Origin of the sequence: Falsiroseomonas oleicola, from assembly GCF_019029495.1 — a bacterium.
Taxonomy (GTDB): Bacteria; Pseudomonadota; Alphaproteobacteria; order Acetobacterales; family Acetobacteraceae; genus Falsiroseomonas; species Falsiroseomonas oleicola.
In genome coordinates this window covers 273321-491859 of the sequence record NZ_JAERQM010000001.1, presented here as the reverse complement: position 1 = coordinate 491859, position 218539 = coordinate 273321, and the positions used below count along the sequence as shown (strand labels likewise).

Genomic DNA, 218539 nt, shown 5'->3' with positions numbered 1-218539 from the left:
GCGCGCCACCATGCGGGTCAGCACCGAATTGGCGATGGCGGCCGCATCGTAGTCGCGGTTGGCGACGCCCAGGATGGAATTGTCGTGGCGGCCGGAGAAGGCGGCGGTGAAGTCGCGGCCGGCGCGCATGTTGAACTGGCTGGCCAGCAGGGCGGAGGGCGCCTTGAAGCCGGAATTCGACGTCTCCGCCGTGAAGGCGATGGTCCGGCCGCGCAGATCCTCGATCCGCTGCGCGTTCGACGACGCCGGGACGATGATCTCCATCTCATAGCCGAAGGCGCCGTTGTTGCTCGCCATCATCGCGAACGGGACGAAGCCGGCGCAGTTGACGGCCAGCGGGTTCGACCCGGTGTTGAAGCCCGCGATGTGCAGGCGGCCGGCGCGCATCGCCTCGATCTGCGCGGCATTGGACTGCACAGCGAAGAACTGCACGCGCTTGCCGGTCTCCCGCGCCAGGTGGTCCATGAAGGGCTGCCAGACGGCGCGGTAGACGGCGGGGTCCTCGACCGGGGTATAGGCGAAGATCAGGGTCGAGGGGTCGGTCAACTCCCGCGCATTGGTCGGCGCATCGGCGACCAGGTCGCCATCACGGTCGCAATAGCGCGCATCCAGCGTGCCGCGCGGGCAATCCTGGGCGGCGGCGGGGGTGGGCTGGGCGACGAGCAGGCCGAGGGCGAAGGCCGGGGCGGTCAGCGCTCCGGTGGCGAAAAGGCGGCGCAGCATGGCAGTCACTCCCAAAAGGAACGGGCGGCTGCCTTCTATGGGACAGTCCGCTGCACTTCTATTTCAGAATTGTGAAGATTGCCGGCCTGTTATCCGTGCCGCAAGCGCAAATCACAGCCCGATCCGACGGTCCGCGTCATGTCGTGATGAAACCCTTCCGATCCCTCACCGCTTTGGAGAGCGCTTGCGGAGGGGCCTTGGATGTCGATGGAAGAGCTTGGGGAGAATGCGCCGGGCAAGGCGGGGGAGGTGGCCTTCCTGCGCCGTGTGCTGATCGTGGCGGCGGTCGTCGCGGTCGCCCTGCTGCTCTGGCAGGTGCGGGACGCGCTGTTGCTGACCTTCGCCGGCGTGGTGGTGGCGGCGCTGCTGCTGGCGGCGGCGGCGCCGCTGGAGCGGCTTCTGGGCCTGTCCCGAGGGCTGGCGCTGGGGCTGGTGGCATTGCTGATCCTGGCACTGCTCGGCCTGGTAGGCACGCTGGTGGGCAGCGAGATGGCGGCGCAGATCGGCCAGCTCATGGAACGGCTGCCGGCCGCCTTCGAGGCCGCCCGGCAGCGGCTGGAAGGTGTGGTGCCGCTGCCCGGCAGCGGCCGGGGCGATGCTGCCAGTGCTCTCGACAGCGCGACCCTGGGCACCCTGGCCGGGCATGCGGCGACGGCCGGCAGCATCCTGGTCAATGCGGCCTCCGCCCTGGTCGTGATGGTGGTGGGCGGCTATTTCCTGGCGGCCAATCCGGGGCTGTATCGTCGTGGGTTGGTCAAGTTGTTGCCGCGTGAGCGCCAGCCCCTGGCGGATGACGCATTGCTGGCGAGTGGCGATGCGCTGCGCCTGTGGCTTGGCGCGCAATTGATCTCCATGGTGATCGTCGGTGTCCTGTCCGGGGTGGGAAGCTGGCTGCTCGGCCTGCCTTCGCCGCTGGCGCTGGGGCTTTTCGCCGGGCTGGTCGGCTTCGTGCCGCTGATCGGCGCGGTGGTGGGGGCGGTGCCGCCGCTGTTGCTGGCCGCCGCCGCGGGCGGTGACACATTGCTGTGGACGGCGCTGGTGTTCCTGGCCATCCAGCAGCTGGAATCCAACATGATCATGCCGCTGGTGGAAAAGCGCATGGTCAGCATGCCGCCGGCGCTGCTGCTGTTCGCGGTGGTCGCGGTGGGGTTGCTGTTCGGCCTGCCCGGCGTGCTGCTGGCCGCGCCGATCACCGTGGTGGCCTTCGTGCTGGTGAAAAAGCTTTATGTCCGGGAGACGCTGGGCCAGCCGACCGAGGTGCCGGGCGAGGAAGACTGAATCCCGAAACTCCTTGTCCATGCGGAAGAGGATCGAACGGACCGGATCGTCGGGTGTTCTATCCCCAGCCAAGGCAAGACGGCTGCGACCAGGGAGGTGAAGATCATGCGAAACATATTGAGCGGCACCTGCCTGGCCGCGACGTTGTTCCTCGGGGCGCCCGTCTGGGCGCAGACCCCCGCCACGCCGGCTCCGCCGACCGATGCGAGTCGGATGGACGAGCCGCTGATCGCCACCTTGCTCGGCGCGCGCGGCTACACGGATATCGCCGATGTGACGGAGGAGGGCGAAATCCTCCGCATCGGCACGGCACGCCGCTTCGGCGAGCGCGTCGAGAATCTGCGCGTCGTGGCGCGCACCGGAGAGGTGGCCGATGAGGCGCCCTTGACCCCCGGCCAGGTTCGCCACCTGCTGGAGGAGCGTGGCTATTCCGACGTCGATGGACTTACGCGGGAGGGTGATCGCCTGGTCGTCCTGGCGCGGCAGAATGAGCACCAGTGGCGCCTGCAGCTCGATGCCCAGCGCGGTACCGTGCTGCAACAACAGGCGCATGACGTCTCGCCCTGATCCGTCGACGAGAACCCACCAACACAGGAGATGACGATATGCCCGACAAGGATCGTATCGAAGGTATCGGCAAGCAGGCCAAGGGCGCCGTGAAGGACGCCACGGGCAAGGTGACCGGCGACCAGGCCTTGCAGGCCGAGGGCAAGGCGGACAAGGCCGAGGGCAAGGTCCAGAACGCCGTCGGTGGCGCCAAGGACAAGGCGCGCGACACGCTCGACCGTAGCTGACCTTTCGGCACGCCGACCGGTCAGCGGCTGGTCGGCGTGACGCAATGGGGCCTCGGCCCCCGGTGCCGGCAGAGGCAGGCACCCCACAGAAAGCGCGCCTGCGACCTCCGCCTTCTCGGCGGGTGGGCAGGCGCGCCCCATAAAAGGACATGACCATGCAGACCAACCGGACGAACCGCCCGAACCTGCTGGCCACCACTGCCACCGTTGCCGCCCTGGCCTTGATGTTTGCGGGCGGCGCGCAGGCGCAAACCGCGCCAGCCACCCCGTCCCCGATGGCGCAGCCGGGCCAGACAACACAGCCGCAGGCCGGCCAGACTCGCGAAGCGCGTCCCCAGGCCACATCCACCGAGATGCAGCAGGCGACGCAGGAACTGCGTGTGGCCCGCCAGCAGATCGGCGACGCTTCCGAGGATGTGTCACCGCAGGCGCTGGCGCGCGCGCGCCAGGCCGTCGAGCGGCTCAGCCGTGCCCAGGCCGGCACCCAGGCCGGCCCGAATGCCACCACATCCAGCCACGGCCTTCAGCAACAGGTGACGCAGGCACGCCAGACGTTGCGGAACGATGATGTGCCGGCCCAGGAGGCTCGCCGCGCCATCGACCGGGTTCTGGCGGCGGTTCCTTCCACGGCCCGGGACGCCAACGCCCGTGAGACTGGCACTGGCGCCAGCGCCATGCCGGCCCCGGCACAGTCGGGCGGCAGCCAGCCGCAGACCGCGGCGGCGCGCAGCCCCGCTGCCGGTATGGAGCTGAGCCGCGTGTCCAACGTCGTCGGCACCAACGTCATTGGCCGCGAGGGCCGCGACGCGGGTGAGATCGAGAACCTGCTGATCGACGGCAGCGGCCAGGTGCGTGCCGCGGTGATCGAATGGGGCGGCTTCTTCGGCCTCGGCGCACGCCGCGCCGTGGTGCCGATGGATCAGCTCACGCTCGGTGGCGAGGATGACCGCGTGCGCATGGATCTGACGCGCGAGCAACTGGAGCAACTGCCGCGCTACGATGCGGATCGCCTTGAGGAATACGGCCGCACCGGCGGCTGGGGCGATGGCACCCGCACCCTGCGGTAAGCCGGACGCCCTGTTCAGATAAGGAGGAAACGAGATGAGGATCGCAGCCCTGCTGCCCGCTTTGGCGGTGACACTGTCCCTGGGCGTCGCCGCCTGTGACGACACGGACAGCGCCTCGGCACCGACCGAGACCCGCACCGGCCAGTCGGGCGCCACCACGCCGGCCGATTCCGGCACCACCGGCGTGACCGGCAGCGCCGGGCGCAGCGTTCCCGGGGCCAGCGGCACGGCGCCGATCGGTGGAACCTCGCCCGCTTTGGCACCGGCCGGCGACATGCCGACCGGGACTGACGCCATGCCGCAGCCTGGTGCCGGTGGCGGCGCCGCCCGGCCCTGATCCTGATCTCTGTTTGAAAGCGTGAGTCAGCCCTTCAGTGCCTTCGCACCTGCGGCCAGCACGCTTCATCGGACCGCCGCGAAGCATCAGGCCGGGCGCAAGCCCGGCCTGATTGCGTCAGGCCCGCAGCAGCCCGGCCTCGGCGGCGATCTCGCCACTGTCCGGGAAGGCGGCGTCCACCGCACCCGCCGGCAGGCGCAGATGGTCCCGCAGCAGGGCCTTGGCCAGCGCCCGCAGGTCGCGGGTCGGTTGCAGGTCGCGGTTCTCGAACAGCGAATCGCGCTTGAGCCCCGGCCAGTTCGCCAGCACCCGCCCGCCGCGCACCGCGCCACCGGCCAGGAAGGCCGCACCGCCGGTGCCGTGATCGGTGCCGAGATTGCCATTGGCCCGCGCGGTGCGGCCGAATTCGGTGATGGCCAGCACCGCCGTCTTCGACCAGGCCTCGCCGAGTTGCCCGCGCAGCGCGGCGATGCCGCGATCGAGCTGCGTCAGAACCGGCTCCATCCGCCCGGCCTGGCCGGCATGGGTGTCCCAGCCGCCCAGTTCGAGTGCCGCGACGCGCGGCCCGTCCCGCTGGGCCAGCATCCGTCCCGCGGCCGAGGCGAGCCGCATGAAGCCGCCCTGGTTGGCCAGCGGCGCGCCGGCGGATAGCGCCCCGGCGGCATAGCCGCGGCCGCGCATCCCCTCCGTCACCGCCGGGCCGATGGTCTCATCCGCATGCAGCAGTTCGGCCATGCGGGCATAGAGGTCGGGTTCCGGCCGCGTCGCGCGCGGCGGCGCCCACATGCCGACCGGCGCCTCGCCGCGCATCAGCAGCGGCAGGTCCAGGCCGAGCGCCAGGCCGGTGCGGGCGGGCTGGCCGGCGGATTCCGGCATATGGGTCAGCGCCCGGTTCAGCCAGCCGGATTCCAGCCGCTGCAGACCGCCACCCTCCATCAGGTCCTGACCATCGAAATGGCTGCGGGTGCGATAGGGGCCGGCAATGGCATGGATGGGCAGCAACTGTCCCTCGCCATACAGCCCATGCAGCGAGGTGAGCTTCGGGTGCAGGCCGAACATGCCGCCGAGATCCAGCGCGCCGCCTTCCTTGCCCGGCTCCGGCATCGCCAGCGCACCACGCAATTCGGCGTAATCCGGGTCGCCATAGGGTATCACGGCGTGCAGCCCATCCATGGCGCCGCGCAGGAGAATAACGACCAGGCGGCGATCGGCGATCTGGGCGGGACCGGTGGTATCGGCGACGGCGAGCCGTGCCTGGCCGACGGCGGCCAGCGCGGTCAGCCCCAGCAGGAAGCCTCGCCGGCCCAGGCCTGGAAGATGGGGGTGGGGCAGGTGGGTCCGGGTCATCGGCGTTGCATCTCCGGGCTGGCGAAGACGAGGGTGATGGCGTCCCGCGTGCTTCCGGCGCGGCTGACGGCTGTGCGGGTTTCCTCCCGCGCCAAGGGGCCAAGCGCCACCTCCAGCACCTGGCGCGGGTCGCGCCGGGCGAAGCGGCCGGCGGTTTCATAGGCGAGGTCGAGCCGCTGCATCATCGGCTCCGGCGCCGCCCAGCCGGCCGCGGTATCCGGCCAGCCATTCGGCTGCGGCGCGTTCCACAGCGGCTGGCCCAGCGCGCTCATCGCGCCCAGCACCGGGCCGGGATCGGTGCCGCCGGCGGCGCGGTGCAGCGCCACCATGTAGTCGAGCGGCGCGCGCAGCTTGGTCAGCGGCGGCCCCCAGGCCTCCGGCAGCCGCACCAGGGCGCGGGAGGCCGCGCCGAGGTCGCCCTGCGTTTCCCGCAGCACGCCTTCGATACGCGCCACGGCCGCGGGCGGCGGTGTATCGGCCACGAAATGCCGGACCAGCCGCTGGGCGAGGAAGCGATAGGTGGCCGGATGGGTGCCGAGGTCGCGCAGCGCTGCCTCATAGGCCTCCGGGCCTTCGGGATAGCGCTTGCCGAGCAGGGTCTTCTCGCCGGGCTCGTGATTGCCGGGGCGGAACAGGGTGTCGAAGGGCGCGCGCAGGCGCTCCACGCCCCAGCCGGTCATGATCCGGGCGAATTCGGTGACGTCCGCCTGGGTATAGCCGCTGGCGGGCGCCACGCTGTGCAGTTCCAGGATCTCGCGCGCCAGATTCTCGTTCAGCCCGCGACCGCTGCGCTTGCCGAAATTGCTGTTCGGCCCGACCGAGGCGGTCTGGTCCAGATAGTAGAGCATGGCCGGCGACTTGGAGACGGCGACCAGCATGTCGACGAAGCGGCCTGTGACATGCGGGCGCAGGGCGTCCCGCAGATACATCGAAAAGCCGGTGGTCACGCCGAAGCCGCCGCGCTCGGCCACGGTGAAGTGGTTGAGCCAGAAGTTGGTCAGCCGGTCATGGAAGGGGGCGTCGCTGGTCAGCAGGTGGCGCACCCAGGCCTGCTGCTCGGCGCGGAACAGCGCCGTCACCGGGCTCATCTGCCCGGGCGGTGGCGGGCTCGCATCATGGGCGACCCAGGCGCGATAGCCTTCCTCCAGCGCCGGCGGCGTGTCACGGCCGGGGGGCGGGGCGAGCGGCAGGCCGGGGCCGCGCGTCTGGGCGTCGAGCCAGGCCAGCGGGTCATCCGGCAGGGGGGATTCGGGGCGCGGGCCGGTGCCGAAGCGGACCGCCGCGATCTGTTGGCGTATGTCCATGATCGGATCACACGCCTGAATTGTGGCCAAACCGGGCCAGTGCGGGCGACGGTGAGGTGACAGCCGCGTGAGGGTTTGCGTCGGCGCCCGGCTGCCGCATCCTGTGGTGAACATCTGTCGGAGACGCCGCATGAGCCTCGCCCTTCGCCGCCTTGCCGCCACGGCTGGCCTGCTGCTGCTCGCCAGCCCGGCGCTGGCGCATCACCCGATGGACGGTGCCGTGCCCGCGACACTGTGGCAGGGTCTGGCCTCCGGCATCGGCCATCCGGTGATCGGGCCGGACCATCTGGCCTTCCTGATGGCCGTGGGGCTGGTGGCCGGGCTGGCGGGCTGGGGCCTGGCGCGGCCGCTGCTGTTCGTCCTTGCCTCCCTGCTCGGGGTGGCGAGCGGTTGGATGGGGCTGGCGCTGCCGGCGGCGGAATGGATCGTGGCGGCCAGCGTGATCGTCCTGGGCGCGCTGCTGCTGGCGCGGGCGACCCTGCCGGCGGGCGGCTGGATGGCGTTGCTGGCGGTGGCCGGGCTGGCGCATGGCCAGGCCTATGCGGAGGCGGTGATCGGCGCGGAGGCCTCGCCCGTCTTCGCCTATCTGCTCGGCCTCGGCCTGGTACAGGGCGCGCTGGTCGCGGGCGTGGCGCTGCTGGCCCGGCGCGTGCCGGCGCTGACCACCGGGGCGGTGCCGCGCCTGGCCGGCCTGGCGGTGCTGCTGGTCGGCGTCTTCGCCGTCACCGCGCAGTTCTGAATCAGCCGCCGCTGATCGCTGTCATCACCAGCACCTCCGCCCCCGGGCGCAGCGGCGTGGCGAGGCCCGCCACCTCCCCATCCACGAAGATGCGCAGGTGGCGGCGGATGGCGGGTGTTGAATCGCAGATCCGGTCGCGCATCCCCGGCCAGCGCTGATCCAGCGCCAGCACCGCCTGGGCGACGGAGGCCGCCTCCACCTCCAACCGCCTTGGCGCGCCGGGGAACAGCCGCGCCAGGGAGGCCGGCAGTTCCACCTGCACCTCAGCCATCCAGCACCAGCGTCTCGACCGAACTGATGGTCGGCAGGTGGCGGGCGATGCAGCGGAAGTTCTCGCCCTCATCGGCGCTGGCATAGAGCTCCCCGCCGCTGGTGCCGAAATAGACGCCGGCGCGGTCCAGCCTGTCGGTCGCCATGGCCTGGCGCAGCACGCCGAAGAAGGCGTTCTGCTGCGGCAGGCCTTCCCGAAGGGCCTGCCAGGTGTCGCCACCGTCGCGTGTGCGCCAGACGGCGGCCTGGGCATCGGGCACGAAGCGCCCGGCCTGGTCGCCATTCAGCGGCAGCAGGTACAGCGTGCCGGGATCGCGCGGATGCGTCGCAGCGGGGAAGCCGAAGGTGGAGGGCAGGCCGGCCTCGATGCTGGTCCAGCTCTGGCCGCCATTCTCGCTGCGGTACATGCCGCAATGGTTCTGCTGGTACAGCAGCTCCGGCTGGCCGGGCGCCATCACCAGGCAATGCACGCATTGGCCGTGTTCGGGGTAGCGCTGATCTTCCGGCGCATAATCCGCACGCGTGCCACGGTTGCGCGGCGCCCAGCTCGCCCCGCCATCCGCCGTGTGGAAGATGCCCCCGGCGGAGATCGCCACCCAGAGCTGCGCCGGATCGGTCGGATGCGGCAGCAGCCCATGCAGGATCAGCCCGCCACCCCCCGGTTGCCATTCGGCGCGGGAGGGATGGTCGCGCAGCCCGCGCAGCTGTTCGAAGCTCTGGCCACCATCGGCGCTGCGGAACAGCCCGGCCGGCTCCACCCCCGCATGCAGCACGCCATGCGCCAGGGCCAGGCTCCAGACCGACTTGATCGGCGTCTCCCCGGCCTCATAGGCGAGGCCGGCGCTGGAATGCGTCCAGCTTGCGCCGAGATCGTCGGAGGTCCAGACGGCCGGCCCGAACCATTCATTGCCGCCGCCGGCGAAGATGCGGCCGGTGGCGGGGTCCGCGATCACATGGTTGATCGGCCAGGTGTCGCAGAAGGGGCCGCGCAGCGTCCAATCCTGGCGCGCCGCGTCGGATTCGAGCAGGAAGGCACCCTTCTTGGTGCCGACCAGCAGCAGGATGCGCTGCGCCATGGCTCAGCCCACCCGCCGGTAGCGCGCGGTCATCACATGCTGCCACTGCCCATCGGCGCCCTGCATCCGGGAGGACAGGGTGCGGCGGTCCAGCCCCTGCATCTCGACACTGTCCTGGTACAGTGCGATGCGGCCGGGCGTGCCGTGGTCCGGCCCGTGGCTGTCCAGCACCAGAACCTGGCCCTCCAGCGCCCCGTCATAGAGCCACATCATGGTCATCATCGAGCCGATGAAGCTGCCGGTGAAGCGGCCCTTGGCCACGTCGTAGCCGAGGGTGATGATGGTGTGGCCGGTGCCGCCGCCGGGCATCTCGCTCTCACCCTCGCCGATCACCCAGAACTCCCCGAGCGCGCGGACCTTTTCCCGCCCGCGCATGGTGATGGGCGCCTGGCCGGGGGCCATCACGCATTCCGCCTCGCTGGTCCATTCGCCGAGCAGGCGTTGCAGCCAGCGATGCTGTTCGGTGGGCTTGTCGTCCATCATGGATTTGTTTTCCCTCTTTGCAGACCCTCAGACGCCGGGCGCGCGCTCCGCGCGCTTGGCTTCGCCGCATTGGCGGCGGCGGCCGTTCGGCCGCTCGGCCGGCGAAAGTGCCGGCCGCATGTCGAACCTTCAGACGCCAGGCGCGCGCGCCGTGTGCTTGGCTTCGTGGCATTGGCGGCGGCCATTCGGCCGCCGGTTGGAAAGTTCGCAGTTAGGCGCAGGCGTCAGTCGAACATCGCCAGCAGCCGCTCCATCGATTCGGTCCAGCCGCGACGGTGGCGCGTGGCGGTGTCGGAATCGGCGAAGCGGTCATGGGTCAGGGTGATCTCGGTGCCATCCTCCAGTGGGCGGAAGCGCACGGTCACGCGGCTTTCGCGTTCCGGCGTGCTGGCCCAGGCCCAGGTGAAGGCGATCTCGCGCTCCGGCTCCATCGCCAGGTAGCGGCCGCCGATCTCGTGGCGTTCGCCATTGTCCTCGCGCAGGCGGATGCGGAAACGGCCATCGACGCGCGGGTCGATCTCGGCCGATTCCACGCTGGTGTGGTGCGGGCCGAACCACTGGGCCAGCATCTCCGCCTCCGTCCAGGCGGCGAAGACGCGCGCCGGCGGCGCCCTGATGCGGCGGACCAGGGTCAGGCTGGGGACGGTGACATTCATCCCTTCGTCTCCAGCGCCGCGGCCAGCCGGTCGAGGCTCTCGGTCCAGAAGCGCTGGTAGCGGGCGAGCCATCCCATCGCATCCTCCATCGGGCCCGCGGTCAGCCGGCAGCCGACGCGGCGGCCGACCTTCTGGCGGGCGATCAACCCGGCCTTCTCCAGCACATCCAGATGCTTCATCACCGCCGGCAGCGACATGGCCAGGGGGGCGGCCAATTCGCTGACCGACAGCTCCTCCTCCGCATCCAGCCGCTCGATCAGGGCGCGGCGGGTGGGGTCGGAGAGGGCGGCGAAGACCCGGTCGAGGTCCGGCGGGGGGCTGTGCATCATATGGTTAACCATAGGGTTTATTGTTAGCGAGGCCGGCGCCTGCTGGCAAGCCTTTTGCGATCACGCTGGCGGGATGGATTTTTGAACGGCGCCATGCGGGAGTGCCGACAAAGAGGGAGGGCTCCATGACCAGCGTCCAGAACCCGGTGCGCCGCAAATTGCTGCAGGGCGAGGCCGCCTTCGGCGTCATGGCCTTCGAATTCTTCACCCCCGGCCTGGCCCCGACCCTGGCCGCCGCCGGCGCCGAATTCGTGCTGCTGGACATGGAGCATTCGGGCCTGGGGATCGAGGGGGTGAAGGACCAATGCGCCTATGCCCGCGCCGCCGGCATCGTGCCCATGGTCCGCTTACCGGCGCCGCAGCCCGCTTTGGCGCCGCCGCTGCTGGATGCCGGGGCGCTCGGCATCATGATGCCGCTGGTCGAAAGCGCGGCGCAGGCGCGGGACCTGGTGGCCGCCTGCCGCTACCGGCCGCAGGGGCGGCGCGGCCTGGCCTTCTCGCTGGCGCATGACGGCTATGGCGGCGGCGATCCGGCGGCGAAGATGGCGGCGGCGAACGAGGCGGTGCTGACCATCGCTTTGGTCGAGAGCGCGGCCGGCGTGGCGCAGGCGGCGGAGATCGCGGCGGTGCCGGGGCTCGACATGCTCTGGCTCGGCCATTTCGACCTGTCGGACAGCCTCGGCATCCCGGGTGCCTTCGGCGATCCGCGCTACCGCGCGTCGGCCGAGGCGCTGCGGCAGGCGGCGCAGGCGGCGGGCAAGCCATTGGGATGGGTGGGCGGCGATGGCGCCCAGGCCGCCGCCGCGCTGGCCGCCGGCTTTCGCGGCATCTGCATCGGGCATGAGGTGGTGGTGCTGCGGGAGGCCCTGGCCAGCGCCTTCGCCATGGCGCGGCGGCCGGGCGCGGGGCGGGAGGCGCCCGGCCTGCCATAAGCGCGCTTGGCGCCCGCCGCAGGCGGGCGAGCGGCCGAAGGGCCGCCGCGACAAGTGTCGCGCAGCCCAGCGGCCGGAGGCCGCGCCGGCGCCTGAGGCCAGATTACCTTATCGAAAAGCCGATCGGTGCCAGCACGATGGCCTGGGCATCCGGAAAATCCGCCGGCAGGCGCGGCAGGGGGGAGACGCGGCGCAGCAGCGCCATCGCTTCCTGGTCCAGCAGCGCCGATCCGGTGCCGCGCACCATCTGCACCGCCTGCACCGAGCCATCGCGGGCGATGACGAAGCGCAGCGTCGCCGTGCCCACGATGCCCTGTTCCCGCGCGCTGGGCGGGTAGCGCAGGTTGCGTTGCAGGATGCGGACCAGTGCGGCGGCATAGGCCGGCGGCAATTGCCGCGCGCCGGAGGCCTCGCCCGGCATGGCCGAGGGCGCGCCCTGGCCACCGCCGCCCGCGGCCGGGCCGGCGGCTGTGGCCGGGCCGGCGCCGCTGCCGGGGCCCGGCTGTGCCGCGCCCGGACCCGGCCCGCTCTGCGCCACAGCTGCGGAGCGGGAGGCGGCGGCGGGCGCGGGGGATGGAGCCGGACGCGCGGCGGGGCGTGGCGCCGGGCGGGGCGCCGGACGCGCGACCTGCACCGGCTCCGGCGGCGGCGGTGCCTGTGGCGGCGGCATGGGAATCGCCTCGGCCACCTGCTCCGGCGGCGGCTCGCTGGCCTGAAGCGGGGGCGGCGGAGGCGGGGGCGGCAGGGTGGCGAGCTGCGCCGGGGGCTCCGGCGGCGGCGGCTCCGCGGTCTGCACGGGGGGCGGCGGCGGTGCGGTGATGGGCTCCGGCGCAGTCGCGGTCATGGCAGCCGGTGGGGGAGGCGCCGCCAGCGTGGCATCCGGCACCGGCTGCAAGGACTCGGGCGGGGCCAGCGCGGCCAGGGGTGGCGGCTCGGCGGCGGTCGGCGGCAGATCCGCCGCCGCGCGCGGCAAGGCGCGCGGCGGGGGCGGTGCCGCGGCCAGAAGCTCCGGCGGGCGCTGCTGCGTCAGGGCGGGGGGCGGCGGGATCGGTGCGGCCTGAGGCGGCGGCGGCGAGACCGGTGGCGGCGGGACGGCATTGACCAAGGGCGGCGGTGGCGGCGCCAGCCTATCCGGCGGCGCGGCGGCCAGGGGCGCGGGCGGCACGGCCTGGCTGTCCGGCGGCGGCGGCGCGGCCAGCGCATCGGGAGTCGCGGCGGCGGCCTCCAGCGGCGTCGCCTCGGTCGCGGCCAAATCATCGGGCTGCGCGGCGGAAATCGGCCCGCCGCCACCACCCGCGAGACCACCGGAAATTCCGACCATCATGCCGCCGCCACCGCCCGCCAGCATCGGCGGCGCGGCAGGGCGCATCATCACCGCGGCGAGGCCGAGATGCAGCGCCAGCGCCACGGCCCAGGCGCCGGGATGAACATGGCGGGAGTCACGCATCGCGATCAGGGCGCGGCCTCGCCGATCAGGGAGGCGCGGCCGAAGCCGGCGGCGGCCAGGGCGGCGAGCACGCGCATCACCTCGCCATAGGCCTGGCCGCGATCGGCGCGCAGGAACACCGGGCGGTCCGGCGCCTCGGCGGCCATGGGCTGGAGGGTGGCGACCAGCGTCGCCGGGTCGGTCTGCCTTTCCTCGATGAAGACCCGGCCCTCGCGGTCCAGCGTCACCACCAGGGGCTCCGACACCTGCGCCACCGGCGCCTGGGCGGCGCGGGGCAGGTCCACCGGCACGCCGGAGATCATCATCGGCGCCGCCACCATGAAGACGATCAGCAGCACCAGCATGACGTCGACGAAGGGGGTGACGTTGATCTCGGACAGCATGCCGTCCTCCTCCCCGTCACTGTCATCCAGGTTGAAGGCCATTACTCGGCGGCCAGCCGGGTGCGGCTGGCGCCGGCGAGGCCCAGGCGCCGGGCCAGCCTTTCCCCGGCCCCGGTTGCGGCGCCGCGCGCCTCGCCCAGCATGGCCGAGAGGCGGTTATAGGCGAGCGCTGCCGGAATCGCGGCGACCAGCCCGAGGGCGGTCGCGAACAGCGCCTCCGCGATGCCCGGGGCGACGGCGGAAAGACTGGTATTGCCGCTGCGGGCGATGGCGGTGAAGGCGTTCATGATGCCCCAGACCGTGCCGAACAGGCCGATGAAGGGCGCGGTGGAGGCGATGCTGGCCAGCACCGGCAGGCCGGCCTTGGCGCGGGCGGTGCGTTCCGTCACGGCCAGGCGGGCGGCGCTGGCGATGTAGTGGCGGCGGTCGGCGGGCGATTCGCCCATCACCTCCCGCGCCGCCTGTTCGGCGGCGACCAGCACCTCGGCCCAGGCATTGTCGTGGGCGGGGGGGGAGCCATCCTCGGCGAAGCGGCGCAGGGCGCGCGCATCCTGCGCCAGCCGGCGGAAACGCAGCGCGCGGTCCAGCGCCATGGCCCAGACGCCGATGGAGGCGAGCACCAGCATCAGCATCACCGACCGCACCACCCAGTCGGCGGCGAGGAAAAGGCCGAGCGGCGAAAGATCGTGCGCGGTTTCCATGGCGGTAAGGTCCTTAAAGCCCGAAGCGGATGCCGGCGCGGGAGGAGGGGCGGATGCGGTCGGCACAATCCGCCACCTCCGCGCCACCGATGCGGCAGGCCAGCACCTCGTTCACCAGCAGGCGGCTGATGCGGTCGCAGGCCAGGCCGGCCAGGTCGAACAGCCGCACCGCGGTGCGGCCGGCGCCGATCGGGGCGAGTTCCACCGCCGCCCGGCGCGCGATCTGCCCATCCGCGCCGAACACCACCAGGTCCAGCCGCAGCGCGGCGATGGCGGCGGCTTCCGGCGCGTCGTTGGACAGCATCATCCAGATGCGGCAGCCCTCGGTGGGTGCGGTCACCGGCTCCAGCCGATTCAGCTCCAGCGGCAGCGCCGGTTGCGCCGCGACCGGCGCGGCAAAGCCCAGGCTGAGCGCCAGCAGCAGAAGGCCCCAGCCGGCACGGCGGCGGCGGGGCAAGGCGGACGGCAACGCGATGGCCATTGGCAGGTCCCTCTATCCGGACCCTCCTTCGCATATGTGAGAATGACTCGCAATCACACTTCCCCGCGCGGCCACCCTGCGGCATAGCTGCGTGCCGAGGAGAAGCGGCGATGCCCGATGGAATGCGCCCCCAGGGACTGTATCCGGTGCGGGCGCTGGCGCCGGCGGAGTTGCGCGTGCTGGCGGTGCTGCGGGCCTGGATGGCGGCGCATCGCGCGCCGGCGCGGCGCCATCCGGACTGGCAGGCGATGCTGGTCTGCGCGGGATTCCGGCCTTCGGGCACGCTCGGCTTCGGATTGCTGATGTCAGTGCTGACCCGCGATGCCGGACGGGTGCTGGATGTGCGCGGCTGTGCCGGGGCGGAGCTGGGGCGGGACGAGGCGATGCTGCTCGACCTGCTGGCGGCGCTGCAACGGGGCGATGCGCTGTCGGCCCTGGGCGGTCTGGCCGAATGGCTGGCGCCGGAGGAACTGCCCGCCGCGCTGCGTGGCGCCCGGGCCTTTGCCCATCAGGCCACCGCCGCCGGCCTGCATCTGGCCCCTGGATCACGAAGCGGCTAGAACGCCCGGCCGGGTCGCGGCGTGATCGAAGCGGCGCCCGGCGAGGAACCGCAAGCCAGGACCGCCGAGCCATGCCCCAATATCGCAGCCGCACCACCACCCATGGCCGCAACATGGCCGGCGCCCGTGGCCTCTGGCGCGCCACCGGCATGAAGGATGGCGATTTCGGCAAGCCCATCATCGCCGTCGTCAACAGCTTTACCCAGTTCGTCCCCGGGCATGTCCACCTCAAGGACCTTGGCCAGTTGGTGGCGCGGGAGATTGAGGCGGCGGGCGGTGTCGCCAAGGAATTCAACACCATCGCGGTGGATGACGGCATCGCCATGGGGCATGACGGCATGCTCTACAGCCTGCCGTCCCGCGACCTGATCGCCGACAGCGTTGAATACATGGTCAATGCCCATTGCGCCGATGCGATGGTCTGCATCTCCAACTGCGACAAGATCACGCCCGGCATGCTGATGGCGACCATGCGCCTCAACATCCCGACCGTCTTCGTCTCCGGCGGGCCGATGGAAGCGGGCAAGGTGGTGCATCGCGGCCAGAAGCGCAGCGTCGACCTGATCGATGCGATGATCGCGGCCGCCGATTCCAGCGTGACGGACGAGGAAGTCGCGGTCATCGAGCGTTCCGCCTGCCCGACCTGCGGGTCCTGCTCCGGCATGTTCACCGCCAATTCCATGAACTGCCTGACGGAGGCGCTGGGCCTGGCGCTGCCCGGCAATGGCACGGTGGTCGCCACCCATGCCGACCGCAAGCGGCTGTTCCTGGAGGCCGGGCGGCGCATCGTCGAGATCACCCGCCGCCATTACGAGACCGAGGATTTCAGCGTGCTGCCGCGCAATGTCGCGACCCGCACGGCCTTCGAGAATGCGATGACGCTGGACATCGCCATGGGCGGTTCCACCAACACCGTGCTGCATCTGCTGGCCGCGGCGCATGAGGGTGGCGTCGACTTCACCATGACCGACATCGACCGGCTGTCCCGCCGCGTGCCGGTGCTGTGCAAGGTCGCGCCCTCCGTCGCCAATGTGCATGTCGAGGATGTGCATCGCGCCGGCGGCATCATGGGCATCCTCGGCGAGCTCGACCGCGCCGGGCTGATCGATACCTCCGTCAGCCGCGTGGATGCGCCGACGCTGGCGGAGGCGCTGCAGCAGTGGGATGTGAAGCAGACCGCCGATGACAGCGTGCTGGAATTCTTCAAGGCGGCGCCCGGCGGCATCCCGACGCAGGTGGCCTTCAGCCAGGCCGCGCGGTGGGAGGAACTGGACACCGACCGCGCCGGCGGCGTGATCCGTGCCAAGGACTCGGCCTTCTCCGCCGATGGCGGCCTCGCCGTGCTGGCGGGCAACATCGCCGTCGACGGCTGCATCGTGAAGACCGCTGGCGTCGATGCCTCGATCCTGAAGTTCACCGGCCCGGCCAAGGTCTTCGAGAGCCAGGATGCGGCGGTGGATGGCATCCTGGGCGGCAAGGTCGTGGCCGGCGATGTCGTGGTGGTGCGTTATGAGGGGCCGCGCGGCGGGCCGGGGATGCAGGAGATGCTGTATCCGACGAGCTATCTGAAGTCGAAGGGCCTGGGGAAGGTCTGCGCCCTGGTCACCGATGGCCGCTTCTCCGGCGGGTCCTCTGGCCTGTCGATCGGCCATCTCTCGCCGGAAGCGGCGGAAGGCGGGCCGATCGGGCTGGTGGAGGATGGCGACATCATCGAGATCGACATCCCCAGCCGCAGCATCAACCTGAAGGTGGACGATGCGGTGATGGCCACGCGGCGCGCGGCGATGGAAGCGAAGGGGGAGGCGGCCTGGCAGCCGGCGAGCCCGCGCAAGCGCCAGGTCTCGACCGCGCTGCGCGCCTATGCCGCCATGGCGACCAGCGCCGCGCGGGGCGCCGTGCGGGATCTGGCGGCGCTGAAGCGGCGGTAGAAACAAGATCGGCGGCGGATGGATCCGCCGCCGATGACGATTGATGGCGCGTGATTCAGACCTTCGGTGCCTTCGCACCTGCGGCCATCACGCTTCAGCCGAAGACCGAACTGGCGCCCTGGCGCATCTGGCTTTCGCGGATGATCCGCTCATGCCCATCGCGCGAATTCTTCACCCGGTATTCGCGGTCCTGCGCGTCGTTCGGCAATTGCCGCACGACGGTATAGGCGCCGGAAGGGGCGGAGCCGTCGAAGCGGCCCGGCGCGAATTCGATGCGCTGGCCCACATTGTAGCGATGCTGCGGCGGCATGCGGCGATCCTCGCGGGTCGGGTCTGGCCCTGATGGGCCGGATGGCCGGCAGCCCGCGCGCCGCGCCGTCCTGAGGCATTTTCAGCTCCGCTGGACGCAGCGGAGAGCCAGGAAAATGCGGCGTGCCTTAGTGGCCCGCCAGTGGACTCTCATACCAGCGGCCCTATCGCGTGACCGCTCTGGGCTACCCTCAAACGCCGGGCGGAAACCTCCGGTTTCCTTGGCTTCGCCGCATAAGCGGCGGCGCCCATTCGGGCGCTCGGACCGGTCAAGAGACCGGCCCGCTGGTATTATCCGATCAGGTCAAGGACGATGCGACGGATTTCGTCGCGCGTCAGGCTCGACATCATCGGGGTCTGAAAGGTCTGGCCGTCCGGCTGGGCCGGAGGAAGGGACCCGCTGTCATGGGCGAGCGGGGTCGAAAGGCGGTCGTAGGAGTTGTGCACTGTGTCCTTTGGGCAGTCCCCGGCGGCTTGGCCGTGCTGCGGATGCTGGGTCTTATGCGGGGCGCCGCGGCGCCGCGCGAAGGATCGCCGCCGCTGATGTGCGGCGATGGATCGTGGTGAAGTCCGCCAGTCGCCCGGCGCCTTCACCATTTCGGCCCTTGCGGGCCGTCAGCAGGGGCGGGCTAACCCGCCCCGACTGAAATCAGGCGCGCTTCAGGTTGCCGGCAGAGGTCTTGCCCTGCTGGCCCTGCTGGAGGTCATACTCCAGGCGATCACCTTCACGCGGCTCCTGGAGGCCGGAACGCTGCACATCGGAGATGTGCAGGAACACGTCCTTGGAGCCGTCTTCCGGCTGGATGAAGCCGTAGCCCTTGGTCGCGTTGAACCACTTGACGGTGCCTGTCGGCATGACGAAATCCGCTTCGTAACAAAAGGCCGCTCCGCGAGATTGCACAGCGGATCAGTCTTTGAGGGGAAACGGACACCAGGCTCGGCGCTCGATCGAGCAGGGAGAGCAGGCCGAACCAAACAAGGCTGACCGGACCTATATGCACCTGCGATGTCCGATCTGCAACCTGAATCGGGAATTTGCGCGATTTCCTGTGTCCTGCATGATGGGATCGCATGGAGAACCCATCTGGTGACAAGCGAGGATGACGCGCCGCGACTGACCCTTCCGCCCGGCGTGCGCTTCGCTGCGGTGGGCGCGGAATTCATTCGTGGCATCGCTGCCGCGACAGGTATCGAGGCGCGCCTGGCCGAACGAATGGCGCTGATCGCGGAGGAAGTGCTGGCAGCCAGCCCAGCAACCGCCGTGGCCGTGACCCTCGCGCTGCGCGACAGGCGACATGCGGTGCGGCTGGATGTGGTCTTCGCCTCGGCGGAGCTGGATCTTGCCGGGCTCGACCAGTCGCGTGACCGGGACGTGGAGGATGCGGCGGGCGTCGGGCTGTATCTGGCGGCGCGGCTGGCGGACCATCTGACGACGGAACCGGCGGGGCGGGGCGGGCTGCGGCTCGGCTTCGACCTGGCGCGGGCCTATCCCGCCCGCGCGGTGCCGGCGCCGCCCGACGGGCTGGGAATGCCGGTTGGCACGCCGGTCGATCCGGATGATGCGACGCTGGCACTGCTGGTGGACTGGGCGGAGGCCAAGGGGGCGGGCGGCCCCGCCTTCCGCACCGCCGCGAGGGTGTTGGACCAGCGGGCGGCTGGCGATCTTTTCGCGCGGGTGGCGCTGGATGCGCGGCGGCGCCCGGTGGGCGGGCTGTTCTGGCAGCCCTTTGGCCGCCGCCTGATGGCGCTGGCGGGTCCGGCGCTGCTGCTGCCGGAAGGCCCCGCCCGGAAGGCCCTGGTGGAGGCGCTGCTGGACTCGGCGCTGGCCGGGCTGGTGCGCGGCACGGTGCAGGGGCTGGTGGTGCTGGAGGCGGCGCCCGGCATGAAACGCGCGGATTTCGAGGTGGTGGGACATCTGCCGGATGCCCAGGGCGGCCATCCGGTGCTGTTCCGCGCGCTGGAGGAGGATCCGGGCGGCATCACCTGGGTGGCGCCGGAACTGCGCGACTGGGTGGCCGGCATGGTGCGCCGCCTGGCCCTCGGCCGGGATATCGAGGCGTCGCCACCGCCCGCCCGCGCCAGCGGCGCCGCCATGGCGGCGGAAACCGACCGCGCCGCCGGCCGCGTGACACTGCGGCCATTGCTGGCGGCGGCGGATGCGGCGGAGGTGGCCGAAGCCAATGTCGCGCTGTTCCGCGGCCAGGGTTTTTCGCAGATGCGGGCCCTGCTGGACCTGGGGCGGCCGGAGCATGCCGGCTTCGCACAGGGGCTGTTGCGCGCCGGCCTGGCGCCCGCCGCGCTGATTCCGGACGCGGCGGGCGACCTGCTGCTGCTGGCCGCGACGGCATGAACGGTTTCGCGCTGGACCGGCTGGTGCCGGCGCATGTCCGCGCCTTCGAGGCCTATGTGCCCAGCCCGCCGGATGATGTGCTGCGGCGGCGCTTCGGCATCGCGCATCTGCACCGGCTGAACAACAACGAGAACCCGCTCGGCCCGCCCGCCGCCTGTCGGGAGATCCTGGCACGCTGGGACCCGCGCGATGCGGCGCTCTATCCGCAGGGCGATGGCTGGCATCTGCGCCGGGCGCTGGCCGCGCGCTTCGGGCTGGATGCGGAGCAGGTGATCCTCGGCAATGGCGCCAATGAGGTGATTGCTTTCGTCATCAAGGCTTTCTGCGAGCCGGGCGACAATATCGTCACGGCCGACCGCACCTTCGCGGTCTATGAATGGCTGGCGAGCTTTTCCGGCGTCGCGCCGCGGCTGGTGCCGCTGCGCGACGATGGCTTCGACGATGCGGCGCTGCTGCGGGCGATCGATGCGCGCACCCGCCTGCTGTTCCTGTGCAACCCGAACAACCCCACCGGAAGCTGGTGGGACCATGCGCGGCTGGCGCGTTTCCTGGATGCGGTGGATGGGCGCTGCATCGTGGTGGCGGACGAGGCCTATGCCGAATTCGCCGAGGACCCGGATTTCCCCGACAGCTTCGCGCTGATGGCGCGGCATCCGAACCTGGTCGTGTTCCGCACCTTCTCCAAGATGTGGGGCCTGGCGGGTTTGCGCATCGGCTGGATGGCGGCGGCGCCGGAGGTGGCGGCGACGGTGCGCAAGACCAGCATCAGCTACAGCGTGAACCTGCTGGCGCTGGAGGCGGCACGGGCCGCGGTGTGGGATGTGGAGCATATCGCGGCGACGCGTGCCCATGTCGGCGCGGCGCGGGCACGGCTGGGGGCGCTGGCCGGGCGGCTGGGGCTGAAGATGGTGGGCGCCATCGGCAATTTCGCCATGCTGCATCTGCCGGTCGCGGATACGGTGGTGCATCGGCGGCTGATGGCGCGCGGCGTGATGGCGCGCGCCATGACCAGTTTTCGCTATCCGGGCTGGCTGCGCGTGTCCTTCGGCAGCGACGAAGCGATGGAGGCGTTTGCCGGGGCGCTGGAAGTGGTGCTGGCCGAGGCGTGAACTACCTCGGCAGCCGCAGCAGAACTGCGGCGGCGGGTGCGAGGCAGAGTGCCGCCATGGCGAAGGCCCCCGCATAGCCGGTGACGCCGACCACGAGCCCACCCAGCAGCGGGCCGAGCAGATAGCCGAGCTGCAGGGTCATCATCATCAGGTTCAGATTGCCGCTGCGCTGGGCCGCCGGCGAATGGCGGTGCATCAGCGCGTTCAGCAGCGGCAGCGCCGCGCCGAAGCCGAAGCCCACCAGCAGGGCCACCGGCAGCAGCAGGATCGCCGGCAATGGCAGCGCCAGCAGCGCCATGGCCAGTGCGACCAGCACCAGCCCGGCGGCGGCCAGGCGTCGCTGGTCCACCCGGTCGAAGGCCCCGCCGGCCAGCAGGCGCAAGGCCATGATGGCGGCGGTCTGCAGGCCGAAGAACAGGCCGATGAAGGCGCCGCCGCCCAGTTCCAGCGCGCGTGGCTTCAGCAGGCTGAACAGCAGGGCATGGGCCAGGAAGGCCGCCGTGTTCACCGCCAGCAGCAGCAGCACCGGGCCGACCGCCCGGCCCACCGGGGGTGCCTCGCCGGGCATTGGCACCGGGGGCCTGCGGCGCGCGATCCAGATGGCCAGCAGCAGGGCCGGCGCCTGCACCAGCGCCATGGCGGCATATTGCGCCGCCGCGTCGCCGCCGAAATGCGGCAGCGTCGTCTCCAGCAAGGGGGGCAGCAGCGCGAAGGGCAGCAGGTCCGCCACGCCGAACAGGGCATAGGCCTCCCCGGCCCTGGTCACCGGCACCATGGCGACGAAGGCGGAGACGATGCCGACCAGGGTCAGCACGAAACCGAACCCGTGCAGCAGCCGCAGCGCCAGGATCTGCGGGAAGCCCTGCACCACCATGTAGAGCGGCAGCGCCAGCAGAGTCACCGCGAAGCCGGCGACGATGCAGCGCCCGGCCTTGGCAGGCGGCGTGCGGACGGCCAGGGGCGGGATCAGCACCAGCGCCACCAAGGTGAAGGTGGCGATGGCGATGCCCGCCTGTCCTGGGCCGAGCCCCCGGCCGCGCAGCCAGGGCTCCAGCCCGTAGAAGGCGGCGAGGTTGGCGAAGCCCAGCAGGGTCAGCACCAGCATGCCGACGAAGCCGGAGGTCCAGAGCCGGGGCCGCGGGTCGTCCTGCAGCCCGATCAATGCGAATCCCCCATCCGTCACCATGCACAACATGGCGGCAGGTGGCGGCGGGCGCCATGGGGCACGTTTCGGTCGCCTGCCTATCCGCGCCCTCCGCGGCGAGGTGCCGCGAGGGGCGCGGGCAGGGGCCCTACACCAGCTCGGCGCGCAGTATGCGGGCGGCGGCCACCAGATGGGCCATGGCCGGCTTCACCTCCGCCCAGCCGCGCGTCTTGCAGCCGCAATCGGGGTTCACCCAGAGCCGTTCGGCCGGAATGCGCTGTGCCGCGCGGCGCAGCAGCCCCACCATCTCCTCCGTGTCCGGCACGCGCGGGCTGTGGATGTCCCAGACCCCCGGGCCGATCTCGTTCGGATAGGCGAAGCCCTCGAAGGCGCCGAGCAGCTCCATGTCGCTGCGCGCCGTCTCGATCGAGATCACATCGGCATCCATCGCGGCGATCTCGGCGATGATATCGTTGAACTCGCTGTAGCACATATGCGTGTGGATCTGGGTTGCGTCCCCGACCACGGCGGCAGACAGACGAAAACATTCCACCGCCCAGCGCAGATAGTCGGCGCGATCGGTCTGGCGCAGCGGCAGGCCTTCGCGGATCGCCGGCTCGTCGATCTGGATGATGGCAATGCCGGCCTTCTCCAGGTCCGCGACCTCGTCGCGGATGGCCAGGGCGATCTGGCGGCAGACGGTCTCGCGCGGCAGGTCGTCGCGGACGAAGGACCAGTTCAGCATGGTCACCGGCCCGGTCAGCATGCCCTTCATCGGCCGCGTCGTCAGCGACTGCGCGAAGGCGGACCAGCGCACCGTCATCGGGGCGGGGCGGGAGACGTCACCCCAGATGATCGGCGGCGCGACGCAGCGGCTGCCATAGCTCTGCACCCAGCCATGCCTGGTGAAGGCATAGCCGGCGAGCTGTTCGCCGAAATACTTCACCATGTCGTTGCGCTCGAACTCGCCATGGACGGGGACATCGACGCCGATCTCCTCCTGCCAGCGCACCGTCTCCTCCGTCAGCCGTTCCATCGCGGCGTCATGTGCGGCCTGGGTGGTTTCGCCCCGGGCGAGGCTGGCGCGCAGGGCACGCACCTCGGCGGTCTGGGGGAAGCTGCCGATGCTGGTCACCGGCAGCTTCGGCAGGCCGAGCCTTTCGTGCTGCGCCGTGGCGCGCTGGGGATAGGGGCTGTGGCGCCGGGCCATCTCCGGCGTCACCGCCGCCATCCGCGCGGCCACCGCCGGGTCCTGCGCCCGCGCATCGGCGCGGCGTTCGGCGATGGCGGCGTCGGAGGCCTTGAGCGCCGTGGCGATCGCGTCCTCGCCCTCATCCAGCCCGCGCGCCAATGTGGTGATTTCCACCAGCTTCTCATTGGCGAAGGCCAGCCGCCGGGCGAGTGCCGGGTCCAGCGCCGTCTCCAGCTTCAGGCTATGCGGCACATGCAGCAGGGAGCAGGAGGGGGCGACCATCAGCCGCCTGCCGCGCCCGGCGGCGGCGGCGCGCTGGGCGAGGCCGAGGGCACGGCGCAGGTCGCTGCGCCAGACATTGCGACCATCGACCAGGCCAAGCGACAGCCAGCGATCAGCGGGCAGGGCGTCCAGCACCGCATCGAGCTGTTCGGGCGCGCGCATCAGGTCGATGTGCAGGCCGGAGACCGGCAGGGCCGCGACGAAGGGCAGGTTCTCCCGCAGCGCGCCGAAATAGGTGGCGACCAAAGTGTCGAGGCCCGGGGCGGCCTCGGCCAAGGCGCGATAGGCGGTGGTGTAGGCGACCTCGGCGCCGGCGGGCAGGTCGGTGACCAGGCAGGGCTCGTCGATCTGCACCCAGGTGGCGCCGGCCTCGGCGATGCCGCGCAGGATCTCGGCATAGACCGGCAGCAGGGCCGGCAGAAGCTCCAGCGGCCGAACCCCATCCTCTGCCTTGGCCAGCAGCAGGAAGGAAACCGGGCCGAGCAGCACCGGGCGGCTGCGCAGGCCGAGCGCCAGGCCTTCCCGCACCGCTTCCGCCCATCGGTTATGGGTGAGCTGGAAGCGGGTGGCGGCGGTCAGGCGCGGGACCAGGTAGTGGTAGTTGGTGTCGAACCACTTGGTCATTTCCAGCGCCACCGCACCGGAGCGGATGCCGGCCGCCTGTTCCGCCGCGCTGCCACGGGCGCCGCGTGCCAGGGCGAAATAGGTGGCGAGCGAGACGGGCCCCTCGCCGGACCAGCCATAGCCTTCGGGGATCACGCCGAGGGCGCAGGCGGTGTCCAGCACATGGTCATACAGGGTGAAATCGGCGCTGGGGATGTGGTTGATGCCGCTGCCCTGCTGCAGGGCGCGGCTGCCGGCGCGCAGCGCCTCGGCGGTGGCGCGCAGATCGGCCTCGGTGGTCTTGCCGGCCCAGAAGGATTCCAGGGCGGATTTCAGCTCCCGACGCGGGCCGATGCGCGGATAGCCGAGATTGGCGGCGATGGTCATCGCAAATGTCTCCAGGCCCCCGGTCCGCACAGCCCGGCAGCAGGAAGGTGGCGCGGCCCGGTTCTGCGGGTCCGCGGCGCTGGCAGGTCTCCTGGCTCGCGGGTCACAGGTTCCGGCCTGGCCTTCCCGAGGGGGTCGTCCCCCGCAGTGGCTTGCTCCGCCGGATGGCGGGGCGTGAAGGCCGGTACCTCGCCGCTGACAGTTGCTGGGGCAGCCGCCGACTAGAGGTTTGGGCCCCCGCACGGCGTTCCCTTTTCACCCGCTCGCGCGGGACCAACGCCATATCAACATATCTTTATGTCTTGTGGTGCGCAAGAGGGCGAGCCGGGTGGATCAGTCGTCTTCGATCGGTCCGAGCGGCCGAACGGCCGCCGCGGCCCCTGCCGCGCTCTTGAGACGTAGGCGGACCGGTCCCCTTGACCGGTCCGAGCGGCCGAATGGCCGCCGCGGCTCCTGCCGCGCTCTTCAACTCAGGGCAGATAGACACCGCCGCTGATGTGGATGGACTGCCCGGTGATGAAGCGGCTGACCGGCAGGCAGAGATGCAGGATCATCGCCGCCACCTCCTCCGTCGCGCCCTCCCCACCCGTCAGCACCTTGGCACCGCCGCTGCCGGGCACCTCGCCCGAGGACGCGCTGCGCGGGCCGCCGATCTTGCCGGGGACGACGCAGTTCACGGTGATGCCGTGGCCGCCGAATTCCACCGCCAGCGCCTTGGTCAGCCCGACCAGCCCGGCCTTGGCGGTGCTGACATGGGCGCGCTGATGCGCGCCGATATGGCCGGTGACGCCGCCCATGTTGATGATCCGCCCGCCGCCGGCCGCGATCATATGCGGCAGCGCCGCGCGGGCGCAGAGGAAGGCGCCGTCCAGGATGATGCCGGTCACGCGCCGCCACTCCGACAGTTCCATTTCGGTGAAGGGCGCGATGGCGCGGTCGGCGGCGTTGTTCACCAGGATGTCGAGCCCGCCGAATTCGGCCACCGTCTCCGCCACCATGCCGGCGACCTCGGCTTCCGACGTCACATCGGCCAGCATCGCCATGGCCCTGCCGCCGCGCGCGCGGATTTCCGCGGCGACGGCTTCGGCCTCGGCGCGGGAAGCGCGGGTATTGACCACCACGGCCGCGCCGGCGCCGGCCAGGGCATAGGCGGTGTCACGGCCATTGCGCCGCGCGGCGCCCGTCACGATCGCGATCTTCCCGGCCAGCGGTGCTGTCGATGCATCCATTGAACTGCTCTCCCACTTCGTCCGAATGACGTTACCATTGCAAGACGGCGCCGGGCCGCGCTCTACTGCGTGGGCTTCCACTCAGCGGAATATGGGCGCCGGGTGGATCGGTCGGTGGAGGCGGCATGGCGAGATCGGTTCCGGCGCAGGAGGATGGCGGTGCGGCCGTCAGCGTCGTCGCCCGCGTCGTCGGGCTGTTGCGCAGCTTCGCGGAGGCCGGCGCCAGCCTGTCCATCAAGGATCTCTCGGCCGAGCTGGGCCTGGCGCCAAGCACGCTGCACCGGCTGCTGGACCAGCTGATCGCCGCCGGCATGATCGAGCGCGCGCCGCATCGCCGCTACCGCGTCAGCGCCGAGTTCAGCCGCATCGGCGCGCTGGCCGCCCGCAAGACCGGCGTGCTGCGCCTGGCCCGGCCGGTGCTGGAGGATGTGGCGCGGGAGACGGCGGAGACCTGCATGCTCGGCATGCTGCTGCCGCAGACGCTGACCATGATGTTCATCGACAAGGCGCCGGCGGCGCAGCCCGTGCCCTATGCCATCCACATGCACCGCAACCGATCGCTGCTCTGGGGCGCCACGGGGCTTTGCATGCTGGCCTGGCTCAGCCCTTCGGAACTGGCGGATGTGCTGGCGCGCGGTGAATTGTCGCCGGTCGATGGCCGGTCGCCGCCCGACCGCGCGGTGCTGGCGGAGCGCCTGGCGAAGATCAGGGCGCGCGGCTACGCCATCACGCGCGGGGAACAGACGGAGGGTGCGGTGGGCATGGCGGCGCCGGTGTTCGGCGCGCGGCGGCGGATCGTCGCCGATCTCTGCATCACCCTGCCGCAGGTGCGCTTCGGCGCGGGGGATGAGGCGCGCTTCGCCCGGCTGCTGACCGAACGCGCCGCGCAGCTTTCCCGGGTTGCCACCAGCCTGCCCGCGCCGCGCGAGGCCGCCGCGCAATTCCGCTGAACGGAACGCCCGACCATGCCACGCTTGCGGCCAGGGTGGCAGGCATGGTCGCATCGCCTTCGTCCTGAATGGGTCGGAGGAAAACATGTCGTCATCGCGCCTGCCATTGTCGCGCTTCCGGGTGCTGGATCTGACGGCGCATCGCGCCGGGCCGACCACGGCGCGACAACTGGCGGATTGGGGCGCCGACGTCATCAAGATCGAACCGCCCGCCGCGCTGGATGACGAGCCGGGCGGCGGGCTGATCGGAAAACGGCATGGCTCCGATTTCCAGAATCTGCATCGCAACAAGCGCAGCCTGACCCTCAATCTGAAGGAGGCCGAGGGCAAGGCCATCTTCTTCAAGCTGGTCGAGACGGCGGATGTGGTGCTGGAGAATTACCGCTCCGACGTTAAGACACGGCTCGGCGTCGATTACGAGGCCTGCCGCAAGGTCAATCCGCGCATCGTCTATGGCAGCATCTCCGGCTTCGGCCAGGACGGTCCCTATGCCACGCGGCCGGGCGTGGACCAGATCGCGCAGGGGATGGGCGGGCTGATGAGCATCACCGGCCTGCCGGGGCAGGGGCCGGTGCGTGTCGGCATTCCGATCGCCGACCTCACCAGCGGCCATTTCCTGGCCCAGGGCGTGCTGATCGCGCTGCTGGACCGGGAACATACGGGCGTCGGGCAGTGGGTGCATACATCGCTGCTGGAAGCGCAGATCGCCATGCTGGATTTCCAGGGCAGCCGCTGGCTGATCGAAGGCGATGTGCCCGGCCAGGCCGGCAACGACCATCCGACCAGCACGCCCACCGGCGTCTTCCCCACCGTCGACGGCCATATGAACATCGCCGCCGCCGGGGACCGGCTGTATCGCCGGCTGTGCCGCGCGCTGGGGCGGGAGGATCTGATCACCCAGGCGGAATTCGCCGATACCGGCCTGCGCCGCCGCAACCGTGTGGCGCTGAACGAGGCCATCGCGGCGGAAACCCGCAAGTGGAAGCGCGCCGACCTGGTCGCGGCGCTGACCGAGGCGGGCGTGCCCAGCGGCCCGATCAACAGCATCGACCAGACCTTTGGCGATGAGCAGGTCCAGCACCTCGGCATCGCCCGCAAGGTGGAACATGCGCAGCTCGGCACGCTGGGCGTGGTGGGTCAGCCGATCAACCTTTCCGCCGCGCCGCAGCCCGAGACCCTTCGCATGCCCACGCCGGAACTGGGCGAGCATAGCGACCAGTTGCTGGGTGAGCTTGGCTACGACGCGGATGGCATCGCGCGGCTGCGTGCCGGCAAGGTGGTGTGACGTGGTGCGGCATTGGAGGATACCGCGATGACGGCCGAGATGCTGTCGCAGAAGACAGGCGCGATTGGCTGGATGACCTTCAGCAACCCCACCAAGCGCAATGCCATGTCGCTGGAGATGTGGGGCGCGCTGGAAGCGATCCTGGATGATTTCCAGGCCGATGACGCGATCCGCGTGGTGGTGATGCAGGGCGCGGGGGACAAGGCCTTCGTCTCCGGCGCAGATATCTCGCAATTCGAGAAGCAGCGCGACAGCGCGGAGAAGGCGGCGGCCTATGGCGCCATTTCCGACAGCGCGCGGCTGAAGCTGAACCGCTTCGACAAGCCGCTGATCGCGCTGATCCGCGGCTTCTGCATGGGCGGCGGGCTCGGCATCGCCATGGCGGCCGACCTGCGCTTCGCCGCGGAGGATTCGCGCTTCGGCATTCCGGCGGCCAATCTCGGCGCCGCCTATTCCTCCGACAGTCTGCGGCGGCTGGTGAACCTGGTGGGGCCCTCGGCGGCGAAGGACATCCTGTTCTCCGCCCGCCGGCTGGATGCGGCGGAGGCGCTGCGCATCGGCCTGGTCTCCCGCGTGCTGCCGGGCGAGGCGCTGGAGCAGGAGGTGCGGGACTATGCGATGCTGTTGGCGGAGAAGGCGCCGCTGTCGCTGCGCGCCTCCAAGGCCATCGTGAACGAGTTGATGAAGCCGGAAAGCGAGCAGGACGGCGCGATGATGCGCGGCCATGTCGCCACCTGTTTCGACAGCGCCGACTACACGGAGGGGCGCCGCGCCTTCATGGAAAAGCGCAAGCCGGTCTTCACGGGGCGCTGATGCAGGATGTGATGCAGGAACTGGCGCCGATCCCGCCCGACATGGCGGCGCTGGGCGCGACGCCGGCGGCGATCGAGGCGCATGTGAAGGGGCTGGCGCGGCGGGCGGAGACGCCCTGTGGCGAGGGTAGCCTCGTGTGGCATAGCAGGGGCGAAGGTGCGCCGCTGGTGCTGCTGCATGGCGGCTACGGGTCCTGGAGCCACTGGATCCGCAACGTGCTGCCCCTGGCGCGGAATCGGCAGGTGCTGGCGGTGGACCTGCCGGGCCTCGGGGAATCGGCCATCCCGCCGGAACCGGACAATCCGGATGCCATGGCCGATATCGTCGTGGAGGGGATCAGGCGCCTGCTGCCGGCGGGCGGCGCGGTGGATCTGGTGGGCTTCTCCTTCGGCGGCGTCATGGGTGGGCCGGTCGCGGTGAAGTTCGGCCCGGCGCTGCGGCGCTTCGTCATCGTCGGCTCCAACGGGCTCGGCCTGGCGCGCGCGCCCCTGGCCCCGATGGGATCCTGGCGGCGGGAGCCGGATCGCGCGGCGCGGCTGGCGGTGCATCGGCGGACGCTGGAAGTGCTGATGCTGGCGGATGCGGCGCGGATCGACCCGCTGGCGCTGCATCTTCAGGAACGCAATGCGGAATCCGGCCGCGTGCGCAGCCCGGAGATCAGCCGCACCGATGTGCTGCGCCGCAGCCTGCCCGCCCTGCGCGGCCGGCTCGCGGCGATCTGGGGTGAGCAGGACAATATCGCGCGCGGCGCCATGGAGGCACGGCGCGCCGTGCTGCGGGAGGCCGATCCCGGCCTGCCCTTCCATACCATTCCCGGTGCCGGCCACTGGGTGAGCTACGAGGCCGCCCAAGCCTTCAACACATTGCTGCCGGAGCTTCTCGCACCACGCTGATGCAACGCCAGGCCGCCTGGCAAGGATAAGGAGATCGCGATGACCACCATCCCCCGCCTTGCCGCCGGCACGCTGGCTTTGCTGCTGGCCGCGGCACCGTTGCAGGCCGCGGAGCTGCGCATCGGCCTCGCCGCCCCGCCCACCTCGCTCGATCCGCACTTCCACAACAACGGCGTCAACAACTCCCAGGCACGCCACGTCTTTGACGCCTTGACGCATCAGGATGCGAATCAGCAGATCACCCCGGGACTGGCGGAATCCTGGCGGCTGGTCGATGACACGACCTGGGAATTCAAGCTGCGCCAGGGCGTGACGTTCCATGACGGCACGCCCTTCACGGCGGATGACGTCGCCTTCTCCCTGGAACGCGCGCCGCGCGTGCCGAACAGCCCGAGCTCCTTCGGCACCTACACCAAGCAGATCAGAAGCTGGACGATCGTCGATCCGCACACCATCCGGCTGCACACGGATGGACCCTCGCCCCTGCTGGCGATCGACCTCAGCTCCGTCGCCATCATCTCCCGCAAGCATGGCGAAGGCGCGACCACGGCGGACTACCAGGCGGTGCGCGCCGCGATCGGCACCGGCCCCTATCGCCTGGTGGAGCATCGCCCGGGCGATCGCATGATCTATGAGCGCAACCCCAACTACTGGGGCGGGGCGGAGCCGTGGGAGCGTGTGACCTTCCGCATCATCGCCCTCGGCCCCGCACGCGTCGCGGCGATGCTGGCCGGCGATGTGGACATGATCAACGAGGTGCCGAGCACCGACATGGCGCGGCTGCGGCGGCAGGCCAATGTGCGGCTGTGGTCCGGCCAGACCAACCGCATGACCTTCCTGTCCGTCGATGTGCATAATGAGGTGCCGATCCCCGGCAATGCGAGCGACAATGCCGGCAACCCGCTGCCGCGCAACCCGATGCGCGACCTGCGCGTGCGTCAGGCGCTGTCGCTCGCCATCGACCGTGACATCATCGTGGATCGCGTGAACGAGGGCGAGGCGGTGCGCGCCAACCAGCTCGTGCCCGAGGGCTTCTTCGGCTACAATCCGGCAATCCAGCCGGAATCACCGGATCCGGAACGTGCCCGCCGGCTGCTGGCGGAGGCCGGCTATCCCGATGGCTTCCGCATCGTCCTGCACACCAGCAACGACCGGATCGTCAACGCCACGCGCACGGTGCAGGCGGTGGCGCAGATGTGGGGGCGCATCGGCATCCGCGCCGCGGTCGAGACCATGCCGCATACCGTCTATTCCGGTCGCACCGCGCGCAACGAACTGTCGCATATGCTGCATAGCTGGGGCGCCGGCACGGGTGAGGCGGCGGGCAGTTTCGTCGGCATCGTGCATACGCGTGGCGGGGCCTATGGCGGTTCGAATCGCGGCCGCTATTCCGACCCGCAGGTTGATGCGGCGATCCGCCAGGCGCTGGTGACGGTGGATGAGGACCGCCGCCGCGCCATCCTGCAGCAGACCATGGCGACGGTGATGGAAAGCCGCGCGATCCTGCCGCTGGTCTTCTGGGTCTCCACCTGGGCGACCACGCCGGATCTCGTCTATGTGCCGCAGGCCAATCAGGCGACGCTCGCCATGGCGACAAGGCGCGCGCCGTGAGCCATTCCCTGCTTTGCGACCTGCCGGCGGTGGAGCTCCGCCGGCTGATCGGCACGCGCCGCATCTCGCCGGTGGAATTGCTGGCCGACTGCCTCAGGCGCATCGAGGCCGTGAACCCCGCGGTGAATGCCGTGGTCGCCATGGATATCGAGGGCGCGTCGAAGGCGGCGCGGGATGCCGAGGCGGCGGTGATGCGTGGCGACAGGCTGGGCGCGCTGCACGGTCTGCCGATCGGCGTGAAGGATCTGAACGATACCGCCGGGCTGCGCACTACCTATGGCTCGCCGATGTTCCGTGACCATGTCCCGGACAAGGACGAACGCATCGTCGCGGCGCTGCGCGCGGCGGGCGGCATTATCCTGGCCAAGACCAACACGCCGGAATTCGGCACCGGCGGCAACACGCTGAATGAGGTCTATGGCGCCACCGGCAATGCCTTCGACCCGGCGCTGTCCTGCGCGGGATCGAGCGGCGGGTCGGGCGTCGCGCTCGCCACCTCCATGCTGCCGCTCTGCACCGGCTCCGATACCGGCGGGTCGCTGCGCAAGCCGGCCGCCTGGTCCGGCGTGGTGGGCTTCCGGCCGACGCCGGGGCTGGTTGCTTCGGAACGGCGGCGGCAGGGCTGGTCGGTGCTGTCGGTGCAGGGGCCGATGGGGCGCGATGTCGCGGATACAGCGCTGCTGCTCAGCGTGATGGCGAGTGCGGACAGCCGCGACCCGATGGCCAATCCATTGCTCGGCGATCCGGCCGCGCTGGCATTGCGGCGGCCGGTCGATCTGGCGTCGCTGCGCGTTGCCACCACGGTCGATCTCGGCTTCGCGCCGGTCGCACCCAGCATCCGCCGTATCTTCCTCGCCCGCATGGCGGCGTTGGCACCAGCCCTGGGGCGCTGCGAGGCGGAGGATCCGGATATGGAGGGCATCGACCGTGCCTACCGCGTCATCCGCTGCACCAATTTCCTCGCGGGCTTCAAGAAGTACTATGAGCGTGATCCGAAGCTTCTCGGCGGCAATACGCGCGGCAATTACGAGGAGGGGCTGCGCTACAGCCTGGGCGACCTGGCGGAGGCCCATGCCGAGCAGACCCGAATCTACCGCGCCTTCCAGGACTTCTTCACGCGCCACGACCTGCTGCTGCTGCCCTGCCAGGCGCTGACACCCTTCCCGAAGGAACTGCCCTATCCGACCGAGATGGAGGGCATGCCGCTGACCGGCTATTTCGCGACATCCGGCGTCACCTACGGCATTTCCATGATGGGCCATCCGGCCATCTGCATTCCCTGCGGCCGGGACGAGAAGGGCATGCCCTTCGGCTTGCAAGTGGTGGGGCCGCGTGGCCAGGATGGTTTCACGCTGGATGCCGCCCTGGCGCTGGAACAGCATTTTTCCGAGTTGCCGGATTTCCGGCGGCCGCTTCCGGACCTTGCGATGCTGGAGGCAGCGGGCCAGCGCGCGTGATGCCCGTTGCGCAAAGCCGTCTTGCCGTAACGGCTATGGGCAATGGCCTTGTCCCCTGCGGTGAAGCGGTCCTTATTGGTGTCCGGAAATCCGTCGCCGCATGAAGCGACACGATCCGGAGGAATGACGTCATGAACGGAATCGCCCTGCGCCGTCGCGGCCTGATCGCCGGCACGGCCGCCCTGCTCGCCACGCCCGCTTTCGCACAGCCCGCCTGGCCGCGCGGCCCGGTGCGCTGGATCTTTCCCTTCACGCCCGGCTCTGCCGTGGATGTCGTGGCGCGGCTGGTGGCGCAGGATCTGACGGAACGGCTCGGCCAGTCCTTCATCGTCGAAAGCCGCACCGGCGCCGGCGGCAGCATCGGCACGGAAGTCGCGGCGCGGGCGCGGCCGGATGGCGACACCTTCCTGGTCGGCTCGCCCGGCAATATGGCGATCGGCCCGGCGCTGCTGCGCAACCTGACCTATGACGTGCAGCGGGATTTCGCCGCCATCACGCATATGGTCACCTTCCCGCAGGTGCTGGTGGTCTCGCCCAGCCTGCCGGTGCGCAACCTGGCGGAACTGGTGGCCTATTCGAAGGCCAATCCGGGGCGGCTGAACTACGCCTCCTCCGGCGTCGGGGCCACCAACCATCTGGCGATGGAGATGCTGCGCGCCGCCACCGGGCTGAACGCCACGCATGTGCCCTATCGCGGCGGGCTGGTCACCCTGCAGGCCATCATGTCCAATGACGTGCAGATGTGCATCGAGGGCATCCTGACCGTGCCGAGCTTCCTGGCGGAGGGCAAGCTGCGCGCCATCGCGGTGACGGGCGCCGAACGCTCCGCCCTGATGCCGGATGTGCCGGCGGTGGCGGAGACGGTGCCGGACTTCGATGCGGGCGCCTGGGTCATGCTGTTCGCCCCCACGGGGACGCCGGCGCCGATCATCGAGAAGCTGTCGGCGGAAATCCGCACCACCCTGGCCAAGCCCGCCATCCGCGCCCGGCTGACGGAACTCGGCGCCACGGTCACCGGCACCACGGCCGAACAGGCGGCGACGATCCATCGCCTGGAACTGGCCAAGTGGCGCCGCGCCGTCGAGGCTTCGGGCGCGGCGGCCGGCTGAGTGACCGTGGCTTTCCCGCGCCTGCTGGGCGGCTTCGAACTCGCGGGGCGACGGCTGCGCAACCGCATCGGCTACGGCGCCATGACCACGCGCATGCCGCGCGACGGCGCGGTGACGGAGGCGCTGGTGGCGCATCTGTCGGCCCGCGCCGCCGGTGGCGCCGGGCTGGTGGTGACGGAAGCGCTGGCCGCCTGCCGTTCCGCCGCCGTGCCGGCGCGGGTCGCGGTGTGGGACGAGGCGCAGTTCGGTGGCTTGCAACGCCTGGCGGCGGCGGTGGAAGGGCAGGGTGCCGCCTTGCTCGGGCAGTTGTGGCATGCGGGGAATGCGCATCGCGATGCGCGTTCCCTGAGCGCCATCGGGCCTTCCGCCGTGGTGGATGCCGCGTCCTGGACCGTGCCGCGCGCGCTGACCTCGGGCGAGGTGGAGGGGCTGGTCGAGGAATATGCCGACAGCGCCGCGCGGTTGCAGCGGGCCGGCTTCTCGGGCGTGGAAATCTCGGCGGCACATGGCTTCCTGCCGCTGCAATTCCTCTCCCCGGTGACCAATCTGCGGGAGGATCGCTGGGGCGGCGATGCCGTGGGGCGCAGCGCCTTCACCCGCGCCATCCTCGCCGCGATCCGCGCGCGCTGCGGCGCCGGCTTCATCCTCGGCGTGAAGATGCCGGCGGATGATGGCGTGCCGGGTTCGATCGACCCGGCGGAGGCAGCGCGGCTGGTGGCGGCGATCGTGGCGGATGTGCCGCCGGACCTGCTGTGTTTCAGCCAGGGCAGCCACGGGCCGAGCCTGTGGATGCATGCGCCGGACATGCACGAGGCGCCCATGCCGTTCCGCGAATCCTGGGCCTCGCTGCGCCAGGCGGCGCGCGGCGTGCCGATCGCCGCCATCGGCCGCATCATGGGCCCGGCGATGGCGGAAGCGCTGCTGGAATCGGGCGATGCGCAGATGGTGATGCTGGCGCGCCCGCTGCTCGCCGATCCGCAATGGCCGGCCAAGGCGGCGGCGGGGCAGGTGGAGTCCATTCGCCCCTGTATCTACTGCAACGCCTGCTGGGGCGAGATCGACCGCGCCAGCACCATCGGCTGCAGCGTCAATCCGCGCGGCGGCACGCCGGCCGATGCGGCGCCACCGCCAGCCCCGGCCGAGGCGTCACGCCATGTCGTCGTGGTCGGTGCCGGCGTGGCCGGGTTGCAGGCGGCCGCCGTGGCGGCGGAGCGCGGGCATCGCGTGACCTTGCTCTCGGCACGGCCGGAGGCCGGGGGCGCCGCGCGGCTGCATGCGGCGCTGCCGGGCTGCGGCGATATCGCGGGCTTCCTGGCCTATCTGGAACGCCGCGCGGCGGTGGCGGGCGTCTCCCGGCGCCTGGGCAGCAGCGTGGCGGACATCCAGGCGCTGGCGCCCGATGTGGCGGTGCTGGCGACGGGGGCGGAGATGGGCGCGCCACGGCGCATGACCGGCGGCGGGCAGGATCTGCGCAGCGCCCTGGCCGAATTGCTGGCGGAGGATGCGCCGCGCGGTGGCCTCGCCGTGCTGTTCGACCATGACCATACGGCCGCCACCTACGCCGCCGCCGAATTGCTGCTGGCGCGCTTCGGCCGGCTGCTGCTGCTGACGCCGCGCGATGCCATTGCCCGAGATGTGCCCGCCATCTACGGCCAAGGTGTGCAGCGCCGGCTTGCTGCAGCCGAGCCGCGCATCGAGGTGCTGATCCATCGCGAGCCCGTCGATTTCGCCGACGGCCGGCTGCGCATCCGCCACATCCTGACGGGGCGGGAGGTTGTGGTGCCCGATGTGGCGTTGTTCACCTGGTCCACGCCGCGCCGCCCGCGTGCGGGGCTGGAGGCGGCGCTGGCCGAGGCCGGCGTGCCGACGCTCCGCATCGGCGATGCCGTCGCGCCGCGCCTGCTGCTGTCGGCGGTGCGCGACGGGCAATATGCGGGGGAGGCTGTGTAGCCTCCCGCGCGCCGCCCGGCCTATTCCAGGCGGGCGCCGGAGGCGCGGACCAGCGGGCCCCAGGTCACCACCTCCTCCCGCACATAATTGGCGAAGCGGTCGGGGCTCCAGCCGGGCATGCCGGGCGTGCCCATCTCCTCGAAGCGTGTGGCGATTGTGGGGTCGCGCAGCGCGTCCTGCACCGCCTCCGACATCCGGTCGACGATGCCGCGCGGGGTGGCGGCGGCGGTGAACAGGCCGAACCAGGAATAGGCCTTGTAGTCCGGCACGCCGGCCTCCTTCATCGTCGGCACCTCCGGCATCAGCCTGGAGCGTTCCTCCGCCGTCACGAACAGGCACTTCGCCTGGCCGGAATCGTGATACGGCTTCAGCAGGCCATAGATGTCCTGCACGAACTGGATTTCCCCGGTCAGCAGCGCCGCGATGGTCTGCGACCCGCTGCGATAGGGCACATGCACCACCTGCGCGCCGACCTGCGTGCAGAAATTCGCATTCGCCAGATGGCCGGTGGAGCCGACGGCGTTGGAGCCGTACTGGTAGCGGCCGGGATTGGCGCGCAGCGTCGCGATCAGCTCCGCCGCCGTGCCGACATTCCAGCCGGTCTGCGTCACCGCCAGCGTCAGCGGCACGAAGACGGTGGGCGCCACGGCGGCCAGGTCCCGCACCGGGTCATAGGGCAGGCGCGGATACAGCGCGGCGGCGATGCCGGTGGAGGCCAGCGTCGCATGCACGAAATAGGTGCCGTCCGGCGGCGCCTTGGCGACGAAATCCGTGCCCAGCGTGCTGCCCGCGCCGGGGCGGTTCTCGATCACCACGGGCTGGCCGAGAAAGGCGCTCAGCTTCGGCGCCAGGATGCGGATGGACAGGTCGGTGCCGCCGCCGGGGCCATAGGGCACGACGATGCGGATGGGCTGTGTGGGCCAGCGCGACTGCGCCCAGACCGATGGTGCCGCCAGCCCCGCCATGGGCAAGGCGAGCAGGCTGCGGCGGGCGAGCATCGGCAGTCTCTTGGTCTCGGTCATTGTCGAAAAGCCTCCTTTGTTATGGGGTCGGGTGACCGTGGACAGGCAGCTCCCCGGTCGCGTTGGACCATGCCGGGGGGGTTGGCCGGCGTTCAGGCGCGTCGGTGGTCGAGCCAGTCGCGCGCCTGGTAATAGGTGCCGACGATCGGCAGGAACCACGGCGTGCCGTGGAACAGCGGATGAGTCGGCATCGGGCCGCCATCGAAGGCGTTCACCTTCTCCGTGGTATTGGCGAGGATCTTCTGCGCGACGCCATGGCCGAGCCAGTTCATCATCACCACGCCGCTGCCATTGCAGCCCAGCGCATAATGGATGCCGTCCTGCATGCCGATATGCGGCAGGTAGTCGAAGGGCACCGCGACCTTGCCGCCCCAGCCATGGGTGACGCGGATGGCGGCGAGCTGCGGGAAGCGCTTCACCATCTGCCGGTGCAGGATCGCCGCCGTCACCCGTTCCTCCGCCGGGAAGAAACGCGCGCGGCCGCCGAACAGCAGCCGCGTGCCATCGGGCGAGAGGCGGTAGTGGTTCACCACGCGCCGCGTCTCCGACACCGCGCGGTTGGTCGGCAGGATGGCGCGGGCCAGGTCGGGCGGCAGCGGCTCCGTCGCGATCATATGCGTGGTGACGGGAATCAGGCGACGCTTCAGGCCGGGCAGAAGATTTCCCGTATAGCCATTGGTGGCGATGACGACCGTGCCGGCCTCCACGACGCCGCGGCTGGTCTCCACGCGCCATCGGCCGGAGCCGCCGGCTGCTGCGCGATGGATGCCGGTGACGCGCACGCCGCCATGGGCGCGTGCGCCGGCACGGCGCGCGGCGGCCAGCAGGCCGCCGAACAATTGCGCCGGATGCAGGTGCCCGGCGCGGCCGATCAGCACGCCGCCGGCATACTGGTCACTGCCGAGTTCCGCGCGAAGCTCCTCCCGCGACATCATCCGCGCCTCGGCATCGGCATGGCGGTTGAGATGTTCCAGCCGCGCCTCCCACCCCGCGCGATGCGCCGGGGTCCAGAGCGCGGTGAGGCGGCCGGTGGGGTGCCAGCCGCATTGGATCTGGTGGCGTTCGATCAGGTCGAGCAGATGCCGCATGCCGGCCGCGGCATCGCGCAACATGGCGTCACGCCGCGCGCCGGCGGCGACCGCATTGCCGCCGCCGGGAATCTTGCCGACATTGACGCCGCCGGTCACCTGGCCGCCGCTGCGGCTGCTGGCGCCCCAGCCGAGGCGCTCCGCATCCAGGACCAGCGGCGCGCGGCCGGCCTCCGCCAGGGTCAGCGCGCAGCTCACGCCCGCATAGCCGCCGCCGACGATCAGCACATCGGCGCTTGTGGGCAGCGCTTCCGGCGCATCCTCGGGCGGGTCGTAGCCTTCCCACCACCAGGGTGTGGCGCGGAAATCCTCGGCGAGGATCTGGGGATCGGCCATGGTGTCAGACCGCCGCCAGATGGGCGCGCAACTGCGGCAGCGTGGCGGCCAGGGCCTGCCAGGCGGCGCGCACCTCCGCCCCGCCACTGCCTTCCGCCGTCACCGCCTGCATCAGCTTGCGCTTGACGAAATGGCGCCAGTGGATGGGGAGGCCGGCGAGGATCGTCGTCATCGCGTCATAGGCCGCCTCGGTCCAGACCCGCTCGAAGGCCTCGCGTTCCGCGCCGAAGTGGAAATGCGGATGCGGTGTGTTGCTGCGGCGGCTGGCGCGCAGCGCCTTGGTGGCGGCCGCATCCACAACCTCGTCGCGGATGATGACGCCGTAATCGGTTTCCGCGGCTTCGGGGGTGATATAGGCGCAGACCACGTCGCGCAGCACCCGCTCCACTTCCCGGTCCAGCGGATCGCCGCGGCCGCCGCCGCCCGGGGAGGTGATGCGGATGATGTCGCCCGGCCCGGCGGTGAAAGTGTCGATGTTGTTCAGCAGGCGTTCGTCCGGCTGGCCAGGGTTCAGCATCATCTCGGATGCACGGCCGGCCTTGCCGCCCAATATGCCCCAGGCCTGGAACCGGCAGCGATCGCGGTTGCGCGCGGTGATGCGGGTATTGGGCGTAAAAACCTGGAATTCCATCTGCGTCGCCATGCCACCGCGCCAGCGGCCGGCACCGCCGGTGCCCGACGCCAGGCCATAGCAGCGGAAGCGGATCGGCACCTCGGCCTCGGTGATTTCGATCGGCGTGTTCTTGAGATAGGCGGCATCGGCGCCCGATCCATCCGTGCCATCGCCATGCGGCATGCCGCCGCCACCGCCGACCACCGGATTGACCGCGGCGATCAGCGCCTCCCCGGTCCTGTCGTCATGCGTCATGACATTGACGATGGAGGAGGAGCCGGCGGGCGCGGCGGGCATGCGTTCCGGCATGGCGAGGCCGAAGGCACCGAAGAGCAGGCTGCGCAGCCGCGCGCAGCTCAGGCTGCGCATGCCGACGGCGGCGGGGAAGCTGGGATTCACCATCGTGCCTTCCGGCAGGATGCAGGTGAAGGGCCGCGTCAGCCCATGGTTCAGCAGCAGGCCGGGGTTCAGCGTGTAGAGAACGTAGAACACGCCGACCAGCATCAGCGTGTGGCGCGGATTGCCGCCCGTCGGCACGTTGAGCGAGGAGGTGAGCTGCGGGTCGCTGCCGGTGAAGTCCAGCACCGCGGAATCGCCCTGGATGCGCAGCGTGACGGCGAGGCGCGCGGGGTGGCCATCCGGCCCGTCCTCATCGGCGAAATCGGCGAAGAAGTATTCGCCATCCGGGATGCTGCGAAGGATGTCGCGCGCCTGATGCTCGGCATAATCCTGCAAGGCGCCGAAGCCGGTCCGCAGCGTGTCGGGACCGAACTTCGCGATCATCTCCCGCAGCTTGCGCTCGCCGGTGTTCAGCGCGCCGACGAAAGCCTTCAGGTCGCCCAGGTTCTGTTCCGGCTTGCGCACATTGGTCATCATTACATCGACCAGTTCCGTGTTCAGCACGCCGGCGCGGTAGAGCTTGGAGGGGCGGAAGCGGATGCCTTCCTGGTGGATTTCGGTCAGCGCGCGGGAAAGGCTGGCCGGCACCGCGCCGCCCATGTCGGTATTGTGGATATGGCCGGAGGCGAAGCACAGAAGCTCGCCCTCATGGAAGATCGGCTTCCACATATGCAGGTCGGGCGCATGGGTGGAGAGGTAGCCGGAATAGGGGTCGTTGGTGAAACCGATGTCGCCCGGCTCATACTCGCCGACCATGGCGATGGCGGCGCCGTAGTCGAGGCCCGGATACCAGGTGGCGCCGAGGTCCAGCGGCACCGCGGTGGTGCGGCCGGCGGCGTCCAGGATCTGCACGGTGAAATCCTCCGTCTCCTTGACGAAGGTCGAATGCGCCGTGCGGTACAGCGTATAGGCCATGTTCTCGGCCGCCGCGCGGGTGTGGTTCGCCAGGATTTCCAGCGTCACCTTGTCGATGACGGGGGCGGGATGGGGGTTCATGTCCATTGCGGTCACTCCGCCGCGGTCAGAAGGATATTGCCGGTGGCATCGACCTGCGCGTCGAAGCCCGGCGGGATGCAGCTTGTCGTGTCGTCCTGCGCCACGACGCAGGGGCCGGCGAAGACATGGCCGGCGAGCAGCGTCGCACGTCGGTACAGCGGCACCTGGTGCCAGCCATCGTCGAAGAAGACCCGGAGCATCTGCGCCGGCTCCGGCATCGTGCCGGCCGCCTGTTCCAGCCGCCGCAGGCGCGGGCGGGGGGATGCACCTTCCATCACCAGCCGCAGGTTGACGATCTGCACCGGGGCGCCACGATCGCAGAAGTCGTAGATGCCTTCATGCGCCGCATGAAAGGCCTCGGCGATCGCCGTCATGTCGGCGGCGGTCATCCAGGTGGGGTCGAGACGCACCTCGATCTCGAAGGACTGGCCGCGATAGCGCATATCGGCGAACCAGCCGGGCCGCGCCTCACCGGCAAAATGCTGTTCGTCGCGCAGCCAGGCGAGGCCCTGCGCTTCCAGGGCCGTGGTTTCGCGTGACAGAGCGGGCGCGGCCGCTGCATCGACATCGATGAACAGGGTGCGGATGAAGTCGTTCTTCACATCGGCGACCAGCCCGCCCAGCGCGCTGACCACGCCCGGCCGCGCCGGGATCAGCACCCGCGCCATGCCGAGTTCGCGCGCCAGGAAGCAGCCCATCATCGGCCCGGCGCCGCCGAAGGTCAGCAGCGCGAAATCGCGCGGGTCGATGCCGTAGCGCGCGACCATCTTGTTCACCTCGGCGAACATGCCGGACAGGGCGATGCGGATAATCGCCTCCGCCGTCTGTTCCACGCCGAGGCCCATCGGCCCCGCCAGCGTGGCGATGGCCTGGCGGGCCTTGTCCGCATCCGGGCGGAAGGCGCCATAGGCCAGGTCATGCTGGCCGAGGAAGCCGCAGACCGCGAAGGCATCGGTGATGGTCGGCCGCGTGCCGCCACGCCCGTAGCAGGCCGGGCCGGGCGTGGAGCCGGCGCTTTCCGGCCCCACCTTCAGCACGCCGAAGCCATCGACCCAGGCGATGGAACCGCCGCCATCGCCGATCGAGGACACGGCCACGCTCGGGATGTACAGCGGCAGGTCGCCGATCTTCTCGCCCAGGCCGAATTGCGGCTGACCGTCGATGATGAGCGCCACATCGGCGCTGGTGCCGCCGATATCCAGCGTGATGACCTGCTTCTCCCCCGCCTCCCGCGCCACCCAGGCGGCGCCCATGACGCCGGAGGCGGTGCCGGACAGCACCATGCCGACGCAGGCGGTCTTGCCGAGCTCGGCGGCCATGATGCCGCCATTGGATTTCGTCACCAGCGGCTGCGCCGTCACGCCACGCCCGCGCAGCCCCTCGATCAGCCGGTCGAGATAGTCGCGGATGCGCGGATGCACATAGCCGTTGATGAGCGCGGTGGTGGTGCGTTCGTATTCGCGGATCACCGGCCAGACCTCGCTGGAGCGGAAAACGAACAGCTCCGGCGCCATCTCACGGATCAGCGCGACGGCCTGTTCCTCATGCGCCGGATTGCGATAGGCATTGAGGAGGGAGACGATGATGCCCTCCACGCCCTTGGCGCGCGCCTTCGCCACGGCGGCCTCCAGCGTCGCCACATCCAGCGGCGCCTCGACGCTGCCATCGGACAGGATGCGTTCCTTGACGCCGAAGATGCGGTCGCGCGGCACCAGCGGCGCGCCGCGGCGGGAATACAGGCTATAGGCCTCCGGCATGCGCAGCCGCGCCAGCTCGATCACATCCTCGAAGCGCTCGGTGGTGATGAGGGCCATCGCCGCGCCCTTGCGCTGGATGACGGTGTTGATGCCGACCGTGGTGCCATGGACGAAGCTGACGATATCCGCCGGCTTCACGCCGTGGCGTTCCTCCAGCAGGTCCAGCCCGCGCAGCAGCTCCGCGCCCGGCGTGTCCGGGGTGGTGAGGACCTTGAGGCTGTGCAGCGCCTCCGTCTCCTCATCCCAGAGGCAGAAATCGATGAAGGTGCCGCCGATATCGACGCCCACACGATGACCCATCCGAACCGCACTCCGTCTTCAGCCTGTCACACCCCACTATGCCCGGACCGTCGCGGGGGTCGACCGAGAAGGCGCGGAAAGGGCATAACCATCGGTTATGGGATATCGGGTGGGGTGCGGCGATGAATGCCCGGCAGTTGGAGATCTTCCACGCGGTGATGCGCAGCGGCACGGTGACCGGGGCGGCGAGCTTCCTCGGCATCTCCCAGCCCGCGGTCAGCAAGGCGATCCAGCTCGCGGAGCGCCGGCTCGGCTTCAAGCTGCTACGGCCGATCAAGGGCCGGCTCTATCCGACGCCGGAGGCCGAGCGGCTGCTGCCCGATGCCGATCGGATCATCCGCGACCTGGCCGCCTTCCAGCGCCTGACCGGGGAGGTACGGACCGGGGGCGCCGGGCTGGTGCGCGTCGCCGCCTCATCCTCCTGCGCCACCACCCTGCTGCCGATGGCGGCGATGCGCTTCCGCCGCAGCCATCCGGCGGTGCGCATCTCCTCCCACCTGCTGCCGGCGCGGGAGGTGGCGGAGGCGGTGATCGCCGGGGAGGCCGATTTCGGCCTGGCGCTGTCACCCGTGCAATTGCCGGGGCTGGCGGTGCGCAGCCTGGGCACGCCGGAGATGATCTGCATCGCGCCGGAAGGCCACGCGCTGCTCAGGCTGAAGGCGGTGACGCCGGTCGATCTGGCGCGGCATGAGCTGATCTCCTTCGGCGGCGAGACCTATTTCGGCGCGATGCTGGACCAGGCCTTCGAGGCGGCGGGCCTGCGGCGGGAAATGGTGCTGCAGGTGACGATGAGCGTCGTCGCCGCCGCGCATGTGCTGCAGGGCGGCGGTGTGGCCGTGGTGGATGGTCTGATGCGCCACAGTGCCCTGGCCGGCCTCGGCTGGCGCCCCTTCCGCCCCTCGCTGCGCCTGCCGGTGACGCTGATGACCCAGGCGCATCACCCGCTGTCGCGCCTCTCGGCCGCCTATGTGGAGGCGGTGGAGCAGGTGCTGGAGGAGAAGGGGCGGTGAGGAGTCGAAGGACAGGCGGCTGCTTGCCACCTTGACGAAGGGGGGTCAGACGCTGAACGCGCTTTCGGCAACGCCCAGCCGCTTCGCCTCGTTCCGCCAGACGCTGCCAAAGGCCGCCGCGGCATCCCCCTCATCCGCCACATCCTCACCTGCCAGGAACACGTCGAACAGTTGCTGCTGGCGACGCAACTCCTGCGCGAACTCTGCGACGACCGGGCGGCGGCCATGCAGCGGCTTCATCTCGAACAGGCCATTCGGGCAGTAGCGATCGTTGTCCCAGCCCGGATGGGATATGACAGGATAGAGGCAGATGCCCTGGATGGGGGTGCCGAGGCGCATGGCGGCGCGGACCTCGTTGCCGATGTAGCGCAGCCAGGCGGCACGCGGCGCACCCTCCACGCTGGTTTCCGCCACCATCAGGGGGCGCCGGCCGCGCGCATATGCGGCCAGAAGCAGTTCACGGAAGGGGCGGTGGCGCGGGTCTCCGATCCTGACCGTCCGGCCGGCATTGCCCTGCCGTTCCCACTGGTTGTTCCAGTAGTAGTTCACGCCCATCACGTCGAAGCTGTCAGGGGCACCGCCCAGTTCGGGCCGGCTCAGTCCCAGCAGCGCGTCCCATGCGCCCCATTGCGAGTCATCCTGTGCCCGTGCGATCGCGCGGTCCTGCGGCCGGCTGGGCATGACATGGATCAGCGGATCGACCGCGATCAGCCTTGTTCCGGGAACCGCCCGGCGGGCCGCTTGCCCGGCCTTCAGGAAGGCCATCACCAGCCTGTTCTTCAGCGCATCCCCCCGGTTCCGCAGGCCGGGATTGAAGTGCGCCACCTCGCCCCCGGCCCAGGCCCAGAAGGAGATCTCATTCACCGGGCACAGGATGGGCGGCGCGCCTTCCTCTGCCAGCAGGAAGCAGGCGAGGGCTTCGGCGTAGCGCGCCATGGCCTCCTCGAATCCATCGCGCAGGGGATGCAGATGGTCGGGATAGCCGTAGTGGCAGAGGTCCCAGGCGACACGGACGCCGGCCTTCTTCGCGGCGCGGACGACCGGCAGAAGCGAGGCCCAATCGTATTCGCCCGGATTGCGTTCGATGAGATGCCAGCGCGCGCCATCACGCGCACCCAGCAACCCGTGCGCGGCCAGCGCGGCGTAGTCCTCCTCCGCCAGCAGGTCGTGGCGGGTGGAGGCGACAAGGTCCAGCCGGCGACCGTCGGAACGGCGGTGGGTGGAGCATTCGAAGCCGCCGAGAAAGAAGCTGGGAAACAGGCTCATGCCGACGGCAAGGCTTTCGGGGGCATCGGCCTCAATCACCGGCGGCAAGAATGGATTCGGGTACGGGGTGGCGGGGCAGTTCGGCCTCGATGCGACGGAAGGTCGCGAGCGCCTGCGCCACCACCTGGTCCATGTTGTAGTAGCGATAGGTCGCGAGGCGCCCGACGAACCAGGTATCGGCTTCCGCGTCGGCCAGCGCCTCGTAGCGCTTGTACAGGGCCTGATTCTCGGGACGCGGGATGGGGTAGTAGGGGTCGCCTTCCGCGCTCGGGAATTCGTAGGTGATGCTCGTCTTCGGATGCGCCTGGCCCGTCATGTGCTTGTATTCGGAGACGCGGGTATAGGGCGTGTCCTCCGCGGGATGGTTCACCGTACCTGTCGGCAGGACCTGGTCCTGGTCGAGCGTCTCATGCCGGAATCGCAGGCTGCGATAGGGCAGTTTGCCGTGGCGGAAGCCGAAATATTCGTCGACCGGGCCGGTCCAGATGACGCGGCGGAAGCTGAAGCGCTGGCGCGCCTCCGCGAAGTCCATGCCGGTGCGGATGGTGATGCCGGGATGGTCGAGCATGCGTTCGAACATCGCGGTGTAGCCATGCTTCGGCATGGCCTGGAACTGGTCGGTGAAGTAGCGGTCGTCGCGGTTCGTGCGTGTCGGCACGCGCGATGTCACCGACTTGTCGAGCGCGCTCGGGTCCAGCGCCCACTGCTTCCGCGTATAGCCCTGGAAGAAGAGTTCGTGGAGCTCGCGCCCCACCTTGCCGACAACCACATCCTCCGAGGTCCGGACCTCGGCCACCTGCTCGGCGCGGCTGGCGAACCAGCCCTCCAGCTCCGTCTCGGTCAGGTTCAGATTGTAGAGCGTGTTGATGGTGTCGAGGTTGATCGGCATCGGCACCTGCAGCGTGGCGCCGGTGACGGGGCTTCGCACCTCCGCCAGGACGCGGTGTTCGTAGGGCCGCCACTCGGTGAAACGGGACAGATGGGCGAAGACCGCCTCGCTGTTCGTGTGGAAGATGTGCGGACCATAGCGATGGATCAGCACGCCCGCCGCATCATGATGGTCAAAGGCATTGCCGCCGATGTGGTCACGCTTGTCGATGACCAGGACGCGGTCACCGCGTTCCCGCGCCAGCCGCTCCGCCAGCACCGATCCGGCGAAGCCCGCCCCGACGATGAGCCAGTCAAACATTGGCCACCCCCGCGGCGGCGGCGGTCACGAACGGGCCGCCACCGGCGGTCGCCTGCGGCATCTGCATCGGCCGTGCAGCCTGCCGGATCAGGCCGGACATCCGGGCCCAGGTGAGATCCCAGGAATTGGTCGACAATTGTGCATCGACCCTGGCGAGCCAGGCCGCGCGCGGGCGATGCAGCAGCGCGTCGGCATGGGCCACCATTTCCTCCGCCGTCGCGGCGATCTCCACCAGACCGGCATCGCCATAGTCGCGCACCACGTCGACCACGGGGGTCGAGACGACAGGCAGGCCGGCAGCGAGGAATTCAGGAGTCTTGGTCGGGCTGATGAAGCGCGTGCTCTCGTTCAGCGCGAAGGGCATGAAGCCCAGATCCCAGTTCGCGAGATAGGCAGGCAAGGCGGCGTAGCCGCGCCCTCCGAGCCAGGACAGGTTGGGCCCCTGCGGCAGGCTGGCCGGATCGACCTTCACCACCGGGCCGATGATCACCACCGACCAATCGCGCCGGCGCGCGGCGATTTCCGCCACGAGATCGAGGTCCATGCGCTCATCGACCACGCCGAAGAGGCCGATGCGCGGATGCGGCAGGCCCTTCAGCGCCTCCGGCTCCGGCAGGCCGGCGCGGGACTGGCCGAAATGAGCGGTGTCGATCGAGGAGGGGAAGCAATGGACGTGCGGATGCCGGTGGCGCTTCGCGTCGTGCAGGCTGCGGCCGCCGGTGAACACCAGATCGGCTTGGTCGATCAGCGCCTGTTCCATCCGCAGCATCGCCGGCGGTGCGCCACGGAAGGCGGAAAGCTCATCCATGCAGTCATAGACGGTCACATCGGCGGTGATGTGGTTGGCGAAGGCCATCGCCATCGGGGTGTAGAACCACGCGGTGAGCCGGCGCCCCGCTCGGCTGGCGAGCAGGTCGTCCAGCATGCTGCGTTGCTGCCCCACCACCATGTTCTGCGGCAGACCCTCCGGCAGCATCGGGACGGCGACGATGACACCGCCTTCGCGGGGAGAGAGGTCCAGCCGTGGCAGAATGCCAGGTTGGAAAATCGGCTCCTCAAAGAAAATGACGTCATGGTTCTGCGCGGCACGGGTCATGAGATGCTGCGGCCGCTGAAAGACGAAGTCCCAGCGGAGATGCGACAGGCAAATTATCGTAGAGGAAGAATTATTGCGACTTCCACTTCGGACCGAATAGGGATGAAATTGACCGCCTGAAGAATTCGATGCGGAGGACGTCTCGTCGATGTGCGGAAACATGTCTGCGGTCGCCCCGGTGATTTTCAGGGGCAATAACGCTGTGCCACATCTGAAGAGCCCGACGGTTACATCCTCACGTCTGCGATAGGCCACAGCGGGTGCGGGATGGGCATGCGGACGTGTCCGGCATGCTCGCGACGCGATCACCATGATCCGGGCGACGTCACGTCATTTGACGGCGGCCGTCGCGGCCAGGCGGCGCCATGCACCACGCGCTGCGGCTTCCGCTGCGCGAACAATGCCTGCACGGCATCCACATCCCGCGGATCGGCGATGTGCCAGGTGACGCGATCACGGCCCGGCAATGCGGTGCGCGCATCGGTAGGTGCCGGCGCATGTCCGACACCCACAACCTTCATCGCCCGCGCCAGCAGCGCGGAGACGATGTGCAGGCGGACGAAGCCGGTGGCGCCGGTGACGAGAAACGTCGTCGTCAGTAGGCCATCCAGCCACCATCGACCATCAGGTTGTGGCCGGTGATATAGGTGGCGTCGTCGCTCGCCAGGAACAGCGCGGCGCTGGCGATGTCGCCGGGCCGGCCGAGGCGGGGCATCGGCGTGCGCGCCTTCGAATAGTCGAGCGAATCCGAGCCCGGCCCGCCCAGCGGCTTGCCTGTCAGGATCCGGCCGGGGGCGACCGCGTTGCAGATGATGTTGTCATCCGCATAATCCACCGCGACCTGGCGCGTGATGTAGACGGCGGCCGCCTTGCCCGTGCCATAGGCGATCTTGCCCGGCGCGCAGACCATGCCGTGCTGGGAGGAGATATTGACGATGCGGCCGCGCGCATCGCCGACAACCGGCTGCGTCAGGAATTGCTGGATCGCGCGCTTGCAGCCGAAGAAGACGCCTTTCGCATTCACCGCCATCACATGGTCCCAATCCGCCTCGCTCGTCTCCAGCAGCCTGGTGCCGCTGCCGAGCGTGGCGGCGTTGTTGACGATGACGTCGAGCTTGCCGAATTCGGCCACGGTCTTCCTCACCAGCGCGTCGACATCGTCCCATTTCGAGACGTCGCAGGTGTGAAAGCGCGCGGTGCCGCCAGCTTCCTCGATCAGCTTGCGGGTCGGCTCACCGCCTTCCTTCACCGTCTCCGTCAGGTCACCGATGGCGACGGTGGCGCCTTCCTTGGCGAAGAGAATGGAAATGGCGCGGCCGATGCCCGATGCGCCGCCGGTGACGATGACGACCTTGTCCCTGAGTCGCATGTGCTCTCTCTCCCTTGGTCAGTCCTGCAGATGGCAGGCGACCGCCGTGCCATCGGGTAATGCCCGCAATTCAGGGCGCTCACTGGAACATCGCAGCATGGCGTGGGGGCAGCGCGGATGGAAGGCGCGGCCGGCGCGACGGCGGAGAGCAGAAGCTGCGTGCAGGGATGCTTTGGCGCGGCATAGAGCGGCGCGACCGGCCCTGTATGCGCGATGCGGCCGAGATCCATCACCGCCACACGATCCGCGAGGTGATGCAGCACGTTCAGATCATGCGAGATGAACAGCAGCGTCAGGCCAAGCCGGCACTGCAGCCCGTCCAGCAGATTGCCGATCTGCGCCTGGACCGAGACGTCCAGCGCACTCACCGGCAGCACCAGCAGGTCCGGCTCCACCGACAATGCGCGCGCGATGCCGATGCGCGGGCGCTGGCCGCCGGAAAGGTCATGCGGGTAGCGATCGAGGAAGGCGGGGTTGAGGGGCTGTTGCGGCGGGGCGCATGATCGCGACCTCCTCGGGAAGAGCGGGGCGGCGCGCGGACACCGCTAGGATACCAAAATATCCCATCTGTCATGTTTTGCGCATGAACAGCGACAATTTTCAGCATAATGGATGGTGAGCCGCAGATTTGCCCATTCGCAGGACATTGCGGCGAAGGGGGGTGCGCGCCTATGAGCAGAGATAGCGGTCCGAGGCAGGTGTCCGTGACGTCTGAGGCGAAGCATCAGGGTGATGGGGGGAGGCGGGGCGGCTTGCCGACTGCCTGTCGGGCATGCGGGCGAACCTCTCGGAGCGGCTGGAGGGGGAGGGCCTGGTGACGCGGCTTGGCAATGGCAGCGTTGTCATCCGCATTTTCTCGCGCGATGAGGTGCTTCAGAACCTGCGCGTTCGGCGCTTGCTGGAAAACGAGGCCGCGGCACTGGCGGCCGGCCGCCTCGACGCTGCGCTGCATGCGCTGATCGCGCAAGGCTGCGGCGTGCCGCTTCTCGCAGCCCTCATCAGGGATCTGCGCGCCAAGGCCCGCATGTGCAACCTGGCGCGCATGCCGCTGCAATTCGTGGCCCAGGGCCATGAGCATGTGCGACTGATCGAGGCGCTGAGCCGCGGTGATGCGGTCGTGGCACGCCAAGCGATGGACGTTCACTCCGAGAAGGTTCGGATTGCGGCTGGTCGGCCAGGTCGACCCCGCGCCGCCCTGAGACGACCTGCTTCCTTCCCCATAGCCGAGGCTGATGCATGCGCCTGATCGCCAAGCCCCTGACCAGCGAAGCCTTCGCCGAATTCGGCGACGTGCTGAGCGCGCCGCCGACGCCCGGGCGCATCTATGCCGAGGCCGCATTGTCCAGTCGCCGTGCGCAGGCGGCGCCCAGCCTGTCCTTCACCTTCAAGACGCCGAATGCCCTGCCGATTCTCTCCACGACGATGGAGCGGCACCAGTATTCCTCGCAATCCTTCGTGCCGATGGGGGGCGGGCGCTGGATCGCGATTGTCGCGCCCCATGCGGCGGATGGCGGGCCGGACATGGCGAAGGCACGGGCCTTTGTCGCCCGCGCGGATCAGGGCGTCACCTATGGTGCCAATGTCTGGCATCACCCCTTCACCGTCATCGACCAGCCCGGTCGCTTCGCGGTGTTCATGTGGAAGGACGGCACCACGACGGATGAGGAGTTCGTCGAGGTCGCCCCCTTCGAAGTCGATCTGGATGGAGATGCGGCATGACCTATGAGGTGAAGCGCGACTACATCGGCTATGGTGGCAATCCGCCCGATCCGAAATGGCCCGGCGGCGCGCGGCTCGCGGTGAATTTCGTCATCAACTACGAGGAAGGCTCCGAGCCCTCCGTGCAGGATGGCGAGGGCTACACGGAAAACGGCCACACCGAATCCCACGGCACCACGCCGATCCCCAAGGGCCGCGACCTGGCGGCGGAGGGCATGTTCGAATATGGCAGCCGTGTCGGCTTCTGGCGACTGCACCGGCTGTTTCAGGAACGTGGCCTGCCGGTGACGATCTTCGCCTGCGCGCTGGCGCTGGAACGCAATCCTGAGGCGGCGGCGGCCATTCGGGACGCCGGCTACGACATCTGCTGCCATGGCTGGCGCTGGGTGAAGCACTATGAACTGACCGAGGCGGAGGAGCGCGAGCATATCGCGCGGGCCGTGACCAGCCTGGAACGCACGCTCGGCCAGAAGCCGGATGGCTGGTACTGCCGCTACGGACCCTCGGTGAACACGCGCCGCCTGGTCACCGAACATGGTGGCTTCCTGTATGACAGCGACTACTACGGCGAGGAACTGCCCTTCTGGGTCACGGTGGAAGGGCAGGGCCGCCTGGTGGTGCCGTATTCGTTGACGAACAATGATGGCAAGTACAATGGCGTCACCGGCAATGCGGACCAGTGGTTCGCCTTCGTGCGCGATGCCTTCGACATGCTGTATGCCGAAGGCGCGCGCAGGCCGAAGATGATGTCGGTGGGGCTGCATATGCGGCTGATCGGCCATCCGGCGCGGGCGGCCGGATTGCAGCGCCTGCTGGACTACATGATGCAGCGCCGTGACGTGTGGATCGCGAAGCGGGTCGATATCGCGCGCCACTTCGCGGCGACCCACCCCTATCCGGGCAAGGGGCTGAACGAATAGCGTGCCGCGCGGCCTTCACGCATCGCGGTGAAGCCGGACTTCATGGCCGGCGGTTGGGCGTCCGCAGCAGGAACGGGGATCGATTGGGTGAACCGCGGCCCTACGCCCGTGAACCCGACGCTGATGACGATGAAGCCCACCGCGGCGCAGGCAATGGCGGTGGAGAGGCTCGCGCAGACCCATGCGGGGCGATTTGCGGAGGGAGCCGACCAGCACGACCGCGACAGTGGAGAAGAAGGCGGCGAACAGCGCCGTGCGGCTCATCATCAGCATGCCGATCAACAAGAAGACCTGTAGCACCAGGGTGGGGGGGCAGTTCCAGCGGCACCGCCTTGGCCTTCGGCGGGCGGTCTCGCGGTCGTCCCGACATCCCACCTTGCGGGCGGGAGGCGCCACAGGGGCTTCGCTATGCGCCCCGGGCTCTGTCGTTCCTGCACCATCTCCGCGGGCGCTGTCGCGCGACGGCCGTCTCAAAAAACGGAAACCGCCAGCGACACGCCGACCGGGCTGATTGGGGCGCCAGGATTCGAACCTGGGAATGGCGGTACCAAAAACCGCTGCCTTACCGCTTGGCTACGCCCCATCCGGCCGGCGGCCTTCGGGTAGCGCAGGCCGCGCCGGCGCACAACCATCCTCTCAGCGGTTATTCACGGCCGGTTCATCGCGCCACGGTAGAACATCCGGGCGGGGCCTGCTGGCGCGGGCCTCGCGATCGGCCCCGCAACAGGCGGAGGGCAGGCACCGGGGCAGGTCACCGGCCGCAGGAAGCGGCCCTGGGCCCGTCCGCGGGCCGATGCGCCAGACGATCCGGACGTGAAGCCCTATGTGCTGGCTCTGCCGGCCCCAAACGGGGGCCACTCAGGACGCCAAAGGCGTCGGCTCGGCGCTGCGCGCAGATCAACCCGGGACCGCGCTGCGCGCGGATCAGCCTGCGGAAGCCGCGCCGCGATTCGAGTTCGTCGGTTCCGGCCATGCCGGCGTCGATGGGGTGCTCAGCGGCTATGCCTGGGACATGTCCGGCGCCGTCACCTTCTCCTTCCCCGACAGCAGCAGCGACTACGAAGGCTGGTACGGCACCAGCGAGCCGACGCGCGGCTTCGGCCAGGTCAGCGCCGCCATGCGCGATGCCGTGCGCAAGATCCTGGTGGGGGAGGCCGCGGGTGGCCCGGGCAGCCCCGGCGTCTCCGTCACCGGCTTCACCAACCTGAACCTGCGGGAGGCGACCGAGGATTGGACGGCGGATATCCGCATCGCCAAATCCTCCGTCCCCTCCACCGCCTGGGCCTATTATCCGAATGGGCGGGAAGGCGGCGATGTCTGGTTCGGCAGCCGGTCCAGCTTCATCACCCCGACCCTCGGCAGCTATGGCTTCGCGGTGGCGGTGCATGAGCTGGGCCATGCGCTCGGCCTGAAGCATCCGCATGAATATGCGAACAGCTTCGGCGTCATGCCGCTGGACTGGGACATGATGCAGTACACCGTCATGTCCTATCGCTCCTATGAGGGGGCGACGGTCGGCGCCGGCTACACCAATGGCGCCAACGACTATGCGCAGAGCTGGATGATGCTGGACATCGCCGCCTTGCAGCACCTGTATGGCGCCGACTACTCGGCCCGCGCCGGCCATACCCGCTACAGCTGGAATCCGCTGACCGGGGAAACGCTGATCGACGGCGTCGGCCAGGGCGCGCCCGGCGCGAATCGCGTGTTCCTGACCATCTGGGATGGCGGTGGCATCGATACCTACGACCTGTCCAACTATGCCAGCGGCGTCTCGGTGGATCTGGCGCCGGGGGGCTCTTCCGTCCTCAGCACGGCGCAGCTCGCCCAGCTCGACACCCGGGTGGGGCAGGAGAAGTTCGCGGATGGCAATGTCTTCAACGCCCTGCTGTACCAGGGCAACCAAGCCTCGCTGATCGAGAATGCCATCGGCGGTGCGGGGGCGGACACGCTGCGCGGCAATGACGGGATGAACCACCTTCAGGGCGGCGACGGCAACGACCTGCTGGAAGGCCGCGCCGGGGATGATGTGCTGGATGGCGGGGCGGGTGCGGATACCATGATCGGCGGCACCGGCCACGACCGCTACCGTGTGGACCATGCCGGCGATGTGGTGTTGGAGCGGGCGGGGGAAGGCGTCGATACGCTGGTCGGCGCCATCTCCCGCACCGTGTTGCCCGATGCGGTGGATGTGCTGCTGCTGGGCAGCGGCGCGGTGACGGGCATCGGCAACGACCTGGCGAACCTGCTGGTCGGCAATGCGCTCGCCAACCGGCTGGAAGGCGGAGCCGGGGCGGATATGCTGGAAGGGCGGGGCGGCAATGACACGCTGCTGGGCGGGGCGGGGGCGGACATCTTCCTGCTGCGGCCAGGCGACGGCTTCGACCGGATCGAGGACTTCCTGCCGGGCACGGACCGCCTGGCCCTGACCGGCTTCGGCAAGGACCCTTCGGCCCTGCTCGCCCTCGCCGCCAATGTGAGCGGGGGGCTGCGCTTCGATCTCGGCGCCGGCGACGGAGTATTGCTGGCCGGGCTGACCAAGGCGCAGTTCACCACCGCCGATCTGATTGCCTGAGCCACTTCAGGCCCAGAGTTCAGGCCCAGAGTTCGGGCCGGGCGAATTCCTCCGCCAGGCGTCGCGCCGCCGCCTCCAGCAACCGCTCGCCCTTCGCCGCGCTGGCGGTGCGCGGGTCGCCGATCACGCCGGTATCGGTCAGTTCGGTGAAGGGGCGGCTGCGCTTGAAGCCGGGCGGGGCGGGGGGCGCGCCGCGCTTCGGCACTGCGGCCTCGATCCGGTCCGCGCGCACGCAGTCGGGGGCCAGCGCCATCATCATGGAGGTCTCGGCCTCGCAGGCATGCATGACATTGGGCTGGGTTTCGAGGATCGGGCCGAAGGTGTCGGCATTGGCCAGCCAATAGGTCAGCCCGACCACCGGAACGCCAAGGCTGCGGGTCAGCTCGATGGCCGCGCTCGCCACCGCCTCGGTATTGCCGCCATGGCCGTTGACCAGGGCGATCCGTCGAAAACCGTGCCGCGCCACGCTGCGGGCGATGCCGCCGATCAGGGCGGAGAAGGTGGCGAGGTCGAGAGTCATGGTGCCGCCGAAGGGCATGTGATGCTCGGCGAGGCCTGACCAGATGGTGGGGGTGACCAGTGCCGGGGTGCCCGCGGCCAGCAGCCGCCGCGCCGTGCGCTCCGCCACCGCCCCGGCCAGCACCGTGTCCACGCCCACGGCCAGATGCGGCCCATGCTGCTCGATGGAGGCGATGGGGATCAGCACCACCGTCTCCGGCGTCGCGCGGGCCTGGATCTCGGCCGCGGTCAGCCGCGCCCAAAACACTTCGGTCGCGATATCCTGGGTCATCCGCGCACATTCCCGTCTGTTTGCGCGGAAAGCCTAGACCAGCGGCGCGGAGAGGGCATCCTGCCGCCATGCGTATCCTGCTTCTCGCCTTGCTGCTGAGCCTGACCCCCGCCGCGGCGCAGGTGGCGGTGCATGGCGGGCCGGTGCGGGCGCTGGCGGTGGCGGCGGATGGCACGCTGGCCTCTGGCGGCTTCGACCAGGCGATGATCCTGTGGCAGCCGGATGCGGCGCAGGCGCGGGCGGTGGTGCGCTGGCACCAGGGCGCGGTGAACGCCCTCGCCGCGCTGCCGGGCGGGATTTTTGCGAGTAGCGGGGAGGATGGGCAGGTGGCGCTCTGGCCGCCCGCCCCGGGCGCGCAGCCGCTGCGGGTGCTGGTGGGACATGATGGGCCGGTCGCGGGGCTGGCGGTGCAATCCGGGCGGCTGGCCTCGGCCTCCTGGGACGGCACGGCGCGGGTCTGGGATCTGGCGGGTGGCGCGCCGGTGCGGGTGCTGGAAGGGCATCAGGGCCAGGTGAACGCCGTCGCCTTCCGCAGTGACGGGCTGGTGGCGACCGCCGGCTTCGACGGCATGCTGCGCCTCTGGCCGGAAGGGCAGGCGCCGCTGACCCTCGCCGAATTCGGCCTACCGCTGAATGCCCTGCTGGCATTGCCCGAGGGCGTGCTGGCCCTCGGCGGCGCCGATGGCATGCTGCGGCTGGTCGCGCCCGATGGCGGGCTGCGGGAGGTGCAGGCCAGCCCGCGCCCCATCGTCGCTTTGGCCGCCAGCCCGGACGGCACGGCGCTGGCCGCCGCCGGCCTCGGCGGCAGCGTGACGGTGTGGGAGGTCGCGGCGCTGCGGCTGCGCCACACGCTGGAAGGGCCGGGCCTGCCGGTCTGGTCGGTCGCCTGGGCGCCGGACGGACGCAGCCTGTTCACCGGCGGCACGGACCGCCGGGTGCGGCGCTGGAATGCCGCGACCGGCCGGCCGATGGGCCCCGTGGAGGGGCCACCGCCCGCCGATCCGGTCCCGGCCGGCCTGCATCCGGAGGGTGCGCGTGTGTTTCGGGCCTGCGCCGCCTGCCATGCCCTGACGGCGGAGTCCGGCCCCATGGCCGGTCCGCATCTGCACGAGCTGTTCGGCCGCCGCATGGGCACGCTGCCCGGCTATGCCTATTCCGACCGCCTGGCACAGGGCGACATCGTCTGGACGCGGGAGACGGTGGCGGATCTGTTCACCCGCGGCCCGGACCAGGTGACTCCGGGCACCCGCATGCCGGTGCAGACCGTGGGCAATGCCGAGGAACTGGCGGCGCTGCTTGATTTCCTGGAGGCCGCGACGCGCTGATCAGCGCTTTTCCACGCGCCCCTGGCTGCGTCCCTGGGCATCGTAGAGCCTCTGCGTGTCGCCGCGCTGTTCCGCCCGGCCCTGGCTGCGGCCGCTGGCGTCGTAGTCCCGCCGGGTATCGCCACGCTGCTCGCTGCGGCCGCTGGACCGGCCCTGGGCGTCATAGTGCCGCTGCGTGCCACCGCGCTGCTCGCTGCGGCCGGTGGACCGGCCCTGGGCATCGTAGTGGCGGGTGACGCCATCGCGGGTTTCCGACCGGCCGATGCTGCGGCCCTGGCTGTCGTAGTAGCGGGTGGTGTCGCCGCGCGTCTCCGCCCGGCCGGTCGAACGGCCCTGGCTGTCATAGGAACGCTGGGTCTGCGCGGCGGCGGGCAGCGCGAGGAGCAGGGCGAGAAGGATCAGGGCAGGGCGCATGGCGACTCAACTGTCCACGGGCTTCAAGGCAAGGTCGTGGCGGTGAAGGCGCGCCAGCGGTCCCAGATCGCCGCGACATCCTGTGCCCGGGCCGCCTGGAAGGCCGGGTCGGCCGTGTCAGGCCCCGGCCGGTAGCGCGGGTCCGGATCGGGGCAGATCAGCACCGGCGGGGCGCCGAACTGGTCGGCGGTGATGTCGAGGATCAGGCCGCGCGCCGCGACCCAGCCGTGACGCTGCGCCAGGAACCAGCCCTGGCAGGCCTCCGCCGGATGTCCGGCCTCCCGCAACGCGCGGGCCAGGAAGACGGCGGAGCGGCCGCAGGTGCCGGTGGAGGCGATGGCCGGCACCGGCATTCCGCGCTGGCGGTGCCAGTCGGGCCAGATGCCTTCCAGGAAGCGCCGGGCGGTCTCGGCCACCGCGCGCATCAGGGCAGCAGGCGGTGGATGGTGACCTCCCGCAGCTCCCGGTCCTCCAGCTCCCGCGTCGTCGCCACGCGGTGGGTGGAGATCAGGGCCATGCCGTCCTTGGGCAGATAGGCGCGGCCGGGATCGGCGATCCAGACCTCCGCCCCCGCGCCGGCCATGGCGCGCAGCCAGGGCAGGATATGGCCGGTCATGGGGGCCTCGTAGCAGACGTCGCCGGCCAGGATCAGGTCCCAGCGGCAGGCGCTGCCCACCACGTCGCCATCCGGCGTCGCCACCGCCACGCCGTTCAGCGCGGCGTTCAGCCGGGTGGCGGCCAGCGCCAGCGGGTCGATCTCCGCCGCCTCCACCATCGCGGCCCCGGCCAGGGCGGCTGCGATGGCGCCGATGCCGCAGCCGGCGGCGAAATCCAGCACGCGCTTGCCGGCGACCAGCCCCGGCTGGTCCAGCACCGTGCGGGCCAGAGCCAGGCCGCCGGGCCAGGCGAAGGCCCAGAAGGGCGGCTCGATGCCTTCCTGGGCGAGCCAGGATTCGGTGGCCTGCCAGATCGGGGTGATCTCGGTGGCGAGGTGCAGCGCGATCTCCGGCACCAGAGCCGGGCGGGCGATGACGGTATGGGCGCGGATGAAGTTTTCCGGGTCCCTCACAGCCGTCCGGCCAGGAAGGCCAGGGCGATGGCGAAGCCGACCTCCCGGTTCGAGCGGAACAGCATCAGGCAGCGCGCCGGGTCGTCGATATCCAGCGTCACCACCTGCCGGGCCAGCAGCGCCGCCGCCGGCAGCAGCGCCGGCAGGAACAGCCAGTGCAGCCCGGCAACCCAGCCGGCGGCCACCAGCAGAAGCATCATCGCCGCGTAGCAGAGGGTCAGGAACCGCCCGGTGCCGGCGCCCAGCCGCAGCGCCGTGCTGCGGACCCCGACCTTGGCATCGTCCACGCGGTCCTGGTGCGCATAGATCGTGTCATAGCCCAGAATCCAGAAGAAGCCGGCGGCCCAGAGCAGCAGCGCCGGCCAGCCGAGCCCGCCGGTCGCCGCCGCATAGCCCGTGGGCGCGGCCCAGGAGAAGACGAGGCCCAGCACCGCCTGCGGCCAATCCGTCACCCGCTTGGCCAGCGGATACAGCGCGATCAGCAGCAGCGAGCCGAGGCCGACATAAATCGCCGCCGGAGGCAGCTGCACCAGCACCAGCAGCCCCACCAGGCAAAGCGCCGCCAGGAAGACCATCGCCCGCAAGGGCGTCACGGTGCCGGCGGCCAGCGGCCTTCCGCGGGTGCGTTCCACCTGGCGGTCCAGGTCGCGGTCCCACAGGTCGTTCACCACGCAGCCCGCCGCCCGCATGGCGAAGGCGCCGATGGTGAAGATCAGCGCCAGGCGCAGCCCCTCCGCCCATCCCGGCGCCACCATCGCGAAGGCCCAGAAGCCGGGCAGCAGCAGCAGCCAGGCGCCGATCGGCCGATCGAATCGGCCGAGCAGCGCATAGGGGCGCCAGCCGGGGGGCAGGCGCGCCACCCAGCCGGAAGCACGGATATCGGTCCAACCGCTCATCGTCCTATACCTGTCCGTGGAGGCCCCGCATGTCCATCCCCCGTCTCTTCGTCGATCAGCCCTTGGCCGAGGGTGCCCTGGTGGAGGCCGCGCCCGGCCAGGCGCATCATATCGGCACGGTGCTGCGGCGCGGCCCGGGCGACCCCGTGCGCCTGTTCAATGTGCGGGACGGGGAGTGGGCGGCGACCATCGACTCGATCCGCAAGGATCGTGCCCGATTCGCCGTCACCACCCAGACCCGCCCCCCGGCGGCGGAGCCCGAATGCCGGCTGGTGATCGCCGCCCTGAAGCGCGAGCCGATGGACTGGGTGGTGGAAAAGGCGACGGAACTCGGCGCCACGCTGATCCAGCCGGTGCTGACCCAGCGCAGCGTCGCCGACCGCGCCAATGCCACGCGCCTGACCGGCATCGCCCGCGCCGCCGCCGAGCAATGCGAGCGGCTGACCGTGCCGGAGGTGGCGGAGGCCCAGCCGCTGCACCGGGTGCTGGATGGCTGGAACGGCGCGAAGCTGGTGGTGGCGATGGAGCGCAGCCGGGCCGAACCGCCCCGCGCCCTGCCAGTGCCGCCCGGCTCGCCCATCGCCCTGCTGGTCGGGCCGGAGGGGGGGTTCACGGCGGCGGAGCTTGACGACCTGCGCCGGCGGCCCTTTGTAGTGCCGGCCGCACTCGGGCCCCGGATCCTCCGGGCCGAGACCGCGGCTGTGGCCGGGCTCGCGGCGCTTCAGGCGTTGCTGGGCGATTGGGCCTGAACGACCGGGGCACCCGCCTCGGCCGCACGCCAGGAAGAGAACGCAGCGCATGTCGAATCCCGGCGAGGCCGATCTGACGCCGATCACTGCCACGCGCCAACTGGCCGAGTGGTTCGCGGCCGGCAGCAAGGCGAAGTCTGCCTGGCGGATCGGCACCGAGCACGAGAAGTTCGGATTTTTCCGAGATGGCTTCGCCCCGCCGCCCTACGAGCCCGGCGGCATCAAGGCGATGCTGGAGGGGCTGCAGGGCAAGGGCTGGGAACCGATTCTCGACGCCGGCAACGTCATCGGGCTGAAGCGGGATGGCGGCTCCGTCAGCCTGGAGCCGGGCGGGCAGTTCGAACTGTCCGGCGCGCCGGTCGAGGACCTGCATGCCGGCCGCGTGGAACTCGCAGAGCATCTGCGGGAGGTGCATGAGATCGCCGGGCCGCTCGGCCTCGGCTTCGCGCCGCTCGGCTTCCATCCGCTGGCAACGCGGGAAGATATGCCCTGGATGCCCAAGGGCCGCTACGCGATCATGCGGCGCTACATGCCGCTGGTCGGCGGCATGGGGCTCGACATGATGCTGCGCACCTGCACGGTGCAGGTGAACCTCGACTTCGGCGACGAGGCCGACATGGTGGAGAAGCTGCGCATCAGCCTCGCGCTGCAGCCGCTGGCCACCGCGATGTTCGCCAATTCGCCGTTCCTGGAGGGCAAGCCCTCCGGACTTCTGACGCTGCGCGGGCGGGTCTGGACGGATACCGACCCGGACCGCACCGGCATCCCGGCCGTGGCCTTCGAGGAGGGTTTCGGCTTCGAGCGCTTTGCCGAATTCGTCCTCGACGTGCCGATGTATTTCATCATGCGGGACGGGAAATACATCGACGCCGCCGGCGTGCCCTTCCGCGCCTTCCTGGAGGGGCGTGCGGAGAAGCTGGCCGGGCACGAGCCGACGATGGGCGACTGGGCCGACCACGTCACCACCGTCTTCACCGATGTCCGCCTCAAGCGCTTCCTGGAAATGCGCGGCGCCGATGCCGGCAGCCCAGCGATGCTGATGGCGAAGCCCGCCTTCTGGACCGGCCTTCTGTATGACGACGCCGCCCAGAAGGCCGCCGCCGGGCTGATCCGCGGCTGGACGGTGGAGGAGATGAAGCTGCTGCGCCAGGCCGTGCCGGCCCAGGCGCTGTCCGCCACCATCCGCGGCCGCACCCTGCAGGCCATCGCCCGCGACGCGGTGGCGATAGCGCGGGAAGGGCTGAAGGCGCGGGGGCTGGGCGAGGAGGTCTACCTGGCGCCGCTGGCCGAGATCGCCGAATCCGGCATCACCCAGGCCGAACGCTGGCTTCAGCGCTGGGAAACCGCCTGGGGCGGGGACGTCTCCCGCATCTTCGCCGAGTCCGAGGCCTGACCATGGCGGCGCTGACCATTGTGCCGCCCGGCCATCCGCTGCGCGGGCGCGTGGCGCCGCCGGGGTCGAAATCCATCACCAACCGGGCGCTGCTGCTGGCGGCGCTGGCGCGCGGCACCAGCCGCATCACCGGGGCGCTGAAAAGCGACGACACCCGGCATATGGCGGAGGCCCTGCGCGCCATGGGCGTGACGGTGGAGGAGCCGGATGCGACCGGCTTCGTGGTGACGGGCAGCGGCCGGCTGCGCGCGCCGGAAGCGCCGCTGTTCCTCGGCAATGCCGGCACCGCGACGCGCTTCCTGACCGCCGCCGCCGCGCTGGCCGATGGGCCGGTGGTGCTGACCGGCGACGCCCATATGCAGAAGCGCCCCATCGGCCCGCTGCTGGCCGCGCTGGCCACGCTCGGCGTTGAGACCTCCGCCCCCACGGGCTGCCCGCCGGTGACCGTGCAGGGCCGCGGCGGTTTTGCGGGTGAGGCGGTGACGGTGGATGCCGGCCTGTCCAGCCAGTATGTCTCTGCCCTGCTGATGCTGGCGGCCTGCGGTGCGCGGCCGGTGCGGGTCTCGCTGGCCGGCGATGCGATCGGGGCGCGCGGCTATATCGACCTGACCGTCGCGGCCATGCGCCATTTCGGCGCGGTGGTGGCGCAGGAGAGTGCCGCGTCCTGGGTGGTGCAGCCCGGCGGCTATCGCGCGGCCGACCTGCATGTCGAGCCGGATGCCTCCGCCGCGACCTATCTCTGGGCGGCCGAGGTGCTGACCGGCGGCTCCATCGACCTCGGCACCCAGGACTTCACCCAGCCGGATGCGCAGGCCCAGGCGCTGATCCGGATGTTTCCGCATCTGCCGGCGGAGATCGAGGGGTCGCAGATGCAGGATGCGGTGCCGACCCTGGCGGCGCTGGCGGCCTTCAACGCGACGCCCGTGCGCTTCACCGGCATCGCCAATCTGCGGGTGAAGGAATGCGACCGGGTGGCGGCGATGGCCACCGAATTGTCGCGCCTGGCCCCGGGCCTGGCGGTGGAGCTGGGCGACGACCTGCTGGTGACGCCGCAATCCCGGGACAACTTCCGGCCTGCGCGGATCGAGACCTATGGCGACCACCGCATCGCCATGAGCATGGCGCTGGTCGGGCTGATGGTGCCGGGCGTGACCATCCTGGACCCGGGCTGCGTCGCGAAAACCTATCCGGATTACTGGCGCGATCTGGAAAGCCTCGGCGTGGCGGTTCAGCCGGAGGGCTGAAGCCGCTTCGCCATATAGACTCGCGCGCGTCCCTTCTCCGTCCGCCGCTCCGTCTCCATGAAGCCGAGCCGCGTGTAGAGAGCGATGTTCGCCGCCATCAGCGCATTGGTCAGCAGGCGCAGTTCGGGCAGGCCGCGCCGCTGCGCCTCCGCCTCGGCAAAGGCCATGAGGGTCCGGCCGAGGCCCTGGCCCTTCAAGGCCGGCTCCACCGCGACGTTGTCGATCCAGAGATGGCCGGGCCCATCCACCAGCACGATCAGCGCGGCCAGTTTTTCGTCCTGCCACAGACAAAAGGCCTCGCCGGCCTCGCAGCGCGCCGCGTAGTCGTCATCCATCGGCAGCGGCCGGCTGACCGTCACCGGCAGCCAGGGCGCATAGGCGCGCTCGACCAGCGCGGCGAGGGCAGGGGCCTCCGCCCGGGTGGCGCGGCGGATCAGGGCGCCGTCTCCGCCAGATAGGCGATCGCCGCCTCCACCCCGCCGGGGCTGTGCGGCACGCCCTGCAGCCGCAATCCGATTTCCGTCGAGGCCAGCGTGCCCAGCAGCATCGGCTCGTTCAGGTCGCCCAGATGGCCGATGCGGAACACCTTGCCGTTCAGCCGGCTGAGCCCGGTGCCCAGCGCCACATTCATGCTGCCGACGCGGCGGCGGAGTGCCTCCGCATCATGCCCCTCCGGCATCAGGATGGAGGTGACGGAATCGGAGACGCGCTCCGGCGACAGGCAGAACAGTTGCGGGCCGTTATTGCCGGACCAGTGCCGCACGCAGCGCCGCGTGGCCTCCGCCAGCCGCGCATGGCGGGCCACCACATTGTCCAGCCCTTCCTCCTGCTCGATCAGGCGCAGCGCCTCCCGCAGCCCGTAGATCAGCGCGATCGGCACGGTGCCGATGAAGCTGCGGTGGCGGCGGGTTAGCATGGTGGTCCAGTTGAAGTAGTGCTTCGGGAAGGTGGAGGCCTTGTGCGCCGCCATCGCCTTCTCCGACACGGCGCTGAACGAAAACCCGACCGGCAGCATCAGCCCCTTCTGGCTGCCGCCCACCGCGGCGTCGATGCCCCAAGCGTCAAACTGAAAATCGAGGGAGCCGAGCGAGGAGATGATGTCCGCCAGCAGCAGCGCCGGATGCCCCGTCTCGTCCAGGATCGCCCGGATGCGCGGCAGGTCCAGCGTCATGCCGGTGGAGGTCTCGTTGTGCACGGCGCAGACCGCCTTGATGGCGTGGTCCTTGTCGGCGGCGAGTGCCGCGCGCAGCGCCTCATAATCCAGGCCCAGGCGCCAGTCGGCGGCCAGTGTCTGCACCTCGATGCCGAGGTCGGCGGCCATCTTGCCCCAATGCTCGGAGAAATGGCCGGTCTCGATCACCAGGATGCGGTCGCCGGGCGACAGCAGGTTGACCAGCGTGGCTTCCCAGGCGGCGTGGCCGGTGCCGGTGTACATGAACAGGTGCTGGCCCGTGCGCAGCACCCGCTTCAGCCCTTCCAGGCAGGCATCATAGACTTCGAGGAAGTCGGGGCCGTTGAAGTCCACCGTGTGGTGGCTGACCGCCTGCATGATGCTGTCCGGGATATTGGTCGGACCCGGATTGGCGAAGAAATGGCGGCCGCGCGGTGTCATCTGGCTTGCTCCCCCCGGGGTTCGCCCCCGCTTTCCTTCTCCGCGCAAACGGACCAAAAGGGAAGGCATAGCCAAGAGGTCCGGCCGCATGTCTTTGATCGGCGAAAGGGCGGCGGTGGTCAGCCTTGGCGCCTCCTGCCAGACGGCGCGGCATATCAGCCTGAATGCGGAGCTGCTGTGCCGCCGGCTGGACCCGACGATGCAGCTCCGCACCCTGCCTTTCGACTGGGTGCTGGCCCCGCCGGGTGCCGTGGCGCGCTGGCTGCGGGGGCCGGTGCGGGTGCCGCCGGGGGCGGGCGAGATGCGGGTGACCCAGAAGCCCTTCTGGCTGCGTCATGGCATCTGGCTGTGGCACGACAGGATGGCGGATGCCGAGGACTTCGCGGTGCTGGCCGCGCGGCTGCAACGGCGCTGGGACCGTATGCTGGCGCTGCGGGCGCTGCCGCGGCGGCTGTTCATCCTGTCCAACACCCAGAACAACCTGGCCGGGGTGCCGGACCAGGCGCCGCAGCCGATGGACTTTCGGCTGACCGGCCAGCGGATGCAGGAGGTTGTGGCGGCGGTGGAGTCGGTCTTCGGCCCGGCGGGCAACAGCTTCCTCTTCGTCGCCTATGCCAGCCGGGTCAGCGCCGACGCCCATCACACCGGCCTGCCGCTGGCGATCCTGGAACCCGATGCCAGCCCCCATGACGGTGATTCGGCGCAGTGGACGGCGGCGCTGACGCGGCACGTGGCGGCGGAGGTCTGATCCTCAGCCGCCACCCCGCCGCCCGGCCAGCACCACCACCGCGGCCGCCAGTTGCAAGGCGGCGGCGGCCAGAAACAGCGCCGGCGATCCGCTGCCGTCGCGCAGCAGGCTGAAGCCGGCAGGGGCGAAGGCATAGGCGGCCTGGCCGCAAGCGGTCACCAGTGCCACGGCGCGGGCGGCATCGCCCGCCGTGAAGTCGCGCTGCACGATCATCGGCGGCAGGGAGGTGACGTTGCCCAGCCCGAGCCCGAACAGCACCAGCCCGGCCAGTAGCAGCGGGACCTGCGTGCCGCCGGAGGCCAGCAGCAGCAGCGACCCCACGGCCTGCACGCCATAATTGGCGGCGGCGATGCGGCGGCGGTCGGCTGCCTCCGGCATCAGCCAGCCGATCAGGCTGCGGCCCAGGATCGCGCAGCCCGTCGCCAGCCCCGCCGCGAAGCCTGCCGCCTGGGCGCCGAGTGGCACCGCGATCAGGGAGAAGAGGTGCACGATCAGCCCGATCTGCGCGAAGAGCGACAGCGCCGCCGCCAGCGCCAGCGTGACGAAGCCCCGGTCGCGCCACAGCCTGGCGCCCGGAAGGGTTGGCGCGGGTTTCGGCATAGGGCCGGCCACCGGCACCACCAGGCCATCCGGCCGCTGCCCCCAGGCTTCGGGACCGGCCGCAAAATACCGGCCGGACAGCCACCAGAGCATCCCGGCCATGACGCCGCCCAGCAGCAGCGCCGCCTGCGTGAATCCAAGCCCGGCGATCAGCGCCACCCAGAGCGGGGAGAACAGCGCCCCGCCCACCGAGGCGCCGTTATAGGCGAGGCTCAGCGCCGCCGGCCGGCGACGGCTGAACCAGGGAGCAACCATGGCATTGATCGCCGCCCCGCCGGTCAGCGCCCAGCCGGCGCCGCTGAGAAGGGTGGCGGCGAAAAGCTGCCAGGGTTCGGCGGCCAGCGCCCAGCCCAGCACGCCGAGCCCAGCCAGCACCCCACCCAGCCGGGTGCCGCCGGCGACGCCAAGCCGGCCGTGCAGCGCGGGCAGCCAGGCGACCACGGCGGCACCGATCAGGAAATGGCAGGTGATGGCGCCGCCGATCAGCGTCACCGGCCAGCCGCGCGCCTGCTGCACCGCCAGCAGGAAGATGGGTGGGCCGTAGAAGCCCACACCCCAGCCCAGCACCGCGACCACGAAGGCCGCCCAGGCCACGTGCCAGCCGCGAAAGGGGGAGGATGGGTCGTTCGGGGATGGCGACATCGGGCGACTCTTCTTCAACTCGGCCCATTCTGCCGGCGCGGGCGCCGTGCATGTTGCGGTCTGGGCCGAAGTTCTCCCGGTTCGGCCAGGCCCGAAGCACCCGGTCCTGTCGTCGCTCCAGCATGGCGACGTCCATTCGGGAGCCGCCTTCATGCATGTCCTCGCGCGACCTCTGGCCAGGATCCATGCGGACCGCCGTCTTTGGCGGCTGGCCTTGGACTGGATCGCCCGATGCGCGGCGCGGCATCGCAGCCGCCAGGATCTGCGCGCCCTCTGCCCGCATCTGCGGCGTGACCTGGGCCTGACGGAGGGCGCGGTGGCGCGGGAGGCGTCAAAACCCTGCTGGCGGATGTGACCCGGCGGAGCCATGCTTCGGTCCATGCCGAAGCATGCCGGGCGCCATGCCCCGATCATGCGGGTTCACGCCAAAGGGAGGCTGCCCATGTCCAGCAATGCCGCCATGGCCGAAACCGCCGCGCTGGTGGGGGACCCGGCCCGCGCCTGCATGCTGAACGCGCTGATGGATGGCCGCGCCTTGACGGCGGGGGAATTGGCCAGCGTCGCCGGCATCACCGCCCAGACCGCCAGCGGGCACCTGGCCCGGCTGTCCGCGGCGGGACTGCTGGCGATGGAACGCCAGGGCCGGCACCGCTACCACCGCCTGGCGACGCCGGCCGTGGCGCGGATGCTGGAGGCGATCATGATGGTGGCCGGCGGTGGACCACCTCCCGCCCGGCCGCGCCGCATCGGCCCCGCCGATGCCGCGATGCGCAATGCCCGCACCTGCTACGACCACCTGGCCGGCCGGCTGGGTGTGGCGATCGCCGACGCCATGGCAGCGCGGGGCCAGGTGGAGCTGGCCACCGATGGCGGCGTGGTGACGCCGGCGGGTGTGGAATTCCTGACCGGCCTCGGCATCGCGCCGGATGCCGGTGGGTCACGCCGCGCCTTCTGCAAGCCCTGCCTGGATTGGAGCGAGCGGCGCCATCATCTGGCCGGCGGCCTCGGCGCCGCGCTCTGCACACGCTGTTTCGAGCTGGGCTGGGTGAAGCGGGTGCCGGCCTCCCGCACCGTGCTGGTGACCCGCGCCGGGGAGGCCGGGCTGCGCCAGGCTTTTGGCATCGAGCTGGGCTGACTCTGCCCGCGCCGATCATTTCCCGCAGACACGCCCACACGTCCGGCCGTTGAACGCGTCGCACCGAAGGCGCGCCTTCGCGCGACGAAGCCAAGGAAACCGGAGGTTTCAGCCCGGCGATTGAGGGCGTCCCGGAGCGGTCACGCGGAGTGGCCGTTGGTATAAATGGTGCCGGGTGAGGGGATCGAACCCCCGACCTTCGGTTTACAAAACCGCTGCACTACCGCTGTGCTAACCCGGCATCCAGGCCGGTCTAGCCCGGCGCGCGGCCTTGCTCAAGCGGCGAGGCGGCGCGCGGTTCAGGCGTGGCCGACCTGGCCGAAGGCGTCGTCGTTGGTGGCGCGCACCACGGCGGCGAACAGGCGCAGCGCATCCGGCCCGCCGCGATCGGACAAGGTGCCCTGTTCCATCTCCTCCGCCAGCAATTCGGCATGTTCGGCCAGCGTCTCCGCGGCGCGGCGGAGCGCTTCGCGTGACAATACCAGCTGCATGTCCTCGGGCAGCGTGTTCCATTCGGCAATGCGCATGACGGTCCCAGACTTAGGGCGCGCCGTCCTGGCGAACTGCCGCACGAGAGGCTGCGGCTGGCCCCAATATGGCAGGCCAATATTGCCGGAGGGTGAACGCGGCGCCCGGATCGCCCCATCCCGCGATCATGTAAAGGTGAGCACAACCTGGCCGAGTGTATCAAACTCCACCACAGCCTCGCAGGGGCCCTCGATCCAGGCCGGCGGAGTCACAGAACCCAGGAACACGACCTGCCCAGCCCGCAACCCACCAAAGGCCGCGGCGGCCGGGGAGGCGGCGAGCCAGGCCAGCGCTTCCATCGGATGGCCGAGCAGATCCGCCCCCACGCCTTCCCCGCGCAGGGCACCCGCCACCGTCATGCGCCCACGGGTGGCACCCAGGTCAAGGTCGCGCCAGCCCGCCGCAGGCGTACCGAGCACCCCGCCCGCATGGAACACCTGGTCGGCGATCAGGGTCGGGGTGCCGAGCGCGGCGAGGTCGTCATAGCGCTTCTCGACGATCTCGATGGCGGCGAAGACCTCGGCCACCGCCGATTCGGCCTCCGCGCGCGTGCAGGGGCCGGCGGGCAGGTCGGCACCAAGCCGCAGCCCGACCTCGCATTCCACGCCCGGCGCCACGAAATCGGCGAATCGGACGCGGGCCGGGGTGCCATGCAGTCCCTCGGCGGGCACGAATCCAGCGGCGGGGCCGATCAGGCCCAGATAGGCCTGCATCTGCTTGGTGGTGGCGCCGATCTTGAAGCCGGCGGGCGGGATGGCCCCCATGGCCTGCGCCACCTCCCGCTGCACGGCATAGCCGCCGGCGGGATCGGCCGGCGCATGGGCGCCGAGCGGGACCAGGTTCTGCCGCGCACGGCGCGCGGCCAGGATGGCGGTGGCGGCAGGGCTGGTCATTCCGGGTCGTCCTCCTCGGCGAGGTCCTCGGAGACGTCCCCTGGGACCTCATCCATCTCGTCCTGCGGATCGGGCGCCTCGTCATCGGCCGGCAGGGCGCCGCGGGCGATCTCGTAGAGCGCCACGGCGGCGGCGGCGGCGACGTTCAGGCTTTCCACCTCCGGCATCATCGGCAGGCGCACCAGCTCGTCGCAGGTCTCGCGCTGCAGACGGCGCAGCCCGGCATCCTCGGCGCCGAGCACCAGCACGCAGCGCCGGTCGCGCGGCACCGCCTCGCCCAGCGTCCGCTTGCCCTCGCCGGCCAGGCCCAGCACCCAGAATCCGGCCTTCTGCAGGGCGACGATGGCGCGGGAGAGGTTCACCTCCCGGGATATGGGCACCAGCTCCAGCGCGCCGGAGGCCGCGCGGGCCAGGGCGCCGGTCTCGGGTGGCGCGTGGCGGTCCTGCATCACCACGCAGGCGGCGCCGAAGGCGGCGGCGGAGCGCAGGATGGCGCCGACATTGCGCGGGTCCGTCACCTGGTCGAGCACCAGCACGGGGCCGGAGCGGGTTGCCACCGCGTCTTCCAGCGGCAGCGGCTGCAAGGGCTCGCAGAGCAAGGCGGCGCCCTGGTGGATCGCATCCTCCAGCAGGAAGGTCTGGAAGCGGTTGCGCTCCACCCGCTCGGCCTGGATGCGCCAGGGGCGGGGCAGGCGCTCGGACAGGGCGGCCTCGGCCTCCACCGTCAGCAGCAGGCGCTTCACGCCGCGGCGCGGATTGGCCAGCGCGGCGGCGACGGCATGGATGCCGTGCAGCCAGAGCGTGCCACCCGGCGCCGCATCCCGCGCCATCGCGGCCTGGGAGGGGCGGGGCGCCTTGACCGGCAGGGCTGCGGGCGCCTGGCGCGGCGGCTTGGCCTCGCCGCTGCCACGCCGGTCGCGGCCGCGGCTGGGGGCCTCGGCCGCGGCCTCGGGCGCATTGGTGGCGGGGGTATGGGGCGCCGCGGCGCGGGGGCCGCGTGCGGGGCCGCGATCCGGGCCGCGGGTGAAGCCGCGATCGGTCTTGCCGCCGACGCGGCTTGTCGGCTTGCCGGCGGGGCGCTTGCCCGCGGTGCCGCGAGCGGCAGCGCCGCCGACCGAGCGCGAGGGGCGCTCACCGAGCGGGCGGAAGGGGCGATCCTCGGCCGCGTCACGCGGCGCGCGCGCCGGCGCCTCCCGCGGCGTGCGCGGACCGGCGTCACGCGGAGCACGCGGGCCACTCTCGCGCGGGGCGCTTGGACCACTCTCGCGCGGAGCGCGGGGGGCAGCTTCCCGCGGAGCGCGGGGGCCAGCTTCCCGCGGGGCGCGGGGGCCACTCTCGCGCGGGGCGCGGAAGCCCGCTTCACGCGGGGCGGGTTCGCCGCCACCCGACTCGCGCGGGCGGGCTGGCCGCTCGGCGCCGTCGCGAGGCGGGCGTGGGGGCTTTCCGGCGCCGCGAGGGGCCCCGTGGGACGATTTGCCCGAGGGCGGGCGGCCGGAGCCTGGGGCGGGACGACGAGGCGGGGGACGTGACATCACCCCATTCTGCGCCGCGCGAGCCCCGCTGTCCAAGGCGCGCGGATGATTTGGCGGGGATAAGCGCCGATCCCCGCGCCAGCGCCGTTGACAGGCGCCGCGCGAGCGGGCAAGTCCGGCCCGCTCTCGGCGACAAGCCTGGGGCGGCAGGCCTGGACAGGGCTGCGGAGGGGTGCCCGAGTGGCTAAAGGGGGCGGACTGTAAATCCGCTGGCTACGCCTACGTTGGTTCGAATCCAACCCCCTCCATATCTCCCCCCCCCGGGCCAGCCGGCCGACAGGTTTTTTCCCGCCGGGCGGCATCGTGCCGCTGTTTCTGCCTCGCGGCGCGGGTGTAGCTCAATGGTAGAGCTCCAGCCTTCCAAGCTGGCTATGCGGGTTCGATTCCCGTCACCCGCTCCACGCGCGCGCGGGGCGGCGGCACATGGTCTCAGGCGCGGCATATTCACGAGGCCCGGGCGAGTGCCCTGGGGCGGATAGCGGGAAAAGTCATGGCCAAGGCGAAATTTGAGCGGAACAAGCCGCACTGCAACATCGGCACGATCGGGCATGTGGACCACGGCAAGACATCGTTGACGGCGGCGATCACGAAGATCCTGGCGAAGACGGGCGGCGCGACGTTCACGGCGTATGACCAGATCGACAAGGCGCCGGAAGAGCGGGCGCGCGGCATCACGATCTCGACGGCGCATGTGGAGTATGAGACGGCGAACCGTCACTACGCCCACGTCGACTGCCCCGGTCACGCCGACTACGTGAAGAACATGATCACGGGCGCGGCGCAGATGGACGGCGCGATTCTGGTGGTGTCGGCGGCCGATGGCCCGATGCCGCAGACCCGCGAGCACATCCTGCTGGCGCGCCAGGTGGGCGTTCCGGCGCTGGTGGTGTTCCTGAACAAGACGGACATGGCGGACCCCGACCTGCTGGAGCTGGTCGAGATGGAAGTGCGCGAGCTGCTGAGCAGCTACCAGTTCCCGGGCGACGACATTCCGATCATCCACGGCTCGGCGCTGATGGCGCTGGAAGACAAGCAGCCGGAGATCGGCGAGCAGGCGGTGCTGAAGCTGATGGAGGCGGTGGACGCCTACATCCCGCAGCCGGCGCGTGCGCTGGATCGTCCGTTCCTGATGCCGGTGGAAGACGTGTTCAGCATCTCGGGCCGCGGCACGGTGGTGACCGGGCGCGTGGAGCGCGGGATCGTCAAGGTCGGCGAGGAAATCGAGATCGTCGGGCTGAAGGACACGGTGAAGTCGGTGGTGACCGGCGTCGAGATGTTCCGGAAGCTGCTGGATAGCGGGCAGGCGGGCGACAACATCGGCGCGCTGCTGCGCGGCATCAAGCGCGAGGATGTGGAGCGTGGCCAGGTTCTGGCGGCGCCGGGCTCGATCACGCCGCATACCGGGTTCAAGGCCGAGGCCTATATCCTGACGAAGGAAGAGGGCGGTCGTCACACGCCGTTCTTCACGAACTACCGGCCGCAGTTCTACTTCCGGACCACGGATGTGACCGGGATCGTGAAGCTGCCGGAAGGCGTGGAGATGGTGATGCCGGGCGACAACGTGGCGATGGACGTCGAGCTGATCGCGCCGATCGCGATGGATGAGGGCCTGCGCTTCGCGATCCGCGAAGGCGGCCGCACCGTCGGCGCCGGCGTCGTCGCCAAGATCGTGAAATAATACGACGCTCGGAAATGCGGGCGCATTTCCGACCCTCAGTCGCCGGGCGGGCCGCATCCGCGGCCCTTGGCTTCGCCGCATAAGCGGCGGCGGCCATTCGGCCGCTCGGCCGGCAAGCATGCCGGCCGCAGGTCGTGCCGCCTCAGCGTGCCATGTACCCACTAGGTGGGCGGTACGGGGTGGGTCGCCGGTGCGACCCACCCCGTTTGCGTTTCAGGAGGATGCGGGATGTCGGACCACGGGCTGGAACTGGCGAGCTTCGGGCGGCGGCTGGGGGCACAGTTGATCGATCTGGTCTGGCTGCTGCCGCTGTCCATCCTGCTCGGCACCATCGGCGCCCTGCTGAATGGCGGGGAGCTTTCGGCGGCCGGGGAGGCGATGGCCAATATCATCGGCGCCCTCATCGTCCTGATCTTCTGGGTGGACCGGCAGGCGACGCCGGGCAAGCTGGTGCTGGGGCTGCGCATCATCGACGCCGAAACCGGCCTGCCGCCCCGCTTCGGCCGTCTGGTGCTGCGCTATATCGGCTACCTGGTCTCCGCCCTGCCGCTCTGCCTCGGCTATCTCTGGATGCTCTGGGACGGCCGGAAGCAGGCCTGGCACGACAAGATGGGCGGCACGCTTGTGGTGGTGGACCGCGACAGCCGCTGGGGGCGGCGCTGAAAGCGCAAGGAAGATGAAACTCCCGCCGCGGTGCATCTCGACAGGCCCCGCAGGCTGGGATAGAGGACCCCGCTCGCGCGGAGCCGTAGGGGCGTAGCTCAATTGGCTAGAGCGCCGGTCTCCAAAACCGGAGGTTGTGGGTTCGAGACCCTCCGCCCCTGCCAAGCGGCCGCGCGAGATTCGTGGCCGAAGGCCCCTCCCTCCAGGGAGGGGCCTGCGACGCGCAGCCCGGAAATGCCTTCGTTCGTCGTCCATCCGAAAAGGGGCCTGTCTTGGCCAAGTTCGATCCCACGCAGTATGTCCGCGAGGTGCGGCAGGAAGTGGGTCGCGTCACCTGGCCATCGCGCAAGGAGACGCTGATCACCACCGGACTCGTGCTGGCCCTTTCGGCCGTGGCGGCGGTGTTCTTCCTGGTTGTCGACCAGATCATCGCCTTCGCGATGCGCTGGCTGTTCGGTGTGGGGGCCTGAGGCGGGTCATGGCGGACAAGAAGTGGTACGTGGTCCACGTCTATTCGGGCTTCGAGAAGAAGATCTCCCAGCAGCTGCGTGAGCAGGCAGCCCAGAAGGGCCTTGCCGACGCCTTCGAGGAAATCCTGGTGCCGGCCGAGGAGGTGGTGGAAGTCCGCCGCGGCCAGAAGACCAACCAGGAACGCAAGTTCTTCCCCGGCTATGTGCTGGTGAAGATGGAAATGACCGACGACGCCTGGCACCTGGTGAAGAACACACCGAAGGTCACCGGCTTCCTCGGCGAGAAGAACCGCCCGACCCCGATCCGCGAATCCGAAGCCCAGCGCATGCTGAAGCAGGTGCAGGACGGCGCCGACAAGCCGAAGCGCCCCGCCATCATCTTCGAGGTGGGCGAACAGGTCCGCGTGGCCGACGGCCCCTTCACCAGCTTCATGGGCACGATCGAGGAAGTGGACGAGGAACGCGGCCGCGTGAAGGTTTCCGTCAGCATCTTCGGGCGCTCGACGCCGGTGGAACTGGAATACGGGCAGGTCGAGAAGGTCTGACGTTTGCGTTGAATGATGGGAATACGGCGGGCCGGATGGAGACATCCGGCCCGTTTGCGTTTCCGTCTGGACTCACTGGCGATGGGGGTCTATACGCCCGCCTCCGCTGACCGGCCCGGGGCTTCCCCGGGCCGTTTGGCGTGGCATGGAACGCGGGAGATGCCCAGGTGGGCGTCGCAGGCACCGCGGTCCTCAGACGAGGATGGATCGCCCGATGGCGAAAAAGATTGTTGGCTACATCAAGCTGCAGGTGCCGGCGGGCAAGGCGAATCCGTCCCCGCCGATCGGCCCGGCGCTGGGTCAGCGCGGCCTGAACATCATGCAGTTCGTGAAGGAATTCAACGCGGCGACGCAGCAGATGGAGCCGGGCACCCCGACCCCTGTCGTCATCACCGCCTTCTCGGACCGCACCTTCTCCTTCATCACCAAGACCCCGCCGAACACCTACTTCCTGATGAAGGCCGCCAAGATCGAGAAGGGCAGCCTGACCCCCGGCAAGGGTGCGACCGTCGGCCGCGTCACCAAGACGCAGCTGCGGGAGATCGCGGCCGTGAAGATGAAGGACATGAACTGCACCGACATCGAGAGCGCGGTGCGCATGCTGGCCGGATCCGCCCGTTCGATGGGCATGACCGTGGTGGAGGGCTGAACCATGGCCAAGCAGGGCAAGCGCCTCAAGGCGATCGTCACCGGTCTCGACCAGGACAAGAACTACGCGCTGGATGAGGCCATCAAGCTGGCCAAGGCCAATGCGAAGGCCAAGTTCGACGAGACCATCGAAATCTCGATGAACCTCGGCATCGATCCGCGCCATGCCGACCAGATGGTCCGCGGCGTGGTCGGCCTGCCGAACGGCACCGGCAAGACCGTGCGCGTCGGCGTCTTCGCCCGTGGCGCGAAGGCCGAGGAGGCTCTGGCCGCCGGCGCCGATGTGGTGGGCGCGGACGACCTGGCCGCCGCCGTGCAGGAAGGCAAGATCGAGTTCGACCGCTGCATCGCGACGCCGGACATGATGGCCCTGGTGGGTCGCCTGGGTAAGGTGCTCGGCCCGCGCGGCCTGATGCCGAACCCGCGCCTCGGCACCGTGACCATGGACGTCAAGGGCGCCGTGCTGGCCGCCAAGGCCGGCCAGGTGGAGTTCCGCGCCGAAAAGGCCGGGATCGTGCATGCCGGCATCGGCAAGGCGAGCTTCGAGGCCGACAGCCTGCTGGCCAATGCGCGCGCCTTCATCGACGCGATCCAGAAGGCCCGCCCGACCGGCGCCAAGGGCACCTATGTGAAGAAGGTGGCATTGTCCTCCTCCATGGGTCCTGGGCTGAAGGTCGACCTGGCTTCGCTGTCCAGCGGTAGCTGATCCCTTTCCCGTCCCGGATGGGGCGGGCGTTATTCGGCACCTTTCGGGGTGCCGGGCAGGGCGGGGGCCTCGGTCCCTGTCCGAACCTGTCGGAGACCTCCTGTGGCCTCACCCCTTCCTGGGGCGGGGCCTTGAAGCGGCGCCAGCCGCGCAGGTGAGAGATGGGGTGCCGAGAAGTTCTGCCGGTTCGGGTGCCAAGGCGCCCGACCTGGCCTGGCTTGGTAGGTCCCGTTCCAGCAGGCCTTTCGGGGTGGTTTCCACCCTGCGCTTGAACCGGCCGCAGCCCTTCCAAAAGGCAAGGCCATTTACGGAGACGGACGTGGACCGTACGGAAAAGCAGGCCTTCGTGCAGGCCCTGCAAGCGGTGTTCGCGGAGACGTCCTTCGTCCTCGTCAGCCAGAACAAGGGCTTGACGGTGGCGGATGCGACGACGCTGCGGCGGCGCATGCGGGAAGCCGGTGCGACCTACAAGGTCGCGAAGAACCGGCTGGCCGCGCTCGCCCTCGATGGTACCAGCTTCCAGGGCATCTCGCCGCTGCTGAAGGGTCCGACCGCGCTTGCGTGGTCGCGGGACCCGGTGGCCGTGGCGAAGACTGCCGTGGATTTCGCCAAGGCGAACGACAAGTTCGTGATCCTTGGCGGGGCGCTTGGGACCCAGACGCTGGACGCCGATGGCGTCAAGGCGCTGGCAGCCCTGCCGTCGCTCGAGACCCTGCGCGCACAGCTTCTGGGCCTGATCCAGACGCCGGCGACGCGGATCGCGGGCATTCTGCAGGCCCCTGGTTCGCAGCTCGCGCGGGTCTTTGCCGCGTATGCCAAGAAGGACGAGGCGGAGGCGGAGGCGGCCTGAGCCCCTTCCCAAGCCTGACGATTCGACCCGGTGGGAACGGTTCCCGCTTGGGTCTTGCAAATACCAAGCCAAGCCAATATATCGAAGGATACACACATGGCCGACCTCGCAAAGCTTGTTGACGAGCTCTCCAGCCTGACGGTTCTGGAAGCTGCTGAGCTGTCCAAGATGCTGGAAGAGAAGTGGGGCGTCTCCGCCGCGGCTCCGGTCGCTGCGGCTGCCGCGCCGGCTGCTGCCGCTGCCGCCGCCCCGGTTGAGGAGAAGACGGAGTTCACCGTCACCCTGAAGGCCGCCGGCGACAAGAAGATCAACGTGATCAAGGAGATCCGCACGATCACCGGGCTCGGGCTGAAGGAAGCCAAGGACCTGGTCGAGGGCGCTCCGAAGGTCGTGAAGGACGCGGCGAGCAAGGACGAAGCTGCGAAGATCAAGAAGGTGCTGGAAGAGAACGGCGCCGTGGTCGAGATCAGCTGAGCGACCTGCGCGCCCCTGCCTTGCCCCTTCGGTGGGGCGGGGCGCGCGGAATCCCGGTGGCGGGCCTTTGGTTGTCCGCCGGGCGACATATCTACGGGAACGGGCGGGACTCCCAATCGGGATTCCCGCCCGCGACCGCGTTTGACGATGGCGCCCCGCCGGGTCGGGTGGGGCAAACTGGCGAAAATCCTCCGGGCGCGGTGCGCCGCTGGCAGGCACGGGAAGCGGGACAGGCATGAACGCTATCACGAAGTCGTTCACGGCGCGGAAGCGCATTCGGCGGTCTTTCGGGCGTCTGCCCGAAGTCGCGCCGATGCCAAACCTCATCGACGTGCAGCGCGCCTCCTATGAGGCCTTCCTCCAGATGGGCGTTGACCCGGATGTGCGCCTGCATGCAGGGCTCCAGGAAGTCTTCAAGTCGGTCTTCCCGATCGACGATTTCGGTGGCCGTGGCCGTCTGGAATTCATCCAGTACGAGCTGGAGGAGCCGAAATATGATGTCGAGGAATGCATCCAGCGTGGCCTGACCTTCGCCGCCCCACTGAAGGTGCGCCTGCGCCTCATCGTCTGGGATGTGGATGAGGACACGGGTTCTCGTTCCGTGCGCGATATCAAGGAGCAGGACGTCTACATGGGCGACATGCCCCTGATGACGGACAATGGCACCTTCATCGTCAACGGCACGGAACGCGTCATCGTCTCCCAGATGCACCGTTCGCCGGGCGTCTTTTTCGATCATGACAAGGGCAAGACCCACAGCAGCGGCAAGTACCTGTTCGCCGCGCGCGTCATCCCCTATCGCGGCTCCTGGCTCGACTTCGAGTTCGACGCCAAGGACATCTGCTATGTCCGCATCGACCGGAAGCGCAAGCTGCCGGCGACGACGCTGCTTTATGCGCTGGACTCCGCCTGGACGCAGCAGCAGCGCGCCGACCGCGCCGCCGCCGGCCTGCCGCCGCTGGAGGTCAACGAGATCCGCGGCATGGATGCCGAGGAGATCCTGAACAGCTTCTATGGCCAGGTGGTCTTCGCCCGCGGCCCCAAGGGCTGGTCGCGTCCCTTCGATCCGGAGGCCTTCCGCGGCGTGAAGCTGCAGGAACCGCTGATCGATGCCCGCACGGGCGAGGTGGTGGCCGACAAGGACGTCAAGCTGACGCCGCGCGCCGCGCGCAAGATCGCCGAGGGCGGCACGACCGAGGTGCTGGTGGGCCGCATGGACCTGCTCGGCCGCTTCGTCGCCGAGGACATGGTGAATCTGGAGACCGGTGAGATTTGGGCCGAGGCCGGCGAGGAGCTGACCGAACCGAAGCTGACCGCGATCGAGGAGGCCGGGCTCGACCGGCTGCCGACGCTGGCCATCGACCAGGGCGCCGGGCCGTGGATGCGCAACACCCTCGCGGTGGACAAGAACGGCAACCGCGAAGAAGCGCTGATGGACATCTACCGGGTGATGCGCCCGGGCGAGCCGCCGACCGCCGACACGGCGGAGACGCTGTTCCGTGGGCTGTTCTTCGACAGCGAGCGCTATGACCTGTCCGCTGTCGGCCGGGTGAAGATGAACATGCGCCTCGGCTTCTCCGCCGAGGAAGTCGCCGACACGCAGCGCACGCTGCGCAAGGAGGACATCGTCGAGACCGTCCGCGTGCTGCTGCAGCTCAAGGATGGCAACGGCTCGATCGACGACATCGACAACCTCGGCAACCGCCGGGTGCGTTCGGTCGGCGAGCTGATGGAGAACCAGTATCGCGTCGGGTTGTTGCGCATGGAGCGCGCGATCAAGGAGCGCATGGGGTCGGTCGATATCGACACCGTCATGCCGCATGACCTGATCAATGCGAAGCCGGCCGCGGCCGCGGTGCGGGAGTTCTTCGGCTCCTCGCAGCTCAGCCAGTTCATGGACCAGACCAATCCGCTGTCCGAGGTGACGCATAAGCGCCGCCTCTCGGCGCTTGGCCCGGGAGGTCTGACCCGCGAGCGCGCCGGCTTCGAGGTGCGCGACGTGCACCCGACCCATTACGGCCGCATCTGCCCGATCGAGACGCCGGAAGGCCCGAATATCGGCCTGATCAACTCGCTCGCGACCTTCGCCAAGGTGAACAAGTACGGCTTCATCGAGACCCCGTATCGCCTGGTGCGGGACGGCAAGGTGGTTGGCGCGCCGCGCTACCTCTCCGCCATGGAGGAGGAGCGGCTGGTTGTCGCCCAGGCCGATGCCGGCCTCGACGGTGACGACAAGCTGACCGGGGAACTGGTCAGCGTGCGCGATGGCGGCGACTTCCGGCTGGTGAAGCCGGAGGAGGTGACGGCCATCGACGTCTCCCCGAAGCAGCTTGTCTCCGTCGCCGCGGCGCTGATCCCGTTCCTGGAGAACGACGACGCCAACCGCGCGCTGATGGGCTCCAACATGATGCGGCAGGCCGTGCCGCTGATCCAGGCGGATGCGCCGCTGGTCGGCACCGGCATGGAAGCGGCAGTGGCCCGCGACAGCGGCGCGACCATCGTGGCCAAGCGCGACGGCGTCGTGGACAGCATCGACGGCGCGCGCATCGTGGTGCGGGCGACGGGCGATGACGGCAGCACCCGCGGCGTCGACATCTATCGTCTGCGCAAGTTCATGCGTTCCAACCAGTCCACCTGCATCAACCAGCGCCCGCTGGTGAAGGTGGGCGACCGCTGCAACGCCGGCGACATCATCGCCGACGGTCCGTCGACGGAGTTCGGTGAACTGGCGCTGGGCCGCAATGCCCTGGTCGCCTTCATGCCGTGGAATGGCTACAACTTCGAAGACAGCATCCTGATCAGCGAGCGGATCGCGCGCGACGACGTCTTCACCTCGATCCATATCGACGAGTTCGAGGTCAGCGCCCGCGACACCAAGCTCGGCCAGGAAGAAATCACCCGCGACATCCCGAATGTCGGTGAGGAAGCGCTGCGCAACCTCGACGAGGCCGGCATCGTCTATGTCGGCGCGGAAGTGCAGCCGGGCGACATCCTGGTCGGCAAGGTGACGCCGAAGGGCGAAAGCCCGATGACGCCGGAGGAGAAGCTGCTCCGCGCCATCTTCGGCGAAAAGGCCTCCGACGTGCGCGACACCTCGCTGCGGCTGCCGCCGGGCGTGGCCGGCACGATCGTGGATGTGCGCGTCTTCAGCCGCCGCGGCGTCGACAAGGACGAGCGCGCCATGGCGATCGAGCGCGCGGAGATCGAGCGCCTGGCCAAGGACCGCGACGACGAGAAGGCGATCCAGGAGCGTTCTTTCCATTCGCGTCTCTATGAGCGTCTGCTGGGCCGCAAGGCGTCCGGCGGCTTCCGCGGCGTGAAGGCTGGTACGGACATCACCGATGAGGTGCTGAACCAGTTCGCCAAGCAGACCTGGCGCCAGATCGGCGTGCAGGACGACGCGGCGATGGCCGAGATCGAGTCGATCAAGCGGGAATTCGACGCGGCGGTGGAGCGTTTGCAGAAGCGCTTCGAAAGCAAGGTCGAGAAGCTGCAGCGCGGTGATGAGCTGCCGCCCGGCGTGATGAAGATGGTCAAGGTCTTCGTCGCGGTGAAGCGGAAGCTTCAGCCGGGCGACAAGATGGCCGGCCGTCACGGCAACAAGGGCGTCGTCTCGCGTGTGGTTCCGATCGAGGACATGCCGTTCCTGGAAAGCGGCCAGCCGGTCGACCTGGTGCTGAACCCGCTGGGCGTGCCGTCGCGCATGAATGTCGGGCAGATCCTGGAGACCCATCTGGGCTGGGCCTGCGCCAATATCGGCCGGCAGATCGGTGACCTGGTCGAGGAGTATCGCCGCGGCGGTGCGATGCGCGAGGAGCTGATCACCAAGCTGCGCGAGGCCTATCCGGACGAGACGATCAAGACCGAGATCGATCCGATGGATGACGACCAGCTCATCGAGCTGTGCGAGAACCTGAAGAAGGGTGTCGCCATCGCGACGCCGGTCTTCGACGGCGCGCGCATGGCGGATATCGAGGGCATGCTGACCAAGGCGGGCCTCGACAAGTCCGGCCAGTCCTGGCTGACCGACGGCCGCACCGGCGAGCGCTTCGAGCGCAAGGTGACGGTTGGCTACATCTACATGCTGAAGCTGCACCACCTGGTGGATGACAAGATCCACGCCCGCTCCATCGGCCCCTATTCGCTGGTCACCCAGCAGCCGCTGGGCGGCAAGGCGCAGTTCGGCGGTCAGCGCTTCGGCGAGATGGAGGTCTGGGCGCTGGAAGCCTACGGCGCCGCCTACACGCTGCAGGAAATGCTGACGGTGAAGTCAGACGACGTGTCGGGCCGCACGAAGGTCTACGAGGCCATCGTGCGCGACCAGGACAATTTCGAGGCGGGCGTTCCGGAATCCTTCAACGTGCTGGTGAAGGAACTGAAGTCGCTCGGCCTGAACGTCGATCTCGAGAACCGGCCGAGCTGATCGCCTGGTTTGAATACCCGCGCCACCGGAAGGTGGCGCGGCTCTCCCTTTTCGTGGCGCGCGGCCGAATTACGCTGGCGAGCCGGACGGAGTGGACCGCATGAACGAGCTGATGAAGATCCTTGGCCAGACCGGCCAGCAGATGACCTTCGATCAGATCCGCATCTCGATCGCCTCACCGGAGCAGATCCGCTCCTGGTCCTATGGCGAGATCAAGAAGCCGGAGACGATCAACTACCGCACCTTCAAGCCGGAGCGGGACGGGTTGTTCTGCGCGCGGATCTTCGGACCGATCAAGGACTACGAGTGCCTGTGCGGCAAGTACAAGCGCATGAAGTTCCGCGGCATCATCTGCGAGAAGTGCGGCGTGGAGGTGACGCTGGCCAAGGTGCGCCGTGAGCGCATGGGCCATATCGAGCTGGCCTCGCCGGTGGCCCACATCTGGTTCATGAAGTCCCTGCCTTCGCGCGTCGGCCTGATGGTCGACATGTCGCTGAAGGAGCTGGAGAAGGTCCTGTACTTCGAATCCTATGTGGTTCTGGAGCCGGGCCTGACCGATCTGAAGCTGCATCAGCTTCTGACCGAGGACCAGTTCCAGGCGAAGCAGGACGAGTTCGGCGAGGATGCCTTCAGCGTCGGCATCGGTGCCGAGGCGGTGAAGCAGATGCTCGCCGCCATCGAGCTGCAGAAGGAAGCCGCCCAGCTTCGCGCCGACCTCAAGGAGACGACCTCCGAGGCCAAGCGCAAGAAGCTGGTGAAGCGCCTGAAGATGCTGGAGAGCTTCGGGGAGGGCGGTGCCCGTCCGGAGTGGATGATCCTCGACGTCGTGCCGGTGATCCCGCCGGAGCTGCGCCCGCTGGTGCCGCTGGAGGGTGGCCGTTTCGCGACCTCCGACCTGAACGACCTGTATCGCCGCGTCATCAACCGCAACAACCGCCTGAAGCGACTGATCGAGCTGCGCGCGCCGGACATCATCGTGCGCAACGAGAAGCGCATGCTGCAGGAGGCTGTGGACGCGCTGTTCGACAACGGCCGCCGCGGCCGCGCCATCACGGGCGCCAACAAGCGCCCGCTGAAGTCGCTGTCCGACATGCTGAAGGGCAAGCAGGGCCGCTTCCGGCAGAACCTGCTCGGCAAGCGCGTCGACTATTCCGGCCGTTCGGTCATCGTGGTGGGTCCGGAGCTGAAGCTGCACCAATGCGGTCTTCCCAAGAAGATGGCGCTCGAGCTGTTCAAGCCGTTCATCTACTCGAAGCTTGAGAAGTACGGCCACGCCACCACCATCAAGGCCGCGAAGCGGATGGTGGAGAAGGAGCGTCCGGAGGTCTGGGACATCCTCGAGGAGGTGATCCGCGAGCACCCGGTGCTGCTGAACCGCGCGCCGACCCTGCACCGCCTGGGTATCCAGGCCTTCGAGCCGACGCTGGTCGAAGGCAAGGCGATCCAGCTGCACCCGCTGGTCTGCACCGCCTTCAATGCCGACTTCGACGGCGACCAGATGGCGGTGCACGTGCCGCTCTCCCTGGAAGCGCAGCTCGAAGCGCGCGTGCTGATGATGTCGACCAACAACATCCTCAGCCCGGCGAACGGCAAGCCGATCATCGTGCCGTCGCAGGACATCGTGCTGGGCCTCTACTACCTCTCGCTAGAGACGCCTGAGTTCAAGGTGGCGGAGGAGCAGAAGGCCCCGGCCTATGCCTCGATCGGTGAAATCGAGCAGGCGCTGGCCGCGGGCGTCATCAACCTGCACAGCAAGATCCGGGCGCGCCGCAAGGCCGCCGACAAGGACGGCAACATCGTCACCGAGCGTGCGGTGACGACGGCCGGCCGCATGTTCATGGGCGCGCTGCTGCCGCTGCACCCGGCGGTGCCCTTCAGCCTGATCAACCGCCAGCTCACCAAGAAGTCCATCTCGGACGTCATGGACGCCGTGTACCGTCACTGCGGCCAGAAGGAATCGGTGATCTTCGCCGACCGCCTGATGGGGCTCGGCTTCAAGCACGCGGCGATGGCCGGCATTTCCTTCGGCAAGGATGACATGGTCATCCCCGACACGAAGGACGCCATGATCAACGGCACCAAGGATCAGGTGAAGGAGTTCGAGCAGCAGTACCTCGACGGCCTGATCACCGCCGGTGAGCGCTACAACAAGGTCGTCGACGCCTGGTCGCGATGCACCGAGGAAGTGGCGCAGGCGATGATGAAGGAGATCATGAAGCAGGAGATTGGCAAGCCCGCCAACTCCGTGTGGATGATGTCCCACTCCGGTGCGCGTGGCTCGCCGGCGCAGATGCGCCAGCTGGCCGGTATGCGCGGCCTGATGGCCAAGCCCTCGGGTGAGATCATCGAGCAGCCGATCATCTCCAACTTCAAGGAAGGCCTGACCGTGCTGGAGTACTTCAACTCCACCCACGGCGCCCGCAAGGGCCTGGCCGACACGGCCTTGAAGACGGCGAATTCCGGCTATCTGACCCGTCGGTTGGTCGACGTGGCGCAGGACTGCATCATCGTCCAGGACGATTGCGGCACCGAGCGCGGCATCACCGTGCGCGCCGTGATGGATGGCGGCGAGACCGTCTCCTCGCTCTCCGAGCGCATCCTGGGCCGGACGACGCAGGAAGACGTGATCGACCCGGCGGACGGCAAGGTGCTGGTGAAGGTCGGCACGCTGGTCGAGGAGCCGGAGGCCGAGATCATCGAGAATGCGGGCGTCGAGGCGGTGAAGATCCGCTCCGTGCTGACCTGCGACTCGCGCGTCGGAGTCTGCGGCATGTGCTACGGGCGCGACCTCGCGCGCGGCACGCCGGTGAATACCGGCGAGGCCGTCGGCGTGATCGCGGCGCAGTCCATCGGTGAGCCGGGCACCCAGCTCACCATGCGCACCTTCCATATCGGTGGCGCGGCGCAGCGTGGCGCGGAAACCTCGGCGGTCGAGGCGATCGCGGACGGCACGGTGAAGTTCCTGAACCGCCAGGTCGTCATCAACAGCTCCAACGCCGCCATCGTCATGAGCCGCAACTGCGAGGCCGTGCTCTACGACGTGAACGGGCGCGAGCGCGGCCGCAACCGCGTGCCCTATGGTGCCAGGCTGCTGCTGGAGGAAGGTGAGACCGTCGCGCGCGGCCAGAAGATCGCCGAGTGGGACCCCTTCACCCTGCCGATCATCACCGAGCGCCAGGGCAAGGTCGAATTCGCCGACATGCTCGAGAACATCACCCTGATGGACCGCACCGACGAGGTGACGGGCCTCAGCTTCAAGGAGGTGGTCGAGTACAAGTCGACCGGCCGTGGCGCCGACCTGCGCCCGCGCCTGATCCTCCGCGACAGCCGTGGCGAGGTGGTGAAGCGTGAGAATGGCGCCGAGGCGATCACCTTCCTGCCGCCAGGCTCGATCCTTTCGATCGAGAATGGCAAGGAAGTGAATGCCGGCGACGTCATCGCCCGCATGCCGCGCGAATCCTCCAAGACCCGCGACATCACCGGCGGTCTGCCGCGGGTGGCGGAGTTGTTCGAGGCGCGTCGTCCGAAGGATGCGGCGATCATCGCCGACGTCGATGGGCGCGTGGAGTTCGGCAAGGACTACAAGGCCAAGCGGCGCATCCTGGTGGTGCCGGAGCAGGTGGGCGACGAGCCCTCGACGCCCCGGGAATACCTGGTGCCCAAGGGCAAGCACGTCTCCGTGCAGGAAGGCGACTATGTGAAGGCGGGCGATCCGCTGGTCGACGGCCCGCGCGTGCCGCATGACATTCTCCGAGTCCTGGGCGTCGAAGCCCTGGCCAATTACCTCGTGAATGAAGTGCAGGACGTGTATCGACTGCAGGGCGTGAAGATCAACGACAAGCACATCGAAGTCATCGTCCGGCAGATGCTTCAGAAGGTCGAGATTCTCGATCCGGGCGACACGACCTACCTGGTGGGTGAGACGGTCGAGCGAATCGAATTTGAGATCGAGAACGAGAAGCGCCTGCTGGCGAAGGAGCGGCCTGCGCGCGCCGAGCCGGTGCTTCAGGGCATCACCAAGGCGTCCCTGCAGACCACCTCCTTCATCTCCGCCGCCTCCTTCCAGGAGACGACGCGGGTGCTGACGGAGGCAGCGACGGCCGGCAAGGTGGACAACCTGCTGGGCCTGAAGGAAAACGTGATCGTCGGGCGCCTGATCCCGGCGGGCACGGGGTCCGTCATGAACAAGTTGCGCGCGGTTGCGGCGCAGCGGGACCGGGGGCGCCTGCCGGTTGCCCCGGCACCGCTCGCCGGGCCTGCCCGCGCGGCGGAATAAGGGGGGGTGGCGCCCCTCGGGGCGCCACTTCGCTTGACTCAACCAAGGGCGCCGGATATTAGGCGCGACCTTGGTCGAATACGGCGCAGCCCGCGCTGATACGACCGGGCTGATATTGGTCTCCAGCGACGCGCTTCCGGAACCGCATCCCCGTTTGGGGTGCCTAGGTCGGGGGTCGGACAGGTGCCCGCAGGGAAGAGCCTCTTGGCCTTCCACGCGGGCCATCCCGTTTGCGGTGATGGGGACAGACGAGACGAGCACGAAGGGGCGTCATGCCGACGATCAACCAGCTCATCGCCCAGGGGCGTGAGCCTATCGCGAAGCGGAACAAGGTTCCGGCCCTGCAGGGCAGCCCGCAGAAGCGGGGCGTCTGCACGCGCGTCTACACGACCACACCGAAGAAGCCGAACTCGGCGCTTCGTAAGGTCGCCAAGGTGCGCCTGACCAACGGCTACGAGGTGGTGAGCTACATCCCCGGCGAGGGCCACAACCTGCAGGAGCACTCCGTGGTGCTGATCCGCGGTGGTCGTGTGAAGGACCTTCCGGGCGTCCGCTACCACATCCTGCGCGGCGTGCTCGACACGCAGGGCATCGCGAAGCGTCGTCAGCGCCGGTCGCTGTATGGCGCCAAGCGTCCGAAGTGAGGAACTGAGACATGTCGCGCCGCCATAGCGCCACCAAGCGTGAAGTCCTGCCGGACCCGAAGTTCGGCGACCTCGTGCTGAGCCGTTTCATGAACGTGCTGATGTACGACGGCAAGAAGAGCACGGCCGAGGGCATCGTCTACGCGGCGATGGATACGCTGAAGCGTCGCGCCGGCGCTGCCGCCGACCCGCTGGCCGTGTTCCATCAGGCGATGGACAATGTGAAGCCGGCCGTGGAGGTCCGCAGCCGTCGCGTCGGTGGCGCGACCTACCAGGTGCCTGTCGAGGTGCGACCGGAACGGCGCCAGGCGCTGGCGATCCGCTGGCTCATCGACAGCGCCCGCAAGCGCGGCGAGCACACGATGGAAGACCGCCTGTCTGCCGAGCTGATGGATGCCGCGAACAATCGTGGCTCCGCCGTGAAGAAGCGCGAAGACACGCACCGGATGGCGGAGGCAAACAAGGCCTTCAGCCACTACCGCTGGTAACACGATCCGATCTTGAGGACCTGACACCATGGCCAAGGCGAAATTTGAGCGGAACAAGCCGCACTGCAACATCGGCACGATCGGGCATGTGGACCACGGCAAGACATCGTTGACGGCGGCGATCACGAAGATCCTGGCGAAGACGGGCGGGGCGACGTTCACGGCGTATGACCAGATCGACAAGGCGCCGGAAGAGCGGGCGCGCGGCATCACGATCTCCACGGCGCATGTGGAGTATGAGACGGCGAACCGTCACTACGCCCACGTCGACTGCCCCGGCCACGCCGACTACGTGAAGAACATGATCACGGGCGCGGCGCAGATGGACGGCGCGATTCTGGTGGTGTCGGCGGCCGATGGCCCGATGCCGCAGACCCGCGAGCACATCCTGCTGGCGCGCCAGGTTGGCGTTCCGGCGCTGGTGGTGTTCCTGAACAAGACGGACATGGCGGACCCCGACCTGCTGGAGCTGGTCGAGATGGAAGTGCGCGAGCTGCTGAGCAGCTACCAGTTCCCGGGCGACGACATTCCGATCATCCACGGCTCGGCGCTGATGGCGCTGGAAGACAAGCAGCCGGAGATCGGCGAGCAGGCGGTGCTGAAGCTGATGGAGGCGGTGGACGCCTACATCCCGCAGCCGGCGCGTGCGCTGGATCGTCCGTTCCTGATGCCGGTGGAAGACGTGTTCAGCATCTCGGGCCGCGGCACGGTGGTGACCGGGCGCGTGGAGCGCGGGATCGTCAAGGTCGGCGAGGAAATCGAGATCGTCGGGCTGAAGGACACGGTGAAGTCGGTGGTGACCGGCGTCGAGATGTTCCGGAAGCTGCTGGATAGCGGGCAGGCGGGCGACAACATCGGCGCGCTGCTGCGCGGCATCAAGCGCGAGGATGTGGAGCGTGGCCAGGTTCTGGCGGCGCCGGGCTCGATCACGCCGCATACCGGGTTCAAGGCCGAGGCCTATATCCTGACGAAGGAAGAGGGCGGTCGTCACACGCCGTTCTTCACGAACTACCGGCCGCAGTTCTACTTCCGGACCACGGATGTGACCGGGATCGTGAAGCTGCCGGAAGGCGTGGAGATGGTGATGCCGGGCGACAACGTGGCGATGGACGTCGAGCTGATCGCGCCGATCGCGATGGATGAGGGCCTGCGCTTCGCGATCCGCGAAGGCGGCCGCACCGTCGGCGCCGGCGTCGTCGCCAAGATCGTCAAGTAAGCGACGACGGAAGGGTACGGGCCAAAGCGCCATGGACAGCCAGAACATCCGCATTCGCCTCAAGGCGTTCGATCACCGCGTGCTCGATGGCAGCACGCGGGAAATCGTCAACACGGCCAAGCGGACGGGTGCGCGGGTGCGCGGGCCCATCCCGCTGCCGACGCAGATCGAGCGTTTCACCGTCAACCGTTCGCCGCACGTCGATAAGAAGTCGCGCGAGCAGTTCGAGATTCGTACGCACCGTCGTCTGCTTGATATCGTCGATCCCACCCCCCAGACCGTGGACGCGCTGATGAAGCTCGACCTCGCCTCGGGTGTGGACGTCGAGATCAAGATCTGATCGACGGATAGAGGACCGACATAATGTCCATCACAGGCCGTCAGGTTACGGGCCGTTCCGGGCTGATCGCCCGGAAGCTGGGGATGACCCGGCTTTTCAATGAGGACGGTTCCACCGTCCCTGTCACCGTTCTGCATGTCGACAACGTTCGCGTTATCGCGCAGCGCACGCTCGAGAAGGATGGCTATGTCGCCGTCCAGGTCGGGATTGGCGTGGCGAAGCCGAAGAACGTGACGAATCCGCAGAAGGGCCACTTCGCGAAGGCCGGCGTCGAGGCGCCGCGCAAGACCGTTGAGTTCCGCGTGGCCGAGGACGCGACTCTCGCGCCCGGCACCAAGCTCGGAATCGGCCATTTCGTCGCCGGCCAGAAGATCGATGTCACGGGCACGACCCAGGGCAAGGGCTTCGCTGGTGCGATGAAGCGCTGGAATTTCGCGGGTCTCGAGGCGTCGCACGGCGTTTCGGTCAGCCACCGTTCGCATGGTTCCACCGGCAACCGTCAGGATCCGGGCAAGACCTTCAAGAACAAGAAGATGGCCGGCCATATGGGTGTCGAGCGCGTGACCACGCAGAACCTGGTCATCGCCGGGCATGATGCGGAGCGCGGGCTGCTGCTGGTGAAGGGCGCCGTTCCCGGTTCGAAGGGCAGCTATGTGCTGGTGCGGGACGCTGTGAAGCGTGCGCGCCATGCCGATGCGCCCTATCCGGCCGGTCTGGCTGCCGAAGCTGGGGCGGAAGGGTAAAGATCATGGCCATCCAGCTTCCTGTCATCAATCTCGACAATGACTCCGTCGGCCAGGTCGACCTGCCGGAGGCGCTGTTCGGCGCCGAGCCGCGGGCCGACATCATGGCCCGTGTGGTCCATTGGCAGTTGGCCAAGCGCCGCGCCGGGACCCACAAGGTCAAGGGCATGGGCGAGGTCTCCGGCACCACCAAGAAGCCGTATCGGCAGAAGGGCACCGGCAATGCGCGCCAGGGCTCCCTGCGGGCGCCGCAGTACCGCAAGGGTGGCATCGTCCACGGTCCGGTGGTGCGCGACCACGGCTACAACCTGAACAAGAAGGTCCGCCGCCTCGGCCTGATCTGCGCGCTCTCCGCCAAGGTGGCGGCGGGCAAGCTGATCGTGCTCGACACGGCCACCGCCGGCGACGAGGCCAAGACCTCGGCGATGGTGGCGCAGCTGAAGAAGCTGGGCTGGGACAGCGCCCTGGTGGTGGATGCGACGGTGGATGAGGGCTTCGCCCGCGTCACGCGCAACATCCCCAAGATCGATGTGCTGCCGACCATCGGCGCCAATGTCTACGACATCCTGAACCACGACGTGCTCGCGGTGACGCGTGCCGGCCTCGAGGCTCTGGCGGCGCGGCTGAATGGCGCGACGAAGGAATCCGAAGCATGAGCGAGACGGCACCCAAGCCGCGCGGCAAGGTCCTGTCCGCCGAGCGCCTGTACCAGGTGATCCTGGCACCGGTGGTGACGGAAAAGGCGACGCGCCTGAACGAGAGCAGCCAGGTCACCTTCAAGGTGACGCTGGACGCGACGAAACCGGAGATCCGGCAGGCGGTCGAGAAGCTGTTCAGCGTCAATGTCGAGGCGGTGAATACGCTCGTGATGAAGGGCAAGGCCAAGCGGTTCCGCGGTCGTAAGGGCCAGCGTTCCGATTGGAAGAAGGCGGTGGTGAGGCTGCAGGCCGGCCAGACCATCGACCTCACGACGGGGCTCGCGTAACGCCATGGCATTGAAGAACTTCAACCCGGTCACCCCGTCGCTGCGCGGCACGGTCCTCGTGGACCGTTCCGACCTGTGGAAGGGCAAGCCGGTCAAGGGGCTGACCGAGGGCAAGTCGCACTCGGGCGGCCGCAACAACCATGGCCGTACCACGGTCCGGTTCCGGGGCGGCGGACACAAGCAGTCCTACCGCATCGTCGACTTCAAGCGCCGCAAGTTCGATGTGGCCGCGGTTGTCGAGCGCCTGGAATACGACCCGAACCGCTCCGCCTGGATCGCGCTGCTGAAGTACGCGGATGGTGAGCTCGCCTATATCATTGCGCCGCAGCGCCTGAAGGCGGGCGACAGCGTGGTGTCGGGCGAGAAGGTCGACATCAAGCCGGGCAATGCGATGCCGCTGGCGAACATTCCGGTCGGCACCATCATCCATTGCCTGGAGATGAAGCCGGGTGCGGGTGCGAAGATCGCGCGTTCGGCGGGCACCTTCTGCCAGCTGGTCGGCAAGGACGCCGGCTATGCGCAGGTGAAGCTGATGTCGGGTGAGGTTCGCCTGGTGCGGGCCGAGTGCATGGCCGCCATTGGCGCCGTGTCCAACCCGGACAACAGCAACCAGCAGATCGGCAAGGCCGGCCGCATGCGCTGGATGGGCTTCCGTCCGCATCAGCGCGGCGTGGTCATGAACCCCGTCGATCACCCGCATGGTGGTGGCGAAGGCCGCACCTCTGGTGGTCGTCATCCGGTTACCCCGTGGGGCAAGCCCACCAAGGGTGCCAAGACCCGTAACAACAAGCGTACGGACCGGCTCATTGTCCGGCGCCGCAACGCGACGAAGGGCTGACGGCAATGTCGCGCAGCGTCTGGAAGGGGCCGTTCGTCGACGGCTACCTGCTCAACAAGGCAGAGGCATCCCGCGCTTCGGGTCGCAACGAGGTCATCAAGATCTGGTCGCGCCGCAGCACGATTTTGCCGCAGTTCGTGGGTTTGGTGTTCGGCGTCTACAACGGGAAGAAGTTCATCCCGGTGCAGGTGAACGAGAACATGGTGGGCCACAAGTTCGGCGAGTTCTCGCCGACGCGCACCTTCACCGGGCATTCGTCCGACAAGAAGGCGAAGCGGGGCTAACATGAGCAAGCCGAAGCACGAGCGCGGGCTCGAAGAAACCGAAGCGCAGGCGATCACGAAGAACATTCGTGTCAGCCCGCGGAAGCTGAACCTGGTGGCGGGGTTGATCCGCGGCCGCACGGCACAGGATGCCGTCGCGACGCTGACCTTCTCCAAGCGCCGCATTGCGCAGACGGTGAAGAAGACACTCGAGAGCGCGATCGCCAACGCCGAGAACAACCACAGCCTGGATGTCGACCGCCTGGTCGTCACCAAGGCCGAGGTTGGGCGCGCCGTGGTGATGAAGCGTTTCCATGCGCGTGGCCGTGGCCGCTCCTCGCAGATCGAGAAGTGGTTCAGCCATCTGAAGATCGTTGTGGCGGAGCAGACTGTTCCGGCGCCGGCGGCACAGCAGGAGGCCGCGTAACATGGGTCACAAAGTCAATCCGATCGGGCTCCGGCTCGGCATCAACCGCACCTGGGACAGCCGCTGGTTCGCGGAGCGCGACTATGCGCGGATGCTGCATGAGGACCTGAAGCTGCGTAAGACGCTGCGTGAGCGCCTGAAGGGCGCCGGCGTGTCTCGCGTGGTCATCGAGCGTCCGGCGAAGAAGCCCCGCGTGACGATCCATGCCGCCCGTCCGGGCGTCGTGATCGGCAAGAAGGGCGCGGACATCGAGAACCTGCGCAAGGACCTGGCGAAGATGGCCGGGGCCGAGGTCTCGCTGAACATCGTTGAAATCCGCAAGCCGGAAATCGACAGCACGCTGGTGGCCGAGAGCATCGCGCAGCAGCTGGAGCGCCGCGTGGCGTTCCGCCGTGCGATGAAGCGCGCCGTGCAGTCCGCCATGCGCCTCGGCGCCGGCGGCATCCGCATCAACTGCTCCGGCCGTCTGGGCGGGGCGGAGATTGCGCGCATGGAGTGGTACCGCGAAGGCCGTGTGCCGTTGCACACGCTGCGCGCGGATATCGATTTCGGTGTCGCGACCGCGAAGACCACCTATGGCACCTGCGGTGTCAAGGTCTGGATCTTCAAGGGCGAAGTCATGGCTCATGATCCGATGGCGCAGGACAAGCGCGCCGCGGAACAAGCCCCGCAGCGCTGAAGGTAACTGATCATGCTGCAGCCTAAGCGCACGACGTTTCGCAAGGCCCATAAGGGCCGTATCAAGGGTATCGCCCGTGGCGGCTTTACCCTGACCTTCGGCGGTTTCGGTCTGAAGGCGCTGGAGCCCGAGCGGGTGACGGCGCGGCAGATCGAGGCGGCGCGGCGCGCCATCACGCGCGCCATGAAGCGCCAGGGGCGGGTTTGGATCCGGATCTTCCCGGATGTGCCCGTTTCGACCAAGCCGGCCGAAGTCCGCATGGGCTCCGGCAAGGGCGCGCCGGAATACTGGGTGGCACGGGTGAAGCCGGGCCGCATCATGTTCGAGCTGGACGGTGTCTCTGGTGAGATCGCCCGCGAGGCGCTCGAGCTCGGGGCGGCGAAGCTGCCGATCAAGACGAAGATCGTGACGCGCCTCGGCGCCACGGCGGAGGCCTGAGATGGCGCAGACGAAGATCGCGGACGTGCGGGCCAAGACCCCGGACGAGCTGCAGGAGATGCTGGTGAACCTTCGGAAGGAGCAGTTCAACCTGCGCTTCCAGCGGGCCACCGGCCAGCTTGAGGCGACGGGTCGCATCAAGGAAGTTCGCCGGGATATCGCGCGGGCGAAGACGATCATGACCGAGCGCGTCCGCGTCTCGGCGAAGCAAGCTTAAGGGGTTCGGGCGATGCCGAGGCGCGTCCTCACGGGCCGGGTGGTCAGCGACAAGACCGACAAGACGATCACCGTCTTGGTCGAGCGTCGCGTGATGCATCCGCTCTACAAGAAGTTCATCCGTCGTTCCAAGAAGTACGCAGCGCATGACGCGGCGAACCTCTGCAAGGAAGGCGACCTGGTGTCGATCGAGGAATGCCGCCCGATCAGCAAGAACAAGTCGTGGCTGGTGGTCGCGCGGAATGGCGATGCGGTTGAGCGTCCGGAGGGCTTCGATGCCCCGGTCGTCGCCGCGAAGCCCTCCGCCGATGCGCCCGCTTCGGCAAGCTGAGGCGGATAAGACATGATCCAGGTCGAATCCAACCTCGACGTCGCCGACAATTCCGGCGCGCGCCGCGTCCAGTGCATCAAGGTGCTGGGCGGGTCGAAGCGCCGCACGGCGTCCGTCGGTGACATCATCGTCGTTTCCGTCAAGGAAGCGATTCCCCGCGCCAAGGTGAAGAAGGGCGAGGTGCATCGCGCCGTCATCGTCCGCACGGCCTATCCCGTGCGGCGCATCGACGGCACCGCGATCCGCTTCGACGGCAACGCCGCGGTTCTGATCAACAAGCAAGGCGAGCCGATCGGCACCCGTATCTTCGGACCGGTCGTGCGTGAGCTGCGTGGGCGCAAGTTCATGAAGATCATCTCGCTGGCGCCGGAGGTCCTGTAAGGCCATGGCCGCGAAGATCAAGAAGGGCGACCGGGTCGAGGTTCTCGCCGGTCGCGACAAGGGCAAGAAGGGCGATGTCATTCGCGTCGTGCCCGAGGAAAACCGCGCCTTCGTGCAGGGCGTGAACATGGTGAAGCGCCACACCAAGCCGCAGGGCATGGGCAAGCCGGGTGGTATCGTCGAGAAGGAAGGTCCGATCGACCTCTCCAACCTGGCGCTGCTCGACCCGGTGTCCGGCAAGGCGACGCGGGTGGGGTTCAAGGTGCTCGAGGACGGCAGCAAGGTTCGTGTTGCCCGACCCTCCGGCGAGGTGATTGACCGATGAGCGGGACCAAGAAGGGCGCCAAGGCGCCGGCGAAGTCGACGCCCCCGAAGAAGAGCAACGCCGCGCCTGCCGCCAAGGGTGGTGAGCAGCGCGTGGCCCCGGCTTCGCCGGCGGCCGTCGCCAAGGCTGGTGCTGCCAAGGCGGCGCCGGAAGGGCAGACGCGGCTTCGGAAGCTGTATGAGGAGGTGGTGCGCAAGCGCCTGTCCGACGAGTTCGGCTACAAGAACCCGATGGAAGTGCCGAAGCTCGAGAAGATCGTGATCAACATGGGCGTCGGCGAAGCCGCCGGCGATTCCAAGAAGCTCGATGCCGCCGTCGCGGACCTGATGGCGATCGCCGGCCAGAAGCCGGTGAAGACCCGGGCCCGCAAGGCCATCGCGGGCTTCAAGATCCGCGAAGGCCAGGCGATCGGCTGCAAGGTCACGCTGCGCAAGGCGCGGATGTACGAGTTTCTTGACCGGTTGGTGACGATTGCCCTGCCGCGCGTGCGCGACTTTCGTGGTATCCCCGGCAACCGCGGCTTCGATGGCCGTGGCAACTACGCCATGGGCCTCAAGGAGCAGATCGTGTTCCCTGAGATCAACTACGACAAGGTCGACACGGTGCGCGGCATGGACATCCAGTTCGTGACGACCGCGAAGACCGACAAGGAAGCCAAGGCGCTCCTCAAGGCGTTCGACCTTCCTTTCGCAAACTGATTTGGAAAACCGCCTGACACGCGTCAGGCAGGTTCCGGAGGATTAGAGACGGTATGGCCAAGACCTCGTCTGTCATGAAGAACAAGCGTCGTGAACGGCTGTCCAAGCTGCACGCGCCCAAGCGCGCCGCCCTCAAGGCGGTGGTGATGGATCGCGAGTTGCCGGTGGAAGAGCGGTTCGAGGCGACGTTGAAGCTGGCACAGTTGCCGCGCAACGGTGCCAAGATCCGCGTCCGCCTGCGCTGCGAGCTCACCGGTCGTCCCCGCGGTAACTACCGCAAGTTCAAGCTCAGCCGTAACCAGCTTCGTGATCTTGCCAATAATGGCCAGATTCCGGGGCTGGTTAAGGCCAGCTGGTAAGGAGGGCCGCGCATGTCGCTGTCCGATCCGTTGGGTGATATGCTCACCCGTATCCGCAACGCGCAGCGCGCACGGCAGAGCCGTTGCGTCGCGCCGGCCTCGAAGCTGCGGGAGAATGTTCTCGATGTGCTGAAGCGCGAAGGCTACATCCGCGCCTTCGCCACGGAGCAGCTCCGCCCCGGCATCAGCGTCATCAGCATCGAGCTGAAGTATTCTGAAGGCGAGCCCGCCATCAAGGAAATCGCGCGCGTGTCCAAGCCGGGCCGCCGGGTCTATTCCAAGATTGCCGAGCTGCCGAAGTTCTACTCTGGCCTCGGTATTTCGATCCTGTCCACGCCGAAGGGCGTGATGAGCGACAATGAGGCTCGCGCTGCCAATGTTGGCGGCGAAGTCCTTTGCCGCGTATTCTGACGGGAGGATAGACATGTCTCGCGTCGGCAAATATCCGGTCCCGGTTCCGGCAGGCGTCCAGGTGGCGCTGCAGGGCCGCAAGATCGTGGCCAAGGGCAAGAATGGCGAGCTGTCGCTCGACCTGACCGAGGAAGTCGATGTCACCATCGACGACGGCCAGGTCGCGGTGGCGCCGCGTGGCGGGGACCGCAAGTCCCGCACCATGTGGGGCACCACGCGCAGCCTGATCCAGAGCATGGTGACGGGCGTTTCCACCGGCTTCGCCCGGAACATGGAAATTACTGGCACCGGTTATCGTGCGGCCGTGCAGGGGAAGGAGCTGGTGCTCAACCTCGGCTACAGCCACGATATCCGCTATCCGATCCCGGCGGGCATCAAGATCACCTGCGAGAAGCCGACCTCCATCAAGGTGGAAGGCGCTGACAAGCGCCAGGTTGGCCAGGTGGCCTCTGAGATCCGCGCGTATCGCGGCCCGGAGCCCTACAAGGGCAAGGGCGTGCGGTACGACAACGAGGTGATCCTCCGGAAGGAGGGTAAGAAGAAGTAATGGCCGACAGGAAGCTCGCACTCACGGAGCGCCGCCGTTCGCGGCTGCGCTACCAGCTCAAGATGAAGTCGGGTGGCCGCGTTCGGCTGTCCATCTTCCGCTCGGGGCGGCACATCTATGCGCAGGTCATCGACGACAAGGCGGGCCGCACGGTGGCCGCGGCCTCGTCGCTCGAGAAGGCGATGCGCGATGAGCTGAAGACCGGTGCCGACAAGGATGCGGCTGCGGCCGTTGGCAAGCTGGTGGCGGAACGCGCCCTGGCCGCCGGCGTGTCGGCGGTGGTGTTCGATCGTGGGCCGTATCTCTATCACGGCCGCATCAAGGCGCTCGCGGAGGCTGCCCGCGAGGGCGGCCTGTCCTTCTGAGGAGTTCGGGAATGGCACGGGAACCCAGGAGCGGCGAGGGCGGCGGTGGCGGTGAGGGCGATCGTCGCCGGGGCCGCGGTCGCGACCGCAACGAGAACCGGCAGGAGCGCCAGGACGGCGACGACCTGAAGGACAAGCTGGTCACCATCAACCGTGTGGCCAAGGTGGTGAAGGGCGGCCGTCGCTTCAGCTTCGCCGCGCTGGTCGTGGTTGGCGACCAGAAGGGCCGCGTCGGCTGGGGCGCCGGCAAGGCGCGTGAGGTGCCGGAGGCGATCCGCAAGGCGACGGAACGTGCGAAGCGCACGATGATCCGCGTGCCGATGCGCGAGGGCCGCACCCTGCATCATGACCAGATCGGCGAGTACGGCGCCGGCCGCGTCATCCTGCGTGCCGCGCCGGCCGGTACCGGCATCATCGCCGGTGGCCCGATGCGCGCGGTGTTCGAGACGCTGGGCATGGGCGACGTCGTCGCCAAGTGCACCGGCACGACGAATCCGCATAACATGGTGAAGGCGACCTTCGCGGCGCTCGGCCGTTGCACCAGCCCGCGGGCTGTTGCGGCACGCCGCGGCAAGAAGGTCTCGGACCTGCTGGGTCCGCGCAAGGATGCCGTGGCCGAGGGCGCGGCGCCGGAGGCAGCCAATGTCTGACAAGAAGACCGTGAAGGTGACCCAGACCGGGTCGCCGATCGGCCGCAAGCCGGGGCAGCGCGAGACGCTGATCGGGCTGGGCCTGAACAAGATCCGCCGCACCAGCGAGCTGGAGGATACTCCGGCGGTGCGCGGCATGATCCGGAAGGTCGCCCACCTGATTCAGGTGGACGGGGAATAACATGAAGCTCAACGAAATCCGGGACAACGACGGCGCCCGGCCGAAGTTCAAGCGCATCGGCCGTGGCATCGGCTCCGGCAAGGGCAAGACCTCTGGCCGCGGCGTCAAGGGTCAGAAGGCGCGCACCGGCGTGTCGCTGAATGGGTTCGAGGGCGGTCAGCTCCCGATCTATCGGCGGCTGCCGAAGCGTGGCTTCGTGAACATCTTCCGCAAGCACTACGCGCCGCTGAATCTCGGCGCGCTGGACAAGGCGATCGCCGATGGCCGCCTGCCGGCCGAAGGCGCGATCGACGAGGCGATGCTGCAGGCCGCAGGCGTGGTGCGCAGCTCGCCGAAGTATGTCGGCGTGCGCCTGCTGGCGACCGGCGAGATCACCCGCGCGGTCACCCTGACCGTGTCCGGTGCCTCCGCCGCGGCGGCTGCCGCGATTCAGGCCGCTGGCGGCTCGCTGACGTTGCTGGTGACCCCGGCGGCAGATGCCGAGGCCGCAGCCTGAGGCGACCGAGCTGTTGTCGCCCTTGCACCAGCGTGTGTGGGGCGGCACTTTAGGATAGCTGCGACGCGGCGTCCCGGGCCTGCCTTTTCGGCGTGGCATGGGGGCGCCGCTTTCGCGAGGAGGGATCGCATATGGCGTCCGCCGCCGAACAGCTTGCGGCCAATCTGAACCTCGGGGTGCTGGCCAAGGCCACCGAGCTGAAGAATCGGCTGTGGTTCACCCTGGGCGCTTTGATCGTCTACCGGATCGGCTCCTACGTGCCCGTGCCTGGCATCGATGCCGGCGTGATGGCGGAGCTGCTCCAGCAGATGGGCGGCGGCATCCTGGGCATGTTCGACATGTTCACCGGCGGTTCGCTGGGGCGCATGACGATCTTCGCGCTCAACATCATGCCCTATATCTCCGCCAGCATCATCGTTCAGTTGATGACGGCCGCCATTCCCTCCTGGGAAGCCCTGAAGAAGGAAGGCGAGTCGGGGCGGAAGAAGCTCAACCAGTACACGCGCTACCTGTGCCTGTTCATCGCGATCTTCCAGGCCTACGGCATCGCCGTGGGGCTCGAGAGCCTGCGCGGCAGCTTCGGGTCGGCGGTGCATGATCCGGGCTGGTTCTTCCGCGTCTCCTGCGTCATCACGCTGGTCGGCGGCACCATGTTCCTGATGTGGCTGGGCGAGCAGATCACCGCGCGCGGCATCGGCAACGGCATCAGCCTGATCATCTTCGCGGGTATCGTGGCGAACCTGCCCTCCGCCCTGGCCAGCACGCTGGAACTGGGCCGGACAGGCGCGCTCTCGACCTTCTTCATCATGGCCTTCCTGGTCATCGCGCTGCTGGTTATCGCCTTGGTGGTCTTCGTGGAGCGGGCGCAGCGGCGCATCCCGGTGCAATATCCGAAGCGCCAGGTGGGCAACCGGATGTTCGGCGGCGAGAACACGCATCTGCCGCTGAAGCTGAACACGGCCGGCGTCATGCCGCCGATCTTCGCCTCCTCGCTGCTGCTGCTGCCGGCCACCTTCGCGGCCTTCCGGTCGGATCAGACCGAGGCGTCCTGGATCACCGACGCCGCCAATCTGCTGGCCCATGGGCAGCCGCTGTACATGGCGCTGTACCTGGCGCTGATCGTCTTCTTCGCCTTCTTCTACACGGCGGTGGTCTTCAACCCGCAGGAGACAGCGGACAATCTGCGCAAGTATGGTGGCTTCGTGCCGGGCATCCGGCCAGGCCTGCCGACCGCGCAGTATTTCGACCGGGTGCTGACCCGACTGACTGCGGTGGGCGCCATCTATCTGTCCGTCGTCTGCATCCTGCCGGAGTTGCTGATCTCCAATTACGGTGTGCCCTTCTACTTCGGCGGCACCTCATTGCTCATCATCGTCTCCGTCACCATGGACACGGTGGCCCAGGTGCAGTCACATTTGTTTGCCCATCAGTATGAAGGGCTCATCAAGAAGGCGCGGCTGGGTGGTCGTGGCACGCAGCCGGGGGGACGTGGTCGATGAGGTTGATCCTGCTGGGTCCTCCGGGCGCCGGCAAAGGCACGCAGGCGAAGCGGCTGGAGGAGCGCTACGGCGTTGTCCAGGTTGCCACGGGCGACATGCTCCGCGCAGAGGTGAAGTCCGGCTCCGCCATCGGCCTGGAGGCCAAGGCGATCATGGAGCGGGGCGAGTTGGTGCCGGACAGCATCCTAATCGGCATGCTGGCGGGCCGCGTGCGGGCGCCGGACGTGCAGAAGGGGTTCATCCTGGATGGCTTTCCGCGCACCGTGCCGCAGGCCGAGGCGCTGGACAGGATGCTGGCCGAGACGGGACTGCCGCTCGACCAGGTCGTTGAGTTGAAGGTGGATGATTCGGCGCTGGTCGATCGAATCGCCGGTCGCTTCACCTGTGCGAGATGCGGCGAGGGCTACCACGACCGCTTCAAGCCGACGGCTGTCGTGGGCGTCTGTGACGCCTGTGGCAGCACGGAGTTCGTGAGGCGTGCCGATGACCGTGCAGAGACGGTCGCGGCGCGGCTGGAGGCCTATCACCGCCAGACAGCGCCGCTGCTGCCGCATTACGCGGCGCAGGGGAAGCTGCGGCAGGTGGATGGGATGGCCGAGATGGACGAGGTGACGCGGCAATTGGCCGAGATCCTCGGGCCTCCCGGCGCGTGACTTGACTCCCCTGCGGGGGTCGGTGTAGCACCCGGCCCCTGCGGTCCGGAGGTTCCTCCGGCCGCTCTTCGCCGTTGCGTGCCTGATTGGGGTTTTCCAGCGAGTCCCGCTGGCCTTGTCCCGCTCCGGCGGGGCCCCTCCCGGGCCTGGTTTTTATGTATGCGGGCCGCAAGCCCGTCTGTTTGATGCGGGCCACAGGCCCGATGAGGAGAGAGGCACCGTGGCGCGCATCGCCGGCGTGAACATCCCAACCAACAAGCGGGTGCTCATCTCGCTCCGCTACATCTATGGCATCGGTCCGCAGAACGCGAAGGTGATCTGCGAGCAGCTCGGCATCCCTGAGGATCGCCGCGTGAACCAGATGACCGACGATGAAATCCTCCGCGTGCGCGAGCTGATCGACCGGGAATACCGCGTCGAGGGCGACCTGCGGCGTGAAGAGGCGATGAACAAGAAGCGGCTGATGGACATGGCCTGCTATCGCGGCCTCCGTCACCGCAAGGGTCTGCCGGTCCGTGGCCAGCGCACGCATACCAATGCGCGCACCCGCAAGGGCAAGGCCGTGGCGATCGCCGGCAAGAAGAAGGTGACGAAGTAAGATGGCTCGCGAACCCCGCGCCGGCTCCCGCCCCCGCAAGAAGGAACGGAAGAATATTTCTTCCGGCGTGGCGCATGTCCTCGCCTCCTTCAACAACACCGTGGTGACGATCACCGACGCGCAGGGCAATGCCATCGCCTGGTCGTCGGCCGGCAGCCAGGGCTTCAAGGGCAGCCGCAAGAGCACGCCCTATGCCGCCCAGGTCGCCGCCGAGGACGCCGGCAAGAAGGCCCGTGAGCATGGCATGGAGACGCTGGAAATCCAGGTCTCCGGGCCGGGTTCGGGCCGTGAGTCGGCGCTGCGCGCTTTGCAGGCTGTCGGCTTTTACGTCACCGCGATCCGCGACGTGACGCCCATCCCGCACAATGGCTGCCGCCCCCGGAAGCGCCGCCGCGTCTGATCGGACGTGGCTGGCGCATCGGTGCAGGCAGGGGAATAGACCGTGATCGAGAAGAACTGGCGTTCGCTGATCGAGACCAAGAAGGACGTCGAGCTCGGCGCCGACCCGACGCGGCTCGCGACGCTGATCGCGGAGCCGCTGGAGCGCGGCTTCGGCATGACGCTGGGCAATGCGCTGCGCCGCATCCTGCTGTCCTCGCTGCAGGGCGCGGCGGTGACGGCTGTGCGTATCGACGGCGCGCTGCATGAATTCAGCAGCCTTCAGGGTGTGCGCGAAGACGTGACGGACATCGTCCTGAACGTGAAGCAGCTTGCTGTTCGCATGCAGGGCGATGGGCCGAAGCGCCTCCAGCTCACCGCGACCGGCCCGGGCGAAGTGACCGCCGGCCAGATCCAGACCTCGGGCGATATCGAGATCTCGAACCCCGACCTGGTGATCTGCTCGCTCGATGACGGCGCCAAGCTGTCCATGGAGCTGACGGTCGATACCGGCAAGGGCTACGTTCCGGCCAGCGAGAACCGTCCCGAGGATGCGCCGATCGGCCTGATCCCGATCGATGCCATCTACTCCCCGGTGCGCCGCGTGGCCTATCAGGTACAGCCGACCCGCGTCGGCCAGAAGACCGACTACGACAAGCTGGTCCTGACCGTCGAGACCGACGGCACGGTGACGCCGGAGGATGCGGTCGGCATCGCCGCGCGCATCCTGCAGGAGCAGCTTCAGCTCTTCATCAACTTCGAGGAGCCGCGCCAGCGTGTGGTTGAGGAGATCCGCGACGATCTGCCCTTCAACCGCAACCTGCTGCGCAAGGTCGACGAGCTGGAGCTCTCGGTCCGCTCGGCGAACTGCCTGAAGAACGACAACATCGTCTATATCGGCGACCTGGTTCAGAAGACCGAGCAGGAAATGCTCCGCACGCCGAACTTCGGCCGCAAGTCGCTGAACGAGATCAAGGAAGTTCTCGCCTCCATGGGCCTCGGCCTCGGCATCACCGTGCCGGGCTGGCCGCCGGAGAACATCGAGGACCTGGCGAAGAAGCTCGAGGAGCCCTTCTGAGGGCGCCTTCGGGCAGGCGGAGGGGCAGTCACGCTCCCCGACTATGAGTGTGAAACTGCGCTGCACATATACACTGTGCCCCCGCCGAGGCGGGGGTGCAGGTTCTCTAAGGAAACAGGACCATGCGTCACGGCGTATCCGGCCGTAAGCTCGGCGTTACCACCAGCCACCGGCTCGCGATGCTCCGCAGCATGGCGACCGCCCTGCTCAAGCACGAGCAGATCTCCACCACCCTGCCCAAGGCAAAGGAACTGCGCCCCTATGTCGAGCGGATCATCACGCTCGGCAAGCGCGGCGACCTGCATGCGCGCCGCCAGGCCTATGCGCAGATCCGCGACCCGAAGGTGGTCGACAAGCTGTTCTCGACCATCGCGGATCGCTACAAGACCCGCGAAGGCGGATACACCCGCGTGCTGAAGGCCGGCGTCCGCTACGGCGATGCGGCCGACATGGCGGTGATCGAGCTGATCGAGCGCGATGTCGCGGCCAAGGGCTTGGACAGCGGCCCGCGGCCGGAGACGGTGCCGAGCGAGGCGGACGAGGCGTAAGGCCTTCTCCTCTCCAGGGCTACGGGACAGGGCGCCGCGAGGCGCCCTTTTTCATGCGCGCTCCGGCACCAGCCAGCCGCGGTAGCGCACGATGCGGCCGAGGCGGAGCGGCAGGCTGATTTCCACGTCGAAGGTGAAGCGGCCAGCGGCGTCCACTTCCTCCTTCGCGTCGCTCAGCGGCGCGAGGCGGCGGGGCAGGGGAATGCCGAGGCAGCGCCAGCCCTGAAGCTCCAGCCGCATCCCCTTGGCGTCGCAGGGCAAGGCGAGATCGAAGGCGAAGGGGCCGAAGCGCTCCGTCAGATGTCCGGAGCGGCTGGCGGAGAGCCGGCTGGTGAAGCGGCGCGGGCCGAAATGGCGGGTCCAGCGCTCACCCTCGTCCGTCGCCTCGATCTCAACCCGCACCGGCATGCGGCCCGGCGAAGGGAACCCGACGAGGCGTGCGACCAGGGCCGCCAACCGGCTGGAAGGCCCGTCCACCTCCGCCATGCCGGACGCGGCCTGCCACCAGCCTGGGCGGTGCAACGCGCGCAGGGGCTCCGGCAGCCGCGCGAAGGTCTCCGCGCCAAGGGTCAGGGCAAAGAGCGGCAGCGGTCGACTGACCTCCGACGTGCAGCGGATGCGATAGGGCGTGAACTCCGCCTCGATGGCAGCCAAGTCTACCACGCCGACGCAGGCGGAGGCGCCGGCGCGGCCTTCCAACCTTCCCTCCGCCAAGGCGCGCAGCACCGCGAGCGCCGGCAAGGTCGGGACCATCGGCCCATCCCCCGCCTCGGCCAGAAGCATCCAGCGTGCCAGGGTGGGCAGGCCCTCGGCATCCCGGCCGCGCGCTTCCACCAGCATGCCGCCGCGATCGGTGCCGAAGCGGTCGAAGGCAGCGGCCAGCCAGCGGAAGGCGCCGCTGAAGCGCGCCAGATTCAGCCCGGCACGCCCCGCAAGGCTGGCGAGCCACAGGCCGAAATGCAGCGGCGCCAGTTCCAGCCCCGCCCGGAAGATCGCCGCGCGGCGGGGCGCGAAGCGGGCCGGGATGAGGTCGAGGTCCGGCGTGTCGCAGAGCGACAGCCATCGCCGGCCAAGCCCGGGCAGCGGCCGGCGGTGCAGCATTCCCCAGCCTGGTTGAACGCGCCAATGCCCGTCGCCAAAAACCCGGACGGGGCGCCCGGCATAGGACAGGATGGCCCGTACCACGCTGTGCCCACGCGGTGCCCGGTTGCCGGGGGAGATCGCGACCTCCACCGTATCCACCTGCCGCCAGCCGCGCAGCAAATGGTCCAGCACGGCATTGGACAGCGCGGGCGTGGAACTGGCGCCGGTCAGCGCCAGGCGGCCGGCACCGCGCGCTTCCTCATCCAGCGCGGCCGCGAAGCCTGCCACATGTTCGCGCGCGTCGGACAGGTCGATGGCATGCATCCCGGCCGCAAGGGCCGCGCGGGGCAGGTGATAGCCGGCGCCCTGCCAGGGGCCCGCGGCATCCACCAGGGCGAAGGCGCCGGTGGCACGCAGGGCTTCCGCCGTCATCTGCGCCGCATTGAGGGCCAAGGCGGAGATGTCGCGCCCGGGATGCCTGGCCCGCAAGGCGCCGGCCAGCGCCTCGGCCCGGCCGAGATCACGGCCGGCGACGACAATGCCGAGCGTGGTGGTCTCCGCCAGGCCATGCACCAGCCTGGTGCCGAAAGTGCCGGTGCCGCCGACGACCAGCACCCGAAGCGCCGTCACGGCTCCCGCGCGACATGCCGACGCAGCTCCGGCCCAGGGACCATGCAGGTCTCGGTCCGCCCGAACAGCCGGTAGCGGTTTTGGGCAATGCGGTCGTAGACCCAGTCGCGCCAGCTTTTCGGCACATGCCGCAGATGTCGCACCCAGCCCCAGCGCGGCAGGCGCGACAGCACCTGAAGGGCGGCGTCCGACTTCATATGGGCGACGCCATCCAGCACCGCCGCATTGCTCTCCGGGTTCTCGGGATGGATGCCGAGCTGCGCCGCCAGCCGCCCGCCCAGCGGGTCCTGCACCGCGGTGAAGCGGAAGCGGGCCGCCGGATCACGCGCCGCGACGAAGCGGAAGGCGGCGGAGCAGATCACGCAGACGCCGTCATACAGCACGGTGCCATCGGGAATGTCCCGCACCGGCCGAGGCGCCCAGCGATCCCTGCTCATCCGCGCTTCATCCCCGGCGGGTCCCCCGCAACTCCAGCCGCGTCAGCCAGAAGCCGGCGGCGATGATGATGGCGACGCCCACCAGCATGCCCGGCTCCGGCACCTCGTCGAAGAACAGCCAGCCGAACAGGATGGCCCAGAGGATCATGGCATATTGCCAGGGCACCACCACCGGCGCCGGGGCCAGCGCCAGGGAATGTGTGACGGCCAGATGCGCCGCCACCCCCACCACGCCCAGCAGCATCAGCAGCAGCGCATCCCCCCAGGCCACCGGCACCCAGCCGAAGGGCGCCAGCACCAGCCCCAGCACCAGCGCCGCGCCCATCTGGTAGGTGGCGAGCACGGTGGCGGAGGTGCCGCGCAATTCGCGCGTGGCCAGCAGATAGCCCGAATAGAGCATCATGCCGCCCAGCGCGACCAGCGTCGGCAGCCAGCCATGGTCCAGCCCCGCGCCCAGCGCCACCACGACGCCGACGAAGCCCAGCAGCACGGCGGCCAGCCGGGCGGGCTCCAGCCTTTCCTTCAGCAACAGGGCGGAGGCCAGGGCGACGAAGATCGGCGTGGCCATCCAGAAAGCCATGGTATCGGCCAGCGGCATCATGGAGACGGCCCAGTAGAAGGCCGTGACCTCCAGCGTGCCGCAGGCCACGCGCAGCCATTGCAGCCCGGGGCGGGGCGGGCGCAGCAGCCGCACCGGGCCTTCCCGCGCGATCATCGGCGCCAGGATCAGCAGCGCCGCCAGGCTGCGCAGCACCAGCACCTGTGCCACCGCATAGGTGGCGACCAGCCATTTGCCAAGCACGTCGTTCAGCGAAAAGCCGAGCACCGCCACCGACATCAGAAGGATGCCGGCAAGGTGGCGGTTGGAGGAGGGGGTCACTCGGCGCGGATATTCGCCTCGCGCACCAGGGTCGCCATGGCCTCGCGTCCCTCCCGCACGAAGCGGGCGAAATCGTCCGGCCGGGTGGCCAGCGGGACGCAACCGATCTGGATCAGCCTTTGCCGGATGCTGGGCACGGCCACGGCACTGACCAGCGCGTCCGACATCGCCTGCACCACGGCGGGCGGCGTGCCGGCGGGGCCGAACAGACCGGCCCATTCGTTGGATTCGAAGCCCGCAAAGCCGCTTTCGGCGATGGTCGGCACATCCGGCCGGCTTTCCACCCGCTCTGCCGTGCCGACGGCCAGGAAGCGCGCCCGGCCGCCATCCACCACCGGCCCGGCGGAGACCAGCGTGGTGAAGACCGCGTCGATCGCGCCGCCCGCCAGGTCCTGCGCCGCGGCCGCGCCGCCGCGATAGGGCACGTGGATCACCTCGATGCCCGCCCGGCGGGCGAAGGCGATCAGGCCGAGATGGCCTGCCGTCGCATTGCCCTGCGTGCCCACGGTGACCGCGCCCGGCCGCGCCTTCGCCGCCGCGACGAATTCCGCGAGCGTCCGTGCCGGGAAGTCGTTCTTCACCGCGACGGCGGAGGGGAAGGTCACCACCAGGCTGATCGGCGTGAAAGCGGTGGCGTAGTCGAAGGGCAGGCGCGGCAGCAGCGCCGGGTTCACGAGGTGGGAGGAGGCATCCCACAGGAAGGTATGGCCATCGGTCGCCCGCGCCACCTCATTCCCGCCCAGGCTGCCGCTGGCGCCTGTGCGGTTCTCCACCAGGAAGTTCTGGCCGAGCTTTTCCGTCATATGCGGCGTGATGACTCGCGCCGCACTGTCCGCCGCACCGCCAGCGGAAAAGGGCACGATCAGCCGGATCGGCCGGGCCGGCCAGGCGGGCTGGGCCTCGGCGGCCCCGGCGAAGGCGAGGGCTGGGGCGGCGGCCAGCAGCGCGCGACGGGTGGTGGGCATCGGGGCGTCTCCTGTTTGGTTCGGCGTCAGATCGGGGCAGGCGCGAAAATGGTCAACCCACCTCGATCTTCGCCTCGCGCACCAGGGTCTTCATGGTCTCCCGCTGCTCGGCCACGTAGCGGGCGAAATCGGTGGGGTTGGAGCCCAGTGGCAGCGCGCCCAGCGTGTCCAGCCGCGCGCGGACGGTCTGGTCGGCCAGCGCATGCCGGGCCGCCTCATACAGCCGCTGCGTCACGGCGGGGTCGAGGCCAGCCGGGGCGTAGAGGCCGTTCCACTCATTCAGCTCATAGCCGGGGAAGCCCTGCTCGGCGATGGTCGGTACATCCGGCAGGCTGGGGATGCGGCTGGCCGTGCTCACCGCCAGCGCCCGCAGGCGCCCATCCCGTGCCAGTTGGAGCGAGGAGGAGACGGTGCCGAAGACGAAGGCGATGGCGCCACCGAGCAGGTCCTGCAAGGCGGGCGTGCCGCCGCGATAAGGCACATGCTGGATGTCGAGCCCCGCGCGGTTCAGGAACAGCGCCGCGGCCAGATGCGCCGCCGTGGCATTGCCGGAAGAGCCGAAGGAGAGGGTGCCCTGCCGCGCCTTCGCCCATTCGACGAATTCCGGCAGGGTCCGCGCCGGCACCACGGTCGGGTTCACCACCAGCAATTGCGGCAGCACCACCACCTGGCTGATCGGGGTGAAGGCGGTGGCGTAGTCGAAGGACAGGCCGCGCAGCAGCGACGGGTTCACGGTATGCGCCAGCGCGTCGATCATGATGGTCTGGCCATCCGGCGCGCTGCGCGCGAGTTCCGCCGCCGCGATCGAGCCGCCGGCGCCGGCCCGGTTCTCCACGATCACCGGCTGGCCCAGGAAGGCACCCATCGGCACGGCCAGGAGGCGGGAGGTGGTGTCCACGCCGCCGCCGGGCGGATAGGGCGCCAGCAGGCGGAGGGGGCGGGAAGGGGACCACTGGGCCGCGGCGCCGCGACCGAGAAAGGGCGTGGCGAGCAGTGCGGCGGACAGGGTCCGGCGGGTGAGGGTGGTCATGGCACGATCCTCCGTGATCTTTGCGCGCAACATGCCGTGCCGGCCCCGTTCCCGCCACCCCGCATCGGGCTAGAATGACAGGATGAACCGCCCCCCCGATCTGTTCGGAAGTCCCGAAACCGAGGCGCCCGCCGGCCCGCCCCCTGGCCCCCGCCCGCTGGCCGACCGGCTGCGGCCGCGCAGCCTGGGCCAGGTGGTGGGGCAGGACCATCTGGTAGGGGCCGAAGGCACCGTCACCGGCATGCTGGCGCGCGGCAGTCTTTCGTCCATCATCCTCTGGGGGCCGCCGGGGGTGGGGAAGACCACCATCGCCCGGCTGCTGGCGGAGGCGGCGGGGCTGTCCTTCGTCGCGCTCTCCGCCGTGTTCTCCGGCGTGGCGGATCTGAAACGGGCCTTTGACGAGGCCAGGATGCGCCGACGCAACGGGCGCGGCACGCTGCTGTTCGTGGACGAAATCCACCGCTTCAACCGTGCCCAGCAGGACGGGTTTCTGCCTGTCGTCGAGGACGGCACGGTGACACTGGTGGGCGCGACGACGGAAAACCCCTCCTTCGCCCTGAACGGCGCGCTGCTGTCGCGCTGCCAGGTGCTGGTGCTGAAGCGGCTGGACGAGGCGGCGCTGGCCGATCTGATGGCCCGCGCCGAGGCCGAGGAAGCCCGCAGCCTGCCACTGACGCCGGCGGCGCGGGAAAGCCTGGCCGGTATGGCCGATGGCGATGGCCGCTACCTGCTGAACATGGTGGAACAGCTTCTGGCCCTGCCGCCCGGCGGCGAGGCGCTGGACCCGGAAGGCCTGGCCGCGCTGCTGGCCAAGCGCGCCGCGCTCTACGACAAGGACCGGGAGGAGCACTACAACCTCATCTCTGCCTTGCACAAATCGCTGCGCGGTTCCGACCCCGATGCGGCGCTTTACTGGTTCGCGCGCATGCTGACCGGTGGCGAGGACCCGCGCTACATCGCCCGCCGGCTGCTGCGTTTTGCGAGTGAGGATGTCGGCATGGCCGATCCACGGGCGCTGCAGATCGCCCTCGCCGGGTGGGAAGCCTATGAGCGGCTGGGCTCGCCGGAGGGCGAGTTGGCATTGGCGCAGGTTGTGGTGCATCTCGGCACCGCGCCGAAATCCAACGCGCTGTACGCGGGCTTTGGCGCGGCGATGCGCGCGGCGAAGGAAACCGGCAGCCTGATGCCGCCGCCCAATATCCTGAACGCGCCGACAAAGCTGATGAAGGAGCTCGGCTACGGCGAGGGCTATGAATACGACCACGACGCGGAGGAGGGTTTTTCGGGGGCCGACTACTGGCCGCCAGGGATGACGAAGCAGCGCTTCTACAGCCCGACGGAGCGTGGGGCGGAAGCGGCGGTGGCGGCGCGGCTGCGGGAGTGGAACGCGCTGCGGGGGAAGAAGCGGCGGCCGGGCAAGGCCGGATGACCGAGACCTTCGAGCGCATCCTCGCCGTGGACTGGAGCGGCGCGATGGACACGCGCTCCATCGCCGTCGCCGCCCATAGGCAGAATGGTCAGGTCCAACTTGTGGCCGCGCCTACAGCGACGCGGCCGACATGGTGGAGTCGGAGGGGCATTTTCAGCCTGTTGCTAAGCGCCGCCCGCAGCGAAGGCCGGACGCTGGCCGGGCTGGACTTTCCTTTCGCGATGCCGCTGCCAATCCAGGAGCAGATCGCATGCGCCACGACTGCCAACCTCTGGGCCTTCGTGGAAGCGGCCGCTGCTGGAGCGCCGGACTTCTATGGCAGGCCCTCGTCGGAAGCACCGCAGTGGCGGCACTGTTTCCATCGCGGCGGCACCCTGGCCAGCCAGCCTGACGTTCAACTGTTGCTGCGCGAGACCGAGGTGGCCTGCAAGCGCGCCAAACTCGGCCAACCCTGGAGCACGTTGCGCCTGAGTTCACAGCCAGCCGGCGTGCAGGCACTTGCCGGCATGCGTCTGTTGCACGCACTACGCGAGGTGCTCGGACCTGCCTTGGCGGTATGGCCCTTCGATGATGTCGAGGCCCCGGGCGTGCGACTGGTGGTCGTGGAAATCTTCCCGCGCACGGCGATCCCGAGAAAGCTCGCCGGCCTCACCAAGGTGTCTCTCGCTGATTTGCCGAAAGTCCTCGATCATCATGGTGCCAGCCTGATCGGCGCGCCGGCGGTGAAGGATCACGATACGGACGCGCTGGTCGCGGTTGCGGCCCTGCCGAAGGCTTGGCGCGAGCGCCTCCATCCGCGCGAACTGCCCCCGCACGCCAGCCGCGAAGGCTGGATTCTGGGCGTGGGCCCGTAGCGCCGATGCCGTCCTTTACCTCCTTCCTCCTCGTCGCCCTCGGCGGCGCCCTCGGCTCCGTCCTGCGCTACGGCGTCTCGCATCTCGCGGTGATGCAGTTCGGCGCCGGCTTTCCCTGGGGCACGCTGGCGGTGAACATTCTCGGCAGTGCCGGTATCGGCATCGCCGCCGCGCTGGGCGTGCAGGGGGAGGCGCGGCTGTTGCTGGTCACGGGCGTCCTTGGCGGCTTCACCACCTTCTCCGCCTTCAGCCTGGAGACAGGGATCCTGTTCGAGCGTGATCCCTGGCTCGCCACCGCCTATCTGGCGGCGACGCTGGTCCTCGGCCTCGGCGCCTTCGCCCTGGCCTATGGGATGCTGCGGCGGTAGCTCAGACCTCCGCCTCGGCGCAGGCGATGTAGCGCCGGCGGTGCAGGCTGGGGCTGCCGAACTGATGGGCCAGTACCATCGCCTTCCGCAGATACAGGCCGACATCGTATTCGTCGGTGTAGCCGATGGCGCCGTGCATCTGCACCGCCTCCCGCGTCACCAGCAGCGCCGCTTCCGCCGCGCGATGCTTGGCGCGGGATACGGCGGCGCGGCGCGCATCCTCCGTTGCGCCGGCATCCAGCGTCGCGGCCGCGGCCTCCACGCTGGCGCGGGTCAGAGCGATCTGGATTTTCAGATCCACCGCGCGGTGCTGCAGTGCCTGGAAGCTGCCGATCGGCTTGCCGAATTGCTGCCGGGTGCGGAGGTAGTCCAGCGTCATCGCGAAGGCCCCCTCCATCACGCCGAGCAGCATGGCGGCGGTCGCCAGCGCGGCCTCATCCAGCGCGCGGTCCAGCAGCCCGGCGGGCAGCGTGCCGAGCCGCGCGCCCTGTTCCGGGCGTAGCGTGCCGTAATGGCCGCCATCCTGCGTCTCGACGATCTCGGGCGTGCCCTCGGCGGCGTGAAGCGCCATCCCGCCATCTTTCCGCACCGGCAGCAGAAAGCCGGAAGCGCCCGCCGCCATGGGCAGGAACAGGCGCGGTGCCTGCGCCGAGCCCGGCGCCACCAGCGTATCCGGCGTCTCCTGCCACGCGGTCAGCGGCAAGGCCTTGCCTTCCAGCAGCGCCGCCAGCCCCGCCGCATCGCCGCAGCCTTCCAGCAGGGCGGCGGCCAGGATGCCCTGCACCAGCGGCTCCGGCACCAGCTCTCGCCCCATCTCCTCCGCCAGCGCCACATATTCCGCCATGCCGAGGCCGATGCCGCCGGCGTCTTCCGCCACGCGCAGCCCGATCCAGCCCATCTCCCCCATCTCGCGCCACACAGCGGGATCGAAGCCCGGCCGCGTGAAGCGCAGGGCGCGAACCCGGGAAAGATCGGCGCCGCGGGGTGCGATGGCGGCGGCGCTGTCGCGGATCATCTCGATCGTGCTCATGCGACGACCCCCGCCTGCTTCAGGCGTTCCGCCTCCGCCGCATCGGTGCCGAGCCATTCGGCCAGCACCTCCGCCGTATGCGCGCCGAGGGCCGGCGGCGGTCGTTCGTAGCGCACCGGGGTGTCGGAAAAGCGCACCGGATTGGCGATGGTCGGCGCGCCATCCGGCAGTTCGGTGAACAGGCCCCGGTGGCGAATCTGCGGGTCCTCCGCCACCGCGCCGAAATCGTTGATGGGGCCGGAGGAAACGCCGACGGCGTTCAGCGCATCCATCCAGTCCTGCGCGCCGCGCTTCAGGAACGCGTCCTGCAACAGCGGCAGCAGCACGTCGCGGTTCGCCATCCGCTGCGGATTGGTGGCGAAGCGCGGATCGGCCGGCACGCCCAGCACCTGGCAGAGATTGGCGAACTGCCGGTCATTCCCCACCGCCACCATCAGCGGCCGGTCGGCGGTCGAAAAGGCCTGCCAGGGCGTGTTGATCTGGGAGGCGGTGCCCGCCCGCACCGGCATGCGGCCGGAGACCAGGTGGTTCATGGCGATATGCGCATGCGCCGCCACCTGCGCATCCAGCAGCGCCAGATCGATATGCTGGCCCTTGCCGCTGACCGTGTCGCGGTGATGCAGCGCCGCCAGGATGGCGATGGTCGCATAGAGCCCGGCATTGATGTCGGAGACGCTGTAGCCCACCACGGCCGGCCCCGCGCCCGGCTGCCCATCGGCATTGCCCGTCACGCTCATCAGCCCGGACATCGCCTGGAAGATCGGGTCGTAGCCCGGCAGCGCGGCATAGGGGCCGGTCTGGCCGAAACCCGTGATGGAGCAATAGACCAGCTTGGGATTGACCTCGGCCAGGGCGGCAAAATCCAGCCCGTATTTGCGCAAGCCCCCGGTCTTGAAGTTCTCGATGAAGACATCCGCCTGCGCCGCCATCGCGCGCAGCAGCGCCGCACCTTCCGGCTTGGCGATATCCAGCGCGATGGAGCGCTTGTTGCGGTTCATCGCGAGGAAGGAGGAGGTTTCGCCCACCGGCTTCCCATCCTCGCCGACCTTGCGAAAACCCATGCGCCGCACATCGTCGCCGCCGCCGGGCTGTTCGATCTTCACCACCTCCGCGCCGAAATCGCCGAGCATCTGCGCGCAGAAGGGGCCGGCGAAGACGCGCGTCATGTCCAGCACGCGGATTTTTGGAAGGGCGCTCATGCGGGAAGATCCAGAAGGCTGCGGGACAGGACATTTCGCAAAATTTCGGAGGAGCCGCCGAAGATGGTCGAGGGCCGCGCCAGCAGGAATTGCCCCGCCGGATGCAGCGCCGGGCCGGGCATCGGGTGCAGCAGCCCGGCATTCTCCCCGGCCAGTTCCAGCATCGCCTCGCTGATGCGCTGGAACAGCTCGCTGGCGACGATCTTCAGGATGGAGGCGTCGGGCCCCAGCTCTTCGCCCCGCTTCAGCGCCGCGACGTGGCTTTCATACAGCGCCTTGAGATCGGCGAGGTCCAGCCGGAAGCGGGCCATGCGGTCGAGCAGCACCGGGTCCTCCGCCCGCCCCATCGCCGCCGCCAGCCGCTGCATCGCGGCCAGGGCGTTGGCGGAGAGGCGGGGCGATCCGATGGCGATGCGCTCAAAACCCAGCAGCGCCTTGGCATAGGTCCAGCCCTTGTTGACCTCGCCGACCAGCATGTCCTTGGGCACGCGGACATTGTCGAAGAAGACCTCGCAGAACTCGTCATGCAGGTCGAGGTTCAGGATGGGGCGCACGCTGATGCCCGGGCTGTCCATCGGCATCAGCAGGAAGGAGATGCCGGCCTGCTTCTTCGCCGCCTTGTCGGTGCGGGCGAGCACGAAAATCCAGTTGGCGTCGTTGGCGAAGGTGATCCAGGTCTTCTGGCCGTTCAGCACCCAGTGGTCGCCCTGGTCCACGGCTTCCAACCGCAGCGCGGCCAGGTCCGACCCCGCATTCGGCTCGGAATAGCCCTGCGCCCAGATATCCTCGCCGGAGAGGATACGCGGCAGGAAATGCGCCTGCTGCGCCGGGGAGCCGTGCTTGATGAGCAGCGGGCCGAGCATCAGCGTGCCCATGTCGCTGATGCGCGGCGCGCCGTGGCGCTCCAGCTCCTCGATCAGGATGAGCTGCTTGGCTGCGCCGAGGCCGAGGCCGCCATGTTCGCGCGGCCAGGCGGGGGCCAGCCAGCCCTGTTCCGACAGCTTCAGGTACCAGGGGCGGTTTTCGTGCCAATGCAGGCGGCGCTGCGGGTGGCGGAGCTCCGGCGGGCAGTTCGCCACGATCCAGGCCCGGACATGCGCGCGGAAGGCGCCATCCTCCATCGCGTCGAGGCTCTCGCCCATATTTCCCCCCCGCTTAGGTCAGTTGAATGACCTTTATCCAGCGCCTGCGCGCCTGTCCATCCCGTGCTATGGCCTGTTGCATGACCGTGCAGTTGAAAAAAGTCGCCGCCGATGAGGGCGACACCCGTCTCGATCGATGGCTCAAGCGCCATGTGCCCGCGCTCACCCAGGGGGCGGTGCAGAAGATGCTGCGCACCGGCCAGATCCGCGTGGATGGCAAGCGGGCGGAGGCGAATACGCGGCTGCTGGCCGGCCAGGAAGTTCGCATCCCGCCCTTCACCGAGAACCCCAACGCCGCCTTGCCGCGCGCGCCAAAGCCGGTGGATGAGCGGGACGCCAAGGCGCTGCTGCGCCTGATCATCCACAAGGATGCGGAGGTGCTGGTGCTGGACAAGCCGCATGGCCTGCCGGTGCAGGGCGGCCCCGGCATCACCAAACACCTGGACGGGATGCTGGACGCGCTGCAACTGGATGCGGCGGAACGCCCCCGGCTGGTGCATCGGCTGGACCGTGACACCTCCGGCGTGCTGGTGCTGGCCCGCACGGTGGGCGCGGCGGCGAAGCTCGCCGCCGCCTTCCGCACGCGCGATGTGGAAAAGACCTACTGGGCCGTGGTGCTGGGCGAGCCGAGCCCGCCCGCCGGGCGCATCGACATGGACCTGATCCGCCAGGGCGGCCCGCGCGGCGAACGCACCGCGCCGGCCGAGCATGGCGAGGACGGCGTGCATGCCATCACCGAATTCCGCACGCTGGACGTGGTGCGCCGCAAGGCCGCCTGGCTGGAGATGAAGCCCCGCACGGGCCGCACCCACCAGCTTCGCGTGCATGCGGCGGAGGCGCTGGGCTGCCCGATCCTGGCCGATGGCAAGTATGGCGGCCAGGCCGCGCATATGGACGGATTGCCGGCGCAGCTTCACCTGCATGCCCGCGCCCTGCGCCTGCCGCATCCGGCCGGCGGCTGGCTGGAAGTGGCGGCGCCGCTGCCCCAGCACATGAAGGAAACGTTTGCCTTCCTGGGCTTCGAGGCACCGCGCACCCCCAAGCCGCGCCGGGTGAGTTGAAGCCGGCGGCGGGTTGCGGTGCGGTTCACGGGGGGCAAGATCGGAACCATGTCTGAAACACCCCCGCCTATCCGCCCGACACCCCGCCGCCGTCGCTGGCCCTGGATTGCCGGCGCCGTCGTCATCGGCGTGCCGGTTGTCGGCATCGGCGCCGCGATGCTGCTGCTGGATGCCGAATCGCTGCGGCCCCGGCTGTTCGCCCAGGTGGAGCGCGCCACAGGCCGCGACTTCACGGCCGGCGAGATGCGCCTCGCCTGGTCGCTGGTGCCGACGGTGGAATTGCGCGACGTCGCGCTGGCCAATGCGGAGGGCAGCAGCCAGCCGCGCATGCTGACCGCCGAGCGCGTCCAGGTGCAGGCCGAATTGCTGCCGCTGCTCTCCCGCGAAATCCGCATCTCCCGCATCGAGGTGGAGGGCGCGGAGCTGCGGCTGGAGGTGGATGCCCAGGGCCGCGGCAACTGGGTTTTTGCCCGCTCCGCCGGCACCACCGTCGCCCCCACCACGCCGGAGGAAGGCGCGCGGCAGGCGCTGGCGCTGGGCATCGATGCCCTGCTGCTGACGCGCAGCCGCATCCATTGGAACGATGCCCGCAGCGGCCTCGCCGAGACCATGGAGATCGCGCGGCTGGAGGCCGAGGCACCGCTCAATGGCGCGATCAGCGCCGAGGGCGAGATCGCGCTGCGTGGCCAGGCCATGACGCTTCAGGCCGAGACCGGCGGGCTGGCGGCCTTCGGTGCCGGCGCCGCCTGGCCCGTCGCCGCGACGCTCGGCGTGCAGGGCGCGGCGCTGCAACTGGAAGGCAATCTGACGGGCCAGGCCTGGGAAGGCACCGCGACGGCGACCATCCCCGATCTGGCCCGCCTCGCCCCCCTGCTGCCCGGTGTCGCGCTGCCGCCGCTGCGGGATGTGACGGCGGCGGCGGCTGCCTCCGGCACGGGCGGCGCTGTCGCCGTCGTGCGCGACCTGCGGGTGACGCTGGGGGCGGCCGACCTCGCCGCCTATCGCCCGGGCCTCGCGCTACGCCGCGCCTCGGCCACCGCGCCGGGGCTGGAGGCGCCGATCACGCTGGAGGCCGAGGCGACCGTCGAGGGCCAGACCCTGCGCGCCACCGGCACCGCCGGCACGCCCGCCTTGCTGCTGGCCGGCGCCAGCGGCCCGCTGCCGCTGGACCTGCGGATCGAGGGGCCGAGCGTGACCGGCACGGCGCAGGGCCGCATCGCCGATCCGCGCGCGCTGCGCGGCATCGACCTGGCGCTGACGGTCCAGGCCACGGACCTTTCGCCCTATGGCGTGGCGGGCGCCGGCAGCCTTACCGGGCGCTTTGCCCTGCCCGGGCCTGGCATGGCCGGTGGCGCCCGCGTCACCGGGCTGCGTCTGGCGATCCCGGCGGCGGAAGCGCGGGGCGATCTGGCGCTGGCGGCCGGTTCGCGGGTGAATGTCACGGGGCAGCTCACCTTCGCCCGGCTCGACCTGGATGCGCTGCGCGCCCCGCCGCCGGCCGCTGCCCCGGCGGCGCCTGCGACGCCGGCCCCGGCGCCCGCGGCCCCGACCGACAACCGCATGATCCCGGCCACGCCGCTGCCCTTCGCCGCGCTGCGCGGCTTCGACGCCGATCTGCGGATGACGGCACCGGCCATGCGGGCCGGTGGCCAGGATTGGCGCCAGGTCTCGGCGCGGCTGGTGCTGGCCGGCGGCAAGGCGCGGATCGCGCCGCTGAACGCCACCACCCCGGCCGGGCCGCTAGCGCTGGAGGTGGAGGCCGATGCCACCCAGACCCCGCCGCGCCTGCGCGTGGTGGCGAAGTCGCCGGGTCTCGACCTTGCGGCCCTGTCGCGCGCCGCGGGGCGGGACCCGCTGCTGATCGGCCGGGCGCAGCTCGATGCCGATCTGGCCGGGCAGGGGGGGGACCTGCGCGCCGTGGCGGCCACGGCCTCCGGCCATCTGGGCCTGGCGCTGGTCGATGGCGCTGTGCCGCGCAGCCTGTTGCGGGCCTTGCCGCAGCAGGTGCTCGGCGCGGTGCTGCCGGCGGGCAATGCGGATATCCCGCTGCGCTGCTTCGCTTTGCGGGCGCCCGCCAGCGGCGGCGTGCTGCGGCTGGAGACGCTCTATGCCGAGGGCGGCCTCGGCCGGCTCGGCGGCACCGGGCAGATCGACATGCGCGACGAAACCCTGGCGGTGCGTTTGCAGACCGATCTGCGCACCCCGCGCATCGCCTTGCGTGCCCCGGTGAATGTCGCCGGGCGCTGGAACGCGCCCCGCGTCGGCGTGGAGCCCACCGCCGCAGCGGCCGCCGGCCTCGGCGCCTTCCTGTCGCAGCAGGAAACGCCGGACCGGTCCCTGCAGGCCCTGGCGGAAATCCTCGGCAATGCCGGCAATCGCGGCGCGCCCGCCGGCGTGCAGGGCGAATGCGCGCCCGCCTTGGCCGCCGCGCGGGGTGGCGCGGCCGGCCCGGCGCCCACGGTGCAGGGCGCGCCGGCGGCGCCGGAGGCGGAGGCGCCGAACCAGCAGGCGCCGCAAAGGGCGCCCAATGCGGCCGATCTGTTGCGCGGCCTGCTGGGGCGCTGACGGTTCCCAACCGCCGCTGTCCGGCTTAAGGATGGCAGGGGGAGTCGAGCCATGAATTGGAACCGCGTTCTGGGCGCGTTGCTGAACGGCGCCACGCGATCGCCGCGCCGCCGGCCGCGACGCAGCGGATTGACCGGCGGCGGCCAGGTGACCCTGGCCCGCGATCTGGCGCGGCTGGCCACGGTGGCGATCGAAGCGATGACGCGCGGTGGCCAGCCCACGCCCGCCCCGGCGCCCGTGCGCCGTCGCAGCGCCGCCAACGCCCCGCCCCCCACCCGTTCCGCCCGCCTGCCGGAATGGACCGCCAGCCCCTACAGCCCTCCCGCCGCGCCCGAGCCGGAAGCACCCGTGGTGGAGACGGCGGAAGCGGTGCTGATGATCCGCGCCATGGTCGCCGCCGCCAAGGCGGACGGCACCATCGATGCCGCCGAACGCCAGGCCATCGCCGGCCAACTCGACGGCGCCGGCCTCAGCGCCGAGGAACGCGACTTCATCCTGGCCGATTTCGACGCGCCGCTGACGCCGGAGGCGCTGGCCCAGCAGGCCGGTGACCCGATGCTGCGGGCGCGGATCTATGCCGCCGCGGTGGCGGCGATGGGCGATATCACCGCGCCGGAGCGCGCCTGGCTGGACCGTCTGGGCAAGTCGCTCGGGCTGGACCGGCAGGCGGCCGAGGCCATCGAGGAAAGGCTGGCATGATGAGCAGCACCGACGGGCTGACCCAGGAACAACGCGCCCTGCGCGACCGCGCCCGCGAACTGGCGCAGGAGGCCGCGGCCCAGGCGGCGGAGACCGACCGCAGCGGCCAGTACCCCTGGCTGATGGTCCGCAAGATGGCGGAGGCCGGCTTCACCGGCCTGACCATCCCGAAGGAATGGGGCGGCCCCGGCGGTTCCGTGCTCGACGCCGCGCTGGTGGTGGAGGAATTCTCCAAGGCCTGCGCGGTCTGCGGCCGCATCGCGGTAGAGGCCAACATGGGCGCGGTCGGCGCCATCATGGCCTATGGCACGGAGGCGCAGAAGAAGCTGGCCGCCGGGCTGGTCCTGGCCGGCGACAAGCCCGCCATCTGCATCACCGAGCCCGAGGCCGGCTCCGCCGCGACGGAGATGGCGACGACGGCGGAGCGGCGCGGCGACCGTTGGATCATCAATGGCCGCAAGACCTGGATCACCGGTGGCGGCGTCTCCCGCCTGCATCTGATCTTTGCCCGGGTGGTGGAGGACGGCGCCTTCAAGGGCATCGGTGGCTTCCTGGTGGTGCGGGATGAGGCCGGCAAGCCGGAAGGGCTGATCGTGTCCCGGCGAATCCCCTCCCTCGGCCTCTGCGGTATGCCGGAGGCGGAGCTGGAATTTTCCGAGTTGGAAGTGGCGGACGACATGGTGCTGCGCGCACCTGGCGGCTGGCAGCGCGGCTTCGGGCGGCTGATCGATGCCTATAACGGGCAGCGCGTCGGCGCGGCCACCGTGGCGCTCGGCCTCGCCGCCGGCGCCTATGAACATGCGGTCGGCCGCGCCAATGCCCGCAGCCAGTTCGGCCGCCCGATCGCGGAGTTCCAGGGGCTCGGCTGGATGCTGGCCGATATGTCGATCGAGGTGGAGGCCGCCCGCGCTTTGGTCCATCGCGCCGCCCGCAGCGCCGGCCCGGCCGGCTTCCCGGACCGCCTGGCCGCCGCCCAGGCCAAGGTTTTTGCCAGTGAAATGGCGATCCGCGTGACCAATGGCGCTCTGCAGGTCTGGGGCGCGGCGGGCTATTCCAAGGACAATCCGATGGAGCGCTACCTGCGCGACGCCCGGATGTTCGCCATCGCCGGCGGCACCGCCCAGGTGCTGCGTACCCAGGTGGCGGAGCAGATCCTGGGCCGCAAGCTGCCGCAGACCCGCGACGGCTTCCTGCGGATCATCGCGGAGGAGGGGGCTGTGGGAAAGCTGGCGGCGGATTGACCTAGCTCAAAGGTAGGCCGCCGTGGCGGCGCAAGCTTGCGCTGACATTCGGCTTGCCTGCCGCGAATGGCGTGGGCGCCCAGAAGCGCACCTCGGCAAAAGCGGTATCCTTTCCCCATGGGTCCCAAACGGTCTTGTCGCTTTTGCTCTTCGCGCCGGGCCAAGCGCCGATCGATGTGGAAAGGACGAGCGGGTACAGGCCCTTGCTCGCCACTTTCTGCTTGTTGCCCTGTTTGTCGGTGAAGCTGTATCCGCCACGCGGGGCCTTCGGGCCGGGGAAGATCACGACGACATGACCATTGCCAATCTTCTCTTCTTTCCCCCCGACGACAACCACGCCCTGCTGAGCGAGCTCGTAGCCACGATCCAGGGTGACCTTGGTCCAATCTGCGCTGTCCACAAGGAATGCGACCAACGCATTGGCCTGCCGCTGGGGCCAGGCTCCCTCATCCAGATCCATCACCTGGCGGATGACCGCGTTAACGGCATGGGAGCAGGAATGGGGATGGCTCTCATATGCTGACAGGCAGGCAGCCTTGAGCTTGGCCACCGCATCCGCATCGCGCTGCGTATCCAGGCTGTTCTCGAACCCTTTGGGCAGAATGGTCTCGAGTCCCCCGGCGCCGAGCGTGTCAGCCATCACCCTCTCCTCGGATATGTTGCGTTGTTTCAATTATAACGCCCGGGTGCGCCCTGGCGAGGGGTAGCGGCGGTACCAAGGTTGACTCGCCCGGCCCCGCCCCTTATCTCGCCCGCCTTCACAGGATCATGACCATGAAGATTCGTAACAGCCTGAAGTCCGCCAAGACGCGCGACAAGAACTGCATCCTGGTGCGCCGCCGTGGCCGTACCTATGTGCTGAACAAGAAGAATCCCCGGCTGAAGGCCCGCCAGGGCTGAGGTTGCGGCCCCTTCGGGGGCCATCATGGGATTCGTCGCGCCGCGCCCGGGGGCTCCCGGGCGCGGCGCGACGCGTTTGAGCCTCAGAGCTTAAGCCTCAGCGGGGCGACATCGTCTCCCGCCCCAGGCCGCCGTCGCGGCCGGAGGTCCAGAGGCCGACGAGGCTGCCATCCGGCCGCACCTCATACAGCGCGCTGCCCAGCACGCCGCCTTGGTTGTAGGCGACGGAAAGCACGCTGCCATTGTCCACGCCGATGCCCTGGATCGTCTCCCCACCCACCCGCCAGGTGACCAGCCAGGTCTGCGGGCCGCTCGGGGCGATCTGCGCGGCGCCGGTGTAGCGGCTGCCATCCGCGCCGCTGCCCTCGACCACATAGGCGCCGGCACGCTGCGCTATGGCAGGGTTTGCCAGAAGGGGGGCCGTCAGCAGCAGGGCCACGGCCAGAAGGCGTCGCATGGAAGTGCTCCGTTTCATTGCGCGCCGATCCTGCCAGGAAAGCACGACGAAATCCGCATCTGCTTGCCGGCTTGGCGTGCCAGGGCCATCTTCCACACGCACGCTGCCGAGGAACGTCATGATCGCCCTGCCGCCGCCCAAGCCGGAGATCCTGGCCCGCCGCGATGAGATCGTGGCCGCCCTGCTCGCCCTGCTGCCCGCCGATGCCGTGATCCATGAGGCGCTGCGCATGCGGCCCTATGAGACCGATGGCCTGTCGGCCTATCGCCAGATGCCGCTGGCCGTGGTGCTGCCTTCGACGACCGCCCAGGTCGCCGCGGTCATGCGCTACTGCCACGACAATGGCGTGCGCGTGGTGCCCCGTGGCGCCGGCACCAGCCTTTCGGGCGGCGCCCTGCCGCTGGAGGATGCGGTGGTGATCGGCATGATGCGGATGAACCGCATCCTGGAAATCGATTTCGACGACCGCCTGGCGGTGGTGGAGGCCGGCGTCACCAATCTCGGCATCACCAAGGCGGTGGAGCATGAGGGCTTCTTCTACGCGCCCGACCCCTCCAGCCAGCTCGCCTGCATGATCGGCGGCAATGTCGGGATGAATTCCGGGGGCGCGCATTGCCTGAAATACGGCGTCACCGCCAACAACCTGCTCGGCCTGAAGCTGGTGACGCCGCAGGGCGACATCATCGACCTCGGCGGGGATCACCTGGACGCGGCCGGATATGACTGGCTCGGCCTGATGACGGGCAGCGAGGGCATGCTGGGCATCGTCACGGAGGTCACGGTCCGCATCCTGCGCGGCCCCGAGGGTGCGCGCGCCATGCTGGCCGCCTTCAAGGGCACGGAGATTGCCGGCGCGGCGGTGGATGCCATCATCGGCTCCGGCATCATCCCCGTGGCGCTGGAATTCATGGACAAGCCCTGCATCCATGCCTGCGAGGCCTTTGCCCATGCCGGCTATCCTCTCGACGCCGAGGCGATGCTGATTATCGAGGTCGAGGGCAGCGTCGCCGAACAGGATTCGCTGCTCGACCGCATCAAGGAGATCTGCAACCGCTTCGACCCGATCAGCCTGAAGGTCGCGACAAGCGCCGAGGAATCCATGGCGATCTGGAAGGGCCGCAAGGGCGCCTTCGGGGCAGTCGGCCGCATCTCCCCGGACTATCTCTGCATGGATGGCACCATCCCGACCGGCGAGCTGCCCTTCGTGCTGAAGCGCATCGGCGAGATGAGTGTGCAATACGGCCTGCAGGTGGCCAATGTGTTCCATGCCGGCGACGGCAATCTGCACCCGCTCATCATGTTCGACGCCAACGATGCCTCCAGCTTTCACAAGGCGGAGGCCTTTGGCGGGGATATCCTGAAGCTCTGCGTCGAGGTCGGCGGCTGCCTCACCGGCGAACATGGCGTCGGCGTTGAGAAGCGCGACCTGATGCATGTGCAATTCGCCCCGCATGAGCTGGACCAGCAGCGCGCCATCAAGACCGCCTTCGACCCCGCCTGGCTGCTGAACCCGCACAAGGTCTTTCCCCTGCTGGATGCGGCGTGAGCCGATGCGCCGGATGCTTCGCTGGCTGTTGCTGCCCTGGCACGCGGCGGCGCTGCTGACAGCCAGCAAGGACTACAGGGGCAATCCGCTGATCGGCAGCGTCGCGCTGAACCGGCGCGGCCTGCATGTGGCGCGTGCCCGGCTGGCGGAACGCATGACGCAATGGCGCCGCCGCCGCCTCGCCCCGCGCATTGCCCCGGCGGAACGCGCGCAGTTCGAGGATCAGGGTTTCGTCCAGCGCGGTGATGTCCTCCCGCCCGCGCAATTCACCGCTTTGCTGGCGGAACTGCGCGGCCTCAAGGTGCCGATGCGGGAGATGCGGGAGGGCGATGCCATCACCCGCCGCGTCATCGTCACGCCTGAGCTTCTCGCCGGCCTGCCGGCCCTGCGCGCCTTGCTGGAAAGCCCCGCCTGGCGCGACACGCTGCGCTATGTGGCGGGTTCGGCGGCGGAGCCGCTGATCTATGTGCAGACCATCCTGAGCCATGCCGCCCCGGCGGCGGAGGCCGATCCGCAGACCGCGCTGCACATGGACACCTTCCATCCGAATATGAAGGCCTGGTTCTACCTGCAGGATGTGGCGGCGGAGGTCGGGCCGCTGGCCTATGTCCCAGGCTCCCACCGGCTGACACCACGGCGCCTCGCCTGGGAACGCGCCCGCAGCGTCATTGCCGCCAAGGGCCGGGTGGGTGGCGCCTTCCGGGTGACGGAGGCGGAACTGCCGCGCCTGCGCCTGCCGCCGCCGCGGCGCCTGGCGGTGCCGGCGAATACGCTGGTGGTGGCCGATGTGCGCGGCTTTCATGCGCGATCCCGCACCGAACAGGCCTCCATGCGGGTGGAGATCTACGCCATCTCCCGCCCCAACCCCTATCTGCCGCTGTTGCGCGGCCCGGCGGATTGGTGGCCGGCGCTGGCCCGCCGCCGGGCGCGGCTGCATCTGCTGCTGCATGACGCGCTGGCACGGCTTTCCCTCGCCCGCCCGGTCTGGCACGAGGCCCGTCCCGGCTCGCCCTTCGACCCGCCGGAGGGGAAGGCCACGCCATGAGTGATCTGATCGCCCCGTTGAATGAGGCCGGCGTCGCCGCCGCCGTGCGGGAAGCCGGCGCCATGCGGGCGCCGCTGTCCATCGAGGGGCATGGCAGCAAGCGCGGGCTGCTGCGGCCCGTGCAGGCGGCGCGCGGCCTGACCACGCGCGGGCTGACCGGCATCACGCTCTACAAGCCAACCGAACTGGTGCTCTCGGCCCGCGCCGGCACGCCGCTTCCGGAGATCGAGGCGGCGCTGGCCGAGCACGGCCAGATGATCGCGCCCGAACCTCCGGACACGCGGGGGGTTTTTGGCGCGGAGCTGCCGGCGACCATCGGCGGCATCGTCGCCACGAATCTCTCCGGCCCGCGCCGCATCACGGCGGGCGCGATGCGGGACCATCTGCTCGGCATCCGCTTCGTCAACGGGATGGGGGAGGTGGTGCGCAATGGCGGGCGGGTGCTGAAGAACGTCACCGGGCTCGACCTCTGCAAGCTGCTGGCGGGCAGCCATGGCACGCTGGGCGTGATGACCGAGGTGACCATGAAGGTGCTGCCGGCCGCCCGCGCCAGCGCCACCCTGGCCATCGCCGTGCCGGACCTGGCGACCGGGGTGCGGGCGCTGTCGGCCGGTCTCACCAGCCCCTTCGGCGTGACCGGCGCGGCGCTGCGCCTCGATGCCGCCGGCCCGGTGGCGCTGCTGCGGCTGGAGGATTTTCCCGATTTCGTCGCCTATCGCGCCGGCCGGCTGCGGGACGATCTGGCGGCGTTCGGCGATGTGACGGTCATCGAGGATTCGGCCGCGATCTGGCGTGATGTTCGCGACGCGGTGCCTCTGGGCGCGATGCCGGAGGACGCGATCTGGCGCATCTCCATCCGCCCCAGCGCCGCGCCGGCCGTCGCCGCCGCGCTGCAGGCGGCCTTCGGCGCGCGGCTGCTGCTGGATTGGGGCGGTGGCCTGGTCTGGATCGCCGGCCCGGCGACGGAGGCGGCCCATGCGGCCGTGATGGCCGCCGCCGCCGCCGCGCGCGGCAGCTTCACCCTGTTCCGCGCCCCCGCGCCGATGCGCGCCGCGGTGCCCGTGCTGCCCGAGGAAGCGCCGGCCCTGGCCGCCATCGGCGCCCGGGTGAAGGCGGCGCTCGACCCCTTCGGCCTGTTCAACCCCGGCCGCATGAGATCCAGCCTTTGAGTATTCCCCGAATTGCCATCCTCGGCCTGCATCTGGAGGTCAACGCCTTCTCGCCCCCCACCACGCGGCGGGATTTCGAGCAGCAGAGCTGGGCGGAAGGCGAGGCGATCACCCAGGCCGCGCGCAGCCCGGTCAGCGCCCTGCCGGCCGAAATCCCCGGCTTCTATGCCCGCATGGACGCCACCGGGGAGTGGGAGCCGGTGCCGCTGATCCTCATCACCGCCCCGCCCGGCGGCATCATGGCGCCCGGCATCTTTCCGGAATTCCTCCAGATCGTGGAGGCCGGGCTGGCCGGGGCCGGGCGGATCGATGCCGTCTATGTCGCCAGCCACGGCGCCAGCCGCGCGGCGGAGGAAGCCGATACCGACGGCGCCATCCTGCAATTGCTGCGCGATATCCTGGGGCCGGATGTGCCGATCGTCGGCACGCTCGACCTGCATTGCAATGTCTCCGACCGCCAGATCGCATTGGCCGACCTGCTGATCGCCTATCGCACCAACCCGCATGTCGATATGCGCGAACGCGCGGCGGAGGCGGCCGACGCCATCCGCCGCATCCTGGAGACCGGGGAGCGTCCCGAGACGCATTTCCTGCGCCTGCCGCTGACACCCCCCACCGTCACCCTGCTGACCGCGGAGGATTCGCCCTATTCCGAGGCGATCCGGGCCGGGGTGGAGGCGCGGCAGGAGGATCCGAACCTGCTCGGCGTCTCCGTCACCGGCGGCTTCGTCTATACCGACATTGCCAAATGCGGCCTTTGCGTCTGGGCCTCCGCCCGCCCCGGCCATGTCGGCCAGGCGGTGGACCTGGCGGAGAAGCTGTCCAACGACATCTGGCAGCGGCGGGAGGAACTGATGCGGACGCTGACCCCGATCGAGGATGCGGTGGCCCAGGCGGTGGCGGCCGGCGATGGGCCGCGGCTGCCCCGGCTGATCCTGGCCGATGTGGCGGACAATCCCGGCGGCGGCGGTGGCGGCAACACCACGGCACTGCTGGCCGCGCTGCATGAGGCGCAGGCGCGCGGCGTGGTCTTCGGCATCCTGGTGGACCCGGTGCTGGCCGCCGCCGCCCATGCGGCCGGGGAGGGTACGCGGTTCGAGGCGGTGGCCAATGCCACGCCCAGCACTTTCGCGGATACCTTCGCGGCCATGGCGACGGTGCGCGCACTGTCGGACGGCAGCGGTGTGGGCCGGCGCGGCAGCCTGGCGGGCCGTGCCTTTTCCATCGGGCCGGCGGCGCTGCTGGAACTGGAGGACAGCGGCATCCTGCTGGCCGTCGGGTCGCTGCGCCGCCAACTGCTCGACCCGGCGATGCTCGAAATCCTCAGCGTGGATGTGGCGGCGGCGCGGACCATCGTGGTGAAGTCGCGCGGCCATTTCCGCGCCGGCTTCGACATCTACGCGACGCCGGATCGCATCCTGGAAGTGGACGCCCCCGGGCTGGTCAGCCCGGTTCTGTCCCGCTTTGTCTTCGAGGGCCTGCCGCGCCCGGTCTATCCGCTGGACCCGGAGGCGGCCTGGGGCTGATCAGCCCTGGCGGCGGTCGCCGGTCCGGCGCTCCGGCCGCGCCTCGGACGTGCCTCGCCCGACAACGGTCCCGCCGAAGCGCAGCAGCGCCTGCTGGCGCGCGATCTCCACGGCGCCGAGCCATGCGATCTGGCTGGGCTGGATGACCTGCGGGGGGATGGGGTCCTGGCTGGGATTCTGCATTTTGCGACTCCTCCTGAACGGTGCGGCGGCGAAGGGCGGGTCCGAGCTTGCAACTCGCGACGCATCGCGTCGCCGGTGCCCCGCCTGTGGCGTTCGTGGCGTCCATGAGGCAAGCGTCGTGCCATCCATTTGGTTCCCGGAACCGCATGTCGGATGCGCCTCGTGGCGCTTTCGCCGCGCATCGGCGCACCCTATGTTCAGCGAGGCGGGGGACCCAGATGCAGACCAGCTTCACCGAGGCGCAGCTTCGTGACCCGGATACGGCCGAGAGCAACCGTATCCTGCGCACCTGCGTGCATTGCGGCTTCTGCACCGCCACCTGCCCAACCTTCCTGCTGCTGGGCGATGAACTCGACAGCCCCCGGGGCCGCATCTACCTCATCAAGGACATGCTGGAGAACGACCGGCCGGCGACGGCGGAAGTGGTCAAGCATGTCGATCGCTGCCTCTCCTGCCTGTCCTGCATGACCACCTGCCCATCCGGCGTGAACTACATGCACCTGGTGGACCATGCCCGGCGGCATATCGAGGAAACCTATGAGCGCCCCCCCGCCGAACGCGCCTTGCGCCGGCTGCTTTCCGCGCTGCTGCCCCATCCGGGGCGGTTCCGGCTGGCGCTGATCGGCGCCTCCCTCGGCCGCCATTTTTCCCGCTTCGTGCCCGGCGGATCCATGGCGGCACAGCGGCTGCGGGCGATGCTGAAACTGGCGCCGGCCCAGGTGCCCGGGCCGAGTGCGATGGACCGGCCCGGCGTGTTCAAGGCGGAGGGCGCGCGGCGCGGCCGCGTGGCGCTGCTGACCGGCTGCGCCCAGCGGGTGCTCGCCCCCTCCATCAACGACGCCACCATCCGGCTGCTGACACGGATGGGGCTGGAGGTGGTGGTGCCGCGCGCCCAGGGCTGCTGCGGCGCGCTGGACCACCATATGGGCCATCACGACCCGGCCATGCGCCTGGCCCGTGCCAATATCGCCGCCTGGGGCGCGGAACTGGCGGGGGAAGGGCTGGACGCTGTCGTCATCAACACCTCCGGCTGCGGCACCACGGTGAAGGATTACGGCTTCATGTTCCGGACCGAGCCGGAGGCGGAGGCCGCCGCCCGGCTCTCGGCCCTGGCGATGGATGTCTCCGAGGTGCTGGTGAAGTTCGGCTATGCGCCGAGCCGGGAGAGACCGGGCCTGACGGTCGCCTACCACGCCGCCTGTTCCCTCCAGCACGGCCAGAAGGTGACGGCCGCGCCGAAGGACCTGCTGAAGCGCGCCGGCTTCACCGTGAAGGAACCGGCGGAGAGCCATATCTGCTGCGGCAGCGCCGGCACCTACAACCTGATGCAGCCCGAGATCGCGGGGCAGTTGCGCGACCGCAAGCTGGCCCATCTCGACCGCACCGGGGCGGATCTGATCGCCGCCGGCAATATCGGCTGCCTGACCCAGCTTTCCGGCGGCGACCGGCCGACGGTGCATACGGTGGAACTGCTGGACTGGATGGCCGGCGGGCCGGAGCCGGCTGCCATCGCACCCATCCGCGTCCGGCAGCGCGGGACGGAAGTCCTGTAACTTGCGATAAATTCAAAATTCTCTACAGCCATTCCCGGTCCTTCGGTTGCGAGGGGCTTGGATGACTCAGGGAAACGACCACCAGAATGTACCGCAGGACCTTGCTCGCCGCCGGCCTCGCCGCGCCGGCCACCCTTCGCAACGCCCAGGCCCAGTCCGCATGGCCGGCCCGGCCGATCGCGCTGGTGGTGCCCTTCACCGCCGGCGGGTCCACCGACATTGCCGCCCGTTTCCTGGCGGAGGGCATGGCCGCCCGTCTCGGCAGTGGCGTCCGCATCGTGGTGGAGAACCGCGCCGGGGCCGGGGGCTCGCTGGGCGCCGATCATGTGCGGCGGCAGGCGCCGGATGGCTACAACTTCCTGATCGGCACCGCTTCCTCCCACGCCACCAACCCGGCGGCGCTGCCGGCCACCACGCCCTATGACCCGGTGGAGGATTTCACCCCGGTGGCCATCGTCGGCGGTGGGCCGATGGTGATCGTGGCTGCCGGCCGTTCGCCGCACCGGACCATCCAGAGCCTGCTGGCCGAGATCAAGGAAAAGCCGGGCGCCTTGTCCTTCGCCACCTCCGGCGCCGGCGGCATCGGGCATCTGACGGGGGAATTCCTGCTCTCCCGCGCCGGGCGGCTGCGGGCGGAGCACATCCCCTATCGCGGCGGGGCGCAGGTGATGACGGCGATGGCCTCGGGCGATGTGCAGTTCTCGGTGGAGGTGCTGGCCTCCGCCGCGCCGCATCTGCGCGACGGCACCTCCCGCGGCCTGGCCGTCACCATTCCGCAGCGCCACCCGCTGATGCCGGAAATCCCCACTTTGGCGGAATCCGGGCTGGCGGGTTTCGATGTCACCACCTGGAACGTCCTGCTCGGTCCGAAGGGCCTGCCGCCGGAGATCCTGGAGCCGGTGAACCGCGCGGCAAATGAGGTGCTGGCCGATCCGGCGGTGCGCCAGCGCCTGGCCGGCGCCGGGGTCGACGCCGCCGCGCCGAGCACACCGGCGCAGACCCGCGCCTTCCTGGCGGCCGAGTTCGCCAAGTTCCGCGGCATTGTGCAGGAGGCGGGAATCGCGCTCGGCCGATAGGCCCGATAGGCCTTGCATGGGGGGGTGGGGATGCCGGAGGCTGGGCGCATGACCCGTCTCGTCGCCCTGCTTCTGCTTCTCGCCACCCCTGTCTGGGCGCAGCCCACGGCGCCCGCCCCGCGCTCCGGCCCCGCCGCCGCGCGGCAGGCGGAGCTGGACCGGCTGTTCGAGGCGCTGCAATCCGCCCCCGACCAGGGCGGCGGCCAGATGGTGGAGGCGCGCATCCGCGCCCTCTGGGGCCAGGCCGTCTCCCCCGCCGCCGCCCTGCTGCTGAACCGCGGCCTGCGCAACCTGCGGGCCGAGGAGGCCGCGGAAGCGCTGGAGGATTTCGACGCCGCCATCGTGCTGGAACCGGCCGCGCCCGACGCCTGGCTGGCCCGTGCCCGCGCCTATGCCCGGCTCGGCGACCGCCCCGCCGCGGCGCGGGACCTGCAGCAGGCGCTGCTGTTGGAACCCCGGCATTTCGGCGCCCTGTTGCAATTGTCCGAATTGCAGGAGGAGGCGGGCGACCTGGCCGGCGCGCTGCGCAGCCTGGATGCGGCGCTGGCGCTGCACCCGCAGATGCCGGGAGGCACCCTGCGCCGGCGGGAACTGGCGCGGCAGGTGGAGGGTGATGCGCTGTAGCGCAACGGCCGGATGGCGGGCCGGTGGCCGCGTCGGCGAAAAGCGAGGCCGAGGAGTACCCCGCCATGCCCGAAGCCCCGATGATCGACCCGCTGGATGAGCTGCGCTGGCAGGCGGTGCTGGCGCGGGTGGCGGCGCCCGGTTGCGGCGATTTCCGCTATGCCGTCATCACCCAGGGCGTGTTCTGCCGCCCTGGCTGCCCGGCCCGCCCGCCGCTGCGCCGCAACACCCGCTTCTTCGCCGATGCCGCCAGCGCGGAGGTCGCCGGCTTCCGCGCCTGCAAGCGCTGCGACCCCAAGGGCGATCGTGCCCGGATGCAGGCGGAGGCGGTGGCCGCCGCCTGCTCCCTGATCGAGGCGGCGGAGACCATCCCCAGTCTCGAAACCCTGGCCGCCCGCGCCGGCTATGCCCGCCACCATTTCCTGCGCCTGTTCCGCGACATCACCGGCGTCACCCCCCGCAGCTATGCCGAAGGCGTGCGCGGCCGCCGCCTGCAGGCGGCGCTGGCGGCCGGCGACCGGGTGGCGGAGGCGGTGGCCGGCGCCGGCTTCGGCAGCGAGAGCCGCGTCTATGAGGACACCGCGCGGCATCTCGGCATGACCCCCGGCGCGGCCCGGAGGGGCGGGGCGGGGGAGGTTATCCGCATCGCCCATGCCGACAGCGCCATGGGACCGCTTCTGGTCGCCGCCACGGCGGCCGGCATCTGTTTCATCGGCTTCGCCGAGCCGCCCGAGGCGCTGGAGGGTGACCTGCGCACCCGCTTCCCGCAGGCGAGGATCGAGCCGGCGCCAGCGGATCTGGCGGCCGAGGTCCGGCAGGTGGTGGCCTTCCTGTCGGAACCTGCCGCCGCCCTGGCCTTGCCCCTGGATCTGCGGGGCACGGCGTTTCAGCGTCGGGTGTGGGAGGCGCTGACCAAGATCCCCCTGGGCGAGACCCGCACCTATTCGGGTCTGGCGGCCGAGATGGGCATGCCCGCCGCGACCCGCGCCGTGGCCCGCGCCTGCGCCCGCAACCCGGTTTCCCTCGCTGTGCCCTGCCATCGGGTGGTGGGGGCAAGTGGCGACCTGACGGGCTATCGCTGGGGCGTGCCGCGCAAGGCGGCGCTGCTGGCGGGGGAGCGGCGCGCGCGCGGGCGGTAGCTGCTTATTGCGGTGCGGGTGTGGTTGGTGCGGGTGCCGCCTCTGCCGGTGCGGCGGGGGCAGGTACGGCTGGCGTTGCCGGCGTGGTGGGCGCCGGCGTGGCGGGTGCCGGCGTGGTGGGTGCCGGCGTGGTGGGTGCCGGAGTGGCGGTCGGCGCTGCGTCGCGCGGAACCAGTCGTTCGGTCCCGTTGGCATTGGCGCCAACGATGGTCCACTCCCCCTCCAGGCTGCCATCCGCGTTCAGCGTATAGATGCCGAGGCCGGGCCGCTGCTGCAGCCCATAGGCCACGGTCACGGTGCGGCCGGAGGCGAAGCCCACCCCCTCCACCGTCTGGTTGCCGATCCGCCAGCGGATGGCGAAGGAGGCGAGGCCGGCGGTCTGGATCTGGGCCAGGCCGGTATAGGTCGTGCCGTCCAGATTGGTGCCGGTCACGTCATAGAGGCCGGCGCGCTGCGCCTGGGCGGGGCTCGCCAAGGGCAGGGCCGCCAGCAGCGGCAGGGCGAAGGCGAGGCGGCGGAAGGTCATCGGGGCTGCTCCGTGCCGGCATGGCGGAAGGAACGCGCACCAAAGGCGGGCGCGGCCCCAAGGTCAACCGCCACCCCGCCCTTCACTTCACAATGGCGACCCGCAAGGCGTTGGTGGTGCCCGGTGTGCCGAAGGGAACACCCGCCGTCACCACCACCTCATCGCCCGAAGTGGCGAAACCTTCCTGGCTGGCGGCGCGGATCGCCTTGGCCACCATGTCGGTCATGGAGTGCAGCTCCACCGTCGTCACCGGATGCACGCCCCAGACCACGGCCATGCGCCGCGCGGTCTGCATGCTGGCGGTCAGGCCCAGGATCGGGCAGCTCGGCCGTTCCCGCGCCACGCGCAGCATGGTGGAGCCGGTGGAGGTGAAGGTGGCGATCGCCTCCGCCCCGATGGTCTGCGCCACCTGGCGAGCGGCGGCGGCGATGGCGCTCGCGGAATTGGGCTCTGGCGCGGGGCGGTTGGCATCGGTCAGCTTGCGCCAGTCCGGGTCGGACTCCACCCGGGCGATGATGCGGTCCATGATGTTCACCGCCTCGAAGGGGAACTGCCCGGCGGCGGTCTCGGCCGAGAGCATGACGCAATCGGCGCCGTCGAAGACGGCGGTGGCCACGTCCTGCGCCTCCGCCCGGGTGGGGGAGGGGGCGGTGATCATGCTTTCCAGCATCTGGGTGGCGACGACCACCGGCTTGCCCAGCGCCTTGGCGGCGCGGACAATCTGCTTCTGGATCAGCGGCACTTCCTCCGGCGGGCATTCCACGCCGAGGTCGCCGCGGGCGACCATGACGCAATCCGCCTCCGCCAGGATGGCGTCGAGATTCTCGACCGCCTGGGGCTTTTCCATCTTCACCATGATCCAGGCGCGGCCGGCGGCGATGGCCTTGGCCTCCACCACGTCTTCCGGCCGCTGGACGAAGGACAGGCCGATATATTCGACGCCCTGCGCCAGCACGAAGTCGAGGTCGATGCGGTCCTTTTCCGTCAGCGCCGGAATCGGCAGCACCACATCGGGCACGTTCACGCCCTTGCGGTCCGACAGGGGGCCGCCGACCACCACCTCCGTCTCCAGGTGGTCCTCCCGCTTCCGGGTCACGCGCAGGCGCAGCTTGCCGTCATCCAGCAGCAGGGTGGTGCCGATGCCGGCGGCGGCGATGATCTCGGGATGCGGAAGCTGCACACGGCGGACATCGCCGGGGGTGGGGGAGAGGTCGAGCCGGAAGCTTTGGCCGGTCTGCAACTGCACGCGCCCGGCCTGGAACTTGCCGACGCGCAGCTTCGGCCCCTGCACATCGGCCAGGATGCCGATCGGGCGGCCAACCTTTTCCTCCAGCGCGCGGATGGTGGCGATGCGCGCGGCATGGTCCTCATGGCTGCCATGGCTGAAGTTCAGTCGGAACACATCCGCCCCGGCACGGAACAGGCGCTCGATCACCTCCGGCGAGGAGGAGGCCGGGCCGAGGGTGGCGATGATCTTGGTGCGCCGACGACGCCGCAGGGGAACCCGATTCGACATGGGGCGGGCAAATCCTTCGCGGCGGGGGGATTCGGGCGGCTCGGGAACGTCGGGGCGCACCGTGGCGGGTGGTACGCCCAGGGCGCGGGCGACTTCGGCCACGCGATCCTCCGGCACTTTTCGCCATTGGGAGACGGCGGCGGTCGAGATGCCGAGGGCGGTTGCGATACGGGTGACGGCGCCGCGCTGGGTCAGCAGGGCTTCGAGGGTGGGGTCGCGCATGCAGGTAAGTTAGTCAATCTAAGTCATCGACGCCAGAGACTTCTTGTTTCTTAGCTTAGGTAAGGATTGGCGTCGCGCATCTGGCCGATGGGCCGCGCTGCGGTATTTCTGCCACAGGCCTGTCAGAAATCTTTCGGCGATGCCGCCTTTCCCGGGGAACTCGCGTTCCAGATGCAGGACGACGCTGCCGGACTTCCACCCACCGGCGCGCAGCGGCACGTCCAGCCATGGAGAATGTCGTATGAACTTCCGGAAGACCTTGCTCGCCACCACGATGCTGCTGGTGCCGTTTGCCGTAGCGCAGGCGCAGCCCGTGAGCGGCGTGTATATCGGCGCCGGCGCCGGCGTGAACTGGCTTCAGGACGCCAATATCAATGCGACCGGCCAGTTGGCCGATACCCTGCGCGCGCGCGGCAACACGGTCGGCGGCGATGTCTCCTTCGACATGGGCTGGGTCGGCGTGGTCAGCCTCGGCTACGGCTTCGGCAACGGCCTGCGCACCGAGATCGAGGGCAGCTACCGCGAGAATGAAGTCGACACCATCAGCGGCTTCCGCGGCGCCGGCCAGGTTCGCGCTTCCGGCACCGCCCGCAGCTACGGCGTGATGGCCAATGTGCTGTACGACTTCGACCTGGGTGGCCATGTCGGCGGCATGGCGCTGGTGCCTTATGTCGGCGTCGGTGCCGGCTATATCTGGCGCGAATTCGACGGCGTCCGCGCCAATGTCCTCGGCGGCACCGTGAACAGCGATGGCACGGATGGCCGCTTCGCCTATCAGGCGATCGTCGGCGCAGCCATGCCGCTGACCAATGTGGCGCCGGGCCTGGCCCTGACCGCGGAATACCGCTTCCTCGGCACGATGGAGCATGATGTCGACACCAGCAGCGGCGGTGGTTCCTTCAACGTGGCGCGCACCGGCACGAAGTCGGAGAACTACAACCACTCCATCCTGATCGGCCTGCGCTACGCCTTCGGCCAGACCAGCGCAGCTCCGGTGGTGGCTCCGGCGCCCGCGCCGATGCCCGCCGCCGCCCCGGCGCCGGCCCGGACCTACCTGGTGTTCTTCGACTTCGACCGCGCCGACCTGACCGACCGCGCCCGCCAGATCATCGGCGACGCGGCGCAGAGCGCGACCAGCCAGGGCGTGACGCGCATCGAAGTGGCCGGCCATGCCGACCGCTCGGGCTCGCCGCAGTACAACCAGCGCCTGTCCGAGCGCCGCGCCGGCGCCGTGGCCTCCGAGCTGGAGCGCCGTGGCATCCAGCGCAGCCAGATCACCGTCCAGGCCTTCGGCGAGAGCCGTCCGCTGGTTCCGACCGCCGATGGCGTGCGCGAGCCGCAGAACCGCCGCGTGGAAATCGTTCTGCGCTGAGCGTGACGGGGGAGGGGCTTCGGCCCCTCCTCACCCCTTCTACCCCAGGCTGATGTTCACCACCCAGACCACCGCGGCGATGGTGGCGCCCGCCACCGCAAGCGCCAGCAAGGCCGCGCGGAAGGCGACGGACCGGCCGAAGCCTGCTTCCTGCCCTGGATGCGGCGGCAGCAGGATCGGCGCGCCGAGCCGGGCCAGCACGATCGTATGGACCAGGGCCAGGGGCAGGAGAATGGCGAGCCCGACCGGGAGCAGGTACAGCGCCAGCCACAGGCTGCAGGGCGCGTACAGCAGCAACTTGCGCGCCGCCGCACGGTCCGGCACCGCCAGGTAGCGCGCCGCGCTGTCCAGGATCATGCGCTGCAGCAGGAACAGCCAGGCCAGCGTAAAGGCCATCCCGCCCAGCCCTACGGCCAGGCTGCCGGTGCGGGTCACGGTCTGCGTGCCAATCTGCACCAGGGTGCCATCCGGACGCTGCATCATCAGCGCATGGGCCTGGCGATGCGGCAGCACCGGCTCGCCCATCAGGGTCGTGGCGAGCACCAGCAGCAGCCAGGGCAGCAGCAGCAACGGAATGGCGCGGGCAAGCGAGGGCGCCGGCTCCGCCGCGATCGCATGCCAGGTGGCGCGCGGCGACAGCAGCAGGCCGCGCAGTCTTGGCCAGAACCGCATGAGGGTGTTCCCCTTGGGATGTGATGTCAGGTGCTGATCCCCGGCGCCGGCATCTGGCGCAGGGCGACGAAAAGCGCCCAGATGAGAAGCGCCGCAGCGTAGAGCGCGAATTGCAGCACCATTGTCCCAATGGCGATCATCAGGCCCCGGAAGGCGGCCGCCCGCCCCCAGCGTCGCTCCTCCCCCGGCGAGGGCGGCATCAGGATCGGGGCGCCGATGGCGAGCATCGCCATGCCATGCAGCCCTGCCAGCAGCGTCAGCCAACCCTGTCCCAGCGGCAGCAGGAACAGCGCGATCCACATGGCGAAGGGCGCATGCACCGCCAGCTTCTGCGCCGCCGCCGCATCCTGCACCCCGCCATGGAGCGCCGCACGGCGCCGGAGCGACCGACGCAGCAGCACGACGCCCAGCAGCATGAACAGGATATAGCTGAGCGCCGCCGGTCCCAGCCCGATATGGACCGTCAGGGAATCGGCGCTGGCCCCCAGCCCCAGGCCGGACCCGCCGCCGCGGCCCGGCACCGCGGTGTACCAGCCACCCGGCCGGGTCATCGCCACGGCCAGATTGACCAGGCAGGCCCCCGCCGCCAGCGGCAGCAGGCTGCGCATCAGGCCCGGCGCCGGCTCGGCCGCGATGGCCACCCAGGTTGCGCGGGGCGACAGCAATAGGCCCGGGATGCGCGACAGGAAACTCATGCAACCAGACCTGTTCGATTCGGTTGCGAGTGTGGTCGCCCGCCGCCGCGCCGTCGATCCGTGCTCAGGCCACCAGCACGGCCCGCAGGTCGTTCACATTGGTCAGCGTCGGCCCGGTCACCAGCAGGTCGCCCAGCTTCGCGAACAGGCTGTAGCTGTCATGCCGCCCCAGCACCGCGCGCGGGTCCATCCCGGCGGCGCGGGCGCGGGCCAGGCTGTCGGGGGTGATGAGGGCGCCGGCATTGTCCTCGGACCCGTCGATGCCGTCCGTATCGCCCATCAGCGCCCAGATGCCGGGGGCGCCGGCCAGGGCCACGGCGCAGCCCAGCAGGGATTCGCTGTTGCGGCCGCCGCGCCCGCCGCCTTCCGCCCCGATGGTCACCGTGGTCTCCCCGCCCGAGAGCAGCAGGCAGGGGGCGGGCAGAGGGTGGCCATGGGCACTGGCCGAGAGCGCGATGCCGGCCATGGTCTTGCCGAGCTCCCGCGCCTCGCCTTCCAGCGCGTCGCCCAGGATCAGCGGCGTCAGCCCGAAGCCGCGCGCGGCCTGGGCGGCGGCTTCCAGCGCCATGCGGGGGGTGGCGATGAAGCGGTAGTCCACCGCGCCGAGACGCGGATCGCCCGGCTTCGGGGTTTCGTCCGCCGCCTTTTCCAGATGCGCCCTGACGGCCGCCGGCAGGTCCATGCGGTAATGCGCGACCAGCGCGCGGGCTTCGGCGAAGCTGGTCGGGTCCGGCACGGTGGGGCCGGAGGCGATGGCGGCCGGGTCGTCGCCGGGAACGTCGGAGATCGCCAGCGTCACCACCCGCGCCGGCGCCGCCGCCAGGGCCAGCCGCCCGCCGGAAAAGGCCGAGAGGTGGCGGCGGATGCAGTTCATCTCGTTGATCGTGGCGCCGGAGGCCAGCAGCGCCCGATTCACAGCCATCAGCGCATCCAGCGTCAGCCCCGGCGCCGGCAGGGTGGTCAGCGCGGAGCCGCCGCCGGAGACCAGGAACAGCACCAGGTCGCGCGGCGTCAGCCCTTCCACCGCCGCCAGGATCCGCTCGGCTGCTGCCGCACCCGCGGCATCCGGCACGGGGTGGGAGGCTTCCAGCACCTCGATCCGCCGGGTCGGATGGCCATGGCCATAGCGGGTGACGACGAGGCCGGAGAGCTTCACCTCCGGCCAGGCGTCCTCGACCGCCGCCGCCATCACCGCCGCGGACTTGCCGGCGCCCACCACCACCACGCGGCCGCCGGCCGGCGGCTCGGGCAGGTGCCGGGCCAGCACGATGCGTGGATCGGCGCTCGCCACCGCCGCCTTGAAGATCATCTCCAGCGCCGTCCGCGCCGCCGCATCGGTCCAGGCCATCCGCATCCCCCAATTCGCGCGCAGTATGGCGAAGCGGTGCGGGATGGACCATCTACCCGCCATCGCCTGCAGGAGAATGCCGATGACCGACCTCGATCAGCAGACCCAGCTCGAAGCCGCCGCCTTCCGCCGCCTGGTGCAGCATCTGCGGGAGCGCAGCGATGTGCAGAACATCGACCTGATGAACCTGGCCGGCTTCTGTCGCAACTGCCTGTCGCGCTGGTACCGGGAGGCCGCGGCCGAGCAGGGCACCACCATCACCGACCCGGAGGCGCGGGAGATCGTCTACGGCATGCCCTACAAGGAATGGCAGGCGCTGCACCAGAAGCAAGCGACTGCGGAGCAGAAGGCGAAGTTCGCTGCCAGTAATACGGGACATTGATAAGAAGGTCGGGGAGGGAAGCATTCCCTCTCCTAACCCCTCCTTTGTTTTTTGGGACCTTTTAGTTTGCGCCCCGATCCAAGGTCCCAAAAATAGATGAGGGGTCCGGGGAGAATACCTTCTCCCCGGCCTTCCTTTCCTCCGGTTTGCGCCACCCCCGCCCCAGGGCTATACGCCGCGCCTCAACTCGTGCCCCGGAGGCCTTCGATGAGTGATTTCGACGCGCAGGAGGCCCAGGCCAGCCGCGACCGCCAGGAAAAGGACCCGGACCCCGAGGTCGGCGGCATTGCCGTCGACCGCCTGCGGTCCATCATCGAGCGGGTCGAGCGGCTGGAGGAGGAGCGCAAGGCGCTGGCCGGCGACATCAAGGACATCTTCTCCGAGGCCAAGTCGGCCGGCTTCGACGTGAAGGTGATCAAGCAGATCATCTCGCTGCGGAAGAAGGAGCCGGCCGAGGTTGAGGAGCAGGAGACGCTGCTCGATCTATACCGCCGCGCCCTGGGGATGTAGGCAGAGGCCGTCCAGCGGAAGAGGCGGCGCGATGTTCTACGAACCGAAGCACGGCAAGCGGGGCCACGGCCTGCCCTTCGACCCGATCAAGGCCATCGTCGCGCCGCGGCCGATCGGCTGGATTTCCAGCCTGGACACCAAGGGGCGCCCCAACCTGGCGCCCTACAGCTTCTTCAACCTGGTCAAGGGCGCCCCGCCGATCGTGGTCTTCGGCAGCGAGGGGCTGAAGCATTCCGCCGCCAATGCCTTCGAGACGCGGGAATTCGTCTTCAACCTGGTCACCCGGCCGCTGTTCGAGGCGATGAACGCCTCCTCCGCCGCGCTCGAGGCCGGGGAGAATGAGTTCGAGGCGGCGGGGCTGACCATGGCGCCCTGCAACTTCGTCAAGGCGCCGCGCGTGCTGGAAAGCCCGGCCAGCTTCGAATGCAAGGTGTTGCAGGCGATGGAGCTGAACGACCTGGACGGCAATCCGACCGATGGTTTCCTGGTGCTCGGCCAGGTGGTCGGCATCCATATCGACGAACGTTACATCGTCGATGGCCGCTTCGATGCCGTCGCCGCCCAGACCATCGCCCGCTGCGGCTATCGCGACTACAGTCAGGTAACCGAGATGTTCGAGGCGCTGCGCCCCACCGATGGTGGCGCCTTCACGCCGACGACGAGCGACCGCACATGAAGACCGCGATCATCACGGCGGCGGGCCGTGGCATCGGGGCCGCCGTCGCGCGGCGGCTTTCGGCAGATGGTTTCCGGGTTGCGGTGATGTCGCCCTCCGGCAATGCCGAGAAACTGGCGGCGGCGTTGCCGGATGCGCTTGGCGTCACCGGTTCGGTCACGGAGCCCGCCGACCTGGAGCGGCTGGTGCAGGGTACGCTGGACCGCTTCGGCAGGATCGACGCGCTGGTGAACAATGCCGGCCACCCGCCCAAGGCGCCGCTGTTCGATCTGACGGATACGCAGTGGCATGCCGGCTTCGACATGGTGATGCTCTCGGCCATCCGCGCGCTGCGGCTGGTGCTGCCGGGGATGAAGGCGGCGGGCGCTGGTTCGGTGGTGAACCTGTCCTCCTATGCGGCGCTGGAGCCGGAATCCGATTTCCCGGCGACCACGCTGCGCGCGGCGCTCGGCGCCTGGACCAAGCTGGCGGCGGATGAGCTGGCGCCCGCCGGCATCCGCGTGAACGCCGTGCTGCCCGGCTTCGTCGACAGCCTGCCGGAAAAGGAGGCACGTCGCGCCCGCATCCCGCTGGGCCGCTATGCGCGGGCGGAGGAGATCGCGGCGGCGGTGGCCTGGCTGGTGTCCGACCAGGCCTCCTACGTCACCGGGCAGAGCCTGCGCGTGGATGGCGGGCTGACCCGCCACGTCTGAGATTCAGGCGCGGCGGATGATCCAGCCGCTGAAGACGCCGGCATTGTTGCGGTAGGACAGGGCACCGTCCCCGGTGACCTTGGTGACCACCACGCAGCCATCGCCGGGGTCGTTGACCAGGACGAAGGTGCTCTGCCCCGGCTGCACCACATCGTCCACCACCACGAAATGCGCACCGCCCGCCCGCCAGGCCACATGGGCGATGCAGGGCTGGCCGCGGTTGACGGCGCGGCGGAGGGCGGCGGGGACGTTGTTCTGGCCGACATTGACGCATTCCCAGCGGCCGAGGCCGATGCGTTCCAGCACCGCCGGGTGACGCATCCCGTCGGAATAGGTGGTGCCGTCATACACCGTGCCGACGACCTGGCTGTAGATGCGGTAGATCTCCGGCTCGGACTTCATGGCCCAGCTGACCGCCATCTTCGCCAGCCCGGCACCGACGAGGCCGCCGCCCGGAAGGCCCGATGCGGCGACGCGGCTGCCAGCGGACGTGCCCTGGGCCATCAGGCCCTTCTTGATCTTGAAATTGATCATCAGCACGCAGGCGATGCCGCAGGAATTCACCTGGTCCTGCTTCTTCACCATGTGCACCGTGGCGAAGCGTGTGAAATCCACATGCCAGGACATTGCTTCCACTCCCGCGCGCCGGCCGGTGCCGATGGGTCACCGCTGACCGGACGCGGAATGGTTGCATGGAAGTCATGAAACCCGGATTGCGTGATGTTTCACACGCGACGGGATGCTCAGCCGCGCTTGGCCAGCCCCTCCACCGCCGCGGCATGACGCTCCAGCACCAGCCGGCGCTTCACCTTCATGGTCGGTGTCAGCAACCCGTTCTCCACCGTGAAGGGCTCGACCAGCGTGCTGGCGCGGATGCGCTCGATGTTGGAGAGCTTGCCGTTCACCCGGCCGATGGCGGCCTGCACCTTTTCCGCGGCGCCATCGGCCGGCACCACCAGCGCGACGATGGCGGGGCGGCCCTCGCCGGCCACGACCGCCTGGGCGATCTCGGGTTCCGCCATCAGCAGGCCTTCCAGCTTGGCCGGGCTGACCATGTCGCCGCCGAGGGTCTTGATGAAGTCGCGCTTGCGGTCGGTGATGCGGATATAGCCATCCACCATCTCCCCCACATCGCCGGTGTGCAGCCAGCCGTCGATCACGGCGCGGGCGGTGCTGTCGGGGTCGTTCCAGTAGCCGTCCATCACCAACTCGCCCCGCACGCAAAGCTCGCCATCCGCGCCGAACCGGGTTTCCACCCCCGGCAAAGGCGGGCCGACGGTCACGCGGCGGTTTTCCCAGGGCGGGTTCACGCTGATGACGGGACCGGCCTCGGTCTGGCCGTAGCCCTGGATCACCGGCAGGCCGAAGGCCAGGAAGAAGCCCGAGAGGTCCGGGTCCAGCCGCGCGCCGCCCGAGACCAGCGCCAGCAGCTTGCCGCCGAACCGGTCCCGTATCTTCGCGCCCACCACCCGGTCCAGCACCGCATGCTGGGCGCGCTCGAACAGTGAAAGCCGCCCGTCGAGCCGTTTCAGGCCGAGTGCCAGCGCCTGCGCGAACAGCTTCGCCTTGAAGCCACCGTCCTTCTCCACCTGCGCCTCGATGCGCCCCCGCAAAACCTCGAACAGGCGGGGGACGGCGGTGATGACGGTGGGCTGCACCTCCTTCAACTCGGCCGCCAGTCGGTCGGCGCCGCGGGAATAGACCACCTCCAGCCCCAGCGAGGGCAGCAGGAAGCCGCCCACCGTGTGCTCATAGCTGTGCGAAAGCGGCAGGAAGGAGAGATAGGGGGTGCCATCCAGGTGCAGACGCGTGGCGATGCGGGCGACGCCTTCGCGGTTCGCCAGCATGGCGCGATGCGGCAGCATCACCCCTTTGGGCAGGCCGCCGGTGCCGCTGGTATAGACGAGGCAGGCCAGCCGGCCGGGCGGAATCTGCTCCGCCTCCGCCGCCAGCATGTCCACATCGGCAGGCGTCGCGGCCGCCAGGGACCAGTCCAGGCAGCCCTCCGCCGCATCCATGCAGATGATCCGGTCCAGGGTTATCCCGGCCTGCGCGGCCGCCTGGGCGACACGTTCCGCCAGCTTCGCGGTGGACACGATGGCGGAGGTGGCGCCGCTGTCACGCAGGATATGCGCGTGGTCGCCCACGGTGTTGGTGGTGTAGGTCGGCACGGTGACGGCGCCGATCGCCATGATGGCGGTGTCGGCAATGGGGAATTCCGGCCGGTTCTCGGACACCAGAAGTACCCGGTCCCCCGGCATCACCCCCTGCGCGCGCAGGAAGGCGGCGATGGCGGCGACCTGGCGAGCGAAGTCGGCCCAGCTCGTGCGCTGCCAGCCGCCCCCCTGCCAGTGCCGCAACATGGGCCTGGCGCCCCAGCCCCGGGCCAGGTCCAGCATCATATGCGGCAGGCTGGTCCAGCCGCCCGGCTTGGCGCTTTGCATTCCCTCGATGGTCTCCCGGTTCTTGGCGGCATGATGCCATGCGCGCCCACCCCGGGCCAAATGGGGGTGCGGGGGACCGTGGGGGAGGGGATCAGGCGGCGCGCAGCTCCAGCATGAAGCGCGAGACCTCCGCGCGCAGCTTCTCCGCCTGCCGCGACAGCTCGCCGGAGGCTTCGCGCACTTCGCCCGCCGCATGGCCGGTGCGCTCGGCATCGGCGTTCACGCCATTGGCATGATCGGCGGCGGCGGCGGTGCCGCGGGCGGCTTCCGACACCGCCTGGTTGATCGCCTGCGTCGCCTCCGCCTGCTGGGCGGCGGTCTCGGCCACCTGGCTGGTGGCTTCGCCCACGGCGGCGATGATCCGCGCGATGTCGGAAATCGCGGTCACCGTGCGGCCCGTCTCGGCCTGCATGGCGGCGATCTGGCCGCTGATCTCGTCGGTCGCCTTGGCGGTCTGCGCCGCCAGCGCCTTCACCTCCCCGGCCACGACCGCGAAGCCCTTGCCGGCCTCCCCGGCGCGGGCGGCCTCGATGGTGGCGTTGAGCGCCAGCAGGTTGGTCTGGCCTGCGATGGCGGTGATCATCTGCACCACGGCGCCGATCCGGTCGGCGGCGTCGGACAGGCCGCGCACGGTGCGGTCCGCCTCCTGCGCCGCGCCGGTGGCTGCGCGGGCCTGGTCGGCGCCATGGCGGATCTGCTGCGTCACCGCGTTGAAGGAGGCCGCCAGTTCCTCCGCCGCGCCGGCCACCGTCTCGACGCTGCCATTGGCGCGGGAGGCCGCATCGGCCACCGCGGCGGCATGGGCGGTGCCATCGGCGGCGATGCCGGCCATGCTGCGGGCGGTCGCATCCAGCTCGGTGGAGGCCGCGGCCACGGCTTCCAGCATGCTGCCGGCCTGTTCCTCGAACTGCCGCAGCAGCGCATCCACGCGTTCCACCCGGGCCAGGCGCAGGGCCTGTTCCCGCGCACGCGCCTCGGTTTCCGCCACCCGTTCCAGCGAACCGGCGCGCAGCGTCTCCACCGCCTCCGCCATCTCGCCGACCTCGTCGCTGCGGCCACGGCCCGGCACGGCGACCGTCAGCTCACCTGCGGCGATGCGACCGACGCTGGCGGTCAGCGCGCGGATCGGGGCGACCAGCCGGCGCAGCAGCAGCACCGCGCCGCCGAGCGCGGCGACGAAACAGAGTCCGGCGAGGCCCAGCGCCAGGGCCAGCCCGGCTTGCGCTTGGGCGATGGCGCGGTCGGCGCTGGCCGCCGCCTCATCCAGCGCGGCGTCGCGCAGTGCCAGGATCTCGGCCTGCGCCGGGCGCGACCAGGTCCGGAACTCGGCGAAGCTGGTGGTCCAGGCGGTGTCCGGCGCGGTCAGGCGCAGGCGGGCGGTTTCCACCTGCTTGCGCCAATGCGGCTCGTTCCGCGCCACGAAGCTCTGCTTCTGTTCGGCCAGCGCGGCCTCCAGCGCGGTGGAGGCGGGGCTCGCCGCCAGCAGCCGCTGCACGGAGCTCCAGGCCTGCGCCACACCGGCCGTCAGGGCTTCGGCCGTCTGCACCGCCTGCGGTGTCACCGCCGAGCCGCTGAGCCAGGTGGAGATCAGCGCGTTGCGGCGCCCGGCCTGGTCGCGCATGTCCATCACGGTGGAGGAAGCCTCGATCAGCAGCGCCAGTTCCGGCGCGGTGCGGGCGACATCCCGTGCGGCGGCGGCGGAAACTCCGAGCAGCGTCGCCACTGCGGCGTTGCGCGCGGCGGTGCCGGCGGCGGGCAGGCTGGCATCACGGCGATCCGGCGCCAGCGCCAGGGCCTGGTCGACCCGGCCGCGGAAGGCGGTGAGCTGCCCTGCCACCTGGCGCACCGCTTCGGCGTCCAGCCCGGCGCGGTCGGCGCTGGCGATGCTGGCCTCCAGAAGCCGGATGGTCGCGGCGGCGTCGCCGGCCACCTGGGCGCGGTCGGGATTGGGCTGGCGCAGCACGCTGCTGTAGCCGCCGACCTCCACTGCCACGGCGCTGACCGCGCGCTGGGCGTCGCTCGCCGCCTGCAGGGCCGCGACGGCCTGGGTGATTCGCCCGAGATCCCGCGCCGCCCCCGTCGCCAGCCAGAGCGAGGCGACAAGCCCCGGGATCGCGACCAGGCAGAAGCCCAGGATGAACATGGTGCGGATGCGCATGGATGGTCCTTGGATACTTCGCTGCGTGGGCAGTGGCGGGCATGCCGCCTGGTCGAAGCTTAGCGAACGAAGATTGCCAAATCGGCACCGGCGGGCTGCGGAACGGCAGATTGCGGGGGTGCCCGTTGGCCTCGCGCCCGGCCGGGCTATATGCAGGGACGTGACCCAGAACAGCGCCCCCCACCCCGCCCCCGATCCGGCGCAAGCCGTCGCCCTGCCGCTTCCGGCCTGGGACCTCTCTGATCTGTATGCCGCGCCGGATGATCCGCGCCTGGCCGCCGATCTCGACCGTGCCCAGGCCGAGGCGCGTGCCTTCGAGGCCGCCCATGCCGGCCGCCTTGCCGGGCTGTCCGGCGACGCCCTGGCCAACGCCATCGCGACCTATGAGCGGATCGAGGAAATCCTCGGCCGGGCCATGTCCTATGCCCAGCTTGTCTTCTCCGGCGATGCGCAATCGGCGGAAAACGGCCGCTTCTACCAGACGGTGCAGGAGAAGGTGACGGCGATCAGCAGCCACCTGCTGTTCCTGACGCTGGAGCTGAACCGGCTGGAGGATGCGGCCCTGGCGCCGAAGCTGCGCGATTCGGCGGCGCTGCGCCGCTGGCAGCCCTGGCTGCGCGACCTGCGGGTGTTCCGCCCGCACCAGCTTTCGGACGAGCTGGAAAAGCTGCTGCATGAGAAGGAGGTCACCGGCCGCTCCGCCTGGAACCGCCTGTTCGACGAGACCATCGCCGGCATGCGGGTGCCGGTGGGTGGGGAGGAGCTGACTGTCTCCGCCGCGCTGAACAATCTTTCGTCAGGCGACCGCGCCGCCCGCGCCGCCGCGGCGAAGGGCATCTCGGCCGCCTTCGGCGATCGGGTGCGGCTGTTCTCCCTCATCACCAACACCCTGGCGAAGGACAAGGAGATCATCGACGGCTGGCGCCAGTACAAGCGCCCCACCTCCGCCCGCAACCGCGCCAATATGGTCGAGGATGAGGTGGTGGATGCGCTGGTCTCCGCCGTCTGGACCAGCCTGCCGCGCCTCTCCCACCGCTACTACGCCATGAAAGCGAAGTGGCTGGGGCTGGAGAAGCTCCAGCACTGGGACCGCAACGCGCCGCTGCCCGAGGACAGCGACAGCACCATCCCCTGGCCGGAGGCCGTGGCCCGGGTCCGCGCCGCCTATGGCGCCTTCAGCCCGGAGCTGGAACGCATCGCCGCGCCCTTCTTCGACAAGCCCTGGATCGACGCGGCGCTGCGCCCCGGCAAGGCCAGCGGCGCCTTCGCCCACCCCACCGTGCCCTCCGCCCACCCCTATCTGCTGCTGAATTATCACGGCAAGGCGCGGGACGTGATGACGCTGGCGCATGAGCTGGGGCATGGCGTGCACCAGGTGCTGGCCGCGGACCAGGGCTACCTGATGTCCTCCACGCCGCTGACGCTGGCCGAGACCGCCAGCGTCTTCGGCGAGATGCTGACCTTCCGCGCCGTGCTGGATGCTGAGACCGATCCCCGCAAGCGGCGCATGCTGCTGGCCGGCAAGGTGGAGGACATGCTGAACACCGTCGTCCGCCAGATCGCCTTCTACCGCTTCGAGACGCTGCTGCATGACGAACGCCGCAAGGGTGAGCTCTCGCATGAGCGGATCGGCGAGATCTGGATGCAGATCCAGACCGAGAGCCTGGGCCCGGCCTTCGACTTCACGCCGGATTACAGCGTCTACTGGGCCTATATCCCGCATTTCGTGCACACGCCCTTCTACGTCTATGCCTATGCCTTCGGGGACTGCCTGGTGAATGCGCTTTATGGCGTGTTCCGGGACGGGCATCCGCGCTTCCAGGAGAAGTACCTGGAGATGCTGCGTGCCGGCGGCACCAAGCGGCACCAGGAATTGCTGGCGCCCTTCGGCCTCGACGCCTCCGACCCCGCCTTCTGGAACAAGGGGCTGGACGTGATCTCGGGCTTCATCGATGAACTAGAGAAGGCCACCTGACCGCATGGCCGAGGACGACAAAGGCTCCACCCTGTTCGGCGAGATGCGCCGCATGGTCCGCACCTCCGGCGCCGTCGGCGGCATCGCCGCGCGGGTGGCCGGGGAACGCTTCCTCGGCCTGAAGACCGACAAGGCCGCGCATGCGGATGGCCTGAAGCAGGTCCTCGGCGGGCTGAAGGGGCCGTTGATGAAGGTGGCGCAGTTCCTGGCCACCGTGCCGGATGCGCTGCCGGAGGAATACGCCCAGGAACTGGCGACCCTGCAATCCAATGCCCCGCCGATGGGCTGGGCCTTCGTGCGCCGCCGCATGCAGGGCGAACTCGGCCCCGCTTGGCAGTCCCGCTTCACCACCTTCAGCCAGGAGGCGGTGGCCGCCGCCAGCCTCGGCCAGGTGCATCGCGGCACCTTGCCGGATGGGCGGGACGTGGCCTGCAAGCTGCAATATCCGGACATGCCCAGCATCGTCGAAGCCGATCTGCGGCAGTTGAAGATGGCGCTGAGCCTGTATCGCCGCATGGACAGCACGCTCGACAATGCCGAGGCCTATAACGAGATGTCCGCCCGGCTGCGGGAGGAACTCGACTATGAGCGCGAGGCCAGCCACATGCGGCTTTACGGCGCGATCCTGGCCAATACGCCCGGCGTCACGGTGCCGACCGCGGTGCCGGAGCTGACCACCAAGCGCCTGCTGACCATGTCCTGGCTGGAAGGCCGACCGATTCTCCGCCGGCTGGAGGAAAACCCGCCGGAGGAGGAGCGCAATGCCTATGCCCGCGCCCTGTTCCGCGCTTGGTATGTGCCCTTCTACCGCTACGGCGTGATCCATGGCGACCCGCATCTGGGCAACTACCAGGTGCGCCCGGATGCCGAGGTCGGCTTCGGCGTGAACCTGCTCGATTTCGGCGTCATCCGCATCTTCCCCGCCAGCTTCGTCACCGGCGTGGTGATGCTGTATGAGGCGGTGCGCGACGACGATCGCGAGAAGGCCGCCCATGCCTATGGCATCTGGGGTTTCCGCAACCTCTCCAAGGAAACCATGGAGGTCCTGAACCTCTGGGCGCGCTTCCTGTACGAGCCGCTGGTGGAGGACAAGGTGCGCCCGATCACCCCCTCCGACGACCCCAGCTATGGTCGGAAGATCGCGCAGACGGTGCATGAGGGGCTGAAGCGCACTGGCGGGGTGAAGATCCCCCGCGAATTCCCGCTGATGGACCGCGCCGCGATCGGCCTCGGCAGCGTCTTCTTCCGCCTCAAGGCCCAGGCCAACTGGCACCGGCTGTTCATGGAACTGGTGGAGGACTTCACGGAGGAGGCGGTGGCGGAACGCCAGCGGGCCGCCGTGCTGGCCGCCGGGGTGCCGGACAGCCTGGCGGGCTGAAGGGCCGCGAAGCCTCGCGAATGGTTGACCCGGATCGCGCTCTGCCGCAAAGGTCCGGGCAAATCAACGGAGGAGTTCGCTGCCATGCGTCGCCGCCACCTGCTTGCCGCCGCCCTCGCCACGCCCGCCCTGCCGCGCCTCGCCGCGGCCCAGGCGGCGGTGACCATGCGGCTGTCGCACCAGTTTCCGCCCTCCCACCACAATGCCCGCGTCATCGCCGCCTTCGCCGAGGATGTGAAAGCGCGCAGCAATGGCCAGGTGGATGTGCAGGTCTTCCCGGCGGAACAGCTCGCCAAGGCCGGCGAGAATTTTCCGGGTGTGGCGCGCGGGGCCTTCGAGGCGGCGGCGGCGGTGAACTTCCAGTGGGGCACGACCATCCCCGAGATGAACGCGCCGACGCTGCCCTATCTGTTCACCGATATCGCCCGCATCCGCCGCTTCCCCGGCAGCGACGCCGCGAAGTTCATGGAAGGCCTTCTGGAACGGCGCGCGGTGCGCAACCTGATGTGGCTCTACACGACGCGGCAGAGCATCTTCACCTCCAACCGCAAGCCGATCATCAACCTGGCCGATTTCCAGGGCCTCAAGATCCGCGGGCTGAACGCGCTGACCGACCATGCGCTGTCCGCCGTCGGCGCCGCGCCTTCCGCCATGCCGGGGCCGGAAGTCTCCCAGGCCCTGCAGTCCGGCGTGCTGGATGCCGGGCTGACCGACATCTCCGCCGCCGTGTCGCGCCGCTACTATGAGATCCAGAAGTTCGGCACGGTCGCGCCGTATTTCTCCGTCATCAGCCATGTCTATGTGAATCCGCGCTGGTGGAACGGGCTGAACGCGGCGCACCGCACGGCCATCGAGGCCGCCGCCCGCAAGGCGGAACAGGACCAGATGCAGATCACGGAAGACACCGCGACGGCCGCGCTGGTCACGCTGCGGGAACGCGGCATGACGGTGCATGAGCAGACGCCGGCCGAGGCCGCGACCTGGCAGGCGGCGATGCAGCCGCCCGTCATCACCGCCTTCAACCGCCTGGCGCCGGAGGGCGGCCCGCGCGCCGTCGAACTGCTGCGCGCCATCCCCGCCGCCTGATGCGCGGGCTGGAGCGCGCCGTCGCGCTGGTGGCGCGCTTCGCCGGCGGATTGGGCAGTGTGCTGACCGTGCTCTGCGTGGTGCTGGTCGGCTATGCGGTGGGCATGCGCTACCTGCTCGGCCAGCCGGTGCCCTGGACCGACAAGGTGGCGGGCTGGCTGGTGGTGGGCGTGGTGATGCTGGCCTCGCCGGAGGCGCAGCGCCGCTTCGAGCATATCGGCGTCGATATCGCCCGGAAACGCGCCGGGCCGCGGCTGGCGCGGGTGGTGCATCTGGTGGGCACGCTTTCCGTCGTCGCGGTCGCCGCCGTGCTGCTGGATGCGGGGATCGAGATGGTCTCCTTCAGCCGCATGGTCGGCATGATGACCGATCTCGAAGGCGTACCGGCCTGGTGGGTGCAGGCGCTGCTGCCGGTGGGTGCCGCGCTGCTGCTGCTGGTCGCCGCCTGCCAGTCGCTGCTGCTGCTGCTGGGCCGTGATCCGGCCTATCTTCCGGACGACAAGGACGAGATCCCGCGCGACCCGCTGGCCCGGGCGGAATAGTGCCAAGTCCCGTGGATCGTGACCGATCCACGCCTCAGGCGCCGGCGCCCGCATCCGCGGGCTTGGCTGCGCGGCACAAGCCGCGGCGCCCATTCGGGCGCTCGCCCACCTGCGGCGGGCGCAGGTTGCGATCAATGAGATTCGGGATAGCCAACGGAGTACGAGGCGCGTGACCTTCTTCCTGCTGCTCGGCGCGCTGATCGCCCTGCTCTGGCTCGGCATGCCGATGTTCGCGGCGCTGTTCGTGCTGCCGCTCGCCATCCTGTTCCAGGTCGAGGGCGCGGTGCCGGCGCTGGGCGAGATGGTGGTGGGCAAGCTGGACGGCTATCTGCTGGTGGCCATCCCGCTGTTCATGCTGATGGCGCATGTGATGGTGCGCGGGAAGGTCGTCGACGACCTGTACAACGCCGCCTTCGTGCTGCTGCGGCGGGTGCGGGGTGGCGTGGGTATCGCCACCGTCGCCGCCTGCACCATCTTCGCCGCGATCAGCGGCAGCTCCGTCGCCACTGCGCTGACCATCGGCAAGATCGCGATTCCGCAGATGCTGCGCTACGGCATGTCCCGCAAGGGCGCCTTCGGCGTGGTGGCGGGCGGCGGCACGCTGGGCATCCTGATCCCGCCCTCGGCGCCCATGGTGCTCTATGCCTATGTGACCGAGACCTCGGTCGCCGCGCTGTTCCTGGCCGGGCTGGTTCCTGGCCTGCTGATGGCGCTGATGTTCGCCGCCTATTGCTTCATCACCGAGGGCCGCGCCGTGGTGCCGGCCGATGACCCGCCGCCGGAGGCCGCGCATCTGGCCCTGGCCCGGGCCGGCTGGTCGCTGTCGCTGCCGATCTTCGTGCTGGGCGGCATCTACCTCGGCGTCTTCACGGCCACCGAGGCGGCCGGCACCGGCACGCTCTATGCCCTGTTCATCGCCGCGGTGATCTACCGTACCCTGACCTGGCGTGACCTGGTGCATGGGGTGCAGGAGGCGACGCGGACCTCCGCCATGCTGCTGCTGATCATCGCCGGCGCGGCGATCTATGGCTACATGCTGACCAAGCTGCTGGTCCCGCAGCAGTTGACGCAGCTCGTCGCCGATCTCGGCCTGTCGCGCACCGGCTTCCTGATCGCCATGATGGTGCTGCTGTTCCTGCTGGGGCTGGTGCTGGAGAGCTTTTCCATCATCCTGCTGACCATGCCGGCCATCCTGCCGCTGCTCGACGTGCTCGGCATCGACAAGGTCTGGTACGGCGTGCTGCTGACGCTGAGCCTGGAGATGGCGCTGATCTCCCCACCCGTGGCGCTGAACCTGGTGGTCATCAAGGCCATCACCGGCGCGCCGCTGGGCGAGGTGAATCGTTCCATCCTGCCCTATATGCTGATGCTGGCCTTCGGCACCCTGATGCTGATCGCCTTCCCCGACATCGCGCTGTGGCTGCCGCGTATCTCGGGCTATGGCGGGTAGGGGGAGGGCAGCGCTACAGCGGCCCCGGCTTCCCGAACAGCCAGCCCTGGCCGTAATGCACGCCCAGCGCCTGCATCGCCTGGGCGGCGGCTTCCGTTTCGATACGCTCGGCCACCACCTGGGCGCCGACGGCCAGCGACAGGTCGACCATGGCGGCGACGAAGCTGCGGTCGCGTTCGCTGGTCAGCGCCGCCTGCACATAGCTGCCATCGACCTTCACATAGTCGGTGGGGAAGGCCTTCAGATAGCGGAAGGCGGCGGCGCCTGCGCCGAAATCATCGATGCAGACCGGCACGCCGCGCTTGCGCAAGCCACGCAGCGTGGTGGCGGCGGCTTCCTCATCCTCGATCTCGACGCTTTCCGTCAGCTCCACCATCACCCGCCGGGTGCCGCGCGGGTCGCGGTCCAGCGCCGCCAGCAGCCGCTTGCGAAAGCCGGCTGACTGCACCGAAAGGCCGGACAGATTGAAGGCCACATGCCGGCCCTCCGGCACCGCATGGGCCGCGGCGAGCGCCATGCTGGCCACGGCGAGGTCCAGCTCCTCCGTCAGCCCGATCGTCTCGGCGAGGGAGACGAATTCCTGCGGCCCCTCGCCTGGCGCCAGGGCACCTGGGGCCAAGCGCAGCAGCGCCTCATGGTGATGCACCTGGCGGGTGCCGAGGTCGACGATGGGCTGGAATTCCAGCCGGAAGCGGCGATCCGCGATTATTCGTCGCAGCGCCCCGGCCCGTTCGGTGACCCGTGCCACCACGCCGCCCAGACCCTGGGCGAAGCCGGCATCGCGCAGCCCCGCCGCCCCGAAGCGGGCGAAGGCGCCCAGCCCATGGCGCAGCGCGCGCGCGGCCTGGGAGGCCGTGAGCGCACCGCCCGCCAGCTCGACCTGCGTCACCGACAGCAGCGCCCCGGCCTGTGTCCCCAGAAGCCGCTCCAGCCTCGCCGCCAGGGCGCCGAGATCGGGCAGGGCCTGATCCTCCCCGGCCAGCACACCATAGCGGCCTGGGCCGAGCTGTGCGGCCAGGGCCTCCGCCCCCGCTTCCTCCCGCAGGGCCTGCTCCACGCGTTCCGTCGTGGCCGAACAGATGGCGTTGCCGGTCTCGATGAGTGTGAGGTGTTCGGCCGTCCCGGCGCGCAGTCGCTGCTCAGCCTCCCGCAGCAGGGCGGCAGCGTCGGCGGGGCGGAGATCCGGGGCGGCGGGGAGGGGGGAGAAGGCGAGGCAAAGCCGGGCCGAGGAATCGGAAGACAGGATATGCAGGCCGGAGACCGAGAAGGGCGTGTGGTCGCCATCCGCCAGCCGGAAGGCGGTGGGCGCCAGCCGGCCGCGGCCCGGCAGCATGGCCAGCGCGGTGGCGAACAGGCGCCGATCCTCCGGCGCCACCAGGCGAACCGGGTCGGTGCCCACGAAGCTTTCCGGGGGCTTGCCAAGCCGGGCGCGGAAAGCGCCAGCGGCGAAGCCGATACGGCCGTCCTGCGCCACCTCCACCAGCAAATCCGCCGCGGCGAAAGCGAAGGCAACGAAGCGCTCTCGGTCGCCGAGGATTCGGTGGCGGGCTGGGCTCATGCGCGCAGGTTAGGCGTGCATGCCTTTCCGAAAGGTATGCAGGGCTGCCATGGAAGGCGGCAGCCCTTTCCCGGCTCTGACGGCGGCGATCTGTTCCTGTCTCAGGCGGCGACGATCTCTGCCTGTCTCAGGCGGCGACGGCCTGGTCTCAGGCGGCGACGGCCTGGTCTCAGGCGGCGACGGCCTGGACCCCGCCAGCCAAGGCATCCTCGGCATCCAGCGTCGCGGCGGTGGCATGCACCACGGCGGCGATGCGCACGGCGGCCTGGACCTGTTCCTTGCTCAGCCCGCCATGCAGCACGATCTTCTCATGGCTTTCCATGCACATGCCGCAGCCATTGATGGCGGAGACGGCGAGCGACCACAGCTCGAAATCCACCTTCTCCACGCCCGGCTTGGCCATGACGTTCATGCGCAGCTTCGCCGGCATGCTGGCGTAGTCGCCGCCCACCAGGTGGGTGAAGCGGTAATAGACATTGTTCATGCCCATGATCGCGGCGGCGGCCTTGGCGGCGGTCAGCGCCTCCGGCGAAAGCTGCGGGCCGAATTCGGCGATCAGCGCCGCGGTCAGCTCGGCATTGCGGCTGGCGATGGCGGAAGCAACGAAGGTGCCGGCGCGCTGCTGCTGGTTCAACACCGGCTCGCTGGCCAGGGAGCCGAGGTTCAGCTTCAGGTCCTTGGCATAGTCGGGCAGCCGGCCACGGATGGATTCGAGCGACATGGTGGGGGACCTCATGGGAGGGGGGCACGTGGATTGGAAAGGGGGGCCGGAAGCCCCCCATCCCGCCGTCAGCACCTGCAACCTCGGGGCCTTCCGGCCCCTCGGTCAGCGGCTGAAATCAGGCCGCCTTCTCGAACAGCGCCTGCGGGTTCAGGACGTCCTTGCCCTTCTCCCAGTTGCAGGGGCACAGCTCATCCGTCTGCAACGCGTCGAGCACGCGCAGCACTTCCTGTGGGTTGCGGCCGACATTCAGGCCGTTCACGGCGGCCCACTGGATCGTGCCCTCCGGGTCCACGATGAAGGTCGCGCGCAGCGGCACGCCCTCATTCTTGTCGAGGATGCCGAGCGCCTCGGACAGCTCGCGCTTCGTGTCGGCGAGCATCGGGATCTCGAGGTTGCGGATGTCCTCGTTGTAGACGCGCCAGTTCAGGTGCACGAACTCGCTGTCCGTGGAGGCGCCGTAGAGCACGGTGTCACGGTCGGCGAACTCGCCGTTCAGCTTGCCGAAAGCGGCGATCTCGGTCGGGCAGATGAAGGTGAAGTCCTTCGGCCAGAAGAACACGACCTTCCACTTGCCGGCGTCGGTGGTCTCCGTCACCTCGGTGAAGGACTTGCCCGGGCCCATCAGGCCCTCCTTGCCGCCCTTGACGGCGGTCAGCTTGAAGGCGGGAAACTTATCGCCAACGGTCAGCATGTTCGGCACTCCTCGAGGTTTGGCTATGTCGCGGCGCAGCATACGCCAGAACGACTGTCATATGGCGCAGTGCAGCATCATGTGCCAATGAATAGTTTTCCAGGTTTCAATCGGTTCCATCGATCATGCTCCTGCCCAGCCCGCAACAGCTCCGCTACCTGGTGGCCCTGGCGGATCACGGGCATTTCGGCCGCGCCGCCGCCGCCTGCGCGGTCACGCAATCTACCCTCTCCGCCGGCCTGATCGCGCTGGAACGCCAGCTCGCCGCCGGGCTGCTGGAACGCGGCACGGCCGTGAAGCGCCCCGTCTTCACGCCGCTCGGCCTCGAACTCGTCGCCCGCGCCCGCACCGCCTTGGCGGCGCTGGAAGCGGTGGCGGAGACGGCGGCGATCGCGCGCGACCCACTCTCCGGCCCGCTGCGCCTGGGCATCATCCCCACCATCAGCCCCTTCCTGCTGCCGCGCCTGATGCCCGCCCTGCGCCAGGCCTATCCCCGCCTGCGCCTTTGGCTACGGGAGGATCTGACGGAGCGTCTGGTCGCCGGCCTCGATGCCGGCAAGCTCGACCTTCTGATTCTCGCCCTTCCGGCCGCCGGCAACATGGAAACCCTGCCGCTGGCCGAGGACGCCTTCCACCTGGCCCTGCCGCGCGGCCACCACCTCGCGGCCCGCGACCCGGTGCCCATCTCCGCCCTGTCCGGCGAACGCCTGCTGCTGCTGGAAGACGGCCACTGCCTGCGCGACCACGCCGAAGCCGCCTGCGGCCTGCCCCGCAACCTGGCCGCCACCGCCGAGGAAGGCTTCTCCGCCACCAGCCTCCACACCCTGGTGCAAATGGTCGCCGGCGGCCTGGGCGTCACCTTGCTGCCCCAACTCGCCATCCACGGCGGCATCCTCGGCGACGCCCCCGTCGACATCCGACGCCTCTCCGGCGCCGCCACCCCCGGCCGCATGCTCGCCCTCGCCTGGCGCCCCCGCAGCCCCCGCGCCGCCGAATTTGCCGGACTGGCCCCGACCGTGGCGGTGGCACTGGGGTGATGGCGCTGGGTGGTTCGCAGGGGGACGCTGTCCCCCTGCACCCCCTGCCAAGGGTCAGTGGACCCTTGGAACCCTTTGATTCATGAAGGGAAATGGAGAGGGGCCGGAGGGACCGCTGAACATGCGGTACCGCTGGCCCCTCTCCATTTCCCTTCAAGGTCCTGAGGTCCAGGAGGCCACTGCCTCCTGGCGGGGAGGGTGCGGGAGGGGCAGCGCCCCTCCTGCAATTCACCCAGTGCCGTCCCTCAGAACCCCCCGCCCGCGTCGAGCCAGGCTTGTTCGGCGGGTGTGGAGGGGCGGCCGAGGGGGGTGTTGCGGTGGGGGTAGCGGCCGAAGCGTTGGATGACGATGCGGTGGCGCCAGGCGTAGTCGATGACGCCGTTGGGGGCGGCCATGGCGGGGTGGTCGCGCAGGCCTTCGAAGAGGGCGACGGACAGGTTCTGGTCGGCCATGGCTTCGCTGTGTTCGAAGGGGAGGTAGAGGAAGCTGCGTTGGGTGGGGGTGACGGCGAGGTCGAAGCGGCGGGTGAGGACGGTCTGGCGGGCGATGGTGAGGGCGTGGGAGTCGCTGGCGAAGGCGTCGGCGTGGCCGCGGTGCAGGTTGCGGGGGAACTGGTCGAGGATGAGGAGGAGGGCGAGGGCGCCGTCCGGGGTTTCGGCCCAGGAATCAAGGGCGCCTTCGCGGGCCGGGACCAGCAGGTCGCCGAACTGGGCGCGGATGCTGGCGTCGAAGGCGTCATCCTTGAGGAACCAGGCCTTGCGGGCGGTGTCGGGGCCTTCGGAGAACCAGAAGGCGAGGATGTCTTGGGGCTGGGTCATGCCAGGGACATGTCGAGAAGTCGGATGGAGTGCAAGGCCGGGCGCTTTGCCAGGTCGGTGATCTGGTGGCGACAGGATGTGCCGTCGGCGACGATCAGCGCCGTCGGCGCGGTGCGCCGGATGTGGGGGAGGAGGGAAAGCTCGGCCATGGCGATGGAGGTTGGCAGCTTTTCCGCATCATAGCCGAAGGCGCCGGCCATGCCGCAGCAGGCGGAGGTGATGGGCGTCACCTTCAGGCCGGGGATGCGGGTGAGGGTGGCGACCGCGGCGGGGAAGTCGCCGACGGCCTTCTGGTGGCAGTGGCCGTGGATATGCGCCTCGGCGCCGATGGATTTCAGCTTCAGCGGCGCCTTGGTCTTTGTGAGCCATTCGGAGACGAGCATCGCGCGGGCGGCCAGTTTCTGGGCCGGCTCGCCGGGGAGCAGAGACAAAAATTCGTCGCGCAGCGTGAGCAGGCAGGAGGGTTCCAGGCCGAGCACGGGGCTGTCCCAGGCGGACAGGGCCGTGAGGGTGCGGCGGGCTTCGGCGCGGGCCTGCTCGACCATGCCGGCAGCGAGGTAGGTGCGGCCGTCATCCAGCGGACGAGATCCGCGCGGCGGGCGGGCCACGGCCGGATCGGCGCCGGCGGCGCGCAGGACGCGGATGGCAGCTCGTAGATTCTCGGGCTCGAAGTAGCGGTTGAAGAGGTCGGGCAGCAGGATGACTTCGTTCGCGCGGCCATCGGGGGCGCGCAGTTCGGCATCGTGGAAGGCATCGCTGCGGAAGCGGGGCAGGGTGCGGCCGGCGGCGAGGCCGGTGAGGCGCTCCGTCAGCTTTGCCATGCCGGGGATCAGGTCGCGCGCGTTGAACAGGATGGGCGCGATCGCGGCGAAGGGGGCCCAGCGTGGCATCTCGGCGATCAGCCGGTCGCGCAGGGCCACGCCGCGCGCGCGGCTGCGGGCATGGGCGGCCTCGATCTTCATCTTGGCCATGTCCACGCCGGTCGGGCATTCCCGCTTGCAGGCCTTGCAGCCGACGCAGAGGGACATGGCTTCCGCGACGTCATCGGAGGCCAGGCCCTCGGGGCCGAGTTGCCCGGTCAGCGCAAGGCGCAGCGTGTTCGCGCGGCCGCGCGTCAGGTGCTGTTCCTGGCGCGTGGCGCGGTAGGAGGGGCACATGGAGCCGGCGTCGAATTTCCGGCAAGTGCCGTTGTTGTTGCACATCTCGACGGCGCCCAGCAGGCCGCCCTGCGGGCCCGGCCAGGCGGACCAGTCGAGCGAGGGCGTCACGCCAGGATCGGCCGCATAGTCGGGGCCGTAGCGGAACAGCGTCCGATCATCCATGCGCGGCGGATGCACGACGCGGTTGGGGTTCAGCAGGCCGTGCGGCAGCTCGGCGGTCCCCGGATCGAAGGCCTCCTTCACCGCTTCGAAGGCTTTGACGATGCGGGCGCCGAACATGGGTTCGTGGAATTCGGAACGCACGATGCCGTCGCCATGCTCGCCCGAATGCGAGCCCTTGTATTCACGGACGAGCGCGAAGCACTCCTCCGCGATGGCGCGCATCTTCGTGACGTCCTCGCCCGACTTCATGTTCAGCACGGGGCGCACATGCAGGCAGCCGACGCTGGCATGGGCGTACCAGGTGCCCTTGGTGCCGTATTTGGCAAAGACGTCGTTCAGGCGCTCGGTGTAGTCGGCCAGGTCCTCGAGCGGGACGGCGCAATCCTCGATGAAGGAGACGGGTTTGCCGTCGCCCTTCATGCTCATCATGATGTTGAGGCCGGCCTCGCGCACTTCGGCCACGCGCGCCTGGAAGCCGGCATCGGTGATGCGCACCACCTGGCCGGGCAGGCCGAGGGCGCCCATCATTTCCTCCAGCCGGTCCAGGCCCTGCAGCAGGGTCGCGTCGTCATGGCCGTGGAATTCCACGATCAGCAGGCTGTCCGGCTCGCCGATGACGATCTGGTCGATGGTGTCGCGGTAGATCGGGATGGAACGGCCGAGGTCGATCATGGTGCGGTCCACCAGCTCGACCGCCTCCGGGTTCAGCGTTACCAGATGCTGCGAGGCCGCCATCGCCTGGCGGAAGGACGGAAACTGGCAGATCCCCAAAACCTTGCGCGGCTTGATCGGCCAGAGCTTCAGGTCGAGGGACGCCGAGAAGGCCAGCGTGCCCTCGCTGCCCACCAGCAGCCGCGCCAGGCTGCCGCGGCCGGCAGCGCGGCCCTCGGGGGTCAGCGCATCCAGGTTGTAGCCGCCGACGCGGCGGAGCTGGGTCGGGAATCGCGCCGCGATCTCCTCCGCCTCCCGCGCCCCGATCGCGCGCAGCTTTGCCACCAGGTCGGCGACGGAGCCGGGCACGTCGGGGCCGAGGTTTTCGGGAATGTCGCCAAAGCGGAAGCGCGTGCCATCCGCCAGCAGCGCATCGATGGCGCGGACATTGTCGGCCATCAGCCCGTAGCGGATTGATTTCGAGCCGCAGGAATTGTTCCCCGCCATGCCGCCGATGGTGCAGCGCTGCCAGGTGGAAGGATCGACGGGATAAAACTGCTTCGTCGCCTTCAGCGCTTCGTTCAGCGCGCCGAGGGTGATGCCGGGCTCGACCGTCGCGGTGTCGCCCTCCACCTTCAGCACCCGGCGCAGATGCGGCGTGCAGTCCAGCACCAGCGCGCGGTTCACCGTCTGGCCGCACTGGCTGGTGCCGCCGCCGCGCGGCAGCACTGGCACGCCTTCCTCCCGGCAGATCGCCATGGCGGCCGCCACATCCGCCAGGCTGCGCGGCACCAGCACGCCGATCGGCATCTGCTGGTAGATCGAGGCATCGGTGGCATAGCGGCCGCGGTCGCCGGCGGAGAACAACACCTCCCCCTCCGTCTCCCGCTTCAGGCGCTGCGCGAGGCGGCTGTCGGCGATTCCGGTGCTGGCATTCATGCGGCGTCTCCCATGCCCACGATGTAGCGCGGGTTGGCACGGCTGTCCGATCTATAACGCTTATCAATTCCACAAGGGTTACTCATTGGCGGCAGGCAATGCTGGGGGTTAGATGGACCCAACCGAGGGAGCCCCACCGCCATGGCCTATTTCCAGTCCAAGCCGAATTCCGGTCGCCATTTCCTGCAGATTCCCGGGCCCTCCAACGTGCCGGACCGCATCCTGCGCGCCATGGACCACCCGACCATGGACCATCGCGGCCCGGATTTCGGCAAGCTCGGCGCCCAGGTGCTGGAGAAGGCCAAGGCCATCTTCAAGACCAAGTCCCACGTGGTGATCTATCCCGCTTCCGGAACGGGGGCGTGGGAAGCGGCGCTGGTCAACACCCTCTCCCCCGGCGACCGCGTGGTGATGTGCGAGACCGGCTGGTTCGCGCATCTGTGGAACGAGATGGCGGAGCGCCTCGGCATCGTGGCCGACTTCGTGAAGACCGACTGGCGCCGCGGCGCCGATGTGGAGGCCATCGAGCGCAAGCTGCGCGACGACAAGTCCCACGCCATCAAGGCCGTCTGCGTCGTCCACAACGAGACCAGCACCGGCGCCACCTCGCGGATCAGCGAAGTCCGCGCCGCCATGGATGCCGCCGGCCACCCCGCTCTGCTGCTGGTGGACACGATCTCCGGCCTCGGCTCGATGGACTACCGGCATGACGAATGGGGCGTGGATGTCACCGTCTCCGGCAGCCAGAAGGGGCTGATGCTGCCGCCGGGCCTGTCCTTCAACGCGATCAGCGCCAAGGCGATCGAGGCCAGCAAGACCGCAAAACTGACGCGTAGCTTCTGGGACTGGAAGCCGATGCTGGCGTCGAACGCCACCGGCTACTTCCCCTACACGCCGGCGACCAACATGCTCTACGCCTTCGACACCGCCTGCGACATGCTGCTGGAGGAAGGCCTCGACAACGTCTTTGCGCGCCACGACCGGATGGCGGAAGCGACGCGGCGCGCCGTGCGGCATTGGGGGCTGGAGGTGCAGTGCCAGGACCCGCGGCACTATTCCTCCGTTCTCACGGCGGTGCGGCTGCCGGAGGGGCACAGCGCCAATGCGCTGCGCGCGACCATCCTGGAAAAGTTCAACATGTCGCTCGGCAATGGGCTCGGCCAGTTGAACGACCGCGTCTTCCGCATCGGCCATCTCGGCGACATCTCGCCCTTGCAGCTGGTGGGCGCGCTGGGCGGCGTGGAGATGGGGCTGCGCGCGGCCGGCGTGCCGCATCAGGCGGGCGGCGTGCAGGTGGCGATGGACTATCTCGGCGGCAACGCCTGACGGCGAGCGATCATCACGCCTTCGGGATGATGCACGCGGGGGTTGCGCGCCCGTAGCGACCGCATGCCATCCTCCGATCGCCCGAACAGGGCCAATGGAGGAAACAGCATGAAGCCTCTCCCCGATCCGTCGCGCCGCGCCCTGCTCGGCGCGGCGGCCGCGCTGGCCGCGGCACCCGCCTTGGCGCAGCGCAGCTATGGCCCCAACGCCCCGCCGCAGCGCTACCCCGACCCCGACATCATCGCCATCGACCCGCGCCGCTTCACGGCGAAGCTGGGGAATTCCGCGATCACCCGGCTGCACACCGGCATGGGCTGGGCCGAGGGTCCCGCCTGGCACGCGACGGGACGATTCCTGATCTGGTCGGACATCCCCAACGACGAATGCCTGCGGCTGGTGGAGGAGGACCTGACCACCCATCGCCGCTTCCGCAGCCCCTCCGGCTATTCCAACGGCAACACCTTTGATCGCGAGGGGCGCCAGATTGCCTTTCGGCATTTCCACCGCGACGTGGTGCGCTACGAGCCCGATGGCCGCATGACGGTGCTGGCCGATCGTGGCCCCGACGGCGCCTTCAACGCGCCGAATGACGGCGTGGTCCACCCCGAGGATGGCGCGCTGTGGTTCACCGACCCAGGCTATGGTGGGCTGATGGATTACGAGGGCAACCGCGTGCCCGAATCCGCCCGCTCCCCGCGCCCCTTCATCAAGGAGGCGATCTATCGGATCGACGCGCAATCCGGCCAGGTGGCGAAGGTGGCGGATGATGTGTTCAAGCCCAACGGCCTGTGCTTCTCGCCCGACTATCGCACCCTGTATGTCGCCGATACCGGCCGCAGCCACTACCCCGACGCCGCCAGCCAGATCTGGGCCTATGAGGTGGACGGCCCCCGCCTGCGCAACCCGCGCCGCTTTGCGGAGATGACGCTGGAGGGCCGCACCGGCATGGTGGACGGCATCCGCTGCGACGAGGCGGGGAATGTCTGGGCCGCCATGGGCTGGGTGGGGGAGGGCTATGACGGGGTGCATGTCTTCGCCCCCGACGGCGCCCGCATCGGCCAGATCCGCCTGCCCGAGATCTGCGCCAATCTCTGCTTCGGCGGCGCCCGGCGGAACCGGCTGTTCATGTGCGCCAGCCAGTCGCTGTACATGGTGCCGGTGGAGACGCGCGGCGCGCATTTCTGCTGAGGCAAAGGCGCCGGCAAGGCCGGGCCGGGGCGTGTGGCCCCGGCCCGTCTTGCAACCGCGCCCCGGCAGGCCCACCCTGCCTGCAATGGATTGTGCGCGGGCCGCCCTTCGGGGAGGTCGCCGCGCCGCCACTTTGCATTCCGGGAGAAGCGCATGCCGATCGAGGTCTGGACCTGGCCGACGCCGAATGGCCACAAGGTGCATATCGCGCTGGAGGAACTCGGCCTGCCCTATACGGTCGTGCCGGTGAACATCGGGGCCGGTGAGCAGTTCAAGCCCGACTTCCTCGCCATCACGCCGAACCACCGCATCCCCGCCATCGTCGATCCGGACGGGCCGGGCGGCCAGCGCCTGACCCTGTTCGAATCGGGCGCCATCCTGATCTATCTGGCGGAGAAGACCGGCAAGCTGCTGCCGGCCGACCCCGCCGGGCGCTATCGCGCGCTGGAATGGCTGATGTTCCAGATGGGCGGCGTCGGGCCGATGTTCGGCCAGTACGGCCATTTCCACGCCTATGCGCCGGAACAGATTCCCTACGCCAAGGAACGCTACGCCAAGGAAGTCGGCCGCCTGCACCGGGTGCTCGACAAGCGCCTGTCCGATGCCGCCTATCTGGCCGGGGAGGAATATTCCATCGCCGACATCGCCACCTTCCCCTGGATCCGCAATCCGGAGCGACGGAACATCGACCTGGCCGACTACCCCAACGTGAAGCGCTGGCACGATGCCATCGCGGCGCGGCCGGCGGTGCAGCGCGGCGTGCAGGTGCTGGCGCAGAACCAGCGTGTCGGATCGATGACGGAAAAGGAACGCGAAGTGCTGTTCGGCAATACCCAGTTCCAGGCCCGCTGAGATGGCCGAGATCGACCACATCGTCGTCGGCGCCCGCACGCTGGAGGAAGGTGCCGACTATATCGAGGCGCAGCTCGGCGTGCGCCCCACCAAGGGCGGCAGCCATCCCGGCATCGGCACGCACAACATGCTGCTCAGCCTGGGGCCGCAGCAGTATCTGGAGGTGATTGCCGTCGATCCGGGGCAGGAGACACCGCCGCATCCGCGCCCCTTCGACCTGGACGATGCCGGTGTGAGCATGATGCTGGAAGCCGGCCCGCGCCTGCTGGGCTGGGTGGCCCGCACGCCGGTGCTGGATGCCGTCGTCACCCGCCTCGGCGCCAGCCAGGCGGGCGAGGTGAAGGCCTGGTCCCGCGGTGAGCTGACCTGGCGCATGGCCATGCCGCCGCAGCGCCAGGACATGCGCAACCTGATCCCGTCACTGATCCAGTGGGATGACGGCAAGGGCGCGGCGCCGCGGCTGAAGAAATCCGGCTGCAAGCTGCTGGCCCTGGAGGCGGAGCATCCGGAGGCTGACCAGCTGCGTGAGCAGTTGCTCCAACGCGGGTTGGAGGACGCACTGAAGGTTCGCCGCAGCCCGCATCCGCGCCTGCTGGCGCGGATCGCTCGCCCGGACGGCGCCGAGGTCGCGCTGAGCAGCGGCTGATGCGGAAGCCCTGGAAGCCGGGTCCGGTTTCCAGGGCTTCGCAGGCGCCGCAAGCTCAGACATTGCGGCGCGCGCCACTACCGGGCAGGCTGGTAGCGCCAGACGCTGGCCGGGGGGAAGTTGAGGGGGGTCCAGACCTCCCTTTTCGCCGTCAGGCCCAGCTTGCGGTAAGGCAGCGGCGAGGTGATGCAGTAGGTGTACAGGAGAAATCCCTTGCCGGGGGCGACCGCCTCCACCGCCGAGACGAATCGCTGCTGGTCCGCCTGCGGCAACAACACCAGGGGAATCCCGCAGATCGCCGTGCCCACTTTCCCATGCATCGCCGCCGGCAGCGCCTTCGCCAGTTCGAAGGCGTCACCCTGGATGACGTTCACCCCCGGCAGCGATGCGCGGAGGTGCTCGGCCATGTCGCGCACAATCTCGACCACCACCAGCTTCTCCGGCGGCACGCCGGCGGCGAGGAGGGCGCGGGAAATCACGCCCGTGCCGGCGCCGAGTTCCACCACCACCTCATCGTCCTTCCGTTCGACCAGGGCCGCGATTCGCCGGCACAGCGTGTCCGAGGACGGGATGATGGAGCCCATCTGCAAGGGGTTTGCCAGCCAGCGCTTGAAGAACAGGCTTGAATTGGCGACCTCCCGATGCGCAGCGGTGGGCAGGCCTGAATCGTCGCGTGCGATATCCGACATAGATTTCTCCTTGACAGATTTGTGACCATGTGCATCAGGCCAGCGTTGCAGCATCTAGACGGTTTGTTGTCGGGTCGCCAGACCATCGGCGCCAACCTCGTCGTGGCCAATGCCGGGGGTGTGGCCGGATGACCGCACGCATCCTGGTCGTGGACGACATCCAGGCGAATCTCCGTCTGCTCGAGATCAAGCTGCTGAACGAATATTACGAGGTGGCCATTGCCGCCTCGGGTCCCGAAGCGCTGACCACGGTGCAACGCTGGATGCCCGATGTCGTTCTTCTGGACGTCATGATGCCGGGCATGGATGGCTACGAGGTCTGCCGCCGGCTGAAGGCGCAGCCGGGTACCGCCCATATCCCTGTCGTCATGATCACCGCGCTGACCGACCCGGCGGAGCGGGTGCGGGGGCTGGAGGCGGGGGCGGATGACTTCCTGTCCAAGCCTGTCGACGACGCCACGCTCTTCGCCCGGCTGCGCGCCCTGCTGCGCATGAAGCAGGTGCTGGACGCCTGGCGGCTGCGGGCGGAGACCGCGCGCGACCTTGGGTTCGAACCCCCCCCGGGTCCGTCTCCCAGTGTCGCCGGCGCCCGCGCCCTGATCGTGAACGAGGATGCCGGGGAGGCGGAGGCCCTGGCCCTGGTGCTGGGTGCCGATGGCATCGAGGCGGCGCACTGCGCCGATCCGGGCGAATCCTGGGACATCCTGCAGGACGGCCTGCATGATGTGGTGCTGCTGAGCCTGTCGCTGGATGGCGGCGATGCGCTGCGCCTTGCCTCCCGCCTGCGCGCCCATGCCAGCACGCGGGACCTGCCGGTGCTGCTGGTCGCCGATCCGGGGCAGAAGAACCTGGTGCTGCGCGGCTTCGACCTCGGTGCCAATGACCATGTGATTCGCCCGGTCGATCCGAACGAGTTGCGTGCCCGGGTGCGTAATCAGATCCGTCGCAAGCGCTACCAGGAAAGGCTGCGCGCCGACCTGGACCGCAGCCTGGAAATGGCAGTGACCGATCCGCTGACCGGTTTGCGCAACCGAAGATATGTCCGGCGCCATCTGGAAGGTGTGTTGCGCAATTCCGGGGCGGCCTTGCTGCTGATGGATGTGGACCGCTTCAAGGCGGTGAACGACACCCATGGCCACGCCGCCGGTGACATCGTGCTGCGGGAGGTGGCGGAGCGTGTGCGCGGACATCTGCGCGCCGCCGACGTGGTCGCCCGCTATGGCGGGGAAGAATTCCTGGTGGTGATGTCCGGCGCGGCGACTGAGGATGGCATGCTGGTGGCCGAGCGACTGCGCACCGCCATCGCCAATGTACCGATCCTGGCGGAGGGCGTGCCGCTCAGCATCACCATGAGCATCGGCGTCGCGGCGGGCGGCATCGGCGCGCTGGCGGATGACGTGCTGAGCGCCGCCGACGCGGCGCTGTATCGCGGCAAGAACAATGGCCGCAACCGGGTGGAGGCGGCGGTGCCGGAGGATTGGCCCCCCACGGCGGAACAGGGCAAGCCGGCGGGCCGGAACAGCCGCTGATCGCGGTGATCTACGGAATCCGCACCGCCGTCGCATAGGCCTCCGGCGTTTCGATCAGGGCGCGCGCCGCCAACTGGTCGTCCTCCCGCCCTTCTGCCGGCGGACAGGCATTGCGCAAGGCCGTCATCTCGCTCGCCAGCACCGGCGCCCGGGCAGCGCGCTGGCGGGCCAGCGCCGCGCCCATCGGCGCCTGGCCCTGGCGAAGCTGCGCCAGCCCCTGTGCCACCACCTCCGGCCCCAGGCTGGTGCAGAGGGATGGCAGCACCCCGATGCCCTGGATCGGCCAGCCGGAGATCGCGACGATGCGCGACCATGTCACCAGGATCTCGGCGCCGTTGGGCAGCGGCGCCAGAAGCTGGATCAGGCCCTTGCCCATGGTGGCGCTGCCCACCACCACGGCACGGCCACGCTCCGCCAGGGCGGAGGCGACGATCTCGGCGGAGGAGGCGGTGCGGCCATCGACCAGCACCACCACGGGCCGGCCCTCCGCCAGGTCCTGCCCGCCGGCGGTGTAGCGGCGGTTGGCCTCCGGGTGCCGGCCTTCCGTGCGCATCACGTCGCCATCGGTCAGGAAGGCGTCGGCCACGGCCACCGCCTGGCTCAGCAACCCACCGCGATTGCCGCGCAGGTCAAGCACCACGCCGCGCGGCGCGCCTTCGGCGAAGCCATCCCGCAGCACCTGGGTTAGGCGCCTGTCGGTCACGGCGGAGAAACCGGTCAGGCGGACATAGAGAATGTTCTGGCCCAACTCGGCCGTGACCGTTTCCGGCACCACCCTTTCCCGGACCAGGGTCACCACGCGCCGGCGGTTGCCGCGCATCAGGGTCAGCGTCACCTCGCTGCCCTCCGGCCCTTCCAGCAGGGTGGCGGCGAGGCCGGGGTCGCGTGGGCCGAGGCGGCGCCCTTCCACGGCCAGCAGCCGGTCCCCGGCGCGGATGCCGGCCGCGGCCGCCGGCCCATCCCGGGTGATTTCGTCGATCACCAGGGCATTGCGCTGCGCCGCGACGCGCAGGCCGAGGCCGGACTGCCCGACCCGCCTTTCGCGCGCCATACGCGCATCCTCGGCGGAGACGTAGCGGCTATAGGGATCGAGGTGGTTGAACAGCTCGTCGAAGCCTGAGGCGAGCAACCGTTCCGCCCCGGCCCGGCGCAAGGCCGGTGAGTCGCGCCAGGCGGCGGTGTAGAGCCCGTCCAGCGCCTCCGCCACCGCGGCACCGAGAACCGCTGGCGACGTGCCGCTGGCCAGCGGTGCCAGCGGCGTGCCGGCCAGGACACGGTCCTCGCCCAGCAGCAGGATGCGGTCGGCGCGTATTTCGGCGTTGAAGCGCGTGTCCAGCACGGTCAGGCCGCGCAGCGACCACAGCACGAGGTTGGCAGGGCTCACCGGTTCCAGATGCCGTTCCAGGATCAGCCGATGGCTGGGCAGCAGCACCGCGCGCAGCGCGCTGGTATCGACCGTCGCCGCCTGCTCCGCCCTGGCACCGCTGGCCCCGGCGAACAGGAGCGGGGACAGCAGGATCAGCGCCGTTCGCGCACCTTTGCGGAGCGCCGCGCGGAGGATTGCGCGCGCGGATCGCCCTGCATGATGGCGAAGACCATCCCGCCGGTGCGTGGAACAGCCTCCGTCAGCCTCACCTCGACCGCTTGGCCCAGGGAGAAGGTCAGCCTCGTCTTGCGGCCGGACATCGCATGCCCTGCCTGATCCAACTGCCATTTGTCGTCCGGCAAGGTCGCGAGGGGAACAATTCCGCTGGCGCCGTTCTCCTGCACGGTGACGAACAGGCCGAAGCGTGTCACCCCGGAAATCCGTGCCTCGAACACTTCTCCCAGACGTGTTGCCATGAAAGCAGCAAGATAGCGTTCGATGGCGTCTCGTTCCGCCATCGCCGCCCGTCTTTCGGTCTGGGTGATGTGCTCCCCGGTGTCCGGGAAGCGTGCGATCTCCGCCGGTTGCAGCCCATCCGTGCCCCAGGCGAGGCCGGCGATCAGCGCGCGATGCACCAGCAGGTCAGCATAGCGGCGAATCGGGCTGGTGAAATGCGCGTAGCGGGCCAGGGCAAGTCCGAAATGGCCGATATTGTCGGGGCTGTATTCAGCCTGGGACTGGCCGCGCAGCACCGCCTCATGCACCAGCCGCGCCTCCGGCCGGTCCTTCACCGCCGCCAGGATTCCGGCGAAGTCGCGCGGATGCAGGCGGTCGCGGGCGGGCAGTTGCAGTTCCAGCGACTCGAGAAACTGCCGCAGCCCTTCCAGCTTGGCGTCGGAGGGGCGGTCATGGATCCGGTACATGCAGGGCTGGCCCAGCCGTTCCAGCTCCTCCGCCGCGCAGACATTGGCGGCGACCATGAATTCCTCGATCAGCCGGTGCGAATCGCGCCGCTCCCGCGGGCGGATATCCGTGACCTCGCCGGCCTCGTCCAGGATCACGCGGCGCTCGGGCATGTCGAGCTCCAGCGTGCCGCGCCGGTCGCGTTCGGTGAGCAACGCGCTGAAGGCGCCGTAGAGATGGCCCAGCAGATCGTCCGGCACGCCTTCCAGCCCGCCGCCCTCGTCCCGCGCCGTCTGCACCTGGTCATAGGTCAGCCGCGCGGCGCTGCGCATCAGTCCGCGGCCGAAGCGGTGGCGCTGCTTTCGGCCGGCGGCGTCGATGTGGAATTCGACGAAGAGGCAGCCCCGATTCTCGCCCGGGCGCAGGCTGCACCAGCCATTCGATAGCGCCTCCGGCAGCATCGGCACGACGCGGTCGGGGAAATAGACCGAATTGCCGCGTGCCCAGGCCTCGCGGTCCAGCGCGCTGTCGGTCGGTACGTAATGCGCGACGTCGGCGATGGCGACGAGGCAGCGCCAGCCATCGCCATCCGGCTCGGCCCAGACGGCATCGTCGAAATCCCGCGCATCCTCGCCATCGATGGTGACCAAAGGGAGGGCGGTCAGGTCCTCCCGCCCCTTCAGCCCAACCTCGCGCGCCCGCTCCGCCTCCTCCAGCGCCTCGGCGGGGAAGATGTCGGGGATGCCATGGGCGTGGATGCAGATCAGCGAGACGGAGCGCGCCTCCCCCATGCGGCCCAGCACTTCCACAATCCGCACCAGGCCGGGGCCGAGGACATGGTGGCGGGGCAGGGGCTCGGCGAGGACGATGTCGCCGGGGCGGGCGCCGTTCAGCCCATCGGAGGCGACGCGCCATTCGCCCTTCTGCCGCCGGTCGGTGGGGATGATGCCGCCTTCCTCGAAGACGCCGAGGATGCGCGTGGGCACGCCGCGGCCGATGCGCTTGAAGGTGCGGCCCTCATATTTGTTGCCGCCGATGAATTTCAGCCGCGCCAGCACCCGCTCGCCGGGAGCCAGCGCCGGCTGCCCGGCGGCCTCGCGCTGCATATAGATGACGGGCGGCGGGCCGGCCGTGCTGTCCCATTGCAGGGGGCGGGCGATGGGGTCGCCATCGGGGTCGGTGCCGGTGACCTCCACCGGCGCCATATCCGGCAGGCGGTCGGGCGCGGCCAGGCCCTTGCGGCCGACGCCGGCCGCCTGGCCGGATTCCTTCAACTGCCGCAGCAATTCGCGCAGCGCCGGGCGCTGGTCGGTCGAGAGGCCGAAATGCCGCGAGATTTCGGTCTTGCCGACCCGGCCCGGCTGGTCGGCCAGAAAATCCCGCAGCGCGACCAGGCTTGGCAAAGGCGCGGTCCCCGTCGCCGGGGGCCTGCGCGCGGCATGGCCCTTGGGCGGCGGACCGCGCCGGACCATCTCAGCCGGCGGCCTTGCGCGCCGCCGGCTTTTTGGCCGCGGGCTTCGCGGCGGTCTTCGGCTTGGCCGCGGCCTTGGGCTTTGCCGCCGCCTTGGGCTTGGCGGTCGATGCGACAGCGGCCTTCGGCTTCGCGGGGGCCTTGGCCTTGGCGGAGGCCTTCACCTTCGGCGCGGCCTCCTCGCCCGCCGGGGCAGCGGCCTTCTTCGCCGGCGCCTTCTTCGCGCCCTTCTTGCCCTTGGTCAGCGGCGGCAGCTCCTTGCCCTTCTCGGCCAGCAGCTTCACCGCCTCCTCCAGCGTCACCGTGTCGAAATCCATGGTCCGCGGCATGGAGGCGACGCGGCTGCCATGCATGACGAAGGGCCCGAAGCGCCCGCGCCGCACATCGACATTGCCGCCGGAGGGATGATCCCCCAGCGCCCGCCCGCGCGGCTTCACATCCGCCAGCAACGCCATGGCGCGGTTCAGGCCGATGACCAGAACGTCGTCATCCGGGTCCAGCGACTTGAACAACTGCCCCATCTTCACATAGGGGCCGAAGCGCCCGATGGCCGCGACGATCTCCTCCGCCGTCTCCGGATGCACGCCGACGATGCGGGGCAGGGAGAGCAGCGCGAGGGCGCGTTCCAGCGTCAGCCCATCCGGGTCCATGCCCTTGGCCAGGCTGGCCCTGCGCGGTTTGACCTTTTTGCCCTTCTCGTCGAGGGTTTCCTCGCCGAGCTGGACGTAGAGGCCGTAGGGGCCGCGCCGCAGGCTGATGTTCTTGCCGGTCGCCGGATCGACGCCAAGCTCGCGCTGGCCCTCATTGAAGCCGGCGGCGCCATCGGCCTCCGCCCCCGGCGCGACCAGGGGCCGGGTGTAGCGGCATTCGGGATAGTTGGAGCAGCCGATGAAGGCGCCCGTCCGTCCCAGCCGCAGGCCCAGCCGGCCGCCGGAACAGGCCGGGCAGCCGCGCGGGTCCACGCCATCGGCGCGGGCGGGGAAGAAGTGGGGGCCCAGATCCTCGTCCAGCGCGTCGATGACGTCGCTGATGGTCAGCTCGCTGGTCGAGGAGATGGCCTTGGAGAAGTCCTCCCAGAAGGCGCGCATCACCGCGCGCCAATCGGCCCGGCCGCCCGAGATATCGTCCAGCTTCTCCTCGAGCCCGGCGGTGAAGCCGGTATCGACATAGCGTTCGAAGAAGGCGACCAGGAAGGCGGTGACCAGCCGGCCGCGGTCCTCCGGCACGAAGCGCCGCTTGTCCAGCTTCACATAGTCCCGGTCCTGCAGGACCTGGAGGATCGAGGCATAGGTGGAGGGCCGGCCGATCCCCAGCTCCTCCAGCCGCTTGACCAGTGTCGCTTCGGAGAAACGCGGCGGCGGCTGGGTGAAATGCTGGCTGGCGGTGACGGGGCCGGACTTTGCCGCATCCCCCTCTCGCATCGGCGGCAGCGTCTTGCTCTCGTCGTCGGGTTCCGGCCCGGCAGTGGCGATACCGGCGCGCGCATCGGCCGCGCGGTCGTCCTCATCCTCCCGGTACAGGCGCAGGAAGCCGTCGAAGGCGATGACGGAGCCGGTGGCGCGCAGCTTGGTCTTGCCCGAGGGCTCCACCAGCTCCACCGCCGTCTGGTCGATCTCAGCAGATTGCATCTGGCTGGCGACGGCGCGCTTCCAGATCAGCTCATAGAGCTTGCGCTGCCGGTCATCGAGAAAGCGGGCCACCTGTTCCGGCGTGCGGGAGACGTCCGTTGGGCGAATGGCTTCGTGCGCCTCCTGGGCGTTCTTGGCCTTGGAGGAGTATTCGCGCGGCGCGCCCGGTACGTAGTTGTCGCCAAAGGCCTCCTTCACATGGTCGCGGATGGCGAACATCGCCTCCCGCGCCATCTGCACGCCGTCGGTTCGCATATAGGTGATGAGGCCGACGGTCTCGCCGCCGATATCGGTGCCCTCATACAGCTGCTGCGCCACCCGCATCGCCGCCTGCGCGCCCATGCCCAGCTTGCGGGACGCCTCCATCTGCAGGGTGGAGGTGGTGAAGGGCGGTGGCGGGTTTCGCTTGGTGCGGCGCTTCTCGACGGAAGCCACGCTGAACTTGCCCGCCTCGACCGCGGCCTTGGCGGCCATCGCGGTCGCCTCGTTCGGCAGGTCGAACTGATCGAGCTTCCTGCCCTCATGATGGGTCAGGCGGGCGGAGAAGCCGGCGCCGGAGGGGGTCGCGAAACGGCCTTCCACCGTCCAGTATTCGCGCGCCCGGAAGGCTTCGATCTCGGCTTCGCGCTCGCAGATCAGGCGCAGGGCAACCGACTGCACCCGGCCGGCGGAGCGGCTGCCGGGCAGCTTTCGCCACAGCACGGGCGAGAGGTTGAAGCCCACCAGATAGTCCAGCGCGCGGCGTGCCAGATAGGCGTCGATCAGCGGCACATCGAGGTCGCGCGGATGCGCCACGGCGTATTGCACGGCGCGCTTGGTGATCTCGTTGAAGGTGATGCGATGCACCTCGACGCCCTTGAGGACGCCGCGGCGGGCCAGCATGTCCTTCACATGCCAGGAAATCGCCTCCCCTTCCCGGTCCGGGTCGGTGGCCAGGAACAGGCGGCGGGCGCCCTTCAGGGACTTGGCGATGGCGGCAACCTGACGGTCGCCCCGCTCATCCGCTTCCCAGTCCATGGCGAAATCCTCATCCGGCCGGACGCTGCCATCCTTGGCGGGCAGGTCGCGGACATGGCCGAAGGAGGCGAGGACGGTGAAGTCGTCGCCGAGGTACTTGTTGATGGTCTTGGCCTTTGCGGGGCTCTCGACCACGACGACATCAGGCATCTTTATCTGTTCGCCTTCGCGCGCTTTTCCCGCCCGAAATTCCGTGCGGTCACGTAACCGACCGGACGACCCGGTTGCCAGGCAGGGTTTCCACCAGCCCCGACAACTCCAGGTCAAGCAGGATCGCCTGGATGGATGGCGCTGATAGCTGGCAGCGGCGGACCAGATCGTCAACGGCAACCGGTGTCGTGCCAATCAACTCAAGCACTTGTCCCACCGATTCCGGCGGTGGCGCGGCCGCTGGGGCGGGTGCAGTTATTTTATCCGCAAGCGGGGCCAGGCTGAAAAGCGGCAGGACCAGCGGCTGGGCGGGCAGGTTGGCCAGCACATCCTCCGCCGTTTCGGTCAGATGAGCGCCCTGGCGAATCAGATCATTGCCACCCCGTGCCCGCGGGTCCAGCGGGTTGCCGGGCACCGCGAACAGCTCCCGCCCGGCTTCCAGGGCCAGGCGGGCGGTGATGAGGCTGCCGGACCGCTGCGCCGCTTCCACGACCACCAGCCCCAGCACCAGCCCGGCGACGATGCGGTTGCGGCGGGGGAAGTGGCGGGCTTGGGGCGCGGTGCCGAGCGGCGCCTCACTGACCACCACCCCGCCCTCGGCCGCGATGCGGCCCTGAAGCGCGGCATTCTCCGGCGGATAGGGCATGTCGAGCCCGCCGGCGACCACGGCCACCGTGCGGCCCTGCACATTCAGCGCGCCCAGATGCGCCGCCGCGTCGATTCCCCTGGCGAGGCCAGAGGTGACGGCGATGCCGGCCGAACACAGCCCCGCCGCCAACTCCTCCGCCACCCGCCGCCCGGCGGCGGAGGCGGCGCGGGCGCCGACCACGCCGACCTGGCGGCGGCGCAGCACCTCGGGCGGTCCCAGCAGGGCCAGGACGGGCGGCGCATCCTCCAGCAAGGCGAGCAGCGGCGGGTAGCCCTGGTCATCCAGGAACAGGAAGCTGCCGCCCATCCGGGCCACCGCCTCCATCTCCCGCGCCACGGCGTCCCGCGGGGGCGCTGTGAAGCTGCGGCCGCTGCGGGCGGCGTGCTGGGGCAGGGCGGCCATGGCAGCCTCCGCATTGCCGTGGCGTGCGATCAGACGGCGGAATGTTGCAGGACCGATGCCGTCGGTGCGCGCGAGGCTGAGCCGCGCCAGGGCCTCCGCCGGGCGCATCTCAGGCCTTGCGGCCGATCTTGGGTTCGGTGCCGGCGATCAGGCGGCGGATATTGGCGTGGTGGCGGATGGCGATCAGCAGGGCCACGCCCAGGCAGAAGCCGGCCAGCCGCCAGTCGCCCGACAGCGCCGCCACGACCGGCGCCAGGGCGCAGACGGTCAGCGCGCTGAGCGAGGAGATGCGCGTCAGCACCGCCATGGCCAGCCAGACGCCCAGCAGCAGCAGGCCAAGGCCGGGCTGGGCGGCGAGAATGACGCCAGCCCCCGTGGCCACGCCCTTGCCGCCCCGAAAACCGAGCCAGATGGGAAAGGTGTGCCCCAGCAGCGCGCAGAAGCCCGCCAGCAGCGCCGCATCCTCGCCAAAAATCCAGCGGGCCAGCAGCAGGGCCACGGCGCCCTTCGCCGCATCCAGCAGCAGCGTTGCCGCCGCCAGCTTCTTGTTGCCGGTGCGCAGCACATTGGTGGCGCCGATGCTGCCGGAGCCGATGGCGCGCACATCGCCCAGCCCGGCCGCCTTGGTCAGCAGCAGCCCATAGGGCACGGAGCCCAGCAGATAGCCCAGCGCCGCGGCGATCAGCAGGCCGGTATTCACCCGAACACCCTCCGCCCGGCTTTCCAGGTGCCGAGCACACGGCCCTCCAGCGCCCGCCCGTCGAAGGGCGTGTTCTGGGCCTTGCCGGGCAGCTTTCCGGAATGGACCTGCCAGCCGCGTTCCAGGCTGAACAGCACCAGGTCGGCCGGCGCACCCTTCTTCAGCACGCCGCTGTCCAGCCCCAGCAGCGCCGCGGGCCTGGCCGTCATCAGGCCGAGCGCCTCCAGCAGGCCCAGCCTGCCGCCATGCACCTGCGCCAGCGTCACCGCCAGCAGCGTGGCGAGGCCGGTGCCGCCGGGCTCGGCCTGGGCGAAGGGCAGGCGCTTGTCGTCGGCATCATGCGGCTGGTGGTCGGAGGCCACGGCATCGATGGTGCCATCCGCCAGCGCTGCCACCACCGCCAGCCGGTCGGCCTCCACGCGTAGGGGTGGGGAGAGCTTGGCATAGGTGCGGTATTCGCCGATCGCCGTCTCGTTCAGGTCGAAATAGGGCGGCGCCGTGTCGCAGGTGACGCGCAACCCCTCCGCCTTGGCGCGCCGGATCGCCTCCAGCGCCGCGGCGGTGCTGACATGGGCGAAGTGGACATGGCCGCCAGTCAACCGGGCCAGCGCGATGTCGCGCTCCACCATCATCGATTCGGCGGCGGGCGGAATGCCGGCCAGGCCCATGCGGGTGGCGCGCTCGCCCTCGGTCGCGGCACCGCCGCCGGCCAGGCTCGGCTCCTCCGGGTGCTGCACGATGAAACTGCCGAAGGCGCGGGCATAGGACAGCGCCAGGCGCATCAGCCGCGCCGGGCCGATCGCCCGCCTGCCATCGGTGAAGGCAACCGCCCCCGCCTCCCGCAGCAGGCCGAACTCGGAAATATCCTTGCCGGCGCAGCCATGGGTGGCGGCGCCATAGGGCAGGATGGTCAGGCTGGCGCTCGCCTGCCGGGCCAGGAAGGCGACCAGCGCCGGGTCGTCGATGGCCGGCGTCGTGTCGGGCAGGGCGCAGAGGGTGGTGATGCCGCCCGCCGCCGCGGCCTGGGCGGCGGAGGCGATGGTCTCCCGGTGCTCGGCGCCCGGCTCGCCGAGGGCGGCACGCAGGTCGATCAGACCCGGGGCGAGGCAGGCACCGCCGGCATCCACCACCGTCGCGCCATCCGGCACGCCGAGGTTGCTGCCGTGGTCCAGGATGAGGCCATCGCGCACCAGCAGCGCGCCTGGCGCATCGAGGCCGGAGGCGGGGTCGATCAGGCGGGCATGGGTTATCAGGGTCTCGGCCATATCGCGCTTATAGCCCGCCGGCCGAGTCCCGCCATCGGGCGGCACGGGCCGGCATGCGATCTTCCATCGTCAGCTTGCCCTGTTTCTGTCCGGCCTGCGTCGGACGGTATTCAGCGGCGTGTGACTGCGGAAGAGCCGGTAGAGAAGTGGCGTGAGAAGGATGACGACCAGCGCCTCGATGAAGGGTGCGGGCCCGTAGGCCAGGGCGCTTTCCGGTGTCAGCCGGACGGGGTCGCGCCCATGGAGGCGGATCGCCAACCTGTCCCCTGCCTGCGGCGCGCGGCGCGCGAGGGCGCCATTCGCGGGGGCGATCATCGCGGCACGGATGGGGTGGGATGCGGCGCCGTGCAGATCGCGGCCATCGGGCAGCGCGACGTGCAGTTCCGCCCAGTAATCGGGGCCACCTTTGGCGGGCACGCTGCGGGGCTGTCCGACGATGACCGCCTCGGCCTGGATTCCGACGAGGCGGATCCAGGCGATCTCCATGCTCCGGCCCAGAAGTCCGACCGGCAGCGCGGCCAGCAGGATCGCCAGCACCGCCGACGGGGCGATCTTCATGAAACCGGATCGCCCAGGGAAGGGTGGACTGCCGGGCCTGTCCTCACGCAGCGCCTTGCCCATCGAGTGGTCCTGCCTCGTTATGCGGCACGGCATGCGGCCGGATGGACGATACCGAGGCGATCACGGCCTCGCCACAGCCCGGATGCGCTGATTGGGGCGATGGCGCGAAGGGCATCGTGGCATATGTTCCTGCGCCCTGGATGAGGTTCCCGAATGCGCCGCCGATCCCTCCTCGCCGTTCCCGCGGCCCTGCTCGCCGCCCCGGCCCAGACCGTCATGGCCCAGACCGATTGGCCGACCCGGCCGGTGCGGATCGTGGTGCCGTTCGCGGCCGGCGGCAGCACGGATGTCTCCACCCGCCTGCTGGCGCCGCGGGTGCAGCAGATTCTCGGCCAGCCGGTGGTGATCGAGAATCGGGGCGGGGCGGGGGGCACCATCGGCTCCGACGCCGTGGCCAAGGGGCCGCGGGATGGCTCGGTCTTCCTGATGGGCACCATCTCCACCCATGTGCTGGCCGTGGGGCTGTATGGTGATCGGCTGCCCTATGATCCGGAGCGGGATTTCGTGGCGGTGGCGCCGACCGTGATGGTGCCGATCTGCATCACGGTGCATCCCAGTATGGGCGTGAACGACCTGGCGGGGCTGATCGCGCTGCTGAAGGCCAATCCGGGGAAGTATGCCTATGGCACCGGCGGCGCCGGCGGGTCGGCGCATATCGGCGCGGTGGCTTTCCTGAACGCCATCGGGGCGGAGGCGACGCATGTGCCCTATCGCGGCAGCGCGCCGATGCTGGCGGATATGCTGGCCGGCCAGGTGACGCTGTGCTTCGACACACCGGCGCTGATCGCGCCGCATCACGCCGCCGGCAAGCTGCGCTGCCTGGCGGTGGCCACCGAGTCGCGTTCCGGCTTGATGCCCGATGTGCCAACGGCGGCGCAGGCGGGGCTGCCCGGCTACAAGGCCTATTCCTGGTTCGGCCTCTTCGCCCCGGCGGGGACTCCGGATGCGATCGTCACGAAGATGAACGGCGCGATCCGCACCGCCCTGCTGGACCCGGCCACCGCCGCCCGGCTGGTGGAGCAGGACCTGCCGCCGATCGCTGAGGGCAGTCCGGCCGAATTCGCTGCTTTCCTGCGGCGCGAACTGGCCGAATGGGTGCCCGTGGTACGCGCCAGCGGCGCCACGGCGAACTGATGCACCCAATCAACCCTTGACCTGAGCCCCCACCGGGCTAGAACGCCCCCCTGTGACGGGTGGACCGTGAGGTCTGCCCGCAACCCGTTTCCTGTGCTGGAATTCGTAAGATGGCCAAGGCCAATACCATCCTGATTAAGCTCATCAGCACGGCCGAGCCGTCGACGGGCTACTTCTACGTGACCAAGAAAAACACCCGGAACGCGACCGGCAAGCTCGAGATGAAGAAGTACGACCCGGTCGCCCGGAAGCACGTGCTGTTCCGCGAGTCCAAGATCAAGTGATCCGGCCGGGGGCCTCGCGCCCCCGCTGATTGCGCGCAGGGGCCGCGCCTGACCATGGGTCGGGCGCGGCTTTCGTATGGGCGCTTCATCCGCGCATGAGTTGAGACGCCAGGCGCCCGCCAGTGGCGGGCGAGCGGCCGAATGGCCGCCGCGACGAGTGTCGCGTAGCCAAGTGGGACGAGTGTCGCGTAGCCAAGTGGCCGGAGGCCGCGCCGGCGCCTGAGGCCCAGAATCAGGCGTTGCGGCGCTGGTTGCGGGCCAGGATGTCCAGCACGGCCATGCGCACCGCGACACCCATCTCCACCTGTTCCCCGATCACGCTGCGCAGCGGATCATCGGCGATGGCGCTGTCGATCTCGACGCCGCGGTTCATCGGGCCGGGATGCATGACGATGGCGTCGGGCCTGGCATAGGCCAGCTTCTCCGCATCCAGCCCATAGAAGCGGAAGAATTCGCGGGAGGAGGGGACGAGGCCGGAGGTCATGCGCTCCTTCTGCAGGCGCAGCATCATGACCACGTCGGCATCGGCCAGGCCGGTCTTCATGCTGTGATGCACCTCGACACCGAGCTGCGCGACCTCCGACGGGATCAGCGTCGGCGGGCCGACGAGTCGGACGCGCGAATTCATCGCCAGCAGCAGATGGATGTTGGACCGCGCGACGCGGGAATGCAGCACGTCGCCGCAGATGGCGACGGTCAGCCCCTCCAGGCTGCCCTTGCGGCGGCGGATGGTCAGGGCATCCAGCAGCGCCTGGGTCGGATGCTCATGCGTGCCGTCGCCGGCATTGATCACCGCCGCATCGACCTTCTGGGCCAGCAGCGCCGGCGCGCCGGATTGCGCATGGCGCACCACAAGCAGGTCGGTGTGCATGGCGTTGAGGGTGGAGGCCGTATCCAGCAGCGTCTCGCCCTTGTTCACCGAGCTGTTGGACACCGTCATATTGACGATATCCGCCCCCAACCGCTTGCCGGCCAGCTCGAAGCTGGTGCGGGTGCGGGTGCTGTCCTCGAAGAACAGGTTTATCAGCGTGCGCCCCTTCAGCAGGTCCCGCTGGGTTTTGCCCTGGCGGTTCAGCAGCGCGTAGTTCTCCGCCAGATCCAGAAGATCGGCGATGTAGGGGGGCTCTAGGCCCTCGATGGCGAGCAGGTGGCGGTGCGGATAGGGGAGCATGGAGCGGAACCTACGCCGGGCCCGCGCTGGCATCCAGAGCCGCCTGGAGCATATAGGCCGCCGCCGCCGCATCCACGGCCTTGGCCCGCTTGGCCCGCGTCAGATCGGCCTGGATCATCATGCGGTTGACTGCCGCCGAGGACAGCCGCTCATCCCACAGCGCCAGCGGCAGGCCGGTGGCCTGGGAGACGGCCAACGCCCAGTCCTTCGCCGCCTGGGCCGCCGGGCCGAAGCTGCCGTCCATCGACAGCGGCAGCCCCGCCACCAGCCCGCCGGCACCCTCCTTCCGCGCAATCGCGCCGATCTCCGCCGCATTCGCCGCCAGCTTGCCCCGCGCGATGGCCCCATAGGGCGAGGCCAGCATCAGCGAGACATCGGAGAGCGCGACCCCGATGATCCGCGCCCCCGGGTCCAGCCCGATGAGGCGCGCATGGCGGGGCAGGGCGGCGCGTAGGTCGCGCATGTTGATGGCGGGCATGGCGACCGTTATGTTCCCGCGGCCCACCCTGGCAAAGCCCCCTTGGGCAAATCCAGTCCGATCAAGGATTTCTTGAAGAAAATGTCCCTCGATACCGCCACCATCCGGCGCATCGCCTCGCTCGCCCGCATCAGGCTGGACGACAGCGAGGTGGAACAGGCGCAGGCCGAGATCAACGGCATCCTGGGCTGGATCGAGCAATTGCAGGAAGTGGACACGGACGGCGTGGAGCCGATGGCCGGCGGCAGCCCGGTGGCCCAGGCGAAGGCCCGGCTGCGGCCGGATGCGGTGACGGATGGCGGCCAGGCTGATGCCATCCTGGCCAATGCCCCGGATCGCCAGGGCGAATATTTCGGCGTTCCGAAGGTGGTTGAGTGATGCATCCGACCGATTTCACCCTGCGCGGCGCGCTCGATGCGCTGACCGAGGGCACCATCAGCAGCGTCGAACTGACCCAGGCGCATCTGGACGGCATCGCCAAGCTCAACCCGCGCCTGAACGCCTATGTCACCGTGACGGCGGAGAAGGCGCTGGCGGCGGCCAAGGCCAGCGACGAGCGCCGCGCGGCGGGGCAGGTGGGGGCGCTGGAGGGCATTCCCCTCGCCATCAAGGACCTGTTCTGCACGGCGGGCACCCGCACCACGGCCGGCAGCCGCATCCTCGACAGCTTCGTGCCGCCCTATGAGAGCACGGTGTCGCAGAAGCTGCTGGATGACGGCGCGGTGTTTTTGGGGAAGGCGAATCTCGACGAATTCGCCATGGGGTCCTCCAACACGACCAGCGCATCCGGGCCTGTCGAGAATCCCTGGTCGCGGGCGAATGACCCGGATACGCGGCTGGTCCCTGGCGGGTCCTCCGGCGGGTCCGCGGCCGCGGTCGCGGCGCGGCTGGCGCTGGGCGCGACGGCCACCGATACGGGCGGCTCCATCCGCCAGCCGGCGGCCTTCTGCGGCATCGCCGGGATCAAGCCGACCTATGGGCGGTGCTCCCGCTTCGGGATCGTGGCCTTCGCCTCCAGCCTCGACCAGGCCGGGCCGGTGGCACGCACGGTGGAGGATTGCGCCATCCTGCTGAAGTCGATGGCCGGCTTCGACCCGAAGGATTCGACCAGCGCCGACCTGCCGGTGCCCGACTTCGCCCGCGCCTGCGAGCGTGGCGTGAAGGGCCTGCGGATCGGCGTGCCGAAGGAATACCGGCTGGATGGCATGGCGCCCGAGATCGTGGCGCTGTGGGAACAGGGCCTGCAATGGCTCCGCGATGCCGGTGCCGAGACCGTCGAGATCAGCCTGCCGCACGCCAAATACGCGCTGCCCACCTACTACATCGTGGCGCCGGCCGAGGCTTCGTCCAACCTCGCCCGCTATGACGGCGTGCGCTTCGGCATGCGGGTGACGGAGCCAGGTTCCGACCTGCGCGACCTGTATGAGCGCACCCGTGCCGCCGGCTTCGGCGCGGAGGTGCGCCGGCGCATCATGATCGGCACCTATGTGCTGAGCGCCGGCTATTACGACGCCTATTACCTGAAGGCCCAGAAGGTCCGCGCGCTGATTCGCCGCGATTTTGAGAACGCCTATGCCGATGTGGACGCCATCGTGACGCCGGCCACACCCTCCGCCGCCTTCGGGATGGATGAGAAGCAGGACGACCCGGTGGCGATGTATCTGAACGACATCTTCACGGTGACCGCGAACCTGGCCGGGTTGCCGGGGCTGGCGGTGCCGGCCGGGCTGGACGCGCAGGGGCTGCCGCTCGGGTTGCAGGTGATCGGGCGGGCGTTTGACGAGGAGACGGTGTTCGCTGTGGGGCGAGCGCTGGAACGGGCGGCCGGTTTTTCGGCGCTGCCGCGGCTGCGCGCGGGAGCCTGACTAGAGACTGATATCTGATCCGACGGCAGAAAGGCGGCATTGCCATGGATCTTGATAGTGAGGCGAAGGCTTCTCTGAAGAAACTTCTGGCATCTTCCGGGTTTGGTCAGGAAATCGTTGCCGCCGGTGACCTGCATCGCGCTGGATGGCGAGTTAATCTACATGCCTTCTTTCACGACCTAGATGAAAATAAGGCACGCGAGATCGATATTGTCGCTAACAAACGGTTTGCCGCCGATCAAAAATCGTACGTTGCGATCGACGTTGAAATCGCCATCGAGATTAAAGCATCGAAAGAGCCATTTTTTGTTTTTCGGGGGAGGCATAGTGATCAATATTACGATCTAGTTCCTTATTCGTGGAGGTATTCCACTCTCAAAACGGACCATGAAGCGGTAAGCGGCACCAAGCGCGACTTGCTCCGGCGAATCAAGCTGCCTCCAGGCGATTTTCTTGTACATAAACCGAAATCAGCTTCTGGAACCGACAGGGCGCTAAAGACATTCGGGGGGCTTCTTCAAGTAATTAAGGCTTCATATCATCTACAGGAAGAACGAGAGCCAGCGAATGATGGCTGGCAAAAATGGTCGAAAGAGCATCTGCGTAGATTGGCAGCCAGAAATAAGAGGTATCTTTTCGAAAATTTTTCGATGGCTTTTCTGGTATGTGATGGTCCGATCCTTTTGGTGCAGCAGGAATTTTCCTGGGAAACGTTTGACTTTGACTTTGACTTCATCGAAACTGAATGCGCTGTTTTGCCTGTTCGATATTCATCGCCGGCATATAAATTTGCTCATCAGCCGGTAATCGTGTGCACGCTTAAGCATTTTCCCAAACTTTTGGCGACTATCGAGCGAGAGTCTCGGCTACTTTTGAAGGCTCTCGCAAAGCGTCAGATAAAGTCATCAACACTTCCTCGAATTCGACGCCCGCCAAACCAACCTTTAGATCGAACATAATTTTTCCAAATTGGAGAGTATGTGACGTGACCTACACGATCGAAGGCCGCACCGGCCCCTGGGAACTGGTGATCGGCCTGGAAATCCATGCCCAGGTCATCAGTGAGGCAAAGCTGTTCTCCGGCGCCGCCACGGCCTTCGGCGCGGAGCCGAACAGCCAGGTGTCCTTCATCGATGCCGGCTTCCCCGGCATGCTGCCCGTCATCAACGCGGAATGCGTGGCGCAGGCGGTGCGCACGGGCCTTGGGCTGAATGCGCAGGTGAACCTCTGGTCGCGGTTCGACCGCAAGAACTACTTCTACGCCGACCTGCCGCAGGGCTATCAGATCAGCCAGTTCGCCCACCCCATCATCGGGGAGGGCGCGGTGGAGATCACGCTGGCGGATGGCGCGACGAAGACCATCGGCATCACGCGGCTGCATCTGGAGCAGGATGCGGGCAAGTCGCTGCATGACCAGCATGCGACCAAATCCTTCATCGACCTGAACCGCTCGGGCGTCGCGCTGATGGAGATCGTCTCCGAGCCCGACATGCGGTCCCCCGAGGAAGCCGGCGCGTACCTCACAAAAATCCGGCAGATCCTGCGCTACCTCGGCACCTGCGACGGCAATATGGACGAGGGCTCGATGCGGGCCGACGTCAATGTCTCCGTCCGCAAGGCCGGCGAGGGCTTCCGCACGCGCTGCGAGGTGAAGAACGTCAATTCCATCCGCTTCGTCATGCAGGCGGTGGAGGCCGAGGCGCGGCGGCAGATCGAGGTCTGGGAGGCGGGCGAGGAGGTGTTCCAGGAAACCCGCCTGTTCGACACCGCCCGCGGCATCACGCGGTCCATGCGCTCCAAGGAGGATGCGCATGACTACCGCTACTTCCCCGAGCCCGACCTGCCTCCGCTGGTGCTGGAATCGGATTGGGTGGCGGCGCTGAAGGCCGCCCTGCCGGAACTGCCGGATGCAAGGCGCGCGCGCTACACCGCCATGGGCCTGACGGCCTATGATGCCCATGTGCTGACACTGGAGAAGGAGACGGCCGTCTTCTTCGAGACGGTGGCCAAGGGCCGCGACCCCAAGCTCGCCGCGAATTGGGTGACGGGCGATTTCTTCGCGGCCTTGAACCGCCTGAAGCGCGACGTGGCGGACCCGCCGGTCACTGCCGAGAACCTCGGCGGCCTGCTGGACCTGATCGCCGACAAGACCCTCTCCGGCAGCCTCGCCAAGCAGGTCTTCGAGGCGATGCTGGAGACCGGCAAGGCCCCTGGCGAGATCGTCGAGGAGCGCGGGTTGAAGCAGGTGACCGATACCGGCGCGATCGAGGCGGTTGTGGCGCAGGTGATGGCGGCCAATGCCGACAAGGTCGCGGAGTATCGCAGCGGCAAGGACAAGCTGTTCGGCTTCTTCGTCGGCCAGACCATGAAGGCGATGCAGGGCAAGGGGAATCCGGCCCTGGTGAATGAGGTGGTGAAGGCGAAGCTGGCCGGCTGACCCGCAGCCTCAGGCGGCGGCCTGCGCCGCCAGCCTGCGGTAGCGTTCGCGTGCCGCTTCCAGATGCTGCCGCATGGCGGCGCGGGCGGCCTCGGGGTCGCTGGCCTCGATGGCCTGCGCGACCAGCCGGTGCTCGCCGCGCACCTGGGCCAGGTACTGCTTCCGCTCCGCCTCGCTGCGCTCCACAAGGCCGAGCGCCCGGCGCGGAATCGCGTGCCGGCCGAGCACTTCCAGGAAGCGCAGGAAATGCGGGTTGCCGGTGGCCATGAAGATGGCGCGATGCAGGGCGAAATCCGCCTCCGCCGCATCGCCGCCGGCGGCCACGGCGGCATCGAACACGGCCTCCGCCTCGCCAATCAGGGCCAAGGCGGCGGGGCTGCGGCGCTCGGCGGCGAGGCCCGCGGCCTCCACCTCCAGCGCCAGGCGCAGCTCCAGCACCTGGATGACCTGTTGCAGCCCCTCGGCCTCGCTGGGGGTGAGGCGGAAGATGCCCTCGCCGGGGCGTTCGGTGACGAAGGCGCCGACGCCCTGGCGGGTGAAGACCAGCCCCTCGGCCCGAAGCGCCGCCACAGCCTCCCGCACCACGGTGCGGCTGACGCCGGCTTCGCGCATCAGGTCCTGTTCGGTGGGCAGCCGGGCGCCGGGGGACAGGCGGCCGGAGCGGATTTCCTCGGCCAGGCGGTGCACCAGCGCGCCGGTCAGATTGGCGGCGGGGCGCAGCGGCGGCATGCCGATGTCGCGGCGCATCATGGGCTGGGCTTCCGGGTCGTCAGTGCGGCGCAGGTCATCATATGATATGACAAGCTGCGCCGCCCGGCGTCAACGCGGGGTCACGCCACCTTCTCGGCCGAAACCCCCGCCTCCGCCGCCGAAATCAGGCGGCCTTCGAACCACAGCGCCGCGCAGATGGCCGACATGGCGCGCCCGTCATGGCCGACGCCAGCCACCGGCACCAGCTTCCAGTTGCAGGCCACACCGCGCCGCGCGGCTTCCGCCTGGCCGGCGGCCAGGTAGTTATGGGCGCGGGCGAAGCGATGCGGCCCCTGGGCCAGCGCCGCGGGCTGCGAGGGCAGGGAGGGGCCGTCAGTCTCGATATCCTGGTCGCCGGCCAGGATCGTCATGGGGAAGGCGAGCAATGCCTCGACCTCCGCCGCGCCGAGCCCGATGCCGCCCATGCCCTCCGGAAAGGGTTTTTCCAGCGTCGGCAGGGTGTACCAGCCGGGATTGCCGATGGTCGCGGCCTCCAGCCAGTCATGCGGTTGGGTGGACATCAGCCGATGGCCGAACTGGCCGCCGGCGGAATGGCCGAACAGATGGGCGCGGGTCCGGGTGGTGACGCCGGCCTCGCGCAGTGCCGCAAAGACGCGGCCGGGAATGGCGTAGCCCCAGGACTCGCGCGGCCGCGGCTGGCCGCGATCGTCCAGCACCAGGCCGTTGTTGTAATGCTCGGCTTCCGGCCAGGCCTTCTTGCCATAGGTGGGGGCGACGATCAGCAGGCCGTGCTTGTCGGCCGCCGGGATCCAGAAGTCGCGATAGTCGTCGCCGTTGCGCAGCATGCCGTGCTGCACGATCACCACCGGGTTCTCCGGGCGGTGATTGGCCGGGCGATAGCCGTGCAGCGTCAGCGGCCGCGCCAGGTCGCAATCGGCGTCCGCCCAGGGAATCGCGCTGCGGCCCGTGGTGGAAAAAGCCTGGGCGAGAGGAAGAAGAGTCATTCGGGGTGGACCTCCTGCGCCAGGGTCTGCTGGTCCATGCGCCCGGCATAGGTCAGGCCGCGGCGAAAGGCCCAGACGGCGCTTTCGAAGTGGATCGGCAGGATCGGCATTTCCTCGAGTGCGATGCGGGACGCCTCCCGCAGCAGACGGCCGCGCTCCGCATCGTCCATGGTGGTGACGGCGGTGACGGCGGCGGCGTCGAAGGCCGCGTTCGACCAGTTGCCGTAGTTGCTGCCGCCGAGGCCGCGCTCCCGGTTCGTGGTGGTCATCCAGGTGCGGAAGAACAGCAGCGTCTCCTCCGCGCTCGCCGCCCAGCCGCCCATCGGCACCGAGAATTCGCGCCGCGCGCGGCGGCCGAAGAAGACGTTCGACGGCATGGCATCCACCTCCGCCCGAACCCCGATGCGGTTGAGGTACTGGCCGATCGCCTGGATGACCCGGGAGTCGTTGACGTAGCGGTTGTTGGTGGCGTGCAGCGTCAGCGCGAAGCCGTTCGCGTAGCCGGCCTCCGCCAGCAATGCGCGGGCGCGGGCCGGGTCATAGGGCAGCACGGGCAGGCCGGGGAGGGTGCCGAACATGCCCTCCGGCAGGAATTGCGTGGCGGGCAAGGCGAGCCCATCCATCACCCGGCTGGCGATGGCGTTGCGGTCGATGGCGAGCGACAGCGCCTGGCGCACCCGCGCATCCCGCAGCGGGTTTTCCCCCGTGCCGCCAGCCACGAAGGGCGCGGGCTGGCGCTGGTCGAGCTGCAGGAAGATCAAGCGCGTGGTCGGCGCGATGGCGAGCCGCATGGCGGCGTTGGCGCGGAGGCGTGGGATGTCGCCGGTGGCGGGTGCCTCGACCACATCATGGTCACCGGCCAGCAGCCCGGCCAGGCGCGGCCCGGCGGCGGTCACCGGCATCAGCCGTACCTCGGACCAATGCGGCTTGTTGCCCCAGTAGCCGTCAAACCGGGAAAGCTCCGTTACGCCGCTGCGGCCAAAGCTGCGCAGCCGAAAAGGGCCGGTGCCGATGGCGGCGGAGCCGTCGTTGAACTGCGCCAGGGTCGGCCAGGGCTGCCCCGCGCCGGCGCAGTTGTCGGCGACGCTGAAGGCGATGGGCCGCGCGGGCACCAGGCTGGCGGGGATGATGCGCAGGCTGGAGAGATCGGCCGGCAGCAGCGGCTCCGGCTCCCGCGTGCCGATCACCACGGTGTTCGGCCCCTCCGCCTCCACCCGCGTGAAGCGGCGGACGACGGAGGAGTAGGAGACGGCGAGCTCGCTCTCATTGTTCAGGATGCGGCACATCGAGAACACCACATCGGCCGAGGTGAAGTCCTGGCCGTTGTGGAATTTCACGCCTTCCCGAAGCTGGAAGACCCAGGTGGTGTCATCGCGCCGGGACCAGCCGGTGGCGAGGCCGGGGCCGGCCTTCAGCCGTGCGTCCAGCGCCACCAGTGATTCGAAAATGTGGTTGTGCAGCGTCGAGTTGGGCGCCGCCGAATACTGCTGCGGATCAGCGGAGGTCGGCTCCGCCGCCATCGCGATGCGCAGCGTTTGCGCCTCCGCCGCCCCACTGAGGGCAAGGCAGGCCGTGCCTGCCATCAAAATACGCTTCATGCCGTGTGGTCCTCCATCGGCGCGCATCATGCGGCCGATGGAGGGGGTGGTCCAAGTCAGGTGACGCGAAAGTTCCGGAACTGCCACGGATCCTGGGTGTCGATATCCTCGGGGAACAGCACGGCGCGGTCCTGCAGCGGCGTCCAATCGGAATATTCGCCGACCACGTCGCCGAGATAGGGCGCGCAGATTTCCAGCACCCGGGCGTGGTCGATCTCATCCGACTCGACCAGGCCCTGGCGCGGATTCTCCATGGCCCAGATCACCCCGGCCAGCACTGCCGCCGTCACCTGGAGCGAGGTGGCGTTGTTGTGCGGGGCGACGCGGCGGGCTTCCTCGATGGTCAGGCGGGAGCCGAACCAATAGGCGCCCTTCGCATGGCCCATCAGCAGCACGCCGAGCTCGTCCATGCCCTTCGTGATCTCATCCGTCATCAGCCGCTTCTCCGGCTGCATCTCCCAGTTCTTGCCGGCGAGCTCATGCACGGACAGCACCGCATCGTCGCAGGGGTGGTAGGCGTAATGCGCGGTGGGGCGGTAGGTCACGGCGCCCTTGTCGTCACGCAGCGTGTAGTAGTCGGCGATCGAGATGCTTTCGTTGTGGGTGATGAGGAAGCCGTGCATCGGCCCCTCCAGCGGCGTCCAGGTTCGCACGCGGGTGGAGGCGCCGGGGCGCATCAGATAGATCGCGGCGTCGCAGCCGAAGCCGTGGCGATGGCCGTCCGGCGGCAGACCAGCCTCATGGCTGCCCCAGCCGAGCTCGGCCGGCTGGCAGCCCTCGCCCACGAAGCCGTCCACGGACCAGGTGTTGACGAACTCGCCCGGCTTCTTCGGGCGGTCGGAGACCTGCGTGTCACGCTCCGCGATATGGATGACCTTCACGCCGAGATCGCTCGCGATCTTCGCCCAGGCCGTGCGGTCTGAAGCTGCCGGCGGCGTGGCGATGGGCGCGCCGGTATCCCGGGCAATGTTCAGCAGCGCCTGCTTGACGAAATGGCTGACCAGGCCCGGGTTGGCGCCATGCGCCGTGATGCTGGTGGGGCCGCCCGCGAAATCCGGGCGCAGCGCGATCGCCGCTTCCCGCATCGCATAATTGGAGCGCTGCGAGGGCGTCAGCGAGGTGTCCGTGTAGCCGCCGGCCCAGGGCTCCACGACGGTGTCCAGGTACAGCACGTCCAGCTTCTGGCACAGCTTCATCAGCTCGACCGAGGAGACGTCGACCGACAGGTTCAGCAGGAAGTCGCCCGGCGCCAGCAGCGGCGAGAGCAGCTCGACAAAATTCTCGCGTGTGGCGGCCTGCAGGATGAAGCGGATGCCGTATTCGGCCGCCACCTCCTCGCCACGGGTTTCCGCGGTGACGATGGTGATGCGCTCGGCCGGGATGTCGATGTGCCGCAGGATCAGCGGCAGGACACCCTGGCCGATGGAGCCGAAGCCCAGCATCACCAGGCGGCCGGAAAATTCTGCGTGCTTCATCGTCCAGGCACTCCGTTGAAATTGCGTGGGTGGAAGGCGGTTCGCACCGCCTTCCTGTTTCAGGCCGCTTGCACCGCCTGCACATAGCCCGGCGTCTCGAGCAGCGGCAGGTCCGCCACCTCCACCACGCCGGCCCGGTCCATGCCGTTGAAGCCGGTGCGCAGGCAGGCGCCATAGGCCCCGAGCTGGCCGATCTCGATCCAGTCGCCTTCTGCCACATCGGCCGGCAGCAGGAAGGGGCCTTCCATGCGATCCGCGGTGTCGCAGGTGGGGCCGAAGAAGCTGAAGGGCACTGTCTCCGCCTCGCTGGCGGAACCGGGGCGGATCAGCTTCGCCGGGAAGCGGAAACCAGGCACGCCGGCATCGGACAGCGCACCATAGACGCCGTCATTGATGAACAGCATGCCGTCCCGCCGCGCCTGCACCTGCACGACGATGGAGGCACCGCCCGCCACCAGCGCCCGGCCAGGCTCCGCCCAGAGCTCCACCCCCGGCAGCGCCGCTTCGGCGAAAGCCGTGGCGATGCTGTCCATGAAAGCGGAGAGCGGCGGCGGCACGACATCCGGATAGGCGACGGGGAAGCCGCCGCCAACATCCAGCACCTCCACCGCCACGCCGGCCTCCCGGATCACGGAAGCGGCGAGGGCGATGGCGCGGGCATAGGCGGCGGGCTCCAGGCATTGCGAGCCGACATGGAAGGACACTCCGAGCTTGCCGGCATGTGGGCGCGCCGCACGCAGCAGCGCCACCGCTTCCGCCGGCTCCGCGCCGAATTTCCCGGAAAGGTCATAGACCGCGCTGCCCTTCGGCAGGCCGAGGCGGATGATGAGGTTCAGGCCCTCGCCACCCGTCTCCTTCAGAATCTTTGCGAGTTCCGCATGGCTGTCGAGGACGAAGTCGCGCACGCCGTGGGTCGCATAGGCCTCGCGGATCGCGCCGCGGGCCTTCACCGGGTGCATGAAGTGGATCACCGCCTCAGGGAACATGCCACGGACCAGGCGCACTTCGCCGGCGGAGGCGCAGTCGAAATGGCGCAGGCCACCGGCCCAAAGGGCGCGCAGCACCGTCGGGTCCGGGTTGCACTTCACCGCATACATGGTCGTGCCCGGGAAGGCCGCCTCGAAGGTGGCACCGGCCGCGCTGATGGTTGCCGGACGCAGGCAGTGCAGCGGGTCTTCCGGCCGCAGCGCCGCGACCACGCCAGCCACATGGGCGGGCAGGGCAGGGGCGGCGGGGCGGCGGAGCGGTGCGGTGGCGCCGCGGAAGCGAAGGACGGTCATGGCGGGCTCCCTGAGGCCGGAGGGTTCAACAGCGCGGGCAATTTGGCCCGCCGCCGCGCTCATCCCTCACGGGGGCGCGGCGGCGGGAAGGAGGGAACCCGGGCATGATCGACGCGCACCCTTGGTTCACCGCGCACGGCACGCCCGCCACCTTGCGGTGGGGAACGGGACGCGGGCGGCGGAAGCGTCGCGATCCGGCGCCTCAGACCCTCGGGCCTGGACGGGCGGAATGCGGCGCTTCGGGCGCGGTCACGCGGTCAGTACGGGAGGAGTCCCGGCTTCGCGCGGCGGCGATCAGGCGACACAGGCGGTTCCCTCGAACCTTCCGGCCCAAGCGGGCCGGCTGAACAAAGGACGCGTCCCGTCGTTGCTGTGCCCCGGAAAGGCGGGGGCTCGCGGCACGTGCGATGGCGTCAGGGCAGAGCGGCAAGGCAACAGTGCCTCGCCACGGCCGGATAAATAGCGGCGGCCTTGCCGGGATGCAAGGGTTTTTTCTGGCCATTTTGAAAATGTCCCGGTGAGAACGCCGGCGCCTGTCATAAATGGCCGGAAGCGTTTCAGCCGCGGCAGAGATATTCCCAGACCACGCTCGCGGCCGCCAGGGCGGTGATCTCCCCGTGGTCATAGGCCGGCGCCACCTCCACCACGTCCATGCCGCGGAAATCGAGGCCGCCCAGCCGCCGCAGCACCGCCTGCGCCTGCCAGCTCGCCAGGCCGCCGATCTCCGGCGTGCCGGTGCCGGGGGCAAAGGCGGGGTCCAGTGCATCGATGTCGAAGGACAGATAGGCGGGGGCGGCGCCCAGCACCTGCCGCGCCTGTGCCGCCACCGCCTGCGGGCCGACCTCGTGGAATTGCTGCGCGGTCACCACGGTGACGCCCTGGGCCAGGGTCCAGTCCCAGACCTCCCGCTGCACGGGGGACCGGATGCCGAGCTGGATCATCCGCGTCGGGTCTACCAAGCCTTCCTTGATGGCGTGATAGAAGACGGACCCATGCGCATAGGCCTGGCCGAAATTATCCGCCCAGGTGTCCACATGCGCGTCAAACACCAGCAGGCCGAGCGGCGCGCCGAGCTTCTTCCGCAGCGCCCGCAGTAGCGGCAGCGTCACGCCATGCTCGCCACCCAGCGCCACCAGATGGTCGATCGCGGCGGCCTGCTGTTCGATCCGCGCGAGGCTGCCTTGGATATCGCCCAGCGCCAGCTCGAAATCGCCGAGATCCGCCAAAGGCAACGCCGCCGGGTCCACCCAGCTTCCCGGATGCGCCCCATCCACCAGCATGCGGGAGGCCGCGCGGATGGCGCGCGGCCCGTCCCGCGTGCCGGCGCGGTTGGTGGTGCCGATATCCATCGGGATGCCGGCGATGCCGATCCCGCCAGCGGGATCCCGCCGCGTGACGCCCAGGAAGCCGGGCGGGGTGGCATAGGTGGGCGTTCCGGCCATGACGACTCCTGGGAAGGATGGACAATGGCCCCCTTGGGCCGCAGGCTGGCCGGAATGACAAGCCAAAGAAAAGCGACATCCGGGGAGGATGGGACCGAGGAAGGCACCGCCGCCGTCCGGTCCGTATTGATGGCGGTACGGGTGCTGGAGGCGATGGCCCTGGCCGGCGGCCCGCTGCGCGTCTCCGACCTCGCCCGCCATCTGTCCGAACCGAAGGGGCGCGTGCACCGGCATCTGGTGACGCTGCGGCTCGCCGGCCTGGTGGCGCAGGAAGAAACCACGGAGCGCTATCACCTCACCTGGCGGATGTTCCAGATCGGCCAGGCGGCGGGGGAACAGTTCGACCTGAAGCGCGTGGCGGAACCGGCCATGCACCGGCTGCGCGATACGGTGGGGCAATCCGTGCTGCTGGCCGTGCCGACCGGCGGCGACCCGCTGGTGGTGCATGCGCTGGAGGCGCCGAACAAGGTGCTGATCTCCGTCCAGCCCGGCAATCGCCCGCCGGCGCATTGCTCCGCCCAGGGCCGCATCATGCTCGCCTTCGGCCCGGCGGAGGCGCTGGCGCGCGCCCTGGCGGGGCCGCTGGAGCCGCTGACGGCGCATTCCCTGACCGATCCGGCGGCCCTGCGCGCACGGCTGGAGCTGGTGCGGGAGCGGTTGTGGGAGACGGCGCCGCAGGAGGCGCTGCTCGGCATCAATGTGCTGGCCGCGCCGATCTTCGCGGCCGGGGAGATGCTGGTGGGCTCGCTCGGCCTCGTCGGCTCCGTGCAATTCGTGCAGGATCCGCCCGATGGTGCAATGCTCGCCGCCTTGCAGGAGGCGGCGGGCGAAGTCAGCACGCGGCTGGGCGCGACCCGCTTTCAGCGCGCCTCGGGCGGCACGAAGTCGCGCCAGTAACCCGGCCGGTCGGCCTGCACGCCGTAGCCGACCTGCCGGTCCGCCGCGAGGCCGATGAGATCCTCCACGCGGCCACCGGTGCGGGCCAGGTAGGCGTCGATCTCCGCCACCGCATTCCGCGCCACGGCGAAGCCGCCCGACATTACCGCGCTGGTCATTTCCACCGCGCGCGCGCCGGCGAGCAGAAAGCGCACGACATCGAGGCCGTCGCGCGCGCCATTGGTGCCGAGCAGCGGGACGTCCGGCCCCAGCTTCTTGCGCGCCTGCGCCAGCCAGCGACAGGTCAGCGCGAGCGACCAGGGCCCGCCGATGGCGCCGGCCGTGCCCAGCATCGGCGCGCGGGTTTCGATATCCGGCACCAGCGCCATGAAGCGGCCCATGACGATGACGGCATCCGCGCCACCCTCCCGCGCGGCCGCCGCGAGGCCCGCCACATCCTCGCTCTGCCCGGTCAGCTTGATCCAGAGCGGGATGGTGATGGCGGCGCGCAGCCGCGCCGTGATCTCCCGCACCCGTCCCGCCGCGCGTTCCTGGATGATGGCGCCGGGCACCGCCTCGTCGCCATGCGGCGCGCCGATGTTCAGCTCCAGGATGCGGATGCCGGCCGCCTGGTACTGCCGCGCCAGGTCGCAGGCGACGTCGAGATTGGCCAGGATGATGGAGCCGATGACGTATTGCCCGGTCTTCGCCGCCTCCCGGTCCTGCGCCGCCGCCTCCGCGATCCAGTCGGCGCTGGCCGTCTGCTGCAGGCCGGAGCGGCCGAAGAGCATGGCATCGGCTGGCGGAGCGAAATCCCAGGGCAGAGGCCGCCAGCGGCTGTCGAGCAGTACATGGTCGCTGCCATCGAGCTGACGTTTGGCTGCCTCGCTTTCATTGATCGACTTGGCGACCACGGCCCCGGCGCCGGTGGCGCGCGCGGCGGCCAGGCCGCCCGGGGTCATCACATGGTCGCCGGAGCCGATGATGACCGGGTTGTTCAGCGTGACGCTGCCGATGCGTATCGAGAGGTCAGGCATATTCGGGCCGCGCGGGTGTGAAGACATCGAGGTTCAGCACGGGCTCGTCGCCCACCACCACGCCGTGATGCAGGGCGTTGGGCGGCACCACCAGCAGCCCGCCCGCCGAGAGGCGATGCACCACCCCCTCGATATGGAAGTCGATGGTGCCCGCCAGGATATAGACGATCTGTTCGAAGTGATGGCTGTGCGGCTTCGGCTCATGCCCCGGCATCAGCCGGTGCAGGGCGAGCGTCGCGCCCTCGCCCGTGAAGCCCTTGCGCTCGACGCCTTCGCGCACGGGCGTCCAGGGAATGGCGTTCCAGTCGATGGTGGGGATGTTCATCGGGCGAGCCTTGTCACGTGTTGCATCCTGCGGCCCAGGAACTGGGCCGAGCGGCCGAATGGCCGCCGCCGCGCATGCGGCGAGCCAAGCGCGCAGAGCGCGCGCCCGGCGCCTGAGGGAAGACTATTGCCTCTCGATATTCGCGGCCCGGATCACGCGACCCCAGAGTGCGGTCTCGTCGACCAGCAATTGCCGCATGGCCTCCGGCGTGGTGGGGGTAGGTTCGACGGCCAGGGGCAACAGACGGTCCCGCACCTCCGGCATCGCCAGCACGCGGCGCACTTCCGCGTTCAGCCGGTCGATCACCGGGCGCGGCGTGCCGCGCGGCGCCGCCATGGCATTCCAGGTGACCACATTGTAGTCCGGCAGCCCGCTTTCGGCGACGGTCGGCACATCCGGCAGCACCGAACTGCGGCGCGGAGAGGTGACGGCCAGCGGTCGCAACCGCCCGCCGGAAATCTGCCCGAGCGTTGTCGCCGCCACCTCCATCGCGCCGCCGATATCGCCGGTGGCCGTGGCATTCAGCAATTCGCCGGTGGTGCGATAGGTCACGACCTCCGCCGGCAACTGCCCCATGGACTGGAACAGCGCCAGCGACAGATGCAGCGCCGTGCCGACGCTGACCGAGCCAAGATTGATCCGCCCCGGATTGGCGCGCGACGCCGCCATCAGGTCCTGAAGGCTGCGATAGGGGGAGTTGGTGCTGGTGACGATGATATGGGGGAAGGAGGCGATCTGGCTGACGAATTCGAAATCGTCGATCGGGTGATAGGGCAATTGCCGGAACAGATGTGGCGCCGTCGCGGCGGTGGCCGTCACCAGCAGCAGCGTGTGCCCATCGGGCGCCGCGCGCGCCACGGTTTCCGTCGCCACGATGCCGCCGGCGGAGGGGCGATTCTCGATCACCACCGGCTGGCCCAGCGCCTCCGACAGCTTCTGGCCGACGAGCCGTGCCGTCATGTCGCCGACGCCGCCGGCGCCGAAGCCGACCACCCAGCGCAGCGGGCGGTTCGGGAAATTGTCCTGCGCCAGGGCAGGCAGGGAAGCGCAGGCCATCAGCGTGGCCAGCAACAGGCGTTTCATGAGGTCTCTCCCAGGAAGGGTCGGCTGCGGCCGATCTTGCGTTTCAGGAAGTCCCAGCGAAGGCCGAGATTTTTGGCGTCCAGCAGAAAGCCCTTGGACTGCGTCGCCGCCGCCGGGTCGAGGCGCTGCAACGGCCCCGCCGCGGCGGCGCGCAATTGCACATCGGCGGCCCATTCCAGCACCGTCATGCCGATGCAGGCCTCCGCCACATTGGCGCCGACCACCAGCGCGCCGTGGTTCTTCAGCAGCAGGCCACGCTTCGGCCCGAGTGCAGCGGCGATGGCATCGCCCTCATTCGTGTCGAGCACGATGCCATGGAACTCGTCGAACAGCGCGATGTCGTCATGGAAGATGGCGCCGGTCTGGGTGATCGTCTCCAGCACCATGCCGGCGCAGCCGAGCGCCACGCCGGCCTTGCCGTGGGTATGGATGATGCAGGCGACATCCGGCCGCGCGCGGTAGATGCGCGTGTGGATATGCAGCGTCGGGTTCACCCGGCCTTCGCCGCGCAGGGTGTTCAGGTCGAAATCCGCCTCGATCAGCCCCTCCGCGCGCACCTCGTCGAAGCCGATGCCCCAGCGATGCGACCAGAAGCGGTCGGCACCTGGCAGCCGCGCCGTCAGGTGCCCGGCGATGCCGCTGGCCTGACCGTCGGCGTCCAGGATGTGATAGGCGTGCAGAAGGTCGTCCTTCAGCGCGCGCTCGGCCCCGCTCATTGCTTTTCGACACCGGCGAGCTGCGCCATGCGGCCCCAGGCCGCGACCTCGGCGGGGATCATGGCGCCGAGTTCCTCCGGGCTGCTGGCTTCCGGCAGGCCGCCCAGCTCGATCAGCCGCGTGCGGATTTCCGGCACCGCCAGGGCACGGCGGATGGCACGGTTCATGGCCTCCACCAGCGGTCGCGGCGTCCGTGCGGGGAAGACGACCGCATTCCAGGACCGCACGATGTAGTCGGGCAGGCCGCTTTCCGCGCTGGTCGGCACCTCCGGCAAGGTGGGGAAACGGCTCGGCGCCGTCACCGCCAGCAGCTTCACCGCGCCCGAGCGGACATGCGGCAGCAATGGCGCCAGCAATTCGCCGGCCACCTGCACATCGCCATTGCTCAGCGACAGGATCAGCTCCGGCGAGGAGCGGAAGGTGACGGTTGTCATCTCCGCCTGCGCCATGGCGCGGAACAGCTCGACACCCAGATGCTGCGCATTGCCGACGGCGATGGATCCGATGTTCAGCGCGCCGGGCCGCGCCTTCGCATAGGCGATGAGCTCCGCCAGGCTGTTCACCGGCAGGCGCGGATTCACCGCGATGACATGGTCGTACCAGACCATCCGGCCAACCGGCGCAAAATCCCGCGTCACGTCGAAGGGCATGGTCCGGTAGAAGGCGGGGGCGGCCATGTTGCTGGTGGTCAGCAGATACATGGTGTGGCCATCGGGTGCCGCGCGCGCCACCGCTTCCCCGCTGATGAGGCCGCCGGCGCCGGGGCGGTTGTCCACCACGATGGGCTGGCCGATCTCGGCCTGCATATGGGGCGTCAGCATCCGCACGGTGATGTCCCCGGCCCCGCCCGCGGCGAAGCCGAGCACGAAGCGCACCGGCCGCGTGAACAGCGGTTGTGCTGTGGCGATGGCCGGCATGGCCAAGGCCGAGGCGCCGCCGAGCAGCGCGCGTCGTCCGAACATTTTTGGCTGTTTCCTCCCCTGACTCTGTCGTTCAGGTGGGGGGACCGTAGCCCCCGCCGCCCGGCGTTTCCATCATCACGTCGTCATCCGCGGCCATCGCCATCTTCTGCGATTTGTTGACCGGCTGGCCGTTCACCAGGAAGCGTCCCGGCTTCCCGCCCTCGCCACCTTCCAGGCCTTCCGGCCCGAGTTCCGTGCGGCTGGCGACCACGTTCAGAAGCCAGGCTTCCTTCGTGCGCATGCGGAAACCGATGAACTGGCCATCGCCACCGCGCTGCCGTCCGGCGCCGCCCGATCCCGGGCGTAGCTCCTTGCGCGTGAAGACGATGGGCATGGCGGCTTCCAGCACCTCCACCGGCACGGCCGCCACGCCGGTCGGGTAGCAGGTGGCGTCCAGCCCCGGCTTGTCCTGCCGCGCGCCCATGCCGCCGGAGTAGTTGAACATGGAGGAGGTGAAGGGCGTGCCGTCCTCCGCGCGGCCCTGGATCTGGATGGTCCAGACGGCGCCGGAGCCTTCCGCCAGCACGCGGTCCGGCATCACCTGATGCAGCGCCTTCAGCACGGGCATCGGCACATACATGCCGACCACATGCCGCGCATTGACGGGCGCGGGGTAGCGGCAGTTCACGATGCAGCCTTCCGGCGCCACGACTTTTACGGGCAGCAGGCTGCCGAAATTGTTGGGCAGGTCGGGGTCGAGGCAGGCACGCACGGCGAAGTTGGCATAGGCGGCGGTGTAGTTGAGCACCACGTTGATGCCGATCGGCGCCTCCGGGCTGCTCCCGGTGAAGTCGATGATGAGGTCGCCGGCTTCCGCATCCACGGTGACGGCGGCCTTCAGCGTGATCCTGGCGCCGCCCGGCACGTCGAAGATGCTCTCGCCGTGATAGGTGCCCGGCTTCAGCTTGCGGATGCTGTCCCGGGTCGCCTGTTCCGAGCGGTCGAGAATGGCTTCGGCGAGAAGCTGGATATCCTCCATGCCCGTGCGGTCGCAGAGCGCATTCAGCCGTGCCGCACCGACGCGCCCCGCGGCGACCTGCGCGGCGAGATCGCCCGAGACGTGCTCGGGCGTGCGCACATTGCGGCGGATGATGCTGTGCAGCAGCGCGTTCGGCACGCCCTTCTCATAGAGCTTTGCCAGTGGAATCCACAGGCCTTCCTCATGCACGTCGCGGGCGCCGGCGCCGACCCCATAGCCGCCGATATCGGTGTGGTGGATCGTGCTGCCGAAGAAGCCGATGCAGCAGTCTTTTCCCCCTTTGGCCCGAAACGCCGGCGTCATCACCGTGATGTCGAAGAAATGCCCCGCGCTCAGCCAGGGATCATTGGTGATGAGCACATCGCCCGGATGCAGCGTATCGGGCGGGAATTCGCGGACAAAATGCTGGCCCGCGGCAGCGAGGCTGTTGATGTGGCCGGGCGTGCCCGTCACCGCCTGCGCCACCATGCGACCCTGCCGATCGAACAATGCGGTGGCGAGGTCACCGGCCTCGCGCACGATCGGGCTGAAGGCGATGCGCTGCAGCGCGCGTGCCTGTTCGGTGACGGTGGCGATCAGGTTCGACCACTGGATTTCCAGGGCGATGCCATCCAGCTTGCTCATGCCGCGCGCTCCGCCACCACGGCGCCGGTGGGGTGCACGCTGGCGGACCAGCCGCGCAGCACCACCAGCGTGGTTTCCCGTTCCTCGATGATGACCGGCCCGGCGACGCGCTGGCCGACGGCGAGCGAGGCACGGTCGTAGACCGGCACCTGCGGTACGGCGGGCTCCACCGCCACGGCGCGCTGGGTGCGCGGGGCTGCGACGCTGCCGCCGGCGGCGGGTGGCGGGCTCGCCTGCGGAATCGGCCCGCGCGCGGCGAGGCGCCAGGTGACGACCTCCACCGGCACGTCGGGCAATGTGATGCCGTAGAGGGCCTGGTAGGCGACCTCGAAAGCCTGGCGCAGCGCTGCCGCGTCGCCGGCGTCCAGCACGGCGAGCGGGAGGTCCGCTGTGACCTCGTTCTGCTGGCCGCGGTAGCGACAGTCGACGGCGAGCTCCAGCGTGGCGTCAGAAGGCTTCACGCCGGCCTCTGCCAGCGCGGCGCGGCCTTCTCTGGCCATGGAATCCACCAGCGCCCGCGTCGCCGCCCAATCTAGCGTCGGCAGCGGCGAGAGCGCGGAGCGCACAAGGTCCAGCCGCACCGGCGAGACCAGCGTGCCGAAGGCCGACAGCACGCTGGCCATCGGCGGGAAGACCACCTGCGAGCATTCCAGCAGCTCCGCCACCCGGCAGGCATGCACCGGCCCTGCGCCGCCGAAGGCCAGCATCGGCAAGCCACGCCAATCGAGGCCCCGATCCGTGGCATGGGCGCGGGCCGCGCCGGCCATCTGCTCGCACACCACCTCGAACACGCCCCGCGCCGCGGTCACCGCATCCACCCCGAGCTTTTCGCCCAGCGCCCCCAGCGCGGCGGTGGCGCCGGCGCGGTCCAGCTTCATGTCGCCACCCAGGAACCGCTCGGCATCCAGCAGGCCGAGCACCACATCCGCATCCGTCACCGTGGGCTGCGTGCCGCCGCGGCCGTAGCAGACGGGACCCGGCTCCGACCCCGCGCTGCGCGGCCCCACCTTCAGCAGGCCGAGATTGTCGATGCGCGCGATGGAGCCGCCGCCGGCGCCGATCTCGATCATGTCGACAGCGGGGATGGTGATGGGAAAGCCGCTGCCCGGCTTGAAGCGGTAACGCCGGTCCACCTCGAATTCCCCGGCCACCAGCGGGCGGCGGTCGAGGATCAGGCAGGCCTTGGCGGTGGTACCGCCCATGTCGAAGGACAGCAGTTTTTCGAAGTTCATCACCTCGGCAAAGTGGGCCGCGGCCAAAGCGCCGGCCGCCGGGCCACTCTCGATCATGCGTACCGGAAAGCCACCCGCCACGCTGGTGCCGACCACGCCGCCATTGGACAGCATGATGAGCGGCCGGTTCGGGAAGCCGCGCCGCCGCAGCTCCGCCGAGAGTGCCTCCAGATAGGGCGCCACGATCGGCTGGGTATAGGCGTTCATCACCGTGGTGGAAGCGCGTGGATATTCGCGGATCTGCGGCGAAACCTCGGAGGAGAGCGTCACCGCCATGCCCGGCGCCGCGGCCTGGATGGCATCCCGCGCCGCACGTTCATGCGCGCCATTGCGATAGGCGTTCAGCAGGCAGATGCCCACCGCCTGCACGCCGGCGGCCTGCATGGCGCGGGCCACGGCCGCGGCCTCCGCCGCATCCACCGGCTTCGCCACGCTGCCATCGGCCAGCAAGCGCTCGTCCAGCGTGAAGACCAGCGCATCCGGCACCAGCGGATCGGGGAATTCGATCTGTGGGTCGAACATGTCGTAGCGATGCTCGTTGCGGATGCGCAGCACGTCCCGGAACCCCTTGGTGGCCAGCAGGGCCGTGGGCGGGCCGCGGCGTTCGATGACCGCATTGGTGACCAGGGTGGTGGCGTGCACCGTCACCTCCGTCACCGCATCCGCGCCGATGCCGGCGCGGGACAGCGCCAGATCCACGGCCCGGAAGAAGCCTTCCAGCAAGTTGCGGTGGGTGGTCAGCGTCTTGTCGGTGACGGCCAGGCCATTGCCGTGGCGCAGCACGACATCGGTGAAGGTGCCGCCGATATCCACGGCCAGCGCATAGCCCGTGGTCACGGCGACAGGGCGCGCGACGGCGCTTCGCACATCATCCGGCACTGCATTTCCTTCCCTCGTCCTGCGAGATAGTCGTCTCGCAATACAGGACGTCGTCCTTCTTGACGAAAGCATGCGCCGCCCGGGGCCGGAACGTCAATCCTCCTGGAGAAAGTCGCGGATTGCCGGATCCTCGGTCAGCCCGACGGCCCGGCGGCGTGCTTCATCGGCCTCCGCCAGCCTTCCCTGGTGGCGCAGCAAGGCGGCGCGCGTGACCCAGAAGGGCTGGTAGGACACGACGCGCGCGGCCGGCAGTGCCGCCAGCGCGGCCTCGGCGGCCCTCGGATCGCCCGCTTCCAGCAAGGCTGCGGCGCGCGCCGTCAGCACGCCCAGGCTGGGCGCCTGCTCGGCCAGAAGGTCGTAGAGCAGGCGCAGCGCCGCATGGTCGGTGCGGCCTGTGGTGGCACGCTGGGCGTGCACGGACTGGATCGCCGCCTCGCAAAGGAAGCGGCCGAAGCGGCCGGCGCGGGCGCCATCCATCAGCAGTTGCTCGGCTTCCGCCATCGATGCGCGCGCCCATAGCCGCGTATCCTGCCGGACCAGCGGCACGAAGCGCCCCTCCGCATCGCGCCGCGCGCCGCGACGCGCCTCGCAATGCAGCATCAGGGCGAGCAGGCCCTTGGCCTCCGGCTGGTCCGGCAGTTCCGCTACCAGCAGCCGGCCGAGCGCGATCGCCTCCTCCGCGAGGCCGCCCGGCTGTTGCGCGAGGGTGCCGGCGCCGTCCCAGCCGGTGCCATAGGCGGCGTAGATGGCTTCCAACACCTCCGCGAGGCGCGCGGGCATCTCCTCCCGCTCAGGCAGGGCGAAGCGCAGGCCGGCGTCGCGGATCTTCGCCTTGGCGCGCACCAGGCGCTGGCCCATGGCGGCGGGCGCCAGCAGCAGCGCATTGGCGATGCGCGCGGCATCCAGGCCGAGCACCACCTGCAACATCAGCGGCGTGCGGATGGCCGCATCGATGGCCGGATGGGCACAGACGAACAGCAGCTTCAGGCGGTCATCCGGCCAGTCGGAGGCTGGCGCGGATAGCTCCGCCTGCCGCAATTCGAGATCGCGGATTGCGGCGTTCTGGACACGGCGATGACGGCCTGCATTGCGCTGGGCATTGCGCGCCGCGGTCAGCAACCAGGCCTCCGGCGAAGCGGGCACGCCGCGCAATGGCCAGTGGCGCAGCGCGGCGGCGAAGGCCTCCGCCAGCGCATCCTCGGCCCCGGCGATGTCGCGGGACCGGGATGCGAGGCGCGCGACCAGGCGGCCATGGGCGGTGCGCGCCGCCTGTTCCGCGGCGTACCTTGCCGCGTCCTCGTTCACCCGCCGAGGCTGGGCATCGGCGGCAGCAGGGGGCGGATTTCCACCGCGGCATAGCTGGCCGAGGGTGCGCGCGCCGCCCAGGCCAGGGCGGTGTCGAGGTCCGGCACCTCGATGATGAAATAGCCGCCGAGCTGTTCCTTGCTGTCGGCGAAGGGGCCGTCCTGCACGAGCGGCTTGCCGTCGCGGATGCGCAGGGTGGTTGCGGAATACGGGGGTTGCAGGCCATCGCCACGAACAATGACGCCGGCCTGTGCCATGGCGCCGATGAAGGCGGTCCAGCCGGCCCAATAGGCCGGGGCCTTTTCCGGATCGTCGCGATGGGCGAATTCGGTCGCGGTCTCGGTCAGCAGCATCATGAACTGCATCGGGGTCTCTCCTTCGCGCCGGGCGGGGGGTGGCCAATCCGACCCCCCTATTGCCTAGCTGAAAGGAAGACACCCGCGCCGCTGCCATTTCGACAGGCGGCGCTATTTTCTCGCCGCTACCGCTTCCAGACCCGGTCCAGCGGCATCAGCCGATTCACCAGCACCAGCAGCGCTACCGTCACCAGGATGAAGATGGTGGAGATGGCGTTCACCGTGTTCTCCAGGCTGAAGGTCGCCTCCGCATAGATCCGCACCGGCAGGGTCTGCAGCCGCGCGGTGGTCAGGAAGGCGGTGACGGTGACCTCGCCGAAGGACATCAGGAAGCCGATGACGCAGGCCACCGCTATGCCGGGGGCGAGCTGCGGCAGGATGACGCGGCGGAACACGCGGGCGGGCGTCGCCCCCAGCCCGCCCGCCGCTTCCTCCAGCCCCCGGTCGAGCTGGGCCACCGAAGCGCGCAGCAGGGCCAGCATGAAGGGCGTGACCAGCACCACATGCACCGCCAGCACGCCGAGGAAGGGCGGCACCTGGTTGAACCATTGCAGCAGCCGCAGCATGCCCAGGCCGATGGCGATGCCGGGCAGGGCCAGCGGCAGCATCAGGAAGGCGCCCAGCGCCTCCTTCCCCGCGAAGCCGCCGCGCACCAAAGCGAAGGCGGCGGGCAGGGCCAGAGCGAGGGAGATGGCGACGCAGGCGAGCGCCAGTTGCAGGCTGGTCCAGGCGTCCGACAGGTAGCGCTCATTCTCCAGCACCATCCCGTACCATTTCCAGGTGAAGCCGACGAATTGCGCGACGGTGGCCTGCGGGCTGTCATTCACCGAGGCGACGGCCACCAGCAGCAGCGGGAACATCAGGATGCCGATGCCAGCGACCAGCAGCACCGGATACAGGATGGGCGCCAGGCCCTCTGAAACCTTCACCAGCGCACGGCGGGCGGCGGGCGGCAACTCAGGCCAGCGCCGGGGCGCGCGAGCGGCCAGCCAGGGCGTGGCCAAGCCGATCAGCCGGGCGATGACCAGGGTGACGAGGACGGAGCTTGCCAGCATCAGCATCGCCAGCGCCGAGGCCAGCGGGTAGTTCAGGATTTCCATCCCCTCCCGCAGCACGACCATGCCGGTGACCTGCACCTTGCGCCCGCCGACCAGCGTGGCGGAGACATAGGCGGTCGAGGCCATCAGGAAGACCAGCGTCAGCCCGCCGCGCAGCCCGGGCAGGGACAGCGGGAAGGTGACGCGCCAGAAACGCATCGCCGGGCCGGCGCCGAGTCCCGCCGCCGCTTCCTCCAGCCGTCGCTCCTGCGCCTCCAGCACGTCGTAGAGCGCCAGAACCATGAAGGGCAGGAAGACCTGCACCAGGGAGACGCCGACGGCGAACCAGCCGAACAACAGGTTCACCGGTGGGAAGCCCAGCGCCTGGGCGATGTTGGAAACCACGCCCTGCGGCGCCAGCAGCAGGATGATGCCAAGCGAGCGCACCACCACATTGGTCAGCAGCGGCACCAGGATGATGGCGAAGCCGAAGGGTTTTCCGCGGGGCGACAGCCGCGTCAGCCACAGCGCCAGCGGATAGGCCAGCAGGGCGGAAACGCCGGCCACCGCCAGCCCCAGCAGCATGGTGTTCAGTAGCAGGCGCTGAAAGAAGGCGTCGAGCAGGATCTCCTCATACTGCGCGGCGGAGGGCCACAGCGACAGCGGCGCGAACATCTCGCTGCTCTCCTGCACGGAGAGCAGCGCGACGGCGCCCAGCGGTGCGGCGAAGGCGGCGAGCAGCCACAGCAGATAGGGCAGGGCCAGAAGCCCCGCCCGCCTGGAATCCTGCATTCCCGTCAGCCCTGTGGGTTCAGCCCGCGATTTCGCGGGTGAAGCGGCTGGACCAGCGGCCCTGGTTGCGGATCACCAGGTCCCAGTCGAAGTCGATCAGCTTGGCCACGGCGTCCTCGCCCATGATGAGCTTCGCGGCGAGGTCCGGCGGCAGGGTGATGTTCTTGATGGTCGGGCTGTAATAGGTCTGCTCGGCATAGGCCTTCTGGCATTCCGGGCTGAGGTGCAGGTTCACGAAGGCCTCGGCCAGTGCCTGGTTGCGGGTGCCGGTGGTGATGCAGGCGTAATTGGCGGCGACCGCCTGGCCTTCCTCCGGCTCCGCGATCACGATGTTCGGGTTGCGGGTCTCGGCATAGGTGCGGGTGAAGCTGCCGAATTCCACCGAGGCCGCGCCGACCCGCTGGTCGAACATGCCATAGAGCTGGTCCTGGCTGCCCTGGATGGCGGCGAAGGGCTTCAGCTCGGCGATCTTGCGGAAGGCGGGGTCGATATTGGTCTCCGACCCGCCCCAGACCTTGGCGGCCATCAGCAGCCCGGCCGTACCCTGGGCGCCCGGATAGGTCGGCCAGATCACCTTGCCCTTCAGGTCGTCGCGCCAGAAATCCTTCCAGGAGGTCATCGGCGCCGCCACGGCCCGGCGGTCATAGACGATGGTCACCGGGTTGAAGGCCACGCCATAGCCGCCGATGCGGGCCAGCGGATAGAGGTTCTCGAAATTCGGCACATTGGCGCTGGGCGCCAGGGTCACGCCGTCGCGCACCGCCTGCCGGCTTTCGAAGATGTTCAGGTAGAGCAGGTCGAAGGAGGGGCGGCCGCGCTCGGCATAGGCGCGCGCCCGGCGTTCCGTGGTGCCGCCCAGCACGTAGTTGATCTTCACCCCGTGCTGCCGCTCCAGCGGCTCGACGCAGTATTGCCGGGTGATGCGCTCCTGCGCCCCGCCCCAGATGCCGACGGTCAGCTCATCGCCGCGGCGGATCTGGGCGACGGCGTCGCGGCCCCAGATGGCGGGGGCGGCCAGGGCGGTGGCGGCCAGAAGGCCGCGGCGGGTGGGGGCGAAGGTCATGGCATGGCTCCGGTGACGTCGGAAAAATCCTCGATCCAGGCGATCGAGTCATTGGGCGCTGCAAGGGACAGGACCGTGCCGGGGGCGAAGACCGGCTCCGCGCTCGGGCGATGGACGCGGATGGTGCGGTCGCCCAGCATCACCTCGTAATGGGTGCTGTCATCCAGCCGCGTGGTGGCGGCGACGGTCACGCTGGCGGGCGTGGCGCCGGGCGGCAGCAGGGCCATGCGGGCGGCGCGCAGCACCAGGTGGGTCGCACGGGCAGGGGCCTCTGGCGGCAGTGCCAGCACCAGGCCGCCGCCGGCATCGAAGATGCCATTCTCCACCCGGCCGGGCAGCACGCTGCGGGCGCCCAGGAAGCCGGCGGTGAACAGGTGCCGCGGGCGTTCCGTCAGCTCCGCCGGCGCGCTGCATTCGACGATGCGGCCGCGATCCATCACGGCGACGCGGTCGGCCAGGGCCAGCGCTTCCTCCTGGTCATGGGTCACGAAAAGGGTGGTGATGCCGGCGGCGTCGCGCAGCCGGGCGATCTCCTCCCGCATCTCCACGCGCAGCCCTGCATCGAGGTTGGACAGCGGCTCATCCAGCAGCAGCAGATCGGGGCGGATCACCAAGGCCCTTGCCAGGGCAATGCGCTGCTGCTGGCCGCCGGACATGCGCGCTGGATAGCGGTCCGCCAGATGCGCGAGGCCCACCATGGCCAGCGCCTCCATCACCCGCTTGTCGCGCTCGGCGCGGTTCACGTCGCGCATCTCCAGGCCGAAGGCGACATTGCCGGCGGCGGTCAGATGCGGAAACAGCGCGTAGTTCTGGAAAACCATGCCGATCTGGCGGCGATGCGGCGGCGCGCGCTCGATCGCTGTGCCGTTCAGCAGGATATGGCCCTCATCCGGCAGGATGAAGCCCGCCACCAGCCGCAGCGTGGTGGTCTTGCCGCAGCCGGAGGGGCCTAGAAGGGCAATGCATTCGCCGCGCGCGACGGCCAGGGACACGCCATCGACAGCCGCATGGCTGCCGTAGCGCTTGGTCAACCGGTCGAGGACCAGATGGGGATGGGGGTCGGTCACCCGAACAGTCTGGCAAACCGGATGCCACGGCGCCAGGGCGGGCGGGGGCGGTGATTGCGGCTGCCAGCGCAATGAGGGGCGTCTCATATGCCCAAAAAATTAGCGAATGCCATCCATATAGGCGCGACGGCACGTGGGGTGGCGAGGCCGGCGCACCATTCGGGCTGGCATGACCCTTGCTGACCCTTGCCGCCGCGCGAAGCCTGCCTTGATACATGGCTGGTTACGTCGCAATGCCGCTGGGATGGAGGGTTCTGCGAATGCGGACACGTTATCGCTTCGAGCGTCGCGCCTTGCTGACAGGGGGAGGCGCCCTGGCCCTGACCGCCGTGGCGGGCGCCCGCATCCCCCTGGCGCAGACGCTGGACAAGGTGTCCTTCCAGACCAATTGGCGCGCCCAGGCGGAACATGGCGGCTACTACCAGGCGGTCGCCGCCGGCATCTATCGCCGGCACGGGATCGACTGCGAAATCCGCATGGGCGGGCCGCAGCAGAACCCTGCGCAGCTGCTGCTGGCCGGCCGGGTGGACTTCATCATGTCCAACGGCTTCCAGGCGCTGAACTATGTGCGGGAGAACCTGCCCTTCCTGACCATCGGCGCCATCATGCAGAAGGATCCGCAGATCCTGATGACGCATGAGGGCAATGGCATCAATTCCTTCGAGGACATGAAGGGCCGCCCGGTGCTGATCGGCGCCTCCGGCCGCGTCACCTACTGGCCCTTCCTGAAGGCCCGCTTCGGCTTCACCGATGAGCAGATCCGGCCCTACACCTTCAATGTCGGCCCCTTCATGGCGGATCGCATGGCGATCCAGCAGGGCTTCATCAGCTCCGAGCCCTTCGCCGCCCTGCAGGCGGGCGCGCGGCCGAAGGTGTTCCTGATCGCGGATGCCGGCTACCAGAACTACCAGACCACCATCGACGTCTCCCGCCGCATGGTGGCGGAGAAGAAGGATCTGGTGCAGCGCTTCGTCAATGCGACGATCGAGGGCTGGGCCAGCTACATGGCCGGCCAGGATGTCGCCGCCGCCAACACCGCCATCAAGCGCGACAATCCGGAAATGGACGACGCCAAGATCGCCTATGCGGTCCGTGTGATGAACGAGGCCGGCATCGTGCATTCCGGCGATTCGCTGCAACTCGGCATCGGTGCCATGACGGAGGCGCGCTGGAAGTCCTTCTATGAGGGTATGCGCGACGTCGGCCGCTATCCCGAAGGCATGGACTACACCAAGGCCTTCAGCCTGGACTTCGTGAACAAGCGGGTCGGTCTTGCCTGAGGCGGAGCCGAAGGGACCCGCCTCCGTCATCACGCTGGAGGGTGTGACCAAGCGCTACGCCAATGGGACGCTGGCCGTCAGGGGCGTGGATCTGTCGGTGACGCGGGGGGATTTCGTCTCGCTGCTCGGCCCCTCGGGCTGCGGCAAATCCACCGTGCTGCGGATGATGGCGGGGCTGATTCCGCCTTCCTCCGGCCGCGTCGAGATGGCCGGTGGTGGGGAGACCGGGGATATCGGCTTCGTCTTCCAGGAGCCGACCCTGATGCCCTGGTCCACGGCCCTGAAGAACGTGATGATGCCGCTGCGCCTGACCGGCATGGCGCGCTACATGGCGGAGCGTCGGGCGCGGGATGCGCTGGCCTCCGTCGGGCTGGCGGGCTTCGAGGACAGCTATCCGCGTGCCCTTTCCGGCGGCATGAAGATGCGCGTCTCCATTGCCCGCGCGCTGGTGACGAAGCCGCGGCTGCTGCTGATGGACGAGCCCTTCGCGGCACTCGATGAAATCACCCGTCACAAGCTGAACAACGACCTTCTGACGCTGTGGCAGGCGGAGCGATTCACCGCCGTCTTCGTCACCCATTCGGTGTTCGAAAGCGTCTACCTCTCCCGCCGCGTCGTCGTCATGGCGGCGCGGCCAGGGCGGGTGGTGGAGGATCTCTGCGTCGATGCGCCGCATCCGCGCGGCGAGGCATTTCGCACATCCGCCGACTATGCCGCGCATTGCCGCGACATCTCAGCCGCATTGCATCGGGCGATGGAAGAATGACGGTTGTCCTGTCCTCCAGCGAGACCGCGGACGCACCCGCGCAGGACCGCGCGGCGCGGCATTTCGGACTGACGGCCGAGGCCTGGCTGCGCATCCTCGCGCCGACGCTGATCGGGGTGCTGGCGCTGATCGGCTGGGAGGCGGTGGTCCGCATCAACGAGATCCCGCCCTATCTGCTGCCCGGGCCGCTCGCGGTGTTCGAAACGCTGATCCGCGAATGGCCCTCGCTGTCGGTCTCTCTGTTCATCACGCTTCAGATCACCTTCGCCGCGCTGTTCGTCGCCGCGGCGCTGGGGCTGCTGCTGTCCGTGCTGTTCGCGCAGTCGCGGATCATCGAATTGTCGCTGTTTCCCTATGCGGTGATCCTTCAGGTCACGCCGGTGGTGGCCATCGCGCCACTCATCATCATCTGGGTGGACGACATCCGCATCGCGCTGCTGATCTGCGCCTGGATCGTCGCCTTCTTCCCGATCCTGTCGAACACGACGCTCGGCCTGAACAGCGCCGACCACAATCTGGTGGACCTGTTCCGCCTGTACCGAGCCAGCCGCTGGCAGGTGCTGCGCTACCTGCGCCTGCCGACCGCCATGCCCTACTTCCTGGCAGGCCTGCGCATCTCCGGCGGCCTTGCGCTGATCGGCGCCATCGTCGCGGAATTCGTCGCCGGCACGGGCGGCCGCGCCTCCGGCCTCGCCTATCGCATCCTGGAAGCCGGCTACCAGTTGCAGATCCCCAAGATGTTCGCAGCGCTGGTGCTGATCTCGCTGACCGGCATCGCGATTTTTCTCGCCATGAGCCTGATCTCCCATCTCTGCCTGCGCCACTGGCATGAAAGCGCCATGAAGGAACGTCGATGAGGGCCGAAATTTCGTCTGTCGGTCCCAGCTACTGGCTGCGGAACGCGCGCGCCCATGCCGCCTTCACACAAGGCCTGGATACGCCGCCGGATGTGGACGGGCTGATCCGCCTGGATATCCACATCGAGCACGGCCGCATCGCGGCGCTCGCGCCGCTGGGCACGGCACAAGCCGGCATCGACCTGCGCGGCGGCCAGGTCTGGCCCGGCTTCCTCGATGCCCATACCCATCTCGACAAGGGCCATATCTGGCCGCGCACCCGCAACCCGACCGGCGACTTCGCCGGCGCCATCCAGGCTGTTATGGGCGACCGCGGCGCCGCCTGGTCCGAGGCGGATATCGAGGCCCGCGCCGACTTCGCGCTGCGCTGCGCCCATGCCCACGGCACCGTCGCCATCCGCACCCATCTCGACACCTACCTGCCGCACGGCCTGACCACCTGGCGCGTCTTCCGGAAACTGCGGGACGCCTGGGCGGGGCGCATCACCCTGCAGATGTCCTCCATCTGCCCACTCGACCGTTTCGCGGGGCCGGATGGCGAAACGCTGGCCAATACCGTTGCGGAAGCCGGCGGCGTGCTGGGCATGGTCACCCGCCACACCGGCGGCATCCACGACGCGCTGCCCCCAAACTTCCAGGCCGAGCTGGACCATTTCTTCTCACTTGCCGAAGCGCGCGGCCTCGACCTCGACCTGCATGTCGATGAATCCGGCGAATCCGGCGCCCGCGCGCTGCGCGAAATCGCCCTCACCGCGCTGAAGCGCGGCTTCCGCGGCAAGATCCAATGCGGCCACTGCTGCTCCCTCTCGATCCAGCCCGAGGATTTTGCCCGCGAAACCATCGCCCGCGTGGCGGAGGCCGGCATCGACATCGTCGTGCTGCCGATGTGCAACATGTACCTTCAGGACCGCGTCGCGAACCGCACCCCCCGCTGGCGCGGCGTGACCCTGGTCCACGAAATGCAGGCCGCCGGCATCCGCGTCTCCGTCGCCTCCGACAACACCCGCGACCCCTTCTACGCCTATGGCGACCTCGACATGACGGAAGTCTTCCGCGAATCCGCCCGCATCCTCCACCTCGACCACCCCTTCGCCACCTGGCCCGCAGCGGCCACGGCCCGTCCCGCCGAGGCCATGGGCCTTGCCCAGGAGCACGGCACGATCCGCGCAGGCGCCAGCGCGGACCTGGTCCTCTACAGCGCCCGCCTCATGACCGAACTCCTCTCCCGCCCCCAATCCAACCGCATCATCCTCCGCGCCGGCCAGGTGCTCGACGCCACCGCACCCGACTGGCGGGAACTGGACAGGCTGGTGGGTGTGGAAGGGTAGGTGGGGGGAGGTCGCACTGGTGATTGCATGGGGCGCTGCCCCCTGCACCCCCGCCAAAGGGACAGTGGTCCCTTTGGGATCCCGTTAAGGGGCAGGATGGAGGAGGGGCAAGGCGCGACCGCCTGGCCCGACGCGTCCGCCATGCCCCTCCTCCATCCTGCCCCTCATCCCTGGGTTCGAAGGGGCCACTGCCCCTTCGCTGGGGTCGCGGCACTGCCGCGACGGAGGGAGGGCGGAGCCCTCCTTGCAAACAACCAGCGCGACCTTCCCCTGCCAGACCCCGTCCACTCGCCTACCAGCGTGCCAATGCCTGCTCGACGTGGGTGAGGAAGCGCGTGCATTCGGCCTGCGTGCGGTGGTCCATGCGGGTCAGGGTGTACCAGTCGGTGCGGCAGTCGCGGGCGCAGAGGCGGCGGATGCCGCGGTTGACCAGTTTGCGATCGGGGTGGCCGATGTACCAGAGCAGCCAGTTGGGTGAGCCGTAGGTGGTGATGACGCCGATGCGGCGGATGTTGGTCAGCAGCGGGGTGATGGCGCCGTCGCCCAGTTTGAAGGCGACGCCGGGCGCCCAGACCCGGTCGAACCAGCCTTTGAGCATGGCGGGCATGCCATACCACCAGGTCGGGTGGACCAGCAGCAGGGCGTCGGCCTGTTGCAGGCTGTGCACGTGGGTTTCGACGCCGGCGAGGTTGTCGGTGACGCTGTGGTAGCGGCCGCGTTCCTCGGCGGACAGCGCCGGGTTGAAGCCCTCGGCGTAGAGGTCGCGCAGTTCCACCTCATGGCCGGCGGCTTCCAGCGACGTGCGGGCGGCGTCGCGCAGGGCTGCGGCGAAACTGTCGGGGCGGGGGTGGCAGTAGATCATCAGAACGCGCATCGGGGCTGGCCTGTGTGGTCCTGGCATGGGTCATGCAATGATCGCGCCTGTACCCGCAATGGAGTTCTGTTCCGATGATGTCTGTCCCCGTCCTCGCCCGGCGTGCCGCCGCTCTGCGTGGTTTTCGCATCGCGCCGGGTGACAGCAATTATTTCGCCTGCCTGTTCGACCCGCTGGCGGATGGCGTGACCTTCACCCTGGTGGTGGAGGTCTTTGAGCCAGGCGGGCGCACGCCGCCGAACACGCACAGCGTGGCGGAGGAATGCTTCTTCGTCCTGAAGGGCTCGGGCAAGGCCTATGCGGATGGGGTGGAGATGCCGGTGGGGCCGGGCGATGCCTTCGTGCTGCGACCGGGCGTCGAGCATGTCGTGGTGAACGACACGACGGAGAAGCTGTACTGCCTGACCTTCATGACGCCGAATGAGGGTTTTGCCGAGTTGATCCGCAACGGCACGCCGGTGGAACTGGCGGCGGAGGATATCGCCGTCATCGCGGGTGCCGGCTGATGCGCGTGCTGTATCTCTATGCGCATCCGTTGGAGGAGAGTTTTCACGCCGCGATCCGCGATGCGGCGCGGGAGGGGCTGCGACAGGCCGGGCACAGTGTCGATCTGTGTGACCTGTATGCAGAAGGGTTCGATCCGGTGCTCAGCGCGGCCGAACGGCGCGGCTATCACGAGGTGCCGGCCAACCGTGCGCCGGTGGAGGATTACGTGCGACGGCTGGAGCAGGCGGAGGCGCTGGTCCTGTCCTTCCCCACCTGGTGCTTCGGCCTGCCGGCGATCCTGAAGGGCTGGATGGATCGCGTGCTGCTGCCCGGCGTGTCCTTCCGGCTGGAGGCGGGGGTGGCGAAGCCGAATCTGCTCCACATCCGCAAGATCGCCGGGATCAGCACCTATGGCCGGCCGCGCTGGACGGCGGTGTTGGCGGGCGATCCGCCGCGCAAGGCGGTCACGCGCTATCTGCGCATCATCACCGCCGGGCGTGCGCGCATCGACTACCACGCGCTGTATGACATGAACCGTGCGAGCGACCAGCGGCGCGCGGCCTTCCTGGCGCGGGTACAGGGGCAGATGGCGCGCTTCTGAATGGCCCCTTGCCCTTCCGGTGATCCGGGGCGATCTTTCGCTCAATCGATTGCATGGGAGGAACAAGCACATGGTCGGACGCAGGCTGATTCTGGGCGGGGCCATCGGCGCCCTGGCGGCGCCGGGCGTATTGCGCGCGCAGGCGACCTGGCCCTCGCGGCCGGTGCGCATCGTGGTGCCCTTCGGCCTGGGGGGGTCGGCCGATGTCGCGGCGCGCTTCCTGGCGGAGCCGCTGTCGCAGGCCTTCGGCCAGCCCTTCGTGGTGGAGAACCGCCCGGGCGCCGGTGCGACCATCGGCACCGACAATGTCGCCAAGTCCGCGCCGGACGGTCACACGCTGCTGCTGATGTCGAACACCCATACGGCGAACGAGACGCTGCTGCCGAACCGCCCCTATGTGCTGATGCGCGACCTGGCGCCGGTGGCCGCGATCAACATCGCCCATCACGTGCTCGCGGTGCATCCCTCCGTCCCGGCGACCAATCTCCAGGAACTGATCGCGCTGCTGCGGGCCAATCCGGGGAAGTACGACTACGCCTCCTCCGGCCCCGGCACGCCCTATCACGTGGCCGGCGAGGTCTTCCTGGCCATGGCGGGCGCGACGGCGACGCATGTGCCCTTCCGCGGATCGAATGAGGCGCGCACGGCGGTGATTTCCGGCACCGTGCCGATCATGTTCGACGCCATCCCCACGATGCGCCCGCAGATCGAGGGCGGCCGCGTGCGCGGCTTCGCCACCACCGGCCCGCAGCGCAGCCCGCTGATGCCGGAACTGCCCGCGGTGGCGGAGGCGCTGCCCGGCTATGAGGCCTCCATCTGGCTCGGCTTCATGGCGCCGGCGGCGACGCCGCTGGAACTGCGTCAGCGCATCAATACGGAGGTCGGTCGCATCCTCGCTTTGCCGGAGACGGCGGCGGCGCAGGCGCGGCTCGGCGCGCAGCCGATGGCGATGAGCATCGAGGCCTTCGACCGTTATCTGCGGGCTGACATCACGCGGCAGGCGGAATTCATCCGCATGGCGAAGATGACGCCCACCTGATGGCCAGCACGCGCCGTGTGGCAGAGGCCCCGCCGGGCAGCATCGCCTTCAACCTGAATGGCGTCGCGGTGGCCGCGCCGATCGAGGGCGAGGCCCCGCTGCTCGCCGCGCTGCGCGGGCCTCTTGGCCTGTCCGGCACGCGCTTCGGCTGCGGTGCGGAACAATGCGGCGCCTGCCTTGTGCTGGTCGATGACCAGCCGAGCTATGCCTGCACCCTGCCGGTGGGCAGCGTCGCCGGGCGGCGCGTGACCACGGTAGAAGGGCTTGGCTCGGCGGCGGCGCCACATCCGGTGCAGCGCGCGTTGCTGGACATGCAGGCGGGACAATGCGGCTATTGCCTGTCCGGCATCCAGATCCGCGCGGTGGCATTGCTGCGGGAGACGCCGCGGCCGGATGAGGCGGCGGTGCGCGCGGCGCTGGACCCGCATCTGTGCCGCTGCGGCAGCCACAACCGCATCGTCGCCGCGATCCTTCAGGCGGCGGCGGAGATGGCGCCATGAATCTCGCCTTCCATGGTCCCATGGCAGATGGGCGACCGAAACTGCCCGGCAGCCTGCATGTGAACCGCCGCCTCGACCAATGGCTGCTGCTGCTGCCGGGGGGCCAGGTGGTGGTCACGCCGGGCAAGGTGGAGCTCGGGCAGGGTATCCTGACGGCGCTGGCCCAGATCGCGGCGGAGGAGCTGGACGTGGCGCTGCCGCGCATCCGTATGCAGGCGGCCTCCACCCCCGGCAGCCCGGATGAGGCGGTGACCAGCGGCAGCCTGTCGGTGCAGGAATCCGGCATGGCCATCCGCCATGCCTGCGCCGAGGCGCGCGGCATTTTTGTTGGTGTCATCGCCCAGCGCAGCGGCGTGTCGCGGGACGATATCGTGGTGCGGGATGGCGAATTCCTCGCCCCCGATGGCCGGGTTCTGGGCAGCTACTGGTCGCTCGCCGGCGCCGATCTGCTGGCGGTGGAGGCGACGCCGGGCGTCACGCCCAAGCCTGCCGCCGAGCGCCGCATCGCTGGAACCTCCGCGCCCCGTCTCGACCTGCCCGAAAAGGTCTTTGGCGCGCCGCGCTTCATCCAGGACCTGCGGCTGCCGGGGATGTGGCATGCGCGGGTGGTGCGGCCGGTGGCGCGCGGCGCGAGGCTGGCGGCGCTGCGCGACGGCCCGCTGCCCGGCGGCGCCACGCTGCATCGCGACGGCAGCTTCCTCGCCGTGCTGGCGCCGCAGGAACACCATGCGGAAGCCGCGGCGCTGCGCGTCGCCAGCCGCGCCGAATGGCACGCCACGGATACGCTGCCGGAGGATGCAGCGGTGGAGGCCTGGCTGGAACAGGCGCCCGGCGAGCACAGCGTCGTGCTGGACCGCGCCGCGGAAACGCCGCCCGCGACCCATCGCGTTGCGGCGCGCTTGTTCCGACCCTTCATCACCCATGGGTCCATCGGAACCTGCTGCGCCCTGGCGCAATGGGATGCCGGCATGATGCGGATCTGGACCCACAGCCAGGGCATCACCAATCTCTGCGCCGACCTCGTGAAGGCCATGGGCCTGCCGGCCGAGGTCTTCCACATCCAGCATGTCGAGGGCGCCGGATGCTACGGCCATAACGGCGCCGACGACGTGGCGCTGGAAGCCGCGCTGCTGGCCCGCGCCCATCCCGGCCGCCCCGTGCGCGTGCTGTGGACGCGGGCGGAGGAGCTGGGCTGGGGGCCGGCCTCCCCGGCCATGCTGGTGCGGGTGGAGGCGGAGGCCGATGCCGAGGGCGGCCTGCTGCGCTGGTCGCAGCAGGTCACCTCCAACGGCCATTCCGGCCGGCCCGGGCGCGGCAAGCTGCCGACGCTGCTCGCCGCCTCCATGCTCGCCGAGCCCTTCGCCGTGCCCAATGCCATCAACCCGCCCTTGGCCGGCGGTGGTGGGGCGCAGCGCAATGCCATTCCGGGCTACCGCGTTCCGGCAATGAACATCGGCATGACGCATCTGTCCGACATGCCGATCCGCAGCAGCGCCCTGCGCGGGCTGGGCGCGTTGGCGAATGTCTGGGCCATCGAATCGGTGATGGACGAACTGGCCGAGGCGGCGGGCGCCGACCCGCTGGCCTACCGCCTGCGCCACCTGGACGACGCCCGGGCGCGGGACGTGCTGACCCGCGCGGCCGAGATGGCCGGCTGGGAAGGCCGCGCGAAGCGGGAGGGGTTCGGCTACGGCCTCGCCGTCGCCCGCTACAAGGGCAGCGGCGCCTGGTGCGCGGCGGTTGCGGAGATCGAGGCGGCCGAGCGGGTCTTCTGCCGCCGGCTGTGGCTCGCCAGCGATGTGGGGGAGGTCATCAACCCCGATGGTACGCTGAACCAGATCGAGGGCGGCGCCATCCAGGCGACCTCGATGTGCCTGATGGAAGCGGTGCGCCACGACGCCCGCACGATCACTTCCGACAGTTGGGAGGCCTATCCGGTGTTGCGCTTTTCGGAGGTCCCGCGCATCCAGGCGGCGATCATCCCGCGGCCGGAGGCGCCGCCGCTTGGCGCGGGCGAATGCAGCATGGGGCCGGTAATCGGCGCCATCGCCAATGCCATCGCCGATGCCCTGTCCGTGCGGGTCCGCCACTGGCCGTTCACGCCGGAGAATCTTTCGAAATCCCTGGAGAACTGATGCCCATCCTGACCCTGGCCTGCACCCGCAGCGACCGCACCCAGCCGATCCTGGATGGCCGCATCAAGATCGACGGCTTCGAGGTCTCCACCACGGCCGGGGAGCCGGAGGAGCTGTTCCGCATCGCCATGCGGGAAGCCCGCTACGACATCACCGAATTGTCGATGGCCAGCCATATCCTGTCCGTCGCGCGAGGCGACAGCCGCTATATCGGCGTGCCGGTCTTCCCCTCCCGCGCCTTCCGCCACTCGGCCATCTATATCCGCACCGATCGCGGCATTGCAGGGCCGAAGGATCTTGCGGGGCGTGTGGTCGGCGTGCCGGAGTATCAGCAGACCGCGGCGATGTGGGTGCGCGGCATGCTGCGGACCTACTATGGCGTGCCGGTCACCTCCATGTCCTGGCGCTCGGCCGGCGAGCGCACGCCGCTGTCGCTGCCGCCCGAGATCGACATGGAGGTGATCCCGGAAGGCGAGACGCTGGAGGCGATGCTGGCCGATGGCCGGATCGATGCCTTCATCGGCCCCCGACCGCCCGCCTGCTTCCTGGATGGCAGCGCGCCCGTGGCGCGGCTGTTCCCGGACAGCCGGACGGAGGAGGAGGCCTATTGGCGCGCCAGCGGTTTCTTCCCGATCATGCATTGCATGGCGATCCGCCGCGACCTGGTGGAAGCCCGCCCGAACCTGCCGCTGGCGCTGTTCGAGGCCTTCGCCGCGGCCAAGGCGCATGCCGTGGCGGACCTGTCACTGGTCAATGTGCTGCGTGTCTCGCTGCCCTGGATCGCGGCGGCGGCGACCGCCCAGATCGATATGATGGGCGGCGATCCCTGGCCCTATGGCTTCGGCCGCAACCGGCCGGAGATCGAGGCCATGTGCCGCTATGCCAAGGCCGATGGCTTGACCGCCGAGGCGGTTCGGGTGGAGGAATTGTTCGAGACCAGCACGCACGGCACCTGACGGTGCCGGCGGGCTTTTTTGGATGACGGCGGCCCAATGCAGGCCGCCGTGGGGAGGAACCGATAATGAACCAGATCACCCGCCGCGCGGGGCTCGGGGCCATGGCTGGCCTGCTCGCCGCGCCCGGCCTGCTTCGCGCCCAGACCAGCACCATTCGCATCGTCGTGCCCTTCGGCCCGGGCGGCTCCACCGATGCGGTGGCGCGGCTGGCCTCCGCCGGGCTCCAGCAGCGGCTTGGTGCCACCGTGGTGGTGGAGAACCGCTCCGGCGCCGCCGGGTCCATCGGCGCCGATATCGTCGCCAAGGCACGGCCGGATGGCCAGACCTGGCTGCTTACCTTCGACAGCCATGCCACCATCCCGGCTTTGCTGCGTAACCCGCCCTTCAACGTGCTGACCGATCTCGACCCGGTTATGCTGATCGGCGGCTCGCCCTATGCGGTCGCGACGCGGCCGGACAAGCCCTACCGCAACTTCGCCGATGTGGTTGCCGCGGCGCGCGCGCGACCGGATGGGGTCTCCTACGGCTCCACCGGCAATGGCACGCTCGGCCATCTGTCGATGATCCGGGTGTCGGAGGCCGCTGGCGCGCGCATGACCCATGTGCCCTATCGCAGCGGCGGTCTGGCCGTGAACGACGCTGTCGCGGGCCATGTGGAGATGATGATCGGCAGCGCCGCCCTGCTGCTGCCCCATATCACCGGCGGCTCGCTGCGCCCGCTGCTGCAATTCGGCCCGCAGCGCCTGACCCGTCTGGCGGACACCCAGACCGCCGCCGAGGCCGGCTTCCCGAATATGGAGGCGGAGGCCTGGTGGGCCGTCTTCGCGCCGAAGGGCACGCCGGCGGACCAGGTGAACCGCATGAATGCGGCACTGCGTGAGGCGCTGTCGGAGGAACGGGCGCGGACCGTGATGACGGAGACCCAGCAGGCGCGGCTGGTTCTGTCCACGCCGGCGGAACTCGGCACCTTCTTCAAGGGGCAGGTCGAGACCTGGGGCGGGCTGGTGCGCGCGGCGAATATTCAGCCGGACTGAGCAGAGCCATCTCCGCTTATGCCGCTCGCACTAACACCTTCACCTGGCTGTCTCGATAATCCGCCAGCCCGGTCTCGCCAAAACCCAGCTTCGCCGCGACGCGGAGCGAAGCGGCATGCTCCGGCGCGATGATGCAGAAGCAGTCGCGGCCCAGCCATTCCAGCGCGGCGGCCGCGGCCTCCGTCGCCAGGCCACGGCCATGGGCCTCCGGCGCCAGTACCCAGCCGATCTCGGGCAGGTGGGGCGCTGGCGGGTCCATGGCGCGCTGGAAATCGGCGAAGCCGACATCGCCGAGGAAGCGCCCCGTGGCACGGTCCTCCACCGCCCAGTAGCCAAAGCCGAGCAGCCGCCACAGCCCGGCATAGCGGAGCATCCGAGCCCAGCTTTCCTCCCGCGTAAAGGGACGCCCGCCGATATGGCGGGTGACCTCCGGATCGGCCCAGATCGTGGCCAGCGCTTCGAAATCCTCGACGCTGTGCGGCCGCAGCCGAAGCCGCGCCGTCTCCAGCACCGGGATCACACGCCGGCGTCCCGCAGCAGCATCGCGAACAGCTTTTCCCGAGCTTCGGTCCGGGCCGGGAAGAGGCGGTCGCTGTCCTCGGCCAGGGCGGCCGGGTCGGCGGCGCCGGGGGGCGACAGGCGCGCCCAGTCCTGCAACAGCTCCGGCGTCGCCTCCGGGTGGAATTGCACGGCGATGGCCTTCGGCAGCCGGAAGGCCTGCACGGTGCCGGCATCGCGGGCGATCACCTCGGCGCCCGGCGGCGGGGTGATGACGTCGCCATGCCAGCGCGGCCAGGGGCCTTCCAGCGCCGGCTCGGCCGTGTCGTCGATGCCGCGCCAGCCGCGGAAGAACACGCCCTCCGGATTGCGGGTGACCTCGCCACCTGCGGCGGCGGCCATCATCTGGGCGCCGAAGCAGATGCCGATGGTGGGGCTTTGGGCCGCCAGCCGCGCGGCGACCATCGGGCGCTGGCCGGCGATCCAGGGGATGTCGGTCTGGTAGACGGCGCGGGGGGAGCCCAGCAGCACGACCAGCTCGGCATCGCGCATCTGGGCCTCCGTCACATCCTCGCCGCGCACCACCTCCAGCACATGGCCCTGCTGGCGCAGCCAGTCGCCGAAGGCGCCTTCCGGCGCGGTCTCGCTGTTGCGGACGATCAGGATCTTCATCAGGCGAGCCCCTGGGCGGTGTCGCGCCGCCGCAGCCAATGCACCAGCGGCAAGGCCGCCAGCACCATCCACAACTTGCCCAGGACCTGGCCCGGCAGCAGGTCCAGATTGCCGAAGGCGAGCCAGAGGAAGAAGGCGCTGTCGATCACCAGCCCCACCAGGCTGCTGGCCAGCACCGCCCGCACCAGCCCGCGCTTCTGCAAGGGCGTATAGACGGCCAGGTCCGCCATCTCCGAGATCAGGAAGGCCACCGCGGAGGCCAGCACCAGCGAAGGCGGCGCCAGCAGCGCCGACAGCGCCGTGCCGGCCAGGATCGCCCCAAAGGCCCAGCCCACGCCGAGCCGCCGCTGCACCATATCCCGCAGCACCAAGGCGAGGCCGATCATCAGCACGCCGGAGGGCGCCATGATGCCCGGCGCCACGGGGATCAGGCAGGGGCCGTTCGGCACGCAGAAAGTGCCGACATTGCCGATCAGCCAGTTCGCCGCCGGGATGCACAGCGCGAAGCTGGCGAGGAAGGCGAAGCCTTGCTGGCGAAGGGTCAGTTGCATCGAAACTTTCTCCAGCCGGCTTCGCGCAGCTCGCAGGCGGGGCAGGTGCCGCAGCCGGCGCCCCAGTCATGCGGCGTGCGGTCGCCGAGGTAGCAGGAATGGGTCAATTCGCGGATCGCCTCCACCAGCGCGGCACCGCCGAGCGCCTCCGCCAATTGCCAGGTCGCCGCCTTGTCGCGCCACATCAGCGGCGTGTGCAGCACGAAGCGGCGTTCCATGCCGAGGTTGATGGCCACCTGCAGCGCCTTGATGGTGTCGTCGCGGCAATCGGGATAGCCGGAATAATCCGTCTCGCAGACGCCGGTGACGATGTTCTTGATGCCGCGCCGATAGGCCAAGGCGGCGGCAAATGTGAGAAAAATCAGGTTGCGGCCGGGGACGAAGGTATTGGGCAGGCCGCCCGTTTCCATCTCGATCGCCACCTCCCGCGTCAGGGAGGTGTCGCTGATGCCGCCCAGCGCGCGCAGGTCCAGCACATGGTCCTCGCCGAGTTTCGGCGCCCATTCGGTCTGCGCCGTCATGGCGCCGCGCACGGCCTCGCGCACCTGCAATTCGATGACGTGGCGCTGGCCGTAGTCGAAGCCCAGCGTTTCCACATGGCCGAAGCGGTCCAGCGCCCAGGCGAGGCAGGTGGCGCTGTCCTGCCCGCCGCTGAACAGCACCAGCGCGGCATCTTCCCTCATGCGGCAAGCCTTTCGGTGGCCCAGCGGGCGCAATCCGCCACGGTTTCGTTCGCATCCTCGCACAGCGACTGCGCGACGGGATGCAAGCTGGCATCGCCCGAATTGCCTATGGCGACAAGGACGTTGCGGATGAAACGGTCACGGCCGATGCGCTTGATGGGGCTGCCGCTGAATTTTTGCCGGAATGCCGCATCGTCGAGCGCGGCCAGCTCTGCGAGACGCGGCGCATTCAGCTCCGCGCGTGGCAGAAAGCCGGGCTCGGCATGGCTGCGGGCAAATTTGTTCCAGGGACAGACGGCGAGGCAGTCGTCGCAGCCATAGATGCGGTTTCCCATTTTGGGCCGCAGCTCCTCCGGGATCGGGCCGTGGTGCTCGATGGTGAGGTAGGAGATGCAGCGCCGCGCATCCAGCCGGTAGGGCGCCGGGAAGGCATTCGTGGGACACACGTCGAGGCAGGCGCGGCAGGAGCCGCAGTGATCCCGTTCCGGTGCATCCGGTTCGAGGTCGAGAGTCGTAAATATCTCGCCCAGGAACAGCCAGGAGCCGTGGCTGCGGGAGACGAGGTTGGTGTGCTTGCCCTGCCAGCCCAGCCCCGCCTGCTGCGCCAGCGGCTTTTCCATCACCGGCGCGGTATCGACGAAGACCTTCAGCGGCTGGTGCTTGAAGCGCTGGGCCATGAACTGGCCGAGCGCCTTCAGCCGCTTCTTGACGATGTCGTGGTAGTCCCGGTTGCGGGCATAGACGCTGATGGTGCCGCGATCGCGCCAGGCAAGGCTCTCCATCGGGTCCGTCTCCGGCCCGTAATTCAGGCCGAGCGAGATCACGCTGACCGCCTCCGGCCACAGCGCCTGGGGGTGGGCACGCTGGTCGGCGCGCGTCTCCATCCAGCCCATGTCGCCATGCAGCCCCTCCGCCAGGAAGCGGCCGAGACGGTCCCGGGCCTCGGGCGCCAGATGGGCGCGGGCGAAGCCGACCGCGTCGAAGCGGAGGCGCAAGGCCTCGGCCCGAATGTCGTCAGCCGCGGCCACGATACCCGGGCACGTCCTGCGCCGGAATCCAGACTCCGGATGGGGCCTCGCCGGATTGGAAGAAGACGTCGATCGGAATGCCGCCGCGCGGGTACCAGTAGCCGCCGATCCGCAGCCATTCCGGCGCCAGCTCCGCGATCAGCCGCTTGGCAATGCCCACGGTGCAGGCCTCATGAAAGGCGCCGTGGTTGCGGAAGGCGGTCAGGTACAGCTTCAGCGACTTGCTCTCCACCAGCCAGTCGCCGGGGATGTAGTCGATCACCAGATGCGCGAAGTCCGGCTGGCCGGTCATGGGACACAGCGAGGTGAATTCCGGCGCGGTGAAGCGCACGCAGTAGCGGGTGCCGGGATGCGGGTTCGGCACCCGCTCCAGCACCGCCGCGTCCGGATGGTCGGGCGCCCCGGCCGGGCGGCCGAGCAGGGTCAGCCCGCTGGTATCGGTGGAGATGGAAGGTGCCGCCGCCGCGGAACCGTGAGCGCCTGTCGCCGCCAAAATCCTCTAGCCTCGGATCGGGTGTGGGGTTCGGGCCAGGGCTATAGCAGCGACAGGGGGCGGGGGCGAGAATGGCGGTGCGGACGGCAATGGTGGCGCTGGCGGCCCTGCTGCTCGGCGGGGCGGGGGAGCCACCGATCACCGCCTGGTGTTTTGGCGGCGCCACGGGTGGTGGTGGCGGGACGCGGATCGACGCGGAAGGTAGCGTGACCAACCTGCGGCGGCCCAGGGCCGGCGCACCGGATCAGGAAACGCCAAGGGGTGCCGATCCGGCGGCCTATCGCCGCTGGTCCGGGCTGCTGGACGCCGCCGGATTCGACCGGATGCCGCGCGGCAATCCCGGCAATATCACCTGCGGCCTGAGCCGGGGCGGGCGCCAGGTCATCTGGGCCAGTCCCGGCATCCCAGCCTCGCTGCCACCGGCAGTGGCGCAGGTGTACCGGGAGCTGTCGGGGTGGAAGCCGGATTAGCTAGCCGCCGTCGCCGGCCGTCCAGCCGGCCTCTATCGCCGCCGCCTCCGCGTCGAAGCGACCCTCCAGGATGGCGCCTCGCAGCCGGGTCATCAGGGTCTGGTAGTAGCGGATATTGTGCCAGGTCAGCAGCATCGGGCCGAGCATCTCCTCCGCCTTGATCAGGTGGTGGAGATAGGCGCGGGAATGGTTGCGGCAGGCGGGGCAGTCGCAATCCGGGTCCAGCGGCCTTGTGTCCTCCGCATGCTTCGCGTTCCGCATGTTCAGCACGCCCCGGCTGGTATAGGCGCGGCCGGTGCGGCCGGAGCGGGTGGGGATGACGCAGTCGAACATGTCGACGCCGCGGCGGACGGAGCAGATCAGGTCGGACGGCGTGCCGACGCCCATCAGGTAGCGCGGGGCGTCCTGCGGCAGCAGCGGCGCGGTGAAGTCCAGCACGCGCAGCATTTCCGCCTGGCCCTCGCCCACGGCGAGGCCGCCGATGGCATAGCCCTCGAAGCCGATGGCGGTCAGCGCTTCCACGCTTTCGCGGCGCAGATCCTCGAAGACACTGCCCTGGACGATGCCGAACAACCCGTAACCCTCGCGCGCGACAAAAGCCTGCCGCGAGCGCGCGGCCCAGCGCATGGACAGGCGCATGCTCTCGGCGGCCTGGTCATGGGTGGCGGGGAAGGGGGTGCATTCGTCGAAGCACATGGTCACGTCGGCGCCCAGCAAGTGCTGGATCTCGACGCTGCGTTCAGGGGTGATGCGGTGCTTCGAGCCGTCGATATGGCTCTGGAAGGTGACACCATCTGCGTCCAGCTTCCGGAGGCCGGAGAGCGACATCACCTGGAAGCCGCCGGAATCCGTCAGGATCGGCCCGTGCCAGTCCATCATCCGATGCAGCCTGCCGAGTCGCGCCACCCGCTCCGCCCCCGGCCGCAGCATCAGGTGATAGGTATTGCCCAGAACCATCCGCGCGCCGGTGGAACGCACCGCATCCGCCGTCATCGCCTTCACCGTGCCGGCGGTGCCGACCGGCATGAAGACCGGCGTTGGCACCTCGCCATGCGCCGTGTGCAGCACGCCGGCCCGCGCCGCGCCGTCGCGGGCGGCCATCTTCCAATGCAGGGTCACTCGCAAGAATCCTGGTCGCAGCGGAACAGCAGGCTGCCGTCGCCATAGGAGAAGAAGCGATACTCTTCGCGGATCGCATGCGCATAGGCCGCGCGCATC

General features: G+C 69.5%; 222 protein-coding genes, 5 tRNA genes and 1 riboswitch (2 of these 228 only partly in view). Of the genes, 127 read left to right on the top strand and 100 right to left on the bottom strand.

What is annotated here, in order from left to right:
* Window positions 1–723 carry the 5' portion of a phosphate/phosphite/phosphonate ABC transporter substrate-binding protein gene (gene phnD / locus JJQ90_RS02485; protein ID WP_216872865.1) on the bottom strand. 273 nt of this gene lie to the left of the window's left edge, so 723 of the gene's 996 nt are visible here — the first part of the coding sequence; the start codon lies at window positions 721–723; its stop codon lies beyond the left edge, outside the window.
* A 201-nt stretch (window positions 724–924) separates the two neighbouring features.
* Between phnD and JJQ90_RS02480 the strand changes: the two genes are divergently transcribed.
* From JJQ90_RS02480 to JJQ90_RS02460, 5 genes are all read left to right on the top strand, one after another.
* Window positions 925–2001 carry an AI-2E family transporter gene (locus JJQ90_RS02480; RefSeq protein WP_216872864.1) on the top strand — a complete coding sequence of 359 codons (1077 nt, stop codon included), beginning with the start codon at window positions 925–927 and terminating at the stop codon, window positions 1999–2001.
* 105 nt (window positions 2002–2106) lie between these two features.
* On the top strand, window positions 2107–2568 hold the full coding sequence (locus JJQ90_RS02475; RefSeq protein WP_216872863.1) for a hypothetical protein: 462 nt from the start codon (window positions 2107–2109) through the stop codon (window positions 2566–2568).
* 38 nt (window positions 2569–2606) lie between these two features.
* Window positions 2607–2795, top strand: a complete 189-nt coding sequence (locus tag JJQ90_RS02470; protein ID WP_216872862.1) for a CsbD family protein — start codon at window positions 2607–2609, stop codon at window positions 2793–2795.
* Window positions 2796–2950: 155 nt separating this feature from the next.
* Window positions 2951–3862: a PRC-barrel domain-containing protein gene (locus tag JJQ90_RS02465; RefSeq protein WP_216872861.1), complete on the top strand. Its 912-nt coding sequence runs from the start codon at window positions 2951–2953 to the stop codon at window positions 3860–3862.
* 34 nt (window positions 3863–3896) lie between these two features.
* Entirely contained in the window at window positions 3897–4199 is a 303-nt protein-coding gene (locus JJQ90_RS02460; protein WP_216872860.1) for a hypothetical protein, read from the top strand.
* A gap of 117 nt (window positions 4200–4316) precedes the next feature.
* Here the strand turns inward: JJQ90_RS02460 and JJQ90_RS02455 are convergent, their stop codons facing one another.
* Together JJQ90_RS02455 and JJQ90_RS02450 are read right to left on the bottom strand one after the other, a co-directional pair.
* Window positions 4317–5546 (bottom strand): DUF1501 domain-containing protein, encoded by a 1230-nt coding sequence (locus JJQ90_RS02455; RefSeq protein WP_216872859.1) that lies wholly within the window; start codon window positions 5544–5546, stop codon window positions 4317–4319.
* Complete coding sequence (locus tag JJQ90_RS02450; RefSeq protein ID WP_216872858.1) at window positions 5543–6850, bottom strand: DUF1800 domain-containing protein; 1308 nt, start codon at window positions 6848–6850, stop codon at window positions 5543–5545. The genes JJQ90_RS02455 and JJQ90_RS02450 overlap by 4 nt, the downstream gene beginning before the upstream one ends.
* Window positions 6851–6980: 130 nt before the next feature.
* On the opposite strand from JJQ90_RS02450, the gene JJQ90_RS02445 reads away from it, so the two are divergent.
* Window positions 6981–7589, top strand: coding sequence for a HupE/UreJ family protein (locus tag JJQ90_RS02445; RefSeq protein ID WP_216872857.1), 609 nt, complete (start codon window positions 6981–6983; stop codon window positions 7587–7589).
* Window position 7590: 1 nt separating this feature from the next.
* Here JJQ90_RS02445 and JJQ90_RS02440 read toward each other — a convergent pair whose 3' ends face one another.
* The 5 genes from JJQ90_RS02440 to JJQ90_RS02420 all read right to left on the bottom strand — a co-directional run bounded on the left by JJQ90_RS02440 (window position 7591) and on the right by JJQ90_RS02420 (window position 10403).
* Window positions 7591–7860: a MoaD/ThiS family protein gene (locus tag JJQ90_RS02440; protein WP_216872856.1), complete on the bottom strand. Its 270-nt coding sequence runs from the start codon at window positions 7858–7860 to the stop codon at window positions 7591–7593.
* Window positions 7853–8935 (bottom strand): WD40/YVTN/BNR-like repeat-containing protein, encoded by a 1083-nt coding sequence (locus tag JJQ90_RS02435; protein WP_216872855.1) that lies wholly within the window; start codon window positions 8933–8935, stop codon window positions 7853–7855. Before JJQ90_RS02435 ends, JJQ90_RS02440 begins: the two co-directional genes overlap by 8 nt.
* Before the next feature lie 3 nt (window positions 8936–8938).
* Window positions 8939–9418 (bottom strand): DUF1579 domain-containing protein, encoded by a 480-nt coding sequence (locus tag JJQ90_RS02430; RefSeq protein ID WP_230410307.1) that lies wholly within the window; start codon window positions 9416–9418, stop codon window positions 8939–8941.
* 224 nt (window positions 9419–9642) lie between these two features.
* Complete coding sequence (locus JJQ90_RS02425; protein WP_216872854.1) at window positions 9643–10074, bottom strand: SRPBCC family protein; 432 nt, start codon at window positions 10072–10074, stop codon at window positions 9643–9645.
* The gene (locus tag JJQ90_RS02420) at window positions 10071–10403 is read right to left on the bottom strand and encodes an ArsR/SmtB family transcription factor (protein WP_216872853.1); all 333 of its coding nucleotides are present in this window, start codon (window positions 10401–10403) and stop codon (window positions 10071–10073) included. Before JJQ90_RS02420 ends, JJQ90_RS02425 begins: the two co-directional genes overlap by 4 nt.
* 125 nt (window positions 10404–10528) lie before the next feature.
* Between JJQ90_RS02420 and JJQ90_RS02415 the strand changes: the two genes are divergently transcribed.
* Window positions 10529–11335 carry an HpcH/HpaI aldolase family protein gene (locus JJQ90_RS02415; protein ID WP_216872852.1) on the top strand — a complete coding sequence of 269 codons (807 nt, stop codon included), beginning with the start codon at window positions 10529–10531 and terminating at the stop codon, window positions 11333–11335.
* Window positions 11336–11438: 103 nt separating this feature from the next.
* Here JJQ90_RS02415 and JJQ90_RS02410 read toward each other — a convergent pair whose 3' ends face one another.
* From JJQ90_RS02410 to JJQ90_RS02395, 4 genes are read right to left on the bottom strand one after another with little or no spacing between them, the layout of a single operon-like run.
* Entirely contained in the window at window positions 11439–12782 is a 1344-nt protein-coding gene (locus JJQ90_RS02410; RefSeq protein WP_216872851.1) for an energy transducer TonB, read from the bottom strand.
* 5 nt (window positions 12783–12787) lie between these two features.
* Window positions 12788–13207 carry an ExbD/TolR family protein gene (locus JJQ90_RS02405; protein ID WP_216872850.1) on the bottom strand — a complete coding sequence of 140 codons (420 nt, stop codon included), beginning with the start codon at window positions 13205–13207 and terminating at the stop codon, window positions 12788–12790.
* Window positions 13207–13866 (bottom strand): MotA/TolQ/ExbB proton channel family protein, encoded by a 660-nt coding sequence (locus tag JJQ90_RS02400; RefSeq protein WP_216872849.1) that lies wholly within the window; start codon window positions 13864–13866, stop codon window positions 13207–13209. The genes JJQ90_RS02405 and JJQ90_RS02400 overlap by 1 nt, the downstream gene beginning before the upstream one ends.
* A gap of 13 nt (window positions 13867–13879) precedes the next feature.
* Entirely contained in the window at window positions 13880–14347 is a 468-nt protein-coding gene (locus JJQ90_RS02395; RefSeq protein WP_216872848.1) for a Tat pathway signal protein, read from the bottom strand.
* A gap of 110 nt (window positions 14348–14457) precedes the next feature.
* Here JJQ90_RS02395 and JJQ90_RS02390 point away from each other — a divergent pair, with 110 nt between their 5' ends.
* Together JJQ90_RS02390 and ilvD are read left to right on the top strand one after the other, a co-directional pair.
* Window positions 14458–14907, top strand: a complete 450-nt coding sequence (locus tag JJQ90_RS02390; protein WP_216872847.1) for a hypothetical protein — start codon at window positions 14458–14460, stop codon at window positions 14905–14907.
* A gap of 71 nt (window positions 14908–14978) precedes the next feature.
* Complete coding sequence (ilvD, locus tag JJQ90_RS02385) at window positions 14979–16835, top strand: dihydroxy-acid dehydratase (protein WP_216872846.1); 1857 nt, start codon at window positions 14979–14981, stop codon at window positions 16833–16835.
* A gap of 94 nt (window positions 16836–16929) precedes the next feature.
* Here the strand turns inward: ilvD and JJQ90_RS02380 are convergent, their stop codons facing one another.
* Together JJQ90_RS02380 and JJQ90_RS02375 are read right to left on the bottom strand one after the other, a co-directional pair.
* Window positions 16930–17145, bottom strand: a complete 216-nt coding sequence (locus JJQ90_RS02380; protein WP_216872845.1) for a hypothetical protein — start codon at window positions 17143–17145, stop codon at window positions 16930–16932.
* A 648-nt stretch (window positions 17146–17793) separates the two neighbouring features.
* Window positions 17794–18000 (bottom strand): cold-shock protein, encoded by a 207-nt coding sequence (locus JJQ90_RS02375; RefSeq protein WP_216872844.1) that lies wholly within the window; start codon window positions 17998–18000, stop codon window positions 17794–17796.
* Between the two features lie 231 nt (window positions 18001–18231).
* Between JJQ90_RS02375 and JJQ90_RS02370 the strand changes: the two genes are divergently transcribed.
* Both JJQ90_RS02370 and hisC read left to right on the top strand, forming a co-directional pair.
* A complete protein-coding gene (locus JJQ90_RS02370; RefSeq protein WP_216872843.1) occupies window positions 18232–19494 on the top strand; it encodes a hypothetical protein in 1263 nt (420 codons plus the stop codon).
* Window positions 19491–20603, top strand: coding sequence for a histidinol-phosphate transaminase (gene hisC / locus JJQ90_RS02365; RefSeq protein WP_216872842.1), 1113 nt, complete (start codon window positions 19491–19493; stop codon window positions 20601–20603). The genes JJQ90_RS02370 and hisC overlap by 4 nt, the downstream gene beginning before the upstream one ends.
* A gap of 1 nt (window position 20604) precedes the next feature.
* Here the strand turns inward: hisC and JJQ90_RS02360 are convergent, their stop codons facing one another.
* The 3 genes from JJQ90_RS02360 to JJQ90_RS02350 all read right to left on the bottom strand — a co-directional run bounded on the left by JJQ90_RS02360 (window position 20605) and on the right by JJQ90_RS02350 (window position 25440).
* On the bottom strand, window positions 20605–21765 hold the full coding sequence (locus JJQ90_RS02360) for an MFS transporter (RefSeq protein ID WP_216872841.1): 1161 nt from the start codon (window positions 21763–21765) through the stop codon (window positions 20605–20607).
* Window positions 21766–21895: 130 nt separating this feature from the next.
* Complete coding sequence (gene metE / locus JJQ90_RS02355; protein WP_216872840.1) at window positions 21896–24211, bottom strand: 5-methyltetrahydropteroyltriglutamate--homocysteine S-methyltransferase; 2316 nt, start codon at window positions 24209–24211, stop codon at window positions 21896–21898.
* Between the two features lie 64 nt (window positions 24212–24275).
* A riboswitch (cobalamin riboswitch) is annotated at window positions 24276–24504 on the bottom strand.
* 177 nt (window positions 24505–24681) lie between these two features.
* Window positions 24682–25440, bottom strand: coding sequence for an SDR family NAD(P)-dependent oxidoreductase (locus JJQ90_RS02350; protein WP_216872839.1), 759 nt, complete (start codon window positions 25438–25440; stop codon window positions 24682–24684).
* A gap of 125 nt (window positions 25441–25565) precedes the next feature.
* Here JJQ90_RS02350 and JJQ90_RS02345 point away from each other — a divergent pair, with 125 nt between their 5' ends.
* The 8 genes from JJQ90_RS02345 to JJQ90_RS02310 all read left to right on the top strand — a co-directional run bounded on the left by JJQ90_RS02345 (window position 25566) and on the right by JJQ90_RS02310 (window position 35508).
* On the top strand, window positions 25566–26390 hold the full coding sequence (locus JJQ90_RS02345) for an IclR family transcriptional regulator (protein WP_216872838.1): 825 nt from the start codon (window positions 25566–25568) through the stop codon (window positions 26388–26390).
* Between the two features lie 85 nt (window positions 26391–26475).
* On the top strand, window positions 26476–27675 hold the full coding sequence (locus tag JJQ90_RS02340; protein ID WP_216872837.1) for a CaiB/BaiF CoA transferase family protein: 1200 nt from the start codon (window positions 26476–26478) through the stop codon (window positions 27673–27675).
* A gap of 27 nt (window positions 27676–27702) precedes the next feature.
* On the top strand, window positions 27703–28488 hold the full coding sequence (locus tag JJQ90_RS02335) for an enoyl-CoA hydratase (protein ID WP_216872836.1): 786 nt from the start codon (window positions 27703–27705) through the stop codon (window positions 28486–28488).
* Window positions 28488–29381: an alpha/beta fold hydrolase gene (locus JJQ90_RS02330; RefSeq protein WP_216872835.1), complete on the top strand. Its 894-nt coding sequence runs from the start codon at window positions 28488–28490 to the stop codon at window positions 29379–29381. The genes JJQ90_RS02335 and JJQ90_RS02330 overlap by 1 nt, the downstream gene beginning before the upstream one ends.
* 39 nt (window positions 29382–29420) lie before the next feature.
* Entirely contained in the window at window positions 29421–30992 is a 1572-nt protein-coding gene (locus JJQ90_RS02325) for an ABC transporter substrate-binding protein (RefSeq protein WP_216872834.1), read from the top strand.
* On the top strand, window positions 30989–32449 hold the full coding sequence (locus tag JJQ90_RS02320; protein ID WP_329959345.1) for an amidase: 1461 nt from the start codon (window positions 30989–30991) through the stop codon (window positions 32447–32449). Before JJQ90_RS02325 ends, JJQ90_RS02320 begins: the two co-directional genes overlap by 4 nt.
* A gap of 131 nt (window positions 32450–32580) precedes the next feature.
* Complete coding sequence (locus JJQ90_RS02315; RefSeq protein ID WP_216872833.1) at window positions 32581–33558, top strand: Bug family tripartite tricarboxylate transporter substrate binding protein; 978 nt, start codon at window positions 32581–32583, stop codon at window positions 33556–33558.
* Complete coding sequence (locus tag JJQ90_RS02310; RefSeq protein WP_216872832.1) at window positions 33559–35508, top strand: FAD-dependent oxidoreductase; 1950 nt, start codon at window positions 33559–33561, stop codon at window positions 35506–35508.
* Between the two features lie 20 nt (window positions 35509–35528).
* Here the strand turns inward: JJQ90_RS02310 and JJQ90_RS02305 are convergent, their stop codons facing one another.
* The 4 genes from JJQ90_RS02305 to JJQ90_RS02290 form a co-directional block, all read right to left on the bottom strand.
* The gene (locus tag JJQ90_RS02305; protein ID WP_216872831.1) at window positions 35529–36530 is read right to left on the bottom strand and encodes a Bug family tripartite tricarboxylate transporter substrate binding protein; all 1002 of its coding nucleotides are present in this window, start codon (window positions 36528–36530) and stop codon (window positions 35529–35531) included.
* 92 nt (window positions 36531–36622) lie between these two features.
* Window positions 36623–37954: an NAD(P)/FAD-dependent oxidoreductase gene (locus tag JJQ90_RS02300; RefSeq protein ID WP_216872830.1), complete on the bottom strand. Its 1332-nt coding sequence runs from the start codon at window positions 37952–37954 to the stop codon at window positions 36623–36625.
* Window positions 37955–37958: 4 nt separating this feature from the next.
* Window positions 37959–39968, bottom strand: a complete 2010-nt coding sequence (locus tag JJQ90_RS02295) for a hydantoinase B/oxoprolinase family protein (protein ID WP_230410306.1) — start codon at window positions 39966–39968, stop codon at window positions 37959–37961.
* Between the two features lie 5 nt (window positions 39969–39973).
* Window positions 39974–42019, bottom strand: coding sequence for a hydantoinase/oxoprolinase family protein (locus JJQ90_RS02290; RefSeq protein ID WP_216872829.1), 2046 nt, complete (start codon window positions 42017–42019; stop codon window positions 39974–39976).
* 122 nt (window positions 42020–42141) lie between these two features.
* On the opposite strand from JJQ90_RS02290, the gene JJQ90_RS02285 reads away from it, so the two are divergent.
* A complete protein-coding gene (locus tag JJQ90_RS02285) occupies window positions 42142–43029 on the top strand; it encodes a LysR family transcriptional regulator (protein WP_216872828.1) in 888 nt (295 codons plus the stop codon).
* A gap of 45 nt (window positions 43030–43074) precedes the next feature.
* Here the strand turns inward: JJQ90_RS02285 and JJQ90_RS02280 are convergent, their stop codons facing one another.
* The 5 genes from JJQ90_RS02280 to JJQ90_RS02260 form a co-directional block, all read right to left on the bottom strand.
* The gene (locus tag JJQ90_RS02280) at window positions 43075–44343 is read right to left on the bottom strand and encodes a beta-glucosidase (protein ID WP_216872827.1); all 1269 of its coding nucleotides are present in this window, start codon (window positions 44341–44343) and stop codon (window positions 43075–43077) included.
* Window positions 44327–45484, bottom strand: a complete 1158-nt coding sequence (gene glf / locus JJQ90_RS02275) for a UDP-galactopyranose mutase (protein ID WP_216872826.1) — start codon at window positions 45482–45484, stop codon at window positions 44327–44329. The genes JJQ90_RS02280 and glf overlap by 17 nt, the downstream gene beginning before the upstream one ends.
* Window positions 45477–46892 carry a glycosyltransferase gene (locus JJQ90_RS02270; protein ID WP_216872825.1) on the bottom strand — a complete coding sequence of 472 codons (1416 nt, stop codon included), beginning with the start codon at window positions 46890–46892 and terminating at the stop codon, window positions 45477–45479. The genes glf and JJQ90_RS02270 overlap by 8 nt, the downstream gene beginning before the upstream one ends.
* The gene (locus JJQ90_RS27600; RefSeq protein ID WP_377098052.1) at window positions 46886–47113 is read right to left on the bottom strand and encodes a hypothetical protein; all 228 of its coding nucleotides are present in this window, start codon (window positions 47111–47113) and stop codon (window positions 46886–46888) included. Before JJQ90_RS27600 ends, JJQ90_RS02270 begins: the two co-directional genes overlap by 7 nt.
* A gap of 62 nt (window positions 47114–47175) precedes the next feature.
* Window positions 47176–47949: an SDR family NAD(P)-dependent oxidoreductase gene (locus JJQ90_RS02260; protein WP_216872824.1), complete on the bottom strand. Its 774-nt coding sequence runs from the start codon at window positions 47947–47949 to the stop codon at window positions 47176–47178.
* 167 nt (window positions 47950–48116) lie between these two features.
* On the opposite strand from JJQ90_RS02260, the gene JJQ90_RS27420 reads away from it, so the two are divergent.
* The 5 genes from JJQ90_RS27420 (at window position 48117) to JJQ90_RS02235 (ending at window position 50885) form a co-directional block, all read left to right on the top strand.
* Window positions 48117–48452 carry a hypothetical protein gene (locus JJQ90_RS27420; protein ID WP_216872823.1) on the top strand — a complete coding sequence of 112 codons (336 nt, stop codon included), beginning with the start codon at window positions 48117–48119 and terminating at the stop codon, window positions 48450–48452.
* Between the two features lie 269 nt (window positions 48453–48721).
* On the top strand, window positions 48722–49195 hold the full coding sequence (locus tag JJQ90_RS02250) for an FCD domain-containing protein (RefSeq protein ID WP_216872822.1): 474 nt from the start codon (window positions 48722–48724) through the stop codon (window positions 49193–49195).
* Entirely contained in the window at window positions 49186–49668 is a 483-nt protein-coding gene (locus JJQ90_RS02245) for an ureidoglycolate lyase (protein ID WP_216872821.1), read from the top strand. Before JJQ90_RS02250 ends, JJQ90_RS02245 begins: the two co-directional genes overlap by 10 nt.
* Complete coding sequence (locus JJQ90_RS02240; protein WP_216872820.1) at window positions 49665–50588, top strand: allantoinase PuuE; 924 nt, start codon at window positions 49665–49667, stop codon at window positions 50586–50588. The genes JJQ90_RS02245 and JJQ90_RS02240 overlap by 4 nt, the downstream gene beginning before the upstream one ends.
* Before the next feature lie 123 nt (window positions 50589–50711).
* The gene (locus tag JJQ90_RS02235; protein WP_216872819.1) at window positions 50712–50885 is read left to right on the top strand and encodes a hypothetical protein; all 174 of its coding nucleotides are present in this window, start codon (window positions 50712–50714) and stop codon (window positions 50883–50885) included.
* Window positions 50886–51099: 214 nt separating this feature from the next.
* Here the strand turns inward: JJQ90_RS02235 and JJQ90_RS02230 are convergent.
* Window positions 51100–51171 (bottom strand) — tRNA-Gln (locus tag JJQ90_RS02230).
* 405 nt (window positions 51172–51576) lie between these two features.
* Here JJQ90_RS02230 and JJQ90_RS02225 point away from each other — a divergent pair.
* Window positions 51577–53163 carry a M10 family metallopeptidase gene (locus tag JJQ90_RS02225; RefSeq protein ID WP_216872818.1) on the top strand — a complete coding sequence of 529 codons (1587 nt, stop codon included), beginning with the start codon at window positions 51577–51579 and terminating at the stop codon, window positions 53161–53163.
* Window positions 53164–53182: 19 nt separating this feature from the next.
* On the opposite strand, the gene JJQ90_RS02220 is transcribed toward JJQ90_RS02225, so the two are convergent.
* Window positions 53183–53953: a creatininase family protein gene (locus JJQ90_RS02220; RefSeq protein ID WP_216872817.1), complete on the bottom strand. Its 771-nt coding sequence runs from the start codon at window positions 53951–53953 to the stop codon at window positions 53183–53185.
* 68 nt (window positions 53954–54021) lie between these two features.
* Between JJQ90_RS02220 and JJQ90_RS02215 the strand changes: the two genes are divergently transcribed.
* The gene (locus tag JJQ90_RS02215; RefSeq protein WP_216872816.1) at window positions 54022–55278 is read left to right on the top strand and encodes a c-type cytochrome; all 1257 of its coding nucleotides are present in this window, start codon (window positions 54022–54024) and stop codon (window positions 55276–55278) included.
* On the opposite strand, the gene JJQ90_RS02210 is transcribed toward JJQ90_RS02215, so the two are convergent.
* Genes JJQ90_RS02210 through ubiA form a run of 4 tightly spaced genes read right to left on the bottom strand, consistent with a single transcriptional unit; the run spans window position 55279 to window position 57657 of the window.
* Window positions 55279–55692 carry a hypothetical protein gene (locus JJQ90_RS02210; RefSeq protein WP_216872815.1) on the bottom strand — a complete coding sequence of 138 codons (414 nt, stop codon included), beginning with the start codon at window positions 55690–55692 and terminating at the stop codon, window positions 55279–55281.
* Window positions 55693–55715: 23 nt separating this feature from the next.
* Window positions 55716–56108, bottom strand: a complete 393-nt coding sequence (locus JJQ90_RS02205) for a hypothetical protein (protein ID WP_216872814.1) — start codon at window positions 56106–56108, stop codon at window positions 55716–55718.
* Between the two features lie 8 nt (window positions 56109–56116).
* A complete protein-coding gene (locus JJQ90_RS02200) occupies window positions 56117–56761 on the bottom strand; it encodes a class I SAM-dependent methyltransferase (RefSeq protein WP_216872813.1) in 645 nt (214 codons plus the stop codon).
* A complete protein-coding gene (gene ubiA / locus JJQ90_RS02195; protein ID WP_216872812.1) occupies window positions 56758–57657 on the bottom strand; it encodes a 4-hydroxybenzoate octaprenyltransferase in 900 nt (299 codons plus the stop codon). Before ubiA ends, JJQ90_RS02200 begins: the two co-directional genes overlap by 4 nt.
* Before the next feature lie 29 nt (window positions 57658–57686).
* On the opposite strand from ubiA, the gene JJQ90_RS02190 reads away from it, so the two are divergent.
* Genes JJQ90_RS02190 through JJQ90_RS02180 form a run of 3 tightly spaced genes read left to right on the top strand, consistent with a single transcriptional unit; the run spans window position 57687 to window position 61043 of the window.
* Window positions 57687–58406 (top strand): 16S rRNA (uracil(1498)-N(3))-methyltransferase, encoded by a 720-nt coding sequence (locus tag JJQ90_RS02190; protein WP_216872811.1) that lies wholly within the window; start codon window positions 57687–57689, stop codon window positions 58404–58406.
* Window positions 58407–58455: 49 nt separating this feature from the next.
* Entirely contained in the window at window positions 58456–59799 is a 1344-nt protein-coding gene (locus tag JJQ90_RS02185) for a glutamate--cysteine ligase (RefSeq protein WP_216872810.1), read from the top strand.
* A gap of 2 nt (window positions 59800–59801) precedes the next feature.
* Window positions 59802–61043 carry a 3-phosphoshikimate 1-carboxyvinyltransferase gene (locus JJQ90_RS02180; protein ID WP_216872809.1) on the top strand — a complete coding sequence of 414 codons (1242 nt, stop codon included), beginning with the start codon at window positions 59802–59804 and terminating at the stop codon, window positions 61041–61043.
* On the opposite strand, the gene JJQ90_RS02175 is transcribed toward JJQ90_RS02180, so the two are convergent.
* Both JJQ90_RS02175 and JJQ90_RS02170 read right to left on the bottom strand, forming a co-directional pair.
* Complete coding sequence (locus tag JJQ90_RS02175; protein WP_230410304.1) at window positions 61028–61378, bottom strand: GNAT family N-acetyltransferase; 351 nt, start codon at window positions 61376–61378, stop codon at window positions 61028–61030. The genes JJQ90_RS02180 and JJQ90_RS02175 overlap by 16 nt on opposite strands.
* Window positions 61379–61476: 98 nt before the next feature.
* Window positions 61477–62655 carry a pyridoxal-phosphate-dependent aminotransferase family protein gene (locus JJQ90_RS02170; RefSeq protein ID WP_216872808.1) on the bottom strand — a complete coding sequence of 393 codons (1179 nt, stop codon included), beginning with the start codon at window positions 62653–62655 and terminating at the stop codon, window positions 61477–61479.
* An 88-nt stretch (window positions 62656–62743) separates the two neighbouring features.
* Here JJQ90_RS02170 and JJQ90_RS02165 point away from each other — a divergent pair, with 88 nt between their 5' ends.
* Window positions 62744–63403: a DUF1796 family putative cysteine peptidase gene (locus tag JJQ90_RS02165; RefSeq protein ID WP_216872807.1), complete on the top strand. Its 660-nt coding sequence runs from the start codon at window positions 62744–62746 to the stop codon at window positions 63401–63403.
* A gap of 3 nt (window positions 63404–63406) precedes the next feature.
* On the opposite strand, the gene JJQ90_RS02160 is transcribed toward JJQ90_RS02165, so the two are convergent.
* Complete coding sequence (locus tag JJQ90_RS02160) at window positions 63407–64645, bottom strand: MFS transporter (protein WP_216872806.1); 1239 nt, start codon at window positions 64643–64645, stop codon at window positions 63407–63409.
* Window positions 64646–64796: 151 nt separating this feature from the next.
* Here JJQ90_RS02160 and JJQ90_RS02155 point away from each other — a divergent pair, with 151 nt between their 5' ends.
* Window positions 64797–65000: a DUF1127 domain-containing protein gene (locus tag JJQ90_RS02155; RefSeq protein ID WP_216872805.1), complete on the top strand. Its 204-nt coding sequence runs from the start codon at window positions 64797–64799 to the stop codon at window positions 64998–65000.
* 87 nt (window positions 65001–65087) lie between these two features.
* Entirely contained in the window at window positions 65088–65780 is a 693-nt protein-coding gene (locus tag JJQ90_RS02150) for an ArsR/SmtB family transcription factor (protein ID WP_216872804.1), read from the top strand.
* 166 nt (window positions 65781–65946) lie between these two features.
* On the opposite strand, the gene JJQ90_RS02145 is transcribed toward JJQ90_RS02150, so the two are convergent.
* From JJQ90_RS02145 to rlmB, 4 genes are all read right to left on the bottom strand, one after another.
* Window positions 65947–66021 (bottom strand) — tRNA-Thr (locus JJQ90_RS02145).
* A 58-nt stretch (window positions 66022–66079) separates the two neighbouring features.
* On the bottom strand, window positions 66080–66307 hold the full coding sequence (locus JJQ90_RS02140; protein ID WP_216872803.1) for a hypothetical protein: 228 nt from the start codon (window positions 66305–66307) through the stop codon (window positions 66080–66082).
* A 126-nt stretch (window positions 66308–66433) separates the two neighbouring features.
* Window positions 66434–67201, bottom strand: coding sequence for a 2-keto-4-pentenoate hydratase (locus JJQ90_RS02135; RefSeq protein ID WP_216872802.1), 768 nt, complete (start codon window positions 67199–67201; stop codon window positions 66434–66436).
* Window positions 67198–68031 (bottom strand): 23S rRNA (guanosine(2251)-2'-O)-methyltransferase RlmB, encoded by an 834-nt coding sequence (gene rlmB, locus JJQ90_RS02130; protein WP_216872801.1) that lies wholly within the window; start codon window positions 68029–68031, stop codon window positions 67198–67200. Before rlmB ends, JJQ90_RS02135 begins: the two co-directional genes overlap by 4 nt.
* Before the next feature lie 868 nt (window positions 68032–68899).
* On the opposite strand from rlmB, the gene JJQ90_RS02125 reads away from it, so the two are divergent.
* The 43 genes from JJQ90_RS02125 to rplQ all read left to right on the top strand — a co-directional run bounded on the left by JJQ90_RS02125 (window position 68900) and on the right by rplQ (window position 100241).
* A tRNA-Tyr gene (locus JJQ90_RS02125) sits at window positions 68900–68981 on the top strand.
* A 79-nt stretch (window positions 68982–69060) separates the two neighbouring features.
* A tRNA-Gly gene (locus JJQ90_RS02120) sits at window positions 69061–69134 on the top strand.
* A gap of 89 nt (window positions 69135–69223) precedes the next feature.
* Window positions 69224–70411 (top strand): elongation factor Tu, encoded by a 1188-nt coding sequence (tuf, locus tag JJQ90_RS02115; RefSeq protein ID WP_216872794.1) that lies wholly within the window; start codon window positions 69224–69226, stop codon window positions 70409–70411.
* 228 nt (window positions 70412–70639) lie between these two features.
* Window positions 70640–71074 carry an RDD family protein gene (locus tag JJQ90_RS02110; protein WP_216872800.1) on the top strand — a complete coding sequence of 145 codons (435 nt, stop codon included), beginning with the start codon at window positions 70640–70642 and terminating at the stop codon, window positions 71072–71074.
* An 87-nt stretch (window positions 71075–71161) separates the two neighbouring features.
* Window positions 71162–71238 (top strand) — tRNA-Trp (locus tag JJQ90_RS02105).
* Window positions 71239–71346: 108 nt separating this feature from the next.
* A complete protein-coding gene (secE, locus tag JJQ90_RS02100) occupies window positions 71347–71544 on the top strand; it encodes a preprotein translocase subunit SecE (RefSeq protein ID WP_216837894.1) in 198 nt (65 codons plus the stop codon).
* 8 nt (window positions 71545–71552) lie between these two features.
* Window positions 71553–72089 carry a transcription termination/antitermination protein NusG gene (nusG, locus tag JJQ90_RS02095; RefSeq protein ID WP_168050574.1) on the top strand — a complete coding sequence of 179 codons (537 nt, stop codon included), beginning with the start codon at window positions 71553–71555 and terminating at the stop codon, window positions 72087–72089.
* Between the two features lie 214 nt (window positions 72090–72303).
* Entirely contained in the window at window positions 72304–72738 is a 435-nt protein-coding gene (gene rplK, locus JJQ90_RS02090) for a 50S ribosomal protein L11 (protein WP_168034988.1), read from the top strand.
* A gap of 3 nt (window positions 72739–72741) precedes the next feature.
* Entirely contained in the window at window positions 72742–73443 is a 702-nt protein-coding gene (gene rplA / locus JJQ90_RS02085) for a 50S ribosomal protein L1 (RefSeq protein ID WP_216872799.1), read from the top strand.
* 319 nt (window positions 73444–73762) lie between these two features.
* Window positions 73763–74293 (top strand): 50S ribosomal protein L10, encoded by a 531-nt coding sequence (rplJ, locus tag JJQ90_RS02080; protein ID WP_216873730.1) that lies wholly within the window; start codon window positions 73763–73765, stop codon window positions 74291–74293.
* 96 nt (window positions 74294–74389) lie between these two features.
* Window positions 74390–74767, top strand: a complete 378-nt coding sequence (gene rplL / locus JJQ90_RS02075) for a 50S ribosomal protein L7/L12 (protein WP_216872798.1) — start codon at window positions 74390–74392, stop codon at window positions 74765–74767.
* 235 nt (window positions 74768–75002) lie between these two features.
* Complete coding sequence (gene rpoB, locus JJQ90_RS02070) at window positions 75003–79190, top strand: DNA-directed RNA polymerase subunit beta (protein WP_216872797.1); 4188 nt, start codon at window positions 75003–75005, stop codon at window positions 79188–79190.
* A gap of 100 nt (window positions 79191–79290) precedes the next feature.
* Window positions 79291–83466, top strand: a complete 4176-nt coding sequence (gene rpoC, locus JJQ90_RS02065) for a DNA-directed RNA polymerase subunit beta' (RefSeq protein WP_216872796.1) — start codon at window positions 79291–79293, stop codon at window positions 83464–83466.
* A 272-nt stretch (window positions 83467–83738) separates the two neighbouring features.
* Entirely contained in the window at window positions 83739–84110 is a 372-nt protein-coding gene (gene rpsL / locus JJQ90_RS02060) for a 30S ribosomal protein S12 (RefSeq protein ID WP_168034994.1), read from the top strand.
* Window positions 84111–84121: 11 nt separating this feature from the next.
* Complete coding sequence (rpsG, locus tag JJQ90_RS02055) at window positions 84122–84598, top strand: 30S ribosomal protein S7 (RefSeq protein ID WP_216872795.1); 477 nt, start codon at window positions 84122–84124, stop codon at window positions 84596–84598.
* Between the two features lie 28 nt (window positions 84599–84626).
* The gene (tuf, locus tag JJQ90_RS02050; protein WP_216872794.1) at window positions 84627–85814 is read left to right on the top strand and encodes an elongation factor Tu; all 1188 of its coding nucleotides are present in this window, start codon (window positions 84627–84629) and stop codon (window positions 85812–85814) included.
* Between the two features lie 31 nt (window positions 85815–85845).
* The gene (rpsJ, locus tag JJQ90_RS02045; RefSeq protein ID WP_027285682.1) at window positions 85846–86154 is read left to right on the top strand and encodes a 30S ribosomal protein S10; all 309 of its coding nucleotides are present in this window, start codon (window positions 85846–85848) and stop codon (window positions 86152–86154) included.
* A gap of 23 nt (window positions 86155–86177) precedes the next feature.
* A complete protein-coding gene (gene rplC, locus JJQ90_RS02040; RefSeq protein ID WP_216872793.1) occupies window positions 86178–86897 on the top strand; it encodes a 50S ribosomal protein L3 in 720 nt (239 codons plus the stop codon).
* Between the two features lie 11 nt (window positions 86898–86908).
* Window positions 86909–87553 (top strand): 50S ribosomal protein L4, encoded by a 645-nt coding sequence (gene rplD, locus JJQ90_RS02035; protein ID WP_216873729.1) that lies wholly within the window; start codon window positions 86909–86911, stop codon window positions 87551–87553.
* Window positions 87554–87585: 32 nt separating this feature from the next.
* A complete protein-coding gene (locus tag JJQ90_RS02030) occupies window positions 87586–87882 on the top strand; it encodes a 50S ribosomal protein L23 (RefSeq protein ID WP_457851877.1) in 297 nt (98 codons plus the stop codon).
* 4 nt (window positions 87883–87886) lie between these two features.
* Window positions 87887–88720, top strand: coding sequence for a 50S ribosomal protein L2 (rplB, locus tag JJQ90_RS02025; protein ID WP_216872791.1), 834 nt, complete (start codon window positions 87887–87889; stop codon window positions 88718–88720).
* Window positions 88721–88725: 5 nt separating this feature from the next.
* Complete coding sequence (gene rpsS, locus JJQ90_RS02020) at window positions 88726–89004, top strand: 30S ribosomal protein S19 (protein ID WP_216872790.1); 279 nt, start codon at window positions 88726–88728, stop codon at window positions 89002–89004.
* 1 nt (window position 89005) lies between these two features.
* Window positions 89006–89410 carry a 50S ribosomal protein L22 gene (rplV, locus tag JJQ90_RS02015; protein ID WP_216872789.1) on the top strand — a complete coding sequence of 135 codons (405 nt, stop codon included), beginning with the start codon at window positions 89006–89008 and terminating at the stop codon, window positions 89408–89410.
* Between the two features lies 1 nt (window position 89411).
* The gene (rpsC, locus tag JJQ90_RS02010) at window positions 89412–90089 is read left to right on the top strand and encodes a 30S ribosomal protein S3 (protein ID WP_216873728.1); all 678 of its coding nucleotides are present in this window, start codon (window positions 89412–89414) and stop codon (window positions 90087–90089) included.
* A 12-nt stretch (window positions 90090–90101) separates the two neighbouring features.
* The gene (rplP, locus tag JJQ90_RS02005; protein ID WP_216837909.1) at window positions 90102–90527 is read left to right on the top strand and encodes a 50S ribosomal protein L16; all 426 of its coding nucleotides are present in this window, start codon (window positions 90102–90104) and stop codon (window positions 90525–90527) included.
* A gap of 1 nt (window position 90528) precedes the next feature.
* Complete coding sequence (gene rpmC, locus JJQ90_RS02000; protein WP_168050557.1) at window positions 90529–90744, top strand: 50S ribosomal protein L29; 216 nt, start codon at window positions 90529–90531, stop codon at window positions 90742–90744.
* Window positions 90745–90756: 12 nt separating this feature from the next.
* Window positions 90757–91074, top strand: coding sequence for a 30S ribosomal protein S17 (gene rpsQ, locus JJQ90_RS01995; protein WP_216872788.1), 318 nt, complete (start codon window positions 90757–90759; stop codon window positions 91072–91074).
* A 12-nt stretch (window positions 91075–91086) separates the two neighbouring features.
* A complete protein-coding gene (rplN, locus tag JJQ90_RS01990) occupies window positions 91087–91455 on the top strand; it encodes a 50S ribosomal protein L14 (protein WP_216872787.1) in 369 nt (122 codons plus the stop codon).
* Window positions 91456–91459: 4 nt separating this feature from the next.
* Window positions 91460–91780, top strand: coding sequence for a 50S ribosomal protein L24 (rplX, locus tag JJQ90_RS01985; RefSeq protein WP_216872786.1), 321 nt, complete (start codon window positions 91460–91462; stop codon window positions 91778–91780).
* A complete protein-coding gene (gene rplE / locus JJQ90_RS01980) occupies window positions 91777–92478 on the top strand; it encodes a 50S ribosomal protein L5 (RefSeq protein ID WP_216872785.1) in 702 nt (233 codons plus the stop codon). Before rplX ends, rplE begins: the two co-directional genes overlap by 4 nt.
* Before the next feature lie 53 nt (window positions 92479–92531).
* Window positions 92532–92837: a 30S ribosomal protein S14 gene (rpsN, locus tag JJQ90_RS01975; RefSeq protein ID WP_216872784.1), complete on the top strand. Its 306-nt coding sequence runs from the start codon at window positions 92532–92534 to the stop codon at window positions 92835–92837.
* 12 nt (window positions 92838–92849) lie between these two features.
* A complete protein-coding gene (rpsH, locus tag JJQ90_RS01970) occupies window positions 92850–93248 on the top strand; it encodes a 30S ribosomal protein S8 (protein ID WP_216872783.1) in 399 nt (132 codons plus the stop codon).
* A 13-nt stretch (window positions 93249–93261) separates the two neighbouring features.
* The gene (gene rplF / locus JJQ90_RS01965) at window positions 93262–93795 is read left to right on the top strand and encodes a 50S ribosomal protein L6 (protein ID WP_216872782.1); all 534 of its coding nucleotides are present in this window, start codon (window positions 93262–93264) and stop codon (window positions 93793–93795) included.
* Complete coding sequence (gene rplR / locus JJQ90_RS01960) at window positions 93795–94160, top strand: 50S ribosomal protein L18 (protein ID WP_216872781.1); 366 nt, start codon at window positions 93795–93797, stop codon at window positions 94158–94160. The genes rplF and rplR overlap by 1 nt, the downstream gene beginning before the upstream one ends.
* An 11-nt stretch (window positions 94161–94171) precedes the next feature.
* A complete protein-coding gene (gene rpsE / locus JJQ90_RS01955) occupies window positions 94172–94810 on the top strand; it encodes a 30S ribosomal protein S5 (RefSeq protein WP_216872780.1) in 639 nt (212 codons plus the stop codon).
* On the top strand, window positions 94803–94991 hold the full coding sequence (rpmD, locus tag JJQ90_RS01950) for a 50S ribosomal protein L30 (RefSeq protein ID WP_216872779.1): 189 nt from the start codon (window positions 94803–94805) through the stop codon (window positions 94989–94991). The genes rpsE and rpmD overlap by 8 nt, the downstream gene beginning before the upstream one ends.
* Window position 94992: 1 nt before the next feature.
* On the top strand, window positions 94993–95487 hold the full coding sequence (gene rplO / locus JJQ90_RS01945) for a 50S ribosomal protein L15 (RefSeq protein WP_216872778.1): 495 nt from the start codon (window positions 94993–94995) through the stop codon (window positions 95485–95487).
* Between the two features lie 131 nt (window positions 95488–95618).
* Window positions 95619–96986, top strand: coding sequence for a preprotein translocase subunit SecY (gene secY, locus JJQ90_RS01940; RefSeq protein WP_216872777.1), 1368 nt, complete (start codon window positions 95619–95621; stop codon window positions 96984–96986).
* Entirely contained in the window at window positions 96983–97639 is a 657-nt protein-coding gene (locus tag JJQ90_RS01935; protein ID WP_216872776.1) for an adenylate kinase, read from the top strand. The genes secY and JJQ90_RS01935 overlap by 4 nt, the downstream gene beginning before the upstream one ends.
* Before the next feature lie 220 nt (window positions 97640–97859).
* Window positions 97860–98237 carry a 30S ribosomal protein S13 gene (gene rpsM / locus JJQ90_RS01930; protein ID WP_168034741.1) on the top strand — a complete coding sequence of 126 codons (378 nt, stop codon included), beginning with the start codon at window positions 97860–97862 and terminating at the stop codon, window positions 98235–98237.
* Window position 98238: 1 nt separating this feature from the next.
* Window positions 98239–98637: a 30S ribosomal protein S11 gene (gene rpsK, locus JJQ90_RS01925; RefSeq protein WP_168050545.1), complete on the top strand. Its 399-nt coding sequence runs from the start codon at window positions 98239–98241 to the stop codon at window positions 98635–98637.
* A 42-nt stretch (window positions 98638–98679) separates the two neighbouring features.
* Entirely contained in the window at window positions 98680–99693 is a 1014-nt protein-coding gene (locus JJQ90_RS01920; protein WP_216872775.1) for a DNA-directed RNA polymerase subunit alpha, read from the top strand.
* Between the two features lie 122 nt (window positions 99694–99815).
* A complete protein-coding gene (gene rplQ, locus JJQ90_RS01915) occupies window positions 99816–100241 on the top strand; it encodes a 50S ribosomal protein L17 (protein ID WP_216872774.1) in 426 nt (141 codons plus the stop codon).
* Window positions 100242–100292: 51 nt separating this feature from the next.
* On the opposite strand, the gene JJQ90_RS01910 is transcribed toward rplQ, so the two are convergent.
* Genes JJQ90_RS01910 through JJQ90_RS01890 form a run of 5 tightly spaced genes read right to left on the bottom strand, consistent with a single transcriptional unit; the run spans window position 100293 to window position 105266 of the window.
* Entirely contained in the window at window positions 100293–101954 is a 1662-nt protein-coding gene (locus tag JJQ90_RS01910) for a DUF4166 domain-containing protein (RefSeq protein WP_216872773.1), read from the bottom strand.
* Window positions 101951–102391, bottom strand: coding sequence for a thiol-disulfide oxidoreductase DCC family protein (locus JJQ90_RS01905; protein WP_216872772.1), 441 nt, complete (start codon window positions 102389–102391; stop codon window positions 101951–101953). Before JJQ90_RS01905 ends, JJQ90_RS01910 begins: the two co-directional genes overlap by 4 nt.
* A gap of 7 nt (window positions 102392–102398) precedes the next feature.
* Entirely contained in the window at window positions 102399–103271 is an 873-nt protein-coding gene (locus JJQ90_RS01900; RefSeq protein WP_216872771.1) for a DMT family transporter, read from the bottom strand.
* A complete protein-coding gene (locus JJQ90_RS01895; RefSeq protein ID WP_216872770.1) occupies window positions 103268–104236 on the bottom strand; it encodes a Bug family tripartite tricarboxylate transporter substrate binding protein in 969 nt (322 codons plus the stop codon). Before JJQ90_RS01895 ends, JJQ90_RS01900 begins: the two co-directional genes overlap by 4 nt.
* 52 nt (window positions 104237–104288) lie before the next feature.
* Window positions 104289–105266, bottom strand: coding sequence for a Bug family tripartite tricarboxylate transporter substrate binding protein (locus tag JJQ90_RS01890; protein ID WP_216872769.1), 978 nt, complete (start codon window positions 105264–105266; stop codon window positions 104289–104291).
* An 82-nt stretch (window positions 105267–105348) separates the two neighbouring features.
* On the opposite strand from JJQ90_RS01890, the gene JJQ90_RS01885 reads away from it, so the two are divergent.
* From JJQ90_RS01885 to JJQ90_RS01875, 3 genes are read left to right on the top strand one after another with little or no spacing between them, the layout of a single operon-like run.
* Window positions 105349–106695 (top strand): replication-associated recombination protein A, encoded by a 1347-nt coding sequence (locus tag JJQ90_RS01885; protein ID WP_216872768.1) that lies wholly within the window; start codon window positions 105349–105351, stop codon window positions 106693–106695.
* Window positions 106692–107549 (top strand): hypothetical protein, encoded by an 858-nt coding sequence (locus JJQ90_RS01880; RefSeq protein ID WP_216872767.1) that lies wholly within the window; start codon window positions 106692–106694, stop codon window positions 107547–107549. The genes JJQ90_RS01885 and JJQ90_RS01880 overlap by 4 nt, the downstream gene beginning before the upstream one ends.
* A 5-nt stretch (window positions 107550–107554) precedes the next feature.
* Window positions 107555–107917 carry a fluoride efflux transporter FluC gene (locus JJQ90_RS01875; RefSeq protein ID WP_216872766.1) on the top strand — a complete coding sequence of 121 codons (363 nt, stop codon included), beginning with the start codon at window positions 107555–107557 and terminating at the stop codon, window positions 107915–107917.
* Window position 107918: 1 nt separating this feature from the next.
* On the opposite strand, the gene JJQ90_RS01870 is transcribed toward JJQ90_RS01875, so the two are convergent.
* The 3 genes from JJQ90_RS01870 to JJQ90_RS01860 are packed head-to-tail and all read right to left on the bottom strand — an operon-like array spanning window position 107919 to window position 111288.
* The gene (locus tag JJQ90_RS01870; RefSeq protein ID WP_216872765.1) at window positions 107919–108947 is read right to left on the bottom strand and encodes an acyl-CoA dehydrogenase family protein; all 1029 of its coding nucleotides are present in this window, start codon (window positions 108945–108947) and stop codon (window positions 107919–107921) included.
* Entirely contained in the window at window positions 108944–110146 is a 1203-nt protein-coding gene (locus JJQ90_RS01865) for a CaiB/BaiF CoA transferase family protein (protein ID WP_216872764.1), read from the bottom strand. The genes JJQ90_RS01870 and JJQ90_RS01865 overlap by 4 nt, the downstream gene beginning before the upstream one ends.
* Window positions 110143–111288, bottom strand: coding sequence for an acyl-CoA dehydrogenase family protein (locus tag JJQ90_RS01860; RefSeq protein WP_216872763.1), 1146 nt, complete (start codon window positions 111286–111288; stop codon window positions 110143–110145). Before JJQ90_RS01860 ends, JJQ90_RS01865 begins: the two co-directional genes overlap by 4 nt.
* 80 nt (window positions 111289–111368) lie before the next feature.
* Here JJQ90_RS01860 and JJQ90_RS01855 point away from each other — a divergent pair, with 80 nt between their 5' ends.
* The 4 genes from JJQ90_RS01855 to acdA are packed head-to-tail and all read left to right on the top strand — an operon-like array spanning window position 111369 to window position 116854.
* A complete protein-coding gene (locus tag JJQ90_RS01855) occupies window positions 111369–112349 on the top strand; it encodes an RluA family pseudouridine synthase (protein WP_216872762.1) in 981 nt (326 codons plus the stop codon).
* Window positions 112350–112397: 48 nt separating this feature from the next.
* Entirely contained in the window at window positions 112398–114914 is a 2517-nt protein-coding gene (locus tag JJQ90_RS01850; RefSeq protein ID WP_216872761.1) for an AsmA family protein, read from the top strand.
* 51 nt (window positions 114915–114965) lie between these two features.
* Window positions 114966–115613 carry a DUF533 domain-containing protein gene (locus JJQ90_RS01845; RefSeq protein WP_216872760.1) on the top strand — a complete coding sequence of 216 codons (648 nt, stop codon included), beginning with the start codon at window positions 114966–114968 and terminating at the stop codon, window positions 115611–115613.
* Window positions 115610–116854: a 3-sulfinopropanoyl-CoA desulfinase gene (gene acdA, locus JJQ90_RS01840; protein ID WP_230410302.1), complete on the top strand. Its 1245-nt coding sequence runs from the start codon at window positions 115610–115612 to the stop codon at window positions 116852–116854. The genes JJQ90_RS01845 and acdA overlap by 4 nt, the downstream gene beginning before the upstream one ends.
* Window position 116855: 1 nt before the next feature.
* On the opposite strand, the gene JJQ90_RS01835 is transcribed toward acdA, so the two are convergent.
* Window positions 116856–117494: a hypothetical protein gene (locus tag JJQ90_RS01835; RefSeq protein WP_216872759.1), complete on the bottom strand. Its 639-nt coding sequence runs from the start codon at window positions 117492–117494 to the stop codon at window positions 116856–116858.
* 134 nt (window positions 117495–117628) lie between these two features.
* On the opposite strand from JJQ90_RS01835, the gene ykgO reads away from it, so the two are divergent.
* A complete protein-coding gene (ykgO, locus tag JJQ90_RS01830) occupies window positions 117629–117754 on the top strand; it encodes a type B 50S ribosomal protein L36 (protein ID WP_216872758.1) in 126 nt (41 codons plus the stop codon).
* A 97-nt stretch (window positions 117755–117851) separates the two neighbouring features.
* Here the strand turns inward: ykgO and JJQ90_RS01825 are convergent, their stop codons facing one another.
* Window positions 117852–118211, bottom strand: coding sequence for a hypothetical protein (locus JJQ90_RS01825; RefSeq protein WP_216872757.1), 360 nt, complete (start codon window positions 118209–118211; stop codon window positions 117852–117854).
* A 118-nt stretch (window positions 118212–118329) separates the two neighbouring features.
* Here JJQ90_RS01825 and JJQ90_RS01820 point away from each other — a divergent pair, with 118 nt between their 5' ends.
* The 4 genes from JJQ90_RS01820 to JJQ90_RS01805 are packed head-to-tail and all read left to right on the top strand — an operon-like array spanning window position 118330 to window position 123497.
* Window positions 118330–119757 carry an FAD-linked oxidase C-terminal domain-containing protein gene (locus tag JJQ90_RS01820; RefSeq protein ID WP_216872756.1) on the top strand — a complete coding sequence of 476 codons (1428 nt, stop codon included), beginning with the start codon at window positions 118330–118332 and terminating at the stop codon, window positions 119755–119757.
* A 4-nt stretch (window positions 119758–119761) separates the two neighbouring features.
* Window positions 119762–120802, top strand: a complete 1041-nt coding sequence (locus tag JJQ90_RS01815) for a phytanoyl-CoA dioxygenase family protein (RefSeq protein ID WP_216872755.1) — start codon at window positions 119762–119764, stop codon at window positions 120800–120802.
* Entirely contained in the window at window positions 120799–121971 is a 1173-nt protein-coding gene (locus JJQ90_RS01810; RefSeq protein ID WP_216872754.1) for an FAD-binding protein, read from the top strand. The genes JJQ90_RS01815 and JJQ90_RS01810 overlap by 4 nt, the downstream gene beginning before the upstream one ends.
* Window positions 121968–123497, top strand: coding sequence for a M81 family metallopeptidase (locus JJQ90_RS01805; protein WP_230410301.1), 1530 nt, complete (start codon window positions 121968–121970; stop codon window positions 123495–123497). The genes JJQ90_RS01810 and JJQ90_RS01805 overlap by 4 nt, the downstream gene beginning before the upstream one ends.
* On the opposite strand, the gene JJQ90_RS01800 is transcribed toward JJQ90_RS01805, so the two are convergent.
* Complete coding sequence (locus JJQ90_RS01800; RefSeq protein WP_216872753.1) at window positions 123498–123680, bottom strand: hypothetical protein; 183 nt, start codon at window positions 123678–123680, stop codon at window positions 123498–123500.
* A 218-nt stretch (window positions 123681–123898) separates the two neighbouring features.
* Here JJQ90_RS01800 and glcF point away from each other — a divergent pair, with 218 nt between their 5' ends.
* The 4 genes from glcF (at window position 123899) to ada (ending at window position 128072) form a co-directional block, all read left to right on the top strand.
* Window positions 123899–125233 (top strand): glycolate oxidase subunit GlcF, encoded by a 1335-nt coding sequence (glcF, locus tag JJQ90_RS01795; RefSeq protein WP_216872752.1) that lies wholly within the window; start codon window positions 123899–123901, stop codon window positions 125231–125233.
* 86 nt (window positions 125234–125319) lie between these two features.
* Complete coding sequence (locus tag JJQ90_RS01790; protein ID WP_216872751.1) at window positions 125320–126309, top strand: Bug family tripartite tricarboxylate transporter substrate binding protein; 990 nt, start codon at window positions 125320–125322, stop codon at window positions 126307–126309.
* A 48-nt stretch (window positions 126310–126357) separates the two neighbouring features.
* Window positions 126358–126933, top strand: a complete 576-nt coding sequence (locus JJQ90_RS01785; RefSeq protein ID WP_216872750.1) for a tetratricopeptide repeat protein — start codon at window positions 126358–126360, stop codon at window positions 126931–126933.
* 65 nt (window positions 126934–126998) lie between these two features.
* Window positions 126999–128072 carry a bifunctional DNA-binding transcriptional regulator/O6-methylguanine-DNA methyltransferase Ada gene (gene ada / locus JJQ90_RS01780; protein ID WP_230410300.1) on the top strand — a complete coding sequence of 358 codons (1074 nt, stop codon included), beginning with the start codon at window positions 126999–127001 and terminating at the stop codon, window positions 128070–128072.
* A 4-nt stretch (window positions 128073–128076) separates the two neighbouring features.
* On the opposite strand, the gene JJQ90_RS01775 is transcribed toward ada, so the two are convergent.
* Window positions 128077–128598, bottom strand: coding sequence for a hypothetical protein (locus JJQ90_RS01775; protein ID WP_216872749.1), 522 nt, complete (start codon window positions 128596–128598; stop codon window positions 128077–128079).
* An 82-nt stretch (window positions 128599–128680) separates the two neighbouring features.
* Window positions 128681–130114 carry a pyruvate kinase gene (gene pyk, locus JJQ90_RS01770; RefSeq protein ID WP_216873724.1) on the bottom strand — a complete coding sequence of 478 codons (1434 nt, stop codon included), beginning with the start codon at window positions 130112–130114 and terminating at the stop codon, window positions 128681–128683.
* A gap of 463 nt (window positions 130115–130577) precedes the next feature.
* On the opposite strand from pyk, the gene JJQ90_RS01765 reads away from it, so the two are divergent.
* On the top strand, window positions 130578–131708 hold the full coding sequence (locus JJQ90_RS01765; protein WP_216872748.1) for an OmpA family protein: 1131 nt from the start codon (window positions 130578–130580) through the stop codon (window positions 131706–131708).
* A 39-nt stretch (window positions 131709–131747) separates the two neighbouring features.
* Here JJQ90_RS01765 and JJQ90_RS01760 read toward each other — a convergent pair whose 3' ends face one another.
* The 3 genes from JJQ90_RS01760 to JJQ90_RS01750 form a co-directional block, all read right to left on the bottom strand.
* Window positions 131748–132380, bottom strand: coding sequence for a hypothetical protein (locus JJQ90_RS01760; RefSeq protein ID WP_216872747.1), 633 nt, complete (start codon window positions 132378–132380; stop codon window positions 131748–131750).
* A gap of 26 nt (window positions 132381–132406) precedes the next feature.
* Entirely contained in the window at window positions 132407–133075 is a 669-nt protein-coding gene (locus JJQ90_RS01755) for a hypothetical protein (protein ID WP_216872746.1), read from the bottom strand.
* 64 nt (window positions 133076–133139) lie between these two features.
* Window positions 133140–134423, bottom strand: a complete 1284-nt coding sequence (locus JJQ90_RS01750; RefSeq protein WP_216872745.1) for a glycerate kinase type-2 family protein — start codon at window positions 134421–134423, stop codon at window positions 133140–133142.
* A gap of 76 nt (window positions 134424–134499) precedes the next feature.
* Between JJQ90_RS01750 and JJQ90_RS01745 the strand changes: the two genes are divergently transcribed.
* The 4 genes from JJQ90_RS01745 to JJQ90_RS01730 all read left to right on the top strand — a co-directional run bounded on the left by JJQ90_RS01745 (window position 134500) and on the right by JJQ90_RS01730 (window position 136683).
* On the top strand, window positions 134500–134805 hold the full coding sequence (locus JJQ90_RS01745) for a DUF1244 domain-containing protein (RefSeq protein ID WP_409349057.1): 306 nt from the start codon (window positions 134500–134502) through the stop codon (window positions 134803–134805).
* A 207-nt stretch (window positions 134806–135012) separates the two neighbouring features.
* Window positions 135013–135315, top strand: a complete 303-nt coding sequence (locus tag JJQ90_RS01740; RefSeq protein ID WP_209443290.1) for a DUF2312 domain-containing protein — start codon at window positions 135013–135015, stop codon at window positions 135313–135315.
* 31 nt (window positions 135316–135346) lie between these two features.
* Complete coding sequence (locus tag JJQ90_RS01735; RefSeq protein ID WP_216872743.1) at window positions 135347–135991, top strand: flavin reductase family protein; 645 nt, start codon at window positions 135347–135349, stop codon at window positions 135989–135991.
* Complete coding sequence (locus JJQ90_RS01730) at window positions 135988–136683, top strand: SDR family oxidoreductase (RefSeq protein WP_216872742.1); 696 nt, start codon at window positions 135988–135990, stop codon at window positions 136681–136683. Before JJQ90_RS01735 ends, JJQ90_RS01730 begins: the two co-directional genes overlap by 4 nt.
* 3 nt (window positions 136684–136686) lie before the next feature.
* Here JJQ90_RS01730 and JJQ90_RS01725 read toward each other — a convergent pair whose 3' ends face one another.
* The 3 genes from JJQ90_RS01725 to JJQ90_RS01715 form a co-directional block, all read right to left on the bottom strand.
* Window positions 136687–137310 (bottom strand): cysteine peptidase family C39 domain-containing protein, encoded by a 624-nt coding sequence (locus JJQ90_RS01725; RefSeq protein ID WP_216872741.1) that lies wholly within the window; start codon window positions 137308–137310, stop codon window positions 136687–136689.
* A 116-nt stretch (window positions 137311–137426) separates the two neighbouring features.
* Entirely contained in the window at window positions 137427–139127 is a 1701-nt protein-coding gene (locus JJQ90_RS01720; protein WP_216872740.1) for an AMP-dependent synthetase/ligase, read from the bottom strand.
* A gap of 91 nt (window positions 139128–139218) precedes the next feature.
* On the bottom strand, window positions 139219–141285 hold the full coding sequence (locus JJQ90_RS01715; protein WP_216872739.1) for a methyl-accepting chemotaxis protein: 2067 nt from the start codon (window positions 141283–141285) through the stop codon (window positions 139219–139221).
* Window positions 141286–141445: 160 nt separating this feature from the next.
* Here JJQ90_RS01715 and JJQ90_RS01710 point away from each other — a divergent pair, with 160 nt between their 5' ends.
* The 5 genes from JJQ90_RS01710 (at window position 141446) to JJQ90_RS01690 (ending at window position 147716) form a co-directional block, all read left to right on the top strand.
* Complete coding sequence (locus tag JJQ90_RS01710; protein ID WP_329959344.1) at window positions 141446–143260, top strand: M3 family oligoendopeptidase; 1815 nt, start codon at window positions 141446–141448, stop codon at window positions 143258–143260.
* Window positions 143261–143264: 4 nt separating this feature from the next.
* Entirely contained in the window at window positions 143265–144638 is a 1374-nt protein-coding gene (locus JJQ90_RS01705; protein ID WP_216872738.1) for an ABC1 kinase family protein, read from the top strand.
* 84 nt (window positions 144639–144722) lie between these two features.
* Entirely contained in the window at window positions 144723–145724 is a 1002-nt protein-coding gene (dctP, locus tag JJQ90_RS01700) for a TRAP transporter substrate-binding protein DctP (RefSeq protein ID WP_216872737.1), read from the top strand.
* Complete coding sequence (locus JJQ90_RS01695) at window positions 145724–146266, top strand: TRAP transporter small permease (RefSeq protein WP_216872736.1); 543 nt, start codon at window positions 145724–145726, stop codon at window positions 146264–146266. Before dctP ends, JJQ90_RS01695 begins: the two co-directional genes overlap by 1 nt.
* 169 nt (window positions 146267–146435) lie before the next feature.
* A complete protein-coding gene (locus JJQ90_RS01690; protein ID WP_216872735.1) occupies window positions 146436–147716 on the top strand; it encodes a TRAP transporter large permease in 1281 nt (426 codons plus the stop codon).
* Window positions 147717–147729: 13 nt separating this feature from the next.
* Here the strand turns inward: JJQ90_RS01690 and JJQ90_RS01685 are convergent, their stop codons facing one another.
* The 3 genes from JJQ90_RS01685 to JJQ90_RS01675 form a co-directional block, all read right to left on the bottom strand.
* Complete coding sequence (locus JJQ90_RS01685) at window positions 147730–149274, bottom strand: EAL domain-containing protein (RefSeq protein WP_216872734.1); 1545 nt, start codon at window positions 149272–149274, stop codon at window positions 147730–147732.
* Window positions 149275–149443: 169 nt separating this feature from the next.
* Window positions 149444–149995, bottom strand: a complete 552-nt coding sequence (locus JJQ90_RS01680) for a carboxymuconolactone decarboxylase family protein (protein ID WP_216872733.1) — start codon at window positions 149993–149995, stop codon at window positions 149444–149446.
* Window positions 149996–150113: 118 nt separating this feature from the next.
* On the bottom strand, window positions 150114–150689 hold the full coding sequence (locus JJQ90_RS01675; protein ID WP_216872732.1) for a peroxiredoxin: 576 nt from the start codon (window positions 150687–150689) through the stop codon (window positions 150114–150116).
* A 122-nt stretch (window positions 150690–150811) separates the two neighbouring features.
* Between JJQ90_RS01675 and JJQ90_RS01670 the strand changes: the two genes are divergently transcribed.
* Window positions 150812–151726 (top strand): hydrogen peroxide-inducible genes activator, encoded by a 915-nt coding sequence (locus JJQ90_RS01670; RefSeq protein WP_216873722.1) that lies wholly within the window; start codon window positions 150812–150814, stop codon window positions 151724–151726.
* Between the two features lie 245 nt (window positions 151727–151971).
* Here JJQ90_RS01670 and JJQ90_RS01665 read toward each other — a convergent pair whose 3' ends face one another.
* Together JJQ90_RS01665 and JJQ90_RS01660 are read right to left on the bottom strand one after the other, a co-directional pair.
* Window positions 151972–152544, bottom strand: a complete 573-nt coding sequence (locus JJQ90_RS01665; protein ID WP_216872731.1) for a DUF924 family protein — start codon at window positions 152542–152544, stop codon at window positions 151972–151974.
* Window positions 152541–155456, bottom strand: a complete 2916-nt coding sequence (locus JJQ90_RS01660) for an FAD-binding and (Fe-S)-binding domain-containing protein (protein ID WP_216872730.1) — start codon at window positions 155454–155456, stop codon at window positions 152541–152543. Before JJQ90_RS01660 ends, JJQ90_RS01665 begins: the two co-directional genes overlap by 4 nt.
* 141 nt (window positions 155457–155597) lie before the next feature.
* Between JJQ90_RS01660 and JJQ90_RS01655 the strand changes: the two genes are divergently transcribed.
* From JJQ90_RS01655 to JJQ90_RS01640, 4 genes are all read left to right on the top strand, one after another.
* Window positions 155598–156782 carry a pyridoxal-phosphate-dependent aminotransferase family protein gene (locus JJQ90_RS01655; protein WP_216872729.1) on the top strand — a complete coding sequence of 395 codons (1185 nt, stop codon included), beginning with the start codon at window positions 155598–155600 and terminating at the stop codon, window positions 156780–156782.
* A gap of 108 nt (window positions 156783–156890) precedes the next feature.
* Window positions 156891–157970, top strand: a complete 1080-nt coding sequence (locus JJQ90_RS01650; RefSeq protein WP_216872728.1) for an SMP-30/gluconolactonase/LRE family protein — start codon at window positions 156891–156893, stop codon at window positions 157968–157970.
* Window positions 157971–158123: 153 nt separating this feature from the next.
* Complete coding sequence (locus JJQ90_RS01645) at window positions 158124–158822, top strand: glutathione S-transferase family protein (protein WP_216872727.1); 699 nt, start codon at window positions 158124–158126, stop codon at window positions 158820–158822.
* Between the two features lies 1 nt (window position 158823).
* Window positions 158824–159468 carry a VOC family protein gene (locus JJQ90_RS01640; protein ID WP_216872726.1) on the top strand — a complete coding sequence of 215 codons (645 nt, stop codon included), beginning with the start codon at window positions 158824–158826 and terminating at the stop codon, window positions 159466–159468.
* A 77-nt stretch (window positions 159469–159545) separates the two neighbouring features.
* Here the strand turns inward: JJQ90_RS01640 and JJQ90_RS01635 are convergent, their stop codons facing one another.
* Window positions 159546–160157 (bottom strand): class I SAM-dependent methyltransferase, encoded by a 612-nt coding sequence (locus JJQ90_RS01635; protein ID WP_216872725.1) that lies wholly within the window; start codon window positions 160155–160157, stop codon window positions 159546–159548.
* Window positions 160158–160285: 128 nt separating this feature from the next.
* Here JJQ90_RS01635 and JJQ90_RS01630 point away from each other — a divergent pair, with 128 nt between their 5' ends.
* Complete coding sequence (locus JJQ90_RS01630) at window positions 160286–161686, top strand: PleD family two-component system response regulator (protein WP_216872724.1); 1401 nt, start codon at window positions 160286–160288, stop codon at window positions 161684–161686.
* 10 nt (window positions 161687–161696) lie between these two features.
* Here the strand turns inward: JJQ90_RS01630 and JJQ90_RS01625 are convergent, their stop codons facing one another.
* The 7 genes from JJQ90_RS01625 to JJQ90_RS01595 all read right to left on the bottom strand — a co-directional run bounded on the left by JJQ90_RS01625 (window position 161697) and on the right by JJQ90_RS01595 (window position 171858).
* Window positions 161697–163118 carry a S41 family peptidase gene (locus tag JJQ90_RS01625; RefSeq protein ID WP_216872723.1) on the bottom strand — a complete coding sequence of 474 codons (1422 nt, stop codon included), beginning with the start codon at window positions 163116–163118 and terminating at the stop codon, window positions 161697–161699.
* An 86-nt stretch (window positions 163119–163204) separates the two neighbouring features.
* Window positions 163205–165358, bottom strand: a complete 2154-nt coding sequence (rnr, locus tag JJQ90_RS01620; protein WP_230410298.1) for a ribonuclease R — start codon at window positions 165356–165358, stop codon at window positions 163205–163207.
* A 70-nt stretch (window positions 165359–165428) separates the two neighbouring features.
* Window positions 165429–168221 carry a type I DNA topoisomerase gene (gene topA, locus JJQ90_RS01615; protein WP_216872721.1) on the bottom strand — a complete coding sequence of 931 codons (2793 nt, stop codon included), beginning with the start codon at window positions 168219–168221 and terminating at the stop codon, window positions 165429–165431.
* Window positions 168222–168270: 49 nt separating this feature from the next.
* A complete protein-coding gene (gene dprA, locus JJQ90_RS01610) occupies window positions 168271–169380 on the bottom strand; it encodes a DNA-processing protein DprA (RefSeq protein WP_216872720.1) in 1110 nt (369 codons plus the stop codon).
* 1 nt (window position 169381) lies between these two features.
* Complete coding sequence (gene plsY, locus JJQ90_RS01605) at window positions 169382–169972, bottom strand: glycerol-3-phosphate 1-O-acyltransferase PlsY (RefSeq protein ID WP_329959343.1); 591 nt, start codon at window positions 169970–169972, stop codon at window positions 169382–169384.
* The gene (pyrC, locus tag JJQ90_RS01600) at window positions 169969–171237 is read right to left on the bottom strand and encodes a dihydroorotase (protein ID WP_216872719.1); all 1269 of its coding nucleotides are present in this window, start codon (window positions 171235–171237) and stop codon (window positions 169969–169971) included. Before pyrC ends, plsY begins: the two co-directional genes overlap by 4 nt.
* Window positions 171238–171306: 69 nt before the next feature.
* The gene (locus JJQ90_RS01595; RefSeq protein WP_216872718.1) at window positions 171307–171858 is read right to left on the bottom strand and encodes a hypothetical protein; all 552 of its coding nucleotides are present in this window, start codon (window positions 171856–171858) and stop codon (window positions 171307–171309) included.
* Window positions 171859–172011: 153 nt separating this feature from the next.
* Between JJQ90_RS01595 and JJQ90_RS01590 the strand changes: the two genes are divergently transcribed.
* Window positions 172012–172992 carry a Bug family tripartite tricarboxylate transporter substrate binding protein gene (locus JJQ90_RS01590; protein WP_216872717.1) on the top strand — a complete coding sequence of 327 codons (981 nt, stop codon included), beginning with the start codon at window positions 172012–172014 and terminating at the stop codon, window positions 172990–172992.
* Between the two features lie 110 nt (window positions 172993–173102).
* Window positions 173103–173276 carry a 50S ribosomal protein L33 gene (gene rpmG, locus JJQ90_RS01585; protein WP_216836822.1) on the top strand — a complete coding sequence of 58 codons (174 nt, stop codon included), beginning with the start codon at window positions 173103–173105 and terminating at the stop codon, window positions 173274–173276.
* Between the two features lie 232 nt (window positions 173277–173508).
* On the opposite strand, the gene JJQ90_RS01580 is transcribed toward rpmG, so the two are convergent.
* Window positions 173509–174447, bottom strand: coding sequence for an aspartate carbamoyltransferase catalytic subunit (locus tag JJQ90_RS01580; RefSeq protein ID WP_216872716.1), 939 nt, complete (start codon window positions 174445–174447; stop codon window positions 173509–173511).
* Between the two features lie 10 nt (window positions 174448–174457).
* Window positions 174458–174925, bottom strand: coding sequence for a Holliday junction resolvase RuvX (gene ruvX / locus JJQ90_RS01575; RefSeq protein WP_216872715.1), 468 nt, complete (start codon window positions 174923–174925; stop codon window positions 174458–174460).
* An 81-nt stretch (window positions 174926–175006) separates the two neighbouring features.
* On the opposite strand from ruvX, the gene gatC reads away from it, so the two are divergent.
* The 4 genes from gatC (at window position 175007) to gatB (ending at window position 179227) form a co-directional block, all read left to right on the top strand.
* Window positions 175007–175303 carry an Asp-tRNA(Asn)/Glu-tRNA(Gln) amidotransferase subunit GatC gene (gene gatC, locus JJQ90_RS01570; RefSeq protein ID WP_216872714.1) on the top strand — a complete coding sequence of 99 codons (297 nt, stop codon included), beginning with the start codon at window positions 175007–175009 and terminating at the stop codon, window positions 175301–175303.
* Window positions 175303–176790, top strand: a complete 1488-nt coding sequence (gene gatA / locus JJQ90_RS01565; protein ID WP_216872713.1) for an Asp-tRNA(Asn)/Glu-tRNA(Gln) amidotransferase subunit GatA — start codon at window positions 175303–175305, stop codon at window positions 176788–176790. Before gatC ends, gatA begins: the two co-directional genes overlap by 1 nt.
* A 44-nt stretch (window positions 176791–176834) precedes the next feature.
* A complete protein-coding gene (locus tag JJQ90_RS01560) occupies window positions 176835–177749 on the top strand; it encodes a hypothetical protein (protein ID WP_216872712.1) in 915 nt (304 codons plus the stop codon).
* Between the two features lie 65 nt (window positions 177750–177814).
* Complete coding sequence (gene gatB, locus JJQ90_RS01555; RefSeq protein WP_230410383.1) at window positions 177815–179227, top strand: Asp-tRNA(Asn)/Glu-tRNA(Gln) amidotransferase subunit GatB; 1413 nt, start codon at window positions 177815–177817, stop codon at window positions 179225–179227.
* A gap of 9 nt (window positions 179228–179236) precedes the next feature.
* Here gatB and JJQ90_RS01550 read toward each other — a convergent pair whose 3' ends face one another.
* The 6 genes from JJQ90_RS01550 to speB form a co-directional block, all read right to left on the bottom strand.
* The gene (locus tag JJQ90_RS01550; RefSeq protein WP_216872710.1) at window positions 179237–179977 is read right to left on the bottom strand and encodes a FadR/GntR family transcriptional regulator; all 741 of its coding nucleotides are present in this window, start codon (window positions 179975–179977) and stop codon (window positions 179237–179239) included.
* 80 nt (window positions 179978–180057) lie between these two features.
* Window positions 180058–180942: an alpha/beta hydrolase gene (locus JJQ90_RS01545; protein WP_216872709.1), complete on the bottom strand. Its 885-nt coding sequence runs from the start codon at window positions 180940–180942 to the stop codon at window positions 180058–180060.
* Window positions 180939–182540 carry an ABC transporter substrate-binding protein gene (locus tag JJQ90_RS01540; protein WP_216872708.1) on the bottom strand — a complete coding sequence of 534 codons (1602 nt, stop codon included), beginning with the start codon at window positions 182538–182540 and terminating at the stop codon, window positions 180939–180941. The genes JJQ90_RS01545 and JJQ90_RS01540 overlap by 4 nt, the downstream gene beginning before the upstream one ends.
* Before the next feature lie 56 nt (window positions 182541–182596).
* The gene (locus tag JJQ90_RS01535) at window positions 182597–184015 is read right to left on the bottom strand and encodes a homospermidine synthase (protein WP_216872707.1); all 1419 of its coding nucleotides are present in this window, start codon (window positions 184013–184015) and stop codon (window positions 182597–182599) included.
* A 59-nt stretch (window positions 184016–184074) separates the two neighbouring features.
* The gene (locus tag JJQ90_RS01530) at window positions 184075–185295 is read right to left on the bottom strand and encodes a type III PLP-dependent enzyme (RefSeq protein WP_216872706.1); all 1221 of its coding nucleotides are present in this window, start codon (window positions 185293–185295) and stop codon (window positions 184075–184077) included.
* 557 nt (window positions 185296–185852) lie between these two features.
* Entirely contained in the window at window positions 185853–186737 is an 885-nt protein-coding gene (gene speB / locus JJQ90_RS01525) for an agmatinase (protein ID WP_216872705.1), read from the bottom strand.
* Window positions 186738–186791: 54 nt separating this feature from the next.
* Here speB and JJQ90_RS01520 point away from each other — a divergent pair, with 54 nt between their 5' ends.
* Window positions 186792–187634, top strand: coding sequence for an IclR family transcriptional regulator (locus JJQ90_RS01520; RefSeq protein WP_216872704.1), 843 nt, complete (start codon window positions 186792–186794; stop codon window positions 187632–187634).
* On the opposite strand, the gene JJQ90_RS01515 is transcribed toward JJQ90_RS01520, so the two are convergent.
* The 12 genes from JJQ90_RS01515 to JJQ90_RS01460 form a co-directional block, all read right to left on the bottom strand.
* A complete protein-coding gene (locus JJQ90_RS01515; RefSeq protein WP_216872703.1) occupies window positions 187598–188650 on the bottom strand; it encodes a dihydroorotate dehydrogenase in 1053 nt (350 codons plus the stop codon). The genes JJQ90_RS01520 and JJQ90_RS01515 overlap by 37 nt on opposite strands.
* The gene (locus tag JJQ90_RS01510) at window positions 188643–188975 is read right to left on the bottom strand and encodes a cupin domain-containing protein (RefSeq protein ID WP_216872702.1); all 333 of its coding nucleotides are present in this window, start codon (window positions 188973–188975) and stop codon (window positions 188643–188645) included. The genes JJQ90_RS01515 and JJQ90_RS01510 overlap by 8 nt, the downstream gene beginning before the upstream one ends.
* Before the next feature lie 123 nt (window positions 188976–189098).
* A complete protein-coding gene (locus JJQ90_RS01505; protein WP_216872701.1) occupies window positions 189099–190058 on the bottom strand; it encodes a Bug family tripartite tricarboxylate transporter substrate binding protein in 960 nt (319 codons plus the stop codon).
* The gene (locus tag JJQ90_RS01500) at window positions 190055–190774 is read right to left on the bottom strand and encodes a class II aldolase/adducin family protein (RefSeq protein ID WP_216872700.1); all 720 of its coding nucleotides are present in this window, start codon (window positions 190772–190774) and stop codon (window positions 190055–190057) included. Before JJQ90_RS01500 ends, JJQ90_RS01505 begins: the two co-directional genes overlap by 4 nt.
* The gene (locus tag JJQ90_RS01495; RefSeq protein WP_216872699.1) at window positions 190771–191736 is read right to left on the bottom strand and encodes a Bug family tripartite tricarboxylate transporter substrate binding protein; all 966 of its coding nucleotides are present in this window, start codon (window positions 191734–191736) and stop codon (window positions 190771–190773) included. Before JJQ90_RS01495 ends, JJQ90_RS01500 begins: the two co-directional genes overlap by 4 nt.
* 31 nt (window positions 191737–191767) lie before the next feature.
* On the bottom strand, window positions 191768–193339 hold the full coding sequence (locus tag JJQ90_RS01490) for a hydantoinase B/oxoprolinase family protein (protein ID WP_216872698.1): 1572 nt from the start codon (window positions 193337–193339) through the stop codon (window positions 191768–191770).
* The gene (locus JJQ90_RS01485) at window positions 193336–195450 is read right to left on the bottom strand and encodes a hydantoinase/oxoprolinase family protein (protein WP_216872697.1); all 2115 of its coding nucleotides are present in this window, start codon (window positions 195448–195450) and stop codon (window positions 193336–193338) included. The genes JJQ90_RS01490 and JJQ90_RS01485 overlap by 4 nt, the downstream gene beginning before the upstream one ends.
* Before the next feature lie 93 nt (window positions 195451–195543).
* Entirely contained in the window at window positions 195544–196755 is a 1212-nt protein-coding gene (locus JJQ90_RS01480; protein WP_216872696.1) for an RNA polymerase sigma factor, read from the bottom strand.
* Entirely contained in the window at window positions 196752–197120 is a 369-nt protein-coding gene (locus JJQ90_RS01475) for a YciI family protein (protein ID WP_216872695.1), read from the bottom strand. Before JJQ90_RS01475 ends, JJQ90_RS01480 begins: the two co-directional genes overlap by 4 nt.
* Window positions 197121–197236: 116 nt before the next feature.
* On the bottom strand, window positions 197237–198940 hold the full coding sequence (locus JJQ90_RS01470; RefSeq protein WP_216872694.1) for an ABC transporter permease subunit: 1704 nt from the start codon (window positions 198938–198940) through the stop codon (window positions 197237–197239).
* Between the two features lie 19 nt (window positions 198941–198959).
* Window positions 198960–200003 (bottom strand): extracellular solute-binding protein, encoded by a 1044-nt coding sequence (locus JJQ90_RS01465; protein ID WP_216872693.1) that lies wholly within the window; start codon window positions 200001–200003, stop codon window positions 198960–198962.
* Window positions 200000–201070: an ABC transporter ATP-binding protein gene (locus JJQ90_RS01460; protein WP_329959342.1), complete on the bottom strand. Its 1071-nt coding sequence runs from the start codon at window positions 201068–201070 to the stop codon at window positions 200000–200002. Before JJQ90_RS01460 ends, JJQ90_RS01465 begins: the two co-directional genes overlap by 4 nt.
* Window positions 201071–201330: 260 nt before the next feature.
* Between JJQ90_RS01460 and JJQ90_RS01455 the strand changes: the two genes are divergently transcribed.
* Genes JJQ90_RS01455 through JJQ90_RS01440 form a run of 4 tightly spaced genes read left to right on the top strand, consistent with a single transcriptional unit; the run spans window position 201331 to window position 205301 of the window.
* Window positions 201331–202350: an ABC transporter substrate-binding protein gene (locus tag JJQ90_RS01455; RefSeq protein ID WP_216872691.1), complete on the top strand. Its 1020-nt coding sequence runs from the start codon at window positions 201331–201333 to the stop codon at window positions 202348–202350.
* Entirely contained in the window at window positions 202343–203116 is a 774-nt protein-coding gene (locus JJQ90_RS01450) for an ABC transporter ATP-binding protein (protein WP_216872690.1), read from the top strand. Before JJQ90_RS01455 ends, JJQ90_RS01450 begins: the two co-directional genes overlap by 8 nt.
* The gene (locus JJQ90_RS01445; protein WP_216872689.1) at window positions 203113–203973 is read left to right on the top strand and encodes an ABC transporter permease; all 861 of its coding nucleotides are present in this window, start codon (window positions 203113–203115) and stop codon (window positions 203971–203973) included. The genes JJQ90_RS01450 and JJQ90_RS01445 overlap by 4 nt, the downstream gene beginning before the upstream one ends.
* A complete protein-coding gene (locus JJQ90_RS01440) occupies window positions 203970–205301 on the top strand; it encodes a cytosine deaminase (RefSeq protein ID WP_216872688.1) in 1332 nt (443 codons plus the stop codon). The genes JJQ90_RS01445 and JJQ90_RS01440 overlap by 4 nt, the downstream gene beginning before the upstream one ends.
* A 292-nt stretch (window positions 205302–205593) precedes the next feature.
* Here the strand turns inward: JJQ90_RS01440 and JJQ90_RS01435 are convergent, their stop codons facing one another.
* Window positions 205594–206175: an NAD(P)H-dependent oxidoreductase gene (locus JJQ90_RS01435; protein WP_216872687.1), complete on the bottom strand. Its 582-nt coding sequence runs from the start codon at window positions 206173–206175 to the stop codon at window positions 205594–205596.
* Between the two features lie 74 nt (window positions 206176–206249).
* Between JJQ90_RS01435 and JJQ90_RS01430 the strand changes: the two genes are divergently transcribed.
* The 7 genes from JJQ90_RS01430 (at window position 206250) to JJQ90_RS01400 (ending at window position 212926) form a co-directional block, all read left to right on the top strand.
* The gene (locus tag JJQ90_RS01430) at window positions 206250–206681 is read left to right on the top strand and encodes a cupin domain-containing protein (protein ID WP_230410296.1); all 432 of its coding nucleotides are present in this window, start codon (window positions 206250–206252) and stop codon (window positions 206679–206681) included.
* Entirely contained in the window at window positions 206681–207262 is a 582-nt protein-coding gene (locus JJQ90_RS01425; protein WP_216872686.1) for an NAD(P)H-dependent oxidoreductase, read from the top strand. Before JJQ90_RS01430 ends, JJQ90_RS01425 begins: the two co-directional genes overlap by 1 nt.
* 70 nt (window positions 207263–207332) lie before the next feature.
* Entirely contained in the window at window positions 207333–208301 is a 969-nt protein-coding gene (locus tag JJQ90_RS01420) for a Bug family tripartite tricarboxylate transporter substrate binding protein (protein WP_216872685.1), read from the top strand.
* Window positions 208301–208801, top strand: a complete 501-nt coding sequence (locus JJQ90_RS01415) for a (2Fe-2S)-binding protein (RefSeq protein WP_216872684.1) — start codon at window positions 208301–208303, stop codon at window positions 208799–208801. The genes JJQ90_RS01420 and JJQ90_RS01415 overlap by 1 nt, the downstream gene beginning before the upstream one ends.
* Window positions 208798–210936 (top strand): molybdopterin cofactor-binding domain-containing protein, encoded by a 2139-nt coding sequence (locus tag JJQ90_RS01410; RefSeq protein ID WP_216872683.1) that lies wholly within the window; start codon window positions 208798–208800, stop codon window positions 210934–210936. Before JJQ90_RS01415 ends, JJQ90_RS01410 begins: the two co-directional genes overlap by 4 nt.
* The gene (locus JJQ90_RS01405) at window positions 210936–211892 is read left to right on the top strand and encodes a substrate-binding domain-containing protein (protein WP_216872682.1); all 957 of its coding nucleotides are present in this window, start codon (window positions 210936–210938) and stop codon (window positions 211890–211892) included. Before JJQ90_RS01410 ends, JJQ90_RS01405 begins: the two co-directional genes overlap by 1 nt.
* A gap of 65 nt (window positions 211893–211957) precedes the next feature.
* A complete protein-coding gene (locus JJQ90_RS01400) occupies window positions 211958–212926 on the top strand; it encodes a Bug family tripartite tricarboxylate transporter substrate binding protein (protein ID WP_216872681.1) in 969 nt (322 codons plus the stop codon).
* A 16-nt stretch (window positions 212927–212942) separates the two neighbouring features.
* Here the strand turns inward: JJQ90_RS01400 and JJQ90_RS01395 are convergent, their stop codons facing one another.
* From JJQ90_RS01395 to queF, 6 genes are read right to left on the bottom strand one after another with little or no spacing between them, the layout of a single operon-like run.
* Window positions 212943–213446, bottom strand: coding sequence for a GNAT family N-acetyltransferase (locus JJQ90_RS01395; RefSeq protein WP_216872680.1), 504 nt, complete (start codon window positions 213444–213446; stop codon window positions 212943–212945).
* On the bottom strand, window positions 213443–214096 hold the full coding sequence (locus tag JJQ90_RS01390) for a type 1 glutamine amidotransferase (protein WP_216872679.1): 654 nt from the start codon (window positions 214094–214096) through the stop codon (window positions 213443–213445). Before JJQ90_RS01390 ends, JJQ90_RS01395 begins: the two co-directional genes overlap by 4 nt.
* Window positions 214096–214647, bottom strand: a complete 552-nt coding sequence (locus JJQ90_RS01385) for a VUT family protein (RefSeq protein ID WP_216872678.1) — start codon at window positions 214645–214647, stop codon at window positions 214096–214098. The genes JJQ90_RS01390 and JJQ90_RS01385 overlap by 1 nt, the downstream gene beginning before the upstream one ends.
* Window positions 214638–215330: a 7-cyano-7-deazaguanine synthase QueC gene (gene queC / locus JJQ90_RS01380; RefSeq protein ID WP_216872677.1), complete on the bottom strand. Its 693-nt coding sequence runs from the start codon at window positions 215328–215330 to the stop codon at window positions 214638–214640. The genes JJQ90_RS01385 and queC overlap by 10 nt, the downstream gene beginning before the upstream one ends.
* On the bottom strand, window positions 215327–216358 hold the full coding sequence (gene queG / locus JJQ90_RS01375) for a tRNA epoxyqueuosine(34) reductase QueG (protein WP_216872676.1): 1032 nt from the start codon (window positions 216356–216358) through the stop codon (window positions 215327–215329). Before queG ends, queC begins: the two co-directional genes overlap by 4 nt.
* On the bottom strand, window positions 216345–216851 hold the full coding sequence (queF, locus tag JJQ90_RS01370; protein WP_377097434.1) for a preQ(1) synthase: 507 nt from the start codon (window positions 216849–216851) through the stop codon (window positions 216345–216347). Before queF ends, queG begins: the two co-directional genes overlap by 14 nt.
* A gap of 71 nt (window positions 216852–216922) precedes the next feature.
* Here queF and JJQ90_RS01365 point away from each other — a divergent pair, with 71 nt between their 5' ends.
* Entirely contained in the window at window positions 216923–217321 is a 399-nt protein-coding gene (locus JJQ90_RS01365) for a hypothetical protein (RefSeq protein ID WP_216872675.1), read from the top strand.
* Here the strand turns inward: JJQ90_RS01365 and tgt are convergent, their stop codons facing one another.
* Both tgt and queA read right to left on the bottom strand, forming a co-directional pair.
* Entirely contained in the window at window positions 217322–218422 is a 1101-nt protein-coding gene (gene tgt, locus JJQ90_RS01360; protein WP_216873718.1) for a tRNA guanosine(34) transglycosylase Tgt, read from the bottom strand. It abuts the gene before it with no gap.
* A 14-nt stretch (window positions 218423–218436) separates the two neighbouring features.
* Window positions 218437–218539 carry the end of a tRNA preQ1(34) S-adenosylmethionine ribosyltransferase-isomerase QueA gene (queA, locus tag JJQ90_RS01355; RefSeq protein WP_216872674.1) on the bottom strand. 959 nt of this gene lie beyond the right edge of the window, so 103 of the gene's 1062 nt are visible here — the last part of the coding sequence; its start codon lies off the right edge, out of view — the gene reads right to left on this strand; its stop codon occupies window positions 218437–218439.

Excerpts from the sequence above, each read along its gene's own strand:
- JJQ90_RS01875 (WP_216872766.1), top strand. The coding sequence starts at position 107,555 with ATGCCGTCCTTTACCTCCTTCCTCCTCGTCGCCCTCGGCGGCGCCCTC.
- rplQ (WP_216872774.1), top strand. The coding sequence starts at position 99,816 with ATGCGTCACGGCGTATCCGGCCGTAAGCTCGGCGTTACCACCAGCCAC.
- JJQ90_RS02400 (WP_216872849.1), bottom strand. The coding sequence starts at position 13,866 with ATGGAAACCGCGCACGATCTTTCGCCGCTCGGCCTTTTCCTCGCCGCC.
- rplK (WP_168034988.1), top strand. The coding sequence starts at position 72,304 with ATGGCGAAAAAGATTGTTGGCTACATCAAGCTGCAGGTGCCGGCGGGC.
- JJQ90_RS01800 (WP_216872753.1), bottom strand. The coding sequence starts at position 123,680 with ATGCAGAATCCCAGCCAGGACCCCATCCCCCCGCAGGTCATCCAGCCC.
- JJQ90_RS01425 (WP_216872686.1), top strand. The coding sequence starts at position 206,681 with ATGCGCGTGCTGTATCTCTATGCGCATCCGTTGGAGGAGAGTTTTCAC.
- rplC (WP_216872793.1), top strand. The coding sequence starts at position 86,178 with ATGTCCATCACAGGCCGTCAGGTTACGGGCCGTTCCGGGCTGATCGCC.
- JJQ90_RS01545 (WP_216872709.1), bottom strand. The coding sequence starts at position 180,942 with ATGACTCTTCTTCCTCTCGCCCAGGCTTTTTCCACCACGGGCCGCAGC.
- JJQ90_RS01635 (WP_216872725.1), bottom strand. The coding sequence starts at position 160,157 with ATGTCGGATATCGCACGCGACGATTCAGGCCTGCCCACCGCTGCGCAT.
- JJQ90_RS02470 (WP_216872862.1), top strand. The coding sequence starts at position 2,607 with ATGCCCGACAAGGATCGTATCGAAGGTATCGGCAAGCAGGCCAAGGGC.
- JJQ90_RS02420 (WP_216872853.1), bottom strand. The coding sequence starts at position 10,403 with ATGATGCACAGCCCCCCGCCGGACCTCGACCGGGTCTTCGCCGCCCTC.
- rpoB (WP_216872797.1), top strand. The coding sequence starts at position 75,003 with ATGAACGCTATCACGAAGTCGTTCACGGCGCGGAAGCGCATTCGGCGG.
- rplE (WP_216872785.1), top strand. The coding sequence starts at position 91,777 with ATGAGCGGGACCAAGAAGGGCGCCAAGGCGCCGGCGAAGTCGACGCCC.
- JJQ90_RS02465 (WP_216872861.1), top strand. The coding sequence starts at position 2,951 with ATGCAGACCAACCGGACGAACCGCCCGAACCTGCTGGCCACCACTGCC.
- JJQ90_RS01785 (WP_216872750.1), top strand. The coding sequence starts at position 126,358 with ATGACCCGTCTCGTCGCCCTGCTTCTGCTTCTCGCCACCCCTGTCTGG.
- JJQ90_RS01725 (WP_216872741.1), bottom strand. The coding sequence starts at position 137,310 with ATGTCCTGGCATGTGGATTTCACACGCTTCGCCACGGTGCACATGGTG.
- JJQ90_RS02435 (WP_216872855.1), bottom strand. The coding sequence starts at position 8,935 with ATGGCGCAGCGCATCCTGCTGCTGGTCGGCACCAAGAAGGGTGCCTTC.
- rpsN (WP_216872784.1), top strand. The coding sequence starts at position 92,532 with ATGGCCAAGACCTCGTCTGTCATGAAGAACAAGCGTCGTGAACGGCTG.
- JJQ90_RS01495 (WP_216872699.1), bottom strand. The coding sequence starts at position 191,736 with ATGTTCGGACGACGCGCGCTGCTCGGCGGCGCCTCGGCCTTGGCCATG.
- JJQ90_RS02440 (WP_216872856.1), bottom strand. The coding sequence starts at position 7,860 with ATGGCTGAGGTGCAGGTGGAACTGCCGGCCTCCCTGGCGCGGCTGTTC.
- rpsL (WP_168034994.1), top strand. The coding sequence starts at position 83,739 with ATGCCGACGATCAACCAGCTCATCGCCCAGGGGCGTGAGCCTATCGCG.
- JJQ90_RS01645 (WP_216872727.1), top strand. The coding sequence starts at position 158,124 with ATGCCGATCGAGGTCTGGACCTGGCCGACGCCGAATGGCCACAAGGTG.
- JJQ90_RS01745 (WP_409349057.1), top strand. The coding sequence starts at position 134,500 with ATGCCGATGACCGACCTCGATCAGCAGACCCAGCTCGAAGCCGCCGCC.
- tuf (WP_216872794.1), top strand. The coding sequence starts at position 69,224 with ATGGCCAAGGCGAAATTTGAGCGGAACAAGCCGCACTGCAACATCGGC.
- JJQ90_RS01410 (WP_216872683.1), top strand. The coding sequence starts at position 208,798 with ATGAATCTCGCCTTCCATGGTCCCATGGCAGATGGGCGACCGAAACTG.
- JJQ90_RS01435 (WP_216872687.1), bottom strand. The coding sequence starts at position 206,175 with ATGCGCGTTCTGATGATCTACTGCCACCCCCGCCCCGACAGTTTCGCC.
- ilvD (WP_216872846.1), top strand. The coding sequence starts at position 14,979 with ATGCCCCAATATCGCAGCCGCACCACCACCCATGGCCGCAACATGGCC.
- JJQ90_RS01490 (WP_216872698.1), bottom strand. The coding sequence starts at position 193,339 with ATGAGCAAGCTGGATGGCATCGCCCTGGAAATCCAGTGGTCGAACCTG.
- JJQ90_RS02480 (WP_216872864.1), top strand. The coding sequence starts at position 925 with ATGTCGATGGAAGAGCTTGGGGAGAATGCGCCGGGCAAGGCGGGGGAG.
- rpsQ (WP_216872788.1), top strand. The coding sequence starts at position 90,757 with ATGCCGAGGCGCGTCCTCACGGGCCGGGTGGTCAGCGACAAGACCGAC.
- JJQ90_RS01860 (WP_216872763.1), bottom strand. The coding sequence starts at position 111,288 with ATGGGCGAGAGCCTCGACGCGATGGAGGATGGCGCCTTCCGCGCGCAT.
- JJQ90_RS02425 (WP_216872854.1), bottom strand. The coding sequence starts at position 10,074 with ATGAATGTCACCGTCCCCAGCCTGACCCTGGTCCGCCGCATCAGGGCG.
- JJQ90_RS01535 (WP_216872707.1), bottom strand. The coding sequence starts at position 184,015 with ATGAAGCACGCAGAATTTTCCGGCCGCCTGGTGATGCTGGGCTTCGGC.
- rplX (WP_216872786.1), top strand. The coding sequence starts at position 91,460 with ATGGCCGCGAAGATCAAGAAGGGCGACCGGGTCGAGGTTCTCGCCGGT.
- JJQ90_RS02250 (WP_216872822.1), top strand. The coding sequence starts at position 48,722 with ATGCGGGCGAACCTCTCGGAGCGGCTGGAGGGGGAGGGCCTGGTGACG.
- rpsE (WP_216872780.1), top strand. The coding sequence starts at position 94,172 with ATGGCACGGGAACCCAGGAGCGGCGAGGGCGGCGGTGGCGGTGAGGGC.
- JJQ90_RS02295 (WP_230410306.1), bottom strand. The coding sequence starts at position 39,968 with ATGGACATGAACCCCCATCCCGCCCCCGTCATCGACAAGGTGACGCTG.
- JJQ90_RS01815 (WP_216872755.1), top strand. The coding sequence starts at position 119,762 with ATGCGCCGGATGCTTCGCTGGCTGTTGCTGCCCTGGCACGCGGCGGCG.
- JJQ90_RS02285 (WP_216872828.1), top strand. The coding sequence starts at position 42,142 with ATGAATGCCCGGCAGTTGGAGATCTTCCACGCGGTGATGCGCAGCGGC.
- JJQ90_RS01715 (WP_216872739.1), bottom strand. The coding sequence starts at position 141,285 with ATGCGCATCCGCACCATGTTCATCCTGGGCTTCTGCCTGGTCGCGATC.
- JJQ90_RS01470 (WP_216872694.1), bottom strand. The coding sequence starts at position 198,940 with ATGCAGGATTCCAGGCGGGCGGGGCTTCTGGCCCTGCCCTATCTGCTG.
- JJQ90_RS02375 (WP_216872844.1), bottom strand. The coding sequence starts at position 18,000 with ATGCCGACAGGCACCGTCAAGTGGTTCAACGCGACCAAGGGCTACGGC.
- JJQ90_RS01550 (WP_216872710.1), bottom strand. The coding sequence starts at position 179,977 with ATGATGCGCCGCGACATCGGCATGCCGCCGCTGCGCCCCGCCGCCAAT.
- JJQ90_RS01365 (WP_216872675.1), top strand. The coding sequence starts at position 216,923 with ATGGCGGTGCGGACGGCAATGGTGGCGCTGGCGGCCCTGCTGCTCGGC.
- JJQ90_RS01630 (WP_216872724.1), top strand. The coding sequence starts at position 160,286 with ATGACCGCACGCATCCTGGTCGTGGACGACATCCAGGCGAATCTCCGT.
- JJQ90_RS02150 (WP_216872804.1), top strand. The coding sequence starts at position 65,088 with ATGTCCAGCAATGCCGCCATGGCCGAAACCGCCGCGCTGGTGGGGGAC.
- JJQ90_RS02110 (WP_216872800.1), top strand. The coding sequence starts at position 70,640 with ATGTCGGACCACGGGCTGGAACTGGCGAGCTTCGGGCGGCGGCTGGGG.
- JJQ90_RS01590 (WP_216872717.1), top strand. The coding sequence starts at position 172,012 with ATGCGCCGCCGATCCCTCCTCGCCGTTCCCGCGGCCCTGCTCGCCGCC.
- JJQ90_RS01660 (WP_216872730.1), bottom strand. The coding sequence starts at position 155,456 with ATGAATGCCAGCACCGGAATCGCCGACAGCCGCCTCGCGCAGCGCCTG.
- ykgO (WP_216872758.1), top strand. The coding sequence starts at position 117,629 with ATGAAGATTCGTAACAGCCTGAAGTCCGCCAAGACGCGCGACAAGAAC.
- rplP (WP_216837909.1), top strand. The coding sequence starts at position 90,102 with ATGCTGCAGCCTAAGCGCACGACGTTTCGCAAGGCCCATAAGGGCCGT.
- JJQ90_RS01935 (WP_216872776.1), top strand. The coding sequence starts at position 96,983 with ATGAGGTTGATCCTGCTGGGTCCTCCGGGCGCCGGCAAAGGCACGCAG.
- ruvX (WP_216872715.1), bottom strand. The coding sequence starts at position 174,925 with ATGCCCGCCATCAACATGCGCGACCTACGCGCCGCCCTGCCCCGCCAT.
- JJQ90_RS01655 (WP_216872729.1), top strand. The coding sequence starts at position 155,598 with ATGGCCTATTTCCAGTCCAAGCCGAATTCCGGTCGCCATTTCCTGCAG.
- JJQ90_RS01455 (WP_216872691.1), top strand. The coding sequence starts at position 201,331 with ATGCGGACACGTTATCGCTTCGAGCGTCGCGCCTTGCTGACAGGGGGA.
- JJQ90_RS01880 (WP_216872767.1), top strand. The coding sequence starts at position 106,692 with ATGACCGAGACCTTCGAGCGCATCCTCGCCGTGGACTGGAGCGGCGCG.
- JJQ90_RS02155 (WP_216872805.1), top strand. The coding sequence starts at position 64,797 with ATGCATGTCCTCGCGCGACCTCTGGCCAGGATCCATGCGGACCGCCGT.
- dctP (WP_216872737.1), top strand. The coding sequence starts at position 144,723 with ATGCGTCGCCGCCACCTGCTTGCCGCCGCCCTCGCCACGCCCGCCCTG.
- JJQ90_RS01750 (WP_216872745.1), bottom strand. The coding sequence starts at position 134,423 with ATGGCCTGGACCGATGCGGCGGCGCGGACGGCGCTGGAGATGATCTTC.
- JJQ90_RS01730 (WP_216872742.1), top strand. The coding sequence starts at position 135,988 with ATGAAGACCGCGATCATCACGGCGGCGGGCCGTGGCATCGGGGCCGCC.
- rpsK (WP_168050545.1), top strand. The coding sequence starts at position 98,239 with ATGGCTCGCGAACCCCGCGCCGGCTCCCGCCCCCGCAAGAAGGAACGG.
- JJQ90_RS01820 (WP_216872756.1), top strand. The coding sequence starts at position 118,330 with ATGATCGCCCTGCCGCCGCCCAAGCCGGAGATCCTGGCCCGCCGCGAT.
- speB (WP_216872705.1), bottom strand. The coding sequence starts at position 186,737 with ATGGCCGGAACGCCCACCTATGCCACCCCGCCCGGCTTCCTGGGCGTC.
- JJQ90_RS02325 (WP_216872834.1), top strand. The coding sequence starts at position 29,421 with ATGACCACCATCCCCCGCCTTGCCGCCGGCACGCTGGCTTTGCTGCTG.
- secY (WP_216872777.1), top strand. The coding sequence starts at position 95,619 with ATGGCGTCCGCCGCCGAACAGCTTGCGGCCAATCTGAACCTCGGGGTG.
- JJQ90_RS02240 (WP_216872820.1), top strand. The coding sequence starts at position 49,665 with ATGACCTATGAGGTGAAGCGCGACTACATCGGCTATGGTGGCAATCCG.
- JJQ90_RS01595 (WP_216872718.1), bottom strand. The coding sequence starts at position 171,858 with ATGGGCAAGGCGCTGCGTGAGGACAGGCCCGGCAGTCCACCCTTCCCT.
- JJQ90_RS02305 (WP_216872831.1), bottom strand. The coding sequence starts at position 36,530 with ATGACCGAGACCAAGAGACTGCCGATGCTCGCCCGCCGCAGCCTGCTC.
- JJQ90_RS02315 (WP_216872833.1), top strand. The coding sequence starts at position 32,581 with ATGAACGGAATCGCCCTGCGCCGTCGCGGCCTGATCGCCGGCACGGCC.
- rpsC (WP_216873728.1), top strand. The coding sequence starts at position 89,412 with ATGGGTCACAAAGTCAATCCGATCGGGCTCCGGCTCGGCATCAACCGC.
- rpsJ (WP_027285682.1), top strand. The coding sequence starts at position 85,846 with ATGGACAGCCAGAACATCCGCATTCGCCTCAAGGCGTTCGATCACCGC.
- JJQ90_RS01790 (WP_216872751.1), top strand. The coding sequence starts at position 125,320 with ATGTACCGCAGGACCTTGCTCGCCGCCGGCCTCGCCGCGCCGGCCACC.
- rpsG (WP_216872795.1), top strand. The coding sequence starts at position 84,122 with ATGTCGCGCCGCCATAGCGCCACCAAGCGTGAAGTCCTGCCGGACCCG.
- JJQ90_RS01420 (WP_216872685.1), top strand. The coding sequence starts at position 207,333 with ATGGTCGGACGCAGGCTGATTCTGGGCGGGGCCATCGGCGCCCTGGCG.
- JJQ90_RS01695 (WP_216872736.1), top strand. The coding sequence starts at position 145,724 with ATGCGCGGGCTGGAGCGCGCCGTCGCGCTGGTGGCGCGCTTCGCCGGC.
- JJQ90_RS02410 (WP_216872851.1), bottom strand. The coding sequence starts at position 12,782 with ATGCGTGACTCCCGCCATGTTCATCCCGGCGCCTGGGCCGTGGCGCTG.
- JJQ90_RS01855 (WP_216872762.1), top strand. The coding sequence starts at position 111,369 with ATGACCGTGCAGTTGAAAAAAGTCGCCGCCGATGAGGGCGACACCCGT.
- JJQ90_RS01845 (WP_216872760.1), top strand. The coding sequence starts at position 114,966 with ATGAATTGGAACCGCGTTCTGGGCGCGTTGCTGAACGGCGCCACGCGA.
- JJQ90_RS02330 (WP_216872835.1), top strand. The coding sequence starts at position 28,488 with ATGCAGGATGTGATGCAGGAACTGGCGCCGATCCCGCCCGACATGGCG.
- rplO (WP_216872778.1), top strand. The coding sequence starts at position 94,993 with ATGAAGCTCAACGAAATCCGGGACAACGACGGCGCCCGGCCGAAGTTC.
- ubiA (WP_216872812.1), bottom strand. The coding sequence starts at position 57,657 with ATGAGCGGTTGGACCGATATCCGTGCTTCCGGCTGGGTGGCGCGCCTG.
- JJQ90_RS01810 (WP_216872754.1), top strand. The coding sequence starts at position 120,799 with ATGAGTGATCTGATCGCCCCGTTGAATGAGGCCGGCGTCGCCGCCGCC.
- hisC (WP_216872842.1), top strand. The coding sequence starts at position 19,491 with ATGAACGGTTTCGCGCTGGACCGGCTGGTGCCGGCGCATGTCCGCGCC.
- JJQ90_RS01520 (WP_216872704.1), top strand. The coding sequence starts at position 186,792 with ATGACAAGCCAAAGAAAAGCGACATCCGGGGAGGATGGGACCGAGGAA.
- rplV (WP_216872789.1), top strand. The coding sequence starts at position 89,006 with ATGAGCAAGCCGAAGCACGAGCGCGGGCTCGAAGAAACCGAAGCGCAG.
- JJQ90_RS01755 (WP_216872746.1), bottom strand. The coding sequence starts at position 133,075 with ATGAGTTTCCTGTCGCGCATCCCGGGCCTATTGCTGTCGCCCCGCGCA.
- pyrC (WP_216872719.1), bottom strand. The coding sequence starts at position 171,237 with ATGGCCGAGACCCTGATAACCCATGCCCGCCTGATCGACCCCGCCTCC.
- gatA (WP_216872713.1), top strand. The coding sequence starts at position 175,303 with ATGCATCCGACCGATTTCACCCTGCGCGGCGCGCTCGATGCGCTGACC.
- JJQ90_RS02160 (WP_216872806.1), bottom strand. The coding sequence starts at position 64,645 with ATGTCGCCATCCCCGAACGACCCATCCTCCCCCTTTCGCGGCTGGCAC.
- JJQ90_RS02460 (WP_216872860.1), top strand. The coding sequence starts at position 3,897 with ATGAGGATCGCAGCCCTGCTGCCCGCTTTGGCGGTGACACTGTCCCTG.
- JJQ90_RS02170 (WP_216872808.1), bottom strand. The coding sequence starts at position 62,655 with ATGACACCGCGCGGCCGCCATTTCTTCGCCAATCCGGGTCCGACCAAT.
- rplA (WP_216872799.1), top strand. The coding sequence starts at position 72,742 with ATGGCCAAGCAGGGCAAGCGCCTCAAGGCGATCGTCACCGGTCTCGAC.
- JJQ90_RS01650 (WP_216872728.1), top strand. The coding sequence starts at position 156,891 with ATGAAGCCTCTCCCCGATCCGTCGCGCCGCGCCCTGCTCGGCGCGGCG.
- JJQ90_RS02415 (WP_216872852.1), top strand. The coding sequence starts at position 10,529 with ATGACCAGCGTCCAGAACCCGGTGCGCCGCAAATTGCTGCAGGGCGAG.
- rpsH (WP_216872783.1), top strand. The coding sequence starts at position 92,850 with ATGTCGCTGTCCGATCCGTTGGGTGATATGCTCACCCGTATCCGCAAC.
- JJQ90_RS01720 (WP_216872740.1), bottom strand. The coding sequence starts at position 139,127 with ATGCAAAGCGCCAAGCCGGGCGGCTGGACCAGCCTGCCGCATATGATG.
- rpsS (WP_216872790.1), top strand. The coding sequence starts at position 88,726 with ATGTCGCGCAGCGTCTGGAAGGGGCCGTTCGTCGACGGCTACCTGCTC.
- JJQ90_RS01405 (WP_216872682.1), top strand. The coding sequence starts at position 210,936 with ATGCCCATCCTGACCCTGGCCTGCACCCGCAGCGACCGCACCCAGCCG.
- JJQ90_RS01885 (WP_216872768.1), top strand. The coding sequence starts at position 105,349 with ATGAACCGCCCCCCCGATCTGTTCGGAAGTCCCGAAACCGAGGCGCCC.
- rplR (WP_216872781.1), top strand. The coding sequence starts at position 93,795 with ATGGCCGACAGGAAGCTCGCACTCACGGAGCGCCGCCGTTCGCGGCTG.
- JJQ90_RS01510 (WP_216872702.1), bottom strand. The coding sequence starts at position 188,975 with ATGAACATCCCCACCATCGACTGGAACGCCATTCCCTGGACGCCCGTG.
- metE (WP_216872840.1), bottom strand. The coding sequence starts at position 24,211 with ATGACCATCGCCGCCAATCTCGGCTATCCGCGCATCGGCCCGCGTCGG.
- JJQ90_RS01890 (WP_216872769.1), bottom strand. The coding sequence starts at position 105,266 with ATGACCACCCTCACCCGCCGGACCCTGTCCGCCGCACTGCTCGCCACG.
- JJQ90_RS01675 (WP_216872732.1), bottom strand. The coding sequence starts at position 150,689 with ATGCTGACCGTTGGCGATAAGTTTCCCGCCTTCAAGCTGACCGCCGTC.
- rplF (WP_216872782.1), top strand. The coding sequence starts at position 93,262 with ATGTCTCGCGTCGGCAAATATCCGGTCCCGGTTCCGGCAGGCGTCCAG.
- JJQ90_RS01740 (WP_209443290.1), top strand. The coding sequence starts at position 135,013 with ATGAGTGATTTCGACGCGCAGGAGGCCCAGGCCAGCCGCGACCGCCAG.
- JJQ90_RS02395 (WP_216872848.1), bottom strand. The coding sequence starts at position 14,347 with ATGGCCATCGCGTTGCCGTCCGCCTTGCCCCGCCGCCGCCGTGCCGGC.
- JJQ90_RS02135 (WP_216872802.1), bottom strand. The coding sequence starts at position 67,201 with ATGACCAGCCCTGCCGCCACCGCCATCCTGGCCGCGCGCCGTGCGCGG.
- rplB (WP_216872791.1), top strand. The coding sequence starts at position 87,887 with ATGGCATTGAAGAACTTCAACCCGGTCACCCCGTCGCTGCGCGGCACG.
- JJQ90_RS02220 (WP_216872817.1), bottom strand. The coding sequence starts at position 53,953 with ATGACCCAGGATATCGCGACCGAAGTGTTTTGGGCGCGGCTGACCGCG.
- rpmD (WP_216872779.1), top strand. The coding sequence starts at position 94,803 with ATGTCTGACAAGAAGACCGTGAAGGTGACCCAGACCGGGTCGCCGATC.
- JJQ90_RS01685 (WP_216872734.1), bottom strand. The coding sequence starts at position 149,274 with ATGAGCCCAGCCCGCCACCGAATCCTCGGCGACCGAGAGCGCTTCGTT.
- JJQ90_RS02335 (WP_216872836.1), top strand. The coding sequence starts at position 27,703 with ATGACGGCCGAGATGCTGTCGCAGAAGACAGGCGCGATTGGCTGGATG.
- acdA (WP_230410302.1), top strand. The coding sequence starts at position 115,610 with ATGATGAGCAGCACCGACGGGCTGACCCAGGAACAACGCGCCCTGCGC.
- JJQ90_RS01835 (WP_216872759.1), bottom strand. The coding sequence starts at position 117,494 with ATGGCTGACACGCTCGGCGCCGGGGGACTCGAGACCATTCTGCCCAAA.
- JJQ90_RS01515 (WP_216872703.1), bottom strand. The coding sequence starts at position 188,650 with ATGCCTGACCTCTCGATACGCATCGGCAGCGTCACGCTGAACAACCCG.
- JJQ90_RS01870 (WP_216872765.1), bottom strand. The coding sequence starts at position 108,947 with ATGAGCACGATCGAGATGATCCGCGACAGCGCCGCCGCCATCGCACCC.
- queC (WP_216872677.1), bottom strand. The coding sequence starts at position 215,330 with ATGAGGGAAGATGCCGCGCTGGTGCTGTTCAGCGGCGGGCAGGACAGC.
- JJQ90_RS02175 (WP_230410304.1), bottom strand. The coding sequence starts at position 61,378 with ATGGATGACGACTACGCGGCGCGCTGCGAGGCCGGCGAGGCCTTTTGT.
- JJQ90_RS02475 (WP_216872863.1), top strand. The coding sequence starts at position 2,107 with ATGCGAAACATATTGAGCGGCACCTGCCTGGCCGCGACGTTGTTCCTC.
- JJQ90_RS01465 (WP_216872693.1), bottom strand. The coding sequence starts at position 200,003 with ATGACCTTCGCCCCCACCCGCCGCGGCCTTCTGGCCGCCACCGCCCTG.
- JJQ90_RS02380 (WP_216872845.1), bottom strand. The coding sequence starts at position 17,145 with ATGCCGCCGCAGCATCGCTACAATGTGGGCCAGCGCATCGAATTCGCG.
- JJQ90_RS01775 (WP_216872749.1), bottom strand. The coding sequence starts at position 128,598 with ATGACCTTCCGCCGCCTCGCCTTCGCCCTGCCGCTGCTGGCGGCCCTG.
- JJQ90_RS01895 (WP_216872770.1), bottom strand. The coding sequence starts at position 104,236 with ATGCCCACCACCCGTCGCGCGCTGCTGGCCGCCGCCCCAGCCCTCGCC.
- JJQ90_RS02185 (WP_216872810.1), top strand. The coding sequence starts at position 58,456 with ATGTCGAATCCCGGCGAGGCCGATCTGACGCCGATCACTGCCACGCGC.
- JJQ90_RS02245 (WP_216872821.1), top strand. The coding sequence starts at position 49,186 with ATGCGCCTGATCGCCAAGCCCCTGACCAGCGAAGCCTTCGCCGAATTC.
- tuf (WP_216872794.1), top strand. The coding sequence starts at position 84,627 with ATGGCCAAGGCGAAATTTGAGCGGAACAAGCCGCACTGCAACATCGGC.
- JJQ90_RS01905 (WP_216872772.1), bottom strand. The coding sequence starts at position 102,391 with ATGAGCAGGGATCGCTGGGCGCCTCGGCCGGTGCGGGACATTCCCGAT.
- JJQ90_RS01430 (WP_230410296.1), top strand. The coding sequence starts at position 206,250 with ATGATGTCTGTCCCCGTCCTCGCCCGGCGTGCCGCCGCTCTGCGTGGT.
- JJQ90_RS01680 (WP_216872733.1), bottom strand. The coding sequence starts at position 149,995 with ATGTCGCTCGAATCCATCCGTGGCCGGCTGCCCGACTATGCCAAGGAC.
- JJQ90_RS02235 (WP_216872819.1), top strand. The coding sequence starts at position 50,712 with ATGACGATGAAGCCCACCGCGGCGCAGGCAATGGCGGTGGAGAGGCTC.
- JJQ90_RS01505 (WP_216872701.1), bottom strand. The coding sequence starts at position 190,058 with ATGAAACGCCTGTTGCTGGCCACGCTGATGGCCTGCGCTTCCCTGCCT.
- gatC (WP_216872714.1), top strand. The coding sequence starts at position 175,007 with ATGTCCCTCGATACCGCCACCATCCGGCGCATCGCCTCGCTCGCCCGC.
- JJQ90_RS01530 (WP_216872706.1), bottom strand. The coding sequence starts at position 185,295 with ATGACCGTCCTTCGCTTCCGCGGCGCCACCGCACCGCTCCGCCGCCCC.
- JJQ90_RS01765 (WP_216872748.1), top strand. The coding sequence starts at position 130,578 with ATGAACTTCCGGAAGACCTTGCTCGCCACCACGATGCTGCTGGTGCCG.
- JJQ90_RS01560 (WP_216872712.1), top strand. The coding sequence starts at position 176,835 with ATGGATCTTGATAGTGAGGCGAAGGCTTCTCTGAAGAAACTTCTGGCA.
- JJQ90_RS01500 (WP_216872700.1), bottom strand. The coding sequence starts at position 190,774 with ATGAGCGGGGCCGAGCGCGCGCTGAAGGACGACCTTCTGCACGCCTAT.
- JJQ90_RS02215 (WP_216872816.1), top strand. The coding sequence starts at position 54,022 with ATGCGTATCCTGCTTCTCGCCTTGCTGCTGAGCCTGACCCCCGCCGCG.
- topA (WP_216872721.1), bottom strand. The coding sequence starts at position 168,221 with ATGCCTGATGTCGTCGTGGTCGAGAGCCCCGCAAAGGCCAAGACCATC.
- JJQ90_RS01850 (WP_216872761.1), top strand. The coding sequence starts at position 112,398 with ATGTCTGAAACACCCCCGCCTATCCGCCCGACACCCCGCCGCCGTCGC.
- JJQ90_RS02300 (WP_216872830.1), bottom strand. The coding sequence starts at position 37,954 with ATGGCCGATCCCCAGATCCTCGCCGAGGATTTCCGCGCCACACCCTGG.
- dprA (WP_216872720.1), bottom strand. The coding sequence starts at position 169,380 with ATGCGCCCGGCGGAGGCCCTGGCGCGGCTCAGCCTCGCGCGCACCGAC.
- JJQ90_RS01415 (WP_216872684.1), top strand. The coding sequence starts at position 208,301 with ATGGCCAGCACGCGCCGTGTGGCAGAGGCCCCGCCGGGCAGCATCGCC.
- JJQ90_RS01440 (WP_216872688.1), top strand. The coding sequence starts at position 203,970 with ATGAGGGCCGAAATTTCGTCTGTCGGTCCCAGCTACTGGCTGCGGAAC.
- JJQ90_RS01825 (WP_216872757.1), bottom strand. The coding sequence starts at position 118,211 with ATGCGACGCCTTCTGGCCGTGGCCCTGCTGCTGACGGCCCCCCTTCTG.
- JJQ90_RS01540 (WP_216872708.1), bottom strand. The coding sequence starts at position 182,540 with ATGAAGCGTATTTTGATGGCAGGCACGGCCTGCCTTGCCCTCAGTGGG.
- JJQ90_RS01580 (WP_216872716.1), bottom strand. The coding sequence starts at position 174,447 with ATGCTCCCCTATCCGCACCGCCACCTGCTCGCCATCGAGGGCCTAGAG.
- ada (WP_230410300.1), top strand. The coding sequence starts at position 126,999 with ATGCCCGAAGCCCCGATGATCGACCCGCTGGATGAGCTGCGCTGGCAG.
- JJQ90_RS02270 (WP_216872825.1), bottom strand. The coding sequence starts at position 46,892 with ATGGTGATCGCGTCGCGAGCATGCCGGACACGTCCGCATGCCCATCCC.
- JJQ90_RS02165 (WP_216872807.1), top strand. The coding sequence starts at position 62,744 with ATGTCTTTGATCGGCGAAAGGGCGGCGGTGGTCAGCCTTGGCGCCTCC.
- nusG (WP_168050574.1), top strand. The coding sequence starts at position 71,553 with ATGGCGGACAAGAAGTGGTACGTGGTCCACGTCTATTCGGGCTTCGAG.
- JJQ90_RS02210 (WP_216872815.1), bottom strand. The coding sequence starts at position 55,692 with ATGCGCCCTGCCCTGATCCTTCTCGCCCTGCTCCTCGCGCTGCCCGCC.
- JJQ90_RS02455 (WP_216872859.1), bottom strand. The coding sequence starts at position 5,546 with ATGACCCGGACCCACCTGCCCCACCCCCATCTTCCAGGCCTGGGCCGG.
- JJQ90_RS01640 (WP_216872726.1), top strand. The coding sequence starts at position 158,824 with ATGGCCGAGATCGACCACATCGTCGTCGGCGCCCGCACGCTGGAGGAA.
- JJQ90_RS01735 (WP_216872743.1), top strand. The coding sequence starts at position 135,347 with ATGTTCTACGAACCGAAGCACGGCAAGCGGGGCCACGGCCTGCCCTTC.
- JJQ90_RS02340 (WP_216872837.1), top strand. The coding sequence starts at position 26,476 with ATGTCGTCATCGCGCCTGCCATTGTCGCGCTTCCGGGTGCTGGATCTG.
- JJQ90_RS01400 (WP_216872681.1), top strand. The coding sequence starts at position 211,958 with ATGAACCAGATCACCCGCCGCGCGGGGCTCGGGGCCATGGCTGGCCTG.
- JJQ90_RS02345 (WP_216872838.1), top strand. The coding sequence starts at position 25,566 with ATGGCGAGATCGGTTCCGGCGCAGGAGGATGGCGGTGCGGCCGTCAGC.
- rlmB (WP_216872801.1), bottom strand. The coding sequence starts at position 68,031 with ATGGCGCGGGATGCGGCGCCGGGTGGCACGCTCTGGCTGCACGGCATC.
- rpoC (WP_216872796.1), top strand. The coding sequence starts at position 79,291 with ATGAACGAGCTGATGAAGATCCTTGGCCAGACCGGCCAGCAGATGACC.
- JJQ90_RS01665 (WP_216872731.1), bottom strand. The coding sequence starts at position 152,544 with ATGACCCAGCCCCAAGACATCCTCGCCTTCTGGTTCTCCGAAGGCCCC.
- JJQ90_RS01475 (WP_216872695.1), bottom strand. The coding sequence starts at position 197,120 with ATGCAGTTCATGATGCTGCTGACCGAGACCGCGACCGAATTCGCCCAT.
- JJQ90_RS01760 (WP_216872747.1), bottom strand. The coding sequence starts at position 132,380 with ATGCGGTTCTGGCCAAGACTGCGCGGCCTGCTGCTGTCGCCGCGCGCC.
- JJQ90_RS01385 (WP_216872678.1), bottom strand. The coding sequence starts at position 214,647 with ATGCAACTGACCCTTCGCCAGCAAGGCTTCGCCTTCCTCGCCAGCTTC.
- tgt (WP_216873718.1), bottom strand. The coding sequence starts at position 218,422 with ATGGCCGCCCGCGACGGCGCGGCGCGGGCCGGCGTGCTGCACACGGCG.
- JJQ90_RS02350 (WP_216872839.1), bottom strand. The coding sequence starts at position 25,440 with ATGGATGCATCGACAGCACCGCTGGCCGGGAAGATCGCGATCGTGACG.
- JJQ90_RS01445 (WP_216872689.1), top strand. The coding sequence starts at position 203,113 with ATGACGGTTGTCCTGTCCTCCAGCGAGACCGCGGACGCACCCGCGCAG.
- rplL (WP_216872798.1), top strand. The coding sequence starts at position 74,390 with ATGGCCGACCTCGCAAAGCTTGTTGACGAGCTCTCCAGCCTGACGGTT.
- JJQ90_RS02260 (WP_216872824.1), bottom strand. The coding sequence starts at position 47,949 with ATGCGACTCAGGGACAAGGTCGTCATCGTCACCGGCGGCGCATCGGGC.
- JJQ90_RS01865 (WP_216872764.1), bottom strand. The coding sequence starts at position 110,146 with ATGAGCGCCCTTCCAAAAATCCGCGTGCTGGACATGACGCGCGTCTTC.
- glcF (WP_216872752.1), top strand. The coding sequence starts at position 123,899 with ATGCAGACCAGCTTCACCGAGGCGCAGCTTCGTGACCCGGATACGGCC.
- JJQ90_RS02390 (WP_216872847.1), top strand. The coding sequence starts at position 14,458 with ATGCCCGATGGAATGCGCCCCCAGGGACTGTATCCGGTGCGGGCGCTG.
- pyk (WP_216873724.1), bottom strand. The coding sequence starts at position 130,114 with ATGTCGAATCGGGTTCCCCTGCGGCGTCGTCGGCGCACCAAGATCATC.
- rpmC (WP_168050557.1), top strand. The coding sequence starts at position 90,529 with ATGGCGCAGACGAAGATCGCGGACGTGCGGGCCAAGACCCCGGACGAG.
- glf (WP_216872826.1), bottom strand. The coding sequence starts at position 45,484 with ATGTTTGACTGGCTCATCGTCGGGGCGGGCTTCGCCGGATCGGTGCTG.
- JJQ90_RS01705 (WP_216872738.1), top strand. The coding sequence starts at position 143,265 with ATGGCCGAGGACGACAAAGGCTCCACCCTGTTCGGCGAGATGCGCCGC.
- JJQ90_RS02405 (WP_216872850.1), bottom strand. The coding sequence starts at position 13,207 with ATGGCCTTCAACCTGGATGACAGTGACGGGGAGGAGGACGGCATGCTG.
- JJQ90_RS02430 (WP_230410307.1), bottom strand. The coding sequence starts at position 9,418 with ATGATGGACGACAAGCCCACCGAACAGCATCGCTGGCTGCAACGCCTG.
- JJQ90_RS02180 (WP_216872809.1), top strand. The coding sequence starts at position 59,802 with ATGGCGGCGCTGACCATTGTGCCGCCCGGCCATCCGCTGCGCGGGCGC.
- JJQ90_RS02140 (WP_216872803.1), bottom strand. The coding sequence starts at position 66,307 with ATGCGCATTGCCGAATGGAACACGCTGCCCGAGGACATGCAGCTGGTA.
- rplN (WP_216872787.1), top strand. The coding sequence starts at position 91,087 with ATGATCCAGGTCGAATCCAACCTCGACGTCGCCGACAATTCCGGCGCG.
- JJQ90_RS02190 (WP_216872811.1), top strand. The coding sequence starts at position 57,687 with ATGTCCATCCCCCGTCTCTTCGTCGATCAGCCCTTGGCCGAGGGTGCC.
- JJQ90_RS02290 (WP_216872829.1), bottom strand. The coding sequence starts at position 42,019 with ATGGGTCATCGTGTGGGCGTCGATATCGGCGGCACCTTCATCGATTTC.
- JJQ90_RS02450 (WP_216872858.1), bottom strand. The coding sequence starts at position 6,850 with ATGGACATACGCCAACAGATCGCGGCGGTCCGCTTCGGCACCGGCCCG.
- JJQ90_RS01390 (WP_216872679.1), bottom strand. The coding sequence starts at position 214,096 with ATGAAGATCCTGATCGTCCGCAACAGCGAGACCGCGCCGGAAGGCGCC.
- JJQ90_RS27420 (WP_216872823.1), top strand. The coding sequence starts at position 48,117 with ATGCTTTGGCGCGGCATAGAGCGGCGCGACCGGCCCTGTATGCGCGAT.
- JJQ90_RS02445 (WP_216872857.1), top strand. The coding sequence starts at position 6,981 with ATGAGCCTCGCCCTTCGCCGCCTTGCCGCCACGGCTGGCCTGCTGCTG.
- rpmG (WP_216836822.1), top strand. The coding sequence starts at position 173,103 with ATGGCCAAGGCCAATACCATCCTGATTAAGCTCATCAGCACGGCCGAG.